Origin of the sequence: Paenibacillus wynnii (assembly GCF_000757885.1) — a bacterium.
In the GTDB taxonomy this organism is placed as follows: domain Bacteria; phylum Bacillota; class Bacilli; order Paenibacillales; family Paenibacillaceae; genus Paenibacillus_AQ; species Paenibacillus_AQ wynnii.
This window is the reverse complement of record NZ_JQCR01000001.1, coordinates 285,296-515,981: the sequence shown is the minus strand read 5'-3', so window position 1 is coordinate 515,981 and position 230,686 is coordinate 285,296. Positions and strand designations below refer to the sequence as shown.

The following is a 230,686-nucleotide window of genomic DNA, read 5'->3' as shown; positions in this document are numbered from 1 at the left end:
CCTGAAATAGCGGTGGCTTCCACTAAAGCCTACACATCGCAGCTGATCGCATTTACTTTGCTGGGTCTGTATATGGCAGAAGTTCGCGGTACGCAAACCGAAGAGCAAGTGTCAGAAATTCTGACAGCTATGCATGCTCTGCCAGAGCAAGTTGAAGAAATTTTGGCTCAAAAAGAAGCCATTAAAAACTATGCAGAGCAAATCTCCAAGCATAAGCACCTGTTCTTCATCGGCCGCGGCGTAGATTACGCAGTTGCTCAAGAAGGCTCGCTGAAGCTGAAAGAAATCTCTTACATTCACTCCGAAGCTTATGCTGCGGGCGAATTGAAGCATGGTACACTGGCCTTAATCGAAGAAGGCGTTCCTGTAATTGCCCTGGCAACTGTAGAATCCGTCCTCGAAAAGACTGTAAGTAACATCAAAGAAGTGAAAGCCCGCGGCGCAGACGTAATGGCAATCACCCACGAAGAGCATGTAACCGACCTGCTTAGATCTGTCGATCAAGCCTTTGTAATTCCTAAGACATTGCCATTATTGACGGCAACTTTGTCTGTAGTTACGTTGCAATTGCTGGCATACTACGCTTCCTTGGCCCTGGGTCATGACGTGGATAAACCACGTAATTTGGCGAAGAGTGTTACGGTGGAGTAGGTTAGGATTTGTTATTTAAAAAATTTCCTGGTGATATAAAAGTGTGGAACCAGTAAAAAAACTATGGAATCATTAATAGAATGTAAATCATTAAGGGCTGTCCTAATACCATAATTAGGAGGGCCCTATTTTTTTATAGATGGGGAAATAATGAATACTATTGGTGAAAAGGTGGAAAAATTCGATTACAAAGAAACTGAATCAAATCGACTTTCGCTTATGCAATAGGGATTTAGTAATAGTAAAAAGTAATTGCTCAATAGTAACTCGCCTATGTTAAGACTAACTATGATAAGGTGTAATGGATTACTGATATTCTGATCCAGTATCTGGCTAATCAACAGGCGTGATCATATTGTTCTAAGTTGTATTGTTCGGTTTCACGAACAACTTTAATGTGAAATGATTGTAGTTGGTTGTAATAAGTGTTATTCTGTCAACGGTAAACTCAAAATCAATGCGCTTCAATACAGCTAAGTAATAGTCACAAATTTAGTTATAAAGAAAGGTAATACTATGATAAAAGTTGAAAACTTATCCTTCTCATTTCCGCAAAAAGAACTATATAATAACATTTCATTTACGCTTGAAGAGGGGCAACATTGCGCCTTTATAGGAACAAGTGGCAGTGGGAAAAGTACACTGATCGATATACTGATGGATCCAGAAAGATATTTGTTTGATGGCAAGTTAGAGATAGACCCTACTTGCAAAATGGGGTATGTAAGTCAGTTCTCACAACCAGACAAAACTAAAGAAACAACTGTTTTTGAATATATAGGAGAAAAATTTATTAAGATACAAAATGAAATACAAATGATTTGCACTGAAATGGAAACATCATCGGATATTGAATCGTTACTGGAAAAGTATCAAGTAGCTTTAGACGCATTTGATGCAATCGGTGGGGAAGATTTTGAAAGCAACATTAATAAAAAACTAAATCTGGCAAACCTCATGAAGCGTAAAGATATTAAGGTATCCGATCTTAGTGGCGGGGAATTCAAACTTATTCAAGTGATGAAGGAAATGCTTGAGTATCCAGAATTAATGATTATGGATGAACCAGATGTCTTTTTAGATTTTGAAAATCTAAATGCGCTTAAAAATCTTATTAATTCCCACAAAGGAATACTGCTTGTTGTTACGCACAATCGATATCTATTGAATCATTGTTTCAACAAAATTTTGCATCTTGAAAACATGGAGATCCAAGAGTTTGATGGGCGATATATTGAATATAACTTCTCATTACTTCAAACTAAAATTGAGTTACAAGAACTCACAATCGCTGAAGAGGAAGAAATTGAGAGAAACGAGAACGTAATTATTAATCTTAGAGCAATCGCAACGTATAATTCAGAAGCATCTAGAGGGAGAGCGCTAAAAGCTCGAGTTAAATTTCAAGAAAGATTGGAAGCGCGTAGAATTAAAGCGCCATTTGTTGATATTAAGCAACCGAATATCAGTTTCGGGATCGATAATGAAATTGAAGAAGACACCATTGTTTTAAGTGTCAATAATTATAGTGTTTCCTTTGATGAGTTGATTTTAGAAAATGTTAACTTTGAGATCAAATCTACGGATAAAGTAGCCCTTATCGGTCCGAACGGTACCGGAAAAACAACTTTACTCCGGGAAATCTTTAAAAATAATAATGATTCCATTGAAATAAATGCTGATGCTAAAGTGGCTTATTTATCTCAGCTTCAAGGCGAAATGCTAAACGATTCTAATACAATACTCGAAGAATTCATCGATGCCGGGTTTAAAACTTATGAAGAGGTTAGATCCTATATTTCAGACTATGGCTTTGAAGGAGAAATCGTTAATCAAAAGATAGAATCTTTATCGGGCGGAGAAAAAAATATGCTTCAATTGGCTAAAGTTTGTGCCAGTAAAGCAAACGTATTACTTCTCGATGAACCGACAAGTCATTTAGACACTTACTCACAATTAGCACTGGAGAAAGCCATTGAAGACTATAAAGGTGCGATTCTCATGATTTCTCATGATTTCTATTCTGTGGTAAATGGTATGGATTATGTTTTAATTATTGACGATAAGACGATTAGAAAGATGAAAATACAAAAATTTAAAAAGATGGTCTATGCTAGTCATTTTGATAGAGATTATTTAGAAATGGAACAAAAGAAAAAATCAGTTGAAACGAAAATAGAATTGGCTTTAAAAGATACTGATTTTGAACTTGCAAAAGGTTTGGTTGATGAGCTAGAAGAACTGATTAAGTTGCTTTAAATCATAACCCTAGTTGGTTCTTGAAGCTCGATTAGTAATAACTAAACACCAAAAAAAGTGGTCCCGATGATCTAGAATCATTCGGGACCACTTTTTTTTGGTGGGGGAAGATGGAAGTTTATTTTTCAAACAAAGTACCTAACTTAAAACACTACCTTGACAGTCATAGTACTATGTCGTATTATACAAATGCGGAGGTGATTATATGAGCGAGAACAAAATTACATCCGACCTGCTGCGCGGACATACCGATACGATGATTTTACGGCTCTTATCCGAAGCGGACCGCTACGGGTACGAGATTGTCAAGCTGATTGCCGAGCGCTCGGGCGGCGAATATGAATTAAAGGAAGCCACGATGTACTCCAGCGTCCGGCGGCTTGAGAACGACGGCGATATCGAGTGGTATTGGGGCGATGAATCTCAGGGCGGACGCCGCAAATATTTTAGAATTACCGAAAAGGGTAAGGCGGCTTACGATCGCAACAAAAGCAATTGGGAGTACTCAAAGCGCGTACTAGAAAACTTATTATAAGGAGATGTGATGATATGAATCAGAAATTGACGAATTATGTGAACGGTGTATTTACGTCATACGAAGGAGTGAAAAGTGTCACCGAATTAAAGACCGACCTGCACTCTGATTTACAGGAGAGGTACCGTGAACTCATAGCCGAAGGTAAAGATGATGAAACAGCTTTTAAAATGACCATTGAGAGCATCGGCGACATCGAGGAAACGATACTGGAGGTCGCCAATCTTTCCCGCTCGTTGGAGAGGCAAGTGCTGATAAACTTTAACGCAAGCAACCTGGCGCAAAGCGACTTTGCAGGCGTTACGGCTCATAATGGACAGTTTAAGGGCAGCGCGCTGCACGGTTCTAACTTTTCAGGCGCTGATTTGACCGGCAGTTCGTTTAAGGGCAGCGACATACGCGAAGCCAATTTTGATGGCGCTAACCTGACGGACTGCAGCTTCACCGCGCTTGATCTTTCGGATGCGAGCTTCAATAAATCAATCCTTGTGCGCACCAATTACAGCTCGTCGGGGCTAGACGGAGCAAAATTCATAGGCGTAAAACTGACCGACGTCAAGTTGACCACGACCGACCTCAGAAAAACAATCTTCGATAAATGCATCTTTGACGGCGTGGACTTCAAATATTCCGATCTGAGCGGGCAATGTTTTGACGGTCAGACGTTTATCAGCGTTAAGTTTGACAAGTCGGGGCTGAACGGAGTTTCGTTTAAAGGTGCGATACTCAAAAATGTATCGTTCCTTTCGGGCTTTACTTTGTCCAAGAAATTTTATCGTGCTATCAAGACCATCTGCTTTGACGGCGCGATGATGGATAAGCTGACCTATGCCGCTCTTAAAGGCATGGATGCCGATTTGTCAAAAGTTACTGTTATATAAGGAGGGGGAAATATGCAAAACAAGTCGATTCAAGTCATTGGCCTACAAAAGTCCTACAAGAAGCTACAAGTCCTAAAGGGCGTAGATTTCGAGGTGGTAGAGGGCAGTATTTTCGCGCTGCTCGGCTCCAACGGGGCGGGCAAGACCACCGTTGTCAAAATTCTCACCACGCTGCTCAAACAGGACAGCGGAACCGCCATCGTAAATGGATTCGATGTTGCGTCAAATCCCGAGAATGTGCGGCAGGCGATTAGTCTGACCGGGCAATTTGCCGCCGTGGACGAAATTTTGACTGGCCGGGAAAACCTTATTATGATTGCCAAGCTGCGATACCTGGGCAATCCGCGTCAGGTAGCAGACGGTTTACTTCAACGCTTCGGCCTGATAAACGCAGCCGATCGCAGGGTGTCTACTTATTCGGGTGGTATGCGCCGCAGGCTTGATATCGCCATGAGCCTCATAGGAAAACCGCAGGTCATTTTCCTCGATGAGCCAACTACAGGGCTTGACCCCGAGGCACGCATTGAGGCTTGGAAGATTGTCAAGGAGCTGGCGAATGGCGGCACGACGGTATTCCTGACCACGCAGTATTTGGAGGAGGCAGAGCAGCTTGCCGACCGAATTGCCATTCTGCATGAGGGCAGGATCATTGCCAACGGCACGCTCTCGGAGCTAAAGAACCTGTTCCCGCCCGCAAAGGTGGAGTATGTTGAAAAACAGCCTACATTGGAGGATATATTCCTCGAAATCATCGGCAAAAAGGAGGGAAAGTAAATGGAGGCGGCTAAGAAGCACTTTTTCAGCGATATGGGCGTTATGCTTGGACGTTCCATGCGCCATATTACCCGCAGTATGGACACCATCATCACGGTCTGCATCACTCCGATTGCGATGATGCTGCTGTTCGTCTATGTGTTAGGCGGTGCCATTCAAACCGGAACGGATAACTATGTGAATTACCTGTTGCCCGGCATCCTACTTATTGCGATTGCAAGCGGTATATCCTATACGGCGTACCGCCTGTTTTTAGATAAGCAGCGGGGTATAATTGAGCGGTTCCACTCCATGCCGATTGCGCGTTCTTCCGTGCTGTGGGGGCACGTGCTGACCTCGGTGGTATCCAACGTCATTTCTGTTGTCGTAATCATTCTCGTAGCGCTCATTATGGGCTTTCGGTCATCGGCTGGGCTCCTGCCATGGCTTGCAGTGGCCGGCATACTCATACTGTTTACACTGGCGTTAACTTGGGTCGCAGCAATTGCCGGACTGTCTGCAAATTCGGTGGAAGGTGCAAGCGCCTTCTCCTATCCACTTATCTTCCTACCGTTTATCAGCTCCGCGTTTGTGCCAACCGAGTCGATGCCGTCGGTCGTTCGTGCTTTTGCCGAAAACCAGCCGGTGACCTCGATCGTAGAAGCCATACGTGCGCTACTGTCAGGTCAACCGGTGGGCAATGATATATGGGTCGCTCTTGCGTGGTGCGTCGGGATTTTGTTCGTAGCCTATTTCTTTGCAATGCGGGTGTATAAAAAGCGGATGTGAAAAAAAGACAGATTTTCTGTATTAAACAACATGAATTCTATTTGCAGTGCATTTCCCAAGTGCCGAAATATTAGTTCGGCTTAAAGCACCCAAGTGGTGCTTTTTATTTTGTTTTACGACTCTTTTTTTGCAGTCTCCTTCTCGCTTGTATTTCAGAAGAGGACGAGGGAAGCCGCAGCGACAGTCTTTCCACTTCCATGCTCATTGCCGAAGCTAGATTGAATAAATTTCGTCATAAATAACATTTCATTAATTTGGATGGGAGAATTACAAGAGAGGAATGTGTTATGAGAAGAGTTATTTCGATTTGCATTTAAAGGTTTTCTCGTTATCAATATCAAATGGCAAAGAAAAGAACTTAAACCAACCGATAGGGTTACGGCTATCATAGTTGATAACCTACATTGGTACCCATTTATATGTTAAAACAAAATGGATTTTATGCAGTGAAAAAAGGAAATAGTTTTGAGATTATTGACAATCGAAACCCGTACATAAGAGTATAGAAACTCCTCAATCTTTTAATCGTGCCAGAATTCAAAGTTTCGAGAAAATAAATAGTTCTATATCAGATGAACTTAAGATATTAACTTAAGGCTCAGGCGTCACTACAGTAAAGATTTGGACTTCCGGCCGCTGTTGTCGTAAAATTTTCTTAGATTTAACCCGGTTTTAAGCGGTTGAAATCCGGAGACAGCTTATGCTTTCGGGCAGTTGTATCGCGCCTATAGTTCCAAGTTTGTTCAACATATATTAGAAGGAATTTTTCCTACTAATTTAGGGTTTGAACCCCCTATTGAGTTATTTAGTGGTAATAATTCCCTCTAAGTTTAGGTTTTAGCCTCAAAAAGCCTCCATGTGGGTAATCCTCTTGCATTTAGAGGGAATAAATCCCTCTAAATGCTGATTACAAGGTTTTATATGTGATTTACAGGGAAATTTTCCCTCTAAACTTTATTTGCCACGGATTCAGACTCCTGGTAGCAAATTGGATCTAAAACAAACTTGTAATTATCCGTTACTCGAGAACAATCAAATCTGTTGAGTCGTTCTTTCCGCGTTGTCCTACATGAACACCTTATAATTTCCGTTTGGCTGCTTGTGGTTGGGAGTTCGAAGTACACATTACCGTAGTTACTACCACACTCCCTAATAGTAAAGCCCAAGTACAATCTATATATATCATTTATTTTAATTCAAATCTTAGAGAAGGACCCCCAGGCTATTGTAGCCATCGAAGCATTAGAAGTTAATAAGTATAAAAGATTCCAGTAGGGGTGACAATTTGAGCTTAAAAACAGGTTTTCCGGATAAACCAACGGCAATATATCAAATAAGCCAATTGTCTGATCAGTATTTGAAGGCTCTAGAATATTTAAAAGAGTATACTAATGATAGGAATCAAACCCAACTGGACTCATTTAAAATTGAATATAATAGTGCAATTAACAATCTAATTAGTGTAAAGAATGAATATAACGACTTAGTTAACTTAGCTCTTCATAAAATCTATAATTTCAATCAATAATCGCGGTGATTTATTTGAGGATTTCGACTTCCAATGCCTTCAGTACTGCTTCTTCCCGGTTACGAACTCCCAATTTCAAATAGGCTGATGAGGCATAACCTTCTGCTCCGCTCCGCATAACCTCATGGGCCTTCCCCGTATCCTGAAATGTGGTTTGAATCCGGTTTAACATTTTTGTCATTTGAAGCGTGTAACTTCCTATCAGTCGAACCAAGACATTCAATAGCCTGGAACTTATAAAAGCAAAAATAACCCCCATAGCCATAATAACAAGTGACTTCGTGAATGTATCTATCTGTATTCCAACCAAGTAGATGTCAAAAAAATGAAAGAATAGTGGAGTAAGAATAAACAGAAGAGGCGTCACGAAAAGCACGACAACACTCAGGAGACATAGTAGTCCTATTAAAAACTTCAACATCAACCAGCCGATTGCGATCCAATTGCGTCTATCCAAAAATTCCGCTTTAGCTTGCATCCATAAAGATTCCTCTAATCGTATTCTTCGTTCGTAAGGCTGAGTGGTGATATCTGTGTAGATCTTCGTTTGTACGCGTTCGTATTATACGAAGGTTAGTGTGGTTCGCAATACGTCATTTTGGATGAAACATCGGATCGTTTTATTCATGAATTTCATCATCCCTTCTATGTAATATATCCATATCTTACGGGTTCTCTTGTCATTTAAGATAGTGCAAAAATGTCAGATGACATGACTGGCTTATTCTCAATATATGCAGAAAAAGGTATTCCAACCCTCAGGGATGCCAAAGACAAACGTTGAATTAACTCCTGGGGTATTTTTTAATCTGGCTTACTTGGGGGTTGATGCTATCGCTGCGCTTGTCGGATCCGAGTAACAGCATTTCACTTTTTGTGTGCGGGTAAGGCAGCTTTCAACAATTTTCAACAATTCTTCCTTAGCGAATAATTAGTAAACATGCTAATATAATGACAAAAAGGGTTGAAAGCCCTTACTTATCTCGACGCGGGTGATCGTTCTTATGATCCGACGACGAAGGGAGGGGAGAATGAGTGCGGGGGATGTTATCGAGGTTAAAGTTTAATACGCTGCGGAATCAAATGCTGGTTGGTTTTCTCGCTGTCATGCTCATCATTCTGACGTTCGTTGGGGGGATTACCTTTCATTCGGTCTCGACGCTGCTCAAGAATAACGCGGAAAAGCATATTCAACAAACCGCGATTCAGGCCAACGGCCGCCTGGAGGGCATTCTCGAACAGATCAATTCTCTCACGACGCTGGTAGCGACCAACGAGTATATCCAGCAACTGCTTTTACGGGATATAGAGGGAAAGCCCGCTACCTTTGCAGAGCGGCAGGCGCTGCCACCCATTATCAATCTGGTTCAAATGTACACGGAAGGCATCAAATCGGTTGGGCTTTACAACAAAGACGGAGCGAGGCTGTACCCTCTTGACGAGAGCAGCCTGAGAGATAAGGTACCTGAGGATTGGATTACAATGGCGACCAAGAAGGAAGGAAGCCTCGTCTGGTTCGGCATCGACCCGCTTGATTCCACATCACTTGTGGCGATTCGGCAGATCAGCCTCATCGATAGGCATTTCATGACAGGCGGGTATTTGCTCATCCGCTCAGACCGCAGCAAGTTTGCACTGAACGGTTCCTTGTCTGAAGAAGAGGAACGGGAGACGGTGTTGCTCCTCGCTTCCGACGGCCAGCTCATCACCTCTAATGATGAAACCATTTCGCAAGAGACGGCGTCCATGCTAGCGAAGGGAGGAGGCGATCAGGTCGCTTCCATCGGCAAGAAGTCCTTTGTGGTCGTCAAGCAGCGATCTTCCGTAACGGGATGGACGCTTCTCATTTTAACACCGGTTAACGTCATCACCGAAGGCATATCGGTATTGCGGATGACTATCGTCGTATCGGCCATCATGGGCACCATTTTATTCACCTTGCTCTCTTTTTTCCTATCTACCCTCATTACTCGACCTGTTTTTAAGCTGATCAAAGCCATGAGAGGTACCAGTCTCGGTATTCTGAAGTCCATCGAAAACGTGTCGTCCACCATGGAAATTCAGGAGCTGAATTATTCATATAATAAAATGGTTGATAACATTAACGAGCTGATCCAGTTGGTTTATGAGAAAGAGCTATCCCGGAGCCACACCGAGTTAAAGGCACTTCAAGCGCAAATCAATCCGCATTTTTTGTTCAATACTCTGGATGTTCTGTACTGGTCACTGTTGGATAAGGATGAAGACGAGCTGGCCGGGTATGTAGTCGCCATGTCTGATTTGTTCCGGTATACCATCACCGGGCCGAACAAAAGTGGATGGGTGAAGCTGAGCGATGAATTGGAGCATGTGAGGCGATATTTACTAATCATGAAAATGAGATTTGAAGAGCGCCTGGATTGGGAAATTGAGTCTCCTCCCGAATTGGGGGATGTCGACCTGCCCAGACTGTTGTTGCAGCCGCTGGTGGAAAATGCCATATTACATGGTGTCGAGAGTAAGATTGAACCTGGCCGGGTAAGGCTGAAGGTCGCTCGCGACGGAGAACGAATCGCCATTACGGTAGAAGACGACGGTGTAGGAATGGACGAAGACAAGCTGAGTTCTCTTCTGGAAGAGCTCGAGAGCGGGAAGGTGACTTCTTCTAAAGATTCCGGTGTCGGAATTGCAAATGTGCAGAGGAGACTTCAACTGTTTTTCACGGGAAAGGACGAGCAGAGTGCAGTAATGGTAATTGATAGCCGGAAAGGTGAAGGCACTCGAATTAATATTCAAATTCCTGTCCAAGGAGGCAGAACGCCATGAGGAGTCGAACGATTCTTATCGTCGACGATGAACCGAGATCGAGAGAAGGAATGAAGAAAATACTTGGGGTATGGGCAGCCGGTCAATATGAGATCCTCACGGCAAGCAATGCAATGGCCGCTATGCAAATTCTTGAGGAAATTCCTGTGGAACTCATAATAACGGACATCCGCATGCCGGAAATCAGCGGCCTTGCACTTGTTAGCCAATTGAGGGAGAAAAAGATCCAGCGCCAGCCATCTGTTATTCTCATCTCCGGACATGCCCAGTTCGAATATGCCCAGCAAGCGATTCATTTGTCCGTAATGGACTATTTGTTAAAGCCGGCCAGCCGGGAAAAGCTGATCGCATCTGTGGAGAGTGCCCTAAAGGCGGGGGAAGAGCGAGAGCATATCGTCTTCATGCGGAAGATGACCGATCCGCAGTTGATGGCAATACGGGATGAAGAAGCCGCACTAAGTGATCCGGTGCGCCAGGCAATGCACTATGTGGAGACGCATATAGAGGAAGCGGTAAGCCTGCAGGAAGTCGCCGCGCATGTTCATCTGAACGGTAGCTATTTTAGCGCGCTTTTCAAAGAGCAATGCCAGATTACTTTCAGCGAATACGTGGCCCGCAGAAAATTGCAGAAAGCGAAGGAATTACTGCTGAAAACAAATCTGCCCATAGCGGAAATTGCCAGCCGTACCGGTTATCAGGCCGTTAAATATTTTAACAAGCTGTTCAAGGAATACGAAGGAATGAGTCCGGGGCGTTATCGATCGATGAGGGACGGAACGGAAGCTCATATCCAATAAAAAGTAGGCAAGGGGGGATACCCACGAAGAGAATCGGATTATGTCGTGCTCTACTCCTGGCTCTGCTACTGGTTACAACTGCTTGTAGCGGGAAAGAAGGGGACATCGTTAAGGGCGGCGGCGAGAAAATCACCTTGAAAATGATGCATCTATGGCCGGATGGCAACAACTCCGCACAAAACAAAATGGTAAAAGAAATCATTCGTGAGTTTGAGAAAGCCAATCCGAATATCAAAATCGCGACGGAAGTCCTCGAGAACGAGCAGTACAAGAGCAAGCTGACCATTCTTGCCGCATCCAATGATCTGCCGGACATCGGATTTACCTGGGCAGCCGGTTTCATGGATCCCTATGTCAAAGGAAACAAGTTTTCGGTCTTAGACGATCTTTTACAGGGGGAGCTGAATGGGAAATTCGTAGCCGGTACGACGGAACCGTACTCTTTTGATAGTAAGACATATGCTCTTCCAGTCGAACTGAACATTGTTCCGGTCTATTATAACAAAGAGATATTTACAGAATTCAACCTGAAGCCTCCACAAACCTTGGACGATCTCAAAACGATCATCCGAACGCTGAACGATAACGGTATTACTCCCGTTACCCTTGGCGGCAAGGACGGTTGGCCGGCTTCCTTCTGGTACATGTACCTAGCAGATCGCATCGGAGGGTCGGAAGTGTTGGATAAAGCCGTTGCGAACCAGGATTTCACGGACCCTTCATTGCTTGAGGCCGCAAGACAAGTGCAAGAGCTGGTGAACTTGAACACGTTCATTAAAGGCTATAACGGGTTGTCCCACGACGAGGCCAAAGTCCAGTTCATGAACGGGAAATCGGCCATGTTCGCCATGGGTACTTGGGAACTGCCCGACTACACGACCACGGCGGACATATCCCAGGAATTTAAAGACAATATCGGTTATTTTAAATTCCCTAAAGTTGCAGGCGGCAAAGGTAATGTGGATGATTGGGTTGGCGGCCCGGGAACTGGATTGTTCGTTTCCCAGAATTCCGAGCATGTCCGGGAGGCCAAAAGATTCGTCAGCTTCTTCGTTCAGAAGTGGGGAGAGCATTCTGTTGTCGATGCGGGTGTAATCCCCGCCACCAAAGTAGATACCGCGGCCATCAAGCTCCCGCAAATGTTCATTGATCTATTAGACGAATTGAATAAGGCCAATAAAGTAACCCTTTATCTGGATACTCAGATGAAACCGGTCGCTTCCAGTATGCATATTAATTTGGTTCAGGCGCTGTTCGCCGAAGCAGTAACTCCTGAAGACTTCATCAAGAAACAGGATGAGGCGCTTAAAGCGGATAAGTAGATAGGGAACGACGAGCATAACAGAGACGCCAAGGTATATATCCTTGGTGTCTTTTTTATGCCAAATACGAGTCATATCCAAAAATAGTGGAAGTTTCCCCAATAATGGGTTCCTTATGCCGGAGGGGGATAACCTCTATAATTATGTATGCGGTTACATAAAACCGTGGTACCAATAAAAAGGGGAGGCAAAGTATGAAAAGTATGAAACGTGTTTTAGTAGGGATTTCTACATTGCTCGTGATGTCATCTGCTCTAGTAGCGTGTGGGGGAAACAATTCAAACTCTAACTCAAACGCATCAAGCCCAACTACAGCCCCAGCAGCAAACGCTACCGAGGCTCCAGCTAAGAGCACTGAGAAAGTGACTATCAATCTTTGGAGTTTCACGGACGAAATTCCGAACATGACCAAAAAGTATGTGGAAACACATCCTGATGTGAATGTAGAATTCAAAACCACAGTTATCGCAACCACCGATGGCGCTTATCAGCCAGCTCTTGACCAAGCTCTTGCCGCTGGCGGTAAAGATGCTCCCGACATTTATGCAGCTGAATCAGCGTTCGTGCTGAAGTATACACAAGGCGATGCATCCACCTATGCTGCCAACTATGCTGATCTGGGCCTTGACGACCAATTGGTTAAGGACGCTGGTATTGCCCAATATTCGGTAGATATCGGCAGCAAAGAGGGTCAACTGAAAGGCCTTGGCTACCAAGCGACAGGCGGATCCTTTATCTATCGCCGCTCTATTGCCAAAGAAGTATTCGGAACAGATGATCCGGCTACCATCAAGGGTGAAGTTGGACCAGGCTGGGAAAAATTCTTCGGTGCAGCTGCAAAGCTGAAGGCTAAAGGGTACGGCATTGTTTCCGGTGACGGTGATATTTGGCACCCAATCGAAAACAGTTCGGACAAGGGTTGGATTGTCGATGGTAAGCTTCATATCGATCCAAAGCGTGAAGAATTCCTTGATCTCTCCAAAAAGCTGAAAGACAACGGCTTTCATAACGATACTACGGACTGGACGGAAGCATGGTACGCAGATATGTCTGGCACCGGTGCTCAACCAGTATTCGGATTCTTCGGTCCTGCTTGGCTCATCAACTACGTGATGAACGGTCAAGTTAAAGACACTAATGGCGACTGGGCTGTTACCGAGCCACCGACAGGCTTCTTCTGGGGAGGCACCTGGTTGCTCGCCCACCAAGACGTTACTAAAGACGATGCTAAGAAACAAGCCGTTGCTGACTTTATCAAGTGGGTTACGCTAGATACCTCTGAAACAGGTCTTCAATCTTTCTGGGCTAACGGTACAATGAAGGCAGGCGAGCAAGGTACGAAGGACAGCGTGGCATCTGCTGTTGTAATGGCGAAGTCTAACGGAGAAGTTCCATTGCTTGGCGGACAGAACATGTTCGACGTATTCGTTCCAGCCAACGCTAACGCTTCAGGCAAGAACTTGACCCAGTTTGACGAAACGATCAACAAGATCTGGCGTGACCAAGTACGCGAATACACTGCGGGCAACAAAGACCGCGACAAAGCAATCGAAACCTTCAAACAACAAGTCAAAGATCAGCTGAATATCGAAAGCGAATAAGAAGGAATCGAAGGGGCGGGTGAGTTATCCCGCCTCTTCCTATCAATTAATGAGGTGAGAGCATGCGCCGCAAAGGTGTGAACTATTCGAAATACGGCTATATTTTTACCTTTCCGTTTGTACTTGCATTTCTAATTTTTTCGTTGTACCCCATTCTATACACCGCAGTTATCGGGTTCACCGATATGCAGGGGTTAATACCAAAACCGATTCATATTCTGGATGACCCGTTTGCAAACTTCAAACAACTTCTCTTTGAGAACGTATCGTTCAGGAAGTCTTTGATCAACACAGGGTGGCTCTGGATTGTCAACTTTGTTCCTCAGATCCTTCTTGCGCTCTTGCTGACCGCATGGTTCACGAACAGGCGTCTCAACATAAAGGGACAGGGAGTTTTCAAGGTTCTTCTCTATATGCCTAATATTATCACTGCAAGTACGATCGCCGTGCTTTTCAGCACGTTGTTTGCCTATCCGATGGGTCCCATAAACAGTTTGTTTCAAATGTTGGGATGGACCGATGGACCGATTTTCTTTCTACAGGACAAGACGACAGCTCGAGGCATAGTGGCGTTCATCCAGTTCTGGATGTGGTATGGAAACACTATGATCATCCTTATCGCAGGCGTTATGGGCATAAATCCAGCTCTTTTCGAATCTGCGGCGATTGATGGTGCCAACGGTTTTCAAACGTTCTTCCGCATCACACTGCCGAGTCTTCGTACCATATTACTGTTCACGCTGATTACATCGATGGTCGGAGGTTTAACCATGTTTGATATTCCGCAGCTGTTCCTGGCAGGCGGACCGGATGACTCCACTCTAACCACGTCCATGTTTATCTACGGGCAAGCGTTCAAGGGCAGCTATATGTATAATCGTGCTGCAGCCGCAAGTATGATCATGTTCTTGATCACGGCGGTATTGTCTGGATTGCTGTTCTACGTGATGCGCGACCGCGATGCTGCAAGATTGAAAAAAGCGGATAAGATGAATAGAAAAGCTGCCCAAGCAGCAAACGCGCAGGGAGGTGCAACCTATGGAAAAAATTAAGGAAAGTGGAAGTGTTAATCGAAAGATAAGTAAAACGATTATCTATATCGTCTGCATCTCTTTGGCGTTGCTCAGCATCCTTCCGTTTTGGATTATGTTTATAAACGCTACGCGCTCTACACCGGAAATTCAAAGCGGTCTATCACTGTTTCCTTCGACCCATATGATGAGCAACCTGCGTGTACTGCTCGATAAGAGCTTTGATCCCCTTCAAGGGTTCATGAACTCGTTGATTATCTCCAGTTCAGCTACTATATGTACGGTTTATTTCTCTTCCTTGGCGGCCTATGGACTCGTGACTTATAGCTGGAAGCTGCAAAAGCCATTCTTTACCTTTATTTTGTGCGTGATGATGGTTCCTTCCCAGGCAAGTGCCATCGGTTTCTATCAGTTCATGTATAAGCTGCATTGGACCAATAGCTTTTGGCCGCTGATTCTACCAGCAATTGCTGCACCGGCCGTGGTGTTCTTCATGCGACAATATCTGCTCGCAACTTTATCGATAGAGATCGTAGAGGCCTCGCGCGTAGACGGTTCTGGTGAATTCTTCACCTTTAACCGGATTATCCTGCCGCTAATGATGCCGGCAGTGGCGACACAGGCTATCTTTGCCTTTGTAGGAAACTGGAACAACCTGTTCATGCCGCTGATTCTGTTGACACAGAAGGAAAAATATACGATGCCGATCATGGTAAGCTTGCTTCGAGGGGATATTTACAAGACGGAGTTCGGCTCGATCTATATGGGGTTGGCCTTGACGGCTTTACCGCTGTTTGTGGTTTACTTCCTGTTATCCCGATATATTATCGCAGGCGTAGCACTTGGAGGCGTCAAAGAATAACCCCGTCAAGCTGTCTTTGAAGAAAGACAGCACTGTGGTGAAACATCAATTATGATACAGTCCTGTTGATTAGCTAAATTATGGTTGTGTAGGCTACCTTTCTTTGGCTAACCAACAGGCGTAATACTAATGAGGAGGAGAATCCTATTATGTCAGTGCATAATGAGCCGATAGTTACCCATCTTTATACAGCCGATCCCTCCGCTCATGTATTTGAGGGCAAGCTGTATATTTACCCATCTCATGATGTCGACCATGATGGACCCACGAACGATAATGGTGACCAATATGCAATGGAAGATTATCATGTGTTATCTTTGGACAATCCAGCGTCCCCTTGTGTGGATCACGGGGTAGCGCTTCATATCCGGGATGTGCCTTGGGCTTCGAAGCAAATGTGGGCGCCCGACGCTGCGTACCGGAGGGGGACATATTACTTGTTTTTCCCGGCTCGGGACAAGGATGGGATCTTCCGTATCGGAGTGGCTACAGCAGCTTCTCCAGCCGGCCCTTTTCAGGCTCAAGAGAGCTATATCGAAGGCAGCTACAGCATTGATCCCGCCGTATTTGTGGATGAGGATGAAAGAGCCTATATGTATTTCGGAGGCTTATGGGGCGGACAATTAGAAAAATGGCACACCGGCTCGTTCCAACCGGATGCGGCGGAGAAAAACCCTGAGGAACCAGCTTACGGCCCTCGGGTGGCGGAACTGAGCGAAGACATGTTGTCTTTCAAATCAGCCCCGCAGGAAATCGCCATTGTAGATGAAGAAGGGAACCCACTCCTTGCGGGTGATGAAGACAGAAGATATTTCGAAGGCCCATGGATGCACAAGTATATGGGGAAATATTATTTGTCGTACTCCACAGGCACGACTCATAAAATCGTCTACGCGGTGAGCGACAATCCAAGCGGACCCTTTGTCTTTCAAGGAACCATTCTGAATCCGGTTGTTGGCTGGACGACCCACCATTCCATCGTGGAATTTAACGATAAGTGGTATCTGTTCTACCATGACGCGTCCTTGTCGGGAGGCGTTGACCACAAACGCTGTGTCAAGTTTACGGAGCTCCATTATGAAGAAGATGGAAAGATCCGGACGGTATCCCTCTAAATCGACCGTCCAGGATGTCTTGAAGCTAATGCTTCGAGACATCCTTATTTCCGTTTCCCCACCTGTTGTTATAAACTAACGCGTGATTTGCGTTCCTGATTTCTTCATCAGCACTTCCAGGCGCTCTTTTAGAGGGGATTCTGCCTGCTTCAGTACTGCTATAAGTTTCTTCTCACTGCCGAAAATCCGATAGTTGATGAAATCCCGCTGGTGATCTGCTTTGTCTTCAAGCGCTAGAATAAGGGCATCCGCCAGCTCCGCTGTATTTATCGCAATGCCCTTTACCGGTTTAGCCAAATCGTTGCCGCCAAGAAGAATGGAGACGAAGGTATGCATGCCCCCGGCATTCAATCCATGACTCTCTACAAAAGCCTCTGCATAACCGTCCTGCGCGGACTGATGTTCACTATCGACTAACTCCATATAACGGCGAACGAGCGGGAAGTAGGTATCACTAACCAATCCAAGTCCAAAAACGGCATACGTTCCGGGCATCACGGACTTTATACCGCTTTCTACATCTCCGTACCAGGCAAATTCCTTCATCGCAAGCTCGGCATATTCCGCAAGCAATGGGAAGAGAGCTTCATACTGAAGCGAGTTTGCAAAAAACTGATGCAGATTGGATTTGGCCAGGGTTTTAACCGGAAGCCAATGTTTCTCCGTGCTCTTCAGCTTTAACTGATACGCCTTGGGGAAGCCCTGCCGCAGAAGATCACAAATATACTCTAGCGCTTCTCGATAAGCTGCTTCTTCTTCGGAATTTATCCGAATCTCGATACTCTGCATAATATCGTTGGCCTTTCCTGACATCAGACTTCCTGCATGCCCCGCTTCAAAATGACCGCTGCCCTTTGTCAGATAGGCTGACGCTTGTTCTGAATCGAGCTGTACGGCGAGTTCCAGATAAAGTTTGCGTGTAACCGGCTCTATTTGTCCAATGTGCAGAGCAGTATACAGGAAAAAATCCATCTCACGCGGCTGAAGGGCCGGGCGTTTATCATCAGGCAGCAGCGTACGTTCAATTCCGAAATTCCCGGTACGTTCAAAATATTGGTCCAGGAACTGCTCCTCGGCCCATTCTTTAAATGCAGACACGTAAGTGTACAACCATTTTTCTCTGTGTTTATGGTTCGTGATAAGTTTTTCGTTAAGACGGTGAATTAGAGGTTCGATAACTGCTGGGTCTTGCTCCATCAGGTCTGGGTTCATTAAGTGTCTGGAAAAAAAGAACTCGTCCTTGTCTGAAGGAAGTACCGGTAGATCTTTCCACACTTTGGTTTCTATAAATCGGCTCAACTGTTGCTTCAACTTATCCAGCTTAACTTCATTGCGAAGATATTCCTGGTGCAGCAGAGAGGAAGTCTCTCTTTTACACTCCAGTACAAGCTGCAGCTGATACCCAAAAAAGTGCTCACTGTATTCATCGGATGTGAAAATCTGATCCATACGGGCCCGCAGCGCAGGGTAAAACTCGTTGATCAGGATGTCATCACTTAACTCCTCCATATTAGGATCGGCATCTACTTTATAGGAGTCATCACTGAAGGAAAGGGGAATGTAGATATCGAGGGCAATCTGATCTGTAGTCGAGTAGGATGTGCTTTTGATGAAGCTCACCCTAACGTAATCCATAATTCCTGAGTGCAGCGGACTCAGCCCTTTTAAGCTGTCAATTCTCTCTTTTTCTTTCTTATAAATCATTAGCAATTGTGTCCAGATCTCATTTAATATACTTTCGGCTGCTTTATTCATGTTCTCCCCCTGTGGTATATTATCCCAGTATGGAATGGGTTATACACTTCTATTAAACGTGACATTACTTATGAAATCACTACTCGAGGTTGAAAAATATCGTATACGCGATAGACTATGACAAAAAGGGTGAACGGTATCAAAAACTTACTTAGCAAAAATGGAATACATATCATTGAGGATACATTCGGGAAGATAATGATTAAATCTCAAAGTTAATACTCATTAACCAATATCGAGAACCCATTGAGTCATATACCATTCAACTTCCAGGTGGAGGCGTAAAGCAAGGCGAGGATTTAGAGTTTGCGGCAAGAAGAGAACTTAAGGAAGAGACGGGTATTGATTGCGGCAGAGTATATTACTTAGGAAATATATTACCTGCATCTTGGAGGAGTAATGAGGTAACACATGTGTATTATACTGACGAAATTGTGAGTTATTCTGAACAACAACTCGAAGGACATGAAGAAATTGAAGTCATAAGAATGAGTATCCAGGATTGTATTGATGGGATAAAAGAAAATAGATTGAATGATTCAGAGTTATGTTATGGCATATTGCAGGCGATACTCAAGGGGTTTATTAGTTTACCAGAGATGAGATAACTGTTAGTAGAATTCTTACAAGAACTGGGAAAGACAGGATCGAAGAAAAAATGAAGTAAAAGTGAAGTGAAAATTCCTTTTATTACTATAAAAATATGGACGCCCGGCCGCTGTTGTATCCAGATTTCTTTGATTAACCCGCTTTTAGCAGTTGAAATTCGGATACAGCTTATGCTTTCGAAGCAGCCTAGATCGGGTGTCTATACAATGCTCTATAAGTAAGTTATGCGGACACAGATGCCGTTATTTATGAATACTGGGCTATTTATAGCCGAATTCATGTAATTAAGGCCCCCTGAGTCCACATAGACAAGGAATTCAGGTAAATGGAATAAATAGCGTCCGCTGGGTCCGTAAGGCTTACGCATTTATCTTGGGCAGGTATCCACGCGAGTTTATCAAAGGAACCCGTAAGATATTACTTTTCCATACCTGTCGAGGCCCCCTTGTCCTTTAATCTCCCTTTCCTAACTAATCGCAGTTTAATACCTTTGCTTTCCTCGGCCAAATAAAGTAAGTGACCGTTATGATGAAGTCAAAGCCCAAGACTATGGACCAAATTTGCAAAACACTCGAGAGTGCTTCGGTGCGGGTTGGGTCGTCTATATAGGTAATCAGCCCGAAGAGGATTCCGGCACCTATAAGAAAAGAAATTACGTGTTTGACCCAACCTCTGAAATAATGTTTGGCGAATTCGATCCCGTATTTTCTGCCGGGTTTTGAACCTTCTTTTGTCACTAAATAGCGAAAACGTTGGTCTGCCCAATGGATCATACCTTTACCAAAAACAAGGGACACTGCAATATACACGGCTGCAAGTGCATGTGCTGTCGTAGCAGTAGAGCCGCGGTGTAAATCAATACTCGTAATCACTAATAAAATGCAGTCAATGACCGGAGTTAATGCCAGCAGGACAAACCCCAGCTTTTCTCTTTTAAAAATATAACGCGCAATAAGACCCATCAATATAACAATCCAAAAGGCGATTTCACTGATGACGATCGACCATGCTGCAATATTCAAATTACGCCCCCCTTTTCCAATACAATTGTATTATTAAATAAGAGAAATTATAACATCTGGTTTTTAATAATACAACTGTACTATATTATTGAGTTTTACTTTTCCTTTTGATACAATATGGACATGCCAAAAATTGTAGATCCCACGGAGAAAAAAACTCATATCGCTAAAGCCACATGGCGGGTCATCCTGGAACAGGGGGTGAAGGGGGCGACTGTCAGAAATATCGCTAAAGAGGCGGGGTTGTCATTGGGGGCCTTGCGCCACTATTTCTCTACCCAAGATGAACTGCTAGCCTATGCCATGAATCTCGTGAAGGATCGGGCCACTGCCCGAATTGAGAAGATTGGGATTAGCGACTTACCGCCAAAAGAAAAAGTCATTCGGATTTTGCTCGAACTTGTGCCTGTAGATGATATTAAAATGGCTGAAATGGAGGTGTGGTTCGCCTTCACCTTTCATCGTAAATATGCAGAGGAACAGCTTGATACACAGCACGAAGGTTTTTTTAGCGAAATGGGCAGTTTAATCGAATTTTTGGACCAGCATCAATTGTTGAGAAAAGATCTGGATAAGGAAATGACCTCTGAACATTTGTATGCCTTAGTCGATGGATTGGCGTTGCATGCTTTGCTTGAACCCGAGCGCTTGGATCGAAAGCGTGTCGCCGATGTTTTAACTCATCATATTAATTCAATTTGCAGGATTGAAAAGGAATAAATGATGTTAATGAAAAAGGGATTGCAGAGAGTCATTAGACTCAAGGCAATCCCTTTTTATGCTTATATTGCCGGGATATCGCGCGGGTCTGTTGCTTCTGCGGGTCTGGTCAGTAAGCCGCCAACCCCGTTCTCATAAAGATTCTTTACAAACTGCAAGGCTTCCGCACGAGTAAGCTTGTTCAATCCGCCGAAGCTTTGGATGGATAGTTTAGCGGGATCACTGCCATTAGCTAACCCAAAGGCAAGCAGGTAATGAATTGCATCATCTCCGCTGAAATGAACACCCTCCGCAGCGGAGATGAGTTCAGCTACTTGTGTACGCAAAATGACCTCCTTTCTCGAAGCCATAAGGGTATAGCTTTTTACAGGGTAGTTCAACTGTTTTGCTCTAATATAGTAAGGGTTAGCCCAATGATTTTCTCCGTTATTACTTAGGTTAGGCTCAAAGGCACGAATTAACAAAGCCAGGAACTCTGCTTCGGTAACCGTCTTGTTCGGTTTAAAGGTGCCATCCGCATAGCCCTTCACCATGTTTTGCGAAATGCCCCACTGAATGGTGGAAGCATACCATTGGTTTGCTTGAACATCGGAGAATGACGTGCTCACCAAATCCGCTGCCTTTACGTCTCGAACTCCTGATATTCCGTAAAAAGATACGAGGAGTGCTGCTGCAAGAACTACCTTTGCCAGTGCTCTACTATTCATGGTGATAATCCCCTGTCTATAAGCTTTAATTTCTTGTATTGCATTTCTTCTTTCTATTGACTATCGAGTCGTAAAGTCTAGAGTAAGCGGGTTGCTAAGAGAATAGGACTGGGATGAATTCATCGCCGGTTTGCCTTTAACGGTCTTATCAATGATGAGGGTATACATTCCTTTGGAAACGAATGAACCACTCACAGGCTTGACGAAGATGCGGTTCCACAAAACATACACCTGAAGATCCGTGACCACTTCACCTTTGCTGTCCACAACAAAAACGTTCTCACCCGGTTTAATGGAAGATACATCGATATACTTGTAACTTTCACTCTTCATTGCTGCTTGGACACTGACATTAATAGGAACGGAAGGACGAACCTCATTTTTCGCCAAAAGCGCCTTCGCACCTAGTTCAAGCTTGAGATGATCCAATTCTTGTTGGAATTGATTCTGCTTATCCGCGTCAGATAGGGCGTTTATGTCATACTTTGCTTCGAAGTAGGAAATCATGGTCAACAACTTCTTTGCTTCATCCAGAGATGCTTTGGCTTTCTTCAATTCAGCCACTTGTGCATCCGGAGGTAAAATGACCGCACTTCCTCCTGTTGGAGGGAGGGTAATGTTTGCCGGCAATGAGGGCACATCGGGAAGCGGTGTCGGAATTACCGAGTCAGGAGCGGTGACAAGTGGGACTGCCGCTAGCGTTCTTGCCTGAAGTGCAGCACCTACAGATGAATTCCCAGTGGAATCCAATGTTTTAATAACTATGTTATATACAGTATCCGAGGTCAGGCCTGTCAGATTATAATCTGCTTTAGTCGTCTCATCCACAAATTCTCCATCTACAAATATCTTAACCTTGGCAAAATCGGCATCTAAAGGATTCGTCCAACGAAGCTGAATGGAGGCATAAGTGGCGTCCACAACCCCCAGTGTAGACACCTCCCCAGGAGCAGTAAGATCTATAGTAGGTTCTGTTGGTGTAGTTGTGTCTATAGGTGGCACTTCAGCCAAGGTTGCAGTCATCACATTTTGGCCTGCTGAGACATTGCCTGTTGTATCCACGGTTTTGGCTTGAAGATTATAATCTGTATGCGGAGTGAGTCCTGTGAAAGTATAGGCGATGCCGGAACCCTCACCCGCAAAAACTCCATTGGCGTATAGATTAACTTTGGCAAAATCGGCATCTTGCGGATTTATCCATGTGACTGTTGCGGTTTTTGCTGTAACTTCACTAACCGTTAGATCGCTAACCTCGGCAGGTGCAGTGACGTCAAACTCTTTAGCAAACGTCGCAAAACCATAACCAAACTCATCATCGCGTCCGGGTGCTCCCAAATCGATAGCATATCTCCGTATCTCTTCACGGAGTTGTACATTGGATAACAACGGATGTTCCTGCTTCAGTAGAGCAAGCATACCTGTAATATGTGGAGCTGCTTGGGAGGTGCCGCTTGTCTTGGCATAACCTCCTCCGGAAGCCGTTGAAATAATACCAACGCCCGGCGCGGAGATTTCATTCTCCGGACCTGTTGAAGAAAAATCACCGCGGGCCTGATTCACATCCATCGCTGAAACGGCAATCACGCTGTCATACTTGGCGGGGTAGGTGATTGTGTTTGTTCCAGCTCCGCTGTTGCCTGCCGAGCCTACCATAATGATGCCTGCCGCATAGGCTTGATCCACTATATCTTTGAGAGAATTGGATGAATACGTGGTTCCCAGCGATAAATTAATAATATCCATATGGTTCTGAATCGCCCAATCGATTCCTTCCAATACATCCTGCAAATTGCCGTCACCATTAGCGTCCATAGATTTAACAGCATAGAGCAGCACGTCCGGTGCGATACCTACCATGCCTCCGTTATTGCTTTTGGCAGCGATGATCCCGGCCACATGCGTACCATGCCCGTTATCATCCGTATAAGAGGTTGTGTAATCAACGGTAGAAATGCCACCTGCAACGGAAAGTTCCGGGTGGGCATAAAGGCCGGAATCAATCACGGCCACTTTGACACCTGTTCCGGTATAACCTTTCTCCCACAACTTTGTGGGCTTAACCGCTTGGAAGCCCCACTGGGATTGTTCTGCCGGTATCGTTGCTGCCGATGCCGTTGTATACTCTTCTGCAGTAATCGTAAAGGGGACATTTCGTTCAATATAAGCAATATTGGGATCGTCTATAAGTTCCTTAAGATCGGCACTTGTTACCGTGGCAGAAACGGCTGGAATCGTCTGAAATACATGTTGGATTTCAACACTGTCCTCGAGAATCGTCTCTTTTCCCTGATTATTATGGTAGGTAATAATAACTTCCTGCTGGGCTTCGTCTTGACTTGTATTCGCATATGCCGCTCCAGTATTAAGGAGTAGGACAACGGATAAAATGGATGAGACTAAAAGTGTACCCGTGTTCTTTCTCATTTGAGGTTCCTCCTGATGATCGATATACTTCTAATTTTATATATCGGTATAGGAGTGGAGGACATTTAGGCGAACAGAACAAAAAAAGACCAACCTATACACTCCGGTTGACCTTAAAATGTCTGAATCTGTTCTAATAACCTGCTTAATTCCCATCAACGGGCAACAGAATGGTAAATACCTTCGTACGCAACGGCTTCTTGTTGAATAGACGGGATTTCAACTTGGTTCATATTGGCCTTGAATACATTCAGCAACGTCGGGTTATCAAGTAATTCAACAATCCGCTGTGCGAGATGTTCGGCATCCCCTACGCGGAAGGTTAACCCGTTGAACCCGTCCTGCACCTTCTCTGCCATGCCGCCTATGTCTGATACCAGTGCAGGAACATGACTGGCGAGTGCTTCATGAAGAGCTAACGGATAATTCTCATACCAAATGGAGGGGACCAGAGCGATATCAACTTCCTGATAGATTTGCTGAATGTCATTTTCCGAATATAGCCCGCAAAAGGAAATACGATCATCGGAGGCAGCGGCCTGTTGGAGTGATGCCGTATATTCGGAAGGTCCTGAGCCGTAGATCTTCAGTTGAAGTCGGTCCGATGGGATCATCGACATTGCTTGAAGGATCAGGTGCACGCCTTTATGGGTATTGAGAGACCCGCCGTAGAATAAAGTTAAAGAGTCACCAGGTTGGTATACCCGCTCATTCCGCCGAATGGTATCATAGTTGATCCCGTGATTCTGGACTTCCACATGAATATCCGGTAAGTTCCTACTAACTAGACCAGCTAAGGAAGCGGAAGGGGAAAAGACTCTGCTAGCCGCCCTTAAGAGAGGGACATGAGTGCTTAGCCGTTGCTGAACATTAGGGATTTGGCAGTGAGTGAGGCAATTTCGGCCCATGTCGGGCCCATTGCACAGCGCATTACTCTTTTGGAGCATCGTTCCCGCCGGACATACAAACCAAAAGTCAGTTAAAGTAATGATGTATTTAATCCCGAGACGTTTGCTGATCTGTATAAAGTCCATAGCTCTCATTGGATGTCCAATATGGATGAGGGTGGGTTTTTCCTTCTTAATTACTTTTTGTGCGAACAGAGTCAAATCCATATTCCCGATTTCAAAGAACTGGGCAGGGTCCATATGTTTATGGCGATAGGCAAGAACAGGAATGCCTTCATATTCATATTCTTTATACAATACTTCACCAAAAGTATGAGAATAACTCTCCGGCATACCATCGCTGTAAGTAACGACTTTGACGCGATGCCCTTTGCTTTGCATGGATCTGGCCAAATTGAATACGAACTTCTCGGTTCCTGTATAGGTCTCTGGGTAAAAGGAATGGACGATATAAAGAATATTTAGAACCTTGCGCCTAGTCGGTTTTCTACGTTTTGACCTGCGGGACTTCTTTTTCTTAAGAGGCCTCTTACCTATCGATATTTTTCTCTTTTTTGTTCCTCTTAACAACCTTTTCCTCTTGTTCACCCGCCCAGTTCTGATCCTTCTTGCAGGTTTTCCTTTCCGCTTGAGGGCCACTGACTTTCCTCCTTTGATACAGATCACAGCCTATAGGCCTAAATAATGCATCATATGTTAGAAGGAAGCTGAATTCTTGGGTGGGCTACTTAGAGGAATGAGATTTAGCCGGTTTTCTTTTCCTGTGTTAATCCCAGCTTCATGGCAAGCGGTTTAATGGTTAAGCCTTGAGCTAGAAGGGAGAATAAAACCACGCTAAAGGTTAGCACCAAAACATCCTGCCTACCCTCGAAAGACGGAGGCAAACTTAATGCTAGAGCAATGGACAGACTTCCCTTCAGACCGCCCCAGTTCAGAATGGCTTTCCAAGCGGCAGGAAAGTTCTTGAGATAATGAAGACTTGCGTATAGAGCCAGTGTTCTTCCGATTAATACGATGACAATGGCACCTGCAATAAGGCCCCATTTATCCATAAAGTTAATATTTTTAATTTCGAGCCCGATCATTAAGAAAATCAGGGAGTTGGCGATTAGCGTGATCACATCCCAGAACGAGTTAATATTGGTTTTCGTAGTCTCCGACATCCCAATCTTTGCTCCGTAGCTTCCAAAGATTAAGCCACTGACCACAACAGCAATAACCCCGGATACATGGAAATGCTCAGCAATAAAGTAGCTTCCAAAAAAGAGCAACATCGAAAAGCCGATTTCCAGCGGATAGTCGTCATAGAAACGAATAAGCTGGGAGAAAAGAAAGCCCATGACCGCTCCGATGAGAATCCCGCCTAAGCTGAATTTCAAGAATAGCAGGAGCCCGCTCCCAATGCCGAGCCAGCCCATCTCCATATAGGAGATTAGGTAAATCGAAGAAATTTGAAACAGTACAACAGCTATGCCATCGTTGAATAGAGATTCGCCTTCTATAATCGTGACGACGTTTTTGGGAACGCCCAAGGATTTGAAGATGGAAATTACGCTAATAGGGTCGGTGGCACTCATGAGTGCAGCAAAGGTAAAGGCGATGACCAAAGGCAAGCCGAGAATCCAATACACAGCCAACGCTATAATGAGATAGGACAATAAGGTGCCGCCGAAAGCTAAGGCCACTACGGGCTTGCTTTGCTCGCGCAGATGGGAGAAGGGCAGCTTTAATGTCGCATCACCCAGCAAAATAGGCAGAAATAAAGAGATAATAATAGCTTGAAAAACATGCGATTGCGTGATGAACCCTTCGGCCTGTTCTAGAAAGGGTACATGAAGGGTACCTAGTAAAAGTCCAACCACAACAAGAGCGATGGAAAAGGGCTGATTTATCTTTTTGGCAACAGCAATAACACCCATAGAAATGGCTAGTAAAATTAATATTTCAATAAAGACTTCGTTAAACTGATGCATAGGACACCTCTTGATTATGGATTTTGGATGATTATGTATTTTAACATTGTACCTTAAACTGTTGTGCTTTAAAAATAACTATTTATTAAAATGCTTTTATAAAGTATTATTTAAACCGAGGTGAGAGATCGTGGAGAACATCGGTGGAAATGCCCTGGTTATTAAAGAGGTCAATATAAACTTGGTACGGAGAGTACTAAAGGAAAAGAAACAAGCTACAAAAAAGCAAATCGCAGAGACAACAGGACTCAGTATCGTGACAGTAGGGACAATGCTGCAGCATTTGGTTCAACAGAATGAAGTGCTCGAAGGTGGGTTGAGTTCCTCTAGCGGAGGGAGACCTGCGCAACAATATATATATAATGTGGATTACGCGCTGGCGTTGATTTTGTTCCCTTTTGAAAAAAATGGATTGATCCTGATCCGCCATACTGTGGTCAATCTATCCGGCCATTGTATGCACGAGGCAGAGGTGAAGGTGGAGATCATCGATCTCGCAACTTTTGAAAAGATCATAGATCCATTGCTTATAGCCTATCCCTCCATTCAGGCCTTGGGCTTTGGCTTACCCGGTGCGGAATACGATGGGGAAATGATTGTTTCGGACTATGAAGCCTTACTGGGTATCTCTTTGACTGAGCATTTCAGGAATCGCTATCAAAAACCGGTTGTGATGGAGAATGATGTGAATGCAGCAGTGATCGGGTTTTGCAACAGAACTCAGGCTGCGCCTGACTCCGCGATTGTATATTTATATTTTCCAGAACGGTTTCCCCCGGGTGCTGGTTTATATATTAACGGAAAGCTGTACAAGGGAAAACGAAGCTTTGCTGGAGAAGTGGCGAATATGCCGCTGGGGATTCCATGGGGGGAGGAGTCTTTGCTTGCCTCCTTCGATCTGCTGTGTGAAGCAATCGCCAAACTTACGGTTTCAGTCAGCAGTGTGCTGAATCCGGATTCCGTTGTGTTATATGGAAGCTTTCTGCAAGCCGAGCATGTTCATGCCATAACGGAATTATGCAGCACGCAGCTCCCGGCAAGCGCGATGCCGAAGATTATCCTCACAGAGGACTTTGCAGCAGATTACCTGAAAGGGATGATCGTGCAAACCTTAAGCACATTGGAACCTAACTTACAGTTAACCAAATAAAAGATATAGGTGGTAAACAATATGGCTACGCTTTTTTTAATCATCATCTACTTGGCGTTCATTAGCTTGGGATTGCCGGACTCTATGCTCGGAGCGGCTTGGCCTGTTATGCAGGTGGAATACGGGGCAAAGGTAGAAATGGCCGGGGTGCTTTCTATTATTATCATAGTGGGGACGATCATCTCGAGTTTAGGCAGTGAGACTATTCTAAAACGCTTGGGTACCGGAAAGGTTACCTTTATTAGTGTAGCAGTTACTGCTGTGGCTCTATTGGGATTTTCTTATGCACCTTCTATAATCTGGCTTGCTGTATTGGCTTTACCTCTGGGTTTGGGAGCAGGTTCTATTGACGCAGGGTTGAATAACTATGTAGCTACCCACTACAAAGCACATCACATGAGTTGGCTGCATTGTTTCTGGGGAGTCGGGGCCATGCTTGGACCTATCATTATGTCCCACTTTATTGCACAGGACAATTCATGGAGAAGCGGTTATTTTGTCGTAGCGATCATTCAATTCGCGCTGGTGGTACTGCTGTTCGTTACTCTTCCTCTGTGGAAGCGCTTGGAGAATCAAGGCGGGGTGGATATAAAAGAAGAGGTTCAAGAGGATACATCTAATCCTTTAACTGAAGAATCAGCGCAATATGAAAAGCCTTTGAAAATTAAGGGTGTAAAACTGGCATTAATAACTTTTCTGTTTTATGTGGGGATGGAAGCAACAATGGGCCTCTGGGGCAGCAGCTTCTTGGTGAATGTGAAAGGAATGTCTGCTTCCGCAGCGGCACAATGGGTCTCTATGTATTATGGAGGAATCACTGTAGGCCGGTTTATAACCGGATTTGTTACGTTCAAATTCAGCAATCGTACGCTTATACGTACAGGACAATTCATAGCCTTGGTTGGAGCGATCCTATTGGTACTTCCGTTACAAACGATCTTTTCCCTATTCGGCTTCATCTTAGTTGGCTTAGGATCTGCACCTATTTTCCCCTGTATGCTGCATGAAACGCCTGTCCGCTTTGGAAAGAAACATTCACAGAAGATCATGGGCTACCAAATGGCTGTTGCCTATACCGGTGGCGCTATCCTGCCGCCTCTCCTTGGATGGGTAGCGGCTAATACTTCATTTGTAATTTTCCCAATAGTTAATGTGGGTTATATTATCGTTATGCTTATTGCGTCGGAGAAGATCAATGGTTTGATGAAAAAGCGTCTACCGCATAAACATGCTTAATAGATAACTTGTTGTTTGAGTATAGTAATCAGGTGCTTGAACAAAGGCAAACCCGTACGAAAGTCGGGGACGCAAAGCCACGGGCCTTCCGTCATGATTCTATCATGACCTGGCAGCCGGGTTACTCAAGGGACTTGGTTTTTTTGTTGCATTTTTTAAGGGGGAGAAATATGAAGAGAGTATCAAGAAAATGGATGGTTGGAATATTGGTTGTTGGATTACTGACGGTAGGAATAGCCCTCCCAGGGCAACAGGTATCAGCGGCAACTACATACACCTTTAAAGATGAAGTAACGAAGTTTACGTTCAAGGGGGGTCTTGTAAATATATCGGGATCTCACCTGGTTTGGCGGTCTAGGGGTACAACTGGTGCCGGTCAAATCTATTATGGCAACACGTCGACCGGCAAAACTCTTGCAGTGACAAAACACGGTAAAATTACGGATACGCCAGTGGTGGGCATTAATGGACGCGGTGAACCGATTGTTGTGTGGGCTGATAAAAGAGACCAAAGTGTCGGTGTTGAAAATATCAACTGGGATATCTACAGTTACAATGTCAGAACACAGATCGAGACAAATATATGATCAGGTAAAGGGTACCCTGACAGATTTAGGTAGGGGGAGAGATCCAATAGTTAGGAACGGGCGTATTGTCTACAAAGGAGAAATGGACGGAGATCTCTATGAATATGTGATCTCATCCGGATCAACCCGCAAAATTCTTGACCTACCATACACTTCCTATGTTGAGCGCTTTGTGTTCAACGGCAACCAAGCCCTTTGGAAACAACGGAATTTCGACCAATATGGGAAGAATGTTTATCTCAATCTGGATGCGGTTAATCCCCAGCCGACAGATTTAACTCTACCAGTCATACAGGGTAAAAGTGAATACAGGCAAATGAGTATATCGAAGCGATACGCTGTTTGGCTGGAGACTTCTGGCGACAAAGTAATGTTAATGGGTGTAGACCTTGAGTTAGGAAATGCATTTAACTTGGGTGCGATAAAGGTAGCGCAATTTGTTGGTTTCAATGGGGAAAAGCTTGCTTTGGTTATTGATGACAAACTGGTTTACCGGAATATCGTGCGTAGTAATTAAGGTTGACATAATGGAATAGAGAAGGCCCCCTTATGTAGCATTCAAATGCCTAGTTAACGGGGCTTTTAGTATTTATCTTCGAATCGTATGTAAATACCTGTCCTTGATATCCGGTTGCTTCAAAGATTACCACAAGCGAGATACATCCTCCGGTGGTTTTCTTTTTTTCAGACTAATATTATTAAGGAGTGTCTTAATGAAGGTGAAAAGAGTTTATAAGTTATTTTTATTATATTAATTCTCTTTTTGGGGTTATATGCTATTAATAGGGATTGTAATAGGCAATATGCTGACAAAGAACCACGGAAAATTATTTGGTGTAATTAACTTTATAAAATAAAAGTAATATCAAGTGAATTCACCAATGATACTTAGTGTTTCTTGTACAAGAGACAAGGAGGGGGCTGCGTCTTATATGAAGCTAGAAGAATTATTAATTTTATTGAGTGAAAATACTTTTCCATTCAGAGCATCTCGTAGACCAAGCCCTAATTCAGTGATTAGTACATTAGCAATTGATCAAATAGCTTTAGTTACTCCTTGGTTTAAGATTGTATTTATTTATGAATATGAGAATCGAGAAGCACTGGAAAAAGACAGAATGACATTATATAAAAAATTCAAGAAAGTTTATTTTGATGGGGAAGTCGTTGAGATTATAACTAGGAATATTTACATCGTTACTTCTAAAGATAAAGGGGAGAGGGAATCTAAGATCGAAAAGCAACTAAGGGATATATGTATAAATAAGGGTGGGAACTGATGAAAGTTAAAAAAATCGAATATCCAACTGCACTCTCAAAAATAGTAGATATTCATGATAATAATATTGATGTATTTATTGAACTCGAGGATGGAACCCATATTACTGTTGTTGTAAGTACACCGTTAAATTTACTTAGCTACATGAATAAAGAAAACATTAATTTCATTTCTGCGACTCAGCCTGATATTATTGTGAAATCTTTAACCCAAGAGAATATTGAGCAAGCTGTTGAAAATTATGCTGAGGGGGACGCATTCTGGTTAAAACTATTGTTTGTTGCACATGTTGATAGAGAATTTATAGACATGGACAGAATAGAACAATGTTTTAAGAGAATAAAAAGAGATAATCAAGAGATAGAGCTAAGCTAGCTAAGATTAGCTACAGCAATTTCTCCATAACCATCACATCAATATACTTGTTGTCCATAACGCCTTGTTTCTCAAATACACCTACTTCTCGGTAGCCCATTTTTCGATATAAGCCCTGACCGTTCTGGTTGAAGGGGAAGGTATAGAGTACGATTTTATGAAAATGGAGCTCTGCTGCTGCGGTTTCCAATGATTGCAGGAGCGAAGTGCCAACGCCTTGCCCACGGAATTTACGGTCAATGTAAACGGAGAGGTCTGCAACGCCACTATAAGCACAACGATGGGAATACGGGTTAAGGGAAGCCCAACCGGCCACCTCGCCGTCCAGCACCGCCACCAGTACAAGATACCGCCCTTGATGTTCTTGAAACCACGCTTCCATATACTTTAAGTCTTTAACCTCTATCTCAAGTGTGGCAATACGATCCTCAATGCCTTGGTTATAAATCCTAAGAATACTCTCAATGTCACCGAAAGTGGCGTGCCGAACAGGTAGTGTAGACATTCATTTATCCTCCCTGACAAGTATGGAATTATTGGGGTTATATAGACTGAACTTAAGATTTAGACATTGAAGTGATAAATAAAGTTTAGAGGGAAAAGTCCCCTATATATTCAAGGGAATTATCAATATTGGAGTAGAGTCAATAAGTTGGTGTAAGAGAGTGGTCGTATCTCCTCAGGGATCCGCGACAACTACGGAAAATCGTCTATCTACATGGGTTTCAACATATATAGTTGCACAACGTACACTTATGGTTCACTTTTAGCACACTTTTTGATTTTTAATTGCACTTTATACACTTATTTTTGGGTATTCTGGGGTTTATCCGGCATATCCGTGTTTTTAGTTGCACTAAGTACATCTATCCTTACATACGAGCGCCAAAAGCCAGAAATAAGTGTACAAAGTACATCTATTCCACAGACTACCCTACTATAATTTGAGCCAAAATCTGAAATTCAAGGTGAAGAATTCGCTCTATAATTGGATGAAAACTTGCAAAATACAAATACATCTCAAGAGAAATCACCCGGTTATAGGTGCACAACATCTGCTTGATTTCCCCATAGCATCATTGAACAGCTTCACAGACCGCAATACCGTTTCCTTCTCATATTCAGTCATATGGGAGAAGACTTCATCGAGGTAATTGTTCATTTCCTGATCAATGGTGGTAGCTACCATTTTTCCCGCAGCAGTCAGTGAAAGAGTGAAGACTCTTCGATCGCTGGGATCGGGTGTTTTCTTGACCAGATTCATTTTAACAAGGGATTGAACTTGTCGGCTAAAGGTAGTTATATCCGTTGATAGAATATCTGCAACCTGCTGCATGGAAGGGTTATGCTGCCGATCTATTTCATATAACAGATGGCTTTGTACTAAGGAAATGTCACAACCGCATACAGTACAGCAGTTTCTATTCAGCAGGCCAAAGCGCCGGGTCATGATTTGGAACAATTCACGTCCATTTTCCATGGAGATCACCTCATGTCTTAGTTATAGCGCATGTATTTGCAAAATACAACTAGTTTTTGGTGTTGATAATTAGAAGGTAGTATATTAGAATATAAGCATAAGCTTATGTAAGTAGGGGGAAGGAGGAATAGATATGGAAGCATTATCGATTATAGCAGATGACCTGAAGCTGTTAGGTGACAAGACACGACTAGCTATGCTTGCCCTTTTAAAAGAGCGGGAATGGTGTGTATGTGAATTTGTGGCGATCTTCGATATTTCCCAACCGGCAATTAGCCAGCATTTAAGAAAGTTAAAGAGCCAGGGCATCGTCAAAGAGAGTAAGCGCGGACAATGGGTACACTATTCCTTAAATGTTGAGGATAAGCCCTACATCCGGGCGGTTCTGGATCAACTGCCGGATTCAACCACCATACTATCCCTTTTGAATAAAGAAACGGTAGTAGCTTCATGTGAGTAATGTAGAAATCTAAAATTACAATGGAGGTCTCACAGTGATTATCTTGGCAAGTATTATTTTTATTATTACTTTAGTGTTCGTCATTTGGCAGCCTAAGAACCTATCGATTGGTTGGTCTGCCTGCGGCGGCGCTATAGTGGCTTTGCTAGTAGGCGTGGTTAGCTTCACCGATGTGAGGGATGTAACCTTGATCGTGTGGAATGCAACTTTAGCTTTTGTAGCCATCATCCTGATCTCTTTAATTCTGGACAAAATCGGATTTTTTGAGTGGGCTGCCCTACATATGGCTCGTGCTGCTCATGGGAATGGTCTGCGGATGTTCGTATATGTAACCATTCTGGGTGCGGTCGTGGCTGCCTTTTTCGCCAATGACGGAGCTGCGCTCATTCTGACACCTATTGTATTAGCGATGGTGCGGGCCCTGAATTTTGATGAGAAGAAAGTATTTCCTTTCATTATTGCCAGTGGATTCATAGCGGATACGACTTCGCTGCCACTAGTCGTCAGTAATCTGGTTAACATCGTGTCTGCGGACTTCTTCGGGATTACCTTTATGGAATATGCAGGGCATATGATCATCCCTAACCTATTCTCATTAGTGGCGAGCATCCTGGTGTTATACCTGTTCTTCCGCAAAAGCATCCCCGGCAAGTTTGACAGCTCGCAGTTGAAGAACCCTCAGGACGCCATCAAGGATAAGAAGATGTTTCAGTTGTCCTGGGTAGTACTCGCCGTCCTGCTTATCGGGTATTTTGTCAGCGAATTTCTGAACATTCCGGTTTCCATGGTTGCCGGAGTGATCGCCGTCTTTTTCCTGCTCATGGCGAGAAAGAGTCCCTTTGTTAAAACCACGGAAGTGATTAAAGGGGCACCTTGGGCTGTCGTATTTTTCTCCATTGGGATGTATGTCGTAGTGTATGGTCTAAGAAATGCCGGACTTACAGATTTGCTCGCGGATGTGATACAGGCGACTGCCGATCAGGGTCTATTCGCTGCAACCATGGGGATGGGGTTTATTGCCGCGTTTATCTCATCGGTGATGAACAATATGCCTACAGTAATGATTGACGCACTCGCTATTGATGCCACGAATACCAGCGGAATCATCAGAGAGGCTTTGATATACGCAAACGTGATCGGTTCTGACTTAGGGCCTAAGATCACTCCCATCGGTTCACTCGCCACCTTGTTGTGGCTGCATGTGTTATCGTCCAAAGGCGTTAAGATTTCCTGGGGAACTTATTTTAAGACAGGGATTATCTTAACAATTCCGACGTTGTTTATCACTCTGTTGGGACTGTATCTGCGTTTAACCATTTTTTAATATAAAGGGGACGATCTATCATGGACAAAAAAACAATCTACTTTTTATGCACAGGAAATTCCTGCCGAAGCCAAATGGCTGACGGTTGGGCGAAGCAGTATTTGGGGGATAGCTGGAACGTATATAGTGCGGGAATTGAAGCTCATGGTCTGAATCCAAAAGCTGTTCAAGCTATGAATGAAGTAGGAATTGATATTTCCAGTCATACCTCTGATATTATCGATAGCCACCTGCTTAATACTGCAGATCTGGTAGTAACTCTATGCGGAGATGCCGCAGATAAATGCCCAATTACACCACCCACGGTGAAACGTGTACACTGGGGTTTTGATGATCCGGCTAAAGCGCAAGGAACCGATGAAGAGAAATGGGCGGTATTCCAACGGGTTCGTGATCAAGTAGGGGAACGTATTAAACGTTTTGCGGATACCGGCGAGTAATAAGGGTGCAAGCTGCTAGCCGGGAAGACTCCCGGCTTTTTCTCTAGAAGAGAAGGGAGAGTATGAAGATGAAAACCATTGTGATTTATGATCCGGCGATGTGCTGTTCTACAGGAGTATGCGGACCAAGCGTGGACCCGGAACTGATTCGTATGTCAGCTGTTGTAAACAACCTGAAGAAGAAGGGGATTTCTGTATCTCGCTTTAATTTGTCCAGTGAGCCGGGTGCTTTTGTAGACGATGCAACTGTAAAGCAATTACTGACGGACCACGGCCCGGATGTTCTTCCAGTGATTATCGTGGACGGCCAGGTGGTTAAACAACGAAGCTACCCCTCCAATGAGGAGCTGGAGTCGTGGTCTGGAATCCCGGCTTCCGAGCTTGTAATGAAACCTAAAGTCCGGGTGGAGCTCAAATTGAAATCACAATAATGAGAGAAGGGTCACTGATGGGGACTGCGTTTGATCCGCACGTAATGGCACGAACACCCTACTTGTTTTTTACTGGAAAAGGGGGAGTAGGCAAAACCTCCACGGCTTGCGCTACAGCGGTAGCCTTAGCGGACTCCGGCAAAAGAGTATTACTGGTTAGTACAGACCCAGCGTCGAATCTGCAGGATGTCTTTGGGATGGAGCTTTCCAATGTGCCGGTTTCTGTGGGAGACATACCTAATCTCTATGCTACGAATCTGGATCCGGTGATGGCCGCAGAGGCTTATAAAGCCAAAGTAGTGGAACCTTATCGCGGAGTATTGCCCGATTCCGTGCTGGCCACTATGGAAGAACAACTGTCTGGAGCTTGTACGGTAGAAATTGCTGCTTTTGATGAATTCACGGCACTCTTGACTAATGAGCCTTTGAAGTCTCAATATGATTACATCCTGTTTGATACGGCACCCACAGGACATACCCTTCGTTTATTACAGCTTCCCACAGCTTGGAGCGGATTTCTTAATGAAAGCACACATGGAGCATCCTGTCTGGGTCCGCTTGCTGGCCTTGAAGCTAAAAAAGAGCTTTATGAACAAGCGGTAATGACCTTATCTGATCCAGCGCTCACAACATTAGTTCTGGTAACCAGACCCGAGCGGACACCCTTAATAGAGGCAGCTCGTGCTTCTGCTGAACTGCAGGAGATTGGGATAGGGAATCAAACCCTGCTGATTAACGGAGTTCTTCATTCTTTCACCGAGAGGGATTCTGTATCCACAGCCCTCTATGAAAGACAGCAGTATGCCATGGAGCATATACCGGAAGCGATCCAATCCCTGCCGAGATACCAAATCCCCTTAGCCTCTTTTAATCTAACCGGGATTGAAAGTTTGCGTCATTTTTTTAATTCAGGTCAAAGGAATGCTACAGATGTACCTAATGCAACAGGCCCAGTGTCTGTCCCGGCGCTTTCCACCCTCATAGAGGGATTAGCTACAGATGGTATTCGGGTAATCTTCACGATGGGCAAAGGCGGAGTAGGGAAAACAACCGTTGCTTCGGCTATTGCCGTGGGACTCGCAGAACGCGGACATCGTGTTCATCTGAGCACTACCGATCCGGCAGCCCATTTGGACCAGATCTTTGGGGAAGCCTCAGGCATGATTTCACTCAGCCGGATTGATCCCAAGGTAGAACTGGAGAGGTACCAAACGGAGGTCATCAGCCAAAATGCAGATTCATTGGATGAGGAAGGACTGGCCTTTTTGGAAGAGGATTTAAGATCGCCATGTACCGAAGAAATTGCTGTATTCCGGGCGTTTGCAGATCTAGTGGAGCGCTCACAGGAAGAGATCGTAGTCATTGATACAGCTCCCACCGGGCATACTTTGCTGCTGCTCGATGCAACGCAGGAATACCACAAGGAGGTTGCTCGATCCTCAGGCCTGATTCCGAATTCGGTGCAGCAGTTGCTGCCTAGACTTCGCGACCCTAAAGAAACAAGTGTAGTTATAGTTACATTAGCTGAAGCCACACCGGTATACGAAGCGGCACGGTTGGAAACAGATCTGAAACGGGCAGGCATCCCAGCCAAGTGGTGGGTAATCAATCAAAGCTTTGCGGCTTCTGGAACGACTGATCCTATATTAAAAGGTCGGGCGGAGGCGGAGAAGGCCTGGATAAAGCAGATTGTAGAGTTTTCTAGTAATCACGCTGTGATTATTCCCTGGGAGGCGCAAGAAATAGCAGGCTATGAGCAATTGAAGATCCTTGGAGCATCAAAATATCAATAAAGAGATAAGGGAGAGAGCTATAGTGGCAAATTATCATGAGTTAATTGAAGGAAAAGTATATATTGGTGGGGAAGCGGCTTTGATGGAAGCACTCCGGGAGCAAGAGATTTCGGATGTTTTCGATTTGAGAGATACCGGAACTAAGGCTGAAGGCTTTCCGGCCGATGTAACCCGTCATCATTTTCCGATAGTAGAAGATGAGACAGGTCAAGAAGGTTCTGTGCATGCAGCGATCTTGGCGGTTAAGGAAGCCGTGGACAGCAACAAAACAGTATACTTCCACTGCGCAGGCGGACGAAACCGCACCGGTACAGTAGCCACAGGCTTATTAATAGAGCTAGGCTTGGCTTCCAGTGTAGAAGATGCAGCTAGCCTAGCCAAAGAAAAGCGCCCGGATATCAGCATAAAGCAAGAGATGCTGGATATATTGAATGGTTTTTATAGCACAGAGAGTAAATAATGAATAGATTAGGAATTCAATAAAGGTTGCTTTCTTAGGGGCTGTTGACCCAATGTGTTGTGGATTTTTATTTCACACCCCATTGGGCACAGCCTCTTTTTCGTACCCTTTAACAAGGATTAACATGTAAGATTTACATTTTTATAATTGCAGACTATGGGTAACAACAACATCTGTAGGGTAGAGGAGGGATTACAATGATCGAGCAAAGCGTAGTTAAACAAAAATTAGTGAAACATAAAAGACAAAAGATATCCGCAGAAGCGGTATTAAGAGGAGATATTAAAGGGATCAGAAGAATCCTTCCTTTCCTCGGTCCAGCTTTTATCAATAAAAGCCAAGAACACCCCTACCTCTATAGGTTGGGGATGAATCGGCGGTTTAAGAAACCGAACATATGTGCTAATATATCCCTATAACCCTTTTGAAAGGAGATGTGTGGCATGCTGTCATCGGATCAAGATTCTGGTACACAAAAACGTGTCCATAAAGCTTATAAGTACCGAATCTATCCGACAAAGGAACAACAGCAACTCATCCATCAGATGTTTGGCTGTTGCCGTTTTGTGTTCAATCATTTCTTGGGACTATGGAACAATACCTATGCGACAACTGGAAAGGGCTTATCCTACAACACTTGTGCCACACAACTTCCTGCTCTCAAAGGGCAATTTGAGTGGCTCAAAACGGTGGATAGTATTGCCTTGCAATCCGCCGTTCGACACGTAGCAGATAGCTTTGATCGGTTCTTTAAAAAACAGAATCAGGCTCCACGGTTTAAAAGCCGTAAGCATCCCGTGCAAAGCTATACTACGAAACAGACCAACGGCAACATTGCAATGAAAGAAAACAAACTTAAGCTCCCGAAGCTCGGTTGGGTTCGGTTTGCCAACTCCCGAGCCTTAGAGGGACGCATCCTTTCTGCCACCGTGCGACGAAATGCGGCTGGTAAGTATTTTGCATCCATTGTCTGTGAAGTTGACATACATCCCCTGCCGCAGAACAACAAGGTGATTGGCATAGACCTTGGACTCAAGGAGTTTGCGGTCTGCTCCGATGGATTACGAGTGGCCAATCCGAAGTGGTTTCGCCACTACGAGAAGAAGTTAGCCTTCTGGCAACGCCGCATGACTCGTCGCATGAGAGGCGGCTCCAATTGGTTAAAAGCCAAGCAGAAGGTTGCCCAAATCCACGAGAAGATTGCGAACGGTCGCCATGATTTTTTGCACCAACTCACGACCAGGCTGATCCGTGAAAACCAAACGATCAGCATTGAAAATCTTCGTGTAGCGAATATGCTCAAAAATCATAAGCTGGCGAAATCGATTGCCGATGCGTCTTGGAGCGAGTTCGAACGCCAAATTACATACAAGGCGAGTTGGTACGGACGGACGGTTAAGATGGCTCACACCTTCGCACCCACCAGCCAAACGTGTCATGTGTGCGGCTTCATCAACCAAGAAGTGAAAAACCTTTCGGTGCGGCAGTGGACCTGTCCATGTTGTGATGCACTTCATGATCGGGATGAGAATGCTGCACACAACATCAAACAAATGGCTATATAGAAGGATACATTCAACTGTGGGAACCACAGGGATCGCTTGGGATTCGGTTTTCCATTTTGGGGAATTGGATTATCACAACTCTGCTTCATTGGAAGCAACTACCCAAGAATCCTCCACCTCTACAGGTGGCGGGAGTGTTCAATATGGGTGATATTCGCCTCTAATTTAATGGCTGTTCTAATACAGTCTTTGTCCGCAAAGTTAGGTATTGCTACAGGTAAGAATTTGCCCGAGGTTGCGCGCGAAAGGTTCCCCAAAAGGGTATCCTTCTTCCTCTGGATTCAGAGTGAGCTCGTAATCATTGCCACGGATTTGGCAGAATTTATAGGAGCAGCATTGGGGCTGTATCTGCTGTTTGGTATTCCTATGCTGCCTGCTGCACTGATTACAGCTGTTGGTTCATTCGCTATACTAGAGCTGCAACGGCGCGGATATCGAACGTTGGAAGCCGGGATCGCGGGGATGGTATTGATCGTGGTGCTGGCCTTTGCCTTTCAGGTTATAGTAGCCAAGCCAGATCTGGGTGCTGTTGCAGCAGGGATATTTACCCCGAGATTTCAAGGTGTGGACAGCATATTATTAGCAGCGGGTATATTAGGCACGACGGTGATGCCGCATGCGATTTATCTGCATTCAGCTCTCACCCAAAACCGGGTAGTAGGTAAAAATGAAGACGAGAAGAAACAAATTTTCAAGTTGGAATTCATCGATATTATGATTGCTATGGTTATCGCGGGTGCTGTGAATATGGCAATGGTAGTCGTAGCGGCCGCTCTATTCTTCAAGAATGGTCTAGTGGTTGAAGATTTGAGTGTTGCCTTTGACCAGTTTAGACATCTTATTGGACCCGCAACAGCGATTTCGTTTGGTTTAGGGCTTCTAATTGCCGGACTTTCCAGTTCATCGGTAGGGACGATGGCGGGTGATGTGGTTATGCAGGGTTTTATTAATAAAAGAATTAACTTATATGTTCGGCGGGCAATCACCACGATTCCTCCGTTAGCCATTATCATGTTCGGCATTAATCCAACACAGGCGCTGGTAATGAGTCAGGTTATTTTATCCTTTGGGATTGCTTTTGCCCTTATTCCATTAGTCATATTTACAAGTAACCGTTCCATTATGGGCAGTCTGGTCAATCACCGAATTACCGCAACTTTAGGCTGGATCATTTCAGGATTAGTCGTCTCGTTGAATTTGTTTCTGGTGTTTGAGATGATTGTTTGAGAAAATGATGTAGCTTGTGCAATTGTCCTTTAATATAAAGAAAAGTAGGCTAAATCAATGACACATACCGAAGAGTCTAAGTCCGTTTACCGCTTCAGTGAAGCACCCATTTGGGAGCTCCAGCGTACTTATTATGAAGAACAAGGGACTAAGGCATGGGATAATGATGCGGTTCCGCAGTACATTACGAATAATCCGATGATTGCCACGGCCTATGCCGAGATGATCTTCGGATTCCTTCAGGATCGGGCCCATCAAGGCTATACTACAGATCCAGTTACTATACTCGAGCTGGGAGCCGGGGCGGGTCGATTAGCTTTTCATATCCTGAAGAAGCTGTGTGAAATTATTGACTATGCCGGAATCTCGTTACCCCCTTTTCGTTACGTGATGAGTGATTTACCTGCTAAAAATATTTCCACATGGCAGCAGCACCCCGGTTTACGCCCTTTTGTCGAGCAGGGAGTGCTGGATTTTGCCCTTTTTGACGCCGTGCAGGATACAGAATTACGTTTGTTACAGTCGAAGGAAGTGGTTCGGACAGGGGATTTGCAGCAGCCGTTGCTGATTGTGGCGAATTACTTTTTTGACAGTATTCCGCAAGAGCTTCTCTATGTAGATGAAGGCAAGATTTTTGAATGTCAGGTGTCGGTTCAACTGCCGGAGGATGCCGATGACCTTACACCTTCAGAGGTTCTGGAGCGTATTGTTCCCGAGTATCATTATCGACGAGCCGCTGAGTATGAACAGGCAACATATCCTTATCATAGTGTTATTGAACTCTATCAGCAGAAGCTTGAGGATTCGCATATTCTGTTCCCTGTTGTGGGTCTGGAATGTCTGGAGCGTTTGAGCCGGCTGTCTAAGGAAGGATATGCTCTACTAACAGCAGATAAAGGCGATCACAGGCTGGAGAACTGGGAATTTGCTGAACCGCCTAAGCTTATTCATCATGGAAGCTTCTCTCTGACGGCGAACTATCATGCGATTCAGCATGTTTTGGAGCAAAGAGGAGCACACGCTCAATTCACTGCACATCACTATAAAAACTTGAATATCGGCTGCATTCTTGTGGTTCAGACACCTATGAGCTATGCCAATACCCGTCTAGCTTATCAGCGGTTTATCGAACGATTTGGACCGGATGATTTCTTCAGTATGAAGGAATGGGTGGATCAGCAATTCGAAACGATGGGATTACAGCAAATTCTGGCCTTTTGGCGACTGGGCGGATATGATGCTGAACTGTTCATCCAGAGCGCAGAACGCATTTCAGAGCTGCTGCAAGAGGGCAGTGATGAAGAGATGCTGGATATTCAGCGAGGCATTCATTTGATGTGGACAGGCTACTATCCTTTGGCGCAGAACTATGACTTGGCACTGGACTGCGGGCTGCTGCTGTATGAAATGGACATGTTCGAGGACGCACTAATGTTCTTGGAGCGATCTCTCCAGGCCAATGAGGAAGAACCCGTAATGACGGTGCTCTATAGTCTGGCGATTTGCTGCTACGAGCTTGGTATGGAGGAAGCGGCAGGGAATTATACACGAAGAGCGTTAACGTTGGAGCCTGAGAATGAAGAGGCTAAGGAACTGCATGATTTGTTAACTAGATAAATATGTAGTTACAGAATACTATTTCATATTATTAGGTCAACCACAGAAGACGGGTTGGCCTTTTGTGTGTGAAGGACGTGTTACGAGCTAAGAGATGATCAGAAACGGTCATCAAGATGTCGTTGAACTTCCGGATAGCACAGGCAATTTACTGAACGCCTACACAGTTGTTCAATATAGGGGCACGGTGGTATGATCCCAATACGGCACGTTTTCTGGAGGAAGATACATTCGAGGGTGATATGAATAAGGTAAATCAATCTGTAGATATAGAGGTGATTTATGAAAAAGTATATTTCAATTGGTGAGATGTCAAAAATAAATAATATATCCATACAGGCTTTAAGGCACTACGATAAAATAGGGCTGCTAAAACCATCATATATAGATGAAAATAGTAAATATAGATATTATGCTATTGATCAGATACCTTACGTGGATGTCATAAAGAGTTTGAAGTACATGGGACTGTCGTTGGAGGAAATTAGGAGTATTGTTCTAGAAAGTGAGAGTTTGGAAGAGTTATTAATAAAATTAGAAGAGCAAAAGAATTTAATCGATAAAAAAATAAAAGAGCTTAAAAACATTAAGTCGGCTCTTTCTTATAAAATACACAACATTAAAGAGGGAATAACAAGGAAAGATTTTGGAAGTGTGTATGTAAAAAGGATGGAAGAGAGAAAGTACGTATATATACCCTTAGAGAATGGCAAAAATGACTTAACTAATGATGATAGTGTAATACTTGCCTTAAGAAATGTAGGATTAATATTAGAAAAAGAAAATATTATTGAGGGCTGTATAGGGGTAACTAGTGTAATTGAAGAAAACAAGATTATTTATGAGGATATTTTTATATTAATTGAAGAAATTTCTTCAATATATAACCATAAGAATATAAAAGTTATTCCAAGTGGTGAATATTTATGTGTTCTATATCGAGGTGTGGAGACTAATAGCGAGAACTATTATAAAAAACTATTGAAATTCATAGAGGAAAACAACTATAAAGTTGACGATAAATATTATGAAATATCCTTAATAAGTGGTATCGCTACAGTAAATCCAGATGATTACATAGTAGAAATACAAATATTAATAACATAGTTGACTCTATTGTTACAATAGACTTTATACTGAAAATAGATAGAATTCTAGCAGTTAATAGGAAGGGAGGAAACATGATTCAATTAATAATCGCGTTAGTAACTTTAGGTTTTATTGATTGTTTAAACCCGGCCACTATAGCTACGCTTATTATTCTAATTCCAATGGTTAAAAATCTAAAGTATTCAGTTATATTTATATGGGGAACATTCATAACTTATTTTATAGTAGGAATTTCTTTTTATTATGGAATTAACAAACTTATCAAATCTTTTATAGTGGGTTTAATAACGAGATATACCTTTGAAATATCCATACTTGGTATTATTTTAGGTCTAGTGCTTTTAGGAGTAGGAGTAAAATTCAGTATTAAAGTTATAAAAATAATTAAGAAAAAGGAGTCTATTAAAGAAGTTAATTTTATTAAAATTGAAAATGTGACTCCTAAAGCCATAATAGGATTAGCTATTATTTCAACCCTAAGTGACGCTCCGACAGCTATACCTTATATTGGATTTATAAGCGTTCTTTTAGCTAAGGAATTATCTTTATTAGTAGTAATCTCTATTCTGGCAATATATTGTATTATTTATATAATGCCTATGCTTGTAATCTATTTCTCATATAAAAAATTTAAAGATAAATTTCAAGCCATAGAAATTAAAACTAAGGATTTAATAAACAAGGCAAGTGTATACTCAATTCCTGTAATTTGTTTTATAGGAGCAATGTGGATTCTTAGCGAATCAGTGGTTGCGTTGATTGGCTTCGTACATTGAGTAATGGATAGCTAAGTAAACAACAAAAACCCAGCTCACAGATAGCCGGTCAGGATATATCCTGATGGACTAATGAGGCTGGGTTTTCTTGTGGATCTAGATTGAATTTGAAATGATTATTGCTTCACAATATCCTGAACCGCTTTATCTAATTTCTCCAAGAGCTGATCACGGCTGATTTGCTCGCCGAGGTATTCTTGCATAGCAGCACCGAAGCCTTGGGTTACGCCATCAGGGAACATATCCCAGTTCCAACCGAGTGCTGTGGAGGATTTCTCCTGCACGGCAACAGCGACTTTACCGATATCTTCAGCTTTGGTCTCGATGTTAGTCAATGCAGGGATGAACTTGAATTCCTTAGTTAAATACTTTTTGCCGGATTCCGAGGAAACGAGCCAAGTCAGGAAGGCTTTTGCTTCTTCAGGATGCTCTGATTTGCTATTGACGATATAGTTGTTCGGAACACCAACCAGAATGGTGCCTTCTGCATCACTGATTGGGAGTGGAAGAATGCCTAAATCCAGAGCAGGGTCAATCTTGTCGATATCGCCTTGTGTCCAGTTCCCTTGCATCATCATGGCTGCTTTACCGGAAGCGAAATCAGCAACTTGAGTAGCGTAGTCCGTAGTCATTTTATCCTTTTGAGCGTTGCTGAAGATCAGATCTACCATATCCAGCCATTGAATGAATACTTCGTTACCTTTAATGGTTTGTGTTCCAGCCTTAAGATCTTCGATAAATTTCTTAGGGTCTTCTTGGTGGGCAAGACCTACATTCACCATGTGAATTCCCATGGACCACCACTCGTTCGTAGCTTCGAAAGGAGTGATTTTGGCAGCCTTAAGTTTCTCTACGGCAGCCTTCAATTCCGGAAGTGTCTTAGGTTCTGCAGTAATCCCGGCTTTTTCAAACAATGCTTTGTTGTAAATCAAGCCATAGCCTTCAACATTCATCGGCATACCATACAGCTTGCCGTCAACGGTTGCAGGCATTTTGGAGGTTGGAATCAAATCTTTAGCCCATGGCTCAGCTGACAGGTCTGTCGCCCGGTCCATGTATGGAACGAGGGCTGAATATCCACCGTTATTGAAGATCTCAGGCTCTGAACCGGACGCGATTTCAGCCTTAAGCAATGCGCCGTAATCTTCACCGCCGCCATGTGTTTCTACCTCAACCTTTACTCCGGTTTCTTTCTCATATTCTTCTGCGAGAGCATTCAGTTGTTCGGCAATCTCAACCTTGAACTGGAACATCTTGATGGTGACATCTTTCTTAGGGGTTGTAGTGGCTTCCGGAGCAGCCGTTTCTTTCCCATTATTTGCGTTGCCATTGACTGCGGCGTTATTATTGCCACTGTTGCCGCACCCTGCGATAATCAAAGTGCAAACGATTGCGGATATGAATGCAAGCCTTTTCATTTGTATAACCTCCCTGGGTTTAAGTTCTTACAACTTGATCCTATAGCAATTGTGAAACAACTAAAACTTAATATTTTGCTAGAAAAAGTGGATATTGTTGCAGCTATCCCTTGACCGACCCTGAGGTTACCCCTTCGACGATATACTTTTGCAGAGTAAGGAAGAACAGCAGTATAGGGGTGATCGCCATTACCAGACCAGGCAGAGCAAGATCCCATTTTTTCGTATATTGACCAAAGAACTTGGTAACAGCTACAGGCAGTGTGGTTAAATCCTTATTGCCTCCGATAACTAGAACAGGCAGCAGGTAGTCGTTCCAGATCCACAAGGTATTCAGAATAATGACCGTAACAATGATAGGCATGAGCAGCGGGAAGACGATGCGGAAGAACACTCCATATGGATTCGAACCGTCTACACGGGCGGCTTCTTCCAGTTCATAAGGAACGGTTTTGATAAATCCATGAAATAGGAACACTGAAAGCGGCATGCCGAAGCCCAGATAACAGGCTACAATTCCGTATATTTCCCCACGGAGCTCCAAAATACTCGTTACACGAACCAACTGAAGCATCAGGGACTGAAAGGGAATAATCATCGCTGAGATCAGCAGCAGGAATACGAATGAATTGAATTTCGACGGCCTTCTAACGATTTGATAAGCAGCCATGGAACTGAACAGAACGATGAAGATTACGCTCAGTGCAGTAATTTGAAAAGAGTTCCAAAAGGCTTTTGGAAAGTCGATGATTTTCCATACATCTGCATAATTCGCCCATTTAAAGACTTCTGGAAAGGACGCGGCATCCACCAGAATTTCCCGAAGACCCTTCACTGAATTGGTCAGCACCAGATAGAACGGGGATAGAAAAATAAGCGCAAGAAGAATGGCCGCAATCTCTAGTATGAATGTACTCAGCCGGTATCTGCTAGTCTCTTGCATTATGCTGACACCTCTTTTCTTTTGGTAATCCATACTTGGGTAACCGTGATGATCGAGACGGCGAAGAAGAACAGAAGGGCTTTCGCTGTACCAAGACCATAACGGTTATTAATCAGTGCCTCTGCATAAATGTTGTAAGCGAGCGACTGGGTTGAGGTACCCGGACCGCCTTTGGTGAGCGATAGGTTGAGATCGAACATTTTGAAGGCATTGGAAGTAGTCAGGAAAAGACAGATCGTAATCGCCGGCATAATCAAAGGCACGTAGACGCTTTTGAATAACTGCGGAGCGCGTGCCCCGTCAATTTTAGCGGCTTCAATCAGATCCTTCGGAATGCCTGCAAGGGCTGCAATATAGATGACCATCATATACCCGGCGGTTTGCCAGATGAACACAATGACTAATCCCCAGAATCCGGTACTTGGAGTCCCGAGCCACGGTAGATTGAAGAAAGAAATTCCTGTTAAATCGCCAATCGTGTTGAAGCCTTTGGTGAAAATAAACTGCCAGATATACCCGAGCAAAATTCCACCAATCACGTTTGGCATGAAAAAGATGGTGCGGAGAATCTTTTTGGTCTTCAGCGCGGTCATCAAAATGAAGGCAAGCAGAAGTCCCAGAACATTAGCTCCAACCACAGCCACAGCTGTGAAACGGAGTGTGAAGTACAAGGAATCCCAGAACTTATCGTCATTCATAAAGATACGCTTCCAGTTCGCTGAACCGGTCCAGACGGCTTTGTCGAGATCCAGTCCATTCCAGTCCGTGGAGGAATAGTAGAATCCGAGGATAAAGGGTGTGACCACTATGGTCAGGAAGAAGAGAAGACACGGTCCCAAAAATACGATTTGCTGGCCCCAGCCTTTTTTAAGGTGCAATGCTTTTCTCATAAGGTTCTCCTTTTTGGTGGTTTACTTGATCTTGACTCTATTATAAAAAAGCCCGCCCAACCCCAACACTCAATTTGATGACTATAAAAGTGGATTATATTGCAGTAATATAATGCTGAAGCATTTAAGGGGAGGATTAGCATGTTTAGAAACAGTATTAGAACCCGGCTCATGGCGCTTGTCCTTCTGGCAACTGTCATTCCGGCAGGCATTTCGGTAACGATCTCCTATCTCTATACGAAGCAGTCGGTCACCGAGCAATCGGTGAAGCAGAACACGAAGCTGTTGACTTTGGGGGAAGCCAATCTTAGCAACTATCTAAGTGGAATCAATCAGCGTGCTTTATCTTTATACAGCGGAATCAATGTTCCAGGCTCGTTCTATACTGCCCTTCTTCTGGCTAAAAGCAATGCTGCCGGGGGTTCCGCCATACCGGATAACCGGGGCATTATCGCTACTCAGCTGTATAACCTGTTCCAATCGGACGAGAATATGTTCCAAATCCATTTATTTGTCCGTGCGGGGAAGCAATCTAATACCGTGCTCGGAGGGTTATTCCGCAGGGAATTTAATGATAGATATACTCCAAAGACCAATCCCAACGGCTCTAACCGCCCCTTTGTTGAGGTTACCCACATGGATCATCAGTACGGTGTGAAATCAGGTTTTTTAAATCATAAACCGGGACAGGTCCCGGTGTTCAGTGCGCATTTCCCGATATATCGGACCCCAAGTGCTGATGTCCTGGCCGATCTTTCCATGGATTTTCGATTAACAGAGCTAGAAAGTATAGCCAAGTCTATGTATAATTCGGAAACAGAACGTCTGTATATGCTGAATGAACAAGGAGAGGCCCTATTCGCCTCCGATCCGGAATGGATTGGGAAGACGATTCAAGCGGGTTGGAGCCAACTTCCCCCCAACAAGAACAACGGACATTTCACTTGGAACGACCGGGATTTTGAGGGAATTGTTATGTTTAGAAATATAGACTCTACGCTATTCAAAGGTAAAATTGTTAAGCTGGTCCCTTATGAGGATTTGTATAGTGACGCTAGGACGATCACGCGTATTAATGGCGGTGTCGGCATTCTATTCTTGATTATTGGAGGGATTGCAGCGGTTCTAATTTCTTTCGGATTTACAAGACCGATCAAAAAGTTAATATCTTATACGCAGAAGGTGCAAATCGGTCAATTGGATGCCTACGTGGACTCCGAGAGAGAGGATGAATTCGGCCTGCTGACCCGGAAGATTACCGGAATGACCCGAACCATCAACGACCTCATTCTGAAAGAGTACCGACTGGAAATTGCCAATAAAACCAACCAGCTAAAGGCGCTTCAAGCGCAAGTGAATCCTCATTTTCTCTATAATGCACTGCAGTCTATTGCTACGCTGTCATTGCGGTATAATGCGCCGAAGGTGTATGATCTCATCTATTCATTGGGAAGCATCATGCGGTATTCGATGACCACGGAACGTACGCATGTACCGCTTCAGGATGAAATTGAGCATGTAGAGAATTATATGATTTTGCAAAAAGAGAGGTTCGGCGAAGAGGAGCTCCAGTTGAATATAGATGTCGAGGAAGCGGTTAGAGCTATCATTGTTCCCAAGATGATTCTCCAACCTCTTGTAGAAAATATTTTCAAGCATGGCTTTGAGGATGGGATCAGACAAGGCCTTGTTTCCATAAGCTGCAGCTTGGATGATAACGAACGATTAGTGATTGCTGTCAAGGATAATGGGAAAGGGATATCCACGGAGCATCTGGCAGAGCTCGAAGCGGGTCTGATGAATATTCAAGGAACAGATCACGAAGAAATCGGTCTACGCAACGTGCTGGCCAGACTTCGGTTGCAGATTAGCGAAGAGGCCCAGTTAAGAATGGACAGGAATGTAGATAACGGCGTAACGGTTACTATGATCATCCCCTTGAATGAGGAACGGGGATTGAAAAGGGGGGAAGAGAGTTGAAGGTACTGATTGTTGATGATGAAAGGCATGTGCGCGAAGCCATCCGATACTTTATCCCTTGGGACGAACACGGGATCTCTGAGATTTACGAAGCCACAAACGGTCAAGAAGCCATAGAGATTATTGAAAAGCAGCGTCCCGCCGTTATTTTTACAGATATGAAGATGCCTTTGCTGGACGGGGCAGAGCTGCTGGAGTGGCTGCACAAGCATTCTCCGAATACAAAAACCATTGTGATCAGCGGATACCAGGATTTCAGTTATGTGAAACCAGCGATCGTATACGGGGGAACGGATTACCTGCTCAAACCCTTGAACAGTAAGCAATTAATCGCTGCCGCAGAGCGTGCTTTTGAAATGTGGAGAAAAGAGGAGCAGGAGCGGGAGCTCCTCAACCGTCAGAATATCCAGCTCAATGTCCTGCGTCCACTTTATTGGGATAAGACATTATCGGATCTGGTGTCAGGAACGCGTTCTTATCAGGAACTTGCGGGTTCGCTCTCTGAAGAACTGGGTTTGCTTAAGGGGACTGAAACCTGCCGGATTGCTGTTATCTCGTTGAAGTCGGCTAACTGCCGTTTGTTAGAGAGATTCCATGGAGATTTACAGTTAACGTCCTTTGTACTGGCGAATGTCTGCAATGAAGTCATTTCCCCGCAGCGCAGCGGATTTGCTTTTCGGTATTGGCTTGCGGATACAGATATCGTCGTCCTATTCTGGAATACGGTGGAGGAGGCTGAGAATTGGGTACTTCACATGAATGAATCTATTCAACGAGCCTACGGTATACAGCTGGATATCGGTTTAAGTGCAACCAATGCTTTTCCGTCTCAGCTTCCGAATGCTTTCCGTCAGGCTCGTCAGGGACTTATCGGGCGGAATATTCTACAAAAGCAAGGCAGGATTCACCTCTACCGGGAAGAGCTTGACGATGTAAATACCAAAGCAGATCCCTCTCTCCCGGCGGAACTGGAAAGGTTCAGAATATCCGTCCTGTCTGGAGAAATGGAACGAATGTATCGAGCCGTTGATGATTGGGCGGAATATCTCACCGGTCTGACGCTTCTTACGGAGAGAAGTATCCAGCGATGGGAAGAAGAGATTGGGATCATTCTTACCCGTTGGAGTAAAGAGCAGTGGGGCGATGAGCTTTTTGCCAAGGAGAACATTCATTTCGCACCTTGTTATGATACGGAAGGACTCTTTACGGTGGATGCTTGGAGAGATCAACTCAAGGCGCTGCTGCTGAAGCTGTCTAAGGAGGGTGGACTGACTCAGAGTACAGACAGTAAAATCATCCTCGAAATCAGGAATTATTTGGACCAACATTATCAAGAGGACATGACACTCCAGCATATTGCCGAACGCTTTTATATCAGTAGAGAGAATGTCTCCCGTAAGTTCAAACAAGTGACAGGGGAGAACCTATCCGACTATTTAACCAACCTGAGAGTAGATAAAGCCAAGGTCCTGCTGCAAAATACGAATATGCGATTATCACAAATTTCGGAGCTCGTCGGCTATGAGGATGAGAAATATTTCAGCAGAGTCTTTAAAAAAGCCACGGGTCAGACACCGAGGGAATATCGCAAGCAATGAAAAAGAGGTATACTTGAGCCTAGTTCATTGTACTAATTATGCATAAGTAAGGGGTCGACATTGTCTATGCAAGAAATGGCTGGTTATAAATCCATAGCTCTGGATATTGCTCAAAGAATCGTCAGCGGGGAATTTCCTGTCGATAGTAAAATTTCAGGACGTTCTCTATTGGCTGGGCAATACCACGTTTCACCTGAGACCATTCGCAAAGCTATGGGCTTGTTAAAAGATGAGGATATTGTGTTTGTCTCTCAAGGTAAAGAGATTATTGTCGTATCCGACCTTAAAGCGCATGATTATATAAACAGGAACAATTATTTGAAATCCGCGTACTCCCTGAAGCAGGATCTACAGCAGCTGTTGTTGGAAAAAAAAGAAATTGATCGTAAATTCGAGAAGCTTCATAACGAGATTATTGAGGCGTCGGATCGACTTCAGAACTTAAAGCCCTACCATCCGGTAGAAATTACAATCCAGGAAGAATCTCATGTCATTGGGAAGTCCATTAGCGCATTGCAGTTTTGGCAAAATACTGGAGGCACGGTGATCGCGTTGCGAAGAGGAACGAATGTTACAATTTCCCCGGGGCCGCATGTGATTTTACGAGGAAAAGATGTGTTAGTTTTAGTGGGTGATCACAATATGTACCAAAGAACCAAGCAGTTTATTAATGAAGAATTCGGCAAATAATATATGAATCAGGTACAAGGGTTATCCAAAGGTATTGCTACCTGGATAGCCTTTTTTTTGCGCTTAAAATTACCATTATTAAACAAACAACTTTAAATATTACTATAAGTTGTCAGTTAGTGTTATAGTTAATTCACTTGAGGAGGAATCCAATGCTTAAATTTGAAGGTGTCGGCAAGACGTATCCCAACGGCTTTCAAGCCGTAAAAAATATTAGCTTCGAAATTGAAACTGGGGAAATTCTAGTTCTAATCGGTCCCAGCGGATGCGGAAAAACGACAACTATGAAAATGATTAATCGTCTTGTTCCACATACGTCAGGTAAGATTTATATTCACGGTAAGGATATCACGAAGGAAAACGTAGTTACACTGCGCAAAAGTATCGGTTATGTCATTCAACAGGCTGGCTTGTTTCCACATTATACGATTGAAGATAATGTAGGTCTTATTCCTGACTTAAAGGGGTGGGACACGAATAAGAAAAAAGAGCGCGTTCTAGAAATGCTGGAGCTGGTTGGACTTGATCCCACTATCTACGCGAAAAGGTACCCGAAGCAATTGTCAGGAGGACAACAGCAGCGTGTTGGAGTTGCACGTGCATTGGCTGCAGATCCTGAAATTGTACTGATGGATGAGCCATTTGGAGCGTTGGACCCAATTACTCGGGAGCAGTTACAGGATGAATTGCTGCGATTACAGCAGGAAGTGAAGAAAACCATTGTCTTTGTAACCCATGATATGGACGAAGCACTGAAGCTGGGTGACAAAATTGCCATTCTTAAAGATGGAGAGATCGTGCAAATAGATACACCGTATGAATTGCTTAGCAATCCAGTGAATGACTTTGTAGAGTCTTTTATTGGAAAGAATCGCATCTATCAAAATCCTGAATATATCCCTGTAACCGAAGTCATGCGGGATAACCCATCCACAAGTCTACCTGGACGCTCACTTGCCAAAGCACTAACCTTTATGCGCCAACGCAAAATGGATACACTGTTGATTGGGGATGAGAAAGGGATATTGCTGGGTATTGTCTCCGCTTATGAGGTTGTTGCCAAGATGGAGCAATTCAGTACTATCCAGGAAATTATGACCCCACCTAAGGTAATGCTGCAGGATACGGCAACAGCAAGAGATGCATTGGCCCTGATTACGCAGGCTCCCTTTGGCATCATTCCCGTTGTAACCGCAGAGGGAAAAATTGCTGGCCTTGTTACAAGAGGAACTCTTTTGACCGCTTTTGCCTCTCAATGGGAAGGGGATAAGGAGGAGACAACGATATGAAGGATCAGTCCTTATGGCAGCAAATAGTGCATCAACTAGATATTCGCAGAGCAGATCTTGTTCATTCCTTAGGTGTACATATTGAGCTTGTGTTCTTATCTATGCTGTTTGCGGTTATTGTTGGCATTATGCTCGGTATCATGATCACTCGGATTACCCGTTTGAAAGGTATTACTTTAGGTGCGGCGGGTATCCTCCAGACGATTCCGAGTTTGGCTATGCTTGGATTTATGATTCCTCTGTTCGGCATCGGGATGAAGACAGCGGTTGTAGCCTTATTTCTGTATTCATTGCTGCCGATTGTTAGGAACACCTATACGGGAATTACTGATGTAGATCAATCAATTGTAGAAGCAGCCAGAGGGATGGGAATGAAAAACTGGCAGATTCTATTCCGCGTTCAGCTTCCTTTAGCATTAAGCGTAATTATGGCGGGAATTAGAACTGCAGCTGTAATAAATGTGGGGACAGCAACGCTTGCTGCTTTTATCGGAGCTGGAGGCCTTGGGGAATTTATTTTCTTAGGGATCCAACGGAATATTGAAGCCCTTACTTTACTAGGTGCCATTCCGGCAGCCCTTCTTGCGCTAGTTCTAGACTATTTACTAGGATTATTAGAAAAAGTCACGACCCCGAAAGGCTTAAAAGTTTAATCGGGAACCCTGAAAAAGAGAGGAAATTTATGAAAACTACAACAATGAAAATAAGTATTTTGATTACCATACTACTAAGTACGTTACTTGCTGGATGTGGGGGAGCAAAGGATAATAATAATGCTGCTGCGGGCAAGGGTGGAGAAATCACCATTGGATCCAAAAACTTCACAGAAAATGTACTGCTTGCCCACATGATGGCCGATTTGATTGAAGACAAGACGGATATATCAGTCAAGCGACAGGTAAACCTGGGAGGCTCGAACGTGGCTTGGACAGCGCTTGAGAATAACGAAATCCAGTTATATCCCGACTATACGGGGACTATTGTTGCGAACTATTACCAAGAGAAGACAGGTACCTCTGAGGAATCTCTAGCTAAAACCAAAGAATTGGTGAAAAAAGATGGTTTAGCTTTCTTGGAGCCCTTTGGTTTCAATAACACTTACACTTTGGCCGTAACTCGTAAAACGGCGGAGACCTATAAACTTAAAACATTCAGTGATCTGGCTAAAGTATCCAGTGATATGGTTCTTGGTGTTGAGTTCGAATTCTTGGACCGTGAAGATGGATATCCGGGTATCAAAAAGCTGTACGGCATGAACTTTAAGCAATCCAAGGGAATGGATCATGGAATAATGTACCGTGCGATCGAGGATGGCGAAACGGATGTAACCAATGCCTACGCGACGGATGCTCAGATTAAGGTTCATGATCTGGTAATTCTACAGGATGACAAACAGTTCTTCCCCCCTTATGATGCAGGTCCGGTCATTCGTCAGGAGACCTTGGATAAATACCCTGAGCTGGAAGGGATTCTGAACCAGTTGAAGGGTTTGATTTCCGAAGAGGAAATGCAGGGATTGAACGCTGAGGTAGATGTGGATGCACTCAAGGAACAGGATGTAGCACATGACTTTCTAATCAAAAAAGGGCTAATTAAAGATTAAACCCGAAGACGGCTGCGCCTCGATGAATGTTGAGGTTCAGCCGTTTTTTTATTTTTGAATTGAATGCGGAATATTGGAAACTTTTTCCTTAATGACAACGTCTTTATTCATACCAACATAAAAAGAGGTGAGAACCTTGTCATTACCTTCAATATTTAAAAAGCCCATGGTTATGCTGATTGTTCTATTACTAGGAACGGCTGGATGCGCAAATGAGAAGGGATTTTCAATCTATCAGTCACAGGATGTTAACGCCGTACAGGTACAAGCCTACAACGATTTTTCCCTACATATAGCGGATAAGCTGCTGGAGGTGTCTAACGGTGAGAACCTGTTCATCTCTCCGCTCAGTATGGCCTTTGCTCTTTCCCTTGTCCTGAATGGGGCAGAAGGTGAGACTAGAGCAGAGCTTCAACATACCCTTGGGTTAGATGGGTTGACTCTTGAAGCGCTGAATGAGGGAAACGCTGTGCTGACGGATTTGTTGAAGCATAGCGATTCCAAAGTCGAGTTGAAGATTGCGAATGGACTTTGGACGAGGAAAGAGACCCCTATAGAGGAGGGCTATATCCGTACGATTAAGAAGTGGTATGGGGTCAAAGTAGAGAAGTTAGATTTTGAAGATGCGGGGGCTGCCCAGACGATTAACAAATGGGTGAAGGACAATACAAATGGGCGAATTGAGGAGATTGTAGATCCCAGTCTGCTAAAATCCAATGTATTAATGTTGGCAAATGCAATCTATTTCAACGGCACCTGGTCGAAACCCTTCGAGAATTCGTTGACCCGGGGAGCACCCTTTTATCTCGCCGATGGCTCCGAGGAAACGGTCCAAATGATGTGGAAGAAAGAAATATTAGCCCATAAGGAAACGGAGAGTTTCAAGGCCGTTCGATTACCTTATGGCAGTGGGAAATGGGACATGGTGGTTGTTCTTCCGAAAGAAGGATTGCCCCTTACAGATGCTGTAGCGCAGCTGTTCTCACATTCGGATACATGGCGGGAGGGCTTTAAGGAGGGGGAGGCATTAGTGGAGTTGCCCCGTTTTCAAATGGAGTATAACCAGAGTCTCAAAGACACATTACAGCGGCTTGGTATGAATAGCGCCTTTGATTCTGCAACGGCTGACTTCTCAGTTATGACCGGTAAGAACAGCGGTCTCTACATTACCGATGTGATTCATAAATCATTTATTGAGGTGAATGAGCAAGGAACAGAGGCGGCAGCTGTCACTAGCATCCTCGTGACCGGCAGCACACCACCTCTTGATAAATGGTTTCAGATTAGCCTGAATCGTCCCTTTTTCTTCGCTATTGAGGATCATACCACAGGAGCGATTGTATTCATGGGAACCGTGTTTAATCCTAAATAAAAGATTCTGAACGTTAAAAAGGCAAGCCAAGGTGCTTAATCTTGGTCTGCCTTTTTCTATGTGGATCTATATAGCCTATAGAAGCATCGGTTAAGATTTGATCTTGTTTCTCCGGGCAATTTCTTCACGCACCACCGGGGCAACCTCTGTTGCCAACAATTCGATAGCGGAAGCTACCTTGGCGTAGGGAAGACCGCCGATATCCATTTGAGCCATGAAGCGGGTATGACCGAACAACTCATACTGGTATAATATTTTCTCGATAATCTGATCCGGGGTGCCTACGGCCAGTGCATTATCAGGAGACACAAACTGTTCAAAATCACTACGTGACAATTGATATGGGCTTCCTGACTGAATCATGATAGCGTTAAAATAATTTAAATAGTAAGGATATAGATCATCCAGCGCCTGAGCGGATGTTCTGGCAATGTACCCATGGCTGGTAATGGCAATCTTCAAATCATTTGAATGATGTCCGTTCACCGCGCCGGCGCGCCGGTAGCTATCTGCCAAAGGTTGGAAACGTTCCGGGCTACCCCCAAGAATGGCCATGGCCATTCCAATTCCAAGCGAACCTGCTTTTTCTGCGGTTTCTGAAGTGCCTCCGACACCTGCCCAGAGGGGTATCTGGGATTGCAGAGGACGAGGCGCGATTTCCGCATCGATGAGAGGCGAGCGATACTTACCTTTCCAGTTCATAATTTCATGCTCATTTAACTGCTGCAGCAACTGAAGATTCTCAGCAAATAGGCGGTGATGGTCATCCAGTTCATATCCAAACAAAGGGAAGGATTCTGTAAAAGCGCCCCGTCCGGCAATGATCTCCGCGCGTCCGTCAGATAGTAAATCGAGAGTGGCAAAATCCTCAAATACCCTGACTGGATCAATGGTACTGAGTACAGTTGTGGCACTGCTTAGTTTGATCTGAGAGGTTACCTGTGAGATTGCTGCAAGAACGACTGGAACGGAGGATACAACAAAATCAAGCCGGTGATGCTCCCCGACCCCAAATACATCCAGACCAAGTTCATCCGCTAGCTTAGCTGCGGCAACAACCTCATCAAGGCGTTGTTTTGGGGAGATGGTTACTCCCGTTAATGGATCGGAGACGATATCCCCCAGTGTATAAATGCCAAATTCAAAGATTGGTTCGGGATGTCTCTTCGTATCGGTGCTCATTAGTGCATACCCCTTGTTATTTATATTATTAATGAAAATATAGGTTTGAAGCTTGTCCTTTATATGTATCAAGTAGTAGTATTATATCACACAACATCGATCACTTACAATTTGTAAGTCTGTGAGAGAACAAGAGGAGGATTTTGGAATGGAGCAGCAAGCCATATGGGCTATTGCTATATTTTTACTTATTTACGGTTTAATTATTTCAGAAAAAATTCATCGTACCATCTTGGCTATGGCCGGTGCAGTACTGATGATTATCTTTGGAATCGTTGATCAGGAGACCGCCCTTCATCACATTGATTTCAATACGCTGGGTTTACTTGTAGGCATGATGTTGATAGTCGGCATTACCTCAGAGACCGGGTTATTCAAATATGTGGCGCTGAAGGCAGCCAAAGTTTCAAAGGGCCAGCCCAAAAGAATATTGGTTTCTTTATTTATTATTACTGCAGTTTGCTCGGCATTTTTGGATAATGTCACTACAGTGCTGTTGATGGTTCCAGTTACCTTCAGTATTACAAAGCAGCTGCGAATTAATCCGCTTCCTTTTTTGATTTCACAAATCATTGCTTCTAACGTTGGTGGCACCGCAACACTTATTGGTGATCCACCTAATATTATGATTGGTAGTGCGGTAAAGGAACTGACATTCATGGCGTTTATCAGTAACCTTGCACCGGTAGTCATCATTATTGTACTAGCTTACATACCGCTGCTTCTTATCATGTTCGGCAAGCAAATTAAGTCAACTCCTGAGCTGCAGCAAAGAATTATGGAGATGGACGAGCATTCTTTAATTTCTGATCATAAGCTGCTGCGGAAATGCTTGATCGTTCTAGGCGCTACGATATTAGGGTTTTTCCTCCATCAATCCTTACATTTAGAGTCCGCAACCGTTGCTTTGTCAGGTGCATTTTTGCTGCTTCTGCTCACAGGTGAGTCTATGTTGGAGAAAGCATTTCATAGTGTAGAATGGATCACCATATTTTTCTTCATAGGTTTATTCGTATTGGTATCTGGCCTTGTAGAGACCGGCGTCATTGCGGAGCTTGCGGCTAAAGCTATTGATCTTACCGGTGGCGACCTCCTGCTAAGCTCCATGCTGATTTTGTGGTTGAGTGCTATAGCCTCAGCTTTTCTGGATAACATCCCTTTTGTAGCTACAATGATCCCCCTGATTAAGGAGATGGGAACCATGGGCGTTTCGAATCTGGAACCGTTATGGTGGAGCTTGGCATTGGGAGCCTGTTTGGGTGGTAATGGTACGCTTATCGGAGCAAGCGCCAATCTGATTGTTGCGGGGCTGGCGGGCAAAGAGGGTCATCCTATTACGTTTATGAAGTATTTGAAGTACGGATTTCCGTTAATGATTTTGTCTATCGTCATATCAAGTGTATACATCTATTTAAGATATTTGATGTAGATCGGCAAAGATCAACGGCTCACCCAATGATGGGTGGGTCGTTTTTTCTATGCAAAGAATTAAAAAGAATTTTAATTAAATTGTGATCCAGAATCCATTCTTATGCGTTCTACTACTGAAAGCAACAACACCAAGGCGAACAACCACTTTGAAGGAGGATGAATGATTATGAAGCTGACAAAATTATTTGCACCCGTACTCTGCTTGTCCTTACTATTACCAACCATGGCAAACGCTGCGGTGACGACGACACCTGCAACGGTGGATACTCCTGCTGTTGAATTAAGAGCGGGGTTGGATTACTTGCTGTCAGAGCATTTTGTTCTCGCGGTTGCAGCGATGACGAAGGCTTATGACGGATCGAAGGATGCAGCGGCTGCTTATCAGGCGCTAGATCAGAACGCTCTGGATATGCAACCAGCGATTGAGTCGTTATACGGAAAAGCGGGCGGAGAAGAATTTGAACGAATCTTTAGAGCACACAACAAGTATACGGATGAGTTGGTAAAGGCGACTAAAGTGAATGATAGTGTGGCCCGCAAGAAAGCGGAGCAGGAGGTTCAGGGCTTCGTTACTGAATTTGCAGCTTTTCTAAGTGCAGCTACGGAAGGCAATCTTCCCAAGGCAGCCGCGGAGCAGGCCATCCGTAGTCATGAGGATCATGTTCAACAAACCTTTGATGCTTACATCGCCGGAAATTACGCCGGGGCATATAAGACTTATCGTGAAGGTTACAAAGAAATGTTCACAATTAGTAAGGTATTATCCAATGCTATAGTGACGCAAATGCCGATGAAGTTCAATCAATCTAAGGTAGACACCAAAGCCGCAGATTTACGATCCATACTGAATAGTGTAGCGGCTGAACATTTTGCCTTATCCGCTCTGCAAATGCAGAAGCAGTTTGATGGAAAAGCAGATTTTACAGCATTAATAAATGCAGAAGCTGGTAATACTGCCGATTTCAAAGCCGCAGTTGCCTCCGTATATGGAGCAGCAGGTGCGGATCAATTCGAGAAAATATGGGTAGGTAATCACATCAACGCACAAAGTGACTATGTAAATGCGGTTAAAAACATGGATACAGCCGCCCGTACAGCCGTGTTGGCCCGTATTAATGATTTCACGCAGGAGTTAGGTGCATTCCTTGGTTCAGCTACCGCCGAGAATCTGCCGACAGCTGCGGCACAAGCCTCGCTTAAAGCTCATGAGGCGCAGGTCCAAAATACCTTTGACCAGTATGCTGCCGGGAATTATACAGCTTCTTATGCAGCAAATAGGGAAGGCTACAAAACCATGTTCGCTGTGGGAAAGGCGTTGTCAGGAGCGATTGTCGCTCAATACAATGATAAGTTTCAAGAATCGGCTGCTCCAAGCAGCATGACAACTGTATGGATGAAAATTAACAGTAAGGAATTGAACATTAACGGTACTACCACCCTGATGGATACCACACCAATGAACTGGAAAGGCGTAACTTATATCCCTCTTCGGTATTTGGGTGAAGGTATTGGTGCAGAAGTGAAATATGATAAACAGATGAATACGGTATGGGTTATAGCTGGTAAGGATACCTTGAAATTTTGGATCGGCAAAAGTGTAATGGAAGTGAACGGAGTGCAAAAATCCGTGGGTGCAAAGGTATTTATTAATGAGGATGGCAGAACGATGGTTCCTCTTCGGTTCATAGCTGAACTGCTGAAGTGGGATGTAGCTTGGAGCCAAAGTGAGGGCCTAATAGCCTTAACGAAATCAATGTAAAATATCCGACTGTACTGACAGAGGTGTTGCGGGCAATTAGTCGCAATTCCTCTGTTTTTTATTTTATTATTTAGAAGGAGTCAGCTGAAATAAATGTGAGAGTGAAAGCAATATTTTCAATTGACTTTCGCCCGGATATACAAGATATTAATAATTGAGATTTTAAATAAATTAAACCTCTTTTATTAATCATAACTCCACAAACGGGCAGGTGGAAATTCGTGCTAAGATATCACATGGAAGGTCATTCTCGCTTCAAAGACGTCTACAGATCTGCATTTGTTGGAGAAGCGTTTCTTTCCACGGACAACAAGTGGACGAGTATCAACCCTGCTGTAACTGACTTGCTCGGCTACTCTGAAGAAGAACTTCATGGACGGGACTTCAGTCAGTTCGTATACGGGGATGATCTGGAAACTTACACGCAAATGATCAGAACACTTAAGGATAAAGAGATCCCTTTCTTAGATCATGAAATTAGATTGATTCGTCAAGACGGAACGCCGGTTTCAGTATGGTTGCGCTTAACCCTTATAAGTAACCCTTCTACGGAAATTCCTCTTTTCTATATTGTAATCCTGACGGATATGCTCAAACCCATGCCTGAGAAGACTAGGGAAATAGAAAATGATGATGAACTGTACCGTATGATAACGCCTAACCTTAGAGATATGGTATTTCTTCTGGGACCGGATGGAAACAGCCGTTACTGCTCTCCCTCTGTCTACGAGATGCTGGGCTATAAGCCGGAGGATATTCTCGGGATTAACAACAGAGACTTAATTCACCCTGACGACCATTCGGTATATGACCTGCCTAAGTCAGCAGTTAATGACAGAATACAGGTGCGGGTGCGCAAAGCAGACGGTAGTTATACCTGGATTGAATTTATGCTCCGTATCGTGGAGGATGCAGTTGGAAGAAATATTCTGGCGGTCGGAAGAGATATTACAGAACGTAAAATCGTTGAGCAGAAGCTGCAGGAGTCTGTCGAACGATATACCTCGCTAAAAAAGTACAATCATGATGCAGTTATTTCCTTGGACTTACTAGGTAATATCATTAATAGCAACGATAAAGCGCGTCAACTGACAGGGTACAACAATGAGATGGTGGGCATGAGTGTGGCAAGAATTGTAGGGAACGACCACCTGAATGATATTCTCAGTTATTCAACAGAGGAAGAAAGGTTCACTGAGCGTAATATCAACGCAATCAGGCATAAAGACGGACATGAGGTTGAAGTGCTCACAACTATTGCTCCTATCCTTATTAACAAAAAAAAGGTCGGTTTTTACATCATCGTCAAGGATATTACCGAGCATAAGAAGCTTCTGATTGCCAAGGAAACCGCAGAAAATACGAACCGTGCAAAAAGTGACTTTTTGGCGATGATGAGTCATGAAATCCGCACGCCTATGAACGGCGTAATCGGGATGACCGATTTGCTGCTGGAGATGACAGAGCCAACCTCACCGAAATGGGAATATTTAGATATTATTCGTAAAAGCGGAGACACCTTGTTATCGATTATCAATGATATTCTTGATTTCAGTAAAATCGAGGCTGGACGCACGGAATTGAATGAGGCGCGTTTTCATGTTCGGGACTGTATTTTTTCTGCGGTCGATGTTCTGTCGCATAAGGCCGAAGCCAAGGGGTTATATATCGATGTGTCCATCAGTCCGGAAGTTCCGGATTTCTTAATTGGGGACGGAGAGCGGCTGAAACAAATCTTGCTTAATCTTGTTGGGAATGCCGTTAAATTCACCTATAAGGGCGGCGTTACTTTAACTGTGAGGGTATCAGGTACTGTAAAGGGGAAAACAATCCTTCATGTTTCAGTATCTGATACTGGAATAGGCATTCCGGAAGAACAAAGGAATCGACTCTTTGAGCCGTTTTACCAATTGGATCATTTCATGAACCGCCAGCACGAGGGAACAGGCTTGGGTCTAGCAATTACCAAGAAGCTTGTTGAACTCATGGGAGGGCAAATTAATGTGGAGGACGGGCAAAGCCAAGGGTCTATCTTTGTGTTCACAGTTGCTCTCAGTGAAGTAGAACAGACTGGTCACAGCTCAGTAGAGCAGGTTTTATCCAGAACAGGTGTAGAGGAGAATAAACGCCATCTGAAAATCCTGGTTGCCGAGGATAATGATATCAATCAAATTGTCATGCAGAAGATGCTGGAGAAACGCGGGCATTCCGTACACATCGTTGACGATGGAACAGAAGTAGTGCAGGCATTAGCCTCCGATACTTATGATCTCATCTTTATGGATGTTCAGATGCCTCGAATGAATGGTCTGGAGGCTACGAGAGTAATTAAGACAAGTCTGCCACCTGAGCAGCAGCCGATTATAGTGGCGGTGACAGCCAATGCCTTAAAGGGAGACCGGGAGCACTGTCTCGAAGCGGGTATGGATGACTATATCAGCAAGCCGGTGAAAAATGATGCGATCAGCGCAGTCATTAATAAATTTTTTTAAAATCAAAATAAGAGGGATCCAATAAGCCATCTATGATGGTTGTGGGATTCCTCTTTTTTGTTGGCGGCGGGATTTGTAGAGTGAAGAATTAAAATTTAGAAAGTGGTGTACCCTACAAGCAATAAATAAAAGAGTGAGGTATCTCCATGACTAAAGGTGCAAAAAGTAAGAAAGAGGATCAAAAGCTAAAGTGGTGGCAGCTCTCCTTACTTGGTGTGGCGGGTACAATTGGTACAGGTTATTTTCTCGGCTCCAGTTTAGCGATTGAGATTGGGGGCCCCGCGGTTATTATTTCCTACCTTTTGGCGGCTGCGGGAACCTATGTAGTGTTCGATGCTTTGGCACGTATGACTGCTGAGCATCCAGAACAGGGATCTTTCCGTACCTATGCCAAGAAAGCATTTGGAAACTGGGCAGGTTTCGGAAGCGGGTGGCTGTACTGGTTCTCGGAGCTGCTGATTATGGGAAGTCAATTGACGGCACTCTCTATTTTTTCACGATTCTGGTTCCCTAACATACACATGTGGATTTTTGCAATAGGCTTCGGAGTTCTTGGTCTTCTGATTGTCTTTTTCGGAAATAAAGGTTTTGACAGGGTTGAGGATGTGCTGGCAGTTATAAAAGTAGCGGCAATACTCATGTTTCTGGTGATTGCAGTTGCTCTACTGGCTGGCTGGATTGGAGGAGGCGTGTATACACCTAAGCTCCCAATCACCACCAAAGACATCTTTCCAACAGGTGGCCTTGGATTATGGTCGTCCCTTATCTTTGCCTACTATGCTTACGGCGGCATTGAGGTGCTGGGAATTATGTCATACCGGCTGAAAAAGCCGGAGGAAGCTCCCAAGGCAGGTAAAGTGATGCTGATTCTGCTGGCGACTGTCTATGCAATCTCCATCGGCTTGGCAGTGACCATGGTGCCTCTGCATGTTTTTAATCCTAAGGAAAGTCCATTTGTCCTGGCGCTCAGAAGCGATCATCTGGTGTTTATCCCTCATGTATTTAACGGAGTGCTGATTATTGCCGGATTCTCGACCATGACTGCATCGCTGTACGCGGTGACTTCCATGCTGCTCACATTGGCGAAGGAAGGGGATGCCCCTAAACTTTTCTCCCATAAGTGGAAGAAAAAATACCCGTTTTTTGCTCTATGCCTAATCTCCAGCGGACTAATTGCAGCCATCGTTATGTCCCTGCTGATGCCGGGAAAAGTGTATGAATATATTACAACTGCGGCAGGCTTGATGCTGCTCTATAACTGGTCCTTTATTTTGCTTTCTTCAGGAAAGTTGCTGAAGTCTAGCGTATGGAGCGGATTTAAACGATGGACCGGGCTGCTTTTGATTAGTGCGGCAGTAACAGGTACTCTCTTTCATAAGCTCAGCCGCCCGGGTTTCTTTATCAGTCTGCTGCTTGTCTCATTGATTGGGATCTGTGACCTCATCGTGCAGCATATTCGAAAAAAGCATGCAGACGATGACTCGCCTAAAGAAGACGAAAAAGACGACTCTGTGGAAGAGTACCGACATTTAGCAGGCGGCCCCGGCTTTCGAATTAAAGGAATTCGGATGCGTAAAAGCAAGCTTTAGGAGAAAAACAACATGCGGCAAGCCTCTACTCCAAAATAGATACCAAACCCGACCAAAGACAGGCCGGACAGCATGGAAATGCCTTTCAGCACTCTAAGGGTCAGCAACTTACGGAAGATGCTCGAGGCCGCAGCCATGGTAATATCCCAGATCAGGATACCCAATACGATAGCTCCACTATAAATCAACAACTGGCGCATAGGATATTCGTTCGCGGCCTCCGCCAGGATGGAACCGTAGATCCCTAACCAGAATAGAATAGAAAGCGGGTTTGATAAGGACATTAGGAATCCAGATAGAAGGGATTTACCTAAAGAGCCTGTATTTCCCCGTACATTAGCCGGTGTGATCTTGCCGGCATCTTTCATACTCTCAATACCTGTATACACGAGCACAAGAAAGCCGAATATCCATAAAAAAGCTTTAACATACGGTGTCTCGAGCAAATGGATCACACCCAAATAGACAAGTATCATGTAAATGATATCTGCACTTATGGCTCCAAGCCCCACAAACCAGGCATGCCAAAAACCCCCGCGGATTCCCTTGTCGAGCTGTGCGGCATTAATGGGTCCGATCGGTGCCGAAAGCGATAGACCCAGGATGATATATCCTAATATAGTGTTCAAGCGTCCTCCCCCTCTTTGTCCAATAGAGTTATGTAATAACCTATTCGGACAAACTTGCTTGTACGACAAATCTCCAAAAATATATAAACATTAAAGCGGTAAAGCGTTACATCGTTGTCTTGCAGGACAATCTTTTTTCCATTAAGATATCAGGAACCAGCACCAAAGAAGGTGCTAATATATACCTAAGGACAATGACGAAGAGAGTAAGCATTCGAACGGATCTGAACAGGGAAGGTGTGCCGGAGACTGAGAGCACCCTCAAGAGACGATGAATGCCGAAGTTCACTTCCGAGTCGACCCCTGAAGTGCTCTGCAGTTCACTAAGAGCATGAGTAGGGAGGTTCGCGCCCCGCGTTAACGGGTGAAAGACAGAGTAAAATCTCAGGTAACGGGAACCTAAAGGTTTCTTGTTTGCCAGTATTAGGGATTTATTCTAAATAAGGGTGGTACCACGGCTCCTCGTCCCTTGCGACGGGGGGCCTTTTTGCGTTCACTAAATATCGAATGAAGAAGAGGGAGTGGAAGGTAATGAGCAATGTAGAATTGGATGGGCTTAGAAATCGTCTGGATGAAATTAATGGGCAGCTGCTGGAGCTTATTTCTGAGCGTGCAGAGATCGTTCAGGAAATCGGAGTAGTGAAGGAGAAGCAGGGCGTACCTAAGTTCGATCCAGAGCGGGAAAAACAAATGCTGGACCGATTGGTTTCGGCCAATAAAGGGCCTTTCACGAATGCAACGATACGCAGCCTCTTCAAGCAAATCTTTCAGGCTTCTTTGGATTTACAAAGTGATGAACATAAGAAAACTCTGCTAGTAAGCCGTAAAGGGCATAAAGAGGATACCGTTGTTGTCCTGCCAGGAGATATTACCGTAGGAGGTCTATCTTCACTTATGGTGGCGGGACCTTGTTCTATAGAGAGTGAACTGCAAACCCGGACGGTCGCTGCTGCCCTGCAGAAGGCCGGCGTAAAAGTAATGCGTGGTGGCGCCTTCAAGCCCCGTACTTCACCCTACGATTTCCAAGGTCTTGGAATGGATGGGTTGAGAATCCTTCGGGAAGCTGCGAATGACCATGGTTTGCTCACTATCAGTGAAATCGTAGACCCGAGACACATTGATGCTGCTTTGGATTACGTGGATATCATCCAGATCGGTGCCCGGAATATGCATAACTTCGAGCTGTTGAAGGCCGTTGGGGAAGTGAATAAGCCGGTGCTGCTGAAGCGCGGATTGTCAGCTACCCTTGAGGAATTCCTGCATGCTGCTGAGTACATTATGTCTCGTGGAAATACACAGGTTATGCTAATAGAACGCGGTATTCGAACCTATGAGAAGTGGACTCGCAATACCCTGGATATTTCTGCTGTTCCTATTCTGAAGCAGGAGAGCCATCTTCCTGTCTTGGTTGATGTGACCCATTCCACAGGCCGCAAAGATATTATGCTTCCTTGTGCAAAAGCAGCGCTGGCTGCGGGAGCTGACGGGATCATGATCGAGGTGCATCCAGATCCGGCAACCGCACTGTCAGATGCCGCACAGCAGTTGAATATCGAGGAGTTCAATACCTTCTTCACGGATTTGAAATCCTCCGGTATATACCGATTTTAATGTTTGCTAATTACGAGGGGGCTGTTCCAAAAGTCATGAAATGGCTACTTGGGTCAGCCCTTGTTATTTTGGAGTAAGATCAACGTTAATTGGGGTGAGGACGCTCCGCGAACGGACTGTTGTTCCAATCGCTGTTGTGTCCAGATTTTATTTATTCTCCTTAGCGGTAAAAATCCAGACACAAAGGCGAACGCTGCCGCTTTTCCACAATCAGTCCGTCCTCTCCGCTGCTTTGAGCGGAAAAAGTTTCTACAATTCTCTTAAAAATCGCAAAAAGAAATCGCTCTTTTGGTAAAAGGGAGGTACCACCAACTTTGCTTCCCAATGGATCTTGAAGAAGACATCCCGGAAAATCACCTCGTTCGTGTCGTTAACGCAGCCGTCAATCGGTTGGACGACACCATCTCTGACGCTATCTATCCCGGCGGGTATGGACGGAACCAAAATCGAGGCGAATGCCAAATTGCTACACCTTTGTTTGGGGCAAAGCAGTCAGCAAACATAAAGTGAAATGGCAAGAGCAGGTACATGCCCTGTTCGTGAAAGAATGCGGTTTCTGCTTCACGGCATGGAAAAAGTGACGCTTGAGGTCGGGTGGCTTTCCCTTGCCCACAATCTACTGAAGCAAGTTGCAAATGACCAAAAACGAGAGAGCAGCGATCCTCCAATAACAGGAGAATCGCTGCTTTGTTGACTTTTTCAGTTTTTGAATATGGAAAGGTTCTGTCTCTGCTTGTAGAAAATCTACTTATGAGACAGCCTCATTTTTTACATATTTAGAGACAATGTAGTAACCCATTTCCTTCATTTAAGTAACTTAACCGTACTGAACTTCACTTATAATTCTTCTAAAGTGATCTTTAAGTCATCAATTATAAGAGGGAGTGTATATATGATTGAGCTTTGCAAAAGAACGGCAGCAGCATTGCTGGCAACGCTAATGCTGGGATTGCTTGCGGGCTGCCAGCCTGGCGAGAAACCTGCGGGCCGCGGGCCCGCAGGTTCTTCTGGCGTCGCAGCCCAATCCCCAACCGCTGAGCCGCTCGGCAGCTCAGCAGCACAGACGCAACAGCCGCAGGATGTTCCTGCGGCTGTTGCGTCTCCGACTCCCGGCGATGCAAAGCCGGGAGTCCCGATCCGCAGCATATCTGCGCTGCGGATGATTAGCCCTAGCGCCGGCTGGATCGGCGGCAAGGGCTGGATTGCCCGCACCGATGACGGAGGTGCGGACTGGCAAGTGCAGTACAAGGGCCAAGGTACAATCCGCGCTTTATTTGCGCTGAACAGTAAACTGGCGTGGGCAGAGGCAGTGACTGAACCCGAAAGTACTCCGCAGTTACTGCGGACGGTGGACGGAGGGAAGACTTGGTCATTCGTTGGTCAGGCTCCCAATAGCGGCTTCCTTCATTTTATTTCTAAAGATACAGGCTTCTCTGCTAATGCCATGACCCTAGACGGAGGAGCTACCTGGAGCAAACTTCCTATTCCGGAAAAGCTTTTGGACGATGCTTATTTCCATGATCGTGACCATGGCTGGGCCGTAACGCAGCCCTCCAGCTATACCTTCAATTTCATGCGTGCGATAGACGGTGGGAAGTCATGGTCTGTTGTTAAGCGTTTTTCGAACACCATTATCAGCGGTGCCATCATTCGATCTGCAGGCAAGGACGATGCATGGATTGAATGCCTGGGCGATTCAGGAATGAGTCAGACCTCTTATTCCTTATTTCACACAGTCGATGGGGGACGGAAGTGGCAGCCTGTAATCGAACATTCTACTGCAGGCGCAGGAACGGCACCTGGATTCAGAGAGAATACGGACAGCGGTGTGCCGAATAACAGCGGGGCTTCACCCGGTACTCTGTATGTCGTCAATAGGAAAACAGCCTTCATGAGCGGGTACTGTGCTCCATGTGAGATCCCGAATACCGTGGGCTGGACTCAGGACGGTGGGAAGACATGGACGAACGGGGAACAGGAACTGCCCGGATTTTCTCCTTCACAGTTTGCTATGGCTGATGAGAAGCAAGGCTGGTTCCTATCAAACAGTAACGATGACCCGTTTGTTTTATTTACAACGAAGGATGGCGGGAGACACTGGGAAAGGAAATTTATTTTTCTAGAACTCCAACCAGAAGCGGGGCATATAACTGGGATATCTGTCCATTCTCCTACCTCGGCCGGGGCTGCAGGACTCATAACACTCCCCTGGAAACCGGTAGAACATACTCCAATCGTGAAGAAGTCAGACCTGATACCCTCAGGCGCAACAATTATTGAAAATAAGAAATTTGAAAATTTTGATGGGTTTGAAGTTACGTTGTACACACAGAAGAATGATAAAAAAGATGTGTATGCCGCACTTTCAACCGTGAAAAGTCAGTATGAATTAGGTGTTGTCGGTTCTTATGACTACCGTAAACCGGAGGATATTGAGATCACACCTACCCGAATATTTGGGAAGTCAGCTTTAAAGATAACAGGTGTAGCGGGTGCTAATCATGCAATTTCCCGATACTTTTCTATGGATGATACTGGTGTGCCTAAGGGTCTCCTTACTGTAAATACCGGTATGGCCAGTGAACAGGATCTAGATCGAGACGGTTATCCTGAGGGGGTTGCCATCCATGGAACACCGATGAATGTATATCTATACCGCTGGAATAAGGATCATGCAGAAGTCACCTACATTAATGAAGCATTGAAAGCCTATTCTGTGAACCTGACCGAGGATAAAGTATTTGAGGTGACTTATCAAGGAGGTAAACAGACCGAGAGGTATAGTCTTATACCTGAGGGTCTTATCCTTTGGTTTCCATCTGCTCCCTAAATTTGAGACCTTTTTAAAGCAAGAGCCGTATATAGTGATATCAAATGTTGAAGTCAGCTTCCCTTGTAGAGAGAATACGGCTTCAGCGTCACTCAGGAGGGTTCTTCATGAATATGGACATTAATCCAAAGAACAAGCCATTTCGTACAGGGAAATTAGTCAGCGGTGTAGCAGCAGTCTTGATTGTGCTGATTATTGGGGGAAATGCATTTACATCTGTAGAATACGGGCACGTAGGGTTGTACAAAACATTCGGTAAGTTGAACAATAATACGCTAACTCCGGGTATCCATTTTAAAATACCTTTCATCCAGACGGTTATTCAGGTGAACACTCAGGTAACGAAAGCAGAGACAGATACAACAGCCTCCTCGAAAGATCTACAGCCCGTATCTACGCATGTAGCTGTGAACTATTCAGTTAATCAAAGCTCGGCCTACAATCTGATGAATAACATCGGCGGGAATTTTGATACGGTTATTATTAATCCGGCTATTCAGGAAATCGTCAAGGAAGTAACAGCAAGATATCCTGCAGAAGATTTAATTAAACGAAGAGATGTGGTAGCAGCTGAGATCAGCGAGCACTTAACCTCTAGGCTCGCCAAATATGATCTGGTTGTAAACGATATTAACATTGTGAACTTTAAATTCTCCGAGGCCTTCGATCAGTCTATTGAAGCGAAGCAGGTCGCCCAGCAGCAGGCGCTGAAGGCTGAAAATGACCTTAGACGAATTGAGATCGAAGCCAAACAAAAAATCGCACAGGCACAGGCTGAGGCAGAATCTCTGAGGCTGAAGAAGCAGGAGGTAACTCCAGAACTGGTACAGCTAAAACAAATTGAGGTATCCGAGAAAGCATTGGAGAAATGGGACGGTAAGCTGCCGAGCGTAACCGGCGGAGCGACTCCATTTATTGATATTGATTCACTAACTCAGAAATAAAAGGTTATATTTCGAAGACAAAAAGGCCCTGCTCCCCTTGAGCAGGGCCTTTTTGGTACAGAATAATACTATAATCAGTATCTGAAAAGCATCGTCGGAATCTGCCATCCCGCGCCTACTGACCAGAAAAACACGTAGTCGCCTCTTTTAATGACTCCATCCTCAACACCGCGCTGAAAAGCGATGAAAGGACTGCTTGTACCTGTATAGCCGAATTCGTCACCTACGTAGATGAATTTTTCTTGCGGTGCTGCAAGGCCGCTCTGAATCAGTTCAATATTTTTAAGGGAGAACTGTGACAGGCAGAAAGCGGAAATATCTTCAATCGTTAGTTCATGTCGAGCTAAAAGCTCTTGAATATCATTTATTGCAGCGTCTACGCACACCGTACCGTCAAAAGGAATCCATCGGATGCGCAATTGCTCTGGTGTAACATCCTTACTGTAAATATTCGATAAACCACAGGCCGGGAACGTAATATTACCGCTGCCCTCTGAATCTATGTAGAATAAAGAGTCGACAAATCCCTTACTCTCGTCAGTGCTGCGTTCGAGAATGACAGCTGCTGCTGCATCTCCGAAGTTAGGATAAGTAATCTCGTCATCGGGATTACAATGGATAGAACTGTGGTCACATCCAACGACTAATGCGTATCGGACATGCGGATTAGACTGCATATAACGGCTTGTTTGCTCCACGGAGGTAACCATTCCGGCGCAATTGGCGTTGGAATCCATTGTAATGGTGCGGTGTTTTCCCTGAAGCTTATGGTGCAGCAGAAGAGCATTGGTAGGATAGGTATATTCCGGGGTCTGAGAGACAAATACGATCATATCCATATCTTCTCCGGTTAATCCGGCTTCCAGCAGTACCTTTTGGGCTGCCTTCAGACCCATCGTAAATGCATTCTCCTCTTCGCTATCCGCGATATATCTCCGTTCCCGTCCCATTACTTGCAAAAATCGTTCAATGTCCTTGCCCATGCTGTTAAAATGGTTCAGGTAAAAATCATTATGCACGACACGTTCCGGATGGTAATAAGCGGCTTGGCGAATCGTAATAGAGTCCAAATGCATTCCTCCTAGACTTCTACAATTTCATAGTTTTCCAGCTTGGTAGAACGGGCAACACGGCCGAGCTGCATCTTGAGAATTGGATTCTTTGCAATCGTAAAGATAACCTTTTTGAAGCCGGATTCTTTATACATAATGTAGCATTGCTCCAGCATTGGCAGCACGTCCGGTGAAGAGACATTTAGACCTGTACAATCCAGAACGATTTCATATTCAGCAGGATTAAATTTACTTACGTGTTCGTTATACTCCTGGATGAAGCGGCCGGCATCTTCTTGTGACATTGCACCCTCTACCATTACCTTAAGTGTGCGGGTTTCAGTGCTTGGTGAAAAATTGAAATTTCCCATTTGCGAAGATCTCCTCCTAAATAATTAATATAAAAAAAGGGTATTAAAAATATGTCGAAACATACGAGATTCATTATAGCCGGTTTCCCTATTTTGGAAAGTGTAATTTGGCATATAAACCCTATTTATTTTATTTTTTATTTTTTAGGGAACTACAACCATCTTCTACGGAGACTTACAAATCTCTATGCTTTGCAGTGGCGGAGCTCTCTAACTTTGCAAAGGAGGTATCTATTGGTATGATGAAGGAATGTGAGAACATACACTACTCAATTTTATGGAGGAATACAACGATGAGCGAAAATACGCTATCCCGAATGATTGATCATACGCTGCTTAAAGCGGACGCACGGAAAGAAGACATAATTAAATTGGCTGAGGAAGCTAAAGAGTATAAGTTTGCCTCGGTTTGCGTTAATCCTGCATGGGTGGCTGTTGCCCATGAAGTGCTGAAGGATACTCCGGAGGTCAAAGTTTGTACAGTAATTGGTTTTCCACTGGGTGCTTCTACTCCGGAAACCAAAGCATTTGAAACAGCAAATGCCATCGCTAACGGAGCAGGCGAGGTAGATATGGTTATTAATATTGGGGCTCTTAAGACTGGCGACGATGAGTGGGTCAGCCGAGATATTGCTGCTGTCGTAGATGCAGCCCGTGGAAAAGCACTAACGAAGGTTATCATCGAGACCAGTCTTCTTACGGATGAAGAAAAGGTTCGTGCCTGCAAACTTTCTGCCCAGGCTGGTGCTGATTTTGTAAAAACATCTACAGGCTTCTCTACAGGAGGGGCAACGAAGGAAGACATCGCACTTATGCGGGCTACTGTGGGTCCTGATATTGGTGTGAAAGCTTCTGGCGGCGTTCGCAGTGCAGAGGATGCGCTTATAATGGTCGGAGCCGGTGCAACCCGTATTGGAACAAGCGGCGGCGTGGCTATTGCGAAGGGTGAACTGAACGAGTCGGGATATTAATTCTGGAAGGTACAACAAGATGAACAGCGGCATGTGCAATCTGGCACGCCGCTTTTTTAATGAATGAAGACTTTTGTAAGCGTTATATATATTTCTCTTCTGTAAAGTGATAATTCACAGTGGAATAATAAGAACTTTCTGTTCAAATGACATGAAGTGTGAGAGAATACTATCAATTCTAAATTGTTAAAGTTTTCTATTATTTATTTTAAGGGAGGAAATACCCATGTCAGAAGATCGTAAGCTGTCATTTGAAACCTTGGCCATCCATGCGGGTCAAGAGATTGATCCAACTACCTTTGCCCGTGCTGTTCCGCTTTACCAGACAACCTCTTATGGTTTCCGCGATACTGAGCATGCTGCGAACCTCTTCGGACTTAAGGAATTCGGCAATATTTATACCCGTCTGATGAATCCGACCACGGATGTTTTCGAGCAGCGTATTGCCGCTCTTGAAGGCGGTGCGGGGGCACTTGCAACTGCTTCTGGGATGGCGGCTATTTCCTTCTCCATACTGAATATCGCAGGTGCTGGTGATGAGATCGTATCAGCAGCCAGTCTATACGGCGGTACATATAATCTCTTCTCCACAACACTGCCCAAGCTTGGAATTAAGGTTCATTTTGTGGACTCGGATAACCCAGAGAACTTCCGCAGCGTAATAAATGATAAGACCAAAGCCATTTTTGCTGAGACCATCGGCAATCCGCAGGGCAACATACTGGACATTGAAGCCGTCGCTGCTATTGCTCATGAGCACGGAATTCCTCTTATTGTGGATAATACCTTCCCAAGCCCCTATTTGCTCCGTCCTATTGAGCATGGTGCAGATATTGTCGTGCATTCCGCCACAAAGTTCATCGGGGGGCATGGTACCTCTATCGGGGGCGTCATCGTAGATGCCGGTAAGTTTGATTGGAAGGCCAGCGGCAGGTTCCCGGGTCTGACCGAACCGGACCCAAGCTATCATGGAGTGGTCTACACTGAGGCTGTCGGACCTATAGCCTATATCATAAAAGCGCGTGTTCAATTGCTGCGTGATCTGGGTGCTGCTATATCCCCGTTTAACTCCTGGATGTTGTTGCAGGGTCTGGAAACACTGCATCTGCGGATGGAACGTCACAGCGGAAATGCTTTGAAGGTAGCCTCTTATCTGGAAGCTCATGAGGATGTGGAATGGGTAAGTTATTCCGGCCTTCAGAGTCACCCATCCTATGAACTGGCCCAAAAGTATTTGCCTAAAGGACAGGGAGCGATTCTTACCTTTGGGATTAAGGGAGGAATTACGGCTGGACGTAAGCTGATTGAGAATGTAAAGCTCTTCTCTCATCTGGCTAATGTCGGAGACTCCAAGTCGCTTATTATTCACCCGGCGAGTACTACGCATCAGCAGCTTTCTGATGAGGAGCAAATCTCTGCCGGCGTTTCCCCGGAGCTGGTTCGCTTGTCTATAGGTACAGAATCCATTGATGATATCTTGTATGATCTGGAGCAGGCGATAGCGGCCAGCCAGCAATAATAAAGCCATTATGAAGGGCACTTTACCTATTAGATCCCATCCACTTTCGCATAGGAGAGAGGAGGATCAGTACGGTAAAGGCCCTTTTTTAAAATAAACCAATCTATATGTTTCACAATATAATGATCCTTATATTTCCCCGAGAGACGGATACCATCCTTATATATGACGGCGCAGCCGTTTCTTTTTGTTTACTGTAAACTTTGCATTAAAGTGTGTAATTTCACATGTTTTGATACCGCTTGCATAATTCCGGGGTGTCCCCCGTATTTATAAGTAAAGCAATAGAGCCGGCGGGAACCAATACATCTAATGAATAAGCCGGCGGCAATCCAAAGCCGAAAAGGGTGGGTGCAGAAGATGAAGGATGAGCATCAGCAGGATGGTTTTCGAAGTAATGAAGAGCGCCCGTTGAAGTTTAACGCTGGTGACCAAGCATGGGATGGAGTTAGCTTTTCAGTATCTCTAAAATCTGCATCTACGGAATCTGGAAGCGTAGGAGGCACCCGTGAAACAGCAGAAAGATTTAACCGGAGTTACTTCAGCCGGACTGGATTGCAGCCGGCATTCCTTGTCCTGCGTGATGGAGAAAATGATCGATGCGTAGTAACTGCGGGCCATTCGGCCGCGGCTGGCCCATGTCTCGTTAGGAGTGAATCATGGCTGCTAAAGCCGGAGCTTGAGAAACTTTATAATACCTGGATCAACAGTAACAATGAGGCTGAGATTGATCGGGTTTTGCAGCGTATTTATTATATACTTCGTTCCACGGCAGCCGGGCTTCTGGAATCATCGGACGGCAGTTGGGTTGCAGTCACTCTTCCGTTTACTCCTGAACTGTCCGCACGGCCTCTCAAGCTGAATGCACTTCAGGATGTGCAGCTTGAAGCACTGTTCGCTGCACTCGGCGAGCGCTACCGGCAGGGCTGCGATAGCCGGGTGGATCTGCTGGCGCCGTACCCCGCCAGCGGAGCTGAATTCGCAGCCATGCGCGAATTCATCGAGACCGTGGCCGAGCAGACCCTCGGCCACGCCTTTGCGGCGACTTGCCGCATCGGGGCGCTGATCGCCCCCGATGCGCATCGCGCCGCTGAGGAAATCGTGCGAATCGCCGATTTCCTCGTGCTGGACGGCGCGGCTATGGCCGCCGCGCCGGAGGACGATGCCGCCGCGGAGGGCTTCGCCCTGGCGGCGGGGCAAATCCTGACCGCCGTGCGGCGCATCAAGCCGGCGGCGGTGGTGTTCGCCGCGGGGGCACCGGCGGCGTACGCATTGGCCGATCTGTACCGGATCGGCCTGAACGGGATCTTCTGCAGCGCAGATCAGCGGACCGAAGCGCTGCTGAGAGCGGCCTGCCTAACCTGGATGACCCGGCAGGAAACCTTCGAACACACCGAAGGGGTAAGGGCTGTTAAGTAAGCTTAGTCTTATTAGAACCGGGAATATTTTGAACTTTAAATTATGTAAAGCAGCTTTCAAAGTTCACTTTCGAACTTAGACAGCTGCTTTTTTTTTGTATTTTAGGCTTATCCAGCTGTTTACAATGAGGTTTAAGGTGGTATAGTATAGTTATAAGTTGCACAAAGGAAATATATTTGCACAGTTGCAACAATGATTATCATTCTCATTCAAGTTATCATTTAAATCTAAATCTATCATGCTGTCCCGGCTAAGCCGGGGCAGCATGTGTCATTTTAAGGGACCTAATAATGGATCTCATTCTCAATTAGCAAATGTAAGATCCATAACTCTAATCAGGGAAGGTGATTTATAATGCAAGCAACATCCAAACATTTACCTCAGAGTAAGACCCTATTCCGAAGCTCAAAGCGACCGCAATTACCGAACCGCCGAAAGTTCGATGTGCGGGCGGTAATGAGCAATTCCGAAATGCAAGCCGCAATAGGCAGCGGGATTTTGATGCTCATAGCATGGGCTGCAGGTGGATGGTCCGAGATCGCATCTGTTCTGCTCTATGTGATCTCCTATACCGTAGGCGGATGGATCAAAGCCAAAGAAGGTGTAGAGACACTAATTAAAGATCGCGATCTTGATGTGAACCTGCTGATGATTGCTGCTGCACTGGGAGCTGCTTCTATCGGTTACTGGAATGAAGGGGCGATGCTGATTTTTATATTTGCTTTAAGCGGGGCTCTTGAGAGCTACACGATGGAGCGCAGTAAAAAGGATATCTCTTCACTTATGGCCCTTAAGCCGGCAACGGCGGTGCGAATTGAGAATGGAGCTATGAATGAGATTACGATTGACCAATTGATCCTTGGAGATCTATTGCTGGTTCGCCCGGGGGAATTGATTCCAGCAGACGGCAAGGTATACCGCGGGGAATCATCCGTGGATCAGGCCTCGATAACCGGAGAGTCGGTCCCTGTTGACAAATTTGCCGGTCATGAGGTTTTTGCAGGTACAGTTAATGGCGAAGGCCCCTTATATATTGAAGTAACCCAATCAGCAGAGAACACTCTTTTTGCAAAGATCATTAAGATGGTAGAAGAGGCTGAATTGGAAGTGCCGAACTCGCAGCGCTTTATCAAACGGCTGGAGTCTATTTACGCCCGGGTGGTAGTGGCCACCACGTTGGCTTTGGTATTGCTGCCGCCTGTACTTCTGGATTGGAATTGGGGCACCACATTTTATAAAGCCATGGTATTTCTCGTTGTTGCATCCCCATGTGCCCTAGTCTCCTCCATTATGCCAGCGATGCTGTCCGCGATATCCAAAAGCGCAAGGAGAGGGATTTTATTCAAGGGCGGTGTCCATCTGGAAAATATGGCCCGTACCTCTATCGTTGCCTTTGACAAGACAGGTACACTTACCGAGGGAGCCCCGCAAGTTACTGATTTCATTGCTGGCGGGGAGTATGATCGGGATGAGCTGCTCATCATATGCGCCTCACTTGAGAATATGTCACGGCATCCATTAGCGGAAGCCATTGTACGCAAAGCCGAGGATGAATGTCTGGTGCTTCGGGGGGTACAGGAGACAAAGTCCTTAACCGGATGGGGGATTGAAGGTCAAATCGATGGACAGCACTGGCGGATTGGGAAAACCAACTTCCTCGACACGGAAACGGTTGAAGGCCCGGCACATATCCTTGAGTATTGGAGAGCCCTTCGTCAGCAGTTGGAGGATGAAGGGAAGACCGTATCCATTATCATGGAGGGTGAGAAAGTTGCGGGCATGATTGCGCTGCAGGACACCGTACGTCCTCAGGCAGAAGCAGCGGTGCGAAAGCTGCAGGCATTGGGGATTAAAGTAGCTATGCTGACCGGAGACCGTGCTGCTACTGCAGCGGTAATCGCCCGTAAGACTGGAGTAGATCTGGTGTATGCTGATCTCCTGCCGGAGGATAAGGTTAGATATATCAAAGCGATGCGTGAGACCTATGGTAATGTGGTCATGGTAGGAGACGGAGTTAATGATGCGCCAGCTCTAGCCACGGCTACTGTGGGTATTGGAATGGGAATGAAGGGCAGCGGTGCTGCGCTCGAAATTGCGGATGTGGTATTAATGAACGATAACATTGAGGAAATCGCAGCTACGATATCCTTGGCTCGCCGTACCCAAAGAATTGTGAAGCAAAATATGATTTTTGCGGTAAGTGTCATCTCGGTTCTCATATTGAGCAATTTCCTGCAGGGAATCGCGCTTCCTTTTGGTGTCATAGGTCATGAAGGAAGTACTATTCTGGTGATCTTGAATGGGCTGCGGCTGCTTCGCTAGTATATAAATTTCTAAAAATTAAATTGTTCACAAAATAGTTCCTGCAATAGGAGTCTGGCATATTGACAGAATCGTTTTCTGTTATCATAATAAATACTACATTGTAATCATTTTAAATAAGGACTGACGCTCTGCCGTACAGCTCCATAAGGAGGATATAGTCATGTATAAATCAATTATTGTGGGAACGGGTCCTGCCGGGTTGACTGCTGCCATTTATTTGGCTCGCGCGAATCTGAAGCCATTGGTTATTGAGGGACCTCAACCGGGGGGACAACTAACCACTACAACAGAAGTCGAGAATTTCCCGGGGTTTCCTGAGGGCATTATGGGACCGGATCTGATGGACAATATGCGTAAGCAGGCGGAGCGTTTTGGTGCAGAATTCCGTACGGGCTGGGTGAATAGTGTAGAACTCGGAGAACGTCCGTTTAAGCTGAATATTGAAGGGATAGGTGTCCTGGAGACGGACACACTGATTCTATCCACTGGAGCTACGGCGAAATACTTGGGTATTCCCGGTGAACAGGATAATATCGGACGCGGTGTGAGTACTTGCGCAACTTGTGACGGATTTTTCTTCCGCGGCAAAGAGATTGTGGTTGTCGGCGGTGGGGATTCGGCGCTGGAAGAGGCGGGTTTCCTGACTCGTTTTGCTTCAAAAGTAACTCTGGTACACCGTCGCGGTGAACTGCGCGCTTCCAAAATCATGCAGGATCGCGTGCGTGACAACGCCAAAGTATCTTGGGGCCTTAACCGTACTCCTCTGGAAGTGACTTCAGGCGATAAAGGTGTAAACGGGCTGAGAGTGCTAAATAATGAAACCGGTAAGGAAGAGATTATTGAAGCCAGCGGTGTGTTCGTTGCCATTGGACATCATCCTAACACTGCTTTCTTAGGCGGTCAGATCACAACGGATGTGAACGGCTATATCGTAACCAATCCAGGTACCTCAGAGACTAATATTCCGGGCGTATTCGCTTGCGGTGATGTTCAGGATACACGTTATAAACAAGCAATTACTGCGGCAGGCAGCGGGTGTATGGCGGCTATTGATGCGGAGAAATATATTGAAAGTTTAGAGCATAGCGCGGTCATTCTATAATTTGTACTTAACGGCAGCTCAAATTCATACGGATAAGTGTATTTTGTGCAGCTATTTAGACTTACTTAGTAGCTAATTCTCGTTTAATTGTACTTAATACACTTATTCGGGCGAACTTGGGCTATTATCGGCGATTTGCAGTTATGTAGTTGCACAAAGTACAATTAAAGTTAGAAACAGCTGATTAAACCACCAAAATAGATGTATGAAATACACTTAAATTCATTTACTACTATCATCAGCTTGTGAAAAGAAGTATAGAAGCGGAGTTCCCGCTAAATTATGGGAGGAGATCATACTATGGAAAATGTAATTGTGTACACATCGACCAATTGTCCGCATTGCCGTCAGGTGAAGAGCTTCCTGAATGAGAAAGGCGTTTCCTACGAGGAACGCAACATCGAGCAGAATGATGATTTTGCACAGCAGGTATGGGATATGGGTATGAGAGCTGTGCCTATAACCGTAATTGGCGAGTATAAAATTGTAGGCATGAACAAAACTCAGTTCGCCAAAGCTTTGGCGACAGAGTAATTAATTCAATAAACAACAAGAAAAAGCAAGTTTCCGGGGTTTAGGAAACTTGCTTTTTGTTTGTTGGAGACATATTTATTTGTACTAATGATGATGGCTAGGTATCTAGGAACAACGTACTAATCTGAAAGATCACATATACCGCAATGCCTAGGCCAATAAGCGTCAATCCGGATTTCTTCCTGGATTGGAACAGACGCAGTACGCCGAGGCTGATAAGCGGTGCAATAACCAGCAAAAACAGAAGAACAGCAATGAACATTTGCGCTGAAATATCGGACGTATCAACATAGGTCATAGACGATCACTCCATTTCAAAAGAGGCTTTATGGTGACATATGTCACACTAATATAACCTTCATTATATAGGATTGAAAGCCCTTAATCTGCACCTGGAAGCACCCTAAATACGTCAATATTACGTCAATTTGTTAACCACTCGTTAGTTACAAGGTGACGCGGATATTCCCAAGGAAATGCATAACCGCCGAGAATCCAGCACCAATCACAGTGCCACGGCTGCCCAGCTTGGAGAAAGTAATCTCCAACTGCTGCTTATGGTAAGGCAGGGTGCGTTCCGCAACCACCTTGCGCAGCGGTTCACCCAGCCATTCTTCAGCCTCTGACAGTGCTCCGCCAATGACAATAACCTCGGGATTGAAGCTGTTGATCAGATTGGTTATGCCGATACCGAGATATTCACCCACTTTTGCAAAATGGCGCAGAGCATCCTCCTGCCCCTGAGACGCATAACGCACAAGCTCCGGCGTAGTTCGCGCCGGCAGATCGATATCCGCGTTATCATACGTTTTCTCCGAGGCATACAATTCCCAACATCCGCGGCTTCCGCAGCTGCATAGCCTGCCGTCGGCTTCGATAGACATATGCCCCGTCTCTCCCGCATACCCGCGTGCGCCCTTATACAATTCCCCCCCGATGATGATCCCTGAGCCGATACCTGACCCTGCACTGACGTATAGAAGATGCCGCACATCCCTCGCCGCGCCAAAGTTCAGCTCACCTTGAGCTCCAGCATTCGCTTCATTATCGATCGTAACGGGAACCGAGAAGGAGGATTCGAGCATTCCTCGCAGATTCACCATTTCCCAACCTAGATTGGGTGCAAATAGGACGACTCCATTCTCATCTACCATACCGGGAACACCTACACCAATTCCCACAATGCCATATGGTGTTACGGGAGCTGAAGCCATCAGCTCAGAGATTATCTTATGTATCTCTTCCAGAACATACGGCAGGTCGTGATGGTTCAAGGTGTAATCACGTTCACCCAGTACATTTCCACCGAGATCACAGAGGACAGCAGTCAGCTGTTTTACACGCAACTCTATGCCGATAACACTGCCGGCCATCGCATTGAAATGCAGGATTAATGGTTTACGACCTCCGCTGGACTCTCCCGGGCCGGCTTCAATAACCAGTTCTTGCTGGCACAGCTCGGCAACAAGGTTGGATACAGTTGCTTTATTTAGTCCTGTCATTTCCGATACCCTTGCCCTTGAGAGGGGGGAGTGCTTTCGAATCATGTGGAGGATAATGGATTTATTAATTTTTTTGACCAGTGCCTGGTCACCGGTAACTTTCACGAATTACACTTCCTTCTGGGAACGTTCTCATTTAGTTCTACGCCACTTAGTCTAGAGCCATGTGCTGTAAATTGCAACAGGATCGCGATCCCTTTTTCGGAATATTCAAGGATTGAAAACTCCGCTTTAGGGTCATCATAACATGGGTTCATTGTAAAAAAAGCACGATTTGCGAGAATAAAAAAACTTTGTTTAACCAATATACAAAGTCTTTGCGATGTGTTAATATGAGTTTGTAAACGCTTGCGAGCAAAGCACAATATGAGGAGGATTTTATAATGGCTTATTTTGAAACAGTAGGTAAGATTTCTTATGAGGGAAGTCGCTCTACCAACCCTTTTGCATTCAAATTCTATAATCCGGAAGAGATCGTAGCAGGGAAATCAATGGAGGAGCACCTTCGTTTTGCGATGGCTTACTGGCATACATTAACAGCTGGCGGTTCTGACCCGTTCGGTGCTGAAACTGCAATTCGCGGCTGGAATCACCTTACTGGAATGGACAAAGCAAAGGCACGCGTTGAAGCTACTTTTGAATTCTTGGATAAGATGAACCTTCCTTACTACTGCTTCCACGATTTAGATATCGCACCTGAAGGCGAAAGCCTGCGTGAATTCCATAGCAACATTGATACAATCGTTGATCTATTAGGTCAAGGCATGAAAACTTCCGGCAAGAAATTGCTGTGGAATACAGCTAACATGTTCACTAATCCGCGTTATGTGCACGGTGCAGGATCAGCTTGCAACGCAGATGTATTTGCTCATGCTGCTGCTCAAGTGAAGAAAGGTCTTGAAGTAGGTAAGCTGCTTGGATCTGAGAACTATGTATTCTGGGGCGGTCGTGAAGGTTACGAAACACTGCTCAATACGGATATGGGACTTGAGCTTGACAACATTGCCCGTCTGTTCACAATGGCTGTTGACTATGCGAAGGAAATCGGTTTTGAAGGACAATTCCTGATCGAGCCAAAACCAAAAGAGCCAACAAAACACCAATATGATTTCGATGCAGCTACAACGATTGCGTTCTTGCAAAAATACAACCTTGACAAGCACTTTAAGCTGAATCTTGAAGCTAACCACGCTACGCTTGCAGGCCATACTTTTGAGCATGAGCTTCGTGTAGCCCGCATTAACGGCATGCTGGGATCACTGGATGCGAACCAAGGCGATCCATTGCTGGGTTGGGATACAGATGAGTTCCCGGTTAACCTATATGATTCCACACTGACTCTGTACGAAGTACTGAAGAACGGTGGACTTGGCAAAGGCGGAATCAACTTTGATGCTAAAGTACGCCGTCCTTCCTTCGAGCCTGATGATTTGTTCCTGGCGCACATCGCCGGCATGGACACTTATGCTAAGGGCTTGAAAGTAGCCGCTAAACTGATTGAAGATCGTGTATTTGAGAACTTCATCGACAAACGCTACAGCAGCTTCACTGAAGGTGTTGGCGCTGATATCGTGTCCGGTAAAGCAACTCTGGCTTCTTTGTCCGAGTATGCACTGAACAATGAGAATCCGCGTGCTAACCAATCCGGTCGTCAAGAGTACTTGAAAGCTACGTTGAACCAATACATTTTGGCTGAATAGTAGAACAAGTATAGACCAAAGGTACAAAGCTTGATCGTAAGTCATTGCAACGGGGGTTGCTGAAGAAAGCATTCTTCGGCAGCCCCTTTTTCTACATGTATGCTTTCGAAGGGCTGACCGAACTTATAGGAGGATAATATATGAAATATGTAATTGGTATTGATCTAGGCACCAGTGCTGTGAAGTCGGTTCTCGTAGACCAGAAGGGAACAGTCATCGGCGAGCATTCGGAAGCTTACCCGCTGAGCAGACCGCAGCCGGGATGGAGCGAGCAGAACCCTGAGGATTGGGTTAAGGGTACACTTACCAGCCTTCGCCGCTTAATGGAAGGTACAGGAATAGAGGCTTCCATGATCGACGGAATCAGCTTTTCAGGGCAAATGCATGGGCTTGTATTAGTTGATAGTGAAGGTACAGTATTGCGTCCAGCTATGTTATGGAATGATACCCGTACTACTGCTCAATGCCGCAGAATTGAGAGCACCCTCGGTCCGAAGCTGCTGGAAATCGCTAGAAACCGTGCGTTAGAAGGCTTTACACTACCTAAGATCCTTTGGGTGCAGGAGAATGAGCCCGAACTGCTGTCCCAGGCTTATCAATTCCTGCTGCCTAAGGATTATGTGCGCTATCGTCTAACGGGTGATTATGCTATGGATTATTCGGATGCTGCAGGAACACTTCTGCTCGATGTAGGATCCAAACAATGGAGTGCCGAAATTGCGGCAGCCTTCAATTTGCCGATATCTCTCTTCCCGAGACTTGTGGAGTCATTTGAATCAACAGGCACTTTATTGCCTGAAATTGCTGAAGTCTCCGGTCTGCTGCCAACGACCCAAGTATTTGCGGGCGGTGCGGATAATGCATGCGGAGCGCTTGGAGCAGGGATACTGGGTGAAGGTAGAACGATGTGCAGTATTGGAACCTCAGGAGTAGTATTGTCTTATGAGACCAATAAGGATTTGAATCTGGAAGGTAAAGTTCACTTCTTCAATCACGGAGAGAAGGATGCCTATTACATTATGGGTGTTACCCTTGCGGCTGGACACAGTCTCAACTGGTTCAAGGAAACCTTTGCTGCTGATAAGAGCTTTGATGAATTGCTGAATGGCGTGGATTCTATTCCTGCCGGAAGCGCGGGGCTATTGTTCACACCTTATATTGTTGGTGAGCGCACACCGCATCCGGACGCAGATATCCGCGGGAGCTTTATTGGTATGGATTCAGGACATACTCAGTCCCACTTTGCCCGTGCAGTATTAGAGGGAATCACCTTCTCACTACGTGAGTCCATTGAAATCGTGCGTGAATCCGGTAAAGAGATCACCGAGATCGTAGCCATCGGTGGAGGCGCCAAGAATGAAGCCTGGTTGCAAATGCAGGCTGATATCTTTAATGCGTCTATTGTGAAGCTCGAAAGTGAGCAAGGCCCGGCGATGGGTGCGGCTATGCTTGCAGCATATGGCAGCGGCTGGTTCTCTTCTCTTGGAGAATGTGCCGATGCCTTCATTCGCCAGGCTGGACGGTATACACCGAATCCGGAGCAGGCGACCCTCTACAATGAGCTGTTTAGCTTATATCAGGAAGTATATGGAGCCACTCGTGAGTTGAATAAAAAACTGGCAGCTTACCGTAAATAAAAAGAGCTGTTGTCTTGGATTCATAAAAACAGCCTTCCGCTATCAGCGGAGGGCTGTTTGCCTAAACATAATAAGATTTATAGAAATTATAAACGGTAAATGTACACAATTGTAGTATTTATGTTTCTTCTGTTATTCTAGGGTGTATCTGCAGTCACACACCATCTACTGCGTAATGATTGTTTTGGGGAGGGCGGAGCACCATGTTTCACTGGGGAGTCAAACTGCTAAATGATATCAAAATACGTAATAAGCTGCTGCTTTCATTTCTGCTCATTACGATGCTGCCCGTATCGATCGTTGGCGCCTATTTAACACTGGAAATGAGATCCATGGCGTTCGAAAATGCTATTGAGCAGGCATCCATCAACGTGGACCGGGTCAAAAAAAGAACCGAAGAAGTAATCGGCGTATCCCAGGATATTTCGTATCGCCTGTCGAACGATGCCAGGTTGAAGAGATTGGCGGTCCGTCGATTTGAAAGTATATATGATGTAGTTCAGGCTTATCAGGATTATCCTGATATACGCGAGTACTTAAGACTATATAAAGAAGTATCCAATATACGGTTGTACCTTGATAATAAAACACTGCTGAACAACTGGGAGCTATTGAACCCTTCTGAAGAGATCAAGGCAAGTGAATGGTTCCAGAGGGGTCAGATGTCAGACAGCATGGTCGGATGGGAGTATATTGAGGATGAGCGTGATCACCTCAAATACCTGAGTCTTACCCGTAAAATCGAGCTGGAGGGCTACAATAAAACGGGCCTTCTAGTAATCAACGTGAACAGCGCTCAACTACGGTCCATCCTGAATCAGGAATCCTTCGAGACGTTTATCGTAGATGATCAGAATAATATTATAGCGGCTAACCGCAAGGAACTGACCGGGAAAAAGCTGGCCGACATTTCATTTGATAACGAAATTCTGGGTCAGGGAAACGGCAGTTATGAAGCAAAGGTAGACGGCAAAAATTCCAAAATACTAATTGAGGAATTAACACCGGAGTCGAGCCGGAACAGTCTGCGGATTATCTCCGTTTTCTCAATAGAAAGTATTGTAAAAGAACCTAACCAGATTATCCGGCTTGCGCTGATGGTAATTATAATAAGTGTTATATTGGCCTTCTTATTGGTATTTAGTTTTTCAACGTTATTTTCAAGACGTTTGTTAAGACTCAGCAAACATATCAACCGTGTTGGAGCGGGTGATTTCGATACGACGCTGAAAATCGATGGCAAAGATGAAATTGGGCTGCTTGCCCGTCAATTCAATTCCATGGTACGTAGTATCAATGATTTGATGTATGAAGTTCAGAAGTCTAACAATCAGAATATCCTTTTGGAGCAGAAGCAGAACGATATTCGCTTTAAAATGCTGGCCAGCCAGATTAATCCCCACTTCCTATTCAATGCATTGGAGTCCATCCGAATGGAGGCCCACATGAATGGACAGACGGAGATTGCTCGTGTAGTCCGTCTGCTTGGGAAAATGATGCGCAGTAATCTGGAAGTAGGCAAGAGCAAGATTCCGTTGAAACAAGAGCTTGAAATGGTTCGCTGTTATTTAGATATTCAGCAATTTCGTTATGAAGAGCGGCTTCAATATCAATTTAATGTAGACCCTGCAACAGAGAGTCTCTATATGCCGCCGTTAATTATACAGCCTCTGGTCGAGAATGCAGTCATCCATGGGCTGGACAACAAAATGGAAGGAGCTTTTGTAACGGTGGATATACAAAAAATCGAAGGACATGCCCATTTCACCATCCGAGACAACGGTGTCGGTATTACCCAGGAACGACTTGAACAGGTAAGAACAACCTTGAATAAACAGGAAGAGGAAGGTGACCGAATTGGACTACGGAATGTCCATGACCGGTTGAAGTTATCCTACGGTGAACAATACGGACTGAACATCGACAGCTATGGAAATGATGGTACGCATATCACCTTCCGTATCCCGATGGAGGAGGGGAATATATGATCAAGGTACTGATTGTTGATGATGAGCCGAAGCTGCGCGAAGGGCTGCGAACACTAATTCCTTGGGAAAAACATGGATTTACAGTAGTGGCTACTGCGGCTAATGGTTTACAGGCTTTGGAGAAATATCATACCTATTACCCAGAACTGATGGTAGTGGATATTCGTATGCCGGGTATGGACGGCTTAGAGTTGATTGGTGAGCTTCGTAAAGAAGGCTCAGGATGTCATGTGCTTATTTTAAGTGGACATGCCGATTTTGATTATGCCAAAAAAGCTATAGTCCATCGAGTGGACGGATATCTATTGAAGCCAGTGGATGAAGATGAGATGATCTCCTATCTAGAGCAGCTTCGGGAGGCAATCGCGCAGGAGGATCGATACAGCCGCTGGTATGAGGATGAACCGGCCAGAAACCGAGAGGCCATGCTTCGATCGTTACTAGTACCAGCAGAAGGGGAGTCGGACCTTAAGAAGTATACATCGGCTCTTGGTTTGGATTCTGGAAGCTGTGAAGTTGTTCTGATTGAGCTACTGGAAACGGGAAACGCCACGGAGGAGCAGACCGCGGGGATCAGGGCGATCCTGGAGCAGCACTTTTTGAAAAAGGAAACAGGATTTTTCTTCAACATACCGCCGTATATGGGAGGTTTGTTAAAAAGGCCGCTGCTGCAGGAGTCTGACAGATTAGAATTATACGGGGAACTCGCAGCACTCTTGATCAAGGAGAACTACAAGTTCAACGTAGCTGCAGGAGGGGCTGTGTCCCAGGCGGAAGCTTCTTTTGTTTCCTACACTGCGGCTCAGGAGTTGTTGAATCGGGCTTTTTTCTTCCGGAAAAATACAATAATTAGCCCTGACTCCACACCCCTTTCAGATCTACGTAAAGATGTGATTGAGCAACCTAAAGAGGTTAGCGAAAATGCCGAAACCCGTCTGCTGCTGGCGGTAGAGACAGGGAGCACTGCTGTTATTGAAACTTTGGTAAAGGAAAAGGTTCAGGAACTGATGGCTGAGAATTCGGATGAAGGGCGGATCAAGGAGACCTTTGTCCGTCTGTTGAGCACTGTTCTGGCCCGTCTGGAGCCAGCCTACCCGGAAATTCGCAGCTATGCAGCAGATCACACCCCTCCGATAGGGGAGCTGTACCATAGTTATTATCTGAGCGATTTGCAGGAGCAGGCCATTGCTTTTTTGGAAGAAATAGCGGGTCAAATGAATATTGGCGGACGGGGAAATGAGATTAAGAAAATTACAGAGCTTATTCAGCGTCGGTATAACGAGAACCTGAAGCTGGAGACTTTATCCGAATTGTTCAATTACAACAGCGCTTATCTGGGGAAAATGTTCAAGAGCACCACAGGAGAGTATTTCAATACCTATGTTGATAAGGTCAGAATTGAGAAGGCCAAGCAGTTTTTGACCCAAGGAATGAAGGTGTACGAGGTGGCAGAGAAGGTTGGTTATATGAATCCAGATTATTTTAACGCTAAATTTCGTAAATATGTCGGGGTTTCTCCAACCTCTTATCGCAAGAGCACATAACTATGAAATTGGATACGAAAAAGAGGCTGTCCCAAAAGCCATAAAGTGGCTACTTGGGGCAGTTCTTTTTTTTGGATTCGGATAGACGATTATGCTTGTGAGGACGCTCCGCGAACGGACCGTTGTTACAATCGCTGTGGTCTCCAGATTTTATTTATTTTCCTTAGCGGTAAAAATCCGGAGACAGAATATGCTTTCGAAGCTAGTTTTCCTTCGGAAAACTTTCGGGCGAACGCTGCCGCTTTTTCACAATCAGTCCGTCCTCTCCGCTGTTTTAGCGGGAAAAGTGTCTACAATCCTCTTAAAAAACTACAAAAAGAAACCGCTCCTTGGTAAAGTGGAGTTACCACACAACCATTTTAAAGGAGAGGTTTCTTTTGTACATTTAATATACCATGGACCAACTTTGCTTGCCAATGGATCTGGAAGAGGATATTCCAGAAAATCACCTCGTTCGTGTCGTAAATTAAGGTTACGCCTTAACCGTCTCCGAACAACAGAACCTGAAAGTTTGTTTGGGTAACTGAAAAACAACCGGGGCTTCCAGGCGATTTCTGCTTCGCGGCACGGAGAAAGTGACGGTTGAAGTCGGGTGGCATTCGCTTGCCCATAGTCTACTGAAGCAAGCAGCCAATGACCAAAAACGCAGAGCAGCAATCCTCCAGTAACAGGAGAATTGCTGCTCTGCTGTCGTTTTACGGTTTCTAAAAACAAAAGAACAATCCCATTCGTAGAAAATTATACTTATGGAACAGCCCTTTTTGAGCTTTTATTCAACTTCTCAACCCAGCTGAAAAAGGAGCGTAGAGAAATTTTGGAGCTGGAGAAGCGCAGCGTTCGCCTTTATCCTCGGATTTTTACCGCAAAGAGCGGTTCAAATCAGGAAATTCAAGGATAACAGCGATCGGAAGTCCAAATATTTCTTGCAGCGACTGCCCCAGCTGTTCCCCCCATTCAAAATCTCTAATTTTCATCTGATTTCATGTCAAATTTGTAGGGTACTGGAATCGCTTTCAGAACCTTAAAATTAGGACATAGAGAGGAGGGGGCTTTATGAAAGCGGCAACAAATTTGCAGGATTTACCTACCAAAAAGTCGTCTTCAGGACGGACTTGGAAAACCTTAAAAAATCAAAAGTACTTATGGATGATGTCAATTCCCTTCGTCATTTGGGTGTTTGTGTTTAGTTATCTTCCGCTATGGGGATGGACAATGGCTTTTCAGAAGTACAAGCCGGCAAAGGGGTTCTTCGAGCAGGAGTGGGTCGGATTCGAACATTTCAAAACACTCTTCACGGATGAAACGTTTTTCCTTGCCTTACGCAACACCTTAGTGATGAGTGGTATGGGTCTCGTAGCAGGATTTATATTTCCGATCACGTTTGCTATTTTACTGAATGAGGTAAGATTAGGATTTTTCAAAAGATTCGCGCAGACGATTTCGTATCTGCCTCACTTTGTATCGTGGGTAGTAGCAGCAGGTATTGTAACTAAAATGCTATCCGGTGACAACGGATTGATCAACGATATCTTAGTAGGTTTAGGTTTTATTGAAACGCCAATCCAGTTTATGGCACAAGGCCACCTCTTCTGGGGAATTGTTACTTTATCGGATGTGTGGAAAGAAACCGGATGGAACGCGATTATATATCTGGCGGCCATTGCGGGGATCGGACCGGAGCTTTATGAAGCTGCTCGTGTGGATGGCGCCAGCCGGTTGCGGCAGGTATGGCATATTACATTGCCAGGTATTCGCCCGACCATTATCGTGCTGCTCATCATGTCTATCGGTAACCTACTTAACATTGGTTTCGAGAAGCAATTTTTGTTAGGAAATAACCTAGTGACCGATTACTCTCAAGTGCTTGACCTCTATTCTTTGAAATACGGTCTGGGCATGGGACGTTATTCTTTCGGTACTGCGATTAATATATTCAACTCTGTAATCAGTGTAATCCTGTTGTTCACCGTCAACGGAATCTTCAAACGTACTACTAAAGAAAGTCTTCTCTAGAAAGGGGGCGCGGTTATGGATAGCTCTACATTCGCCAGCCGTAAGTCATGGTCCGACCGGATTTTTGATATCATCATTTATTTTGTCGTAACGTTCGTTGTTGTAGTGACGGTTTATCCGTTCCTCAATGTACTTGCCATTTCATTGAATGATTCAATAGATAGCGTACGTGGCGGAATCACGATTATCCCCCGGAAGTTTACTTGGGATAACTACGTTAAAATCTTTTCCTTCAGCGGTTTGATTACCGGCTTCAAAATTTCAGCCTTGCGTACAATACTCGGAACATTGCTTGGTTTACTGACCGCCTCCATGCTGGCGTTTACCATTGCCCGTGTAGATTTTCAGGGCCGTAAATTTGTTTCCACATTTTTGGCACTGACTATGTATGTTTCTGGCGGATTAATCCCAACCTACATGCTGATGCGAGATTTGCACTTGATGAATACCTTCGCTGTCTATATTCTTCCAGGCGCGGTTAGTGCTTTTAACGTATTCGTTATTCGTTCCTTTATCGATGGTATCCCTTATGCGCTTCAGGAATCTGCAAAGCTGGATGGAGCCAATGATTTCACCATTTACTGGCGGGTCATCCTGCCGCTGGCCAAGCCGGCACTGGCTACCATTGCATTATTCCTTGCTGTAGGGCAATGGAATGCATGGTTTGATACCTACTTGTATAACGGTTCTAATGAAGCATTAACGACATTGCAGTTTGAACTGATGAAGGTGCTCCAGAGCACCACAACAGGTAATGGTGGAGACTATCGTTCCAAAATTGTATCCGCTGCAACGAATCAGGTATCACCAGAATCGATCAAAATGGCGATTACCATTGTCGTCACAGTCCCTATCTTGATCGTTTATCCTTTCCTGCAGAATTACTTCGTTAAAGGTATGACACTTGGAGCAGTAAAAAGCTAATTTTTAATCAAGGCTATCCGTGGTAATTTCTTCTGCGGATAGCCGCCATAGGGTATCTACAGGAGTTCCTGTTATACAATAGATAGATCAATCGAGGAGGGTTTACATTATGTCAAGCAAGAGAAGCAGTAAGACTAAAGCTTCGGCATGGCTTTTGGTTTCTACATTAATGCTCAGTATGTTGGCGGGTTGTGGAGGAAATAATGCCGCGAACACAGGAAATACAACGGATACTAACAAGAACACTGCGAACAGCGGCACCAATACGGAAAAAGAAGATCTGACACCGCTTACATTCTCGTTCTTTAGTGCAGATCCAAGTCCGAACTGGACAGGAATGCAAGATGAGACAGGTAAAGTGATCACAGAAAAAACTGGCGTAACTCTAGATGCTGAATTTGCTGTAGGAGATCCTGCTCAAAAGGTTGCACTAATTGCATCAAGTGGTGAATATCCTGACCTTATCAGTGCAAAGGCCGATATCTCCAAGATGGTAGATGCAGGTGCAATGGTTGATCTTACAGAACTGATTGATAAATATGCTCCTAATATTAAAAAGGTACTTGGCGAAGAGAACTTGAAACGTGCCCGTTACAGCAATGAAGATAAAGCGATCTATGCTATCCCTACTTATTCAGCAGTAGATCACCAATACTTTAATGCAGGCGGCGGTTTTGAACTTCAGCACCGTGCAGTAAAAGAAGCAGGCTACCCACCAATTAAAACGGTTAAAGATTATGAGAACGTAATCAAATCTTATCTGGACAAACATCCTACAGATGAGAATGGAAATAAAAACATCGGATTGACCCTGAACGCTGATGACTGGATGATGTATATCACCGTTACTAACCCAGCCTTCACAACTACAGGTTCCCCAGATGATGGAGAATATGCAATCGATGTGGATACTACGGAAGTAACTTATCACTTCCGTCGTCCTGCAGAGAAAGAATATTTCCGCTGGTTGAACCACATGAATGATATTGGTTTGTTGGATCCAGAAAGTTTCGTACAAAAGACTGACCAATACAAATCTAAAATTGCTACAGGTCGTGTAATTGGCTTGATTGACCAAGACTGGTCTTATGGCGATGGAGAAAAAGCACTTAAAACTGCTGGTAAATTCGATCAAGGTTATGGACACTATCCTGTAACCCTGTCTGAAGAATACAAAGAAACATCTTTCTGGCCTACAGGCTTCATGGCTGGAAACGGTGTGGGTATCACTACAGATTGTGAAGATCCAATTCGTGCCATCAAGTTCTTGGATTACCTTGCTTCCGATGAAGGACAGGTTCTGCTGAACTGGGGTATTGAAGGTAAACAGTATAAGGTTGAGAACGGCAAACGTGTAATTCCTGAAGATGTTAACAATCGTATCGTTAATGATGCAACAAACTACGCTAAAGAAACAGGTGTCGGCCTTTACAATTTGTTGTCTGTTCACTATGGTGACGGTGTTAAAGATTCTACTGACAACTACTACACAACAAAATTCCCTGAACAAATTAGTTCCCAATTCAATGCTGTTGAGAAAGAAACTCTAGCGGCTTACAAGGTTGATACATGGAGAGGCCTGTTCCCTAAAGAAGATGAATTCAAAGTTAAACCTTGGGGTGCGGCTTGGAACATTCCAGTTCCTGGAGAAAGCGATATTGTTGTACTGGACAACAAGCTGAAAGATATTACGTGGAAACGTATTCCAGAAGCTATTCTTTCTAAACCAGCAGAATTCGATAAAATTTGGGATGCTTATATGGCTGACCTGGAGAAAGCTGGCGTAGAAAAAGCAGAAGATCTGCGTGAAGAACTGGTTAAAGAGCGTGTGAAACTGTGGACTGAATAATTAAAGAGAGTTAAATGTTATGATTAGCGGGAAGTTCGAGCGAAAGCCCGGGCCTCCCGCTAATTTTTCGTTTATAAGCCTGGAGGTGTAAGTATGTTAGGTAAGGTCAAAAGTAGAAGCAAGCTGCTGAGGTATGACAGACCGGCTGAAGTTTGGGAAGAAGCGCTGCCGTTAGGTAATGGTCGTCTCGGGGGTATGGTTTTCGGCGGAGTGAGCCATGAGGTTATTCAACTTAACGAGGATACGTTATGGTCGGGATTTCCACGGGATACAGCGAATTATGAGGCCTTACGGCATTTGGATCCGGCCAGAAAGCTTGTTGCGGAAGGCAATTACAGCCGAGCTGAGGCTTTAATTGAGGCAGAAATGCTCGGCAGAAGAACGGAATCTTATCAGCCTCTCGGAGATCTGCGAATTTCGATCCAGAAAGAAGAATGTGAATTAAGCAGCTATCATCGGGAGCTGGATTTGGATACAGCAATCGTCTCAACACGATATGAAATAGCTGGAATGCAAATAGAGCGGGAAGCTTTCATAAGTAGACCTGACGGGGTATTGGTCTTACATATCCGTTCAGAGCAGGAAGTTCTGCCTGTCCTTACTGCCGAATTGTCATCCTTGCATCCCGGCAGTGTAAATAACAGTGGCACACATCTCCTGATGACAGGCCGTGCTCCTTCACATGTCGCTGATAACTATATCGGCGACCACCCGAGAGCTGTTTTATATGAGACGGACCGTGGATTACGATTTGCAACCCTTCTGGAAGCCCGCTTGGAGAGCGGAACACTCGTTGTTGAGGAAGGGCGCATCATTATTACTGGAGCACGTTCTGTAACCTTCTTATTGGCAGCAGCTACAGACTATGAAGGCTTCGGTGTGATGCCGGGATCGGGAGGAATTCTTCCGTCAGCCCTTTGCCGGGATCAGCTATTAAACGCTCCTGCCGAATATACCGAGCTGCGGAAACGGCATATCGCAGATCATCAAGCCTTGTTTCAGCGGGTTGAGCTGGAGCTAGATGATACGGGTACAGCGACGGGACAAAGTGAAAGCCTGCCGACCAATCTAAGGCTGGAGCGATATAAAGCCGGTTCGGATGACCCGAGCCTAGAGGCATTATTGTTTCATTACGGACGTTATCTGATGATTGCTGGCTCCAGACCGGGGACTCAGGCGCTTAACCTGCAGGGAATCTGGAATCCCCATCTTCAGCCCCCTTGGAACAGCAATTACACGACAAATATTAATACGGAAATGAACTACTGGCCGGCTGAGATCTGCGGGCTGGGAGAATGTCACGAGCCGCTTCTGGATTTAATCTCTGAGCTCAGTATTACAGGTAGCCGAACGGCTGCCGTGCATTATGGCGCCCGCGGCTGGGCGGTTCATCACAACACCGACCTGTGGCGGATGTCCTCTCCGTCAGACGGCAAGGCCATGTGGGCTTTTTGGCCGATGGGGGGAGTATGGCTGTCCAGACACTTATGGGAACGGTATGCTTTTCGCCCGGATCAGGATTATTTGCGGGATAAGGCTTATCCTTTGTTAAAGGGAGCAGCTTTGTTCTGCTTGGATTGGTTAGTAGAACGTCCGGATGGATTATTGACTACGGGGCTTTCCACCTCACCTGAGAGTGTATTTTTAACATCAGAGGGTACCCCTTGCAGTGTATCTGCCGGTTCAGCAATGGATATGTCGTTAATTAACGAACTATTTACTCATTGTATCAAAGCCGCTGAGATTTTGAGCACCGATGATGATTTCTGGGAAGAGCTGGATCAGAAGAGACAAAGGCTTGCTTTTCCGGGGATGGCCCCAGATGGTCGGTTACGGGAGTGGAATGAGGATTTCGCTGAACCTGAAGCAGGGCATCGGCATGTCTCCCATTTGTATGATTTATATCCGGGTCATGTAATCAGTCCACAGGCAACGCCGGAACTGGCGGCAGCCGCATCGTTGTCCCTCCAGAAACGGTTGGAATCAGGCAGCGGTCATACCGGCTGGAGTGCAGCTTGGCTGCTTAACTTGTATGCAAGACTTACGGATTCTACAAGTGCTTATGGCTGTATTCAGCGTATTCTATCTGCAGCCAGCTTACCGAATTTGTTCGGCAATCACCCCCCTTTTCAAATCGATGGGAACTTCGGGGTGACCGCAGGAATTGCGGAGATGCTGCTTCAGAGTCATCAGGGATGTCTCCATCTTCTGCCGGCTTTGCCTAAGCAATGGAATAAGGGCAAGGTCAAAGGCTTGGTGGGTCGAGGGGGATTTACGGTGGATATCGAGTGGCATGAAGGCAGATTGGTGCAGGCCGAATTGACTTCAACCCACGGCCGTTCATGCAAAGTACATTATGATTACCCGGTAATTCTGCAAACACCAAGCGGCTTACAAATAAAGATAGTGAAGGATACAGAGTTCTCAACAAAGGTTGGAGAGACTTATATCGTTACACCTCTATAGGTCTCTGGACTACCAAAAGCTGGCTAAAATCGGCTGGCTTGTTAGCGAATAAATATAGGTTCATGAGAATATCAATAGTATAGTAGAGCTGTTTTATCAGTGGAATGATTACTGGTAAGGCAGCTTTTTTGTATAGTTGGATTGAAAATGAAGTGTTTGACAAGTGACGAGAAGGACTGAAATCCTTTACGCCCAACAGAGGGGTTTTCTCCCTCTATTTCCGCATTCGGCACCCTGTTTGGCCAATTAGATGGAATTTCGTCCGCTAATTTTGAGGATATTTCTCTTTGAAGCGATATGTGTAAGATTATAGGGATAATTTCCCTATACTCTCAAATTAATTGCCTTTCGGTCGGTATTAGCGGGCATTTTCCCCTCTAATCGTCGAGGGACTGGTCCGTAACTCGGATTCGTCTACCTGTAGGGCGTAGTTGCCCCAAACCCGGTGAAACATCAGGCGTAGTTAGATGGAAATCGGTCCCGGTACAGTCACATAAACAGGAAGTCAAGCACTGATTTCGAGAAAGAGTCAGAATTCCTTCTAAAGGCCGAATAAAAGATCTTGAAAATTAAAGATATTTATGTAGCTAAGCTGATGGACCGATATTAATATTAAGGTACAAAGGACAATAATTTGTGAACATCATCTCTTACTTAGTAATCAGCAGGAGGAATTTATATATGAGGAAGATACGCTTATCGCTGGTTAAGGGCATACTTAGTGGAGTACTATTCGCAGCTGCTATCCCACCGACTCTGTACTGGGGCTGGGATTACGCTTATGCTTCGGCTTCTGCAAGTTCGGTAACTCTGCACTCTATAAGTGAAATGACTGGGAAGCTGACCCATGCCATGAACAACCGTAATGAGACGATTATGTTTACCTTTGAAGGCAACACTTCGAATCTGAAATCACAGGTTCAGTCAGCCATAGACAAGAGTATGGAAAGTGATAATTACCTGCATTATATAGTAGACAGTTATGCTTTCTCGTACCGGGGCAGCAGCCGATCAGCGAAGGTTACGGTAGAAATCAAATATTTGGAGAACTTACAGCAGACTGCTTATGTTACTAAGGAAGTTAAGGCTGCTCTTAGTAAGATTATAAAACCGGGAATGAATAATCATGAGAAAGTAAGGGTTATTCACGACTGGGTAGTTCTTCATTTGAAATATGATAACTCGTACCGCAAGTATACGGCTTATGAAGGTCTGCAGAGCGGGAGCGCCGTATGCCAGGGCTATTCGCTTTTGACTTATAAGATGCTAAAGGAAGCAGGGATTAACAACAGGATTGTGGAAGGAACAGCTCGACCGGAGGGAGGCCGGAGTCAATCCCATGCTTGGAATCTGGTACAGCTGGATGGACGGTGGTATCACTTGGATACCACCTGGGATGATCCTTCACCGGATCAGGCAGGTGCAGTCAGCACAGCATACTACTTGCGCACTGATAACCAGATGAGGGCAGACCATACCTGGAACAAACCTTACCCTGCAGCATCGGTGGCCTATCATCTAACACTGTCTGAGCTTATAAAGAATGGCGGAGAGAAGAAGAACTTCTATCTAAATCTGCAACAGCAGCTTAATTATGCATTATATGATGAAACGAAGGTAGTCACTTCCGCAGCGGGGATTTTAACATTGGCTAAGGAAGCGGTTAATTCGGGGGAAGATTCAGTCCTTTTCCGGTATCGGGGAAACAAAGTATTGCTGAAGAACGACCTCAAGAAGCTTTATGAAATTGGCTTGGATAATTTATCCTATACCACTTCCGCGTTTGACAATACGGGTGACCTCAAAGTATATGTAACCTGGAAATAATGCCATATAAACATAGAGGGGGTATCCCATAGCCATACCACTGGCTGCTGGGATACCCCCTGTTTGTCGTATGACTATAGAGCCTTAAGTTAATATCATAAGTTCATCTTATATAGAAATCTAGTCGACGTTTGTACTTAAATCGCATTGATCTAATGGAACAATACTGCTTTTTCTGAACCAACGATAGCCAAACCAGATTAACATAAACAACGGCAGGCTGATGTAAGAGACAAGGATGCCATACCAGTCAATAGAATCCCCGGTGAAGGCTCCGAGATTCTGGCCGAATACGGCAATCAGACATAGTACAAAGGCGAAGATCGGTCCAAACGGAAACCATTTGGCGCGGTATGGGAGTTCAGAGAGTGAATGCCCCTGCGCTACAAATGCTTTACGGAAGCGATAGTGACAGACCGCAATTCCTAACCAGTTGATGAACCCGCACATGCCGGATGCATTCAGCAACCAGTTGTAGACAGCTCCATCTCCGAAGAACGAGGCAAGGAACGCCAGCATCCCTACAGCAGTTGTTACTAATAAGGCTCCAACAGGAACGCCGCGGCTATTAAGCTTACCTAAAGCTTTCGGTGCCATACCATCTTTAGCCATAGCATAGAGAACCCGTGTGGAAGCATACATCCCGGAGTTACCGGCCGATAATACAGAACTAAGAATTACGGCATTCATTACAGATGCTGCGATAGCCAGACCGGCTTTGTTGAATACGATCGTGAACGGGCTTACCCCGATGGCATCAACACCGCCTTGCAGCAGATCGGGATTCGTGTAAGGAATCAACATGCCGATTACAAAAATGGCCAAGATGTAAAAAACTAAGATGCGCCAGAAAACCTGACGTATAGCGATGGGAACATTGCGGCGAGGATTCTCACTCTCACCAGCGGCGACCCCGACCAATTCGGTCCCTTGGAAGGAGAACCCGGCAGCCATAAAGACACCAACAAAGGCGAAGAAGCCTCCATGGAAGGAACTGCCTCCCAATGTGAAGTTACTGAAGCCTACGGATTTACCACCCATGATTCCGAAGATCATCAGCACTCCGACAACCAGAAAGACAATTACGGTAATAATTTTGATAATAGCGAACCAATACTCCGACTCACCGTATCCTCGTGCAGACAGGAAGTTGAGGCCAAACATAAGCAGCAGGAACACTAGACTCCATATGAATGATGGACTGTCCGGGAACCAATATTTAATAATTACAGTGGCAGCTGCCAGCTCAGCAGCAATAGTAACGGCCCAGTTATACCAGAAGTTCCAGCCGATGGCGAAGCCGAAGGCAGGACTCACAAAGCGGGTTCCGTAAGTACTGAAGGACCCGGAGTCCGGTAAATAGGTTGCCAGCTCCCCGAGACTTGTCATTAAAAAGTAAACCATAATACCGACAGCCGAAAAGGCTAGCAGAGCACCGCCGGGTCCAGATGAGGCGATAGCACCGCCACTGGCCAGAAACAGTCCTGTTCCAATCGATCCGCCTAGGGCGATCATTGTTAAATGCCGTGCTTTAAAGGTCTTTCTTAATCCCGGTTGATTACCAATGCTGCTTGGAGCATTGTTTTGCTTGTTGCCTTGCATGAATGGACACTCCTTCTATTTGATCGTATTTCTGTTCATGAACGGGGAGTGCAGAACGCAAAAAAGCCGCAGAATGTACCTGCGGCGTCTATAATTAGAGCTCCGCATCATACTCTCCCTGTGAAGATAGCGCAACACGCAGTCAGCCTGGATAAGGCGTAACAACGTGACAGTTCCGTCCCTTTCGGTAACGGCCCCAGCCCGCGCCGCTGCAAGAACGGCGGCACAGGCTTCGGCAAATATTCCTTTCAGCAGCGGATCATAGACGGCTCTTAACGTCTCCTCGTGCCTACTCTTAATATTCGCGACCTCTACCTCATCGTAGGTATGATGAGGCTATCTTTACTTCATCGTTAATAAACACAACAAAAAATAGTATAAATCAAGTTATGAATTCAGGCAATAACAATTAATGGCATGTTGATGTTAATTACGGCGGCGCTCCGACATTTGCTGCCAGACGGTTCCGGCGGCTCCTTCTCCAGAGGCGATACGCTCTAAGGCCATCTTAGCCTGCAGTCCAACTTCGAACTCAGGGTCCTCTGCCGCAATACTCAGGGCTTCTTCCGCCTCAGAGGTACCTACCTCATAGAGGAAGCGGGCGGCCCGCCAGCGGACAAGCTTGCTGCTGTCCGCAAGTGCTGTGATCATCACCGGTGTAGCGGCTGGATCACCGATATCCGATAACGTATCGCCTGCAGTCCGCCGTACGGCGGGTGCGCTGTCCGTCATCGCTTCGAAGAGCAGCTCCAGCGCCTCGGGCGTGCGCAGATCGCCCAGGTACACGACCGCAAGCCTGCGAATATGCAGCTTGGGGTCGCGGAGCGCCGTCCGAAGCTGTGGAAGCAGCTCCGGCGTAGGCGCCAGATCCTCCAGCGCGGCATACCGCACGCGCCAGTCGGCGTCCTGGAGATCGAGCAGCAGCTCATCGCGTTTCCGCTTGCGCCGCTGCTCGACGAACTCACCCTGCGCTCCGTGCGCAATGGCTTGCTGCACAAGGGAGTCGAGGCGTTCCTGCGGATACGCCGCTTCCAGCTCCTGCTCCACCTCGCGGGCGATCTCTGCCGGATCGCCGTAACGTACGCCGTAATCGGTGAGCTTGCGCTCCTTGATCATTACGGCGCTGGCTACGTCCGTTACTGCCTTGGTGAAGCGGGAGGAGAGGGCGATTCGTTCCTCATGTGCTCCGGTCTTGACGCGGATCTGCATAGGAATCGCGCGGAACATTTGTACAAATACCGCAGCCTCCCCGAAATGAGCTCCCGCATGCTCATCGGTCAGGCTCCAATCATCGTTCAGACCGGTTGCTCCGCCGAACCGGGATTGCACCTCTCTAAGAATAGCAGCCCAGTCCGCGTTACCTTTCCGTTCCAGAGCCGCGAAGTCAGCCGCGTGAAAAATACTGGTAACCCCCGGGATATTCAGCATTTCTTGCGCCCAGGACGGGGCAGACCGCTGACTTTCCGGTGTATAGGTTCTACGTATTCCCGGTTCCAGACTTTCGTCTAGATGAAGCTTCATCGTATTGGGACTTGGAGTCGGTTCAATAAAAGTAATCTTCATACGCGCTTAACTCCCCCTATTTTAACGGTTCATGAACCGCTGTCTTTACCCGCATTTTACATCATATTCAGCGCTAAATACAAAAAAAGGTCAAGTTCCTATTTCGCTTAATTATGGTGCGGAATGGGTAAAACCTGTAATGAGAAGCCAGTGAATCAAGCAGTGTCTAATAAAAGTGCGTACAAATATATCATAACAAGGATATTTTATGGAGTAGACTGCCGATAAATAGAGTAACAGTTAATTTTACCTGCCAGCAGTGAGTATTTCAGGTAAGCCCTATAAGGAGAGAATCCAAATGGCAAGAATACGTTACGACAATATCGATAATGTCAGTACAGATAAAACACTCAAGGAATTTCGCCAGTGGCGTGAGGAACGCCGGAAAAAGAAAAAGGATTACTCCTATGTCGTGCCTAATATCCCGCCACAGCTGTCTTTTTTAGCGGAGAACCGACTGGATACCACCGTTACCTGGGTGGGGCACTCCACCTTTTTCCTTCAATATGAAGGGATGAATATCATCACTGACCCCATTTGGGCACGAAGATTGGGCTTTGAGAAAAGATTGGGTGAACCCGGTCTGCCCATTGCAGAAGTTCCGCCTGTTGATATCATTCTGATCTCGCACTCTCATTATGATCATATGCATATCGCATCTATACGAAAGCTGTACCGCGCGGGAACCACTTTAATTGTTCCGGTGGGACTCAAAAGAAAGTTGATGCGTAAAGGGTTCCGCAACTGCATTGAGATGCATTGGTGGGAGACGATTACGGTGGGGAATATCAAGCTTTCCTTTGTCCCTACTCAGCATTGGACGCGTCGAACTCCCTTTGATACTAATACCTCTCATTGGGGCGGGTTTATTATGGAACCGGCGAAGCCGGGGCTGCATCCAGAAGGAGCGGGAGGAGATGGAAAGCACAAGCTTCCTCCCAATCTGTATTTTGCCGGAGACAGCGGTTATTTCCCCGGGTTTAAGGAAATCGGCCAACGTTTTAAGATCCACGTAGCCTTGATGCCGATTGGCGCCTACGAGCCGGAGTGGTTCATGACCTCGCAGCATGTCAATCCAGAGGAAGCTGTTCAGGCTTTTCAAGATGTAGGTGCCGAGACCATGATTCCTATGCATTACGGCACGTTCAGACTTGCGGATGACACGGCTCGGGAAGCGCTGGACCGGTTGGAGCAAGCGAGGGAGAATCTTGGAATTGCTGCGGAAAGGATCAAGATTCTGGGTTATGGTGAGACGTTAGTAGTACATCCCGAGAGCCGGAGAGCGGAGCAGTAGGAAAATGGAATGAAAAAGAGCTTGCAAATGCCTTGCATAGCAGGCAATTATGCAGGTTTTTGTGATATAATTGTTCGGAACCCTAAGTGAAAAGGATGGTAATGCTTAATGATTAGTACAAGCGGCGTAACACTCCGCTACGGAAAACGCGCACTTTTTGAGGATGTAAATATAAAATTTACCCCTGGTAACTGTTATGGTCTGATCGGTGCCAATGGTGCCGGCAAATCAACCTTTCTGAAAATTTTGTCCGGCGAGCTTGAGAGCAACTCCGGCGATGTTCACATTACACCCGGCGAGCGCCTGGCTGTATTGAAGCAGAATCATTATGAGTATGATGAGTACCCAGTGCTGGAGACCGTTATTATGGGTCACGCACGTCTCTACGAAATCATGAAAGAAAAGGATTCGCTATATGCCAAGACCGACTTCACAGAGGCTGATGGCCTACGTGCCGGTGAGCTGGAAGGCGAATTCGCAGAGCTGAACGGCTGGGATGCTGAACCGGATGCAGGAGCTATGCTTATTGGTCTGGGAATCCCCCGTGAAGTGCACGATAAGAAGATGGCAGAGCTTAGCGGCAACGAAAAGGTACGGGTATTGCTTGCTCAAGCTCTATTTGGTCGCCCGAATAACCTGCTGCTGGATGAGCCTACCAACCATTTGGATTTGGAATCCATTGGCTGGCTTGAGAATTTCCTCATGGATTACGAAGGTACCGTTATCGTCGTATCCCATGACCGTCACTTTCTGAATAAGGTATGTACGCATATTGCGGATATTGACTTTGGTAAGATTCAGATGTACGTAGGTAACTACGACTTCTGGTATGAATCCAGTCAGTTGGCGCAATCCTTGCAGCGGGATTCGAACAAGAAGAAGGAAGATAAGATGAAGGAACTTCAGGCGTTTATTCAGCGCTTCTCGGCGAATGCTTCCAAGTCTAAACAGGCTACTTCACGTAAGAAACAGTTGGAGAAAATTACGCTCGATGACATTCGTCCTTCGAATCGTAAATATCCGTTCCTTAACTTTAAGCCTGAGCGTGAAGCCGGCAAGCAGTTGCTGACTATTAGCGGAATATCCAAAATGATAGAAGGCGAAAAAGTGCTGGATGAAGTCAGCTTCGTGGTCAATAAAGGCGACAAAATTGCCTTCGTAGGCCCCAACTCTTTGCCTAAGTCTTTGTTGTTTGATGTGCTTATGGGTGAGAAGGAAATGGATGGCGGAGAATATGCATGGGGCGTAACCACAACTCAAGCCTATTTCCCAAAAGACAATTCTAGCTATTTCGACGGTGTGGAAATGAACCTGGTAGAATGGCTACGCCAATACTCCAAGGATCAGGATGAGACTTTCCTGCGTGGTTTCTTAGGACGTATGTTATTTGCCGGAGAAGAAGCATTGAAGAAAGCGAGCGTACTGTCCGGTGGTGAGAAGGTTCGTTGTATGCTGGCCAAAATGATGTTGAACGGTGCTAACGTACTGATCTTTGATGAGCCGACGAATCACTTGGATCTGGAATCGATAACGGCGCTTAACAACGGCCTGATTGATTTCGACGGTACAATTCTGTTCACTTCCCATGACCATCAGTTCATCCAAACCATTGCAAACCGAATCATCGAGATTACACCAGCAGGTCTGATTGACCGGACCATGGCTTACGATGAGTACCTGGAAAGCCCAGAAGTGAAGGAACTGCGTCAGCGCATGTATCCTGTAGAAGTATAATCTTCCATTTAAAGTGGAGATCTCATAACGCAGCAGCAGTCCAATCCTAAGGGAAAGGCCTGCTGCTTTTTTATGTATTCTTAAAATTTTTTTATATATATATAGAAAAACGGCTGCGTTCCCCAATAGGGATTACGCAGCCGTTTACTTATGATCCGCCTGTACGACGGCGCTGATTGTTTGGCTTTTTGTTGTTCTGGCTTTTTAGCGGTTTTGCAGAACCGGCCTGAAATGATGATCCGGGCTTGAAAGCTTGTTGTTTCTTTTGCTCCAGCTTTTGCTTGATAGCATCAGCCAAATTGATTTTTCCTTTTTCATTACTCTCGCTCATTGTGATAACCTCCTTCGAAGCAAGTACATAACATTATATTAATGGTTTTTAAATGCCTCCACAAGGGTAAGAATAAATGAAATAGAGGAGGGGCTAACTATTGGCCGATATTTATGAAGATATTAGAAAGGGTGAACGAGGTGCATGGGTAAGTATTGCTGCCTATTTAATCCTTTCGAGCCTTAAGCTGATTAGTGGATATCTGTTTGCATCAAGCGCATTGCTTGCAGACGGTTTTAACAATTTGACCGATATAGTTGCTTCATTAGCCGTATTGATCGGTTTGCGTATTTCCCGGAAGCCGCCGGACTCCGATCATGCCTACGGGCATTTTCGAGCAGAGACAGTTGCAGCATTGGTGGCTTCTTTTATCATGGCGATGGTTGGGATACAAGTCATTGTAGAGGCCGTACGTTCTCTCTTCGAAGGAGCGAAGGCAACGCCGCAATTGTGGTCGGCCGGTATTGCCCTGATCTGTGCAGTCGCTATGTTTGGAGTGTACATATACAATAAAAGGCTCGCCATGCAGATTAATAACGGTGCTCTTATGGCTGCTGCCAAGGATAACTTCTCCGATGCCATGGTTAGTGTAGGTGCTGCAGTAGGGATTGTAGGTGCTCAGTTTGGGTTGCCTTGGATGGATTCAGCGGCGGCTATTGCGGTCGGGCTTTTGATTTCCAAAACAGCTTGGGATATATTTCGGGATTCAACCTACCGTCTGACAGATGGATTCGATGAGGATCGTCTGATGGACTTACGCAGTACCATTGCCCGTACGCCGGGGGTAGAAGGAATTAAGGACTTGAAGGCGCGTGTTCATGGTAATCATGTTTTGGTCGACGTTGTTATAGAAGTGAATGCTGAGCTCACAGTTATGGAGGGACATCACATTAGTGATTCAATTGAAGAGCGAATGCAGAAAATGCACAATATTATGAATATTCAAGTACATGTAGAGCCCAAGGCATAAGTAAAGGCAGTGAAGAAAGTTCCTAAGAGAATGTAAAATCTGCAAATATGAAGGAGGATTCAAGACTATAGACCTGTTCCTTACCATAAAGTGGAATTGTTATTTGTGAAATTTGGAGCATGTTCGTAACTCTGGGTAAGCCTATAATGAGGGCAGAAAGCAGCAAGCGTAGCGCGCACCTTTGTTGTATTTCTCATTATTGCTATTCGGGGGAACAGTATGATCCAATCGCATAAGAAGCTTAAAGCCTCATTGTTGGTCTCGGCCGTTCTTGTCGTATCTTTGGGAGCTATCAGCCCTGCGCCGAGTGCTGCCGCTTCAACCTCTTCCAGTATTTCGGCTACGGCTTTTGCCGTACAGACAGCTATTATTCAGTCCAGTGTTCGGCTACGAACCGCTCCGTCTACAAGCAGCAACGTTTTGTCTTACTTGAGTAAGGGCGATGTGGTAACGATACTGGAGAAGACGAATAATTACTTTTACAAGGTGCGCAACGCGGACGGAGAGGTTGGCTACACCAGTTCGGGGACTCAGTATATTAGCTTGATTCCCGTGCCAGTAACTCCTACCCTGCAGACAGCTCTCATTCAGTCCAGTGTTCGGCTTCGCTCAGCTCCTTCTACAAGCAGCAAGGTTTTGTTGTACTTAAGTAAGGACGATGTTGTTACGATTCTGGAGAAGACGAATGATTACTTTTATAAAGTTCGTACCGCGGGCGGTGTGGTTGGCTATTCCAGTTCTATGGACCAGTATATCCAATTAATCCCGGTTAAAAGTGAAGTTCCGGAGATCACCCTCCCGCAACCAGTACCACCTGTACCTGAAGCTTCTCCCATTGCAACGGGTATAGAGGATGTTATCCGTGTTGGGATGAAATATCTCGGAACCCCATATGAATTCGGTTCCAGCCGCAGTAACTCAGATACTTTTGACTGCTCTGATTTTACCCGGCAGATATTTCTCGAAGGTAAACAGTTCCAATTGCCCTATGATTCGCGTCAACAGGGAGATTGGATCAAGGGAAACAGCAAAGCAGTCATGGACGTTTCCAGTCTGAAACGCGGAGATTTGATGTTTTTTATGAGTTATAAAGGCAGCACGGCTTCTGCTTATGCAGGAATTGACAAGTTGGCGGAGAGAATTACCCATGTTGCCCTTTACTTAGGGGACGGACAGATGCTGCATACGTATTCTGTTGATTCCGGCGGAGTTAAAGTGGACAAGTTAAGCGCTTCTTGGATGAACCGCTTTCTATATGGAGGCTCAGTTATCCAATAAGATATAGGATATTAGAAGCGGGGCATTACCAGTTTGTGACGGGTGAATTACAAATTACGGGTAATACAAAGGGTTATCTCTTAAGCAGTATTTTCTGCGGGAGATAACCTTTTTTGTATCTATTCATACCAAAAAGGCTGATCCTTGCTAAGAGAGAACTCCTAAACGGATCAGCCTTATGTATTAACGCAGAGCGTTTTTAATTAAGGATTAATTACATAAGCAGAAGCAGGAACCTTCAGCCAAGCTTTTCCAAGCCATGTATAAATTTCTCTCCATTCATTGCCGAACTGATCTGTCATTACGGCTCCGGTAGTGTCTAAGACTTGTGCTCCCAGAAGGGCAATAGGGAAGCCAGTTGTTGAGAAGTAGAAAGGAGTTGATCTAGTAAGGATGATTTGCGGAGTCGCAGGTTTGATATCCGCCTGAGTAATAATAGGTGTTGCTAAAATGTCGGTGTAAGTACTTCCAGTAACAGTTGATGTGGATGTTGGTGTTGGTGTTGCTGTTCCTGGTACTTCTGCAGCAGAAGCTGATGCTGCTATAGACCCCATAAGACCTAAGGCCACTACAAAACTGGTAATTTTTTTCATTTTTAATATCCTCCTAGTGTTTTTGCTGCTGCATTTATTTGGTAATTTTCGAATGCTAATAAGTTAATAAACCATAGTGATCATTTTGAACCATAATCATCATTTATTTTTTTGGAAATCATTACAACGGGGGAAAAAAGACCTATACTTTCTGCATAACATGGGGAGGAGTAGAATAGAAAAGAAGGGAGGGAGCTTAAGCTGTGAAATATGCTGCTTGCTGAGAATGATATGTTGCTTATAATGAAATAAGTCCGAGATCCCCATACATAAGGAATCACGAACTTATGTTTTAAATATCTTTTCTAATATCGTCATAAGTTACATAGATCTGCCCCTGCGACCGGTAAAGAGAGAGATTACGAACAGGACGAGGAAGATATAGAATAGTATTTTTGCGATTCCTGCCGCCGCAGCTACTAGATTAAAGAATCCGAATATTCCTGCAATTAAGGCAATCACCAGTAAAATTACAGACCATTTTAACATGATGTATCCACCCTTTCTTTGGAGTGTTATGCTTGCGATGTATTCATTGTTTAAACGAGCCTTTTGGGTTTGAAACATATACATCAGAGTGGCTTCGGGAGTCAGCGGGGGTTTTGTTTCGGCCTTTTATAGAAGGGGTAACTATGCAATATTAAGGCCGGTTAAGCCGCCATAAATGATTGGAAGGGGTATGTATATGATTATTGAACTAAGTGTTGCTCTTGTTGCTGTAGCTTTTGCTATTCTTGTATTCTTCTTAATTAAAACCTTAAAATCAGCCAAAGATTCCCTCGACAAAGTGAGTCAAACCCTGCAGGAAGTTCAGAAGACCATAGATGAACTTACCTATGAAGTGAAGACCACCGTAAGGCATGCGAATGATATTACGCTGGATGTTCAAGGGAAAATCCAAAAGATTGATCCGATTATGGATTCTGTGAAAAATCTGGGTGATGTGATGAGTGAACTGACCCTAAGCGTGAAGCAGGTATCGGTCACAGCTATCGAGAAGCTTCGTAAATCACGCGAGCTAAAGGATAAGGCCAAGAGCGTATCGATTGAATCGACTCCTTTGACACCTGCTGAAGATCGGACAGTAAAGACTTATGATGCCGCATATACGAAAGACGGTTCGGGAAAAATAGGAACCCTGTTGAAGGCTGTAGATGTGGGTGCTGTGGTTTGGCAAAAATTCCGTCGATAATTGTAGGTAAAGTCGCATAGCGGCGAGCGCAGCTTTGGAAAGGTGGGACCACAACATGAACGTGTTAATTCTTCTGCTTAGTCTTCTCACTCCTTACTTAGAAAAGCCTGCCCAGCAGGAACCTCTTTCTGCTGCTGCTTTCTCCCGCCCGGTTTCTGCGGTATTTGCTTTTCAGCATACACAGGCGGTTACAACATATATAAACCGTTTTGAATCCTTATCGGATGTGGAGTTGTTTACTACCGAAGAGGAACTGATCGATCAAAAGGGTTTGCCTTTGAATATCCAGAAGGATCCTTGGCAGGGCTGTCTGGAATATCAATATGAAGAGCTGTCCGCCGGGATCTGTGAGGGCATAGTGCTCTATGTCCATGTGACTCCTCACCAAGCCCAAGAGCATGGTCTTTCTGTGAACGGTATTGAACTGGACCCGGAAAAAGGGTATATCCAAGACCTTTTGGGTGCCCCTGACTTCAAGGCAGAGGATGGGGATGTATATATAAGAGGAAGTAATGCTCTTAAAATATATCGCGATCAAGTGTCTGGAAAATGGCTAGGAATTGACTTATTTGATGGAAACTCATCTTAACCCGTTTCAAACGTAGTTAATAAGGTTAATGAGAGATCAGTTATGTTTTCCTGCAATCGTTCTAATTACTTCTAGGGGGAGTGATCTCATGGATTCAATAGGTGCGCAAGTCTATGCAAAAGTGCTCCAGAACAGTGTTCAGGCGATCGAAGAAGTAAATCGGCTGCATAGCAGCGGGTACAGCAGAGAAAACATTTATGTCATTAGCCACGATCAAGCACGTGAAGGTCGTATTGTTGATGTAGCTGATGCTAATGAAGTAGGCTTAAAGGAAGAGGGTCTGTTCGGTGCGATTGCCAATATGTTCCGTTCACGTGGTGATGCACTTCGTTCCAAGATCACTTCACTCGGATTCAGCGGAGCAGAAGCGAACTTTTATGAGAAAGAGCTGGATTTAGGGAAGGTGCTCGTGATTGCTAAAAAACCATCGTTTTAATGGCTATAGCGCTATTTAAAGCGAAATGATCCATACTTTAAGATTGCAACCTCCAGCTCCACTATTCGTAGTGGGGCTGGAGGTTAATTTGTTGAACATATCCTGTTATGATTACTTTATATATCTTAATGAATCACAGGATTTACGGTCGAAATACTATTCGTGCGAGGTGAAAGTGATGAGAATTTTAATCGTAGATGACAATCCTACTAACGTTATAATCATCCGTGAAATCCTGAAAAAGGAAAACTACAGAAATTTTATAACAGCTTCATCAGCTAGAGAGATGCTTGACATACTGGGAGTCACGGACAAAGAGGCGGATGGAACCCGGCTGCGTCCCTCGGGCATCGATCTAATTTTATTGGATATGATGATGCCTGAGATGGACGGGATTGAGGCCTGCCGTGTAGTACAGCAACATGAACATTTGAAGGATATTCCCATTATTATGGTAACTGCTGTAGGGGATTCGAAAAAGCTGGCGGAAGCATTGGATGCCGGTGCTGTGGACTATGTAACGAAGCCGATTAACAAAGTGGAGCTCATGGCGAGAATCCGGCTGGCTTTGCGTCTTAAACAGGAAAAGGACTGGCACAAGGAGCGCGATCAGCATATACAGGATGAATTGAAGCTGGCAGCCTTGGTTCAGAACGCAGTGCTAAGCCTGCCGCTGGTGGATGAAACGTTTGAGGTACACGCCCTTTTTCAGCCTTCCTTTGAGCTGGCAGGTGATTTATATGCCTGGTATCCGCTTGGAGACGGGCGGTATGGTGTCGTTCTGTTGGATATGATGGGGCACGGTATATCTTCGTCCCTATTCTGTATGTTTATCGCTTCAGTGCTTAAGGATACGGTAACTACTTATGTAGAACCGGAGAAGGTAATTCAAGAGTTGAACAGACGGTTCAACCAGCTATATATTGAGAAGCAGCTTGTTCAGTATTACTTCACGGCCATATACCTCGTTATAGATACTCGAATGAAGCGTATTGATTACGTAAATGCGGGTCACCCGCCTGGATTATTCTTCGAGGGAGCGGCCAAACGTCCTGTATTGCTGGAGAGCAACTGTCATCCGGTTGGTTTGTTTGATCGTATGGAGATTCAACCTCAAAGCTTAACCTATGAGGAGGAAGGGCATTTGGCGTTGTACACGGATGGACTTCTTGAATTGGTTAAGGGAGAGCACGAGGAGCAGCTTGATTTTCTAATCGGACATTTGAATGGTGTTCATAGCTGGGAGGAAGAATCCATGCGCGAAGCCTTCTTTAAAGAAAATGAAAATAAGGATCGGGATGACGATAAATGCTTGGTGTGGATCTCATTGAAGAAAGGATAAGATAAGGAATGAAGATTAGAGCCAAATTGTTGATCGGTTTCAGTGCAATGCTGGCTATTATGTTGAGCCTTACCATAGTCGGATTTAATCGTCTTAACTATATGAATGGACAAATGGATACGATCTACCAGGAGCGCTACCAAAAGATTCGTTCTTCTGCAGGCATGCGGGGAGAAGTAAATAGTATGGCCCGTACGTTAACCTCTATTATGCTCAATTCAGATATACAATCTGTGAATGCACAAAGGGATGAAATTGAGGGCAACACCAAAAGAGCAAGTGATTATTATAAACAGATGAACGAACGGGTTTCAAGCTCCGAAGAATTCCAAATGATTAAGCGCATCGAAAAAGCAGGTGTGGATTATTTGGAATATCAGGGAAAAATCCTGGAATGGTTAGATCAGAATGAAACCGCTAAAGCAAAATCCTATCATAATAATAATGGACACGCTGTTGTAAATGAACTGTTAACCAGCCTAAATAGCCTGTCCGATTTCGAGAACTTTGAGATAAATGAGGAGATAGCTAACGCTAAATCGGCTTATCATGGCTCCATTCAAATGGTTACCCTGATTATGATTATAGGGCTGCTGCTGGGCCTAGGTATTATTCTATGGGTTATCCCGAGTATTACAAGCGGACTGAATGTAGTATCAATGATGATCAGCAGCTTCGGCAACGGGAAGATAAGAGCTATCCGTCGTATTAAAGTCACCTCCAAGGATGAGATCGGTGATGTAGCCCGTGTTTTTAAAGAAATGGCAGAGGATTTGGAAGAAAAACAGCAGATGGAAAAGGCATATGCACAGGCACAAAACGATCAGTCTTGGCTGAACGCAAATGTGGCAAAGGTAACTGAACTACTGCGCGGTGTGAGTTCACTTGAAGAGATTTCCCAGACCTTTATTAATGAATTTACCCCTGAGCTTGGAGCTCAATTTGGGGCATTATATTTAAAAGACATCAACAATCCCAATGTGCTGAATGTTAGCGCTACTTACGCCTATGAAGGGGTTAGTTCACCCAAGGAGAGCTTTGAAATCGGACAAGGGCTTGTGGGGCAGAGTGCGTTGAACAAGACGCCTATTAAGCTAGAGTCTTCTCCGGATAACTATTTGAAGGTCTCTTCCGGGCTTGGAGAGTCCCGGCCTAACCATATAGCCATTTATCCGCTTCTATTTGAGGACGACATCCTTGGAGTCATTGAATTCGCCTCATTTAAACCCTTTACGGGGCTGCATAACGAACTTCTGAGGCAGCTTGCTGTTAATCTGGTTGTAATTCTTAACAATGTAAGCCGCAGCCTAGTGGTCAAGGAGTTGTTGCGTGAGTCTCAAGCCCTCACAGAAGAACTGCAGTGCCAGTCGGAAGAATTGCTAACGCAGCAGGAAGAACTCCGCCGTTCCAATGAAAATCTGGAGGAACAGACGAATGCTCTCAGACGTTCTGAAGATCTGCTGCAGCGGCAGCAAGAAGAACTGGAGCATTATAACGGTGAACTGATCACCAAGACCCAGGCACTCGAGACCCAGGTTAAGGAGGTCGAAGAGAAGAAGGATGAGATTGAAGGTGCGCGCAGTCAACTTGAAAAACAAGCCTTGCAATTATCTATAACCAGTAAGTACAAATCGGAATTCTTAGCGAATATGTCCCATGAGTTACGGACTCCTCTTAACAGCTTACTTATTTTGTCCCAACTTTTAACTGAAAACAAGGATGGCAATTTGACCGAAAAGCAGGTTGAATTCGCGAACACTATATATATGTCTGGTGCAGATTTGCTCAAAATGATTGATGAGATCCTTGACCTATCCAAAGTGGATGCCGGAAAGATGGAGCTGAGTAGAGATTCCGTGAAGATGGTTGATCTAAAGAGCTTCGTGAAACAGAACTTTGGCCCTCAAGCGGTTAAAAAGGGTTTGTCACTGCGTATTTCATTTGACGAGCCGCTGCCGGATAACATTGTCACTGACAGTCACCGCCTGAAGCAGATCTTGCGTAATTTGTTGTCTAATGCATTCAAATTTACAAGTGAGGGATTTGTAGAATTCGATGTCAGCAGGGCGAAAAATGATGCTCTCCCTCTCTATTTGCCGCGGGATAAGGAGTATGTTGCTCTTGCTGTGAAGGACAGCGGTATCGGGATTCCGGCTGACAAGACGGATCTTGTATTTGAAGCCTTTCAACAGGTTGATGGAACCACCAGCCGAAAATACGGTGGAACTGGACTTGGCTTGTCCATCAGCCGTGAGTTAGCCCGCCTATTAGGGGGAGCCATTGAGCTTGATTCACGTGAAGGCCAAGGCAGTGTATTTACTTTCTATATACCGATTGACGGGGAATACAACTTACAGCCGAGTGCTGTTGAGGCTGCCGCAGCGAGAGAAGCAGAGTCCCTAGTAGGGCTGGTGGGTGCTTACAATCAGACTTCCTCAAATTCTGTAAATCAGGTGAAGACGGTTATAGAGGATGATCGTGAGCTATTGAATTCAGATGATAAAGTATTGCTTGTGATTGAGGATGATGCCAGCTTTGCAAAAATATTGCTGGGTATGGCTCGTGGACGGGGATACAAGGGGCTGGTAGCCCTTCAGGGGGACACCGGACTGCAGATGGCTAAAACTTATTTGCCGGATGCTATTATTCTGGATATTCAGCTGCCGGTCATAGATGGTTGGGCCATTCTGAGGGAACTGAAAGGGTCTTCACAAACACGACATATTCCTGTTCATGTCATTTCGGTCAATGATGAAGTTAAGCAGGGGCTTATGATGGGGGCCATGGCCTATATCAGAAAGCCGGCATCAAGGGAAGCGCTGGAACGGGCATTCTCAGCTATTGAGAACTATACTTCCAGTACCTTGAAGCATCTTCTAATTGTTGAGGATGATGAGAATCAACGACGTTCCATCACAGAGTTAATCGGGCATGATGATGTTGAGATTACTGCGGTTTCTACCGGGGCGGAGGCGCTCCAAGAACTTCATAAGCAAAGATATGACTGTATGGTTCTTGATTTGATGCTGAGCGATATGAACGGCTTTGATTTGCTGGATCAGATCCGAGATGACGAAGAACTAAATGATTTACCGATCATTATTTATACTGGTAAAGACTTGGACAGCAAGGAAGAGACCAAGCTTCGTAAATATGCGGAGTCGATTATCATAAAGGATGTACGTTCACCGGAACGATTGCTCGATGAAACAACCCTTTTCCTGCACAGGGTTGAGGCGAATCTTCCGGAAGATAAGCGTAGGATCCTGCAAAAGCTCCATAATAAAGAAGAACTGTTCGACGGAAAGAAAATATTGCTCGTAGATGATGATATCCGTAATGTATTCGCGTTATCCAGCGTACTGGAAGAATATCATATGGAAGTTATATTTGCTGAAAACGGGAGAGAAGCTCTGGATATCCTCGCGGAGCAGGATGACTTTGATCTGATCTTGATGGATATGATGATGCCGGAAATGGACGGATACGAGGCTACTCGCAGAATTCGTCAAATGCCTCAGTTTGCGAAGCTGCCAATTATTGCCCTTACGGCCAAGGCGATGAAAGAGGATCGGATCAAGTGTATTGAGGCTGGAGTATCGGATTATATGAAGAAACCAATTGCTACCGATCAGCTTCTTTCACTAATGCGTGTTTGGTTGTATTCGTAATGCTCATTTTGGGGTAATAGGTTTACAGATCTACTTTCAGCCAGTCCGGAATAACGCAATATTAAGGGAGCCGGGATAACTATGAAGGCAATGGAGCGCGAATATGAGAAGGAATTCGCTATGACGACAGGTAAAAATGAATTGGAAATTATAGAAATCGAGCTGCTTCTGGAAGGCGTATACCGCCTCTATGGATATGACTTCAGAAATTATGCGCTGCCTTCTTTGAAGCGGCGGATTTGGCATCATGTTCATTCTGAGAATGTACCCAGCATATCCGCATTGCAGGAGAAGGTATTGCATGACCGGGCGTGTTTCGAACGCCTTATCTATAGCTTGTCCATCCCGGTTACGGAGATGTTCAGAGATCCGGGACTATTCTTAACCTTCCGCCAGAAGGTAATTCCTCTATTACGTACCTACCCCTACATCCGGATTTGGCATGCCGGGTGCTCAACGGGGGAAGAGGTATATTCTATGGCTATCCTGCTGCATGAGGAAGGTCTTTATGACAAGGCGCGAATCTATGCCACAGACATGAATAACCGTTCATTGCAGCAAGCTAAAGAAGGTGTATATGAGATCAGTAAGATGAAGCAGTACACCAAGAATTATTTAGAAGCGGGGGGGACCCGCGCTTTTTCAGAATATTACTCCGCTAAATACAACTCGGTTATTCTTCAGCCTTATTTACGGAAGAACATTATATTTGCCGAGCATAATTTAGCTACAGACACCTCTTTTAATGAGTTTAATGTTATTTTTTGCCGTAATGTAATGATTTATTTCAATGATGAACTCCGGGATAACGTTCATGGCTTATTCAATGAGAGCTTGAGCAGATTTGGAGTTCTGGTGTTGGGTTCTAAGGAGTCCATTCACTTCACCAAATATAGTGATAGCTACGAGGCCTTAGACAGGGTAGAGAAAATTTATCGTAAAGTAAATTAGAGTGCTTAGGAGGATCTTATGGGGTTTCGCGAACCGATTCATATACTGCTTGTTGACGACCGTCCTGAAAATTTGCTGGCACTGGAGGCGGTGCTTGAGAGTCAGCAATATAGACTTGTGAAAGCGAACTCCGGTGAAGAAGCACTGAGGTGTTTGTTAAGATATGAATTCGCGGTGATTGTATTGGATGTGCAAATGCCGGGGATGGATGGAATTGAGACCGCCCGATTGATTAAGGCCAGAGAGAAGACAAGGAATATTCCGATTATCTTTATTTCGGCCAATAGCAAAGAAGCGGAGCATCTGTTTGCCGGTTATTCTGCCGGTGCTATTGACTATATGGTAAAGCCGTTTATTCCACAAATTCTTAAATCCAAGATTGAAGGATTTGTGGAGATGTATTTGACGAATAAAATGCACCAGAATCAATCTATGCTCTTGCAGCAAAAGACACAGGAGCTGGAGAGAATCAATGCGGAGCTTATTAAAGCGAAAGAAGAAGCGGATATTGCCGCAAAAGCTAAAACCGAATTTCTGGCCATGATGAGTCATGAAATCCGTACGCCGATGAACGGTGTAGTGGGAATGATCGATTTACTTATGGAGACAGAACTAGCCCCTGAGCAGCAGGAGTACGCAGATATTATCCGTAAGAGCGCAGATTCACTCGTTACGGTTATTAATGATATCCTTGATTTTACGAAGATGGAATCCGGCAAAATGGAAATGGAACAGCAGCTGTTCGAGCTTCAATCCTGTATTCAGGAAGTGTTTACTCTCTTTTCAATAGAAGCAGGCAAGAAAAATCTTGAGCTGGCTTACTTTATTGATCAGAAATTACCGGCTCTTTTATACGGTGATATGGCCCGTTTGCGTCAAGTGCTTATTAATTTGGTCTCTAATGCAATTAAGTTTACGAACCAAGGTGGCGTATACTTAGTTGCTTCTATTATAGAAACATCAGATAATAGAATTATCCTTGAATTTACGATAAAGGATACCGGAATAGGGATATCTCCGGATAAGCGTCATCGATTATTCAAACCATTCTCTCAGTTAGATTCTTCCATGACTCGCAAATATGGAGGCACAGGTCTTGGACTGGCCATCTGCAAATCCCTTGTTGGAATGATGGGCGGGGACATCCGAGTAGAATCCATGGAGGAAAAAGGAACAACGTTTGTTTTTACAATTCAGGCTTCAGTGCCAGAAGAAGTAAACCGTCTGATTGACAAGGAGGAAGAGGTTGGGGGTACGATTCAACCCAGAGAGAACAGAGCCAAGGTATTGGTGGTTGATGATCATCCCATTAATCAGAAGCTGTTGGTCAGTATGCTCCACAAGCTAGGCTTCCAGGCAGATACTGCTGAAGACGGCAGACAAGCTGTGGAACTTGCTTATTCCTATCCATATGAATTCATATTTATGGACGTTCAAATGCCCATTATGGATGGTTTGGATGCAACGGCTCAAATACGCAGCGAAAATGGTCTTTCATCCGAGAAAGCTATTATCATCGCAATGACTGCCAATATTATGGAGGGTATCCAGAATCGCTGTCTGGCCTCGGGCATGAATGATTATATTAGCAAGCCTCTTAAAATGAGCAGTTTAAGACAGATATTAATACGTTTTTCGAACAATGAGCCTCTTTTTTTCGACCGAACTTCGTCCAAGCATCATGCCTAAACAGTATTTACCAACTTGTGAATTGTTTCAAGGGTATGACATTAGGGTTATTGGTAAAGAAAACATTTAATCAGGAGAGATTGTCTATGAATACACATAAAAACGAAAAGTTTCAAGCAGTGACCGAAACGGTTGAAAATGTATGTACCGTTTTTCTAACGGGCGAATTGGATTTATCGGTTGCCCCCGATTTCCGGTTGATTATGGAACCACTGGTGGATGATGCGGGGTTGGACCTCGTTATTAACCTTAAAGAGCTAAAATATATCGATAGCACAGGCATTGGTATTTTACTGTCGATTTTGAAAGCAAGACATGGGATGGATGTTAAATTTAGTGTGGTAGAAGTTCCGTCGCAAATACAGAAACTATTTGATATGACAGGCATTGCTAAATTTTTTGCCCCCCAAGAGAACTCCCACTAGGAAAGGATCGAGCTAAGGATGAGTGATGATGTGCAAAAAGTAATGCTTCAGCTGCCAGCTAGCGCTGACTATGTTGATATTGTGAGATTGAATTTATATGGAATTGCTTCAAAGATGGGTTTTACCTATGAAGACATTGAAGATATGAAGGTGGCAGTATCGGAAGCCTGTAATAACTCTGTACTGTATGCGTATGGGCAGAAAGACGGTATGGTTGACGTGATCTTTGAAGTAGGAGATAGTGCCTTGTCCATTACGGTCAAAGATGAGGGGGAGAGCTTTGATAGCTTGGATTCGCAGGGAGAACGCATGACGCTCCATGACAAAGAGCTGAGTGATGTTCAGGTAGGCGGCTTAGGCTTCTACTTGATGCAAGCTCTTATGGATGACGTTAGTGTAGTAAGTGAAGCTGGGAGAGGGACAGTAGTAACCTTGACTAAGCGGCTTAATTTTAGCGAGGAGAAAGTATGAATGAAAACGTGACTCCCCCCGAGTCCATGAACGAGGCAGTAAGCCTAATCTGGGAATACCAGCAAACACTAGATAATGAAATTGCCACCGTACTTATCCGTAAATATGAGCCCATGGTCAAGATGGCTGCAGGTAAGATTGCCCGCAACCGACCGGATTTATATGAGGATTTGTATCAGGTAGGCCAAATGGCTCTTATCCGTTTATTAAAACAGTATGATATTAGCATGGGAATTCCTTTCGAGCCTTATGCTATGAAAAGTATGATTGGTCACATGAAAAATTTCCTGCGTGATAAATCCTGGTATATTCAGGTTCCAAGACGAATTAAGGAAAAGGGCGCATTAGTCCAGCATGCCATTGATGAATTGACAATAAGACTGGAACGCTCACCTGACGTTAAGGAAATTGCCAAGTACCTTGATTTATCTGTAGAGGAAACTGTAGAAGTATTGGCGGGGCGTGAATGCTATCATTACGTATCTCTTGATTCTCCGCTTTCACAGGAAGAGACAGGGGCCACGCTGGGTGAGCTTATCAGCTCGGATGCTAATGATTACGAGACCGTTGAGAAACGAATGGACCTACAGCAAGCGTTGGGACAGCTCAAAGAGCAGGAGCAACAGGTGCTGCTGCTGGCTTTCCAAGATGGACAGTCCCAGAGGGCGATTGCGCAGAAGCTTGGTGTCTCCCAAATGAGTGTATCCAGAATTCAGAAGCGGGCTACAGAGAAGCTGAAGCAGATTATGTCCAACTCCGCTTACTGATCAGACAAGCCTAAGATAGAATTAAGAGAATCATCTACAAGCAATCCTAAATAGAGCGAAAACAAAAACTAGCAAGTCTCCGATAGCGGGGATCCTTGCTAGTTTTTTATCTCCTATTTGTCTCTTATAAATTCATGCCATTAATTATTAGCATCGATATATTTTTTTAGTTCACCGAGATACTCTCCTATGACGGGCACATTCAGAAATAAACTGAGGATATATCCGAGTACACCGAGAATTACAAAGGTTCCCAGAGTTAAACCGAGTCCTCTGGAAATACCGGCCATAAAGTTCGTAAGGATACGTTTTCTGGGATCTGTGTAATTCTCCAGTATATCTTTGAACTCCGATTTTTCCAGTGAATCCGCAATTTTATCGAGTCTGGCGTTTAAACGTCTAACTTCATGTCGAAGCTCGAAGGGATGCTCTTCCACTTCATAGGATTTAGCTTTGCTTGTGTTAACTCCCAAGGGCTATCCCTGCTTTCTTAGCCGTATAAGGCTTTATTGTCCTTTATTATTTATGAATGAAACGGTGTTAACGCATGGCAATAGCCAGCTGCGGACAGCTGGCTATTGTTAAAATGAATTCATAGCTGTTTTTACCGCAAATTAGTAGGAAGATTTATAGGATGAAGCGACTTCTTCTTTCGCATCCTTGGCCTCATCAGCGACTTTCTTGGAGGCATCTTCCACATCAGATGCCACATCGGAGGAAGCTTCACTTACCGTTTCACCGATTTTTCTACCGGTTTCCTGTAAAGTAGCAGCAATTTGTTGCTTACTTTCAGTAACAGTTGTGTAAAGATCAGATGCTTTGGTCGATACAGTGCTAGCCAAATCGGTTGCTTTTTCAGTAACTGTTGTGGCAAGAGCTTTGGTTTTATCCGTCACTACTCCAGCTACTTCTTTCGTTTTATCTGTTGCCAGCGTAAGCTTGTCAGAAAGGTCGCTTCGCATTTCATTACCAGGCTTCGGTGCAAATAGCAATGCCGCCGCAGCACCCAGTAAGCCGCCAATAAAAATCCCCTTTAAAAAGTTGCTACCAGTTTCCACTTCATGTTCTACGTCTACGTTACTCATCACTAATCACTCCTTATTGGAATTTGGAATATTGTATGCTGAAGATATCTTACTTCGTATTTAAACGTTGGAGATTCCGCTGAAACAATAAAGTAGCAAGGGAAAGATTACCGGAGCAAGTGAAAGGATGGCCGAAGGAATGGGGCTTTTACATGTGTAAACAAGCTTTTAACCTGCTTTACAAACCGCCTTGCCCCTTAGAAAGATGTTATAATTTCTTATTATTATCATTTTCACCGATAAAGAGAAACGAGGAGAGACATCATGGAGACAGTTCTTGTGCGCGAATATCGTGCTGAATTAATAGAATGCATACACAGCGGACATATCGCTATTGTAGGAGTAGACGGTAAACTAAAAGGATATGCCGGTGATCCGGGATTTGTATCCTTCACCCGTTCAGCAGCAAAACCGCTGCAGGCCATTCCCGGAATCCGGGGAGGCATCGCTGAACATTATCATTTGACACAGGCTGAAATTGCTTTGATGACTGCTTCTCACCGTGGAGAAAACTATCATATCACTGCGCTGGAGAGTATTTCATCCAAGGTGGGTGTCAGTGAGAACAATATGTTATGTGCCACAAGCTATCCGCTCGATGACAGTAGCCGTGAGGAAGCCATACGAGGCCTTGGTAGAAGAAAAATCTACCATAATTGCTCCGGTAAGCATCTGGGGATCTTATCCTACAGCCAATTGAAAGGCTTTCCACTGGGGGAGTATGCGGATAGAGATCATCCGGTTCAACGTGAAATCATCAATACCCTCGCTTATATGGCAGACGTTGCTCCTGAAAGTATCGGACTTGGAACGGATGGGTGCGGCCTTCCGGTATTTGCTTTGCCATTGACTGCTCTTGCCGGTGCTTATCTGAAGCTGGCTTGTCCAAATCTCATAGGAGATTTGGCTACACGAAAGGCTGTAACCACGATTACCGCTGCAATGAATGCCCATCCCGAAATGGTCTCCGGCTACGGGCGTCTGGATTCCATTTTGCTGGAGGATGATAACATTATTGCCAAGGGAGGCTTTAAGGGCGTGTACTGCTTCGGCTTACGCCGCGAACGTCTCGGTATAGCCTTTAAGGTTCTGGATGGTTCTGAGGAGGAGTGGGGTCTCATCGTGCAGAGTATCTTGAAGCAGATCGGATATAGTAACGAAAATACGCTCAAGAAACTTAGTGCTGCTTATTCTGGAGATATTTATAATGACGGTGGAACAAAGGTTGGTTCTGCGGAAGCTGAGTTCAAGCTGGAGATAATATAGAGGCTAATCCTGATTGATGAGGAATAGAAGCGGGTAAGAAATAGTTAATTAAAGCGCCTAATTACTATTTCAGTAAGGAGTTACATTCTCCCGTTCAAGAATGGGGGAGGTTCCAACAACCTGGAGGTGCAAAGGTTATGATTAAAGTAGTAACTTCAGCAGAACGGCATACTTCAAATAGAGAATGGATACACAGTGAGTTCAGTTTTTCGTTTGCCGATTATGATGACCCCAGCAATGTTCACTTTGGTTCACTATTAGCACACAACGAGAATGAATTGAAGCCCAAGCAGGGTATGCATGAGCATCCGCATCATGATTTGGAGATTGTCACGTATGTAGTCTCTGGAGTCCTTAGGCATGAAGATGACTTGGGGAATAGAGCAGACCTGCAGGCCGGTACGGTGCAGACGATGAGCGCAGGAACGGGAATTAATCATTCCGAGACCAATCCGTCAGACAATGATAATGTACGTTTCCTGCAAATCTGGCTACTGCCTAAGGAACCAGGGCTTGCACCCAAATGGGATGCGAAATACTTTCCGCCTGAATTTCGAACGAATCAGCTCCTTCCCGTAGCTTCAGGTACGCTAGATGAGGGTTCAATGACCGTTAATGAGGATGCAACAGTTTATCTATCCACGCTGGAGACTGGGAAAGAACTCGTGTACCCGCAGCAGGAGGAAAGACGTACCCATGTGTTTCTACTTTCAGGCAATGTGGAAATATCATGTTCTGACGGTGCATTTGATTTACAGCCGGGTGATGCTGCGCGTATTCGGAAGAGCTGTGATTTGAAGATCAAGGGGACAAGCAGTGAGGGTGAAGCTGAACTTGTATTGATTGATCTTCCATGAAGGGAAGGGACTCATGATTTTAATTACAAAGGAGCCCGCTGCCGCACGGAACCATCTAACCAGATGGGCGTGGATGCAGGGGCTCCTTTTTATGTTATTGAGCTTTATTTATTTCTGGCGTAAGCGTCCGAGTTCCGACACAATGGCCTCAACCTGGGAGATGCTAAGATTTCCACCGTTCATCGTTACCTCATAGATATCATAGATATCCTCATATCTATCCACTGAGAAAGCGGATGCCTGCATGGCTGCGGCGCTGGCCATTTTTAGTTTGTTCTTGATGCCTTCGATCATATATTCAACATTTTCCTGACTAGGCTGCGATAAATCCATTGTTAGGTAACATCCTCTCTACTTAGTGATTTATGTATTTTACCATGTTTGAGTGCCGTACCACCATTTTTTTGTCCGTACAGAAAAATTCATGTAAAATTAAAGGGAAGTATTAAATATAAGGGGGACCCGCATGGCAATCAGGGAGCAAGGGAACGGAAAACGCAATAAATTAAACGCTGCAGGGCTGTCCCCTTTTTTTCAGGAGATTGCCGAATTACATCCTGTTAAGGGCATCACCTTCCTCTGTATAGGCACGGACCGTTCTACCGGGGATGCACTTGGTCCGCTAACAGGAAGCAAATTGCTCGAATACGGATTTCCCCATGTGATCGGTACACTTCCTTCACCTTGTGATGCGGATAACCTGCTTGTGCGACTGGCTGGAATCCCAGCTGAACATACCATTATTGCAATTGATGCCTGTTTGGGACCCCCTGTGGCCTTAGGATATTTTTTTGCGTCTAATGAACCGCTGCAGCCGGCCCAATCGATAGGACTTCTACTTCCGGCGGTGGGTCATTACAGTCTTGCCGCTGTGGTTGATATTAACGGTCCGAAGCCGTATCAGACGCTGCAGACTACGCCTCTGTACCGGGTAATGAATATGGCTGAGCATATTGCCAAAGCGGCAGCAGCAGGCTTCAGACTTTATCTTTAAGGCGATTCAACGGAAGCAATTTTGCTTAATAATAGATAATACTCTTTTATAATCAAACTATTTGCACATAGGAAGAAGGTAGCAATCATGGAAATTGTCCGTTCGGAAGGGACTACTATTGGATACAGCGATCAAGGAGAGGGAGAAGTTGTAGTGCTGCTGCACGGTTTTTGTGGAAGCGCTCAATATTGGGAGAAGATAGCCCCGTTGTTGAACGGTAGTTACCGCGTCATTGCTCCCGATTTACGAGGCCACGGGACATCTGATGCTCCTAAGGGGGCTTACACGATTGAGCAGATGGCCGATGATATTTTGGCTCTGCTCGATGCTTTGGAAATTCCTAAGGTAACCTTGCTGGGTCATTCCCTGGGCGGGTACATTACGCTTTCCTTCGCGGAGCGGTATGGATCACGCTTGAAGGGCTTTGGATTGATTCATTCTACCGGCTATCCAGACAGTGAAGAGGCGAAGGAAAAACGCCTGAAAAGTGTCAGTACCATTCAGAATGAAGGAATTACAGCTTTTGTAGATGAGCTTGTGCCCGGGCTTTTCTCCCCGGCTACCCATGATATCTCTCCGCAACTGCTGGTAAGAACCAAAGAGATTGGCTACAAGACACCTCCTCAGGGTGCAGTAGGGGCAGCTATGGCTATGCGTGAGCGCCCAGATCGTCGAGGTGTAATCTCAGCAGCAGAACTACCCGTACTGCTTGTAGCCGGAACAGAGGACCGTCTCATCCCCGCTGAGAGAACCTTTACCTCTGACAAAGCCAATATCACGCAAGCAACGATCTCCGGAGCGGGTCACATGAGCGTGTTCGAAGCACCGGATCGTCTTTCTGAGATTATTTTGGAGTTCTTGGAGACTTCTTCCGGGAAAGAGTAGGATTCCAGATTTCAATAGAAAATGCAGAACAGCAGGTCTTCAGACACTTGAAGACCTGCTGTTCTGCGTTCTGGGTTAACAGAATCCCTTATTGGAATTTATGTATAGCCGGGATACTTAGAACGAAAGCGACGGTGGCCATACCGACCCCGGCGCAAATGCTGATCGTTGCTACTCCGCCGATAAGATCTGCCAGCCAACCTACAGCGATATAGCCGATCGGCAGCAGTGCGAAGGATCCTAACATGTCCAGACTGGCTACTCGACCGAAAGCCTCCTGAGGCACAAGCTCCTGTAGACTGATTTCCCAGATCAGACCAAAGATCATAATACCGAATCCCTCCAAAGCGAACAAGGCGATAGTCCAGCCGGCAGAAGGGACGAAAGCCACCGCCATCAATGCAACGCCGCTAATAAAAGCCCCGCCGTAGGCCATAATCCCCCGATGCTTCCAAGAGGATCTCATTCCGAACAATAACCCTCCGATAATCGCGCCAACTCCTGAGAAGGTTACTGCTAGACCATAGAGATAAGGGTCCCATCCATGATGAACTTTGAAAAGCCAAGGAATAAGCACACTTATAATACCGGAATAACAAATATTAATGAATGAAAAAGCCAGTATGGTGATCCACAGCCAGGGATGACTCCGAAGGACTGCGATTCCCTCCCTGAAGTCGTCTCTCCAATGGGTTGATGGTAACGTCTGAGAAGTTTCCAGAACAGATGGTGCTTCCGCTGGTGATAAAGCTTCTGGTTGAATATTCGAAGAGGACGGTCTCCGAAGGCTGTGAATTATTCTTCTCCTTAAATAGATCAGGCAGATCAAGGAAAGTACATACGTAAAGGCATCTATGCCGAATCCGATACCCGCTGACCAATGCGTAATCAATAACCCTCCTAAGGCGGGACCTATTAAACGTACAGCCTGAGTTGTCATCTGGGTTAGCGAATTAGCAGCCACACGAATATCCGGGGTGAATACGGTGGCTCGTACTGCAGCATAAGCAGGTTGGAACAGGCCGTCTATCAGGCCGTAAAGTCCAACGAACAGAAACAGAAGCGGAATGCTTAGCAGACCTGACAGAGATAGCAGGGCGATTGCCAGCATGATGAAAAATCGGGCGATATCAGCAATCATCATGATCTTAACCCGGTCATAGCGGTCAACGATATGTCCGGATATGGGAAGCATAAGGATGTTAGGGAGCATGTAAGTAGCCATTACGAAACCCATAGTGGTGGTTGATCCGGTTAAGGAGTAGACCAGTACCGGGAGAATGACCATGGTGACGGAACTACCGAGAAAGGATATGAGGTGACCCAGCCAAAGAAAGAGGAAGGCCGGTGAACTCGCAAAAGGCACAGCAAAACTGCGCAGCGGATTGCGACTAACTTGTTCCGAAGTGTCTGTCGGCATCACCCTAGGACTCGCCTCCCGGTTCTGGATTGGCATCGGTGAACGGCTGCAGACGGCCTATAATAATATCCACGCCATATTCGTTACCGTGTGTCACTTTCGATTCCCATTTCGTAATGAGCTCTTTAAGCTCCGCTTGGAAATGCTCCAATTCATCTGCAGCCAATGTCAGCCTTGTAGTGAAATGTTCTACCTGATCCTCCGGGCTGAACTGAAAGCCGCTCATGCTTGGAGATTTAAACCAAGTTGCCTTGGAGCGGTAAAATTTCTGTATGATTCCGCCAACAGCTTCCGTTCGGACCAGCTCCAGCAGTCCGCCCTCAAAAAGCTTGATAATATGGTAATGTATGTTGCCCGGTGTCTTTTGCAGCTTCTCGGCAACCTGTTTGGAAGTAAGAGCCTCTTGGGCGAGTACATGCATGATTTTAATGCGCAGTGCGCTTTCCAACAGCTTTACCTGCTCCTCTGATATAGGGAGGGGTACTTCGGAGTGCTCCTGGTTTGGTATTGTTGTCTTATCTATTTTCTTGTTACGCATGAGAACCTCCCTTAAAGTGCCGATCATAGATTGAACTTTTACTAAGCTGTCATTGAGTCTGCCGGGTAATCTGTTTATAGTATGATCTGTAATCCAGATCAAATATGTTGTATTATAGCCCAGTGATTTATGCCAGTCAATCATCCTTTAATAGTTGGACTTAGTGGCAATGAACAGGGGAATGGTTTAAAATAATCTGAACCGTACAACGGAAGGGAGCGTGCTGAATGTTCCGTAGAGATTATATCGTCCGGATGATTGAAGACATGACACAGATGGTTGCCAAAGTGCTGACGCTTAAGCAAGAGCGGAAAACAACGGAGGCTCTATGGGAGATTGATGAGCTTTTGAACAGGCATTTTCGTTTAAACTCACGTCTTCTGAATTCTTTATCTGTCGAGGATGTTATAGAGTTATTCCGTATTGGCGGAGGTCTGGAGGTTGACAAGTTGCAAGGCGTGGCCCGTATGCTGCAGGAAGAAGCGGGTATTTATATAGAGAAGAATGACGAATATGCCGCCTTATCAAGGTTGATGAAGGCATTGCACCTGTATCTGTATGCTTATCTTCACGGTGCGGACCGAAAGCTGCTGCAAATCACAGAGGAAATCGATAAAGTAATAGCCGCCGTCGCATCCTATCGGCTCCCTATTAAGACGGAGCATTTACTGCTCCCTTACCTGGAATCTACCGGACGTTATGGCAAAGCCGAAGATTGTCTATATCGCCTAATAGATCAGGGAGAAGAAGTAGCCAATGAAGGTCACGAGTTGTATCAGCGGCTAATGCGAATAGATCCGAATGTTCTCGAACTCGGTAATCTTCCGTTGGCAGAGGTTATCCAGGGTCAGGAAGAGTGGCTCAACGTCACAGCCAAGGCCAAAGAGTGGAAGCTGATGCTTAAGGAATAGCTCAAGAATAGCTCAAGAATAGCTCGATCAATAGCTTCTTACCAGACTCTGAGGATTCATCCGTAGTATACTAAGGTTGTACAAGAGACCGGAGGGTCTCTATTTTTAAAACTGGAAAGTGAGATGTTCCCTGTGGAATCCTTGAATACCCTTATTGAAAAGGTAATTAGCGACCGTACCTTGATTTCGGCGAGCTTAAGCCAATTACGCAAAAAAGAAGGTGTCACCTTCACCAAGGTACAGATTAAGCCCGTAGAATTAAAAGGCAAGCTGCACTACCAGTTTGCTTACTATATTGGACCCAAGGTTGAGCATCGCAATATACCCGCTGAACAGGCTACTGAAGAGTTATTTAATTTGCTGAATGACACGTTCCGTCAGGGACTGATCTGTACCCAAGAAGCGGATTATCAGGTCCTGCTGAGCAAAAAACAAAAGGTATCCATCCTCACCAAGTCTCCGACGAAAAAGGAGTTGCCTGATCTGGCCCACAACCGCCAAAAGCGTTATGTGTTGAATGAGGGAGAGCCCGTTCCCTTTCTAGTGGAGCTTGGAATTATGAACAGCGAGGGAAAGGTACTTGCTAAGAAATACGATAAGTTCCGGCAAATCAATCGGTTTTTGGAGATGGTGGAGGATGTTTTGGGAGACTTGCCTACCGGCCGTCCGCTTACGATTGTTGATTTTGGCTGCGGAAAATCATACTTAACGTTTGCTCTATATCATTATTTGGCGGTACGCGAGAAACGGGAGCTTAAGATCGTGGGTCTCGATTTAAAAGCAGATGTTATTGAGCATTGCAGTACTCTTTCCAGTAAGCTCCAATATGATAATCTGCGCTTTCTCGTAGGTGATATTGCGGAGTATGATGAGTTGGAGAAGGTAGATATGGTTGTGACACTTCATGCTTGTGATACCGCGACCGATGCAGCATTAGAAAAAGCGGTTCGTTGGGGAGCTTCTGTCATCCTCTCCGTACCCTGCTGTCAGCATGAACTGTTCTCACAAGTTGAGAGTGAAGTGCTCGGACCGTTGTTATCGCACGGTATTCTAAAAGAGCGCTTCTCGGCGTTGGCTACCGATGCTATCCGGGCGAAACTGTTGGACCTTATGGGCTACCGCACACAGCTGCTTGAATTCATTGATATGGAGCATACTCCGAAGAATATTCTCATCCGTGCCGTCAAAAGCGCGGCCGGCGATCAAGCTGCCAAATGGCGCGAATATACCGCATTCCGTGATTTTCTGGGGGCGAAGCCTTACCTGGAAAAAGCTTGCTCGGATTTGCTCCCGGAGGAACATCCGGTACAAGCCTAATCAGGGCGTCTTAAGAGTATTAAAGAAAAACTGTTATTGCACAAAACACAGGATAGTAGACCTCCGTTTGAGGCTGCTATCCTGTTTTTTGGCGACCGTACCCCGTACAAACCGCAATCCACAAGCCTCAAACAAACTCTCCCGTGTTAGTTGTACAAAGTGCAATTAAATATGATTAATTCACACCTCGTAGCGGTTTAGTTGTACTTTATGCAGCTATTTGTGCTGAAAAGAGCGTAATCGGCCTGTTTACCTAATTTTAAGTGTAAAAAGTGCAACTAACAGTAGCAGTTCGCTAATTTTAGCTTAAATAATTGTATGAAATACAGCTATTTCGGGAGAATCTTAGGGTTGAAGGGTGGTGAGGGTGGTGAGAGTGGTTTGGGTGAAACTTTAGGTTTGGTCCACATCTGTAGCCTTTAGCAGTCTGTTGTTTTAAGCGAAAGCTGGCAAGACTGGAGGATATATCAAACTATAGGGGAAATGGGAATGCTGAATAACAAATTTAAAGGTTACTTGAACACCTTAGTGATGTATATTTCTGCAGCAGCAGTAATTGTAGCCGGAGGGACTGCCATTCTACGACACGGTTTTTTCTTTGCTGAGGATATTTATGCATTTGCAGGCGGTTGGTTCATACTTGGGGCGTTACTTATTTTGGTTAGGTTGGTTGCGTCTATCTCGAAGGAGTCAGCTGTGAGTTTAATGGGAACGGTTAATTGGTGGAGGAACCGATCTGCGATTGCTATTTTGAGCGCTCCGTTCTTAATAGCTGTACTCTATGCGTTAAGTTGGTTGAGGGAGCCCGTATCCTTTCAAGGGACAATGAATGAGTTACTGCGCTGGAGTTTATACGGAACATTTGCTGTTCTGGCTTTCATAAGCACGAAGAGTAAAGGCTCAACCTGGATAATTACTGTAGCTTGGCATATCGTCGGAATGGCGCTAAGCCTAAGCGCTCTGGCAGTTGTTTGCGGAGGTCTGTCCTCACCGTACTTCATAGCATACAGCGACAATCCGGGTGTGAGCGCTACAGGGGCCAGACTAGCAGGATTACTCCAATATCCCAACACATTCGGGGCGGTGATGGCCGTTTTTTTGCTGGAACGGTTATTTGCCGTGTCGGAGTATAACGCGGGGAGAACAGGAGTGGAGCTGAGTGGTACAGGGAGCCGAGGTGCGGGATGGAATGGTACAGGGAACCGAGGTGCGGGATGGAGTGGTGCAAAGAGCACGGGTGCGGCGCGGAGTAATGCGGGGAACTCGGGAGCAGATCGGAGTGGTATAGCGAGCACAGGAGCGGGTAACCCGGGGACAAAGCGGGCAGGTGCTGCGATGCTGCATTTGCTGCCGCTGTTCCCGTACACCGCCGCGCTGCTGCTCAGCGAGTCGCGCGGCGCGTGGCTGGCGGCGGCTTGCGCCGGCGCCGCCGTACTGCCCTTGAAGCGGCGGCTGCTCGTGCCGCTTCTTGCCGCTGGCGCCGCGCCTGTGGCTGCCGCGGCGCTGCTCTACCGCCAACTAGCCGCTGCGCGGTTGGCGGTAGAGCCCTTGCCCGGCCTGCTGGCGCTGGCCGGGCTCTGGGCCGGCGCGCTGCTAGCCGGCCTGTGGATCTGCCGCCGCCAGCGCAGCGTGGCCGGCGGTGTCCGCGCCGCCGTGCTGGGGCTGGCGGCGCTCTGTTGGACGGCTGGCGCAGCCGCCGTCCTCCAGCAGGTGCAGGCGCGGATCACCGAACCGTCGTCGACGGTGTCCGCGCGTGCACTTCTGTACCGCGACGCCTGGCGGCTGGCGGCAGAGGCCCCCTGGCTGGGCCGGGGAGGAGAGACTTGGCGGAGTATGTATCTCGCCGCCCAGTCTCATCCTTATGTCGGCAGCCAGATCCATTCCGGCTATCTCGATATTCTGCTGAATCTAGGGATTGCTGGTTTGGTCGTCGTAATTGTTATGCTATTTGCGATGTGCTGGCTGGTTGCTGTCTCGTTACCAAGGCTGCTGCCGCCTTTTTTAGTCATTGTGCTCCATGGTGCTGTCGACTTTGACTGGAGTTATGGATTGATATGGATCCTCCTATTCTGGTTGTTGGCACTCGCTGTTGCCAATGCCAGGGAAACACAGCCTACTTTAGCAGGTATCCAGCCAGACATCATCGCTAAAAGAAGGGGGCGATTTTCTACCCGTACTTCTTCTAAACTCATCTTTGCACTGGTTATTTGTTGTTCCTCTTTAGTACTTTGCATAATTTCCTGGCGAGCCCAGTCAGCTGCTGAGTTATACCGAGAGGCAGTTATTCTTTCTAATCCCGTAGAGAGGATTATGCTGCTGCAGCAATCATTGCACAGGAACCCATTGTCTCCCCGAGCAGCAGCAATCCTTTCGGAGGATTTATCCCAAGCGCAAAGTAAAAAGGTGCTGGTAGACAGTTTAATGTATTCACCGGACAATCCGGCTCTAAATTGGAATATGGCTGAGTTAATGATGCATGAGGATAGAGTGGGGGGGGCATTGTATTGGGTTCGAAGGAGCCTCCGTTTGGATGTGTATAACTTCAAAAAAAGAACAAATGCGATACATGCCATGCTGCTGCTAGGCGAGCGCAGATTGGCAGCAGGAGATAAGGAGGGAGCGAGGCTCAGCGCCTCTTCCGGTTTGGAATTGCTTCGTGAATACAAGCTGCTTACAGGAGGAGCAGGCAGTAAGGAATATAATGACCGCAGCTTTCATCTCACCGATCAAGCAATTAATCTAGGACAACAGTTAGATTCTTTGATGATGCTCAGTGTTACGGCTGGGTGATAGTTACTTAGAAGCTTCTAGCTGTAGCTGAAGTTGGAATCTTGAGTGTCAGTTTCTACGGGGTGACCGACAACAAACAAGCCATTAGCAGTGGCTAATGGCTTGTGTATTCTTTAAAGTTCATAACCTATCAGTGTATATTTATATCAATACTACACTAATTAAGCGCTTATCTGCCTTGATGCCATCCAAGAATAAACTAGAGGTACGATGATACTTAGCAACAGTCCAGTAATAATAAATGTAGTCGCCAAAACTTCCGGCATAAACACAGCAAGTATAAACAAGACACCTGCTATGGCCCAAAGGATCCCGGAAAAGCGGTGAGTCTTGCGCCACACCTCGGGAGATGCCAGCGTCCATGGAGTACGTATCCCTAGAAAATAGTTGTGTTTTACCTGTGGCAAATAATTTCCAATGACCATGAACATCAATCCTAGTACAGCTATAAGGATTTTCCCTGCTGGAAAGTGATAATCTAAACCGTAGGACACGGATAACGCGAGTGACGTATTAAGCAGTAAGGAAATAGCTAGCCGAATCATCCCATGGGCGTTCTCGAACTTTCGGTAATTTTCTCTCTTCGGATCTATGCTGCGGGTGAATTGCAGCAGTACGGGGAGCAACACCCCAAAAGCTCCTAATAGTGAGATTACAGAGCCCTTATCCCAATATTTATTTACCTCTCCTGTAATGCCAAACTGGGCCGGAAGCAGCTGAGGCAAGCGGTCATAGTTGACTAGCGCATAGACCAAGGTAATTAAGCCTAGGATCACACTAACGGTATCCTGCCATTTCCATTGAAAATTTTTCATCATCATTCCTCCTCAGATGTCAGGGATTCGGTACCCTTTTTCTTTTTTTTGTTATCCTTCATTCCCTCTGTCTGGTCTGACTTTCCCGTACCGGTTAAATCCAGCAGCCAGCCAAGTACCTCTTCAAGAACTGTGGTATTAAGTGAATAGAGCATAAATTGACCTTGCCTTTCATCCTGAACGAGGCCTGCATGCTTTAGGGCATTTAGATGATGAGAGATGCTTGGTTTCGTCATGTTAAAATAATCGGCAATTTCACCAGCCGTTCGATCCTTTTCCCGAAGCAAACGGATGATCTGACGGCGGGTAGGGTCGGCAAGAGCTTTAAAGGATTCATTCATGGGTACACCCTACCTTTCAATAGTTAGATAATTATCTAAATATATAATAACAAGTTCCTCGTCTAACTGTCAATACCTGGGGGTTATTTAACCCAGAATGCTGACCCTTCCCCTAAAGTAGAAGTCGTAACCCCCCATATGCTAGAATAGGCTAAGAGAAGAGACACTGGCTACATAGAGCAGAAACGGTGCGTTATCTAACATCTTTAATTTATGCCGTATTCTGATAAAACGGGAGGAGGAGCTGGATTGCATCTTATTTCTGATCTGATTTCGCAATTGTTTGAATGGATTCAGAGCCTTGGTTATTTCGGGATTATGATTGGACTTATGATTGAAGTGATTCCGAGTGAGATTGTACTGGCATATGGAGGTTATTTAGTCTGGGCTGGGCAAATCAACTTTGTGGGCGCAGTTATATTCGGAACCATCGGTGGTGTGATTGCCCAAGTTTTTGTTTACTGGATCGGACGTTATGGTGGAAGACCTGTGCTGGAGAAATACGGTAAATATATTTTTATCAAAAAGAAGCACATCGATCATTCGGAAGAATGGTTCGAAAAGTATGGTACGGGCGTAATTTTCACGGCACGGTTTATCCCTGTGGTTCGCCATGCAATTTCCGTTCCGGCGGGTATTTCCCGTATGCCTCTAGGTAAATTTGTATTTTTAACTACACTCGCTGTTATCCCGTGGAGCTGTTTATTTGTGTACCTGGGTATGACACTTGGTGACAAATGGAAAGATATTGACGAGGTTGCTGCGCAGTATACCCATGAGATTATTCTTGCCGCGTTAGCTATGATTATCATTTACTTCCTGTTCAAGTGGTACAAATCCAAGAAGAGAGGTAGTGAAGTATGAAGCCCAATGTAGCGGCCAAATTTGATCAGGGCCTTTCCCCTCGTCAATTTGTAGAAGGGATGACTCAGAATCAACAAGCATTTGAGTCTTGGTATGAGAGATTTGTCTGGGAAGACGACAGTGACAGAGAGTATTTTGAGAGCCTGAATCACCGGGATGATCTGCGTGTGCTTATTCTTGCTGCCGATTGGTGCGGTGATGTGGTGCGTAATGTACCTGCAGTATTCCGGATTCTGGAGACTGCCGGTATAAAGACAGAGGTGCTCATATTGGAAGATCATCCGGAGGTCATGGATAATTTCCTGACCATGGGAGGCCGCGCGGTGCCAATTGTTATCTTTGCTGATACTGGCGGATACGTATTGGGTCACTGGGGTCCGCGTCCGGAGCATGTTCAGAGTCTTATGAATGGATTCAAGCAGGAAAATCCGGACCGTGAAGCATCTGATTATCAGAGCAAGATTGCTGAAGTACGTAAAGCCATGGGGCAAGCCTATGGGGAAGGAACGGAATCACACGCGGTTATCGCCCAAGAACTGCGTAGTCTGATCTCCGGATTCTAAAATAACATGCTGAATATTCGTAATTATAATCTCGGTCCTCTCCAGACGAATGCCTATCTCCTAACCGGAGCAGATCCTAAGCGTGGCATTATTATCGATCCCGGTATGAATCCCGCAGGGCTTATCCGGAATATCGAAGGGATGGAGATTGAGGCGATTTTGCTGACACATGCCCATTTTGATCATATGGGCGGTGTTGATGAGATCCGCAAGCTCAAGAATTGCCCTGTGTACCTGCATACCCTAGAAAGTGAATGGCTTACCAATCCCAAGCTAAACGGATCGTTAATGTGGCCTAATGTTTCGCCGCCTCTAACAACGGATCCTGCGGAGTTTGATCTGGCCGAAGGCCAGACTCTGAAGCTGATTGGAATGGATTTTCGAGTCTATCATACACCGGGTCATTCCCCGGGTAGCGTAAGCTTTCTCTGTGGAAATGACTTATTTTCTGGAGATGTGTTATTTAGACTTGGTGTAGGGCGCACGGATCTGCCGGGAGGAAGAGAACGGGATCTGTTCGACTCGATTCGGGGCAAGCTGTTCAAGTTGGACGATGAGGTCAAGGTTTATCCGGGACACGGCTCGCGCACAACTATTGGTTTTGAACGAGAGCGTAACCCTTATGTTTCCTAAAGATACTTAGCTTCTTCACCTGAATAGTGATAAGGACTTCAGCTTAGTAACGGCTGAGGTCTTTTTTTGTTTATGATAGCGAATGACGTATGGCTGTATGTTCTATTAGACTCTTCGAACCCCGCAGATATTTCTTTAATTTTTATGATCAACTACCCGGGGGTGTAAGATGATTCCATTTATAATAATGTCGAAACATGTCGATATATAACTATAAGTTATTATTTTAATCATCGAAAAGGAGCATTTACAACCATGCAACTCAGGAGTATCAAAGCCAAAACTCTTCTACTCATTCTGCCGCTGCTACTTATCATTGTCATGGGCATCTCGTCAGTTGTCATTCTAAAGTCCCGTAGTCTACTGCTTGAGCAGACAGGTAACAGCATGAAGGAACAGCTGGCAAACACCAATCAAAGCATCCAGAAACGAATATCCTCCCACGGGAGAGTGCCGGAAACGATAGCAAAGTCGATCCAAGGCCACTACAGTAAGCTAAGCTTAGAGGACTATGATACGCTTTTCAAGAATACGCTGGGTGTTAATACCGATACCTTCGGTGTAGGCATTTACTTTGAACCCAACATGTATAACGACAAGACAAAGTATGCCTCAACCTATGCCTATCACGATCAGAACCAAATTACCGTTACTCATGATTATAGTGATCCCCAATATGACTATCCTTCACAAGAATGGTACAAAATTGCTGTCAATCAAAAAGGGGTGCGTTACACGGATCCCTTTTATGACGAAACAACAAAATCAACGATGGTTACAGCGTCCGTGCCTGTGTATGACGATAAACAACGTTTTATTGCCGTTACCACCGGTGACATAAACTTGGACACTGTGCAAAAAATCGTCACCGAGACACAAGTAGGAGCCACAGGTTGGGCGTTTATGCTCGACAAGAACGGTACTTATTTAGCGGGGCCGGAGACGGATAAAATCATGAAGGAAAAGCTCCAGGAGGACAAGGACCCCGTCCTATCTACTTTAGCAAATACCATAATGAAAGAAGGGAATGGAGCTTCAACTTATACTTCCTCCCAAGGGCTCATTCACGTCTATTATTCAAAGTTGGATCAGACAGACTGGATCTTAGCAGTTGCCCTGCCAGATCAAGAACTAACAACTCAAATTAATGCATTGATGCTGCAAATTTTAACTGTACTTTTAATTGGAATCGTCCTTATTGTCGTTGTCATTATACTGTATGCGCGTAACTTGACGTCTCACACGACCCGTGTTAATTCGATGGCCCAACATCTGGCTCAAGGTGATTTCACATATTCTATTGAAGTAAAATCGAAGGACGAGTTTGGTAGGATGGCGGAAAATTTGAATCATACGAGTAGCCTTTTGAATACAATGATGGCTAAGGTGTCCGAGCATTCCTTGCATGTCGCATCGACCTCGGAGGAGCTGACGGCTAGTGCTGAACAGACCAGCACGGTAGCTGAAGACATAGCCAATACCATTCAGGAAGTGGCGGCAGGGGCAGAAACTCAGCTTCAGGGAACCCAAGAAAGTGCTAGGTCGCTAGAGGAACTAGCTATGGGTATCCAGCGTATCTCAGAGTCTTCCGCGATATTGTATGATGCTTCGAATAACACCTCCCAACAGGCACAGGAAGGGAATGGAATTATCCAACAGGCAGTCCGTGATATGAACGAAGCCAATCGGTCCGTTTCCATAACGGCGTCACACATGGAACAGCTGCGCGTTAGATCCGCTGACATAGGCAACATTATCAACGTTATCAGCGGGATCAGCATACAGACAAACCTGCTATCTTTGAATGCCGGTATTGAAGCTGCCCGTGCAGGTGAACATGGAAGAGGATTTGCTGTGGTGGCCTCAGAAATTCGCAAGCTGTCCGAGCAAACAAAGCTATCTGCAGAGAAGGTTAGGGAGATTATCGAAGAAATGCAGGGAGAGACCGAGGCTGCTGTGAAATCGGTGGAAATCGGCACAAAAGCTGTCTTTAACAGCACTGCATTAGTGGAAGAAGCGGGGGTAGCGTTTACCGGCATTGTATCGGATATTCAACATATAGTTAGTCAGATCCAAGAGGTATCTGCGGTCTCTGAGCAAATGTCCGCCGGATCTCAGCAGATAAGCGCCACAATGGAGGATCTTGCCCGGATATCCGGTGAAGCGTCAGACGCCACACAAAGCGTAGCAGCAGCAAGTGAGCAGCAAATGGCTTCCATGCAGGAGGTATCGGCTTCCGCCCAATCACTAAGCTCAATGGTTCAGGAGCTTCAGGATTTGCTGGTACAGTTTAAAATCTAACAGTAAATGGCCTATCTCCCTTCTTTTCCATGTCGTATTCGCACATCGACCTAGAAAAAGAAGGGCTGACGGGCCTTTTTTACATCTAAAAGGGTTCTGTCCTTTCGCAGCAAAACATATGGTTATTCTAAAGATATTTTGAATACTTTGTTAAGGTCGGAAATGAATTAGTTCTGTGCAACTTTGTGCAAACGTTGTCCCTATCAGGTTTCCTGATCATTTAGTCTTTTTATTGTGAAAAGTCGAACTCAATTACTTGTTGACAATGTTTTGATTGCAGGTTTAATATGATAAACAGCACATGGCAAACGCTTTCAAACCCTTTAATTGTGCGATTTATTTGTGGTGCAAAGAGAATTTCAAAGTGAATGGATTCTTTCATCTCCAAATTGCAAACGTTTGCGCAAAAAAGACAGAACTTTGAAAGAAAACAAGAGATTTTGAAGAAGGGAGGTCTGCAATCAGTCAGAAACAATGCCGAGTTGCAGATTTTACGTATGAATAGTCATATGAAAAGAGTTTCAAGGGCCGAAATATGCAACCGCTTGCATTATAAAGGAAATCAAAATCATGGGAGGTTTGACCGAATGAATTTTGCTTTATGGAGAAAGAGATTATTTGCTATCGGTATGATTATTGCTTTAGTATTTTCAAGTTTCGGCTTTGCTCCGTTGAAGATCCGCGCTGAGGAATCTCCTGCTCTTACGGTAGCACAGGACACGGTTAGTGCCGTTCCGGTAGGACATATGCGTATTCATTACAACCGAACTGCGGGTGATTATGCGAATCAGGGACTATGGATGTGGGATGATGTAGAATCTCCTTCTTCTGGCTGGCCTACAGGAGCAGTACCGTTTCCGGAAGGACAGACGGATTCCTATGGAGCCTATGTAGATGTGGCACTGAAGAGCGCTGCTAAGAAAATCTCTTTCGTCGTTGTAAATCGCGTCACGCAGGACAAAGATGCAGGTGATAAGCTGTTCACCATCAACACTCCCCAAACGAATGAAATCTGGATCAAACAAGGCTCCAATGAAGTGACCTCATACGAACCGGTTGCGCTTCCTGCCAATACCGTTCGAATTCATTATATGAGATCAGATACGAATCATAGTCAGTATGGTCTATGGTTGTGGGATGACGTGGCTTCGCCATCGACCAATTGGTCCGCAGGGGCGACCCCGTTCACAGCAGAACAAAGTGACCGTTTTGGTGCTTTTGTGGATGTTCCCCTAAAAGAAAACGCCAAAAAAATCGGCTTTATCGTATTAAAGCCAACGAACGGTGATAAAGACGGCGGGGATAAAACCTTTGGCCTTGTAGATCGTTACAAGCAGCTATGGGTAAAAGAAGGCGATAATACCATCTATGTTTCTCCTTTTGGTGAAGTTGCGGTAGGACTTACCTCAGCCGAAGTAGTATCAACCAGCAAAATCCTGCTAGGTTTCACTTTGACCGACGGTCTGGACACAACGGCCCTAAAGAGTCAGATCACTGTGAAGGACAAGGATGGAACGAATATCCCCGTTTCCTCCGTAACCATTAACAGCGCAACTTCCGTTGTTTTGGATACACCTGTATTTGATGTGGGCAAGGTTCCCTTAAGCGTTACCTACTCCGGCAAAACAGTAACCGCTTCTACAGGGTGGAGAATGTTAGATGAAATGTACAATTATACGGGGGACGACCTCGGGGCTACCTATTTCGCGGACAGCAAGTCTGCCACTCTGAAACTGTGGGCTCCTAAAGCAAGTACAGTTGTGGCAAGTGTATACGACAAGGACAATGCAGCAGTTTCTGTAGGCCATATAAATTTAACTAGAGGTGAGCAGGGAGTTTGGTCCGTTGATCTCAAACCCCAAGACTTAACGGGTGTTACTGATGTTCGTGGGTACTTCTACCAATATGAAGTAACCAATGACGGTGTAACCCAGAAGGTGCTTGATCCTTACGCCAAATCGCTGGCTGTATTTACAGTAGATACCACGGGTGCCGCTGGCGCCGACGGAGATACAGTGGGTAAGGCTGCTATTGTTGACTTAAGCCAAACGAACCCAGCTTCGTTTAACTTTGCGGATATTCAAGGTTACGAAAAACGTGAAGATGCAATCATCTACGAAGTGCATGTACGGGATTTTACATCCGATCCTTCCATCGTGGACAGTCTATCAGGCGAAAGATGGGGATCTTACTCTGCTTTTGCAAAGAAGCTCGATTATATTAAATCACTAGGTGTAACCCATGTTCAGCTTCTCCCTGTTATGGCTTGGTATTATGGGGACGAGACGAAGATGGATACTAGAGAGACGGATTTTTCAGCTAAAAATAACGAATACAATTGGGGGTATGATCCTCAGAGCTATTTCGCTCCGGACGGTGCTTATTCCCAAGATCCTGCAGATCCTGAGCAGCGTATTACAGAGTTAAAAGGCTTGATTGATGCAATACATGAAGCTGGAATGGGCGTCGTTCTGGACGTTGTGTATACCCATATGGCAAAGAAGGAATTTTTGAACGATATCGTGCCTAATTATTATGCATTCCAAGATGCGAACGGAGGTTTTATCGGCGGCTTCGGCAACAACCTGGCTACCAACCATAAGATGGCTGAGAAGCTGATGGTAGACTCCGTAAAATACTGGTTCAGCGAATATAAAATAGACGGCATGCGCTGGGATATGATGGGTGATGCCACAGCAGATGCAGTCCAGCATGCCTATGATGCGGCGGCAGCTATTAATCCGAAGGCGCTTTTTATTGGTGAGGGCTGGAGAACTTTTGGCGGTGCAGCCTCGGATCCGTCACTTGCCGGCAAAGGTGCAGATCAAGGCTGGATGGATAAGACAGATGATGTAGGCGTATTTTCGGATGAGATCCGCAATGAATTGAAATCCGGCTTCGGCTCAGAAGGTGAACCGAGATTTATTACGGGTGGGGCCCGTTCAATTGCTACCATCTTTAACAACATCAAAGCGCAGCCTTCGAACACACCGGCCGATGACCCGGGTGATATGGTTCAGTATATTGAGGCCCATGACAACCTGACTCTGCATGATGTCATTGCTCAGTCGATCAAGAAAGACCCTGCAATTCCGGCAAATGAGCTTGAAATCCAGAAGCGGATCCGACTGGGCAACCTGTTGATTCTTACTTCTCAAGGTACATCTTTCCTTCAAGCCGGTCAGGAATACGGCCGTACCAAGCAATGGTTGGGTACCGGTATTCCACAAGACAAATTTACGGAGATGAAAGATCAGGATAACAAGTCATTCGGTTATTTTATCCATGATTCGTACGATTCTTCGGATGCCGTCAACATGTTTGACTGGAACAAAGTAACCGACGCCGTTCAGTTTCCTGTTCAAAACACCACCAAAGACTATACTTTAGGTCTTATTGAACTGAGAAAATCTTCAGATGCTTTCCGTCTCGGCGATAAATCTTTGGTCGATTCCAATGTGACCCTGATTCCTTCTGTGGATATTAAAGCAACCGATCTTGTAATTGGATACAAGAACAAAGCGACGGATGGAACAGGCATGTACTATGTTTTTATGAATGGTGATAGCACTTCCAGAACACTTACTCTAACTGAGGATTTAACCGGCGGGAAGGTATTGGTTGATAACGATGAAGCTGGAGTTACCCCGATAACAGCCACTAAATCCGGGTTCACCCTAACATCTAGCACCATTACTCTGGACCCGCTAACCGCAGTAATCATCCAGAAGGATGCTGCGGTAGCTGTCCTGAATGCCTTGGAAACCGACAGCAGCAGCTACACGCTGCAAGTCAGTTCCACTCATCAGACAAGTGTTTTTGCAAAATACGATGATGATAGCAGAAGAGTAGTTACGGGCAGTGCCACGTATACGTCCAATAAACCGGAAGTGGCAACTGTAACGAGCAAGGGTTTGGTAAGAGCAGTCGCCGCAGGAACAGCCACCCTTACAATTACCTATGGCGGTAAAACGACAAGTGTAACGGTTAAAGTAACAACCGAACCGGTTAATGACAAACGGTATGTTCAATTCACTTATATTCGAGAAGATAAGAACTATACGGATTGGAACCTTTGGATATGGAATACCGGGGTCAAGAATGACCAAATTGATTTTACAACTAAAGGGGATACAGCCAGCGTATTAATCGAGGTTGCGCCAAATGCCACCAGCGTCGGATTCGTCCTCCGTAAAGGAACGGATTGGAATACGGCGAAACAGGACTACCCGGATGACCGCATCATACCGCTGACCCCTGGTGAACTATACACCAAAGTTAACGTAACGAGCATGGTCAAGGAGCTTGATATTAAACCGAGCATCAGCGGTCCTGAGATGAAAGACGGTGGAATTACGTTCCTGTACCGGGATGATGCTGTGTTCCGCAGTGGTAATCTTGCAGCTATAACCAGTGCCAAAGTGAAAGTGAACGGCACAGGATATGAGATGGCTTACGACTCTGCTAAGGAATGGTTCAGCTACCATTTGGCCAATGCAGAAGAGGGAATGAACCGATACTCTTTCCTTATTACAAAGGATGGAAACACAAGTGAGGTCACCGATCCGAAAAATACCGTTAACGATGAATCCGTACTGGTGTATCACAAACCAGCCGTAATGATTGCAACCACGGTTTCTCCTCAAACCGTTACATCCAATCAAAATGCTACGATTACGGTTAAGGCCAACTCTACGGAGCAAGTCTCGTATAAAGAAGCATACATGGATCTGACCTCCATAGGAGGACCAAGTAAGGTCCAACTGGATACGGAACTTCTTAAACAGACGATTGCCGTTAAGGAAAGTGTAGCCGCAGGACTGAAGAGTATTCCAATCACGCTCGTAGACCAATATGGGAACCGTCACACACACAGTGCTGCTATCGAGGTGAAAGCCAGAACTTATACGGGTTCGAAGCTGGATTTTGACTGGGATGAGGCGCGCATTTATTTTGCACTGACCGACCGATTCAAGGACGGTGATGCAGCAAATAACGCAAATGTCGATAAAACCCACCTAGAAGCCTATCACGGCGGTGATTTCAGAGGAATGATCGACAATCTGGATTATTTAGAGAAGCTTGGTATCAACACCCTATGGATAACTCCGATTGTTGATAACATTGACTTCAATGTAGGAGCTGAATTCAAGCAGTACGGATACCATGGCTATTGGGCCAAAGATTTCACTAAGCTGGATGAGCATCTGGGCGACATGGCTACCTTCAAAGAACTGATCGAGAAGGCGCATGACAAGGGCATTAAAATCATGGTTGATGTTGTGCTCAATCATACCGGATACGGTCTGAAGCCCGAGGATAATCGTCCGACAATTACTCCGGAGGACAAGGCGCGTTTTGACGGCATGCTCCGCACAGATGGAGTGTCGGCAGATACGAATCCTATCAAAGGTGAGTTGGCATCCCTGCCTGATTTTAAAACGGAGGATCCAGCGGTAAGAGAGCAAATTATCGCTTGGCAGACGGGCTGGTTGGACAACGCACGGACTTCGCGCGGAGACACCATCGATTACTTCCGAGTAGATACTGTGAAGCATGTGGAAGATACCACTTGGAAAGCCTTCAAGAATGCGTTGACTGCCATCGATCCAGGATTCAAGATGGTTGGTGAATATTTCGGCGGAACCATCGATAATAACGGCGGAATGCTGCAGACCGGCCAAATGGACGGATTGCTTGATTTTGGATTCAAGGATAAAGCCAGAGATTTTGCGAATGGTAAAATCACTGAAATTGATGCTTACCTGCAGGATCGCGAAGCTAAGCTTAATAATACAACCATGATGGCTCAATTCTTGAGCAGTCACGATGAGAATGGATTCCTGTCCGAGTATGTAGACGGCGATAAAGGCAAGCTAAAAATCGCAGCTGCACTGCAAATCACTGCTAAAGGTCAGCCGGTTATTTATTACGGGGAAGAGCTGGGTAGCTCCGGTAAGAACGGGGCGGATATGTCTCAAGGTCAATTTAGTGAGAACCGTAAGGATATGCCTTGGGATCAATTAACAGCAGAAAAAGCACTTCACGATCACTATCAAAAGTTATTGAACATCCGTGCCAAGTATTCCAAAGTGTATTCTAAAGGTACACGTACTAAGCTGGCGGGATCAGATACGCTCGGTTATCTCGCTTTTAACAAGCATTACGGCAACGAGGATGTCGTAACAGTTATCAACACGAAGACAGAAGTATTATCCGTGAGCATTCCAGTACCTTTTGCTGCTAATGCACTTGTGAAAGATGAGTACAGTGGCAATACCTATACGGTATCAAGTGAGCAAAAGGTAACGTTAAATCTACCGGGCAAAGATAGCGGTGGAACGGTTATTCTAGCAGCCGTAGCCGATAATCCTACTGGAAATCCGGCACCGGTACCGACGGCTCCGGCGAATCCTGGGAACACTCAGGCCGTAAATAACGACAGCTTGAAGAACGGCAAAGACGGCAAGGTCGAAATCGTAATTGCTCAAGGCAAGAAGACAGTGCTTCTTCCAGTCCAGGCTGCAAAGACGCTGGGATCGAACAATTTAGTGCTAAAGATGGGGGATATGGTTGTAACTATTCCTAATAAGGTACTAAGTACGGTTCAGGGCTTGGGCTCAGGTGCTGAAGCAGACGGTTCCCAAATTTCATTAGAAGTTAACCTTCTTCAAGTGAATGAGGCTAAACCTTTGGTTGACCAGCTCAATAAAGAAGGAACTAAAGTTAATAATGTATCAGATGTGTATGAATTCAAACTGGGTGTGCTCAAAAAAGACGGCACCATTCTTTTAACAACAGGCTTCAAGGAACCCATCACTCTTGCATTTAACCTGAAAGGAAATCCGAATAAGGACTTAATCGGCATCTACTATTTAGGGGATAAGGGCACGCTTGAGTATGTAGGCGGAACCTTGAATGGGAATGTCATGACCGCACAAGTAACCCACTTTAGTAAGTATGCCGTACTAGAGATTGATAAATCGTATAAAGATGTTCCCGAAGGATACTGGGCATCCGCAGCCATCAAATCACTCTCTGCGAAGCAAATTGTAAATGGGGCTACAGCTTCAGAATTTAGACCGAAGAATAACGTAAGTCGAGCGGAATTCACCGCTATGCTGGTTCGAGCCCTCGGTGTGAAAGCGGAAGGTCAGACGGCTTTCGCCGATATAACAACCGATGCTTGGTATTCTTCCGATGTAGCTACAGCTATTCGGCTAGGTATTGTTAAGGGACGAAGCGAAGATCAGTTTGCTCCGAACGCAACGATCAGCCGTGAGGAGATGGCTGTTATGCTTATACGGGCTTTGGAAGTTAAGCAAGGGAAGAAGCTGGAGGTTGCAACTGGTCATATGGCCTTCTCAGATGCTTCCAGTATCCATGGATGGGCAGCTTCTTACGTAAATTCTGCCGCAGAGCTAGGGTTGGTTCAGGGCAGATCGAATAATCAATTTGTCCCTGCAGGACTGATGACCCGTGCCGAAAGTGCACAGGTAATCTATAAACTGATGGCTCACCAATAACGTAATATTGAAATTAGGGTGGACAGCAGGACACAAAGTTGTTACAATACTGTTAATTAAATGTAACATCTAACTACGCGAAGCACGCAGACTGTGGATTATTCCCGGTTTGCGTTCTTTTTTTGTCTTTTTATAGAGAAAATGGCTGAAAAAGGGGACTTTTGCTTGAGAACAGACCTGCAATACCATCTGGATCTAGGGGGATATTTCGGTGGAAGTAAGAGGGCACTAGAGCAACTTTCTCAGGAGGAGAGCGGGATTATCTGCCGAGAAGTCGAAGAATACTATACATATAGCGGGTGCTGTGAACCGATACGCTCTTCTTTGCCGTCCGAGAATATCCCCATTCCTCTTTTCTGGAAGTTTCCTAATGAAAGAGGTTGTATTCAGCAGTGGCGGCTTAAGCTATGGGAGCACCGGAATAAATAATAAAAAAAGTATTGGATAGCATTGAACGATACTTAGGTTTGAATCGTATTATGAATGACATTTCAGGGGAGCGGCGGGGGAGCAGATGATTCAATGTGATCAGAGAATAATTAAGAAGGCTCAACAGGGTAATGCTGAAGCATTAGCGGAACTGCTCCGGGACCATTACACCTTCCTGCACAAATATTTGCTCAAGGTTACGTTGGACCCTTCTCTCGCAGAAGATATATGTCAGGATACGATGTTAAGGAGCATGGAGAAGATTACTTCATATAACGGAGCCTCCTCTTTTTCCTCTTGGTTGATAACCATCGCCACCCGATTGTACATAGACCGAATAAGGCGAAGTAAACGGGAAAAGGAATGGAATCTTAGACAGGAGCAAGGTATCCGGACCATTCGTTGGCAGTTCGAAAGCCGTAATGAGGAGTGGAGTGATGTGCTGGATGCTATATCCCGCCTGCCCTTACCCCAGAGGATGGCTGTTCTACTGAAGCATTATTATGGCTATGGATATGAAGAGATAGGAGCTATGCTGCAAATTCCGGAGGGGACGGTTAAATCTAGAGTAGCTTACGGGCTAAGACAATTGCGAAAGGAGCTTGGTGAAGATGAATAATGAGGATAAGAAGCTGCCAGATCCCCTGCTGGAGAAGCTAAAGTTAGGGCTTGATCGTCTGGATAACGTTTATTCAGATCTTAATCCTCCTTCTCTAAGCGCACTCACCTTGCGAATAAAGGCTGAGGCGATCAATCGCCGTAACCGAGAGCGTAAAGAAATGCTGCTCTTTTGGCTGCTGTCCCTATGTCTAATGGGTTCCTGCCTGATTTTACTGCTGGAAGCTCCATTGTTTTATCTGGTGATTCAAGGAGCCGTACCGGCGGCAGCACTCGTCATTGCCGCTGTAATTCGCCTAACCCGGAAAGGACAAGGTGCGGCAGAATGAATGAGCTGCGTGAAATACCGATAGTTTTTATTTTCCTGATTGTGTTGGCAGCTATGCTGCAAGGAACTTGTTTGTTCCGCAATGCTCGGAAACGGGGGAAGAGAGCTTGGTTCTGGGGCTTATGGGGAGTTACAACGATTCCGATGCCGTCAGTAGTCTATTTATTAGTAGTAGTACTTCCTGATTTAAGGCGTAAGGGAATAGAGGGATAAGAAGAATAAACGATGACCGTCCCATTAAGGACGGCAAAGCCGTTTCATCTTGAAAGGAGATGTACTTATGGAAGAAATTAATTGGTCATTATTATGGCCTATACTTGCACTTCAATTATTGCTGGCTGTCATCGGTTTGCTTTCGCTCCGAAGAGCAGAAGCTACGAGGGGACCCAAGTGGCTGTGGGTTATTATTATTCTCTTTGGTAATGTTGTTGGCTCAATCGCTTACTTTGTTTTTGGAAGGAAGGATATGTAATGCCGTCTCTTATGCAGGTCCGGAATTTATCCAAAAGCTACGGAAAACATTTATCTGTAAATAACATCCATTTTGATATAGAGAAAGGCCATTGCATTGCCCTGCTTGGACCGAACGGTGCAGGCAAAACAACTACCCTCCGTATGTTGGCCGGTCTTCTCGTACCGACCTCCGGGAGTATTAGCTTTGAAGGGGCCGTACCGGGATCAGACTACCGACAACAATTAGGATATTTACCCCAAGCGCCGGCTTTTTATGGCTGGATGAGTGGTCAGGAGTACGTAGTTTTTGCTGCGAAGCTTAGCGGATTAGGATCACGGGATGCTGTAAAGATGGCCGCTAAGGTGTTGGAGCGTGTGGGCTTGAAGGATGCTGCCCGCCGCCGGATCGCCGGATATTCCGGTGGAATGAAACAGAGGCTGGGGCTTGCCCAAGCACTGGTGCATCGTCCCCGACTGCTGCTACTGGATGAACCTGTCTCTGCACTGGACCCCATCGGACGGCGAGAGGTGATGGAAATGCTGCGAGAGATTCGAGAGGAAACGACGATAATCTTTTCCACGCATGTACTTCATGATGCTGAAGAAATATGTGATGACATTATACTACTCAATCAAGGTGTGATTGCTGAACAAGGAACCTTAGGAGACCTTCGTGCCAAATATCGTATCCCTGTTATCCGTATGCGGGTAGAGAAGCAGGATCAAGCTGTGCAGTGGCTGCAATCCATTGTCGCTAAACCTTTTGTGACGGAGGGCCAAGTGTCTGGAGAGGATGCTGTGTTTAATGTGAGCGATATAAAGGAGGCCCGCCAAGTGATTGTACAGGAAGCGGCGGCGCTTGGGATTCCATTGCTGCATTTTGAAGCGGGATCCTCCACCTTGGAGGATTTATTTATGAAGGTGGTAGGATCATGAGGAGTACTTGGATCTTTTGTCAAAAAGAAATGCTGGAGCTTGTCCGCAGCTATAAGCTGGCTTGGATACCGGTGGTGTTCATTATATTGGGCATCATGCAGCCGCTCACAACTTATTATATGCCCGAAATATTAAAGGCGGCCGGGAATGTTCCTCCGGCTCTGCTAGAGTCCTATGAGATGCCAAGTGCAGCGGCTACTATGGCCCAGGCCTTGGGACAGTATGGAACGATGGGTCTCTTGGTGCTTGCGTTGGCTGCGATGAATAGCTTGTCCGGTGAACGCTACAGCGGCACTGTTGAGCTGGTATTAGTTAGACCCGTCTCTATAATAGGGGTTGTTTTTGCCAAATGGGTTGCACAGCTGATTCTGCTAGCGGTTTGTCTGGGATTTGGAGCGGCAGCGGCAGCTTACTATACCGGGCAGTTGATTGGTGACTTATCGTGGATGCTTGTCATTTCCGCATCAGGGTTATATGGGCTATGGCTGCTATGTGTTCAGTCGCTCACCTTGCTTTTCAGTGCCTTTCTTCGCGGTCCTGTTGCTGCATTTATGGCTATACTGTCTGCGGCTGCACTTTCGCTGCTCCACAGCTTTCTACCGAACCGGCTCGAATGGACACCGGCAAGCTTACCTGCTTACTCCGCCCAACTCCTTACGGAAGGCAGTAAAAGTATGGGTTCAGCCTTGACCGGATCGCTAGGTTCTGCGGGACTTCTTATCATTTTATGTATTATCGGAGCTTCTCTAGTAACTGGAAGAAAAAAGCTTATAGGTTAACTGCTCTCTCCTAGTAGACATCACTATCATTTTTTAGTAGACTGTTGAAATAAGTAAACCATGATAGATATGGATTCGAGGAGGTAGGGCGATGCTGCAATTAGGAGAAAAGATTATCATTGTTGCGGATGCTTTCGAGCAAAATCTTCCTATCGGGGATTATGGCTACTTGATCGCTTATGACCGTAATCCGGATAACGCATTTGATTATGTCATTCGTGTACCACAGGCGAATCGGAATTTCTACGTCACTGCAGAAGATATTGAGGCGGAAGAAGAGTTGCTGATCTTTGAGGCAGAAAGAACTACACACGAGGCATTGATTGATTACGCATTGTCTACTTACAATGAGAAGCTGTTCCATCATTTAATGAACGGCGAATCTGTTGAGGCGGAAGAACCAGAAATTATTGCACAAGAGACTCTTTCCCAGGCGGAATTCATCAAACAGGTGAATCTTCGGGCTTGGATTTAAAGGAAGGTCGGTGAAAGCCGGCTTTTTTTAAAACATTATATAAGCTGTCCAGAAGATACAGGCTCCACTTTTGTGGGGCTATTTTCATATGTAAAAGCAGGTGGAAATACAAGCTCATTGAATTGTCCAAGCTTCTACAATATAATTAGTAACGTTAATCCGGGCGCTTTAGCCCTTTACATTAGGAGGGAAATTTCTTATGAGCATCACGGTCAAGGATGTGCAGCATGTGGCCAAGCTGGCCCGTCTGCAGTTAAGCCCGGAGGAAGAGGCAACATTCACAGAACAAATGAATGCTATTTTACAATATGCAGAAAAATTAAACGAGTTGGATACGGAAAATGTTAAGCCAACTACACATGTTCTCCAGGTCAGCAATGTAATGCGTGACGATGTGATTAAAGAGAGCCTTAGCCAAGATGAAGTTTTACTTAACGCTCCTGATCACGAAGAGGGACATTTCAAAGTGCCTGCTGTTCTAGAATAGATCAAAGATATAGGAAAGGGGATGTAATCTTGAGTCTGTTTGAATATCGATTACCCGAATTACATAATATGCTGCATAACAAAGAGGTATCGGTCAGTGAGTTGACCGAAGAATCCTTATCCGTTATTGCACGGCGAGACGGAGACATTCATGCCTTCTTGACTCTAAATGAAGAGGGTGCTCGGGCGACAGCCCGGTCTTTGGATGATAAATTGGCATCCGGGGAATCACGCGGTCTGTTGTTTGGACTTCCTGCAGGAATTAAAGATAACATTGTAACCAAAGGGCTGCGCACGACCTGCGCGAGTCAGTTCTTGACTAATTTTCGACCGATTTACGATGCGACAGTAACGGCTATGCTTCGACAGGCAGATGCTGTGACCATCGGTAAGCTGAATATGGATGAATTCGCTATGGGCGGCTCCAACGAGAACTCCAGCTTCGGAGTGGTCCGCAATCCATGGGACTTGGAACGCGTTCCCGGCGGTTCTAGCGGCGGTTCCGCAGCGAGTGTAGCGGCAGGTGAGGTATTCTTTGCGCTAGGCTCTGATACCGGCGGATCTATCCGACAGCCAGCCTCTTATTGCGGAGTAGTAGGCTTTAAGCCAACCTATGGATTGGTTTCCCGTTATGGTCTGGTAGCCTTTGCGTCATCATTGGATCAGATCGGTCCAGTTACGCGTAATGTAGAAGATTCGGCCTATGTACTGCAAGCCATTGCTGGCTATGACCCTAAGGACTCCACATCTGCAAAGGTGGATATTCCTGATTATTTAAGTGCACTTACCGGTGACATTACGGGATTACGTATTGCTGTACCTAAGGAATATATAGGTGAGGGTGTTGACGCCTCTGTTCGTGAGTCCGTACTTGCTGCTCTTAAAGTGCTGGAAGGTTTAGGTGCTGTGTGGGAAGAGGTATCCCTGCCACATACTGAATATGCAGTAGCTGCTTATTATTTGCTGTCCTCATCAGAAGCATCTTCTAACCTAGCCCGTTTCGACGGCGTTCGTTACGGTGCGCGTGTGGATGAAGGCGGCGGTTTGCTTGAGCTGTATCTGAACTCCCGTAGTCGCGGATTTGGGCCAGAGGTGAAGCGTCGTATTATGCTGGGCACCTATGCGCTAAGTTCAGGGTATTATGATGCCTATTACCTAAAAGCACAAAAGGTCCGTACCCTCATCAAACAGGACTTTGATGAAGTCTTTAAGAAGTATGATGTTGTCATTGGACCGACGGCTCCAACGACAGCCTTTAAGCTGGGCTCTCAGACCGAAGATCCGCTGACCATGTATCTGAACGATATCCTTACCATTCCGGTAAGTCTCGCGGGCATTCCAGCGGTGAGTATTCCTTGCGGTCTTGCGGATGGGCTACCTGTTGGGCTGCAGATTATCGGCAGAGAATTTGATGAGACTACCGTGCTGCGCGTTGCGCATGCCTTTGAACAAAATACAGAGCACCACAAGCAGCGTCCACAGCTGTAATATCTTCCAAAAGGAGGGGAATGGGTTACTATGTCATCTAAATATGAAACGGTTATCGGACTGGAAGTTCACGTAGAGCTTCATACAAAGTCTAAAATCTTCTGCGGCTGCTCCACAGAATTCGGGGCTCCACCTAATACACACACTTGTCCCGTATGTCTGGGTCATCCCGGCGTTCTGCCGGTACTGAACCGGCAAGCGGTGGACTATGCAATGAAGGCAGCTATGGCACTGAACTGTACCATTGGCGATGTCAGTAAGTTCGACCGAAAGAACTACTTCTACCCCGATTCACCAAAAGCTTACCAAATTTCGCAGTTCGATCAGCCCATCGGTTTGAACGGCTGGATCGATATTGAAGTGGATGGTGAGACCAAGCGGATCGGAATTACCCGCCTCCATCTAGAAGAGGATGCTGGTAAGCTGACTCACGTGGATGGTGGATTTGCTTCTCTCGTTGATTTCAATCGGGTAGGAACACCTCTTATTGAGATTGTTTCCGAGCCGGATTTGAGATCCCCTGATGAAGCGCGCGCCTATCTGGAGAAAATTCGGGCCATCATGCAATATTGCGATGTATCTGACGTTAAGATGGAAGAAGGCTCCATGCGCTGCGATGCCAATATCAGTCTTCGACCTGTAGGTCAGGAGGAATTTGGTATTCGAGCTGAGCTCAAGAACATGAACTCCTTCCGCGGAGTACTTCGCGGACTTGAATATGAACAATTCCGACAAGGTGAAATTCTGGATGACGGAGGTATTGTTGTTCAGGAGACCCGTCGGTGGGATGAGGCAGGCGGCAAGACCTTATCCATGCGGGGTAAAGAAGAAGCACATGATTACCGTTATTTCCCGGATCCAGACCTAATCGTGCTGCATATTAGTGACGCTTGGAAGGAGTCCATTCGGGCTACCATTCCAGAGCTGCCGAATGCTCGGCAAGCCCGTTACAGCGAGGAGTACGGTCTCACTGCTTATGATGCAGGTGTGATTACCTCTTCTATGCTTCTGGCTGACTTCTTCGAAGGAGCTCTTCATTACACTCCAGATGCTAAGTCTCTGGCTAACTGGATCATGGGTGACTTGCTCGGCTATCTAAATGCGAATAACCTCGAGCTTTCGGATGTGAAGATTACTCCACAGGGTCTTGGTGAAATGATTGGACTAATAGCTGGCGGAACCATCAGCAGCAAGATTGCGAAGACTGTCTTCAAGGAAATGCTGGAGAGCGGGAAGCTGCCTGCCGCCATCGTTGAGGAAAAGGGCTTAGTCCAAATTAGCGATGAAGGTGCTATCAAAGGAATCGTAGAAGCGGTTGTAGCGGCTAACCCGCAATCCGTAGAGGATTACAAAGCGGGTAAGCAGAAAGCAATAGGTTTCCTAGTAGGACAAGTTATGAAAGAGAGTAAAGGTAAGGCTAATCCTGGGCTTGCCAATAAGCTATTGGCAGAGGTTCTGAACAGCTAGTCTGTTGTTTGGGTAATATAAAGGAGCAACCTATAACGAGGGCTTGTCGGTAACGACAAGCTCTTCGCGGTCTATAAGGGGATTGATAATATGAATGAATTTGTGAAGCTGGATCTGCAGGATGAACTCACGATCAACGAACTATGGACTCTTCAGCATAAGGCTTATCGATTGGAAGCTCAGCTCATAGGCTTTCTGGATATTCCTCCACTTTTGGAGACCCGGGACATGCTCCGCAGCAGCTCAGAGACCTTTTATGGTTGTGTGAGTGAGGACGGGGATATTATGGGGGCTGTGGCAACAAAGGAAGAGTTGCCGGGTAAGCTCACCATTACACGGATGATGGTAGACCCCGATCATTTTCGAAAAGGGATTGCAGGCAGTCTGTTGAATTATGTGTTTGAGCAATATAACGACATGGAACAATTTATAGTTTCTACCGGCAAGCTAAATACGCCAGCGGTTTCTTTATATATCAAACATGGATTTATCGCTGCTGGAATAGAGGAAGTGGCTCCGGGTGTAGAACTTATTGAGTTCAACCGTTCCGGTAAATTAGAGACATGCTAAACCACCTGATATTCGATAGAAAGGAGGAGCTCCCAAGTGATAAATGAACCTGAAATGCACCCGGTAACCGAAGCATTGAATGACTCTGAGATCTTGGAATCCGACGGATTGGATAACATGAGCGAAGTGATTCCTCCGCGTCCCAAACGACGGCGACCGAGAAAACATAAATTTGTTGCCGGCCTGCTGGCGGTCCTGATACCGGGAACCGGACATTTGTATTTGGGGCTTCTCCGCAAAGGGATTTCACTGATTTTTATTATCTTGTTAGACATTGCGGCACTGCTTTATTTCTCCTCTATTGGCATGCAAATAAATGTGCCGCTGCTTATCTTATTGGCCCTGCTTATTCCTGTGCTTTATTTTTATAACGTATTCGATGTCCTGCAGACCTCAGATCGGATCTTAAATCTTCTTAATCATAACGGAGCAAAGGATGAAGGTGGGGTTGATTCTGATCTGAATCCTGCTTCCCCAGTTTCCAAGCGTCGTTCTCTAGTTAGCGAACCGGGGATTTCGTTCGGGCTGTTACTGCTCTTTGGAGGCGCATTACTTATCATGTTCCGTCAAAAGCCTGTTTGGTTGCAGGCTTACATTGAACATTATGCAGGAGTGACTGTTGCGGCATTACTTATCTGTATAGGTGTACTTCTGGGTGTTCGTGAAATCGCCAAAAGAATTAGTAAGCGTGGAGGAAGCGGAAGCCTCAATATATATCGTATAGGAAGGTTTACTGCAGTCCTTCTTCTTATAAGCGTTGGAGTATTACTGCTATTAGACTGGAAAGACCATACCGAAAATATGCTCCTTCTGCTAAAATGGTGGCCTGTTGTTCCTGTATTATGGGGCATAGAGTATTTACTTATGTATTTTTCTACGCGTCGAGCGGACTATGGCACATCCCATCCTGGCAAAAAGTTTCGACTTGATGTGAGCGGAGTGATAACAGCCGTCGTAATTTCAGTCAGTGTATTTATAGTGGCGGAACAAGAGCATTATATTCATTTATGGAATCGGGTGAATTTAAATCTGACAGCAGCAGCCGTGGATTATGGTGAAGCGACAGGCACTAAATATCAGAAGCCTACTTTAATTGTTCCGGTTGAACTGAAATCGGCCAAGCTAACCATTGATGCGATTAACGGTGATATTTTGCTGCATAGGGCTCCGGTTGAGGATATAGAGATTGTGGCTACCGTGTGGGTGGATCAGTTGGAGGGAGTAATGGCGGAGGCGATTTCAGAACAGTCCTTCATTGAAGTCGCAGAGGGTTCGAACATTAAGATAACCCCCAAGGGCAAGGCTTATGGAGAGTCCGGTAAACGCCAGCCGCGTATTGATATGGATATTTTAGTTCCTGAAGATCGTCGCTTTAATTTGCAGGTGCGAACAATGAATGGTGGCATAACACTGCAAAACGTAGAAGCGATTGAAGATATTTCTCTTGAAACGGGTAATGGTGAGCTCATACTGCACAAAGTATATGGGGACATTACAGGAAAGACGCTGAACGGGGCGGTTCGTGTCCGAGACGTTCAAGGGAGTGTGGATCTCTCAACAAGCGGCGGGGATATGAATGCATGGGATATTGCCGGCTCGCTAAAGCTTTCTACCGCTGTTGGGAACGTTGCGACTGTCAATAGTGGAGGAACTGTCGATATTGTTAGCAAAAACGGGAATTTGACCGTTACAGAGGCTAGGATGAAGGTTCATGCGGAATCTCTCAATGGCAGTATTAATGTTCGTTCAAGCCAAATTGGTGGAGATTGGGATATATACAGTGCAGTGGGTGATCTCGATCTGTTCCTACCTTTAGTTGGAAGCTATTCCGTGGAGGGTTCTAGCGGGTATGGGGATATATCCTCTGATATTCCAGAACTTTTTATTGATAAAAAAACAGTCTCTGGAAAAGTCGGTACGGGCGAATATAAGCTTCACTTGGAGGGAAACAGCAACCTAAATGTGAGGAAATATTGAAATAAGTAATATTTATTATATAATAATAAATATAATGTAAAGACTGCGTTGACAATAATGAAAGCACAGTCTTACAATTATAATTAGATTAATAAATATGTTTACCATAAGGGGCGGTGACATTGATGGGTAGTGGCGTTCAGCATGCATTGGAACAACTGAAGACAACCGGTGTCCGTATTACGCCCCAGCGTCATGCTATATTAACCTATTTGATGGAAGCGATGAACCATCCTACGGCAGATGACATTTACCGGGCGCTGGAACCCAAGTTTCCGAGTATGAGTGTGGCAACCGTGTACAATAATTTAAAAATGTTCATGGAAGCGGGTATGGTTCGAGAATTGACCTATGGTGATAATTCCAGCCGTTTTGATGCTAATGTATCTGATCATTTTCATGTCATCTGCCAGATTTGTGGCAAGATTGAGGATTTCAGTTACCCATCCCTTCACGAGGTGGAGCACCGTGCGGAGCAGGCTACCGGGTTTAAGATCAAAGGATTGCGAATGGAGTTATATGGGGTTTGCCAATGCTGCACAGAGTAGCAGTTTTGAAATGATAATTGAATGGATCCGAGGCAAAAGTCTTGCCGAAGTTTTAAGAACGTGCTGAATCCTTAATTGGAGGAATCACGTTTTATTTTTTTTGGAAACCAAATGGACTCATAAGCGTATTCTACAAGGGCGGCCATGCCGCTTTTGTGCAATCTTCGTATTCTCAAAAAAAAGCAATTATATGGAGGATTTAATTTTGGATAGAAGACAGAGACAGAAGCGTGTGAAACAGCGCGGAGGTCTTTTTCGCCGCCTGCTGGGACTATTTATTATAGCGGCCGCTGTATATTGGGTCGTATTTTATGTGATGCCTAATCGTCTGCATGTAGATCCTGACTGGAAAGGAATGGACAAGCCTTTATTTGTTAAGGGTGTTTTAACGGAGTATTCTGCTTCAGGTACCGGAGAAAGTCTATTGATACCCCTGCCCTTTTTACAGAAATATGTAGATTCCTCGATTCGTTACGAGGCTGAGAGCAAGTCGGTTATTCTATCTACTGACAGTGAGCTGCTATTCATGCAAGAAGACACCACAAAGGCTAGTTTAAATAACAAACCTTTGCAGCTGCGGTTAGCCCCGGAGGAAAAGGGTGGATTCACTTATCTTCCTGCGGAAACCTTGAAGGACTTATATGGTTTTGAAATACAGGAAGATACTGTGACTGGAGCCGTTCAGTTAATGCTGGCTGGTGAGAATGTTCCGCTAGGTAAGGTTAAGGGGGATAAAGAAGATAACAGTACTCCTCTTCGGAATAAAGCAACCATTCATGCTCCTATTGTGGCCGATATGGCCCCCGGAACTGTCGTGAAGATTTGGGAAACCGATGAGGACTGGTTATATCTACAGATGAGTAATGGATATACGGGTTGGGCCCAGAATAAAGATATTCTTCCGAATGGTCGAAAAGTAGTAAAAGTGCAGCCGTTATCCCCAACACGCGCTGAGCGCAGCTGGAGTGGTAAACCCGTGAACCTGGTCTGGGAAGCCGTATATGAACGTAAGCCTAATCCCAAATCGATCGGTAAGCTTCCTGGTGTTAATGTGGTTAGTCCAACCTGGTTCCGGATCGTAGACGGGGAAGGGAATGTTCGCAGTCAAGCGGACAGCGTATATGTACAATGGGCCCACAATCAGGGAATGGAGGTATGGGGGCTTCTTTCTAACAGCTTTGAGGCGGACATGACTACGGTGGCGCTGTCTACTTATGAGAAACGCATGCGAATCATTGTCCAAATGCTTGAATATAGCGATCTTTATGATTTGGATGGAATCAATATAGATTTTGAGAATGTGCATACGAAGGATGGCGAGAATGTCACGCAATTTATGCGGGAGCTGAAGCCGATGGCACAGGCCAAAAATCTAATTGTATCTATAGATGTAACACCGAAATCGAACAGCGAAATGTGGTCATTGTTTTTGGATCGCCGTGCTCTCGGAGGAATAGCTGACTTTATTATAGTTATGGCTTACGATGAACACTGGGCATCAAGCCCTACAGCGGGTTCTGTCGCCTCCTTGCCATGGGTAGAGAACTCTATAAGCCGAATTATTGAAGAAGATGACGTATTACCTGAGAAGATCATTTTAGGCATTCCTTTATATACCCGTATCTGGTCTGAGATTAAGGTAAATGGAAAGATCAAAGTAAGTTCCAAGGCTGTAAGCATGGATGCGGTCGCTGAGATTATTAGCACCAAAAAGTTGAAGCCGAAATTAGATCAAGAATCAGGACAGAATTATGTGGAATATAAAGAAGATGGGATACCTCGTAAAATATGGATTGAAGATAAAGTATCGCTTAAAGCGAGGGTTCAGTTATCGAAGTCATTTGGTCTTGGAGGTGTAGGCTCTTGGAATCGCAGCTTTGCGAATCCGTCGGCATGGAAAGAGCTGAATGAAATACACAAGTAACAGGCTAAACTTAAGGGGCTTCCGAAATCGGAAGCCCCTTATTTGTTGTTTATGATTTAAGTTGCTGATTTTCAAGCTGCTCTGCCGTGATAGTGGCTTGTTCTGGATCCATAGTTAAAATAGTATGGCAGAACATGCATCGGTCTGTCTTGCCAAGCATTTTGGTCATCTTGTGACATTCAGGACAGTCCACCTGTACAGCACTCGTTGACAACATGCCTGCCCAAAAATATATAGCTAGACTTGCCATCATCGAAATCAATCCAATCACAAGCCCAACTGCCGCTACAACTTTTCCCGCATGCCCCCAAAATACAATACCGGCTGTCCCGAGAATCATTAGTCCCATACCCAGCATGGTAAGCAGCAATCCCCATGTACGAAAAGCATTAATTTTAGCTGATTTAAAAATCATGAGTATTTGCTCCTAACTTAAATAGTTCTCACGTCCAGAAGGAACTAACATGAAAAAGTAGAATTATATTATAAATGAATTATAGCTGAACTGACGCGAAATCGCCATATTTGATGGAGGGAAGGCATGGAACTATCCAATTTAAGAATTATAAGTGGAGAAACGTTTGATGAGAGTGTTCTTGGAGTCATTACTTTGGGGCAGCAGGGAAGCATTCCTTTTCAAAGTGCACTGCTTCACGAATACGATAGGCTTGTACTGATGCTGCATACTGAACTGAACAAGGAACGGATAATCCGACATTCAATTGATGGTGGTATGCGTACCCAGACGTTGCATGTCGATATTCAAGCTTTGGAACGTGCGGTAACTGCCGGAGATAATAATGAGCTTGTTACGAGCTTGTTGGCTGGTGAGGTGGTTTGGGATCCGCAAGGTATTCTTGAGAATCTGCGGCAGACCATACTTCAATTCGAGCAACCGCTTAAGGAACGTGTTTTATTTATGGAGATTTCACGCTTTTTGCATATGTATGTGAAATCAAAACGTTATATTGCTGCAGGTTGTATCATGGATGCTTACAATTGCGTCTTAATTGCCTTATATCATTGGGCTCGCATTGAGGTAAGTGAAGGCGGCAGGTTTCCAGAACCGGCTGTGTGGGATCAACTAAAGAGCCAGAATACATCGGTATATAAATTGTATGAGGAGTTAACGATTAGCACCGAAACGTTGGAACAGAGAGTGGAGCTTGTATTATTGGCCTGTGAATTTGCGATTATGTCGAAAATGGCGGATTGCTGCACGTTGCTTTTAACCATTCTGAATAGTCGTAATGAACCATGGGGCGTTGAAGAATTATTGATTCAGCCTGGTGTGAGTCATTTGGAAGCTGAACTTCCTATTATATTGAGAAAGCTGGCTTCCCGTTCACTGATTAGAGAAATAACTTCTTGGGCAGACGGTAGTACCGGAGATGGTCATACCGTACGTTACACCATATAGAGATAATAATACTGTAGGATAGGGAGGGGCATTAGCACTCTCTTTTTTTGTTTATCTCTATTAATGAAGAATACTATTTATTGTATAATATTTAGGGTTGACTCAATCCTTGTTAATGTGATAAATTATAACTCGTCCCTCTGAAGAGTTAACTCAATTCAGAAGCGTTAGAAAGACAGACAAGAAAATTAAGTTTTAAAAAAAAGCTTGACTGAAACGTGGGCGCCGTGATATATTATAAAGGTCGCTGCTGAGACAATAATAGCGACAAACGAGACATTGATCTTTGAAAACTGAACAACGAGTGAGTGGGATTTTACGAGAGTAAAATCCAAAATCATGGACTTCTTGAAGACCATGATCAGAGAATTTTTTAATTCTCGTCAGATGTTTCAAAATGAGCAATCGCTCTTTCTAAATACAATTTGGAGAGTTTGATCCTGGCTCAGGACGAACGCTGGCGGCATGCCTAATACATGCAAGTCGAGCGGAGTGATTTTGAAAGCTTGCTTTCAAAATCATTTAGCGGCGGACGGGTGAGTAACACGTAGGCAACCTGCCCCTTAGACTGGGATAACTACCGGAAACGGTAGCTAATACCGGATAATTTCTTTCCTCACCTGAGGAGAGAATGAAAGACGGAGCAATCTGTCACTGAGGGATGGGCCTGCGGCGCATTAGCTAGTTGGTGAGGTAACGGCTCACCAAGGCGACGATGCGTAGCCGACCTGAGAGGGTGAACGGCCACACTGGGACTGAGACACGGCCCAGACTCCTACGGGAGGCAGCAGTAGGGAATCTTCCGCAATGGGCGAAAGCCTGACGGAGCAATGCCGCGTGAGTGATGAAGGTTTTCGGATCGTAAAGCTCTGTTGCCAGGGAAGAACGTCCGGTAGAGTAACTGCTATCGGAGTGACGGTACCTGAGAAGAAAGCCCCGGCTAACTACGTGCCAGCAGCCGCGGTAATACGTAGGGGGCAAGCGTTGTCCGGAATTATTGGGCGTAAAGCGCGCGCAGGCGGCTATTTAAGTCTGGTGTTTAAACCTTGGGCTCAACCTGAGGTCGCACTGGAAACTGGGTGGCTTGAGTACAGAAGAGGAAAGTGGAATTCCACGTGTAGCGGTGAAATGCGTAGATATGTGGAGGAACACCAGTGGCGAAGGCGACTTTCTGGGCTGTAACTGACGCTGAGGCGCGAAAGCGTGGGGAGCAAACAGGATTAGATACCCTGGTAGTCCACGCCGTAAACGATGAGTGCTAGGTGTTAGGGGTTTCGATACCCTTGGTGCCGAAGTTAACACAGTAAGCACTCCGCCTGGGGAGTACGGTCGCAAGACTGAAACTCAAAGGAATTGACGGGGACCCGCACAAGCAGTGGAGTATGTGGTTTAATTCGAAGCAACGCGAAGAACCTTACCAGGTCTTGACATCCCGATGTAAGCATTAGAGATAGTGCCCCTCTTCGGAGCATCGGAGACAGGTGGTGCATGGTTGTCGTCAGCTCGTGTCGTGAGATGTTGGGTTAAGTCCCGCAACGAGCGCAACCCTTATGCTTAGTTGCCAGCACATTATGGTGGGCACTCTAAGCAGACTGCCGGTGACAAACCGGAGGAAGGTGGGGATGACGTCAAATCATCATGCCCCTTATGACCTGGGCTACACACGTACTACAATGGCCGGTACAACGGGCTGCGAAATCGCAAGGTGGAGCGAATCCCAACAAAGCCGGTCTCAGTTCGGATTGCAGGCTGCAACTCGCCTGCATGAAGTCGGAATTGCTAGTAATCGCGGATCAGCATGCCGCGGTGAATACGTTCCCGGGTCTTGTACACACCGCCCGTCACACCACGAGAGTTTACAACACCCGAAGTCGGTGGGGTAACCCGCAAGGGAGCCAGCCGCCGAAGGTGGGGTAGATGATTGGGGTGAAGTCGTAACAAGGTAGCCGTATCGGAAGGTGCGGCTGGATCACCTCCTTTCTATGGAGAATCGTTTCCTGTAACGGAAACATTCGAACAGAAGCGTTAAGCTTCTATAAGGACCCTTGAAGGTTCGAACCACTCACTCGTTGCTCAGTTTTGAGAGTTCAACTCTCAAAAGGTATCATTTCTAAAACTTACTTGTAGCCAAGTAGATGCGGTAAATGATATGATCTTCTTCCGGGGTTAAAGCCGGATGAGATAAAACTTGATCCTTGAAAACTGGATACCGAAACGAATTTGCGTTTTAGAACATCTTTTAGCTATAACTTGTGCAAACAAGTAAATTAGTTATTAGCTGGAAACGAAGGTTTTGGATTGTGAAGCGACCTTTGGCTTTGAATTCCTTGTGAACGATTTCTAATCGTGAACGAGATTCAAAACAAGATGAGCGAACAAGCCAAACACCGGAGTGATGGTTAAGCTAATAAGAGCACACGGAGGATGCCTAGGCGCCAGGAGCCGACGAAGGACGTGGCGAACAACGAAACTGCCTCGGGGAGCTGTAAGCAAGCTTTGATCCGGGGGTGTCCGAATGGGGAAACCCAGCTGTGGTAATTCGCAGTTACTCATACCTGAATACATAGGGTATGTAGAGGCAGACCAGGGGAACTGAAACATCTAAGTACCCTGAGGAAGAGAAAACAATAGTGATTCCGTCAGTAGCGGCGAGCGAACGCGGAACAGCCTAAACCAAGGGGCTTGCCCCTTGGGGTTGTGGGACGTCTCACATGGAGTTACAAAGGAATACAGTAGATGAAGAGGTCTGGAAAGGCCCGCGATAGAGGTAAAAGCCCTGTAATCTAAACTGTGTTCTCTCCGAGACGGATCCCGAGTAGTGCGGGGCACGTGAAACCCCGTATGAATCCAGCAGGACCATCTGCTAAGGCTAAATACTACCTGGCGACCGATAGTGAAACAGTACCGTGAGGGAAAGGTGAAAAGCACCCCGGAAGGGGAGTGAAATAGAACCTGAAACCGTGTGCTTACAAAAAGTCAGAGCCCTATCTATGGGTGATGGCGTGCCTTTTGTAGAATGAACCGGCGAGTTACGTTTAACATGCAAGGTTAAGTCGAGAAGACGGAGCCGCAGCGAAAGCGAGTCTGAATAGGGCGATTTGAGTATGTGGACGTAGACCCGAAACCGTGTGATCTACCCCTGTCCAGGGTGAAGGTGCGGTAACACGCACTGGAGGCCCGAACCCACGCATGTTGAAAAATGCGGGGATGAGGTGGGGGTAGCGGAGAAATTCCAATCGAACTCGGAGATAGCTGGTTCTCCCCGAAATAGCTTTAGGGCTAGCCTCGGTATTAGAGTAGTGGAGGTAGAGCACTGATTGGTTGCGGGGCCCGCAAGGGTTACCAAGATCAGTCAAACTCCGAATGCCATATACTTATTGCCGGGAGTCAGACAGTGAGTGCTAAGATCCATTGTCGAAAGGGAAACAGCCCAGACCATCAGCTAAGGTCCCCAAGTGTGTGTTAAGTGGGAAAGGATGTGGAGTTGCACAGACAACCAGGATGTTGGCTTAGAAGCAGCCACCATTGAAAGAGTGCGTAATAGCTCACTGGTCGAGTGACTCTGCGCCGAAAATGTAACGGGGCTAAACACACCACCGAAGCTATGGCTAGATACTAAGTATCTGGGGTAGGGGAGCGTTGTATATACGTTGAAGGTATACCGTGAGGAGTGCTGGAGCGTATACAAGTGAGAATGCCGGTATGAGTAACGAAAAGATCAGTGAGAATCTGATCCGCCGAAAGCCCAAGGTTTCCTGAGGAAGGCTCGTCCGCTCAGGGTAAGTCGGGACCTAAGGCGAGGCCGAAAGGCGTAGTCGAAGGACAACAGTTTGAAATTACTGTACCACCGTAATCCGCTATGAGCGATGGGGTGACGCAGGAGGGTAGTGACGCGGACTGATGGAAGTGTCCGTCTAAGCAGTGAGGCTAATGTGTAGGCAAATCCGCACATTATTAGGCCAGGCTGTGATGGGGAGCGAAAATTGTAGTAGCGAAGGTCATGATCTCACACTGCCAAGAAAAGCCTCTAGCCAGGAGAAGGTGCCCGTACCGCAAACCGACACAGGTAGGCGAGAAGAGAATTCTAAGGCGCGCGGAAGAACTCTCGTTAAGGAACTCGGCAAAATGACCCCGTAACTTCGGGAGAAGGGGTGCCCCGGTAGTGTGAATAGCACGAGGGGGCCGCAGTGAAAAGGCCCAAGCGACTGTTTAGCAAAAACACAGGTCTGTGCGAAGCCGCAAGGCGAAGTATACGGGCTGACGCCTGCCCGGTGCTGGAAGGTTAAGGGGAGCGGTTAGGAGCAATCCGAAGCTGTGAACCGAAGCCCCAGTAAACGGCGGCCGTAACTATAACGGTCCTAAGGTAGCGAAATTCCTTGTCAGGTAAATTCTGACCCGCACGAATGGCGTAACGACTTGGGCGCTGTCTCAACGAGAGATCCGGTGAAATTTTAATACCTGTGAAGATGCAGGTTACCCGCGACAAGACGGAAAGACCCCATGGAGCTTTACTGCAGCTTGATATTGAATTTGGGTACGATCTGTACAGGATAGGTGGGAGCCAGAGAAGTAGGAGCGCAAGCTTCTGCAGAGGCGACGTTGGGATACCACCCTGATCGTATCTAGGTTCTAACCTAGTGCCCTAATCGGGTACGGGGACCGTGTCAGGCGGGCAGTTTGACTGGGGCGGTCGCCTCCTAAAGAGTAACGGAGGCGTTCCAAGGTTCCCTCAGAATGGTTGGAAATCATTCGAAGAGTGCAAAGGCATAAGGGAGCTTGACTGCGAGACCTACAAGTCGAGCAGGGACGAAAGTCGGACTTAGTGATCCGGTGGTACCGCATGGAAGGGCCATCGCTCAACGGATAAAAGCTACCCTGGGGATAACAGGCTTATCTCCCCCAAGAGTCCACATCGACGGGGAGGTTTGGCACCTCGATGTCGGCTCATCGCATCCTGGGGCTGAAGTAGGTCCCAAGGGTTGGGCTGTTCGCCCATTAAAGCGGTACGCGAGCTGGGTTCAGAACGTCGTGAGACAGTTCGGTCCCTATCTGTCGTGGGCGCAGGAAATTTGAGAGGAGCTGTCCTTAGTACGAGAGGACCGGGATGGACGTACCGCTGGTGCATCAGTTGTTCCGCCAGGAGCATGGCTGAGTAGCTACGTACGGACGGGATAAGCGCTGAAAGCATCTAAGCGTGAAGCCCCCCTCAAGATGAGATTTCCCAATTAGTAAGACCCCTTGAAGACGACGAGGTAGATAGGTTGGAGGTGGAAGTGCAGCAATGCATGGAGCTGACCAATACTAATCGGTCGAGGGCTTATCCAAATATCTAAACGCAGATTTGTTTCGGATTCAGTTTTCAGGCGATCAAGCCTGAATATATATTCCCTGATAGCTCAGTTGGTAGAGCACTCGACTGTTAATCGAGTTGTCACAGGTTCGAGCCCTGTTCGGGGAGCCATATGGAGAGGTGTCCGAGTTTGGCCGAAGGAGCACGATTGGAAATCGTGTAGGCGCCACAAGCGTCTCGAGGGTTCGAATCCCTCTCTCTCCGCCATAATATTTTCTTAGTAGTTTGGCCCGTTGGTCAAGGGGTTAAGACACCTCCCTTTCACGGAGGTAACATGGGTTCGAATCCCATACGGGTCACCATTTTTCACTTGATTTTGTAGGTTGAAATTGGTATGATAACAATTGTTCGTTTATGGAGGCTTAGCTCAGCTGGGAGAGCATCTGCCTTACAAGCAGAGGGTCGGGGGTTCGAACCCCTCAGCCTCCACCATCAATTTTATATTGCTTATGACGCGGGGTGGAGCAGCCCGGTAGCTCGTCGGGCTCATAACCCGAAGGCCGCAGGTTCAAATCCTGCCCCCGCAACCAATTTGGAACCGTGGTGTAGTTGGCCTAACATGCCTGCCTGTCACGCAGGAGATCGCGGGTTCGAATCCCGTCGGTTCCGCCATTTATATTTTGTACTAAGGCTCGATAGCTCAGTCGGTAGAGCAGAGGACTGAAAATCCTCGTGTCGGCGGTTCGAATCCGTCTCGAGCCACCATAAGCCTTACAAAAGAATACGCCGGTGTAGCTCAACTGGTAGAGCAACTGACTTGTAATCAGTAGGTTGGGGGTTCAAGTCCTCTCGCCGGCACCATCCTTGGAGGATTAGCGAAGTGGCCAAACGCATCAGACTGTAAATCTGCTCACGTTAGTGTTCGGTGGTTCGAATCCATCATCCTCCACCAGTTTTAGGGGCATAGTTTAAGGGTAGAACAACGGTCTCCAAAACCGTTGGTGTGGGTTCAATTCCTGCTGCCCCTGCCAATAATTTTTAAAGTATAATATGGCGGTCGTGGCGAAGTGGTTAACGCACCGGATTGTGGTTCCGGCATTCGTGGGTTCGAGACCCATCGGTCGCCCCATATTCTTTAAAAGTTATTATATTAAAAAGTTAGTTTTGTATCATATGGCGATCGTGGCGAAGTGGTTAACGCACCGGATTGTGGTTCCGGCATTCGTGGGTTCGAGACCCATCGGTCGCCCCATTTTACTTTCTATTTGTATGTTGGGGATTAGCCAAGCGGTAAGGCAACGGACTTTGACTCCGTCATGCATAGGTTCAAATCCTATATCCCCAGCCATATTGCGGACGTGGCTCAGCGGTAGAGCATCGCCTTGCCAAGGCGAGGGTCGCGGGTTCGATTCCCGTCGTCCGCTCCAACTGTTTTATGGCGCCATAGCCAAGTGGTAAGGCAAAGCTCTGCAAAAGCTTTATCCCCAGTTCAAATCTGGGTGGCGCCTCCATTTAGTATTTGCCGGCGTGGCGGAATGGCAGACGCGCTCGACTCAAAATCGAGTGGGAAACCGTGGAGGTTCGAGTCCTCTCGCCGGTATCTGAAATAGGCTTATAAAATTGCCTTCGAGCAGTTTTATAAGCCTATTTTATTTTTGTTTGAAACGGACTGATTTTTAAATCAAGCATAGGGTATAACAGTAGAGCAGTGGAAATCCTCGCGATTTCAACTGCTCTTTTTTGATTTTGACAGATGAGTACAATCTATGAGTTAACCCTATCTGAAAAAATAGATAAAAAAGTGGTGACACAGCGGAGAAAATGCCTTATTATTTATAGATAATTTTAAAGAAACAGTTTTTAAATAATTATGATACAATAGATTGAATCCTCACCAGAATCATTCTTAGGCGGAACGGAAGGGGGAATCATCATCCTATCGCTAAATGAGGTAAGCAAAAGCTACAAGCTGCGGGACGGGCTGTATAAGGCTGTCGATAATGTTTCACTCGAGGTCAATGCGGGAGCTATACATGGCATTATCGGTGCAAGTGGAGCCGGGAAGTCTACGCTGCTGCGAATGATCAATTTACTGGAACAACCTGATCAAGGAACCGTTACCATAGATGGACAGCAATTGATGGGATTGCCGGATAAGCAGCTACGAAAGGAGAGGCAGAAGATTGGAATGATTTTTCAGCAATTTAATCTAGTATCAAACGCAACAGTCAGCCGTAATGTATCCATCCCCCTGGAGCTGGCAGGTATGCCGAAGAAAGAGCGGATAAGGCGCGTGAAGGAGTGTTTGAAGTTTGTAGGACTTGAGGACAAAGAAGAGCAATATCCCGCCCAGCTCAGCGGAGGACAGCGTCAGCGTGTAGGTATCGCCCGTGCTCTGGTTAACAACCCCAAACTGTTGCTCTGCGATGAGCCAACCTCTTCACTTGATCCTGCAACTACAGTGGAGATTTTAAATGTGTTAAAGCATGTGAATTCAAGTCTAGGGGTAACCATTATGATTGTCACTCATGAGATGGACGTTATCAAAACCATATGCAGTCACGTCTCCGTGATGGAAAGCGGGCGAATCATTGATTCGTTCTCAAGGGAAGACGGAAAATTCCGTCCAGCCGCAGGAAGCTTTAGTTCCTATAGGGAACAGATTATCGGCAAAGAGAGAGAAGTCTATGTTTGAGAGTATGATTAAGTATCAGGCCCAAATGTGGCAATCGATCGGGGAAACTTTTGTGATGGTAGGAATATCGGTCAGCGCTGCCCTGCTCCTGGGACTTCCACTGGGGACACTGTTGTTTTTTTGTCGAAAAGGCCAACTTTATGAGAATAAGTACTTGTCTTTGATACTGAACAGTATTGTTAATATTGTACGTTCCTTTCCCTTTTTGCTGCTGGTCGTTGCCCTGATTCCCCTAACTCGCATGATTGTAGGAACAGCCATTGGCACGATCGCAGCAACGGTACCTCTGTCGATTGTCGCTATAGTTTATTACTCGCGTTTGGTTGAGCAATCTTTGTTAGAGGTGCCAAAAGGTACGATTGATGCGGCCTTGTCTATGGGAGCTTCCAAGCTGAGTCTTACCTTTAAGTTTCTGTATGTCGAAGCTCGTTCAGGATTGGTGCTCGGATTGACAACCTCGACGATCAGCTTTATATCTTTCTCAACAGTGATGGGAGTTGTCGGTGGGGGCGGAGTCGGAGACTTTGCAATCCGTTATGGGTATCAGCGTTTTGAGACGGAAGTGATGATCTATGCGATTCTAGTTATGATCGTACTGGTGCAATTTGTTCAATTCGCGGGAGGTTCCTTGTCGAGACTTCTCGATAAGAGATGATGAATGTGTAAATCAACAACTATTCGTACTATAAAATGGAGGCTAGCTGCACTAATGAAAAAATTAATTATATTGGTTCTGACACTTACGGTTATCATTGCAGGTTGTGGAGAGAAGAAAACATCTGAAGGTAGCCAAGCTCCAAATTCAACTGTGTCTAATAAGTTGAAAGTTGCGACACTGATTCCTCCGATGACGGATATCATGGATATTGTGAAACCATTACTGAAAGAGGATGGTATCGAGCTTGAGATCATGGTACTGTCGGATAACGTGCAGCCTAATGAGGCGTTAGCCAATAAGGAAGTTGACGCTAACTTTTTTCAACATGTTCCCTACATGGAGCAGTTCAATGCCAGCAAGGGATCTGATCTTGTAGCAGTCCAACCTATTTATAATGCGATTTACGGTGGTTATTCCAAACGTTTTAAGAATATCGAAGAATTACCGGATGGATCCACTCTTGTAGTGGCAAATGATCCGTCGAATATCGGGCGTTCCTTGGTCATGTTCGAAGCAGCGGGGTTAATTAAGCTGAAGGAAGGCGTAGGGATTCAAGCAACTCAGGCAGACATTATTGAGAATCCAAGAAAGTTTGTGATTGAGGAAGTGGATTTACTGATGCTGGCCCGCATGCTGGATGATGCTGATTTGGTGGCCATGACTCCAGCTTACGCCAGTCCGCTTGGACTTACACCCAAGAAGGATGCGCTGATTACGGAAAGTGAGGAATCCGAGTTTTCCATTACTCTGGTTTCCCGTAAGGATAACAAGGAGTCCGCAGCCATCAAAAAGCTAGCCGAGCGGATGAGTGGTCCTGAAGTGAAAAAGTTTCTGGAGGACAACTACGCAGATATCGCAATTCCCGCTTTTAAATAAAAGAAATCAATATACTAAGGTGATTTGACTAGCAGCAGGCTTCCTGAATTAGGGAGCTTGCTTTTTTTGCTAATTAATTAGGTATTTTGTCTTATTTTGTTTTCGTATTTAACTAATTTAAATATAACAAAAACACAATACGAGACTATGAAAACAAATAGAGGACATATTCAAATGAATTCAGGGTCTGTATAATATATTATTAAGCGCTTACAATGTAATATATTAGTATTTTTAAACCGTATTCATTAGATTTTTTGCTGACATAGCAAAGGGGAGGGTGCTAACAAAAATAAATATTTGTTAGTTTTTGTTTGGTAAAATAATGATTCTTAGGAGGGTTCTCATGAAAGGTTCAACAAAATGGCTAGCTTCCTTCATGGCTGCGGCAATGATTGGAACCTCGCTTGCTCCGGCCTACGCGGCTACAGGCGGGGCAGGAAATGTATCATCTACTGCTTCTGATTTGCAGGGGCACTGGGCTGCTACTGATATTGGTCAATGGATGAATAACGGTGTCATTAAGGGCTATCCGGATGGGACATTCCACCCTAATCAGAGTATTAATCGCGCAGAATTCGTTACGATCATCAATCAAGTATTCGGTTTTACCGCCGCATCTACAATAAATTTCAGCGATGTTTCAGCTGGCAGCTGGTACGCGCATCAACTCTCAATTGCAAAGGAAGCTGGCTATTACCTTGGCTTTGAGAAGGATCAGGCTCGGGCCACGACAGAAATTTCCCGCCAAGATGCAGTGACACTGCTTGCAAGGGCGTTTAGTCTTGCAACTGGGGGGAATACATCATTTGCTTCGTCTTTTAAAGATTCAGCCGATATTCAGAAATACGCAGTTGAAGCTGTAAATGCCTTTGCAGGTAAAATCAGTGGATATGCAGATGGATCCTTTAAGCCAGAAGGTAAAATAACACGTGCAGAAGTAGTTACGCTTCTAGATCAACTGATAACAGGGTATTATGCAACTACGGGTAACCATGAAGCTGCAATCATTAATGGAAGCGTAATCATCAATAAAGATGGAGCGAACCTGAAGGGAGCGACTATCAACGGTAATCTATACCTAGCACCGGGTATTGGCGACGGGGAAGTTACGCTTGACGGTATAACGGTTAAGGGAACCACTTATATATGGGGTGGCGGTGAGAACACTATCACTTTCAATAACGCCAACCTCGGTAATGTGCAAGTTAGACGCCCGGATGGTATGGTCCGTGTAATGACAACTGGTACAACACAGATCGCTAATATCTCAATGGAGAGCAAGTCTCGCCTAGAGCTTGGGGTTGGTACGAAAGTCGTTGTAGCCACAATTAATAAATTAGTCGCCTTATTGGTTGCGGAAGGTGCCTCGATTACAAACTTAACGGTTAATCTAGATGCACCGGGAACAACGATTGTCGGTAAAGGAAATATTTCGAATGCCATCGTTCGAGCTTCCGGCCTAACGGTCAACGGTGTTGTGGTTGGGGTAGGAACAATTACAGTGGCAAACGGTGTATCGGTGCCGGTTACGCCAGGATCTCCAACAACACCAACCACGCCAACGACGAATAACGGCTCTGGTACTGTAACCCCTACACCCATATCTACAGTCGACTTCGTAGACTCGAAGGCTACAGCTGAGACCAAATCTCTTTTCGCCTATCTTCAGGATATCCGCGGTAAGAATATTTTATTTGGACAGCAGCACGCTACAACCGAAGGGATGTCGATCACAGAAAAGAATGGTACCCAGTCTGATTCTCTGAATGCGGTTGGTGCTTATCCTGCGGTTTTTGGTTGGGATACGCTCAGTCTTGAGGGGCATGAGAAGCCAGGAGTATCGGGTAACTTTGAGCAAAGCCGCGACAATCTAATCGATGTAATGAAAAAGGCTTATGCCCAAAACGGTGTTCTTAACCTGAGCTCACACATGCCGAACTTTGTGACAGGCGGAGATTTCTATGACCTTAAAGGTAACGTAGTATCAACTATTCTCCCCGGTGGTTCGAACCATCAGGAGTTTAATCAGTTTTTAGATAATATCGCGGATTTTGCAAAAAAACTAAAGACTGACGATGGCAAACCGATTCCGGTTGTTTTCCGCCCATTCCACGAGCAAAGCGGTAGTTGGTTTTGGTGGGGGGCAGCCTTCACGACAAAAGATGAATACAAAGAAATCTACCGATATACCGTTGAATACCTGCGTGACCAAAAAGGTGTTCACAACTTCCTGTATGCCTACTCACCTGGGGGAGGCTTCGGGGACAACGAGGAGAAATACCTTGAGACTTATCCGGGTGATGACTATGTAGATATCATTGGCTTCGACAGCTATTATAACGGGGAAGGTCAAGGCTGGTTCGACAGTGTTGTTAAGGAAACGAAGCTTGTCTCCAAAATTGCGGATCGAAAGAATAAAGTGGCAGCACTTACGGAATTCGGTTATCAAAAAATGCAGGTAAGCGGAAATACAACGACGGATTTCTATACCCGCTTGGCTACTGCGTTGAAGAGTGATCCTGACTCCAAGCGCATGGCTTATATGTTGACTTGGGCGAACTTTGGTGCGAACTCTATTTATGTACCGTATCCAACAGGTGACCCTGCTCATGAGCATGAGATGCTTGCAGATTTCAAAAAATTCTATGATGATGAGTATTCGATATTCAGCAACGGGGTAACCGGCGCTTATAACCGAAGTATAGATGCAGCCGTTGAAAAGCCGTTGATGCACATCGCTTCACCTACGAACCAAGGTACGATCAGCACGAATACCACGAAGGTTCGGGCTCGTGTTTTAAATGAAACGCCGGTTAAGGTTGTATACACTGTTAACGGCTCCACTGTGGAAACACCAATGACACTGGAAGCGGACGGCTTCTTCTATTCAGCAGATTGGTCACCGGCTGCCAGTCTTAACGGCAAGTCGAATACCATTACTGTTAAGGTGTATGGTGCTGACGGCACGGTTCTACAGGAACAAACCAATACGGTCTTCGTGAAAATTGGTGAAGTATTAATCCATTCGTATACTTTTGATCAAGATATCCTAGGTGTACAAAATAATGGAGGGTATCAGGCTGAAGTTTCGTCTCTCACCCACAGTACATTGGATGGGAATGGTGTTCTTAAAATAGGTGTAACAAAGGCTGTTTATGGTGATAACTGGCAGGAGTTGAAGCTGGAGTTGACCAACGCGAAGTCGGTCATTAACAGCGATACCTTAGCCGATGTATCACGTATCAAGTTCGATGCATGGATACCGGTATCGGCAGGAAGTTCGAAAGCTACCCCTAGTCTTCGTGCTGTAGTTATGCTTCCACCGGATTGGGAAAATAAATACGGAATGGAAACCACACAGGTTGCCCTTTCGGAGATGCAAAAAGTAACGATTAACGGTGTTGAATATGCCAAATTCTCCCCGTCCATCGATTTGTCTGATGCAACCAAACGCGAAGAGGCAGACGATATTGCACTTTCCCTAGTGGGCAGTGGTTTGGATAGCGATACTACTTCGTTCCCTGTATATATCGATAATATCCAACTCTATAGTACCTTTGCGGAGGCTACCTCTGATCCAGCTTTTGTGGATGATTTCGAGGGCTATCTGGGAAGCAACCTTTCATTGCAGACCAAATTTGTTCATGCCGGAGGAGATATCGCTTCAGCAACGCTAGATGCGGGTCATAAACAAAGCGGCAGCTATGGATTAAAGTACACCTATACACTGGGCGGCAATGGGTACACGGGTATTACCAAATCAATGGGCAGTGCGGACTGGTCTGGTTTTAATGCCCTTCAGTTCTGGTATCAGCCGGATGCACAAGGTCAAAAGCTGGTTATTCAGATCAATGCCAGCGGTAAAACCTATGAATATTACCCGGACACCAAGACTACAACCGCTCAATTCGTCACGGCGAAATTCAGTGATTTTAAACCGGCTAATGGTGCTACAGGAACGTTAACCAAACTGAACCTGAAGGCTATTCAAGCGTTCTCGATTTATACGAATGCTGTACCTAGCGGTTCAACACTGACGTCAGATATGTATTTTGACGATATCAAAGCGGTGAATGATCCTAATGCAGGAACAGTGCCGAGCGGCAGTGCCGGAGGAGGAATTGCTCTAGGTACACTGTTTGACTTTGAAAGCTCACTGCAGGGCTGGGAATTTGGTCAAAACACCGTAGCTACAAACCTGGCCAACACCACAGATGGAGTCAGTAAGGTACTCAGTGTTGATTTCCCAAATACTTTTCCAGCGAATACAAACTTCGAGTTAAATAATATTGGGAACAGGGATCTCAGTAGCGGGAGTACGCTGAAGCTGAAAGTCCGTATATCAACCGGCTCGGCTTTAGCTAAGCTATTTATTAAAACTGGCGGCGGCTGGGCTTGGGCAGACTCCGGTGAACAAACACTGACCACGGATTATCAGTGGATCACTATGGATTTGAACCAGAGCACGATCGACAAAACCTTGATTCAATCGATGGGGCTCCAGATCTCTTCACCGAGCGGCACAAGTTCACCACTTACGGTTTATGTGGACGAAGTGATACTAGAATAGATTAGGTATAAAAAAGAGTACTTGAGTTTACAACCTCAAGTGCTCTTTATTTATATATCTCTATGGATTGGACTTTCTGTTATTCAATTTCCCGCAACCGTTCAACAATCGTGGATTTTGTCAGCATTCGGTAAGCTCTCAAGGTCACGGAATATGCTATGACTAGCAAGACAGGTACGACCATGATAAACGGCAGCCAGCTCATTTGGAAGACCGTAAATGCCATGTTCTCCGTAATACTCTTGGAAATGCTGTAGGTCACCAACACACCTGCGGTAGAGGTGATGATTACTGTTAAGAGCACGTTATACAGCCCTTCATAAACAAGCATTTTCTTCAGCTGCTTCTTGGTCATTCCGATGCTCTCCAGAACAGCAAACTCATTTCTGCGGGCAATGACTCCTGTAAGGACGGTGTTAATGTAGTTGAGAACTCCGATGAGCGCGATAACAAAGCTAAGGCCATAACCTAGGGTTTGGAAAATAGTGATAAACCCGCTCAGCTCCTGTCTGTAATCTTCTCTGGATTTGAGGGTCAACTCATCCGTAGGAGCGGTTATGGCCTTGGCAGCCAGCTCCACATCATCCAGCTTGGTAGAATCGACTTGCAATGTTGCTGAAAGGATCATGGCGGGGCTGCTTTCCTTAGGCAGTTCTTTTATGAGCTCGGAAGAAGGAAGGAAGGCATTATAGCCATAGCCTGAAAAAGACTTGTCCGTAGCCGCAAAAAGAGCATCGTAGTTTAGGACAGTCATCACCTCATAACTTTTACCCAACCCATTATATTGGATATGGTCACCGGGGTGATAATAAGTAGCGTATACATCCTCCCCTACAATTGACTCGGTTATAACAACGTAATTTCCGGTGTCGAATTTCTCCTTATCAAAAGTCCCTTCAACGATATCCTTATTCAACAAGTCATACCAACCCGAATCCAATCCATACAGATTCAGCTGAATATATCCTCCCTCTAAGATGGTCGGAATGTAAGGGTCAGGATCGGGCATCGAAGCCAGCGGGTCGAGAACCGCGTGAACAGTCTTATCTATTTCGTAGGGTTCGAATTTGTAATACACTTTGTCAATACTCTTCACCCCATCAATGCTCCCCAAGGCGCTGCAGAATTCCTCCGAAAGTTTAAAGGGATCGCCTTGTCGTTCTCCGCCATGACTGAGGAGGGGCTTATTGGTTACTACAAAATCTCCTGATATATAAGAACTAAGGTACTTGTTTACATCTAATGTAGAAATAATCGTAAAGATAGTACTGAATAAAGTAATGCTTAAAGATAAGGAGGACAGCATCAGGAGCAGCTTCTTTTTACTTCTGAATAAGTTAGAGAGTGCCATGCTGTTAAGCTTTGCCCCGTGCTTAGATTTTTTGGATTTTTTCTTTCCGCCTATAGACACTCCTGAGAACTTCACGGCTTCCACAGGGGAGATTCTAGAGGCGATCCTGCCCGGCTTGCTGGCACCCAGCCATACCGTAATATAGGAGAATATAGCTGCACCGATAAATATAATCGGACTGACAGAATACGATGCTTCCACGGACTCGCTGGAAAAAGAGTTCACCAACGGGGTCAACAGGCATCCGATTCCATAGCCTGAGGCAAGTCCGAACGGCAGTGCAATCAGATACAGCACCTGTGCCTGAACGGAAATAATCTTTCTCAACTGTCTGGGTGTGGTTCCAATGGTCTTCAACAATCCGTAGAACTTCACATCCCGTACCACTGAGATATAAAAGATATTATAAATCAGTAAATATCCGCTCAGCATAATGATGAATAGTATCGCCGCATAGGGAACCAGGTTCATCCAATCCTCGGCGAGAGAGACGGAGGCATAAGCCCAGTTTATTCCGATGGGTACATCCAGTTGCGTATCCTCAAGGACTTTTGTTAGTTTCTGCTCAATATCGAAGGAATTGTTGAACATTACGCCTAGCTCCGAAGTGTTAACATAAGAGCTGTTAGCGATGGAGGTGGCTGGATCGATAGAAGAAATGTATTTTTGCGTAAAAGCCTCCGAAACAAAGGCCAGCCCGGCCATAGCCAAGTGCTTATCCGCTTCATAATACCCCGCTATAATAAATTCACGGCTCAGGACTTTATCACCTGTATCGATTTCTAGAGTTACCCGCTGGCCCAATTCATGGACAACACCAAGCTTATCCATTTCCCAAGTGTTCAGGGCAACCTCGCTTTCGCCTGAAGGCAGTCCACCCTCGATAAATTGGATAAATCCATGCTTGGCATAGTTTTTGTCAACGTGCAGGACCTCAACAGGGTTGTCCGCGAAGACGTTGTTTTTCAATCTGCCTGCTCGAAGAGAGACACCATACTCACGAATGGAGGGATGCTTGCGGAGTACCTCTAGTTCCGGTGGGTTCAAATATTTGAAGCCTCCATGAAAATCACTGCCTACCGTCCGCATTTGGGCATGTTCCATTGACTTATTAATACTAAGGGCCAGTGTAAATATACTGGTGATCAAAAGTGTAGTCAGAATAACGGCACAAATGATTGTGAAATTACGCATTGAATTCGCTTTTAAGCTTTTGATGGCTAGGTGGCGGATACTCTTACGGTTATTCGTTCCGATCATGAAGGGGTCACTTCCCGCCCCGCCTGCGCATTACAAGAGACAATGGTTCCGTCTTCCATACGAATGATCCGGTCTGCGGTTTGGGCAATCTGCTCATTATGCGTGATCATCACGATCGTTTGGTTGAATTTCTCACTCATCTGCTTCATCAGGATGAGGACTTCCTGACTGGTTTTACTATCGAGATTGCCTGTAGGTTCGTCCGCCAGAATAATGGAGGGTTTGGTGGCCAAAGCTCTGGCAATGGCAACCCGCTGCTGTTGGCCTCCCGACAGATTAGCGGGCAGATTGTGAACTTTCTCTTGAAGGCCGAGAGTGTGTATGACCTTATCAAGGTACGCCTGATCGATCTTTCCGCCATCAAGTTCTATGGGTAAGATTATATTCTCAAGAACATTCAGAATCGGAAGCAGATTATAGCTCTGAAAGACGAATCCAACGGATCTGCGTCTGAATATGGTCAGTTTGTCATCTTTCATAGCAAAGATATCATGCCCGTCCACGTAAACCTTGCCTTCTGTAGCCCGATCCAGACCGCCAAGCATATGTAAAAGCGTACTTTTGCCGCTGCCGCTGGTACCAACAATAGCTACGAACTCACCCTTCTCTACGGTCAGCGATACGCCGTCCAAGGCTTTAACGGTCGTTGCCCCTTTTCCGTAATATTTCTTCAAATTTTCTATTCTTATAATACTCATTAGCTCTTCCCCCTAAGTAATTGGTACCTTACACATCTCTTAAGGTAACAAACAAATCTGACAGCACCGTGTCTGAAATCTGACGGTATTGACACATTCATATTCGGGGTAAGAAGACTGAGAAGACCGATCCCTTGCTAGCCTCAGAGGTAACTTGTATATACCCCCCTTGAGTGGTGATGATTTCTTTAGCCAAAAACAATCCAATACCGACACCCTCTAACTCACGAACATTTTGGCCTCGGTAGAACCTTTTGAATACAGAATGAAGCTCCTCCCTAGGGATACCGATTCCGGTGTCTGAAATATCTATGCGGGTGAACATTTCGTTGCTTTCAGTCGTAAGAAGTATTTTGCCGCCCGTTTCTGTATATTTCACAGCATTCTCCAGCAGGTTGAATAGAGCTTCACTTGTCCATTTTGGATCGTAACGGGCTTCAATAGTAGGATCACAAGTCATGCTGATGAGGATGTTCTTGCTCTCTGCCTGATCATAAACCTGGGATACGGTCTGCTTGATCATTTGAATAACAGGATGGTTCTCCATACGGAGCGAAATCATGCCTGATTCCAGTCGGGAGAGCTTAATTAAGGATTGGATAAGCCAGTTCAATTTATCCGACTGCGTCATAATGTGGTTAATGTAAGCCAGGGTATCCTTATGGAGTTCAGGTACCTCACTAAGAAGTTGACTGTAAACCATGATATTGGATAAAGGTGTCTTGGTCTGGTGGGAAATATCTGAGATCAGTGTTTTAATCTTATTTTTCTCCTGCTCAATGTTCTGCTCATTCGATCTGGAGATATCTATGTACCGCATTAATTTATGTTCTATAGAAGAAAGAGAAGTCTCATCATAATAAGTTAATTGCTCACGACCATGAATTGCTCCGTCGATCATCGTATCCAAGTTATCCATATAGGAGGTGATTTGGCAGCGAAGCAAGTTAATCCAAACGGTACCTAACCCTAATATACAAACCAAGAATAGACAGGATATCTTCAATAGCCTGGGATCCAGTCCTGTCAGTAAAGTGCTGCTGATGATGTAGATGAAGACCAAAAGAACAAAGATCATCGAAAAGAGGACATTTATCTTACCCGTGTGTTCGATAAGTTTGTTTTTCTTCATGGATGTTTACCTTCCGCCCACATATAGCCCAGACCATAGATTGTCTTAATATATCTAGGAGAGGAGGGATCATCCTCTATCTTGGCCCGTAGTCTTTTAATCGCAACAGTCAGCGCATTCTCATCTACAAACTCAGCTTCTTGGCTCCAGATCTTGTCCATCAGCTGTTCTCTTGTCAAAATGTTCCCCGAATTAACCACCAAAGTCTTCAGCAGCTTCTGTTCAGTTTTGCTAAGTACCAGTGGGCGGTTGCTTTTATAATACTCCATCTTGTTGAAATCAAAGGCTAAGGAACCCAGGGTTATTTGATCTTCTCTGTGATTCTCAGCCCTCCTAAGTACTGCCATTACTCTAGAGCGGAGAACCATTAAACTGAAGGGTTTGGTGATATAATCATCGGCTCCCAATTCAAACCCCGTAACAATGTCCGGCTCCATGTCGTTAGCGGTAAGAAAGATGATCGGCATTTGCGATGTTCTCCGTATTTTCTCGCAGTAATCCAAGCCGCTTCCATCGGGAAGGTTAATATCCAGAATCATCAAGTCTATTTCATGTGACGAGACGAGCTTCTCCGCAGTAGCGATATCATAAGCTTGTACTATGGCTAGATCATTTTGCGAAAGTGTCAGGGCGATTCCTTTATTCAGACTGCGGTCGTCCTCAACGATCAATAATGTCCTCATTGCGGCTCTCCTTCATCAAATTGGCTGTAATATAGACTAATTATACTCTAACCAGCCCTTTTGTGGTCTGCAGTCGTAGAGTCTCCCCGCCTAAGGTCCAGTACATAAAACCGTCCACGGTCTGTTTTGAAAAGCTTGGGATTGATCTAGAATAAGACTATAAGGTTGAGGTTAACGAAAGGCGGTGAGAAAAAATGCAAAGTAGAAAAGGAAATGGATTGGCGATTGTATTTATTGTACTCGGCGCAATTATGCTGATGGGTATCGCGCTTCCTCTGATTCACGGAATCTTCAGACTGTTGTTCCCGGTATTGCTGGTGGTTCTCGGGTATTACGGGATTAAGAGCGGACGCAAAGTTATTGGTTGGATCGTGCTTTTCATCGGTATTATGGCTTTAATCTCCAAGCTTGCTTGGTTGATTGGACCTTTGCTTGGTCTGGGATTGATCGTATGGGGCATCTCAGTTTTGAAGGGCAAGAGAAGAAGTACTTACTAATGGGAACGAATAAGTAATCGAAAGTAAAAGTAAGGAGGGAGCAGGAAAATATGAGCGTTTTTCGTCGCATGCGGGATATAACCGTAGCTAATCTAAATGAACGACTGGAGCAAAGCCAAGACCCGGTGAAGCTGATCGATCAATTCCTTCATACTACACGTGATGAAATTGGAGAGGCCGAGAGGTTGTATCAACAATATGCTTCTCACACTAAGCAGCTGCAGCAGCAAGTAAATCAAGCCACTGCAATGAGAAATAAACGTGAAGAGCAGGCACTCCTTGCACTAAAAGCCGGTGAGGATCATTTGGCAAAGCTGGCCCTGCAGGAAAAAATTATTCACGAGGAAAAGCTGGAGCAGTACAGCGGACTTTTGGAGCAGAGCCAGCAATCACTGTTTGACCTTGAGGGTCAGCTGAACGAGCTGAAAATGGAATATCAGAATGTATATAGCAAACGCCAATATTATGCCGCTCGCATGGAATCGTTACGATTGCAACAGCGCATGAATCAAAGAGCCGGTGCATTTGGCAACGGCGGCGATGTACCCAAAATGTTCGGTCGTCTGGAAGACCGTATGAGTGATTGGGAGCTGGAAGCAAAGAGTCTGAGTGACTTGCGACGTATGGGGCAAGAGTATGCTGTACAGGCAGGAGAGACTGTGGCTACAGTCCTCGAAAGAGAATTAGCACGTCTAAAGGAAAAGTTGAACAATGACAGAAAGGAGTAGCACAATGACCCGATTGTATCGTTCAACCCGTGACAAAGTGATGACAGGCCTGGCCGGTGGATTGTCTGAAACGCTCGGAATCGACTCCACGCTGCTACGTATTCTGCTGGTAGTAAGCATTCCTTTTACAGGGGGGGCGGTAATTCCGGTATACTTCATCGCAGCGCTCGTTATTCCGAAGGAGCCTACACAATATAATCCTTTTGGTGCTGGCCCCGGGATGCAAGGCAATGGCTATGGCGGGTATTACACGGAAAGACCTGAGCAGGCTTATGGACCCTATGGTCAAGGACGTTCCGGCGGTTGCGGACGCCAGTCTAACCCAGCACCTAACTTTGACAAACAAAATGCCTATACAGCTCCGGACTCTGGATTAGATGCCATGATGAAGGACATTGAGAAAAAGGCGCTTAAAAAAGAAGTAGAAGAACTCAAACAAAAACTGTCTAAATACGAGAAGGGAGAAGTGTAAATTATGGGAGTTTTCAAAAGACTTAAAGATATGACTAAAGCATCGGTAAACGACATGTTAGATAAGGTAGAGGACCCAATTGTGATGCTTAACCAATATCTACGCGATATGGAGGCTGAAATTCACGAGGCGGAGGTAACTGTAGCGAAGCAGATGGCGAATGAACGCCGTATGAAGCAACGTGTTGATGAAGCTGCTAAGATGTCCGCACAACGCGGAGCACAAGCAGAGCTGGCCTTGAAGAACGGGCAAGAGGAAGTTACACGCAAGCTGCTTGAGGAGAAAATCTATTTTGACCAAAAGCAAGTAGAATACAGCGAGCTTCATGGGCAAGCGGAAATACAAGCCAAGGAATTGGTGCAACAGCTGCATGAAATGAAGGATGAATTCTATAAACTGCGTAACAAGCGCAATGAGCTTGTATCCCGTGCCCAAATGGCTAAAGCTAAAAAGCAAATGTCGCAGATCAGCAGCGTACATTCCATTGAAAGCGGCAGTGCATCCCTAGGCTTCCACCGTATGGAAGAAAAGATTATGCAGCTTGAAGCAGAAGCTGATGTTATGCGTGCCCCATACAGTCCTTCGGCAGCTGCCTACAGCAACCCTATTGATGCCGAGAAACAACTGAAAGTGGAAGAACAGCTTGCCGCATTGAGAAACAAGCTGAATGATTCACCAGCAGCACCGTCCTTGGAGAAAAAAGAAGAATAAAGCCTGTTCCACAATTACAGGCTAGTATGATATGCTAAACTAGGTAAAGCCATACCGTGTGGAAATTCCATACCGGCATGGCTTTTCCGAACGTTTAAGCTTACTAGCTTGTAAATGTATAATATAAGCCGGTTAAAAGTCATGTAGAGGAAGTTTGGAACTGGAGGAGCGTTAGCGCTCGCCTTTGTTCCCGGATTTCAACCGCGAAGAGCGGTCCAAATCAAGAAATCTGGGAACAACAGCGGCCGAAAGTCCAAACGTTCCTCGTAATGACGTTATTCACCGGGCTTTATAACTTTTAGGAGGTGCGAGATGGATAAGCGGAGCCGTATAATTGCCATAGGACTGATCGGAGTAGGCTGCTTGATGATTTTTGGCAGATGGATCGGCTTTTTTTCCATAGTCGCACTTCTGTTCTTGCTGCTTGGTATTTACCGAGTTACGTCGGGAAGAATCAAACAAGGCTACACTCTGCTCGGGATTGGTGCAGTAATGCTGATGTTGAACCACTTAGTACTGGTACTTGGTATATGTCTAATCTCCTTGGGAATGTTTTTTACGAAATCCAGAAAGCTGCAGCATAAGAGCGGATTTATTCAGAAGCAGAACTTCTCTTCCAGCTTTGACTGGGATCAGTCACCTTGGGTAATGAAAAGTCTGAGCGCCTGGCATGTACTGGGCGAAGCGGATCTTGACTTGTCGCTGGCGATGGCTGAGGATAAAGAAACGGTACTTTTATTTCAAGGGATTTTTGGAGATATTGATATCCATCTTTCGGAGAATTATGGGGTAGAGATTGAGGCTTTTGTGTTATTCGGATCCATTGAATTCGGCAACCAGCGCGATACGGGCATGCTGAACAAGCTAAATTGGAAGTCCTCTAATTATGACACCAGTGAGAATAAAGTTAAGCTTAGCATCTCGTACTTAATGGGAGATCTGGATGTACGGGTTACCTAGGATTATGGATTGAGAAGGGAGGGCCCCCGAGTGGGAACACAAAAGAACGCAAACATGGTATCGCGCAGCATGGGAGAGGGGGCTCTTTTTTCCTTTGTCATGCTGCTTGTAATCCTTTACATTATGTATACATACGGCTATTTACGGCCCTTTCAGAATTGGGAGATTGGTCTGAGGACTGCCCTTACTCTGGTTGTGTTGCCGATAGGTTTTGGGATCGGGTTTGGCTTCTACCAGAGCTTCCGCGTTAAGCGTAAGCTAGAACGGCTGCGGGAGACGCTGCTGTTATGGGAGAAGGGTAATCTTACCCTGTCCATGCCGGAGCTTGGTGATGATGAGCTGGGCAGGCTTGGAGAACAATTGGGACGGATTAGCGGTAAATGGGAGAACCAGGTAACTACGCTTCAGAGGTTATCTACACATAACGCACAATTGGCAGAGCAGGCGCGAGTGTCGGCCATTATGGGTGAACGGCAACGACTGGCGCGTGAGCTGCATGATGCGGTTTCCCAACAATTATTTGCGATTTCTATGACAGCGACAGCCGTTGGCCGTACGCTGGAGAAGGACTTTGACAAGGCTCAGCGGCAGATTGCACTAATTGAAGAGATGTCTGCTGTAGCCCAGTCGGAGATGAGAGCTCTGCTACTGCATTTAAGGCCTGTCTACCTGGAAGGCAAAGGGCTGGAACAAGGACTGCAGGAGCTGATCAGGGAGCTTAAAGAGAAGGTTCCGATCGAAATTTTGTTCGAGATGGACCCCGAGGTGCATCTACTAAAAGGTGTAGAGAATCACTTCTTCCGTATTGTGCAGGAAGCGATCTCAAATACGTTAAGGCATGCGAAGGCCAATAAACTGGAGATACGCCTTCAACGCCGGGGAGATACGGTACGTATGTCTCTTCGGGACGACGGGATCGGATTTGAGATGGACGAGAGCAAGAAGACATCCTATGGTCTGTCGAATATGCAGGAGCGTATCATCGAGACGGGGGGCTCCATTCATTTCATAACAGCTCCGGGCAAGGGGACGCGAATTGAGATTACAGTTCCGTTAGTTAATGAATAGGAGGACAGGGGAACCATGGAGACAGATACTTCGATTAAAGTACTACTGGTAGATGATCATGAAATGGTACGGATTGGATTGGCAGCTGTACTGGGTACTGAAGACGGGATCGAAGTTGTAGGTGAGGCCGGAAGCGGTGAGGAAGGCATACGTCTAGCCCAGGAATATAAACCGGATGTAGTGCTTATGGATCTGGTGATGGACGGTATGGATGGCATTGAGGCAACCCGGCAGCTTATGAAGCTCTACCCTGAATGTAAAGTCATAGTATTAACAAGCTACTTGGACGATGCAAAAATGTATCCGGTCATTGAAGCCGGCGCTTTCAGTTATTTGTTAAAAACTTCACGGGCGAGTGAGGTCGCAGATGCAATCCGCGCGGCAGCGAGAGGTCAATCCGTACTGGTCTCGCAGGTTGCTTCCAAGATGATGAATCGGTTCCGCACGGATGCCATGGGTCAAACCGCTGCCCATAAAGAGCTTACGGATCGGGAAATGGAAGTATTGAAGCTTTTGGCTCAGGGAAAATCCAATCAGGATATTGCAGATGTGCTCATTATCGGAATCAAGACTGTTAAATTTCATGTGACGAATATATTGGCGAAGCTGGATGTGGAAGATCGAACCCAAGCCGCTATTTATGCTTATAAAAATGGATTGGCAGAGTAAATTGAAGGCATAGATCGAAACCGTATCGGAACCGTATAGAAACTGGCCAGAGTATTAGGGGGCCGGTTTTTTTGCGTGCAGGCGTATTGGAAAATTGAACCTCCGAATAAAATCTTGTAAAGCGGGTATCCTATTTAGTAGATTGATAGATCGGATTGAGAGGGTGTTAGATTATGAGGGGCGGTATTAAAGGAATTCTGTTGGTGTTCATTCTCTGCTCTACTACATTGCTGCTGGCAGGTTTTCGAGGCCAGGTTGGACAAGAGAGCCAGTCGGTCGAATTACAAAGATCAATGCCTCTCCTGACTTCTATAGGTAAAAGTGTTACAGCACCCGGTTCCCCCCTTCGTCTTGTTGTAAAATGGCAGGGGGAATATAACGGTTCGGGTCATACAGCAGGTCTTGCAGCAACTAATTTATCCTCCGAACTTGGATTGGGAGAGGTTAGCCGGGAAGACGGGAAGGAGCATCTTACGTACCGTTCGACTGCAGGAAGTACCGGATTTACAACCACTCTGCTTTGGACTGAGCTTGGGGAAGATAGCAGTTATGTGATCATAACCTTGGAAACTGCTGATTTGATAAATGCTTCGGATTTACAAGCTGCAGCTGAACAAGCCGGCACGAAATTGAAGGAAGCCGGGATTACAGCAGAGTGGAACACTTCACTTCAGGGCGTTTCGAAGGAGCAGGGAGACCCTCGGCAAGCACTGCTGTTAACGGAGAAGAATATGAAGGCACAACTGCCCAAGCTCACAGTACAGGAAAGATACGAGGATGCAACTACGGCCAGCCATTCATATACTACATCTGCTTTACAGCATTCCGTAGTAAGTGGAGAACAAAAGGTAGCCCTGCAAACAGCTATTCATCAAGTTACTGACAAGGGAATTAGCCGTATTACGATAGGGTTACCATTAATAACGATCGAATATTAAAGCTATTACAAGCAGAAAGCCTTAGCTCCTTTCGTCATTTGAAAGGGACTAGGGCTATTTTGCATAGAAAAACAAGGATATTGCACAAAAGTTTGAAATGTTCAGCCTCCATATATCCGGTTAATACAAAAAGGCTGCTAAGCTTCACTATTCATCGTAAACCTGCTTTTCTATACTCAAGACATGAGTTGGGCGGAGACATCTACTGTCCAGACAGCGGCCCAAAACGGCTTCTGCACTATATATAAAAGTATAGGAGAGTGAGTGTTTTGAGACATCGTAAGCCGAAGGGTGGAATACCGCTCGCGATAGAACTTCCATTGAAAGGCAGTCGGCAATTAATACCGCCTGACGAACAGACCTGGACGGGTGCTAAGAAAAAGAAGAAAAAAGGTTTCTTCCATGAATTGATAACCAATCGTATTCTGTTCCTGATGCTGTTACCGGCACTAATTTTCTTTTTGTTGAATGCGTACTTCCCGATGATTGGAGTGTATTATGCCTTCACGCAGTTTGATTTCAATTCAAGTTTATTTAATGCTCCATTTGTGGGATTACGGAACTTCGAATTTTTATGGAAGTCGGGTACTTTATTGAGGCTTACCTTAAATACAATCGGGTACAATTTGGCATTTATCTTTCTGGGTAACGTCCTGGCTATCGTATGCGCTATTTTGCTCAGTGAGCTGCGTATTAAATGGTTTAAGAAATTGACCCAGTCCATCATGTTTCTTCCGTACTTTGTATCTTTCGTTATTCTAAGCGTTATTGTCTATAATGTTTTCAATTATGAGAACGGTTTCCTTAATACGTTACTGGCACAATTCGGTGCCGATCCTGTGGATGTCTACAATAAGCCTGTCGTTTGGATTTTCCTGATTATTCTATTTTACTTGTGGAAGAACTTAGGTTACAGCATGGTTATATACCTTGCTTCCATTACAGGCATCAGTGAAGAATATTATGAAGCAGCCAAAATTGATGGTGCGCATATATTTCAGCGGATATGGTACATCACGGTTCCAATGCTAAAATCCACTTTTGTTGTTCTTCTTCTTTTCTCTCTGGGCAGTATTATGAAAGGTCAGTTTGACCTATTTTACCAATTGATTGGCAACAACGGTGTTCTTTACAATACAACCGATATTCTCGACACCTATGTATTCCGTTCTCTTAAAGTTACCTTTGATATCGGTATGGCTACTGCAGCGGGTCTATATCAATCACTTTTCGGGTTTGTTCTGATTATGACGGTGAACTATATTATCCGCAAAATAAATGATGACTACGCTCTGTTCTAGGAGGAAAGAAGATGGAAATGCAAATCAAAGACGATAAATACACGAAAATTCTTCAGATCATTGCATATGTCGTGGTGATCTTAGGTTCGATAGCTTGCCTGCTTCCGTTCTTGCTTATCCTATCGGCCTCATTTTCTGCAAATGAATCCATCATAAAGGACGGCTATCACCTAATACCGGCGAAGTTCTCTCTAGAGGGCTACAAAACAGTTTTCCGGTTCCCTGATGAGGTCTTACGCGCTTATGGAGTCACCTTTTTCACTACCATTGTGGGTACCACAACCGGCTTGTTTCTAATGACCATGGCTGGCTATGTCTTGGCACGTAAGGACTTTAAGTATCGGAATATCTTTTCCTTCTACATCTATTTCACAACCTTGTTCGGCGGGGGTCTTGTGCCTTGGTACATTATGATGACCAAATATCTGCACATGACTGACTCGTATATGGCGCTTATTTTTCCGGGCCTTATGACCCCTTTTCTAATCATATTGATGAAGAATTTTATCCGCTCAGCTGTTCCTGAGGAGTTATTCGAATCCGCTAAAATTGACGGAGCAGGAGATTTCAAAATATACTGGCGGATCGTATTGCAGCTTTCGATGCCCGGCATCGCAACCGTAGGGTTGTTTCTGGCTCTTCATTACTGGAATGACTGGTTCACGTCTTCGTTGTTCATCAATGATCCGCATAAGTACCAGCTCCAATTCCATCTGTACAATGTGATCAACTCAGCAGCGTTTATGGCCAACATGGGAGCCGGTACCGGTGTGAGTCTGGGAGGCGATCTGCCGACCGAATCCACCAAAATGGCCATGGCTATCGTAGTAACAGGACCCATTTTGCTTCTTTATCCGTTCATCCAGCGTTATTTTGTTAAGGGCTTGACGATCGGAGCGGTAAAAGGTTAGAACCGAGCAGGCGGTAACGTAATTTAAACCGTCATTCGGCTGACATAGATTTATAATAAGGAAAAGGGAGGCTTCATATGAGAAAGAAAGCAGGTAAGCGGTCGGTTGTTATGTTAACAATGGTACTCGCAATTTCGCTACTGGCAGGATGCGGTGGAAACAACGGTGGCAATTCGTCTAGCGGAGAAAACGCAGGGAAGGCAAGCAACAGCCCAACTACTGAAGCAAAAACAGGTATCGATACCTCTAAAAAAGTTCAACTCCAACTCTATATGCTAGGGGATGCTCCTAAGGATCTGCCGGCAGTCGAAGCGGAGATTAACAAAATGGCCCTTGAAGACTTAAATGCTACTGTAAAATTCAACTATACAAGCTGGACGGACTGGGATCAAAAGTATAAGCTGCTGCTTTCCTCAGGGCAGGCTATTGACCTGATTTTCACAGCGGACTGGACACAATATCAAGCCTTTGCTAAAAAAGGTGCTTTCATGGCTATAGATGATCTGCTGCCGACAGCGGCGCCTGAGCTGCAAAAATTCGTGCCTGCTTCCATGTGGGAGGACGTAAAGGTTGACGGTAAAATCTATACCGTACCGGCGACGTATAAAGAGTATGTTACGAATGGTTTTGTATGGCGGGAGGATTTGCGAAAAAAATATAATTTGCCGGAGCCGACTGATTTAGCTAGTTATGAGGCTTACATGGATGGAATTAAGAAAAATGAACCTGACATGATACCTATTTCTTTAAACGGTGATGTTCGTAATAATCTTCATTATATTTACACTGAATTGAATAAAATGGTGGGCGCATTACCGTACGGTATTGGTGCGAAGTACGAATCACCTACTGAGGTGTATTCATACTGGGGCTCCGATGAGCAAAAAGAAGAGCTGCTGACCATGAAGCGCTGGCAGGACAAAGGCTTTATCTCAAAAAACGTGCTTAACGTCAAAGATACACTGCAGGACCCTTTAACATCCGGGAAAGCAGCCTCCATATTTGGAGACAATCCTACCCGTTATAATGAATCGGCTATGTCAATTAGCACTACGCATCCCGAATGGGAACTTGGATATTCTCCGTTCGCAAGAACTACCGGTTATGCAACACCAGTACACCCGGTACACAACGGCTTTGCTATTGCAAAGAGCAGTAAAAACCCTGAAAGAGCACTCGCTTTCTATGAAAAGCTTGTATTGGATAAACGTTATAACCAGCTGACCGAATATGGTTTTGAAGGTAAAAACTACACCGTTGAAGGCGGCTACTATAAGCTGGTCGGAACCAGTCAGTCGAATGGTTTCAGCCGCGAAGCCATGAATGGCTGGGCTTGGAGAAATCCGGAATTTATGCTCTTTGACAAGAGCTTTGACGGAGTTAAAGCCATCTTCGATGAATTAGACAAAATCCAAAAGCCTGACCTGTTCTTAGGTTTTGCTGAAGACTACACTTCGTACCAAGGTGAGAAAGCTGCTCTGGAGCAGGTGGAGAAACAATACCTGTATCCGTTGCAAGCCGGACTGGTAGAGGATGTAGAAAAGGGATTAGAAACATTCATGCAGAAGGCTAAACAAGCCGGACTGGAGAAGATTCAGGCAGAATGGACGAAACAATGGCTGGCGTATGCAGAGCAAAAAGGAATTAAATAATCCATAAATAAGACGGCTGTTCCGCCCCATCGGAACAGCCGTCTTATTTAAGTTCAGCTCTTTTTTGTGCGACGATAGTCTGTTGGTGTAATGCCGAAGCTTCGTTTAAACATCCGGTGCAGGTAGGAGCTGCTGGTGAAGCCGCATTGTTCTGCTACTGCAGTGACTGATAAATCTGTATTCTCCAATAAGGAGCACACTTCACGCATACGTACTTCCAAGATAACATCCACGATACTCGACATCGTTTGCTGCTTATATAATCGGCTGATATAAATCGGAGACATATTTAGCGCATCAGCGATCTGGTTCAAACTTAGATTAGAATCCATATAAGAATCCGTTATCTTTTGATCAATTTGTCGTATTAACTCATGCTGCTTAGAATTCTTTTTATCCGCCAGCTTCTCTTGGATTTCGCTGAATAATGTGAAGTACGCTTCTTCAAGCTCTGAAATGGTTTCAATGGCCTCAATAGATGGGAGTTCCGGTTCAGCCTGGCTGTGTAACTGGTTACGCTTCTGAATGTTGCTGATGATATCTTTCACCGTTAGGCTGAGTCTAGAAACGGCTAACTGTACAGCATGAAAAGGAAAATGCTCTGTTCCACGGATAATGTCTGAAAAATATTGGCGGGCTTCTTCTGTTTTACAGCTCATTAGTGCTTCCGTAAACTTCTTTTCTTTTTCTGTAGGGTAGTGGTAGACATTGGACTTCAGAACGCTTATGGAATTTGCATTTATAATGCTGCCATGTCCGAGAAATAACCGATGATTGGAAGCTTCACGTAATTGCTTATAAAGCTGGTTCAACTGCATGGGATTCTGATCAATAGGGCTGTAGGTTGAGGTCAAGCCGATTTTGAGATAGTCGAAACAAGCTTGCTGTATTTGCCGGAGCAGGGTCTCAATTAACTCTGTAGCCGTATCTTCAATCGGGTCTATAATATTCAACAGAATCAATATCCCGTCGTCATTCATATCTACAGTTTCTACACGGTAGGTTTGCCCGCATATTTCGGATGCAATATTCATGATGGCAAATTTATAGGCGAGCAGATAGGAACTTCTTGTCTCTCTATATTCGGCATAATTATCGATCCTGAGCAGCACAAGCCGGTAATCCTCATTAAATGTGAAATGAATACCCAATTGCCTCAGCTTCTCTACTTGTTGAATGGTGTGTAAAGGTTTTAAGCCTAGAACGAAATCCCGCAACATATTTTGTTTGATCGTAAACATGCTGTTGCGCTTCTCGGTTTCAAGTACATTCATTTCGTTGACGATTCGGTCAATCGGAATATAAAGCCTTCGGGATACCACCTGTGATAGTACAAGACCGGCTATTATAATGACAAATGCCATAAGCAGAGTTGCATTACGGATATCATCTGTATGTTTGGTGATCTCATCATAAGGAGTGATTCGGACATATTGCCAATTCAAATCGTCAGGAGAGGTGAAGGATACCAATGACTTTTCACCTTTAAACGGGGCAATAAAGTAGCCCGCAGAGCTCCCCTTGATTTGCTCTTGTATCCATTTATGTTCATCTGTAGATAAATCCAGTTCAGCCAAGCTGTCAGCGGAGAGGAATTTCCCTTGATCCTCAAGAATAAATGTCGTGCTTTTCGAATCAATGTCCTTAGTAATTTCCTTATTAATCCAGGGAGCGGAAATGTTGACGATCACGGCAGAATTAAGAGATCTGTCCCAGCCGATGGAATCAAAGCATAAGAAGGTATAACTGCTTACTTTATCTCTTCTTTTTTCATTACTTGGATAGATACGGGGAATCGGCATAAACGGTTTATTATCTTGATAATGATCGAGAATATAGAGAATGCCCTGATCCTCAAGTTCCTTCTCATTAAAAACGCCGTTCTGCCCATGGGAGGATGCGATGTATACTCTCTCGTTATCCGGATTATAAACATATATGGATTCAATATAGGGCATGGAGTTCAAATAATTACCGAGCTCCGACATGGCGGAAGTGACATCATAAATGTCCGGCTTATCATAAAATACTATTTTGGATATCGTACTGTTGCGGTAGATCTGAAAGGAAAGTGATTGGGCTACTCCTGTCATATTTACGACTTCACTGCTCGTTTGGGTTAGATTCCTGAGGTCCGAACGAAAGGCTTCTGTTTTTTCTACTTTAATGTAGTAAGTATAATAAATTAAGGTGGAGCCTATAAGAGTCAAAGATATGCACAGGGTAATACTTATTAACAGTTTACTGTACAACGCTCTATTCGTGCGGACTTCAGACATTTTCATAAGCAGCTCCCCTTTTTTGTTGTTTCTCTGGTTGTAATAACCTGTCATTATGGTGGCAGTGATTTAATTATAGACTTCACACTATGAACGGGACAGTAGAAGAAGATTATTATAGTGAACAGGATGAATATTACGAGGGTGAACAAAGCCAATATTTATGTACAAATCGGATATCGTGCAGTGAAAGAACCTAACTCAGGATATTAGGCGCCGTTGAAATTAAAAAAAGTCCTTGTCCTTATATAAGTCGAAATATAGTTAATAATAAAAAAGAGTAATGCAAATTTCCCGAATTCCGAGAATAATAGTCAGGAATGTGATAGCATCATTTTTAGGAATGTGATAAAATGATTTAACGTCGTGACGCAATTTTTATAACGTATTCGACGCTGAGAATGGATGTCAATAAACTATATTACATACAGAAAGATGAGGAGCCATGGCTGAAAATCAAACCCTTGATGCACTGCAAACACCCGGTGCTGTATTTTTTATTTTTGGGGCAACCGGAGATTTAGCCCGACGTAAGCTTTTTCCGGCGATTTACAGCTTGTACCGCGAAGGTAAGCTGGCGCAGGATTTTGCAGTTATCGGCGTGGCGCGGCGTCCGCGTACTCAGGAAGAATTTAGAAGTGATATCAGAGAATCTATTCGTGAATTCTGCCGTTATCAAGCAGGCGATGAGAGTGAATGGATCGAATTTGTAGAGCATTTTGAATACAAATCTCTGGATATTAACAATATTGGCGGGTTCCGTGAATTACGTGCCCAAACCGAAGTGCTTGAGGAGAAGTTCCACATTCCAGGCAATCGTCTTTTCTATCTGGCCTTGGCTCCTGAGTTATTCGGCAGCGTGTCGTTCAACCTTAAAGAAGGTGGAATGCTGGATAGTACAGGCTGGAACCGTCTTGTTATTGAGAAGCCTTTCGGTTATGACTTGGAGTCGGCAGAGAAGCTGAACGAGCAAATCCGCCAAGTGTTTAAGGAAGAAGAAGTTTACCGGATTGACCATTACCTGGGTAAGGAAATGGTACAGAACATTGAAGTGATCCGTTTTGCTAATGCCTTTTTCGAACCTCTCTGGAATAATAAGCATATTGCGAATATTCAGATTACACTGGGTGAAACGGTGGGTGTAGAAGATCGCGGAGGTTACTACGACAATGCTGGAGCTTTGCGGGATATGGGTCAAAACCACATTCTGCAGCTGTTGACTATGATCGCCATGGAGCCGCCAAGCCGTCTATTGGCCGAAGATATCCGTGATGAGAAGGTGAAGGTATTACGTTCATTACGTCCTTACGCTTCATCTGATGAAGTCCGTGAGAATGTCGTACGTGGACAATATACCCAAGGCTTGCATAAAGGAAAATCTCTTCCTGCCTATCGTCAGGAGGACAAAGTAGATCCTGAATCCAATACCGAAACCTACTTTGCTGCTCGAGTATCTGTGGACAACTTCCGCTGGGCGGGTGTTCCTTTCTATATTCGTACCGGCAAGCATCTTCCGGTGAAGACGACGGAAGTGGTTGTAGAATTCAAAGGTATGCCTACCAATGTGTATTTAGGACAAAAGCATAAGCTCGAACCTAACTTGCTTGTTATTCGTGTGAATCCGATGGAAGGCATCTATGTCAAAATTAATGCCAAGAAGCCGGGTTCGGAGTCGGATATTCAGCCGTTGGCTATGGATTTCTGCCAGAGCTGTATGATTGGCATCAATTCGCCGGAAGCCTACGAGCGTTTGCTCCATGATGCAACTCGCGGAGATTCGACGTATTTCACCCGTTGGGATGAAGTATCGTCGGCATGGTCCTTTGTTGACCGTATCGCGAAGGCGTGGAGGGAAGATTCCAGTGATCTAGCTTCCTATCCTGCAGGTTCTTGGGGGCCGGTCGAGGCAGATAAACTTCTGGCTAAAGACGGTTTCCACTGGTGGCCGGTAAACGGTCAAGAAGAAGATAATGTGGTATGGCAGGTAAATAGCTAAGATATTACGGATTATGAATACATCTCCCTGCAGAAATTGCAGGGGGATTTTTTTGTAGAAGCCTACCAAAGGAATATACTTAGAACTGATCCAGGACAGCAAACTTGCGGTTATATTTTACGTTCGCAAGCTTTTTATAGATAATGTCTGCCGGATTTTGATATACTTGAAAGGATGCTTGAACTTGAAGCGAAACTGGAGCTAAATGAATAGACCTAGTCATTAAAGCAGGAGCATGAATTTATATATGAAGGGATATGTGTAATGAACAAAGCTATCGATCAGAAGCTGCAGAAGGAAGTGGATAAACGCAGAACCTTTGCGATCATTTCCCACCCGGATGCGGGTAAAACTACTCTAACGGAGAAGCTGTTGTTATTCGGCGGCGCTATTCGTCTAGCGGGAACGGTTAAAGCTCGTAAAGCGAGCAAGCATGCAACAAGTGACTGGATGGAAATTGAAAAGCAACGGGGGATTTCGGTTACTTCTTCCGTAATGCAATTCGACTATTTGGATCACCGCGTTAATATTTTGGACACACCGGGTCACCAGGATTTCAGTGAAGACACCTATCGTACGCTTACCGCTGCGGACAGTGCAGTCATGCTGATTGACGTTGCCAAGGGTGTGGAAACACAGACAGTCAAGCTGTTCCAGGTATGCGCCAAACGTGGAATTCCAATCTTTACGTTCATTAATAAATTGGACCGCGAAGGACGTAGCCCATTCGACTTGATGGAAGAGCTGGAGAATGTATTAGGAATTCGTTCAGTTCCCATGAACTGGCCTATTGGCAGCGGACGTGAGCTGTGCGGCGTGTATGACCGAATGAAGAATCAGGTAGAGTTGTTCCAAGGAGATGATCACTCCGTAATTAGGGTGCAGAAGGTTGAAAGCTACCGCGATCCAATCATTCGTGAAATGGCGGGAGAATACCTGCATGATCAGCTCTGTCAGGATCTGGAGCTGCTTGATGTAGCGGGCGACCCTTTTGATTATGATAAAGTGCTTCGGGGAGAGATTACACCTGTATTCTTCGGGAGTGCTATTAATAACTTTGGAGTACAGACCTTCTTGGACAACTTCCTAGATCTTGCACCGAAGCCGGAACCTCGCCGTAGTACTATAGGCAGCATAGAGCCGACCAATGAGAAATTTACGGGCTATGTCTTCAAAATTCAGGCGAATATGAACCCGGCTCATCGTGACCGGATTGCGTTCCTGCGGATTGTATCCGGTAAATTCGAGCGCGGAATGAGTGTAAAGCATGTTCGTGCCGGTAAGGACATTAAGCTGTCCCAGCCGCAGCAGTTTTTGGCGCAGGATCGCGATATTGTAGAGGAAGCATATCCTGGCGATATCATCGGACTGTTCGATCCAGGTATTTTCCGGATAGGAGATACATTAAGCCAAGCTGGGGATATGGAGTTTGATGAGCTTCCTACGTTCTCACCTGAGATATTTGCTAAGGTAAGCATCAAAAACGCTTTGAAATCAAAGCAGTTCCAAAAGGGAATCGATCAGTTGACAGAAGAGGGCATGATCCAAGTGTTCCGTACGGTCAGCTTTGATGATATTCTGCTGGGTGTGGTTGGACAACTGCAATTCGAGGTATTCGAATACCGCATGAAGGGTGAATACGGCGTAGATATCCAACTGCAACGGATGACCTATCAGTTCGCACGCTGGATTGTGGACGAGGAGAATAAACCAGATCCGAGTAAATTCCGTATTAACTCTACACTTGTAACGGATAAAAAGGGGAACTACGTTGTTCTCTTCGAGAATGAATACGCGATGCGTACCGCGGTTGATAAGAACCCGACGGCTAAGTTCCTGGAGACTGCACCTTAAGTTCAGTATAGATTTGCTTCATAGAAAAACCTCCGCCTTCATGTGTGCTAAAGCACCATGGCGCTGCGGAGGTTTTTACAGTTGATGGATTCCAAATTAAGAAGTGATAGATCCGGGTGTTATGGTACTCAGATGTTCATGTAATAAAGTGACAAGGTTATCTTGTTTCAAGGTATCAAGGTTCTTCCACATCATTTCGAACACAGCTCCAAGTCCGGGAAGAGCAGCTTCAGGTCCATCCACAGAGCCTTCAATCATGTCCCGCAAATCGGCTTCGGATTGACCTTTCACTTTATGGATGATCGCTTGGCGCAAATCAATGGTAACCGGCATAGAATACCTCCTTAAGGGTTGGGTTGCAAAGTATATAGCTTCGTTATAATGTACCCTGCGGAAGTAATGAAAATTCAAGTTTTTATGACCTTATGATATACTGTTTGAGATGTAATTTGTTACGGGAGGTACTAACACATGGCCAAAAAACAGTATGCCGTCATTGGTATGGGGCGTTTCGGGTCAAGCATTGCCAAGGCGCTGAGTGGCATGGGGTTTGATGTGCTGGCAATTGATTCAGATGAACATCGGACACAGGAGATATCGAATATTGTAACTCATGCTGTAACTGCAGATTCCACGGATGAAGAGGCTCTTCGAGCATTGGGGATCCGGAATTTTGACGTAGTCGTTGTGGCGATTGGTGAAGACATTCAATCTAGCATTTTGACCACACTTATTCTGAAGGACCTCGGTGTGCCTGCGATTCTAGTCAAAGCTAAGAGTGAGCTGCATGGTAAAGTACTAAGCAAAATTGGTGCGGATAAAATCATTTACCCTGAGCGGGATATGGGATTACGTGTAGCGCATCACTTAGCCTCACCTAATATTCTTGATTATATTGAATTGTCTCCAGATTATAGCATTCTGGATATGAAGGTATCGGGAACCATGCTGGGCAAGAACCTGCAGGAGTTGGATATCCGCGCAAAGTTTGGCTGTAACGTAATGGCTATTCGTCAGGGAGCTGAAATGAATATTTCACCCCGTGCGGAGGAACGATTAGTTGAAGGTGATGTACTGGTTATTGTTGGCCGGAAAGAAAATCTGGCGAAGTTGGAACTGGCTTATCTATAGAAGAACAGGCCGGGAAATAGAAAGGAAGTCCTTATGGAAATTATGTCTCCCCAGAATACTCGGGTTAAAGAGTGGGCTGGGCTTCAGGAGAAAAAACATCGTGATAAAGCCCGTAAATATATTGTTGAAGGCGTGCACTTAGTTCAAGAGGCGCTAATGGCTGAGGCAGATGTAGAATGTCTTGCGTATGACCTCGAAAAAGGGGTGCCTGCTGAGCTGAAAAAACTCCTGCAATCGGTTCAGGGGATGGAAGTTATTGGTGTCACGGCAGCCATCATATCTAAATGCAGCAGCACAAATACACCGCAGCCCGTATTCGCAATCATCCGAAAGGAACAGCAAGGGTTGGAAGCCATCCTGTCGAAGCCGGATAGTCTGGTTGTTGTACTGGATGGAGTTCAAGATCCCGGCAATGTAGGCACAATCATCCGTAGCGCAGATGCTGCTGGAGCGGATGGAGTGATCCTTGGGCTTGGCTGTGCCGACCTTTTTAATCCTAAAACTATACGTTCAACAATGGGCTCGATGTTCCATCTTCCGGTGGTGGAAGGCGACTTGAGTGATATCCTGCCACAGGCAGCCGATCGCGGTGCCTTGTTGGTCAGTACTTCTCTGCAAGGAGAAGAGTCTTGCTATCAGCATGACTTCCACGGCAGCCAATGGCTGCTCATTGGAAGCGAAGGCAAGGGCATTTCAGCAGAAACAGCGCAACTCGTAGATAAAAGCATCATCATCCCTATGTCGGGACGGGCTGAATCGCTGAATGCAGCGATGGCAGCTACGATTTTACTGTTTGAGGCTCGGCGGCAGCGGGGTTAGGGAGTGTAGACCACAACTTATCAGTCCTGATGATCAAGAAAACCTTGATCTATCAGGACTTTTTTAATAATCCTTACTAATCAATTTTAAGTTGTATTCATTCTATAACAAGAGTAAAGTATCCTGCTAAGGCACTATATCTAATTTTAGGAGGAAAAGACATGAAATTGAAAGTATTGAAGATTATTTCTTTATCATGTGTTCTAGCAATGGGCATAACAAATATGGCGAGCGCAGCAACTCCGTCAACTCAAAAAGCTCTGACTCATTTAAAGGTTAATCAATATTATATTTTGTATACAGCTCCTAAAGCTCCATACATTGACACTAAACAAAGATTGATGGTTCCGCTTCGTTCCATTAGTGAGTTGCTTGGTGCTGAAGTCACGTATAATGCCAAATCAAAGATGGCTAACATTGTATTTAGCAATCACCAGCTCCGGCTGACAAGTGATTCTAAAGCTGCCTATTTGAATGACATGAAGATCACAATGGATACCGTTCCAGTCATTTATGAGAACTCCATGATTATTCCTCTAAAAATAATACTCGATGCCTTCCAAATCAAGGCTAATTTGAACTCTGCTTACGGCTACATCAACATTCAAGACAGTCGTCTGTTAAAAACAAGAATGTTCAGCAATTTTGAAGAATTTGATTCGTCTATGAACAGCTTAGTCGATGATGAAGAAGCGTTCGTACCTTTGCAGACAAAAATCACCACTACTGCGGGAAAATCTGACCAAGCGGTACAAGTTACTATTACAGCACAGAATATTACTGAGAAGAGTATTCCAACTGGCAGAGAAGACCTTCATCCTGTATTTTTAACAAAAGGAAAATACTTGCTTGATTCGGATGGGGCATGGCCAGATTCCAAGGCGCGAATTCGTCCTTCAGTGAAAAAAGACGAAAAGATTCAGCGATCATGGGATTTCAGTGTCCAGAATAATGATCCGCTGCTATATATCTTAGTCAAGGGTAGAACATTTAGCCAATCCATAAACAATTGAACCTGAGCTCTGAAGGTAACGGTAAGTACGCGAATGTACGAAAGGATATCAAGAAGAACGGTTATCGTCAATTTGTTCGACTATCTAAGACAATATACCCGTAAAAGGCGTCAGCAGGAATATTCTGCTGACGCCTCAAAAGCCATTGGAAAAAAGGATGCTGCGGTATTTAACCTATCCCCAGTAATTGATTATGATTATTTAAGATAACCTCTTGTAAAAGCTATCGAACCATCAAAGTTTATATACACATTATTAACATTCGGTTTTGCTAGAACATCAGCCGCATAATAGTAAAGTGGGAGGATGATCATTTTATCCATGAGCAATTTTTCAGCTTTGGCATAAAACTGCATCCGCTCAGCGGGTTCTTGTGTTTGCCGTGCTTGTCTCAGATAGCTGTCATATTGCTTATTGCTCCAGCCGGAATCGTTGTCCTCACTCCATGAAGTGAAATATTCCAAGAATGTAGCAGGATCATTATAGTCCGCTCTCCATCCTGCTCTAGCCACCGTAAAGTTCTGACTGTAGCGGTTATCCAACAGTTCATTCCAACTCTGAACCTCAACATTTGCCTCAATCCCTAAATTTTCTTTCCAAACGGAAATGATGAACTGGGCTACCAGGTCATGGTTTTGCTCTTCATTCACTATAATGTTGAACTTCGGCAGCTTCGTTAAGCCTTCTTCTTGTAAGCCCTCTTGCAGTAGCTTCTTGGCCATTTTAAGATCCTGGTTGAAATAAACACTATCCGCTATCTCTGAACGAAAAGGTTGTTTAACACCATGAATAGTCGGAGCAACGTTACCATAGGCTGGTGTACCGTAGGGTAAGCTCTCCCGATCAACAGCCATAGCTAAAGCTTTTCTAATCTTAATATTATTAAAAGGAGCTTTGTTCAAGTTAAATTGATAGTAATAGAGTCCAGCGTACGGAAACTCATATTTCTCATTTAAGACTTCAGCACCTAGGAGACTATAATCAATAGCAGTAGTTTCCCCGCCACCGATCCAGTCTAGCTTGTCGTCCAAGTAAGCAGCTGTATTCGAAGGCTGTCCCGCAGCTGGAACAAGAAATTGAACTTCTGAGAATTGAATCTCCTTAGCTGCATAATAGTTGGGATTCTTGGTCAAGACGACCTTATGATTGTCCAATGCTGCCAGCTTGTATGGACCGTTTGTTACCACGGACTTTGTGCTGCTTGCCCAGTTTTTATTGACTTTGACCACTGTTGCATTAACCGGAAGGTAGATATTTTCCGCAAGCAACTGAATGAAAGCATAATTTTTCTCTGCAAGAGTCACTTGAAGCGTGTAATCGTTCAGCGCCTTGATCCCTACTTTTGAGGCGTCCTTCTGTATACCGTTGTGATAGCTCTCTGCCCCGGCAATCATAAACATTTTGAAAGCCAGTCCATTGGTAGCTTGTGGGGACAAAGCCCGTTTCCAAGCATATTCGAAATCCGAGGCCTTTACAGGCTGCTGGTTACTCCATTTGGCACTGGAACGTAGCGTGAAGGTGTACGTTTTGCCGTCATTGGATATTTTCCAAGACTTAGCTATGCCCGGTACGGTCTGACCGGTTTCATTTAGACGGACTAAGCCTTCGAACAAACCTTTAATGACTGAAGATGCCGTATCGTTAACCGTTGGGGCAGGATCAAGCACAGTAGGAATAGCATCCACACCAATTCTAAAGACCTGTTTCGCTACAGCTGCCGATGCACCCTCGCCTTCTGTAATATTGATACACAAAAGCAGACCCAAAGCCAAAAGTACATGAAGCAATTTCTTCATTCATAATTCTCCTTTATCTCTACTAAATTTACCCAATCAACCTATCATAGCACGTAATCTTTTTCAGAGGCGGGAATATCTACACATCTTTGGTATCTGATAAATAGCAGAAGAGTAAGGTACTTGAACGAGATAACCATTAGCTTGATCCTTGCGGACCGTAGGGCTCTTATTACATCTTCCCCCAGCATATTTGGAGTATATTTCAGTAAATAGTTGCATCTGAGTCCACATGCTAAATGAAACCTTATGTTTTCTGCAAATAAGAGCTCTGTAGTCCGTATAAAAAACCAGTCCTAATGATCAAGAAACTTTTGATGGTTAGGTCTTTTCACATTCATTTTGTGCTATTCAATACTATCATTGTCCTAACGATAGTTTTACAAGCTAATTTATAATATGGAATATAGTTCAGTAAGGAGGCGGCGCAGGGTGAGGTTTGAAACAGCGAGAAACAAAAGGTTGTTTGATGAGAACTGGAGCTTTTACAAAGGAGATATCCGCATTCCCCATGCAGTCAAGGCTGGAATGACGGGCGGTATTACCGACTGCGGTTCTATCCGCGAGGGGGAATGGCTAGAGATCGCTTTTAACGATAAAGGGATGGGCAAGGAGCAACTGGAATGGGCTTCTCTTTCTCTGCCGCATGACTGGTGTGTGGAGCAGCAGTATGTTCAGGATGAGTCGCTGGGTTCCAGGGATGGGAGCCACGGTTATTTGCCTGGCGGAATCGGCTTTTATCGCAAAAGCTTTGAGCTGCCGGCAGAGGCAGCCGGCCGCAAGTGGTCGGTGACCTTCGACGGAGTCTCCGGAACCAGCACCGTATGGGTTAACGGACATTTGATCGGCGAGAATCGGGGAGGATATATCGGATTTGCTTATGACCTGTCGGATGTGCTCCGTTATGGGGATGAAGGCCGGAATGTCATTCTTGTTAAAGTAGACGCGACGGAATGTGAAGGCTGGTGGTATGAGGGGTGCGGTATTTACCGCCATGTCTGGCTGGAAGAGACAGACCTCCTGCACGTAGTCGAGTACGGAACGTATATTACGACACCGGAAGCCACGACACAGCAGGCATTGGTGCATATCCATACCCGTATCCACAATGATTACACAGAGAGCAGATCGGTATCCCTGCTGACGGAGATCTATAATGGAGCCGGAGTACAGATCTGTGCCAAGTCGGTACAAGCCTATGCCGATTGGTACGGTGAAACGGAGCTTGAGCAGATGTTCCAGGTGGACCAGCCGACATTGTGGTCTCCAGATTCACCTTATCTCTATAAGGCGGTATCCATCTTGGAGTATAACGGTGCGGAGGTAGACCGGTATGAGACGGTTTTCGGCATCCGCAGCATTCGCTTCGATGCGGATGAGGGTTTTTTCCTGAACGAAGAACCGCTGATTATCAAAGGCACCTGCAATCATCAGGATTTCGCCGGAGTGGGTGTGGCGCTGCCGAACAGTCTGATTGAATACAAGTTGAGACTGCTGAAGGAGATGGGGGCCAATGCCTACCGCAGTGCGCACCATCCGCCGACCCCCGAGCTTCTGGATATCTGCGACCGGATCGGAATGTTGGTCATGGACGAGAACCGCAAGCTTGACAGCAGCCCAAATGGCTTATCCCAGCTGAAGCGGATGATCCTCCGGGACCGCAATCATCCGTCGGTGATCATCTGGAATCTGGAGAATGAAGAGGTGCTCGAAGGAACCGTAACGGGGGCCCGCATTTTGAAGACCCTCGCGGATACGACCCGGAAGATAGATCCGACACGGCCGACCTCTGCAGCGATGAATCACGGCTGGAACGAGAACGGCTACAATGATGTTGTTGATATCACGGGCTACAATTACGGGCACCGGGATCATCTGGATATCAGGGACCATGAGCAATATCCTGACCGTCTGATGATTGGCAGTGAATGTGCCAGCTATACGGTGACTCGGGGAACCTATGAGGATGATCCCGTACGAGGCTACTGTTCCGAATACGGCACGAACATTCCCTCATGGGGCTGCAACCCGCAACAGGCGTGGAGCGATATGGTGAATCACCGTTTTTTGACGGGAGTCTTCATGTGGACCGGCTTCGATTACCGCGGAGAGCCGACTCCTTATCAGTGGCCTTGTGTGAACTCGCATTTTGGGCTGATGGATACCTGCGGCTTCCCCAAAGACAGTTATTACTACATGCAGGCGGTCTGGAAGGACGAGCCGATGGTTCATCTGCTGCCGCACTGGAATTGGCCCGGGTCAGAAGGCAAGCGGATTGAGGTCCGAGTGTTCTCTAACACAGAAACGGTAGAGCTGATTCTGAATGGGAGAAGCCTGGGGCAGCAGGCGGTCGACCGGACCGGGTATTTGTCTTGGGAAGTCATTTATGAGCCGGGAGAAATAAAAGCAATAGGCAGACGCGGCGGACTGACGGTTGCCGAGAAAGCGGCAGTTACCGCAGGCCAACCGGTTCAGATCCGCTTGTACCCGGACCGGCTGGCGGCGAGTGCGGACGGTTCGGATACAATTCCGGTCCGGGTTGCCGTGCTGGACGGGCAGGGACATGTCGTTCCGACGGCTGATAATGAAATCCGCTTTGAGGTGGTAGGCGCCGGTCAGCTTCTCGGCGTAGGTAACGGCAACCCGAGCAGCCATGAGCCGGATAAGGCTGAGGTGCGCCGGGTGTTTAACGGCTGGTGCCTGGCGCTGATTCAGGCTTCCGCTGAAGCGGGTACAATTACAGTGAGAGCCGTATCTACGGGCCTTGCCGCGGCAGAAGTGGTGCTATCAAACCTCTGAAGCAGCTATATAAGCGAGGGGCTTAGCGCCGGAATAGATTCCGGCGCTTTTGCTGCGGCCTATTTATTTTTGGACAGGGGAACGATAATATAGACATACCGAAATTCACACAGAGGATGTATCGCTAATGATGCCTAAACTGAAGAAATACATGCCCTTTACCTACAAAATGATGATTCCCTACCTGCTGCTGGTGCTGCTGACCGATGTATTCATCGGCTACATCTCCTATTCCATGCTGACCGATTCCCGGACAGAAATGGCCGAGTCGAATATCCGAACGGGAATGGAGCAGGCAAGGAACAATATTCGCTACCAGATGGATGAGATTCAGCGTATGTCGGACAACCTGTTCGGGAGCCAGCCTTTTCAGCACGCGCTTGAACTGAAGGGGACGCCGTTTGAAATTTATCTGGTTATGCTCGATGAGATTGTTCCCCAGATTACCGCGCCGCTGCAGTTGTTCGGAAACAAAATACGCTTCATGCTCTATACCCCGAATAGTGACCTCAATATTATTTCCGGGGATAATCTGGATGAGCCGATTATTGACAGCGATTATTACATTTTGCCTTTTACGGACATCGAAGGCAGCGAGTGGTACAAGTCCCTCAAGGATTCGAAACGGGACAATCTCTGGCTGCAGATTGATACGGACCAGAAGCTGGGCAATATTTCTCATGTCCGCAGATTGGTTAATTTCAGTGATTACAAAACGGTGATCGGCTATGTGCGCATCACTGTGTCCTTGGAGGATTTGTTCGGCGGTTTTGACACTTTTCCCATAGAGGAGGGGATTGCAGTCAGGCTAGTGGAAGAGAACACTGGGAACATCTTATTCCGGCGGGGCATGGCGAATTATGAGGATGGGGGCAAGAATTTTCTCAGTCTGCATGTAAAAATCCCTAACAGTAATTACGTGATTGAATCCCTGGTACCCGATACGTATTTGACGAAGGATGCCGGCAGGCTGCGCCGCGTGATCTTTGCAGCATGTGCGCTCAGCTTCCTGGTAATGACCACGATCGGATATCTGGTTGCAAGGCTTTCGGGGCGGAAAATGAGCCGTATCGTAGGACTTGTCCGTTCTTTTCAGGAGGGGAACTTCCAGAAACGGATACGCTTCTCCGGCAATGATGAATTTGTGCAGATTGCGGATTCGTTTAATGTAATGGCCACTAACATCCAGGAGCTCATTAACAGCGTCTATGTGCAGGGGATTCAGAAGAAACAAGCCGAGCTGGAAGCGCTGCAGGCGCAGATTAATCCGCATTTTTTGTATAATACGCTCTCAACGATAAGCAGTCTGGCAAATCTAGGAGAAATCAGCAAGGTCACAGAGATGGTGCAGGGACTCTCGCGATTTTACCGGCTGACCCTAAACCAGGGCAATGTATATATCGAACTGCAGAAGGAACTGGAGCAGGTCGCTACCTATCTTGATATCCAGCGGGTCAAATATGCGGATTCGTTCAAGGTCTATGTCGATGTGGAACCGGAGATTATGCAGATGCAGGTGATCAAGCTGGTTCTGCAACCTTTTGTGGAGAATGTCTTCAAGCACGCTTGGTTCGGCGAGACCATCATTATCCGCTTGACGGGCCGACGGGTGGGCAACAATATTGAGCTAAAAGTCATCGATAATGGGATTGGCATGCGTCCCGAAACCATCCGAAATATGATGAAAGGGCCGAGTCAGGCCGGTGGCTATGGCGTTAAGAACGTGAATGAGCGAATCAAGCTCAGATATGGAGACGCCTACGGGGTCACTATCGCCAGCATTTTTGGTGGGGGCACAACCGTTCAGCTTCTGCTTCCTGCCGGGCTTCAAGCCGGTGAAGAGGGGGAAGAAGGACCTGCTCCAATGTAAGGATGTGATTCACAAACACAGGAGGTTCTTTTTCATATGAGCATCAATGTATTGCTGGTGGATGATGAAGCGGTCGATCTGGAGTGGCTGCGGCGCAGAGTACTGGCTAGCGGATTGGATATAACAGTAGTAGGAACTGTGAGCAGCGGCTTCAATGCGCTTAAGGTCATGGAAGAAGAACGGGTGGATATTATTTTATCCGACATAAGGATGCCGATCATGACCGGAACCGAATTTGCGCGCAGGGCTAAGGTTGTGAATCCCAAGACCAAGATTGTGTTCATCAGCGGTCATGAGGATTTCAGTTACGCCAAAGAGGCTATTGAGATCAACGCTTCGGGGTATTTGCTGAAGCCCGTTGAGGATAAGGATTTGTATGAGATGCTGGGTTCACTATGTGCCAAAATGGAACAGGAGAGAGAGCAGGATCGTTCCTACATCGAAGCGCTATCTCTTGTGAACAAGGAGCTTCTGCTGCGCTGGTTCGAGGAAGGAAGGACTGATCCCGCAGAGCCGCATCTGCGAAGCCATCTGACTTCGCTGTTACAGAAGGGCTCTGCGGCTGCGATTGTGGAAATCGATGACCTGGAATGGAAAATGCGCGATTTGCCTGAAGAGGAAGTGCGCAATCGGACACGGCAAATTACTGATATGATTAAAGCCTTTGTGGAAGAGGCCAAGCTGGGCACGCTCATTGCTGTTCAACATACCCGTTTTGTCATTCTGGCTGCTCTCTCGCAGGAGAATTTCCTGCATCAATTGGAGGAGCTTGTCGGGAAAGTAGCAGAGAAGTCACCATATACAGTGACTGTAGGTGTCGGCCGTTACGCACAGGAGGAGACTGGTCTGCATGAATCCTACCAGCAGGCGCAGGCTGCGCTCAGTGCCAAGTGGCTGCTGGGCAAGAACCGCCTGATCCGTGATACAACGGAATCGTTGCCACGAGGAACACCGGGGGCGTTCCTTGAACAAACCGTTGACCGGCTGCTGGAGGCTATTATCCAGTATGATCTGGTGGCGATTGACGATCATCTGCTGGAGCTGTTCACGAAGGATCTGCCGGCTGCCGGCAAAAAGGACGTCTACGGGCTGATTATCCGTATCACCTCCAAGCTCCATGCGGATCTACAGCAGCAGAACGAGAATCTGTATGAGCTCTTGCAGTGGGAATCGCATCAGCCGGATATCCTATTCCAGTTCGAGACCGTTCACGACATCTTGTCATGGTTGAGAAGGCGATTCTTTGAGTTGTCGGAGCAGCTATACGTGAAGAGACAGCGCCAGAAGCGAAAACTGATTGATGAGATCATGCGTTATGTGGAAGAGAATCTGGAGAAGAAAATTACCTTGAAAGAGGTTGCCGTACATTTCGACTTTACACCTAATTACCTGGGCTATCTGTTCAAGGAAGAATACGGGCTGCCATTTAGCGAATATGTTAATGAGCGCAAGACGAACCGTGTGACCGAGCTGTTGAGCGATCCGACCCTTAAGATCTATGAAATCGCCGATCGCATGGGCTACAAGAACATCATATATTTCAACCGTCAATTTAAGCAGATAACAGGCATGACGCCCGGAGAGTACCGCAAAAAGAATAAAATATAGCTATTTATCGTGTTGCCCCGGTCGATTTCAGACCGTGGGCGATTTTTTTTAATAAAAGAATATGATGTGTTTTAAACGATCGTTGCAAAAGTATTAGTTATAGTTGTTAGGCTTAATCCCCTCCAGGTGAACCCTTCTTTATAATAAAGTTATAGAGAAGTAGTGACATGGAAAGGGGATTCAAGATGAAACTGAAACAACATGGATTCTGGGATGATGTCAAGAAGTATAGATCTTTGCTCCTGATGCTAACTCCTGCGGTATTGTTTTTCCTGTTGTTCGCTTACGTGCCCATGGCGGGCATTGTACTGGCGTTTAAGCAATTCAATTACAGCGGGGGGATATTCGGCAGTCCATGGAATGGACTGGACAACTTCAAGTTCTTCTTTGGTTCCGGTGACGCCTGGCGCGTAACACGAAATACGGCGCTGTATAATATTGCTTTTATCGTTGTGAACAACGTCCTTCAAATTTTTGCGGCAATTATGCTCTTCGAGGTTGCAGGTAAATGGTTCCGGAAGCTGACTCAAACCGTACTGTTCCTGCCCTACTTTATTTCCTGGGTTGTGGTTGGAGCCATTGCCTATAACCTGTTCAACTTCGACGTAGGTACCATTAACGTAATGCTGAAGGGGCTCGGCATGGAGCCGGTAGATATTTACAATACATCTGCTTACTGGCCGATCATCCTCGTGGTTGTATCCGCCTGGAAGACACTGGGCTACGGGTCGATCATGTATCTGGCTGCAATTACAAGTATTGATACCGAGATGTATGAGGCGGCCGAGATTGACGGGGCGAATATCTTCCAGCGTATTATGAAGATTACGATCCCAAACCTGATGCCTACAGTAATTATTCTGGTCCTGCTGGCCATCGGAAATATCTTCCGCGGAGATTTCGGAATGTTCTACAACATGGTCGGCAACAACGGCTTGCTGTTCTCGTCTACCGACGTTATTGACACATTCGTATTCCGTTCGTTGACCACTTCGAATGAAATTGGTATGTCTGCTGCGGCCGGCTTCTATCAATCTCTGCTAGGCTTTGTGACCATCATGCTCGCTAACTATGCGGTACGTAAATATGATAAAGATCGTGCTCTATTCTAGGAAAAGGAGGTACTGCCATGAGTTCAACTACTGCAAATATCCAAACCACGAAGGTGCGCCGCAAGCGTGGAAACACGGACCGGCTGGTGCTGTCGATAATCGGATATTTTACACTTACGGTGCTTGCCGTATTCTGCATCATTCCCTTCATTTTGGTGGTGTCCTCCTCTCTGAGCGAGGAGAGCACCATTATCGAGAAAGGGTTCCAGCTCATCCCTTCGAACTTTTCGATGGAAGCCTACAGCTTGCTGTTCAAATTTCCGGCGGATATGCTCAGGGCTTACAGTGTGACGATTTCCGTTACGTTAATCGGCACCGTGGTAGGATTGTTTCTGACTTCCATGACGGCTTACGTGTTGTCCCGGAGAGATTTTAAATGGCGCGGCCGCTTCTCGTTCTTTTTCTTCTTCACTACCTTGTTCAGCGGGGGTCTGGTCCCTTGGTATCTGATGATCATCAACTACCTGCACCTGAAAGACACGTTATTGGTGCTGATTCTGCCAATGCTGATGAATGTGTTCTATATTATCGTCATGAAGTCATTCATGAGCAGCATTCCGGATGCGATAACGGAATCCGCAAAGATTGACGGAGCAGGTGACTTCCGGATCTTCATGCAACTGATTGTGCCTTTGTCCAAGCCTGCTCTGGCTACCATCGGCCTGTTCATTGCTTTAGCCTACTGGAATGACTGGTATAATGCATTGCTCTTTATTTCCAAGTCCGAGCTCATGCCGCTTCAGTACTATCTGTACAAAATGCTTGGCAATATGGATGGCATGCGCAAGGCAATGATGGCTTCGGGTGCGGTTGTAACTACCAATATACCTACCGAAAGCCTGAAGATGGCAATGACGGTTGTAGCTACAGGGCCAATCCTGCTTGCTTATCCGTTCATTCAGAAATACTTTGTGCAAGGCTTGACGATCGGCGCAGTCAAGGGATAATCTCAGGTCAACCTGGTTATCAATATATAACCCAACCAACTATTCGATTAGGGGGAAACATCGGTCATGACAAAGAAGAAAAAGAAACTAACGGCTACGCTGGCAATGGTGATGATGCTCGGGACAATTCTCAGTGCATGCGGAGGCGGAAACAACTCGAATACAGCTGCGGAAGCCACGAATAACGGAGCAACCGCTACAGAAGGAGCAGCCACGAATGCTGGCGCACCCGACACTTCCAAAGAAGTCAAACTTAAAATGCTGCTCGTAGGCAGTAAGCCTGCCGATTACGACAAGGTGTTCGGCGAGCTGAATACCAAGTTGAAGGAAAAAATTAATGCTACAGTGGAAGCGGAATTCCTCGACTGGTCGGACTGGACACAGAAGTACCCGCTGAAATTTGCAGCCAATGAGGATTTCGACCTTGTGTATACTGCGAACTGGGCCTTCTATAACGATCAGGCGCTCAAAGGCGGATTCATGGAGCTGACCGATGATATGTTGTCCAAGTATATGCCGCAAACTTGGGAAGCCATGCCTAAAGTGAACTGGGATCAAGCAAAAGTGGATGGCAAGCTCTTCATGGTTCCGAACAACAATGTTGAGGTTACCGACAAGGTTGTGTTGTACCGTGAAGACCTACGCAAGAAATACAATCTTCCAGAAATTAATAGTCGTGAATCCTATGCTAATTACTTAAAAGCGGTTGCTAAGGATGAAAAAGGTATGACTGCTTACGGGGCTAAACCTGCCGATGGCTGGAAATTTCATGAGCTAGACCAAACCCTGCTGGAGCAGAATAACAACTTTAACCTGGTGGATGCCAACCTGCTGCCGCTGGCTTACAAGCTGGACGATGCAAGTGGAAAAGTATTCAACATTTACGACACTCCTGAATTCAAGCAACTGCTTACGTACTACAAGGATCTTGCAGACAACGGCGTATGGTCCAAAAACGTAGTCAGCAACAAAAATGATGTATGGCAGGATATTAAAGCAGGTAAAGTTTCCTCTTATGCCCATAACTTGGGTACTGTAGCGTTTGACCTCGCCGAAATGCGCCGTGACAAGCCGGATGTGGAGCTGGGAATTGCAGACCTCACTCCGGACAAGAAGAAAATTGCCGCCATCTCGACCCAGAATGGTATATCTATCCATGCAACCTCGAAGAACGCGGAACGTTCCCTGATGTTGATAGATCTATTGCAGAATGATAAAGAAATTCACGACTTGACCATGTACGGCATTGCCGGAACCCACTACACTCCTGTAGGTGATGATAAGTTCAGTGCAGGGCCTGCGGCTGGGAATTACACTGGATTCTCGAACTGGGGCTGGAACTCCCCGCTGAACCGTAAAGACTCTGCTTATCCTGTAGAAGCTGACAACATGTTCAATAGCTGGCAGTCCAATATTTTCCACTTTCCACTGGAGACCTTTGTCTTTGACACAGCTGCGGTGAAGAACGAAGTGGCGAATATCGGAAACGTAATGCTGCGTTATGCGATTCCGCTGGAATACGGTTTGATTGCTGATATTGACAAAGGCCAGGCAGAGCTGATCAAACAGCTCAAAGCGGCTGGTATAGACAAGGTTCAGACTGAAATGCAGACTCAAATTGACGCCTTCCTGGCTGCAAATAAATAATAGGTAACAGCTTCCGGGCTGCTCCAAAGCTATGCTTTGGAGCAGCTTTTTTTTACGCGAAAAGAGTGGCTGAATATAGCGTTTTAAATCTTAATGCAGGGATTGCCTCAATGGCTAGTAGGATGATGTTCGGGAATGGTGGGCTTTTGCCGTTAGGACTAAGGATTAAACTTTTTTATTTCAAATCGTAGATTTAGTATTACTTTTAGTTGTTTGCCTTTATTATCGGGCTCCTGAATTCTTTATATAATGAGTACACACAAAGAGTTACGACAGGAGAGAATCATTGAACCTACACGGATTTGGGGGGTGGCATACATAATAACAATACGCTAATGCTGACGCTGACGCCGGCTTTTAGGGGAGATTATCCATTATGGAGAACAGAAAACAATCTTACTATGATTGGCCTTAATGTCTTTGTGAAAGCGCTTTAAGAAAAAGAAAAAAATCTAAGTTTTACAAAATTAACTATGGAGGTTGTTATATGAAAAACAGAAAGAGAGTTCTTGCAATCATTCTTACATTTGTAATGATTCTATCCATAACATCATTCGGTATACCTACAAAGGCAAAAGCTTCATCTGCTCCTGGCTCATTCGCCAAAGGCGCGGATGTCGGTTGGCTGCTGCAATTGGAAGCTAAAGGTCAAAAATTTTATAACGATGCTGGGGAAGAGCAGGATCTTCTACAGATTTTAAAGGATCATGGAGTGGATTCCATAAGAATTAGGGCATGGGTGAATCCCTCAGATGACCCTTCCAATGGTCATAACAGTACACCAGAAGCAGTTGCTTTAGCAAAACGCGCAAGCAATCTCGGTTTTCGGATCATGATGGATTTGCACTACAGCGATTCTTGGGCGGATCCGGGAACGCAGACGACACCTGCTGCATGGAAAAACGATACTATTGAACAATTGAAAGCTCATGTATCGGAATACACTGCTGGAGTGATGAATGCTTTAGAAGATGCAGGAGTAACACCGGAGTGGGTACAAATAGGAAATGAAATCAATTCTGGAATGATGTGGCCAGTAGGGAACTATAGCAATACTTCCAATCTCGTTCAACTCATTCAAGCCGGCTCGGCTGCAGCCAAATCGGTGTTTCCAGACATCAAGGTTATCATCCATAGATCAAGTGGAGCTGAAGCGGGCGTTGATTCGTATTATGCCGGTCTCGTAGCTGCCGGTCTCCAAGATAGCGATTACGATATCATAGGCTTGTCCTATTATCCGGATATCATCTATACTTCCACCATTGATGCTTTAAGTGAGAATTTAAACAAACTGGCAGAGAAATATGGGAAGGAAGTTATGATTGTTGAAGTGGGCGGGGATGCTTCGATCGATGTGGATAGCGTTTATAACATGCTTGTAGCCGTTCAAAATAAACTGCACGCCGTTGCAAACAGTATGGGTACTGGTATATTTTACTGGGAACCTGAAGGAATCTTGTTTGGATATCCCTTGTCTGTATGGAACCTAGATGGCTCACCGACATTCGCTATGGATGCATTCATTGATGGCGCTGCCGAAATCAACCCGAATCCTGTTGTATCGGTGGCTCTTGATAAGTATACGGATACGATTGAGGTGGGGAGCACGGGTAAGTTAACGGCCATCTTAAATCCCGCAAATGCAACCTATAAAGGAGTTAGCTATACGAGTTCTGATCCCGGAATTGTAAAATCAGACCCTTATACTGGGATTATTGCCGGAATTTCCGTCGGGACTGCAACCGTAACGGCTGTTACCTATGATGGAGGTTTTACTGCCTCTAGCGAAGTTACCGTAGTACCTAGTTCAAGTTTGATTCAGAACCCTGGTTTTGAGGATGGTTTGAATTCGTGGACCATTACAGGGGATGCAAGCGCAATTGAAATAACGGATGACAACCACTCCGGTGCAGTGACATTACACTACTATAGTGCGAATTCTGCGGAGTTCACTGCTTCTCAAACGATCATGGGGCTTGAAAATGGGACTTATACATTGTCCGCTTGGGTCTCCGGTGGAGGCGGCGAAGATGTGGTGGAGATTTTTGCCGGAAGTGCCACTCAGAGCTTTACCAATACAGGCTGGAGAAAATGGAGCAAACCCGTACTGGATAATATTGAAGTTACAGAAGGAACGCTAACCGTAGGTGCCCATTATAAACTTTCCGGTGGGCAGTGGGGGAACATTGACGAATTCCAACTGACCAAGAAAGATACCACCCAATTAGCAGATTTAAAAGTGAATGATGTTTCGGTTCCGGGCTTTAATCCAATCATTCAGGACTATGATGTGGTTCTGCCATATGGAACGACTACCCTGCCTTCAGTTACGGCAACAACAGGCGGCGGAGTGGCAGTAATTACACAAGCAACTACTTTATCTGGCAGCGCAATGGTTGTTGTAACAAGTGGGGGTACAAGAACGTACACCATTCATTTCACTGTGGACCCGAACCCCGTTATGAACTACAGTTTTGAAAAAGCCAATGGGGGGGGTACTCCTGAAGGTTGGACCCTTTCTGATTCTACGCCTTTTGCAGCGGATTCCGCCGCATATACAGGTTCAAAGTCGCTTGGATATTGGAAGGAAACGGCCTATACATTTGAAGCATTCCAGACGATTACCGGCTTGTCGAATGGAACCTACATTTTGTCGGCATGGTCGCAAGGCGCTGGCAAAGAAGTGAAGAATCAGATGTACGCAGTAAGCGGTGATCAGGCTTCATTAACTTCTAGCTTTGCTAATAAGGGCTGGAATGTATGGAACCAAGCAACGATTGAAAATATTAAGGTCATTGACGGAACGCTGAAAATAGGGGTTAATCTGGACGCGGAGGCTGGTGACTGGGGTTCTTATGACGACTTTGTTCTAGTTAAAACCAGTGACGCCCCAGTTACGCAAGTTTCCCCAACTACTCCTTCTGGTAGCAGTACCGGGGAAATGAATACTCCAAAAACAGAGCCGATTATTCTTATCACTGGCAATACTACGTTATATAGCGTTGTTATCAAGGCCACAAAGGATACGGTAACAAATGTAACCACTGCCAAGCTTGAATCAAGCGTGATCACTGACCTGATCCAAAAGGCCAAAGAATCCGAAGTCGCCGGACAAAAAGTAGTGATCGATATCAAGATTGAATCTGCAGCAGATGTAAAATCTGTTCATTTAATAATTCAGAAGGAAGCTCTCAAAACGTTAGTAGACTCTACAAAAGCAGAATTAAGAGTGGATGCAGGTATTGCTGCGATCACCTTTGATCCAAAAGCAGTAGCTGCCATTGGGAGTACAGCAGCGGACATGATAAGCATCACGAAACTTGCTAAATCCGACTTGCCAGAAACTGTTCAGAACAAAATAGGGGACAGATCGGTATATGATTTCTCTGTAACAGCAGGTAATGCTGAAATCACAGAATTCAACGGAGGAACGGTAAAGATTAGCGTGCCTTATACTCCAGAGACGGGTGAAAAGAAGAATTCCATTGTTGTATATTACATCGACAAAGCAGGAAACCTCAAGGCGGTTAGGGGAGGTTACGATGCGGCAACAGGTAAAGTTAACTTTCAGACCACCCATTTCTCAAATTATGCCATAGGTTATAACGAAGTGAAGTTCAATGATGTTACTTCAGAAAACTGGTATAGCGATGCCGTTAGCTATTTGGCGGCAAGAGGGATTGCGAATGGCGTTGGCGGAAGTACATTTGCACCAGACAAAAAGGTGACACGGGCTGACTTCCTGATGATGGTTATGAATGCTTACGGGATCGAGACAGATGCTGGAATAACCGATAATTTCTCGGATGCAGGGAATAAGTACTATACAAAGTACTTGGCTACAGCAAAGAAATTAGGATTGGTTTCCGGTTTGGGCGGCAATCATTATTCACCGGAAGCAACCATAAGCCGACAAGATATGTCTATGATTCTATACAACATTCGAGAGCAACTGGATGAGCTACCAACCGCTATAAACGGTAAGGACTATGAAAGCTTTGTGGATACAGCTGCCGTAGCCGTCTATGCAAAAGATGCAATGAAGGTATTAGTGGAAGCGGGATTGATCAAGGGAAATGGCAAAGAGCTGGATCCTAAGGCTACTGCTACCCGAGCTCAAGTGGCACAGATCGTATACAATTGTATTAAATAAGCCGACAGAACCGAAAAGCCCGCTCCACGGCAAAAGATATTCGCCGTGGGAGCGGGCTTTATGAATGAGAGGAGTGTCTACTATGGAATATGCTATTAATGCCCGGATTTCCCCTAAATTGATCTATCCGTCAACTCTTCGGCTGGGCGGCAGTAATCCGAAGGGAATACAAATATCTTTTACAAATTATTACATGGAGCTCGGAGGAAAGCCGTTTATCGCGATCTGCGGCGAATTTCATTACTCGCGTTATCCGGAATCGGATTGGGAAACGGAACTTGCAAAGATGAAAATGTCAGGAATTAATGTCATCGCCACCTACATCTTCTGGAACCATCATGAAGAGACAGAAGGCCTATTCGACTGGCAGGGATCGCGTGATCTGCGGAAATTCACGGAACTATGCGGGCGACACGGACTCCATGTCATCCTTCGGATGGGTCCATTCTGTCATGGAGAAGTACGAAACGGCGGTTTACCGGACTGGCTGTTCGGCAGACCGTTCGATGTCCGCTCAAACGATGAGGGGTACTTGAAATATGTTCGTCGGTTATATGAGGAAATCGGTAGACAAGCGAACGATCTGATGTTCCAAGACGGCGGACCTGTAATCGGAATTCAGCTTGAGAATGAGTTCAATGCTGCTGCAGCTCTGTGGGAGTTGACTGCCAAGCAGGGAGATGAATACCTAAGCGGAGGCAGCGGAGGCGAGGAACACATGCGACTGCTCAAAGAGTTGGCAGTGGATGTCGGCTTGGTGGCCCCAATCTATACGAGTACGGGATGGGGGCAGGCACCTGTGCTCGAAGACGAGGTCTTACCCCTCTATGGTGGATACGCCTATACGCCATGGAGCATCAGTGCAGACAATCCCACACAGAGACCTACGAACGAATATGTCTTTGTCAGCTATCACGACGATGAAGCGGAGACTGGTGAGTTTCAGCCGGCGTATCGCAAAACGAAATACCCGTTTGCGTGCTGCGAAATGGGTGGCGGAATGCAGACATGGTATTTATCTAGGTTTCAAGTGGAACCGGTGAGCGTTCTGGCGATGAGCCTGGTCAAGATCGCCGGCGGATGTAACTTCCTAGGTTATTATATGTTTCACGGAGGCACCAATCCAGTCGGGAAAACCGGTTATTTAAATGAAAGTACGACACCGAGGATCACCTACGACTTTCAGGCTCCGATCGGAGAATTTGGACAAATTCGGTCCTCCAACCATCTGCTTCGGCCTCTTCACTATTTCCTGCAGCGGTTCGGACCACGGCTGGCCCCGATGGCTACGGTGCTCCCAGAAGGGGCGGAGTCCATCCATTCGGAGGATATCGAACCTTTACGCTACGCTGTTCGTACTGACGGCAATTCGGGATATGTATTTATTAATAATTATCAGGACCATGTGGAGATGAAATCACATGAGAATGTATGCTTTAAGGTAACCACTGAAAGAGGTACACTCACGTTCCCGAGGAAGAATCTGCTCACTGTGCGACGGAATGCTGCTATGATGCTGCCGTTTCATTTCGATTTGGACGGATTGAATTTACGGTATGCAACGGCGCAGCCCGTAACGATGGTCGAATCGGCGGATGCGGTGACATATTTCTTCGCTTTGCCGGAAGGTGTGGACGGGGAGCTGGCATTCGATCTGGAAGATCAGGACCGTATTTCTGTCGATGACGGCGGGATTGAACGGGGAGAGGATGGTACTGCCATTGCTACAGTCCCGCAAAACACCTCCGTCTTGATTCACATCACTCGTGAGCAAAAGCGGGCGGTGCAGCTGTACGTCATGACGGCAGAGGAAGCCAGTACACTTTGGGAGGCTGAAATCGCCGGAAAGCGGCGTATTCTATTCTCCGAAGTGCCACTGGCTGTGACAGAAAAGGGCCTTGATTTCTTCATAGATGGAAAAGACGAATTTACCTTCCGGGAGTACTACTATGAAGAATCTCTGCCGGGATGGATATCGGATGCAGACGAGTACAAGGCGTCCATGGAACTGGATGGCTTGTTCCGCAGGTATCATGTCCAAATCCCGTGTATACAGATTCCTTTGCATATCGATCGAGTGCACGACCACAAAGTGGTTATAAACATTGACCCTGAAGTGCTACAGGTAGTGGAGGATGTCCTGCTGAGCATCGATTACACAGGAAATGTTGGTTATGCATTCTCGGGTGGAAAGCTACTTCACGATCATTTCCATAACGGAGCTCCATGGGAAATGGGCTTGAACCGATTTAGGGAACAGATCCAGAATGGTGAGATTGTATTGGAAACCACACCGCTACGTAAAGGAACTTTAACTGTTGATGCCGATGCCGTTATGGCAGTGGAGCAGTATTTTACCGGAGAACAACAGGCCGTATTCCACCAGATCACCGCTGAACCGGTACGCCGAATTACACTGATTGCCGGACATGTGCAGAAAGTAGGTTTCGAAATCTTATAACCCACATCAGTCCTGATCATCAAGGAAGCCTTGAGATATCAGGGCTTTTTTATATATATATCTCGCATCATACTAAATCTCTTACATCAAGAATCACTCTGTTTTTGGTGAATATGAAATTATGAATCGGGAAAACTAATAAGATTAATCTAAACTTATGAAATGGGAAGGTATATAATATGATTTTTATATATAACGATTTCGGGGGTACTCATACTACGGCAATGGCTGCTGCCTATCATCTCAAAAAGTTAGATGAGAATCGCGAACCAACAACGGATGAAATATTACATTCTCACAATTACAACAAGCTGACCTATAAGGATAGGGGGAAGTTGTACTTCCACGGATTAGATGAAGAAGGAAATAAAGTCTATACAGTGGGTAGAGGCAGATCAAAAATACTTGTCCCAGGATTGTACAATTTAATCGAAATGCTTCAAAAGGAGAATGTTCTACACGAAAAAATAATTCTATCCAATACTTCCCCTACAGTGCCTTTTTCCATGACTATCGGCGGGTTACTTTCCCGTTGGCTGAAAATAGACTTCATTGGTGTTCCTTTGTTAGTATTCGGGTCAAAACAAACTTATAAAAACATCGTACAAGTAGTACATACAACAAAAAACACAGCAAAAAACTCGACTGAAAAGTTGGTTATGCTCGATAATAAAAATTAAAAAGCTGATCATTGACAGTATTAGCTGTAGAGACAGCTTTCTATTTAAGAAGCCTTTTGGAAGTAGACGGGAACAAGACATCACCAAAGACATGTCTAAGCCTGTTATGCGGAAGAAGAGGCTTCTTTTTTGCTGGGCGGTGTCTTTCGGAAGAATTGATAGATAGTGAAAAAAAAGGATTCATTGCTATTGCGACGAAGGAGCATTCATCCCAAAGATAACCTCACTCGCGCTCGGGTGGCTGTCCTAATTTATCGGATGCTTTACGTGAAACAACCCGCTTAGTCTTTTTCCCGCCTCTTCCATCCGGTCGGTCCAGCATTCGGTAAGCTCTGGGAGTTAGGCCCGACAGCCGTTTGAACATTTTGCCGAAATGAGAAATGTTGTCGAAGCCGGCGAGTTCGGACACGAGGGTGACGCTGTAGTCTGTTTCGCGCAGCAGCCGCTCCGCTTCCTTCACCCGGGTGATGTTGACATATTCAGCGAAGCCGAAGCCGGTGACCTCCTTGAACACCCGGCTTAGGTGGCTCTTGCTTATGAAGAACTGACGGGCCAGGTCATTCAGCTCAAGTGGTTCGTTGAAATGCAGATTGATGTGACGGACAATGTCCGAAATTTTCCGCTGAACGGGAGTCGGCTCATAGTCAGGAAGAGCACCTCGCTTACAGAAACTGCGAGCCGTGAACAGCAGCAGTTCCCCTGCCATATGGTGGATGTGAAGCCAGTAGCCGGGAGGCTGCTCGTTCAGCTCTGTGAGCAGGGAGGCTAATAAATCTTCCACCTGCATCCGCTCCTGCAGGTTAAGACTCATTAGTGGATTGCCTTGGGAGAAGGGAGCCAGAAGCAGCTCCCGTTCCTCCGGCGAGTACCCGTCGAAATAGGACGGCGTGAAATAGAGGACGACTCGTTCATGGTTGGCAACGCCCAAGTCAGAGGTCTTATGCACCGCGTTAGAATCGATCAGCACCAGATCTCCGGGATGTACATGATAGGCGCTGTCCTTGATAAAGTAATTGCGTTCGCCGTTAAATAAATAGTAAATTTCATAATCGCTGTGGTAATGGTTGGTTGCCATGGAGAAATGGCCCGTTCTCCGGTCGAATTCGACGTGGAACGGGTCTTTATTTTCACCAAAGCGAAGTAAGTTCGGAAGGTGCGGGAGCGACATCGGAATACTCCTTTCGAGCCCATTTATTTTTTGACTTAACTATAGCAAAAAAAGCGGCATTAATGGGAAATAAGCGTTTATATGCGGAGAAAAAAACTATTATTTTGATAATCTGTGTATATGAAATGAATCTCTATACACAAACTCTAGGAGGAACTGAACATGATCAAGAACGGAAATCGTATAGAGGAACTGCAAATTGCTTATATCGGAGGCGGTTCACGCGGATGGGCCTGGGGATTGATGAGCGATCTGGCACTGAGCCCTGAATTGTCCGGTACAGTCAAGCTGTATGATATCGATAAGGAGGCAGCCCGGCGGAATGAGATCATTGGAAATCGGTTGACCTTGCTCCCCGAATCGCAAGGAGAGTGGCGTTATGAAGCCGTGGACACCTTGGAGGAGGCTCTCCGCGGCGCCGATTTCGTCATCATCTCGATCGTGCCGGGGACCTTTGATGAAATGGCTTCCGATGTGCATACACCGGAGAAGTATGGAATCTATCAATCGGTTGGCGATACTGTGGGCCCTGGCGGAATGATTCGTGCCCTTCGGGTTATCCCGATCTATGTCCAGATTGCGGAAGCGATCAAGTCCTTCTGTCCTGAAGCATGGGTGATCAACTATACGAATCCGATGACTCTGTGCACGAGAACGCTGTACGAGGTATTCCCGGAAGTAAAGGCCTTTGGATGTTGCCATGAGGTGTTTGAGGTGCAAAAGCTTCTTGCGGATATGCTGGCAGACTTAAAGGGTATTACCGGGATTCGTCGAGATGAGATCAAAACGAATGTGCTCGGTATCAACCATTTCACCTGGATCGACCGGGCGGAGTACGACGGAAAGGATCTGCTGCCGCTTTATAAGGAATTTGCCCAAAAATACTATAAGGAGGGCTTTACGAAGCAGAAAAAGGAGCATTGGATGAATCAGTACTTCGACTCGGCTCATCGCGTCAAATTTGACTTGTTCCTTCGGTATGGAATTATCGCGGCAGCCGGTGATCGTCATTTGGCCGAATTCTGCGGTAAAGCGTATTTAGGGTCGCCAGAGGATATTGCGTACTGGAAGTTTAACCTGACACCGATTTCCTGGCGAAAGGAGAACCGGATTCGGCTGATGGAGCAATCGGAACGGATGGTCAATGGAGACGAGCCGTTAAAGCTGAAAGGTTCGGGCGAGGAGGGCGTGCTCCAGATCAAAGCGCTACTAGGCCTCGGAGATCTGGTTACCAATGTGAATATTCCGAATATTGGTCAAATGAGCGGCTTCCCGCTGGACTCAGTAGTAGAAACCAATGCCGTGCTGTCGCAAAACCGGATCACACCGGTTGCTGCCGGCCGCTTGCCCGCAGAGGTCGAATCGCTGGTTCTGCGCCATGTCGCGAATCAGGAGACTACGCTGCAGGCGGGCCTGCACCAAGATACGAATCTCGCCTTCCGGGCCTTCTCGGCCGATCCGCTCGTGTCCATCGGCGTCCGGGACGCCAGAGATTTAATGCAGGAGATGCTGCTGAACACCAAGGAATACTTGCCCGGTTGGGAACTAGGGTAAATCCGGTAGGAGTTAAATTGGGAATATACCTATGACATACAACAGCCCAGACATGTTCCTCTGGTCCAAATGTAAGTCCAATTAGATCGATCATTCATCGCCACTACGTTGTCTCCCGTTTCACCAGACTGAACGACAGCGGTTGAAGCTCCATGTTCCGCCCTAGCAGCGCTGGAGCCATTAGAAGAAAAGCGTTCTCCGCCTGCCCCGCAATCGGATTCCGAACGGTCGTGATTCCGAGGGTCCGAGACAACTCTGAATTGTCGAAACCGATGATTGCCAGATCTCTGGGCACGTCTATTCGCTGCCTGCGCGCTTCGCTGAGAACGCCCGCTGCCACCAAATCATTGGAGCACAGAATTGCATCCGGCCGGTCTGTTTCGCCCATCAGGGACTGCATCAACTGCTCTCCGTCAACGATTCTATAAATAGAAGAGTAATACCATTTCTCGATCACGGGAAGATTGTTGTTAGCCATGATTTGCTCATAGGCCAGCCGTCTGCTCCGAGTGTTGATGCTGCTGGGGCGGCCGAAGGCATTAGCGATACGCGTATAGCCCTTCTCAATCAAATGCTCCATAGCGAGGGCATATCCGTCATATTGATTCATGGCAACAGACGGTATATCCGGATGATCCATGCGCTGCCACGACACGATCGGCCCGTATTTACAGTAGGAAGAGATGACATTCTTATCGTTCACCGAGGTCAGAATGAGCAGGGCGTCGACTCTTTTTCTTTTGAGATCCTCGAGGGCCTGAAGCTCCTTTTCCTTATCTCCGCCAGTGGTATAAATAATGGTCTGAAACCCGTGCCGGCCGGAAATTTCTACGAATCCGTTCATAAAGCGCAGGATAAGCTCGTTGAGGTCCATGGTAATCATGCCAATTTGCTGGGTTTGGCCTTTGGATAAAGAAATGGCATTCCGATTGGGCACATAGTCCTTCTCCTTCATAATGGCGAGAATCTTCTCACGGGTCTCCGGGCTGACATGAGGGGAGTGATTCAGAACTCGGGACACTGTGGCTTTGGAAAAGCCCGACAGCCTAGCAATTCTGGCAAGAGTGGACATCGGCTTATTCTCCTTTCGCATGAAAATACTTGACGTGTAACGCGTTCCAAGGTTTAGGATACGAGATAGAGCGGTATTTCCTATTTTATCACAACAGCAAAGGCGGGAAGAAAATGAGTTTACAATTTCCGGAAGGCTTTCTATGGGGCGGCGCGGTAGCCGCGAACCAGCTTGAAGGGGCTTACCAAGAAGACGGCAAAGGGTGGTCCACCCAGGATGTCATGCCGCATGGAATTAAGACGTCTCCCACGGAAGTCCCTACCGACGATAATATGAAGTTGATCGGGATCGACTTCTATCATCGTTATAAAGAGGATATCAAGCTGTTTGCGGAAATGGGCTTCAAGGTGTTCCGAACGTCCATTGCCTGGTCTCGGATTTTCCCGAAAGGGGATGAGCTTGAGCCGAATGAACAAGGCCTGCGGTTCTACGATGACCTGTTCGACGAGTGTCATAGATACGGCATCGAACCGCTTGTCACCATCTCCCATTATGAGACGCCGCTGCATCTGGCCAGAGAATACGATGGCTGGGTTAACCGCAAGCTGGTTGATTTTTACGCGCGATATGCGAAGACGATTTTTACCCGTTATAAGAACAAGGTGAAATATTGGCTGACCTTTAACGAGATCAATTCCATTCTGGAATTCCCGTTTATGAGCGGCGGGATCAATACTCCGAAGGAGAAGCTGAGCAAGCAGGATCTGTATCAGGCGATTCACCATGAGTTCGTGGCAAGCGCTCTGGCCGTGAAGATGGGGCATGAGATCAATCCGGACTTCAAAATCGGGTGCATGGTACTCAGTATGCCGATTTATCCGCTCACCCCGCATCCTGACGATCTAATCAAGGCCATGCAAAGTGATCATAAAAATATGTTCTTTGCGGATGTCCATACCAGAGGCTATTACCCGGGTTATATGAAACGTTATTTCAAAGAGAACGGGATTAACATTCATTTCGAACCGGGAGATGAAGAGACCCTGAAGCATACCGTGGATTTCGTATCGTTCAGTTATTATATGAGCACCTGCGAAACGGCCGACCCCGACAAGCAGATTAGAGGGGAAGGTAATCTGCTGGGCGGAGTACCGAATCCGTATCTGGAAGCGAGCGATTGGGGCTGGCAGATCGATCCGCAGGGTTTGCGCTATATCATGAATGCGTTCTACGACCGTTACCAGAAGCCGCTGTTTATCGTGGAAAATGGCCTTGGCGCCGTCGACCGGCTCGTGACGCAAGAGAACGGCGAAAAGACAGTAGAGGACGACTACCGGATTAATTATTTGCAGGATCACTTGGTTCAGGTCGCGGAAGCTGTTGCGGACGGCGTGGAAGTAATGGGGTATACAAGCTGGGGCTGCATCGACCTAGTCAGTGCAACAAGCGCCGAACTAAAGAAACGTTATGGCTTCATCTATGTAGACCGTCATGACGACGGTTCGGGGACGCTTGCGAGAACCCGCAAGAAGTCGTTCCACTGGTACAAAAAAGTGATTGAAACCAACGGGCAGAGCTTGTTCAAATAAAAACTCGAAAAAACCCGAAGGGAAATTCCCTTCGGGTTTTTAAAAGATTTTTGAATCCATGGACTTAACTAGTGAAAATATGTTTCCCTATTTTAAGATTTTGAGGACGGGACCAAATCCACTTGCTAGTCGCTGTATCCGGATTGAAATAATAGAGTGAATTTTGTGTCGGGTCCCATCCGCGAACAGCATCCAGAGCAGCTAAATAAGCAGTCCTGTTGGGAATGAGCCAATACTGGCCATCATCTACAGCCGTAAATGCACCAGGTTGAAACACAACACCTTTTATATGATTTGGAAACAGGTTAGATTGAATCCGGTTCATTACCACAGCACCAACAGCAACCTGCCCCTTATAGGCCTCGCCTCGTGCTTCGCTGTATATGATTTTAGCCAGGATGTCCATTTCGTATATATTTAAGGAATGTTTCTTAAGCAATTCCCAAGTACGAGCTCCTGTGATACCGTCGGGCGATAATCCGTATTTTTTTTGAAATTTAAAAACGGCGGCTTTTGTATGTACACCATAGCTTCCATCTAGAGGCTGAGTATAAAAACCTAGTGTGGATAACCGATATTGGAGATCCCATACATCTCCTGTTTGGCTCCCGGATTTCAGAACAGGTGCAGCACTGACAATAGAGCTTATCATGGTTGTATTTAGTAACAGAAACAATAGCAATATAGCATAAATTTTAAATTTATTCATAGTCCCCTCCTAATAAAGGATTATATAGGGGCTTTTTGGCGTGTACAACAATCACATATTGGAAGTTAATATGATTTCAATCAAAGCTCAATAAGTCCTTGAAATACGCACTCTTTCTACATGGTAATCACACATGATCCTTCTACAATGAAAATATGAAAAGAAAGCAACTTACAGAGGAGGAATACAAATGGATTGGTCTTTGCTGCTATTGTTGATTTGTCCGCTGATGATGGTATATATGATGTTTGGGATGAAAGGAATGCATGGTCGTGGTTCTCATTCCAATCAATCACAAACGGATTGGACCCTTCATCAAGACTATAATGAGCTGAAAGTGCAAAATGAAAGAATGAAACAAGAAATTCTGAATTTGTCCCAATAAATTATCAAAGGGATAGCCCCAGGGCCACTCGGCTTTAGGGCTATCCCTTTTTATAAACGAACTACACTAGTAGGGAGTTCTAAATTTCTTAACCGTCAGGATCTGAGAGAGGGATGTCCCCCGAGATTGTGGGGGAAATGACGAACGGTGTATCACAGTTCTTATGTTGATAGTTCTTTACCGTTCCCTGAGTCAAAAATAATTTTTCGGAAATTTGCTTTGAGTTGTATCCCTCTATAAGCAGCCTTGCAAGGTCAAGTTCTCTTTGCGTAAGCTCGTCATAAACCATGGATAACATCTGAGAGCGTAAATATAACCCTTACATTTTGTGAATACTCTATATTACATAAATTGTAGGAGTGAGTGTAGTTGAAATTATACGCACTATTAGATCACATAGGAACTGGGAAAAATATTCATTTTCCGGATATCGATATTCAGGGGATCTCCATTAACTCGAACACTGTACAGACAGGCGAGATATTTGTTGCTATTCCTGGATTTAAGGTGGATGGGCATAATTTTATTGATAAAGCTATAGAAGCTGGAGTAAGTGTAGTTGTAGGGGAAAAGGATTTAACGAATTTAACAGTTCCCTACATTCAAGTTCCAAGCAGCCGATCAGCTTTAGCTCAAATAGCATGCCTATATTACGGTAATCCTTCACAAAAAAAGACGGTTATCGGCATAACAGGAACTAATGGGAAAACGACAACTTCCTTTATGCTAAAGGCTATACTGGAAGCTTGCGGTCAGACCTGCTCCCTTTTTGGGAGTCTGAATAATGTTGTAAATGGACAAGTATTCTCTACCAAAAACACCACTCCTGACGCTCTCGAATTACAAAGGCAGCTTGCTCTAAGTGAAGATGAGTATGCAATTATTGAAGTTTCTTCCCAAGGCCTAACCCAATACCGAGTAGCAGGAATGCAATTTGACTACTGTTTATTTACCAATTTGGATCGAGATCACCTTGATTACCACCAAGATATGGATGAGTATTTTTCTGTAAAGGCTGGTTTGTTCGATCAACTAAAACCTGAGGGAAAAGCTATAGTAAACCACTATAACCATTGGGGAAAGAAGCTCATACCGCGGCTGAACCTTAGAGATGAGCATATCCTTTTGTTAGGTGATGAAGATAATTATGATTTGAAAGTTAATAGATGTATAACCACTGGTTCTACACAAATTGTGGAAGCCAATCAGACCTATAACTTGAATCTAAAAATACTTGGGTTTCACAATGTTCTTAATGCCTCTATGGCCTTTTTAACAGCTCGACAAATGGGTCTTTCCAGTAGTAGCATCATCAAGGCTTTAGAAATGTTTCCGGGGGTTCCAGGCCGATTTGAAATTTTAAAACACCCCATTGGAGCTATTATCGTCATAGATTATGCGCATACGGCTGAAGCCTTTAATCATTGTTTGCAAACAGCTAAAGAAGCCGGTGCTACACGCGTTTTTCATATTTTTGGATTTCGGGGAAATAGGGACACCGGTAAACGCAGAGAAATGGTTAATGTTTCCCAGGAATTAAGTGATGTGAGTATTCTTACTTTTGATGATTTAGATGGGGTTACATATCATGAAATGGAACAAAGTCTTTACGATTTGAATCCAAAAGGGTTGGTAATTCCTGATCGAACTTTAGCCATCAAGGAAGCATTGGAACAGGTGGATGAAGGGGATTGGGTTTTCATTACAGGAAAAGGTGCTGAAACCTATGAACTCGAATTTCAAATCCCGGCTATATCGGACAAAGCTACAGTACAATATATTTTATCGTTAGAAGAGTAATCATTGCGAAGCGTGTTTGGCTAGAAATTAATGCGGCATACTGTGTCCATTTAGCCTTGGTTCCATTGTACTTCATAGTTTCTACATATTTATTGGGTAAAGTAGGATTAATAAAAATGAGAAATTACAAAACGGAGGGAATAACATGAAAAAGGTTTTAATTATAGGCACATTGACGTTGTTGATAAGTGGAGTCTTATCTGGCTGCCAAACAGGCAATAAAGCGCCTAAAGCTGAAACCAAAGAAACCAGTGATACTTCCGTCTCCGTACCTTGGATAGGCACAAAGAATACAACACGTATTAACACGTCCGATCCCATAGAGGCGGCGGTTCTGGTCTCTCGTACGCTTTGGACAGCAAAGACGGATAACAACAGACCCTCCAGTGTTGTCTTAACGGATGTAAGCAACTGGCAGATCGCTGCGGTAAGCACCGATTTAATTCATCATCCCAGCAATGGACCGGTTCTCTTTTTCGATAAAGAGAGTGTTCCTTCAGCTACTATGGATGAGCTTAAGCGTCTGAAACCAAGGGGTGCAGAAGGCAACAATGATATTCAAATCGTTATTGTGGGCCCTGTAGCGGCAAGCGTTGAAGAACAATTGAAATCTTTGAAAATGAAAACCGATAAGATTGCAGGTGACGAACCGGCGGCTGTAGCTAAGGCAATTGATGCCTATTATGCGAAAGCTGCTGGAGAGCTCCCTCAGGCTGTAATTATCGGGTCCATGGACAGCCCAGAATATACGCTGCCTGCTGTAAACTGGATAGCCCATATGCCTGAACCTTTACTGTATGTGAAAAAAGAGGAAATTCCTGCACCAACCGTTGCGGCACTGAAGGAGCGTGCGGGAAATGCGACTATCTATGTACTTGGTCCAAAATCAGTTATATCTGCTCAGGTTGAAGATGAATTAAAGACGTATGGAAAGGTAACACGAATAGCTGGGGATGATCCTTATGAAAACGCGATCGCTTTTGCCCAGTTTAAAGACACAAGGAATGAGTTTGGCTGGGGAATCGGTACGCCCGGACATAACTTCTCATTTACGACGACAGATTCCACTATGCTGGCTATCGCGGCGGCTCCATTTAGTCATTTAGGAAAACATGCTCCGTTGATTTTTACAGATAAGGATGGGATGCCGGACCCCGTAATGGAGTTTACAGCAACTCTTCAACCGAAGTTTCAAAAGTCGCCGGCAGAAGGTCCCTATAATCATGCTTGGATAACTGGTGATGCAAATACTATCTCTGCAGCAGCACAAAGTGAAATTGATGATATGTTGGAGATTTCTCCAGCTTCTGGCGGTAACCCTCATTCCGGCCATTAATCAGAAAATAAAGAAGGTGGGCATGATGTCGAAACTTCAGGTATTAATAGTAGATGATGAATGGAATATGAGAAACTTACTGCGTATTTATTTAATGAAAGAAGGATTTCGTATTCAAGAAGCTTCAACGGGTTTAGAGGCATTATCCATGATTAAGAAATATGAATTTGATATCATCCTGCTGGATGTAATGATGCCTGATATGGACGGATGGCAAGTGTGTAAGGTAGTTAGGGAGACCTTAACGGTACCCATTCTGATGCTCACAGCACGGACTGAAACGAAAGACAAGATTCATGGGCTTGGAATGGGTGCGGATGATTATTTAACTAAACCTTTTGAACCTGAAGAGCTATTGGCCAGAATCTATTCGTTAATCCGTAGATCAACGATCACTCAAGTCTTACAACCTCAGCAATGGGTGATAGAATTTCCACAGTTAAGCATTTTTCCGGATGCCAGGGAGGTGCGTATTCAAGATCTTACAATCGATTTCACCCAAAAGGAGTTCGATTTACTCGTTGTGTTAGCCCAGAGCAGTCAGCGTGCCTTTACTAGGGAAGAACTGGTGGAAAGGCTATGGGGACACGATTACGAGGGTGAGATTCGGGTTGTGGATACCCATATTAAGAATATTCGCGAAAAGCTGCAAAGGGCGGGTATGAGTTATAATCCGATTCAAACGGTTTGGGGAGTCGGTTATAAATTTCATGTTTCCGGAGAAATAGAATGAGAAGTAACCGGGTCGGTTTGAAATTAGGTCTTGTGATCATTTCGGTATTCTTGATCGTTATATTATTCTTGGGCTTTGCTATAGATAGAATGTTCACCAATTTCTATTCTGCCGAAATGCGGAGAGAAACGGAGGAGATCACCTCTCACTTTACGGTTATGGCAAATGCCGCCGATACTACATCGGAGCAAACGATGATGACCTTTGCGGAATTTTCAAATGTTAGTATTTTTAATATATTGGAAAGTGGAAGTGTAACCCTCCATTCAGGGGTGCATGATTCCACAGACAGAACCTTTATCCGGGCATCAGATCTTAAGAAGATTTTTTCTGGGGAAAAGGTTAGCTTACTGTATGAAGATCCATCGGGAAATCGTTATTTTGTTTCCGGGCAACCGATAACTGCTGGTGGAGTTATTACCTCGGCTCTTTATGTAATGTCCTCTACGGAACAAATGGAACAATCTTTATCAGGGGTACGAAACTTACTGATCCTTTCCGGTACGGGAGCATTTTTGTTAGCCTTAGGAATTACGTGGATTATTGCCCAAGTGTTATCACGACCGCTTCTACAAATGCAAAAGGCGACCCGTAAAATTGCAAGAGGTGAACTTGAAACCCGGTTGGAAATCAAAAGTAAAGATGAAATCGGAAGTCTAGCGGATGCCATAAATGATTTAGCGATTGATCTCCAGCACTACCGAGATACCCGCCAAGAGTTATTTTCTAACATTTCTCATGAATTACGAACTCCTATCACCTATTTGGAGGGATACTCCAAGGTAGTTAAAGATAAGCTATACGAAACCGAGGAAGAGAAAGATCGTTATCTGGACATTATTTATCAAGAGGCCGTAAGGCTTCAGCATTTAGTGGATGATTTATTTGATATGGCAAAGATGGAAGAAGGCAAAATTTCACTGGTATTCGAACGAATCGATCTTTCTGAGTTGGTTGAACAGGCCGTCAGGAAGGTTGAATTGAAGGCAAAGGATAAGAGCCTAAGACTAACCAACAGTCAATCTGGAAAGGCATCATTGGTTCATGCAGATGGGAAACGAATGGAGCAAATCGTACTAAATCTGCTGGAGAATGCCATTCGTTATACAGAGCAAGGGGGCATCGATGTTCATTTGGTGTATACCTCCAAACGGGTAACCTTAATTGTGGAGGATACTGGGATAGGTATTCCTGAAGAAGAGCTGCCTTATATTTTCGAACGGTTCTATAGAGTAGAAAAATCCCGTTCCCGCCAATTTGGAGGTACTGGATTAGGCCTGTCCATTGTGAAAAAACTAGTTGAGGTACAGGGTGGAGAATTACAGGTTTCCAGTAAATTAGGAGAAGGCACCCGGTTTGAGATACAATTTGTTCTGCTGCCGGACAATGGGGAGGGAAGAACATGAAAAAAATAGAATGGCTAATTGCTATTCTCTTCATGGGAATGGGTGTAATGTGTATGGCCCTATCGGCGGTTTCTTTCCGAAGCGAATCTCTTCTTCAATTTGGTGGTTATGTAAAAACATTTTTATTCTGTGCTGTTCTCATTACCTTAATTCTATATCTAGTATTGAAATGGATCGGCCTAAGCTGGATGAAAAAACAATGATTCAACATACTTTCTACACAGTCATTCATTACAATAAGATTATAAAGAATAGATTTATATAGGGGGTAACTTATGGAATGGTCTTGGTTAGTGACTCTAATTTGTCCGTTAATGATGATATTCATGATGTTTGGTATGCGTGGAGGTCATGGCCATGGGTCTCATAAGAATCAGGTTGATATTACACAAGTTCAGCAAGAGCTGTCAGAGTTGAAAGATCAGAATGAACTAATGCGCAAACAAATACAGGGGTTAAATAAATAAAATGCGAAAAAGACTTCGAAATGATTTCGAAGTCTTTTTAGTAGTCTTGCTATATTAATGGCCCATACCAGCCATTCCGCTTACAATTTCCGGATTAACCATACCGAAGATCATTGCGATATGTGCTACAACTAGAAAACCGCTGACGAGAATAAAGTGTAGTTTAAGTTTTCCTTCTTCAGATCGTTTACGGCCGATAAGTCCAAGATCAAGAAGAGCAAGAGGTAACAGGAAGAATACGCCGCTCAAGTAAAATCCAACGGCCACTACGTCTACCCAAGTGTGCCACTCTCCATTTACAGTTAAAGGAACAAAAGCAGTAGGGAACAGATATAAGAACACGCCTGTAAAATAAAGACCAGCAATGATGCTGCAGATTCTGTTAAAAGATTTCAAGCTGCCTTGAATGCTTTTGTTAAAAAGGATAAAAAATTCAGTTACTGTGATCGTTTCAGCCAGAATTACCGGTATCGCCATAAAAATGATTAGATTCCATGGCTGGTTGTCCATAAGCAAGGACATGTAGTGTGTCATGTTCATTGTTTAAATTCCTCCTTATATAAATTAACTGCAGGACTAATTATATGAAATAAATATGTAGAAAGTATGTAGAAGTAAATATGGACTGAGATAGGCCGATTATTACACTTTTGTTTCTTTTATAAAATCTTTGAAAGGATTGACAGATTCTTTCATGATAGATTAAAGTGTAATTAGTTACAAAATATTAACCAACTGCCGAATTTCGTTTTGAAAACGGGGGAACCAATCCGGGTGAATTATTCTTGTGTGCAAGAGAATATAGGGAACCTTTAACCGAATCCTCAGCTAACTCCGTAGGCATTGAAGGGAGAACAAGGTTCTGAAGAAAGTCATCTTATCTTTACTAGGAGCTGCAATCATATTCACTACCGCTGTACCCAGTACATTTGCAAGTGAGGCTGGGCTTGAAAGTGAAGTGAATCAGGTACTGGGAACACCGTATTTATGGGGTGGAACCACTTCCGCAGGGTTTGATTGTTCTGGATTTATCTTGTATTTATTGAAAAAGTTTAATGTGGATAATCTTCCCCGTACATCCCAATCACAAGCAAAAGTAGGAACACCAGTGACAAAAGAGAATTTGCGATCAGGAGATTTGGTGTTTTTTAATACCTTGGGTACGGGTATCTCTCATGCGGGAATTTACTTAGGTGATAATCAATTCGCTCACTCCTCAAGCAGTAAGGGAGTAAGAATAAGCAAGTTGTCGGATACTTATTACAAAGATCGTTATGTTACAGCGCGACGTGTTGTAGATGAAAAGAATTATCTTAAAATGGTAGACTAATTTATAGTAAAAAAGGACAAGCCTGTTTATGGGGCTTGTCCTTTTTTTTCAATAAGTAAATTATGTATGTTATAACTTATAAATAAACTATTTGCTAAAGGAAGGATGAACAATAATGAAGAAGTCTGGTCATGAGCAAGTCGTTGAATTTTTGAACCATCTAGAACATCCATTAAAGAAAGAAATTGAGGAAGTTCGAAACATCATTTTAGGCGCCAATGAATTCATTACGGAACATATAAAGTGGAATGCGCCGAGTTTCTGTTTCAATAACGAAGATCGAGTGACTTTTAATTTTCAAGGAAAAGGATTTTTTCGACTTGTTTTTCATTGCGGCGCTAAAAAAAATGAACATGCAGGAGGGAATGGAACTCTTTTTGAAGACACCACGGGTTTATTAGAATGGGTTACAGCCGACAGAGCTATTATCAAGTTTACGGATCGGAGTGATGTGGAGGCTAATAGGGAGAAGCTTGCCGCAGTAGTTACTAAGTGGATCGAGGTAACGAGTTCAAAGTAGATACTTTACCTGCTTATACACACTTCTTGATGCTACCCGTTTCGGAGGTAGTCAGTGAAATAGATGTATTTTACACACTTATTCCCAGCTTTTGGCGCTCGGATGTATGGATAGATGTACTTTGTGCAACTAAAAACACGAATATGCCGATTAAACCCCGGAATACCCAAAAATAAGTGTATAAAGTGCAATTAAACACCCCAAAGTGTGCTAAGGGAGAAATATAAGTGTACGTTGTGCAACTATATATATTAACCCTCCGTCTTTATCACTCTAAGTGGGTAATCATTTGTATAAGAATAAATTTAAGGAAAAGAGAGGTATTGTATACAAATGAAAAAACGAGTGTTGTTTATTCGAATGTTCTTCATTGTAGTTGCTGCCATTTTTGCTCTAGCCGGATGTGGAAATAACCCAAGCCAACAACCATCTAACATGAACCATACAGATATGGAGCATTCTACTTCAGGTGAGGTTCCTAAAGGGTTAAAAGAGGCGAATAATCCGACCTACCCTGTTGGAAGTGAAATGATTGTCCAATCAGAGCATATGCCAGGTATGAACGGTGCGGAAGCCACGATTGTGGGTGCTTATGATACGATAGTCTATGCTGTTTCGTATACTCCGACAACGGGTGGTGAACCATTGAAGAATCATAAATGGGTTATTCATGAAGAGATTAAAAATGCAGGTAGCGAGGCTCTGAAGCCAGGGGCGGAAGTTACATTAGAGGCTGATCACATGCCTGGCATGAAGGAAGCGGTAGCAACAATTGATACAGCCGAACCGACTACCGTATATATGGTTGATTACAATCCGACAACCGGTGGAGAGACAGTGAAAAATCATATGTGGGTAACCGAAAGTGAACTCTCAACAAAGTGAGATCTTGAGGCAAAAAATAAGATGTAAAAAAGACTTCAAATTTATATTCGAAGTCTTTTTGTTTACCTTTTTAATTATTTCATTCCAGGCATTCCGGCCATACCATTCACAATTTCCGGATTAACCATTCCGAAGATCATAGCGATATGTGCAACAACGAGGAATCCAGTCACGGTAATCGTTTCAGCCAATATTACGGGAATGGCCATATATATATTAACTACAGAACTGATTATAAGAAATAAATATGTGGGAAGTATGTGGGGAAGTGCTATTACTTTATCCTTCTATGAGCTGGATTTAGGCATATGGTATAACCAAGACATCTGCCTCTTGGCTATAACGGAAGGCGTGTGTTGCATCAGAATATCGCGTATTCGACAGAAGAAGGGATTCTCCAACTGAGCGATTTTCCCTATCCTCCAGGATGCTTTGGCAATACGCTGACTTCTCTGCATTCTCGCCCCTTCAATAGCAGTGAATGCAGATTGTAGGGTACCCTTCCGCTGCATGTACTCATAGAGGACGGCGGCATCCTCGAGGGCTTGGCAGGCGCCTTGACCCAGATTAGGGGTCATCGCATGAGCCGCATCACCAAGCAGCAGAACTCTATCAAAGGCAAATCGGGGCAAAGCAGGGGTATCCATGAGGTCCGTATGAATTAGTGAGTCTGCTGTGAGTTGCTCGAGCAGCTGAGGTATCGGAAAGTGAAATGCCGCGAACCGCCGCTGTAGTCCGGCAGGAGTGAGGGTCATCGAAGCCGGATCTTTATAGGGTGCATTGAAAAGTGCATAACAATAAATGCGCCCTCTTGTAAGCGGGACGTAGCCGAATCGTCCGTTTGCTCCCCAAGTCTCCGTGAAAGTCTGAGGCATAGTTTCTGCAAGCTCCGGTGCGTGAATGATCGCTCGCCAACACGTATAACCGGCATAACGCGGCTGAATTCGCGGAAGCAATTGGCTGCGGATCGCCGAATGAATCCCGTCGCAGGCGATCACGGCCCTTGCTACCAACATCTCACCGTTATCCAACTCCAGTTGGACAGGTTCAGTTGGCAGCGAATTATGAATGCGCACGGCTCTGCAGCCAAAGGTTACCGTCCCTTCAGGTAATTGCTCCATCAGAAGCTTGTATAGCTCCGGTCGACTTAGCGAATAAGAAGGAGAGGTGCCTTCGCCAATCTTAACTTCAGACAAGACACTGCCGCGATCATTCTTAATCTTATATACGTTAGCCGGATATCCTTCAGCTA

General features: G+C 45.4%; 188 protein-coding genes, 16 tRNA genes, 2 rRNA genes, 4 pseudogenes and 3 riboswitches (2 of these 213 cut by a window edge). Of the genes and pseudogenes, 165 read left to right on the top strand and 45 right to left on the bottom strand.

Annotation, left to right across the window (positions count from 1 at the left end; translation table 11 throughout):
• The 7 genes from glmS to PWYN_RS02440 all read left to right on the top strand — a co-directional run.
• Positions 1-651 carry the 3' portion of a glutamine--fructose-6-phosphate transaminase (isomerizing) gene (glmS, locus tag PWYN_RS02470; protein ID WP_036647965.1) on the top strand. 1,182 nt of this gene lie to the left of the window's left edge, so 651 of the gene's 1,833 nt are visible here — the last part of the coding sequence; its start codon lies off the left edge, out of view; it ends in the stop codon at positions 649-651.
• 516 nt (positions 652-1,167) lie between these two features.
• Positions 1,168-2,910, top strand: coding sequence for an ABC-F family ATP-binding cassette domain-containing protein (locus PWYN_RS02465; protein ID WP_036647962.1), 1,743 nt, complete (start codon positions 1,168-1,170; stop codon positions 2,908-2,910).
• A gap of 205 nt (positions 2,911-3,115) precedes the next feature.
• Positions 3,116-3,445 (top strand): PadR family transcriptional regulator, encoded by a 330-nt coding sequence (locus tag PWYN_RS02460; protein WP_036647961.1) that lies wholly within the window; start codon positions 3,116-3,118, stop codon positions 3,443-3,445.
• Between the two features lie 14 nt (positions 3,446-3,459).
• Entirely contained in the window at positions 3,460-4,326 is an 867-nt protein-coding gene (locus tag PWYN_RS02455) for a pentapeptide repeat-containing protein (protein WP_036647959.1), read from the top strand.
• 12 nt (positions 4,327-4,338) lie between these two features.
• Complete coding sequence (locus PWYN_RS02450; protein ID WP_036647957.1) at positions 4,339-5,100, top strand: ABC transporter ATP-binding protein; 762 nt, start codon at positions 4,339-4,341, stop codon at positions 5,098-5,100.
• Positions 5,101-5,868: an ABC transporter permease gene (locus PWYN_RS02445; protein ID WP_036647955.1), complete on the top strand. Its 768-nt coding sequence runs from the start codon at positions 5,101-5,103 to the stop codon at positions 5,866-5,868.
• Positions 5,869-7,153: 1,285 nt separating this feature from the next.
• Complete coding sequence (locus PWYN_RS02440; protein ID WP_036647953.1) at positions 7,154-7,396, top strand: hypothetical protein; 243 nt, start codon at positions 7,154-7,156, stop codon at positions 7,394-7,396.
• 202 nt (positions 7,397-7,598) lie between these two features.
• On the opposite strand, the pseudogene PWYN_RS30545 reads toward PWYN_RS02440, so the two are convergent.
• A pseudogene (locus tag PWYN_RS30545) lies at positions 7,599-7,925 on the bottom strand (sensor domain-containing protein); the annotation flags it as partial.
• A 515-nt stretch (positions 7,926-8,440) separates the two neighbouring features.
• On the opposite strand from PWYN_RS30545, the gene PWYN_RS02430 reads away from it, so the two are divergent.
• The 7 genes from PWYN_RS02430 to PWYN_RS02400 all read left to right on the top strand — a co-directional run bounded on the left by PWYN_RS02430 (position 8,441) and on the right by PWYN_RS02400 (position 16,929).
• Positions 8,441-10,201, top strand: a complete 1,761-nt coding sequence (locus PWYN_RS02430; protein ID WP_036648284.1) for a sensor histidine kinase — start codon at positions 8,441-8,443, stop codon at positions 10,199-10,201.
• On the top strand, positions 10,198-10,998 hold the full coding sequence (locus PWYN_RS02425) for a response regulator transcription factor (RefSeq protein ID WP_036647951.1): 801 nt from the start codon (positions 10,198-10,200) through the stop codon (positions 10,996-10,998). The genes PWYN_RS02430 and PWYN_RS02425 overlap by 4 nt, the downstream gene beginning before the upstream one ends.
• Before the next feature lie 56 nt (positions 10,999-11,054).
• Positions 11,055-12,320, top strand: a complete 1,266-nt coding sequence (locus PWYN_RS02420; RefSeq protein WP_420805712.1) for an extracellular solute-binding protein — start codon at positions 11,055-11,057, stop codon at positions 12,318-12,320.
• A 194-nt stretch (positions 12,321-12,514) separates the two neighbouring features.
• On the top strand, positions 12,515-13,921 hold the full coding sequence (locus PWYN_RS02415) for an ABC transporter substrate-binding protein (protein WP_036647948.1): 1,407 nt from the start codon (positions 12,515-12,517) through the stop codon (positions 13,919-13,921).
• A 62-nt stretch (positions 13,922-13,983) separates the two neighbouring features.
• Positions 13,984-14,973, top strand: coding sequence for a carbohydrate ABC transporter permease (locus tag PWYN_RS02410; RefSeq protein WP_036647946.1), 990 nt, complete (start codon positions 13,984-13,986; stop codon positions 14,971-14,973).
• Positions 14,960-15,814 (top strand): carbohydrate ABC transporter permease, encoded by an 855-nt coding sequence (locus PWYN_RS02405; protein WP_036647944.1) that lies wholly within the window; start codon positions 14,960-14,962, stop codon positions 15,812-15,814. The genes PWYN_RS02410 and PWYN_RS02405 overlap by 14 nt, the downstream gene beginning before the upstream one ends.
• A 149-nt stretch (positions 15,815-15,963) precedes the next feature.
• A complete protein-coding gene (locus PWYN_RS02400) occupies positions 15,964-16,929 on the top strand; it encodes a glycoside hydrolase family 43 protein (protein WP_036647942.1) in 966 nt (321 codons plus the stop codon).
• 75 nt (positions 16,930-17,004) lie between these two features.
• Here the strand turns inward: PWYN_RS02400 and PWYN_RS02395 are convergent, their stop codons facing one another.
• On the bottom strand, positions 17,005-18,684 hold the full coding sequence (locus PWYN_RS02395; RefSeq protein WP_036647940.1) for a DUF6138 family protein: 1,680 nt from the start codon (positions 18,682-18,684) through the stop codon (positions 17,005-17,007).
• A gap of 206 nt (positions 18,685-18,890) precedes the next feature.
• Between PWYN_RS02395 and PWYN_RS02390 the strand changes: the two genes are divergently transcribed.
• Positions 18,891-19,292 carry an NUDIX hydrolase gene (locus PWYN_RS02390; protein WP_338049173.1) on the top strand — a complete coding sequence of 134 codons (402 nt, stop codon included), beginning with the start codon at positions 18,891-18,893 and terminating at the stop codon, positions 19,290-19,292.
• 471 nt (positions 19,293-19,763) lie between these two features.
• Here PWYN_RS02390 and PWYN_RS02385 read toward each other — a convergent pair whose 3' ends face one another.
• Positions 19,764-20,315 carry a hypothetical protein gene (locus PWYN_RS02385; RefSeq protein ID WP_036647937.1) on the bottom strand — a complete coding sequence of 184 codons (552 nt, stop codon included), beginning with the start codon at positions 20,313-20,315 and terminating at the stop codon, positions 19,764-19,766.
• Between the two features lie 123 nt (positions 20,316-20,438).
• Between PWYN_RS02385 and PWYN_RS02380 the strand changes: the two genes are divergently transcribed.
• The gene (locus tag PWYN_RS02380; RefSeq protein ID WP_036648281.1) at positions 20,439-21,035 is read left to right on the top strand and encodes a TetR/AcrR family transcriptional regulator; all 597 of its coding nucleotides are present in this window, start codon (positions 20,439-20,441) and stop codon (positions 21,033-21,035) included.
• A gap of 62 nt (positions 21,036-21,097) precedes the next feature.
• On the opposite strand, the gene PWYN_RS02375 is transcribed toward PWYN_RS02380, so the two are convergent.
• The 4 genes from PWYN_RS02375 to PWYN_RS02360 form a co-directional block, all read right to left on the bottom strand.
• The gene (locus PWYN_RS02375) at positions 21,098-21,742 is read right to left on the bottom strand and encodes an S-layer homology domain-containing protein (RefSeq protein WP_036647934.1); all 645 of its coding nucleotides are present in this window, start codon (positions 21,740-21,742) and stop codon (positions 21,098-21,100) included.
• A 60-nt stretch (positions 21,743-21,802) separates the two neighbouring features.
• Complete coding sequence (locus tag PWYN_RS02370; protein WP_036647932.1) at positions 21,803-24,166, bottom strand: S8 family serine peptidase; 2,364 nt, start codon at positions 24,164-24,166, stop codon at positions 21,803-21,805.
• A gap of 155 nt (positions 24,167-24,321) precedes the next feature.
• The gene (locus tag PWYN_RS02365) at positions 24,322-25,644 is read right to left on the bottom strand and encodes a glycosyltransferase (RefSeq protein WP_157261066.1); all 1,323 of its coding nucleotides are present in this window, start codon (positions 25,642-25,644) and stop codon (positions 24,322-24,324) included.
• Positions 25,645-25,817: 173 nt separating this feature from the next.
• Positions 25,818-27,047: a cation:proton antiporter gene (locus tag PWYN_RS02360; RefSeq protein ID WP_036647928.1), complete on the bottom strand. Its 1,230-nt coding sequence runs from the start codon at positions 27,045-27,047 to the stop codon at positions 25,818-25,820.
• 130 nt (positions 27,048-27,177) lie between these two features.
• On the opposite strand from PWYN_RS02360, the gene PWYN_RS02355 reads away from it, so the two are divergent.
• From PWYN_RS02355 to PWYN_RS02330, 6 genes are all read left to right on the top strand, one after another.
• A complete protein-coding gene (locus tag PWYN_RS02355) occupies positions 27,178-28,197 on the top strand; it encodes an ROK family protein (RefSeq protein ID WP_036647926.1) in 1,020 nt (339 codons plus the stop codon).
• A gap of 21 nt (positions 28,198-28,218) precedes the next feature.
• Positions 28,219-29,433: an MFS transporter gene (locus PWYN_RS02350; protein ID WP_036647924.1), complete on the top strand. Its 1,215-nt coding sequence runs from the start codon at positions 28,219-28,221 to the stop codon at positions 29,431-29,433.
• Positions 29,434-29,468: 35 nt separating this feature from the next.
• Positions 29,469-29,562: riboswitch (cyclic di-GMP riboswitch) on the top strand.
• A gap of 41 nt (positions 29,563-29,603) precedes the next feature.
• Complete coding sequence (locus tag PWYN_RS02345; RefSeq protein ID WP_036647921.1) at positions 29,604-30,020, top strand: TolB-like translocation protein; 417 nt, start codon at positions 29,604-29,606, stop codon at positions 30,018-30,020.
• Complete coding sequence (locus PWYN_RS02340; protein WP_157261065.1) at positions 29,989-30,537, top strand: hypothetical protein; 549 nt, start codon at positions 29,989-29,991, stop codon at positions 30,535-30,537. Before PWYN_RS02345 ends, PWYN_RS02340 begins: the two co-directional genes overlap by 32 nt.
• A 415-nt stretch (positions 30,538-30,952) precedes the next feature.
• Entirely contained in the window at positions 30,953-31,300 is a 348-nt protein-coding gene (locus tag PWYN_RS02335) for a hypothetical protein (protein ID WP_036647915.1), read from the top strand.
• Positions 31,300-31,674, top strand: coding sequence for a hypothetical protein (locus PWYN_RS02330; protein ID WP_036647913.1), 375 nt, complete (start codon positions 31,300-31,302; stop codon positions 31,672-31,674). The genes PWYN_RS02335 and PWYN_RS02330 overlap by 1 nt, the downstream gene beginning before the upstream one ends.
• 10 nt (positions 31,675-31,684) lie before the next feature.
• Here the strand turns inward: PWYN_RS02330 and PWYN_RS02325 are convergent, their stop codons facing one another.
• Both PWYN_RS02325 and PWYN_RS02320 read right to left on the bottom strand, forming a co-directional pair.
• Complete coding sequence (locus PWYN_RS02325; RefSeq protein WP_036647911.1) at positions 31,685-32,179, bottom strand: arsinothricin resistance N-acetyltransferase ArsN1 family A; 495 nt, start codon at positions 32,177-32,179, stop codon at positions 31,685-31,687.
• 525 nt (positions 32,180-32,704) lie between these two features.
• Complete coding sequence (locus PWYN_RS02320) at positions 32,705-33,154, bottom strand: MarR family winged helix-turn-helix transcriptional regulator (RefSeq protein ID WP_036647909.1); 450 nt, start codon at positions 33,152-33,154, stop codon at positions 32,705-32,707.
• A 133-nt stretch (positions 33,155-33,287) separates the two neighbouring features.
• Here PWYN_RS02320 and PWYN_RS02315 point away from each other — a divergent pair, with 133 nt between their 5' ends.
• From PWYN_RS02315 to PWYN_RS02260, 12 genes and pseudogenes are all read left to right on the top strand, one after another.
• Positions 33,288-33,614: an ArsR/SmtB family transcription factor gene (locus PWYN_RS02315; protein ID WP_036647906.1), complete on the top strand. Its 327-nt coding sequence runs from the start codon at positions 33,288-33,290 to the stop codon at positions 33,612-33,614.
• A gap of 34 nt (positions 33,615-33,648) precedes the next feature.
• The gene (locus tag PWYN_RS02310; protein ID WP_036647903.1) at positions 33,649-34,938 is read left to right on the top strand and encodes an arsenic transporter; all 1,290 of its coding nucleotides are present in this window, start codon (positions 33,649-33,651) and stop codon (positions 34,936-34,938) included.
• 20 nt (positions 34,939-34,958) lie between these two features.
• The gene (gene arsC / locus PWYN_RS02305; protein WP_036647900.1) at positions 34,959-35,378 is read left to right on the top strand and encodes an arsenate reductase (thioredoxin); all 420 of its coding nucleotides are present in this window, start codon (positions 34,959-34,961) and stop codon (positions 35,376-35,378) included.
• A 68-nt stretch (positions 35,379-35,446) separates the two neighbouring features.
• Positions 35,447-35,809, top strand: coding sequence for an arsenite efflux transporter metallochaperone ArsD (arsD, locus tag PWYN_RS02300; protein ID WP_036648278.1), 363 nt, complete (start codon positions 35,447-35,449; stop codon positions 35,807-35,809).
• A gap of 17 nt (positions 35,810-35,826) precedes the next feature.
• Positions 35,827-37,602, top strand: coding sequence for an arsenical pump-driving ATPase (gene arsA / locus PWYN_RS02295; RefSeq protein ID WP_036647898.1), 1,776 nt, complete (start codon positions 35,827-35,829; stop codon positions 37,600-37,602).
• Between the two features lie 22 nt (positions 37,603-37,624).
• Positions 37,625-38,062, top strand: coding sequence for a protein-tyrosine phosphatase family protein (locus tag PWYN_RS02290; RefSeq protein ID WP_036647895.1), 438 nt, complete (start codon positions 37,625-37,627; stop codon positions 38,060-38,062).
• Positions 38,063-38,259: 197 nt separating this feature from the next.
• Positions 38,260-38,391, top strand: a pseudogene (locus PWYN_RS30540) (Nramp family divalent metal transporter); the annotation flags it as partial.
• A gap of 114 nt (positions 38,392-38,505) precedes the next feature.
• The gene (gene tnpB / locus PWYN_RS02280) at positions 38,506-39,627 is read left to right on the top strand and encodes an IS200/IS605 family element RNA-guided endonuclease TnpB (RefSeq protein WP_052087691.1); all 1,122 of its coding nucleotides are present in this window, start codon (positions 38,506-38,508) and stop codon (positions 39,625-39,627) included.
• A gap of 141 nt (positions 39,628-39,768) precedes the next feature.
• A pseudogene (locus tag PWYN_RS02275) lies at positions 39,769-40,854 on the top strand (Nramp family divalent metal transporter); the annotation flags it as partial.
• Between the two features lie 57 nt (positions 40,855-40,911).
• Positions 40,912-42,471, top strand: coding sequence for an SAM-dependent methyltransferase (locus PWYN_RS02270; RefSeq protein ID WP_036647892.1), 1,560 nt, complete (start codon positions 40,912-40,914; stop codon positions 42,469-42,471).
• Positions 42,472-42,753: 282 nt separating this feature from the next.
• Positions 42,754-43,578, top strand: coding sequence for a MerR family transcriptional regulator (locus PWYN_RS02265; RefSeq protein ID WP_036647890.1), 825 nt, complete (start codon positions 42,754-42,756; stop codon positions 43,576-43,578).
• Positions 43,579-43,652: 74 nt separating this feature from the next.
• Positions 43,653-44,357: a GAP family protein gene (locus PWYN_RS02260; RefSeq protein WP_036647888.1), complete on the top strand. Its 705-nt coding sequence runs from the start codon at positions 43,653-43,655 to the stop codon at positions 44,355-44,357.
• A 116-nt stretch (positions 44,358-44,473) separates the two neighbouring features.
• Here the strand turns inward: PWYN_RS02260 and PWYN_RS02255 are convergent, their stop codons facing one another.
• The 3 genes from PWYN_RS02255 to PWYN_RS02245 form a co-directional block, all read right to left on the bottom strand.
• On the bottom strand, positions 44,474-45,775 hold the full coding sequence (locus PWYN_RS02255) for an ABC transporter substrate-binding protein (protein WP_036647886.1): 1,302 nt from the start codon (positions 45,773-45,775) through the stop codon (positions 44,474-44,476).
• Positions 45,776-45,878: 103 nt separating this feature from the next.
• Positions 45,879-46,718, bottom strand: a complete 840-nt coding sequence (locus PWYN_RS02250; protein WP_036647883.1) for a carbohydrate ABC transporter permease — start codon at positions 46,716-46,718, stop codon at positions 45,879-45,881.
• Positions 46,718-47,608, bottom strand: a complete 891-nt coding sequence (locus tag PWYN_RS02245; protein ID WP_084146558.1) for a carbohydrate ABC transporter permease — start codon at positions 47,606-47,608, stop codon at positions 46,718-46,720. Before PWYN_RS02245 ends, PWYN_RS02250 begins: the two co-directional genes overlap by 1 nt.
• Positions 47,609-47,749: 141 nt before the next feature.
• Between PWYN_RS02245 and PWYN_RS02240 the strand changes: the two genes are divergently transcribed.
• The 7 genes from PWYN_RS02240 to PWYN_RS02210 all read left to right on the top strand — a co-directional run bounded on the left by PWYN_RS02240 (position 47,750) and on the right by PWYN_RS02210 (position 56,140).
• Complete coding sequence (locus PWYN_RS02240) at positions 47,750-49,588, top strand: sensor histidine kinase (protein WP_036647882.1); 1,839 nt, start codon at positions 47,750-47,752, stop codon at positions 49,586-49,588.
• Positions 49,585-51,186 (top strand): response regulator, encoded by a 1,602-nt coding sequence (locus PWYN_RS02235; protein WP_036647880.1) that lies wholly within the window; start codon positions 49,585-49,587, stop codon positions 51,184-51,186. The genes PWYN_RS02240 and PWYN_RS02235 overlap by 4 nt, the downstream gene beginning before the upstream one ends.
• A 66-nt stretch (positions 51,187-51,252) precedes the next feature.
• Positions 51,253-51,876, top strand: a complete 624-nt coding sequence (locus PWYN_RS02230; protein WP_036647879.1) for a TrkA C-terminal domain-containing protein — start codon at positions 51,253-51,255, stop codon at positions 51,874-51,876.
• Between the two features lie 152 nt (positions 51,877-52,028).
• The gene (locus PWYN_RS02225) at positions 52,029-53,165 is read left to right on the top strand and encodes an ABC transporter ATP-binding protein (RefSeq protein WP_036647878.1); all 1,137 of its coding nucleotides are present in this window, start codon (positions 52,029-52,031) and stop codon (positions 53,163-53,165) included.
• On the top strand, positions 53,162-53,818 hold the full coding sequence (locus tag PWYN_RS02220; protein WP_036647877.1) for an ABC transporter permease: 657 nt from the start codon (positions 53,162-53,164) through the stop codon (positions 53,816-53,818). The genes PWYN_RS02225 and PWYN_RS02220 overlap by 4 nt, the downstream gene beginning before the upstream one ends.
• 29 nt (positions 53,819-53,847) lie before the next feature.
• Positions 53,848-54,768 carry a glycine betaine ABC transporter substrate-binding protein gene (locus PWYN_RS02215; protein ID WP_240479656.1) on the top strand — a complete coding sequence of 307 codons (921 nt, stop codon included), beginning with the start codon at positions 53,848-53,850 and terminating at the stop codon, positions 54,766-54,768.
• Positions 54,769-54,904: 136 nt separating this feature from the next.
• Positions 54,905-56,140 (top strand): serpin family protein, encoded by a 1,236-nt coding sequence (locus PWYN_RS02210; protein ID WP_052087690.1) that lies wholly within the window; start codon positions 54,905-54,907, stop codon positions 56,138-56,140.
• Between the two features lie 90 nt (positions 56,141-56,230).
• On the opposite strand, the gene PWYN_RS02205 is transcribed toward PWYN_RS02210, so the two are convergent.
• Entirely contained in the window at positions 56,231-57,322 is a 1,092-nt protein-coding gene (locus PWYN_RS02205; RefSeq protein ID WP_036647876.1) for an LLM class flavin-dependent oxidoreductase, read from the bottom strand.
• A 148-nt stretch (positions 57,323-57,470) separates the two neighbouring features.
• Between PWYN_RS02205 and PWYN_RS02200 the strand changes: the two genes are divergently transcribed.
• The 4 genes from PWYN_RS02200 to PWYN_RS02185 all read left to right on the top strand — a co-directional run bounded on the left by PWYN_RS02200 (position 57,471) and on the right by PWYN_RS02185 (position 64,593).
• Positions 57,471-58,751 carry an ArsB/NhaD family transporter gene (locus PWYN_RS02200; RefSeq protein ID WP_036647875.1) on the top strand — a complete coding sequence of 427 codons (1,281 nt, stop codon included), beginning with the start codon at positions 57,471-57,473 and terminating at the stop codon, positions 58,749-58,751.
• A gap of 168 nt (positions 58,752-58,919) precedes the next feature.
• On the top strand, positions 58,920-60,512 hold the full coding sequence (locus tag PWYN_RS02195; protein ID WP_036647874.1) for a copper amine oxidase N-terminal domain-containing protein: 1,593 nt from the start codon (positions 58,920-58,922) through the stop codon (positions 60,510-60,512).
• 221 nt (positions 60,513-60,733) lie between these two features.
• Positions 60,734-63,004 carry a PAS domain S-box protein gene (locus PWYN_RS02190; protein ID WP_052087689.1) on the top strand — a complete coding sequence of 757 codons (2,271 nt, stop codon included), beginning with the start codon at positions 60,734-60,736 and terminating at the stop codon, positions 63,002-63,004.
• 146 nt (positions 63,005-63,150) lie between these two features.
• Positions 63,151-64,593 (top strand): amino acid permease, encoded by a 1,443-nt coding sequence (locus PWYN_RS02185; RefSeq protein ID WP_036647873.1) that lies wholly within the window; start codon positions 63,151-63,153, stop codon positions 64,591-64,593.
• On the opposite strand, the gene PWYN_RS02180 is transcribed toward PWYN_RS02185, so the two are convergent.
• The gene (locus PWYN_RS02180; protein WP_036647871.1) at positions 64,590-65,222 is read right to left on the bottom strand and encodes a LysE family translocator; all 633 of its coding nucleotides are present in this window, start codon (positions 65,220-65,222) and stop codon (positions 64,590-64,592) included. The two genes, PWYN_RS02185 and PWYN_RS02180, sit on opposite strands and share 4 nt — an antisense overlap.
• Before the next feature lie 531 nt (positions 65,223-65,753).
• On the opposite strand from PWYN_RS02180, the gene PWYN_RS02175 reads away from it, so the two are divergent.
• The 4 genes and pseudogenes from PWYN_RS02175 (at position 65,754) to PWYN_RS02160 (ending at position 70,607) form a co-directional block, all read left to right on the top strand.
• Complete coding sequence (locus PWYN_RS02175) at positions 65,754-66,833, top strand: bifunctional 3-deoxy-7-phosphoheptulonate synthase/chorismate mutase (RefSeq protein ID WP_036647870.1); 1,080 nt, start codon at positions 65,754-65,756, stop codon at positions 66,831-66,833.
• Between the two features lie 324 nt (positions 66,834-67,157).
• Positions 67,158-67,372 (top strand): annotated as a pseudogene (locus tag PWYN_RS30535) (hypothetical protein); the annotation flags it as partial.
• Positions 67,373-67,725: 353 nt separating this feature from the next.
• Positions 67,726-69,663, top strand: a complete 1,938-nt coding sequence (locus PWYN_RS27735; protein WP_052087688.1) for a WD40/YVTN/BNR-like repeat-containing protein — start codon at positions 67,726-67,728, stop codon at positions 69,661-69,663.
• Positions 69,664-69,770: 107 nt separating this feature from the next.
• Entirely contained in the window at positions 69,771-70,607 is an 837-nt protein-coding gene (locus tag PWYN_RS02160; RefSeq protein ID WP_240479655.1) for a prohibitin family protein, read from the top strand.
• A 74-nt stretch (positions 70,608-70,681) separates the two neighbouring features.
• Here the strand turns inward: PWYN_RS02160 and PWYN_RS02155 are convergent, their stop codons facing one another.
• Both PWYN_RS02155 and PWYN_RS02150 read right to left on the bottom strand, forming a co-directional pair.
• Positions 70,682-71,683: a ketoacyl-ACP synthase III gene (locus PWYN_RS02155; protein WP_157261064.1), complete on the bottom strand. Its 1,002-nt coding sequence runs from the start codon at positions 71,681-71,683 to the stop codon at positions 70,682-70,684.
• 5 nt (positions 71,684-71,688) lie between these two features.
• Positions 71,689-72,030, bottom strand: a complete 342-nt coding sequence (locus PWYN_RS02150) for a hypothetical protein (RefSeq protein ID WP_036647867.1) — start codon at positions 72,028-72,030, stop codon at positions 71,689-71,691.
• A 293-nt stretch (positions 72,031-72,323) separates the two neighbouring features.
• Here PWYN_RS02150 and deoC point away from each other — a divergent pair, with 293 nt between their 5' ends.
• The 6 genes from deoC (at position 72,324) to PWYN_RS02115 (ending at position 79,900) form a co-directional block, all read left to right on the top strand.
• Positions 72,324-73,001 (top strand): deoxyribose-phosphate aldolase, encoded by a 678-nt coding sequence (deoC, locus tag PWYN_RS02145; protein WP_036647866.1) that lies wholly within the window; start codon positions 72,324-72,326, stop codon positions 72,999-73,001.
• A gap of 226 nt (positions 73,002-73,227) precedes the next feature.
• Positions 73,228-74,520, top strand: coding sequence for a homocysteine synthase (locus PWYN_RS02140; protein ID WP_036647864.1), 1,293 nt, complete (start codon positions 73,228-73,230; stop codon positions 74,518-74,520).
• A gap of 738 nt (positions 74,521-75,258) precedes the next feature.
• Positions 75,259-75,939 (top strand): hypothetical protein, encoded by a 681-nt coding sequence (locus PWYN_RS29015; protein WP_157261063.1) that lies wholly within the window; start codon positions 75,259-75,261, stop codon positions 75,937-75,939.
• 354 nt (positions 75,940-76,293) lie between these two features.
• Entirely contained in the window at positions 76,294-78,261 is a 1,968-nt protein-coding gene (locus tag PWYN_RS02125; RefSeq protein WP_036647858.1) for a heavy metal translocating P-type ATPase, read from the top strand.
• A 163-nt stretch (positions 78,262-78,424) separates the two neighbouring features.
• Positions 78,425-79,366, top strand: a complete 942-nt coding sequence (trxB, locus tag PWYN_RS02120; RefSeq protein WP_036647856.1) for a thioredoxin-disulfide reductase — start codon at positions 78,425-78,427, stop codon at positions 79,364-79,366.
• Between the two features lie 300 nt (positions 79,367-79,666).
• On the top strand, positions 79,667-79,900 hold the full coding sequence (locus tag PWYN_RS02115) for a glutaredoxin family protein (RefSeq protein WP_036647855.1): 234 nt from the start codon (positions 79,667-79,669) through the stop codon (positions 79,898-79,900).
• Between the two features lie 97 nt (positions 79,901-79,997).
• Here PWYN_RS02115 and PWYN_RS02110 read toward each other — a convergent pair whose 3' ends face one another.
• A complete protein-coding gene (locus PWYN_RS02110) occupies positions 79,998-80,198 on the bottom strand; it encodes a membrane protein (protein WP_036647853.1) in 201 nt (66 codons plus the stop codon).
• 148 nt (positions 80,199-80,346) lie between these two features.
• Entirely contained in the window at positions 80,347-81,507 is a 1,161-nt protein-coding gene (locus tag PWYN_RS02105) for an ROK family transcriptional regulator (protein ID WP_036647850.1), read from the bottom strand.
• Positions 81,508-81,785: 278 nt separating this feature from the next.
• Here PWYN_RS02105 and xylA point away from each other — a divergent pair, with 278 nt between their 5' ends.
• The 9 genes from xylA (at position 81,786) to PWYN_RS02050 (ending at position 97,350) form a co-directional block, all read left to right on the top strand.
• Positions 81,786-83,102 carry a xylose isomerase gene (xylA, locus tag PWYN_RS02100; RefSeq protein WP_036647848.1) on the top strand — a complete coding sequence of 439 codons (1,317 nt, stop codon included), beginning with the start codon at positions 81,786-81,788 and terminating at the stop codon, positions 83,100-83,102.
• A gap of 140 nt (positions 83,103-83,242) precedes the next feature.
• Positions 83,243-84,739, top strand: a complete 1,497-nt coding sequence (gene xylB, locus PWYN_RS02095; protein WP_036647846.1) for a xylulokinase — start codon at positions 83,243-83,245, stop codon at positions 84,737-84,739.
• Positions 84,740-84,942: 203 nt separating this feature from the next.
• Entirely contained in the window at positions 84,943-86,727 is a 1,785-nt protein-coding gene (locus tag PWYN_RS02090) for a sensor histidine kinase (protein ID WP_036647845.1), read from the top strand.
• The gene (locus PWYN_RS02085; RefSeq protein WP_036647842.1) at positions 86,724-88,271 is read left to right on the top strand and encodes a response regulator transcription factor; all 1,548 of its coding nucleotides are present in this window, start codon (positions 86,724-86,726) and stop codon (positions 88,269-88,271) included. Before PWYN_RS02090 ends, PWYN_RS02085 begins: the two co-directional genes overlap by 4 nt.
• Positions 88,272-89,324: 1,053 nt before the next feature.
• Positions 89,325-90,284 (top strand): ABC transporter permease, encoded by a 960-nt coding sequence (locus PWYN_RS02075; protein ID WP_036647839.1) that lies wholly within the window; start codon positions 89,325-89,327, stop codon positions 90,282-90,284.
• A 15-nt stretch (positions 90,285-90,299) separates the two neighbouring features.
• Positions 90,300-91,208, top strand: coding sequence for a carbohydrate ABC transporter permease (locus PWYN_RS02070; protein ID WP_036647837.1), 909 nt, complete (start codon positions 90,300-90,302; stop codon positions 91,206-91,208).
• A 109-nt stretch (positions 91,209-91,317) separates the two neighbouring features.
• The gene (locus PWYN_RS02065) at positions 91,318-93,057 is read left to right on the top strand and encodes an ABC transporter substrate-binding protein (RefSeq protein WP_036647835.1); all 1,740 of its coding nucleotides are present in this window, start codon (positions 91,318-91,320) and stop codon (positions 93,055-93,057) included.
• Positions 93,058-93,150: 93 nt separating this feature from the next.
• On the top strand, positions 93,151-95,523 hold the full coding sequence (locus PWYN_RS02060) for a glycoside hydrolase family 95 protein (RefSeq protein ID WP_036647833.1): 2,373 nt from the start codon (positions 93,151-93,153) through the stop codon (positions 95,521-95,523).
• 681 nt (positions 95,524-96,204) lie between these two features.
• Positions 96,205-97,350 carry a transglutaminase domain-containing protein gene (locus tag PWYN_RS02050; protein ID WP_036647829.1) on the top strand — a complete coding sequence of 382 codons (1,146 nt, stop codon included), beginning with the start codon at positions 96,205-96,207 and terminating at the stop codon, positions 97,348-97,350.
• A 120-nt stretch (positions 97,351-97,470) separates the two neighbouring features.
• Here the strand turns inward: PWYN_RS02050 and PWYN_RS02045 are convergent, their stop codons facing one another.
• Both PWYN_RS02045 and PWYN_RS02040 read right to left on the bottom strand, forming a co-directional pair.
• Positions 97,471-98,952 carry an amino acid permease gene (locus tag PWYN_RS02045; protein WP_036647827.1) on the bottom strand — a complete coding sequence of 494 codons (1,482 nt, stop codon included), beginning with the start codon at positions 98,950-98,952 and terminating at the stop codon, positions 97,471-97,473.
• A 119-nt stretch (positions 98,953-99,071) separates the two neighbouring features.
• A riboswitch (Lysine riboswitch) is annotated at positions 99,072-99,274 on the bottom strand.
• Between the two features lie 104 nt (positions 99,275-99,378).
• The gene (locus PWYN_RS02040) at positions 99,379-100,515 is read right to left on the bottom strand and encodes a virulence factor (protein WP_036647825.1); all 1,137 of its coding nucleotides are present in this window, start codon (positions 100,513-100,515) and stop codon (positions 99,379-99,381) included.
• A gap of 298 nt (positions 100,516-100,813) precedes the next feature.
• Here PWYN_RS02040 and PWYN_RS02035 point away from each other — a divergent pair, with 298 nt between their 5' ends.
• Together PWYN_RS02035 and PWYN_RS02030 are read left to right on the top strand one after the other, a co-directional pair.
• Positions 100,814-101,809 (top strand): MBL fold metallo-hydrolase, encoded by a 996-nt coding sequence (locus tag PWYN_RS02035; protein WP_036647822.1) that lies wholly within the window; start codon positions 100,814-100,816, stop codon positions 101,807-101,809.
• A gap of 108 nt (positions 101,810-101,917) precedes the next feature.
• Positions 101,918-103,543 (top strand): ABC-F family ATP-binding cassette domain-containing protein, encoded by a 1,626-nt coding sequence (locus PWYN_RS02030; RefSeq protein WP_036647821.1) that lies wholly within the window; start codon positions 101,918-101,920, stop codon positions 103,541-103,543.
• Between the two features lie 148 nt (positions 103,544-103,691).
• Here the strand turns inward: PWYN_RS02030 and PWYN_RS02025 are convergent, their stop codons facing one another.
• Entirely contained in the window at positions 103,692-103,874 is a 183-nt protein-coding gene (locus PWYN_RS02025; protein WP_036647819.1) for a hypothetical protein, read from the bottom strand.
• 100 nt (positions 103,875-103,974) lie between these two features.
• Between PWYN_RS02025 and PWYN_RS02020 the strand changes: the two genes are divergently transcribed.
• Together PWYN_RS02020 and PWYN_RS02015 are read left to right on the top strand one after the other, a co-directional pair.
• Positions 103,975-104,844, top strand: coding sequence for a cation diffusion facilitator family transporter (locus PWYN_RS02020; RefSeq protein WP_036647817.1), 870 nt, complete (start codon positions 103,975-103,977; stop codon positions 104,842-104,844).
• A 219-nt stretch (positions 104,845-105,063) separates the two neighbouring features.
• Complete coding sequence (locus PWYN_RS02015) at positions 105,064-106,122, top strand: C40 family peptidase (RefSeq protein WP_036647814.1); 1,059 nt, start codon at positions 105,064-105,066, stop codon at positions 106,120-106,122.
• Positions 106,123-106,325: 203 nt separating this feature from the next.
• On the opposite strand, the gene PWYN_RS02010 is transcribed toward PWYN_RS02015, so the two are convergent.
• Together PWYN_RS02010 and PWYN_RS02005 are read right to left on the bottom strand one after the other, a co-directional pair.
• Positions 106,326-106,715 (bottom strand): hypothetical protein, encoded by a 390-nt coding sequence (locus PWYN_RS02010; RefSeq protein ID WP_036647812.1) that lies wholly within the window; start codon positions 106,713-106,715, stop codon positions 106,326-106,328.
• A gap of 321 nt (positions 106,716-107,036) precedes the next feature.
• Positions 107,037-107,204 carry a DUF1328 domain-containing protein gene (locus PWYN_RS02005; RefSeq protein ID WP_036648256.1) on the bottom strand — a complete coding sequence of 56 codons (168 nt, stop codon included), beginning with the start codon at positions 107,202-107,204 and terminating at the stop codon, positions 107,037-107,039.
• A gap of 196 nt (positions 107,205-107,400) precedes the next feature.
• Here PWYN_RS02005 and PWYN_RS02000 point away from each other — a divergent pair, with 196 nt between their 5' ends.
• The 10 genes from PWYN_RS02000 to PWYN_RS01955 all read left to right on the top strand — a co-directional run bounded on the left by PWYN_RS02000 (position 107,401) and on the right by PWYN_RS01955 (position 118,248).
• Positions 107,401-107,907, top strand: a complete 507-nt coding sequence (locus PWYN_RS02000; RefSeq protein ID WP_036647810.1) for a DUF948 domain-containing protein — start codon at positions 107,401-107,403, stop codon at positions 107,905-107,907.
• Positions 107,908-107,962: 55 nt separating this feature from the next.
• The gene (locus tag PWYN_RS01995) at positions 107,963-108,496 is read left to right on the top strand and encodes a hypothetical protein (protein WP_036647809.1); all 534 of its coding nucleotides are present in this window, start codon (positions 107,963-107,965) and stop codon (positions 108,494-108,496) included.
• An 88-nt stretch (positions 108,497-108,584) separates the two neighbouring features.
• The gene (locus PWYN_RS01990) at positions 108,585-108,932 is read left to right on the top strand and encodes a YflT domain-containing protein (RefSeq protein ID WP_036647807.1); all 348 of its coding nucleotides are present in this window, start codon (positions 108,585-108,587) and stop codon (positions 108,930-108,932) included.
• A 178-nt stretch (positions 108,933-109,110) separates the two neighbouring features.
• The gene (locus PWYN_RS01985) at positions 109,111-110,274 is read left to right on the top strand and encodes a PP2C family protein-serine/threonine phosphatase (RefSeq protein ID WP_036648253.1); all 1,164 of its coding nucleotides are present in this window, start codon (positions 109,111-109,113) and stop codon (positions 110,272-110,274) included.
• 8 nt (positions 110,275-110,282) lie between these two features.
• Positions 110,283-113,945, top strand: a complete 3,663-nt coding sequence (locus tag PWYN_RS01980; RefSeq protein ID WP_036647805.1) for a response regulator — start codon at positions 110,283-110,285, stop codon at positions 113,943-113,945.
• An 81-nt stretch (positions 113,946-114,026) separates the two neighbouring features.
• The gene (locus tag PWYN_RS01975; RefSeq protein ID WP_052087685.1) at positions 114,027-114,896 is read left to right on the top strand and encodes a CheR family methyltransferase; all 870 of its coding nucleotides are present in this window, start codon (positions 114,027-114,029) and stop codon (positions 114,894-114,896) included.
• Positions 114,897-114,914: 18 nt separating this feature from the next.
• Positions 114,915-116,585 (top strand): response regulator, encoded by a 1,671-nt coding sequence (locus PWYN_RS01970; RefSeq protein WP_036647803.1) that lies wholly within the window; start codon positions 114,915-114,917, stop codon positions 116,583-116,585.
• Positions 116,586-116,671: 86 nt separating this feature from the next.
• Positions 116,672-117,010 carry an STAS domain-containing protein gene (locus tag PWYN_RS01965; RefSeq protein WP_036647801.1) on the top strand — a complete coding sequence of 113 codons (339 nt, stop codon included), beginning with the start codon at positions 116,672-116,674 and terminating at the stop codon, positions 117,008-117,010.
• Between the two features lie 18 nt (positions 117,011-117,028).
• A complete protein-coding gene (rsbW, locus tag PWYN_RS01960; protein WP_036647799.1) occupies positions 117,029-117,481 on the top strand; it encodes an anti-sigma B factor RsbW in 453 nt (150 codons plus the stop codon).
• Entirely contained in the window at positions 117,478-118,248 is a 771-nt protein-coding gene (locus PWYN_RS01955; RefSeq protein WP_036647796.1) for a sigma-70 family RNA polymerase sigma factor, read from the top strand. The genes rsbW and PWYN_RS01955 overlap by 4 nt, the downstream gene beginning before the upstream one ends.
• Before the next feature lie 140 nt (positions 118,249-118,388).
• On the opposite strand, the gene PWYN_RS01950 is transcribed toward PWYN_RS01955, so the two are convergent.
• Together PWYN_RS01950 and PWYN_RS01945 are read right to left on the bottom strand one after the other, a co-directional pair.
• A complete protein-coding gene (locus PWYN_RS01950) occupies positions 118,389-118,721 on the bottom strand; it encodes a DUF5665 domain-containing protein (protein WP_036647795.1) in 333 nt (110 codons plus the stop codon).
• 141 nt (positions 118,722-118,862) lie between these two features.
• A complete protein-coding gene (locus tag PWYN_RS01945) occupies positions 118,863-119,333 on the bottom strand; it encodes a YtxH domain-containing protein (protein WP_036647793.1) in 471 nt (156 codons plus the stop codon).
• A 264-nt stretch (positions 119,334-119,597) separates the two neighbouring features.
• Here PWYN_RS01945 and PWYN_RS01940 point away from each other — a divergent pair, with 264 nt between their 5' ends.
• Both PWYN_RS01940 and PWYN_RS01935 read left to right on the top strand, forming a co-directional pair.
• Positions 119,598-120,599 (top strand): asparaginase, encoded by a 1,002-nt coding sequence (locus PWYN_RS01940; protein ID WP_036647791.1) that lies wholly within the window; start codon positions 119,598-119,600, stop codon positions 120,597-120,599.
• A 137-nt stretch (positions 120,600-120,736) separates the two neighbouring features.
• The gene (locus tag PWYN_RS01935) at positions 120,737-121,456 is read left to right on the top strand and encodes a pirin family protein (protein WP_036647789.1); all 720 of its coding nucleotides are present in this window, start codon (positions 120,737-120,739) and stop codon (positions 121,454-121,456) included.
• A 108-nt stretch (positions 121,457-121,564) separates the two neighbouring features.
• Here PWYN_RS01935 and PWYN_RS01930 read toward each other — a convergent pair whose 3' ends face one another.
• Positions 121,565-121,789, bottom strand: a complete 225-nt coding sequence (locus PWYN_RS01930) for a DUF1128 domain-containing protein (protein ID WP_036647787.1) — start codon at positions 121,787-121,789, stop codon at positions 121,565-121,567.
• A 133-nt stretch (positions 121,790-121,922) separates the two neighbouring features.
• Here PWYN_RS01930 and yyaC point away from each other — a divergent pair, with 133 nt between their 5' ends.
• Positions 121,923-122,450, top strand: a complete 528-nt coding sequence (gene yyaC, locus PWYN_RS01925) for a spore protease YyaC (protein ID WP_036647785.1) — start codon at positions 121,923-121,925, stop codon at positions 122,448-122,450.
• A gap of 87 nt (positions 122,451-122,537) precedes the next feature.
• A complete protein-coding gene (locus PWYN_RS01920) occupies positions 122,538-123,335 on the top strand; it encodes an alpha/beta fold hydrolase (RefSeq protein WP_036647782.1) in 798 nt (265 codons plus the stop codon).
• Positions 123,336-123,423: 88 nt separating this feature from the next.
• On the opposite strand, the gene PWYN_RS01915 is transcribed toward PWYN_RS01920, so the two are convergent.
• Together PWYN_RS01915 and PWYN_RS01910 are read right to left on the bottom strand one after the other, a co-directional pair.
• Positions 123,424-124,755, bottom strand: coding sequence for an MFS transporter (locus PWYN_RS01915; RefSeq protein WP_036648248.1), 1,332 nt, complete (start codon positions 124,753-124,755; stop codon positions 123,424-123,426).
• A 4-nt stretch (positions 124,756-124,759) separates the two neighbouring features.
• The gene (locus tag PWYN_RS01910) at positions 124,760-125,293 is read right to left on the bottom strand and encodes a helix-turn-helix domain-containing protein (RefSeq protein WP_052087684.1); all 534 of its coding nucleotides are present in this window, start codon (positions 125,291-125,293) and stop codon (positions 124,760-124,762) included.
• Positions 125,294-125,520: 227 nt separating this feature from the next.
• Here PWYN_RS01910 and PWYN_RS01905 point away from each other — a divergent pair, with 227 nt between their 5' ends.
• From PWYN_RS01905 to PWYN_RS01895, 3 genes are all read left to right on the top strand, one after another.
• A complete protein-coding gene (locus PWYN_RS01905; protein WP_036647779.1) occupies positions 125,521-126,204 on the top strand; it encodes a DUF6483 family protein in 684 nt (227 codons plus the stop codon).
• A gap of 123 nt (positions 126,205-126,327) precedes the next feature.
• Positions 126,328-127,521, top strand: a complete 1,194-nt coding sequence (locus PWYN_RS01900; protein WP_036647777.1) for a class I SAM-dependent methyltransferase — start codon at positions 126,328-126,330, stop codon at positions 127,519-127,521.
• 489 nt (positions 127,522-128,010) lie between these two features.
• Positions 128,011-130,311, top strand: a complete 2,301-nt coding sequence (locus PWYN_RS01895; RefSeq protein ID WP_036647775.1) for an O-antigen ligase family protein — start codon at positions 128,011-128,013, stop codon at positions 130,309-130,311.
• 161 nt (positions 130,312-130,472) lie between these two features.
• Here the strand turns inward: PWYN_RS01895 and PWYN_RS01890 are convergent, their stop codons facing one another.
• Positions 130,473-131,126 carry an SdpI family protein gene (locus PWYN_RS01890; RefSeq protein WP_036647773.1) on the bottom strand — a complete coding sequence of 218 codons (654 nt, stop codon included), beginning with the start codon at positions 131,124-131,126 and terminating at the stop codon, positions 130,473-130,475.
• A 2-nt stretch (positions 131,127-131,128) separates the two neighbouring features.
• On the bottom strand, positions 131,129-131,467 hold the full coding sequence (locus PWYN_RS01885) for an autorepressor SdpR family transcription factor (protein WP_052087683.1): 339 nt from the start codon (positions 131,465-131,467) through the stop codon (positions 131,129-131,131).
• 249 nt (positions 131,468-131,716) lie between these two features.
• On the opposite strand from PWYN_RS01885, the gene uptA reads away from it, so the two are divergent.
• The 20 genes from uptA to PWYN_RS01785 all read left to right on the top strand — a co-directional run bounded on the left by uptA (position 131,717) and on the right by PWYN_RS01785 (position 155,832).
• Positions 131,717-132,331, top strand: coding sequence for an undecaprenyl phosphate transporter UptA (uptA, locus tag PWYN_RS01880; RefSeq protein ID WP_036647772.1), 615 nt, complete (start codon positions 131,717-131,719; stop codon positions 132,329-132,331).
• Positions 132,328-132,894: a thioredoxin family protein gene (locus PWYN_RS01875; RefSeq protein ID WP_036647770.1), complete on the top strand. Its 567-nt coding sequence runs from the start codon at positions 132,328-132,330 to the stop codon at positions 132,892-132,894. Before uptA ends, PWYN_RS01875 begins: the two co-directional genes overlap by 4 nt.
• Positions 132,895-132,900: 6 nt before the next feature.
• On the top strand, positions 132,901-133,527 hold the full coding sequence (locus tag PWYN_RS01870) for an MBL fold metallo-hydrolase (protein ID WP_036647768.1): 627 nt from the start codon (positions 132,901-132,903) through the stop codon (positions 133,525-133,527).
• Positions 133,528-133,782: 255 nt separating this feature from the next.
• Positions 133,783-135,828, top strand: coding sequence for a methyl-accepting chemotaxis protein (locus PWYN_RS01865; protein ID WP_036647766.1), 2,046 nt, complete (start codon positions 133,783-133,785; stop codon positions 135,826-135,828).
• Positions 135,829-136,415: 587 nt separating this feature from the next.
• Positions 136,416-143,354, top strand: coding sequence for a pullulanase (locus tag PWYN_RS01860; RefSeq protein WP_084146568.1), 6,939 nt, complete (start codon positions 136,416-136,418; stop codon positions 143,352-143,354).
• 165 nt (positions 143,355-143,519) lie between these two features.
• Complete coding sequence (locus tag PWYN_RS01855) at positions 143,520-143,783, top strand: hypothetical protein (protein ID WP_036647763.1); 264 nt, start codon at positions 143,520-143,522, stop codon at positions 143,781-143,783.
• Between the two features lie 85 nt (positions 143,784-143,868).
• Positions 143,869-144,402, top strand: a complete 534-nt coding sequence (gene sigY, locus PWYN_RS01850) for an RNA polymerase sigma factor SigY (protein ID WP_036647760.1) — start codon at positions 143,869-143,871, stop codon at positions 144,400-144,402.
• Positions 144,395-144,730, top strand: a complete 336-nt coding sequence (locus PWYN_RS01845) for a DUF5345 family protein (protein ID WP_036647756.1) — start codon at positions 144,395-144,397, stop codon at positions 144,728-144,730. Before sigY ends, PWYN_RS01845 begins: the two co-directional genes overlap by 8 nt.
• Complete coding sequence (locus tag PWYN_RS01840) at positions 144,727-144,942, top strand: DUF5652 family protein (RefSeq protein WP_036647753.1); 216 nt, start codon at positions 144,727-144,729, stop codon at positions 144,940-144,942. The genes PWYN_RS01845 and PWYN_RS01840 overlap by 4 nt, the downstream gene beginning before the upstream one ends.
• A gap of 67 nt (positions 144,943-145,009) precedes the next feature.
• The gene (locus PWYN_RS01835; RefSeq protein ID WP_036647750.1) at positions 145,010-145,201 is read left to right on the top strand and encodes a PLD nuclease N-terminal domain-containing protein; all 192 of its coding nucleotides are present in this window, start codon (positions 145,010-145,012) and stop codon (positions 145,199-145,201) included.
• On the top strand, positions 145,201-146,118 hold the full coding sequence (locus PWYN_RS01830) for an ABC transporter ATP-binding protein (RefSeq protein ID WP_036647747.1): 918 nt from the start codon (positions 145,201-145,203) through the stop codon (positions 146,116-146,118). The genes PWYN_RS01835 and PWYN_RS01830 overlap by 1 nt, the downstream gene beginning before the upstream one ends.
• Positions 146,115-146,897 carry an ABC transporter permease gene (locus PWYN_RS01825; RefSeq protein ID WP_036647745.1) on the top strand — a complete coding sequence of 261 codons (783 nt, stop codon included), beginning with the start codon at positions 146,115-146,117 and terminating at the stop codon, positions 146,895-146,897. Before PWYN_RS01830 ends, PWYN_RS01825 begins: the two co-directional genes overlap by 4 nt.
• A gap of 91 nt (positions 146,898-146,988) precedes the next feature.
• Positions 146,989-147,372: a hypothetical protein gene (locus PWYN_RS01820; protein WP_036647744.1), complete on the top strand. Its 384-nt coding sequence runs from the start codon at positions 146,989-146,991 to the stop codon at positions 147,370-147,372.
• Between the two features lie 199 nt (positions 147,373-147,571).
• The gene (gene gatC, locus PWYN_RS01815) at positions 147,572-147,859 is read left to right on the top strand and encodes an Asp-tRNA(Asn)/Glu-tRNA(Gln) amidotransferase subunit GatC (protein ID WP_036647741.1); all 288 of its coding nucleotides are present in this window, start codon (positions 147,572-147,574) and stop codon (positions 147,857-147,859) included.
• Between the two features lie 29 nt (positions 147,860-147,888).
• Positions 147,889-149,346: an Asp-tRNA(Asn)/Glu-tRNA(Gln) amidotransferase subunit GatA gene (gatA, locus tag PWYN_RS01810; RefSeq protein WP_036647738.1), complete on the top strand. Its 1,458-nt coding sequence runs from the start codon at positions 147,889-147,891 to the stop codon at positions 149,344-149,346.
• Between the two features lie 30 nt (positions 149,347-149,376).
• A complete protein-coding gene (gatB, locus tag PWYN_RS01805) occupies positions 149,377-150,813 on the top strand; it encodes an Asp-tRNA(Asn)/Glu-tRNA(Gln) amidotransferase subunit GatB (RefSeq protein ID WP_036647735.1) in 1,437 nt (478 codons plus the stop codon).
• Positions 150,814-150,903: 90 nt separating this feature from the next.
• On the top strand, positions 150,904-151,383 hold the full coding sequence (locus PWYN_RS01800) for a GNAT family N-acetyltransferase (RefSeq protein WP_036647732.1): 480 nt from the start codon (positions 150,904-150,906) through the stop codon (positions 151,381-151,383).
• Positions 151,384-151,419: 36 nt separating this feature from the next.
• On the top strand, positions 151,420-153,360 hold the full coding sequence (locus PWYN_RS01795) for a DUF4097 family beta strand repeat-containing protein (RefSeq protein ID WP_240479654.1): 1,941 nt from the start codon (positions 151,420-151,422) through the stop codon (positions 153,358-153,360).
• A 125-nt stretch (positions 153,361-153,485) separates the two neighbouring features.
• Positions 153,486-153,908 carry a peroxide-responsive transcriptional repressor PerR gene (gene perR / locus PWYN_RS01790; protein ID WP_036647730.1) on the top strand — a complete coding sequence of 141 codons (423 nt, stop codon included), beginning with the start codon at positions 153,486-153,488 and terminating at the stop codon, positions 153,906-153,908.
• A gap of 190 nt (positions 153,909-154,098) precedes the next feature.
• On the top strand, positions 154,099-155,832 hold the full coding sequence (locus PWYN_RS01785; RefSeq protein WP_169744079.1) for a glycosyl hydrolase family 18 protein: 1,734 nt from the start codon (positions 154,099-154,101) through the stop codon (positions 155,830-155,832).
• A gap of 49 nt (positions 155,833-155,881) precedes the next feature.
• On the opposite strand, the gene PWYN_RS01780 is transcribed toward PWYN_RS01785, so the two are convergent.
• The gene (locus tag PWYN_RS01780) at positions 155,882-156,247 is read right to left on the bottom strand and encodes a DUF2614 family zinc ribbon-containing protein (RefSeq protein WP_036647726.1); all 366 of its coding nucleotides are present in this window, start codon (positions 156,245-156,247) and stop codon (positions 155,882-155,884) included.
• 126 nt (positions 156,248-156,373) lie between these two features.
• On the opposite strand from PWYN_RS01780, the gene PWYN_RS01775 reads away from it, so the two are divergent.
• From PWYN_RS01775 to PWYN_RS01665, 23 genes are all read left to right on the top strand, one after another.
• Positions 156,374-157,252, top strand: coding sequence for a nucleotidyltransferase-like protein (locus tag PWYN_RS01775; RefSeq protein ID WP_052087681.1), 879 nt, complete (start codon positions 156,374-156,376; stop codon positions 157,250-157,252).
• 422 nt (positions 157,253-157,674) lie between these two features.
• Positions 157,675-159,232 (top strand): 16S ribosomal RNA (locus PWYN_RS01770).
• A 417-nt stretch (positions 159,233-159,649) separates the two neighbouring features.
• Positions 159,650-162,577: ribosomal RNA gene (locus PWYN_RS01765) — 23S ribosomal RNA — on the top strand.
• Together the 16S and 23S rRNA genes with 16 tRNA genes alongside form the textbook arrangement of a ribosomal RNA operon.
• 60 nt (positions 162,578-162,637) lie before the next feature.
• Positions 162,638-162,713 (top strand) — tRNA-Asn (locus tag PWYN_RS01760).
• A gap of 3 nt (positions 162,714-162,716) precedes the next feature.
• Positions 162,717-162,809 (top strand) — tRNA-Ser (locus PWYN_RS01755).
• Between the two features lie 20 nt (positions 162,810-162,829).
• A tRNA-Glu gene (locus PWYN_RS01750) sits at positions 162,830-162,904 on the top strand.
• Positions 162,905-162,958: 54 nt separating this feature from the next.
• Positions 162,959-163,034: transfer RNA gene (locus PWYN_RS01745), tRNA-Val, on the top strand.
• A 21-nt stretch (positions 163,035-163,055) separates the two neighbouring features.
• Positions 163,056-163,132, top strand: a tRNA-Met gene (locus tag PWYN_RS01740).
• A 4-nt stretch (positions 163,133-163,136) separates the two neighbouring features.
• A tRNA-Asp gene (locus tag PWYN_RS01735) sits at positions 163,137-163,214 on the top strand.
• A gap of 17 nt (positions 163,215-163,231) precedes the next feature.
• Positions 163,232-163,307, top strand: a tRNA-Phe gene (locus PWYN_RS01730).
• Between the two features lie 20 nt (positions 163,308-163,327).
• Positions 163,328-163,403 (top strand) — tRNA-Thr (locus tag PWYN_RS01725).
• A 5-nt stretch (positions 163,404-163,408) separates the two neighbouring features.
• Positions 163,409-163,494: transfer RNA gene (locus PWYN_RS01720), tRNA-Tyr, on the top strand.
• A 5-nt stretch (positions 163,495-163,499) separates the two neighbouring features.
• Positions 163,500-163,573 (top strand) — tRNA-Trp (locus tag PWYN_RS01715).
• Positions 163,574-163,595: 22 nt separating this feature from the next.
• Positions 163,596-163,671 (top strand) — tRNA-His (locus tag PWYN_RS01710).
• Positions 163,672-163,718: 47 nt separating this feature from the next.
• A tRNA-His gene (locus PWYN_RS01705) sits at positions 163,719-163,794 on the top strand.
• Positions 163,795-163,815: 21 nt separating this feature from the next.
• Positions 163,816-163,890, top strand: a tRNA-Gln gene (locus tag PWYN_RS01700).
• Positions 163,891-163,894: 4 nt separating this feature from the next.
• Positions 163,895-163,969, top strand: a tRNA-Gly gene (locus PWYN_RS01695).
• A gap of 10 nt (positions 163,970-163,979) precedes the next feature.
• Positions 163,980-164,053: transfer RNA gene (locus tag PWYN_RS01690), tRNA-Cys, on the top strand.
• Between the two features lie 10 nt (positions 164,054-164,063).
• Positions 164,064-164,142 (top strand) — tRNA-Leu (locus tag PWYN_RS01685).
• A 333-nt stretch (positions 164,143-164,475) separates the two neighbouring features.
• Complete coding sequence (locus tag PWYN_RS01680; protein WP_084146555.1) at positions 164,476-165,237, top strand: methionine ABC transporter ATP-binding protein; 762 nt, start codon at positions 164,476-164,478, stop codon at positions 165,235-165,237.
• The gene (locus PWYN_RS01675; protein WP_036647724.1) at positions 165,230-165,892 is read left to right on the top strand and encodes a methionine ABC transporter permease; all 663 of its coding nucleotides are present in this window, start codon (positions 165,230-165,232) and stop codon (positions 165,890-165,892) included. Before PWYN_RS01680 ends, PWYN_RS01675 begins: the two co-directional genes overlap by 8 nt.
• 54 nt (positions 165,893-165,946) lie before the next feature.
• Entirely contained in the window at positions 165,947-166,771 is an 825-nt protein-coding gene (locus PWYN_RS01670) for a MetQ/NlpA family ABC transporter substrate-binding protein (protein WP_036647721.1), read from the top strand.
• A 346-nt stretch (positions 166,772-167,117) separates the two neighbouring features.
• Positions 167,118-171,344 (top strand): glycosyl hydrolase, encoded by a 4,227-nt coding sequence (locus PWYN_RS01665; protein ID WP_036647719.1) that lies wholly within the window; start codon positions 167,118-167,120, stop codon positions 171,342-171,344.
• 79 nt (positions 171,345-171,423) lie between these two features.
• Here the strand turns inward: PWYN_RS01665 and PWYN_RS01660 are convergent, their stop codons facing one another.
• The 4 genes from PWYN_RS01660 to PWYN_RS01645 form a co-directional block, all read right to left on the bottom strand.
• Positions 171,424-173,955: an ABC transporter permease gene (locus PWYN_RS01660; RefSeq protein WP_036647717.1), complete on the bottom strand. Its 2,532-nt coding sequence runs from the start codon at positions 173,953-173,955 to the stop codon at positions 171,424-171,426.
• Positions 173,952-174,653 (bottom strand): ABC transporter ATP-binding protein, encoded by a 702-nt coding sequence (locus PWYN_RS01655; protein ID WP_036647715.1) that lies wholly within the window; start codon positions 174,651-174,653, stop codon positions 173,952-173,954. The genes PWYN_RS01660 and PWYN_RS01655 overlap by 4 nt, the downstream gene beginning before the upstream one ends.
• A 97-nt stretch (positions 174,654-174,750) precedes the next feature.
• Entirely contained in the window at positions 174,751-175,785 is a 1,035-nt protein-coding gene (locus tag PWYN_RS01650) for a sensor histidine kinase (RefSeq protein ID WP_036647713.1), read from the bottom strand.
• On the bottom strand, positions 175,782-176,468 hold the full coding sequence (locus PWYN_RS01645) for a response regulator transcription factor (RefSeq protein WP_036647711.1): 687 nt from the start codon (positions 176,466-176,468) through the stop codon (positions 175,782-175,784). Before PWYN_RS01645 ends, PWYN_RS01650 begins: the two co-directional genes overlap by 4 nt.
• A gap of 194 nt (positions 176,469-176,662) precedes the next feature.
• Here PWYN_RS01645 and PWYN_RS01640 point away from each other — a divergent pair, with 194 nt between their 5' ends.
• The 11 genes from PWYN_RS01640 to PWYN_RS01590 all read left to right on the top strand — a co-directional run bounded on the left by PWYN_RS01640 (position 176,663) and on the right by PWYN_RS01590 (position 186,375).
• Positions 176,663-176,965 (top strand): hypothetical protein, encoded by a 303-nt coding sequence (locus tag PWYN_RS01640; protein ID WP_036647708.1) that lies wholly within the window; start codon positions 176,663-176,665, stop codon positions 176,963-176,965.
• Positions 176,966-177,015: 50 nt separating this feature from the next.
• Positions 177,016-177,693 carry a PspA/IM30 family protein gene (locus PWYN_RS01635; RefSeq protein WP_036647705.1) on the top strand — a complete coding sequence of 226 codons (678 nt, stop codon included), beginning with the start codon at positions 177,016-177,018 and terminating at the stop codon, positions 177,691-177,693.
• A 4-nt stretch (positions 177,694-177,697) separates the two neighbouring features.
• Entirely contained in the window at positions 177,698-178,165 is a 468-nt protein-coding gene (locus PWYN_RS01630) for a PspC domain-containing protein (RefSeq protein ID WP_036647703.1), read from the top strand.
• Positions 178,166-178,168: 3 nt separating this feature from the next.
• Complete coding sequence (locus PWYN_RS01625) at positions 178,169-178,876, top strand: PspA/IM30 family protein (protein ID WP_036647702.1); 708 nt, start codon at positions 178,169-178,171, stop codon at positions 178,874-178,876.
• Positions 178,877-179,188: 312 nt separating this feature from the next.
• The gene (gene liaF, locus PWYN_RS01620; RefSeq protein WP_036647700.1) at positions 179,189-179,836 is read left to right on the top strand and encodes a cell wall-active antibiotics response protein LiaF; all 648 of its coding nucleotides are present in this window, start codon (positions 179,189-179,191) and stop codon (positions 179,834-179,836) included.
• Positions 179,837-179,866: 30 nt separating this feature from the next.
• Positions 179,867-180,904: a sensor histidine kinase gene (locus tag PWYN_RS01615; RefSeq protein WP_036648231.1), complete on the top strand. Its 1,038-nt coding sequence runs from the start codon at positions 179,867-179,869 to the stop codon at positions 180,902-180,904.
• Positions 180,905-180,919: 15 nt separating this feature from the next.
• Positions 180,920-181,573 (top strand): response regulator transcription factor, encoded by a 654-nt coding sequence (locus PWYN_RS01610; protein ID WP_036647698.1) that lies wholly within the window; start codon positions 180,920-180,922, stop codon positions 181,571-181,573.
• A 173-nt stretch (positions 181,574-181,746) separates the two neighbouring features.
• Positions 181,747-182,511: a YwmB family TATA-box binding protein gene (locus tag PWYN_RS01605; protein WP_036647695.1), complete on the top strand. Its 765-nt coding sequence runs from the start codon at positions 181,747-181,749 to the stop codon at positions 182,509-182,511.
• A 434-nt stretch (positions 182,512-182,945) separates the two neighbouring features.
• Positions 182,946-183,812: an ABC transporter permease gene (locus PWYN_RS01600; protein WP_084146566.1), complete on the top strand. Its 867-nt coding sequence runs from the start codon at positions 182,946-182,948 to the stop codon at positions 183,810-183,812.
• A 17-nt stretch (positions 183,813-183,829) separates the two neighbouring features.
• Positions 183,830-184,723, top strand: a complete 894-nt coding sequence (locus tag PWYN_RS01595) for a carbohydrate ABC transporter permease (protein ID WP_036648229.1) — start codon at positions 183,830-183,832, stop codon at positions 184,721-184,723.
• A 77-nt stretch (positions 184,724-184,800) separates the two neighbouring features.
• Positions 184,801-186,375, top strand: a complete 1,575-nt coding sequence (locus PWYN_RS01590; protein ID WP_036647692.1) for an extracellular solute-binding protein — start codon at positions 184,801-184,803, stop codon at positions 186,373-186,375.
• A 53-nt stretch (positions 186,376-186,428) separates the two neighbouring features.
• Here the strand turns inward: PWYN_RS01590 and PWYN_RS01585 are convergent, their stop codons facing one another.
• A complete protein-coding gene (locus tag PWYN_RS01585) occupies positions 186,429-188,660 on the bottom strand; it encodes a helix-turn-helix domain-containing protein (RefSeq protein WP_240479653.1) in 2,232 nt (743 codons plus the stop codon).
• Positions 188,661-189,099: 439 nt separating this feature from the next.
• Between PWYN_RS01585 and zwf the strand changes: the two genes are divergently transcribed.
• Positions 189,100-190,650, top strand: coding sequence for a glucose-6-phosphate dehydrogenase (gene zwf, locus PWYN_RS01580; RefSeq protein WP_036647690.1), 1,551 nt, complete (start codon positions 189,100-189,102; stop codon positions 190,648-190,650).
• 264 nt (positions 190,651-190,914) lie between these two features.
• The gene (locus tag PWYN_RS01575; protein WP_036647688.1) at positions 190,915-192,504 is read left to right on the top strand and encodes a peptide chain release factor 3; all 1,590 of its coding nucleotides are present in this window, start codon (positions 190,915-190,917) and stop codon (positions 192,502-192,504) included.
• Between the two features lie 96 nt (positions 192,505-192,600).
• On the opposite strand, the gene PWYN_RS01570 is transcribed toward PWYN_RS01575, so the two are convergent.
• Positions 192,601-192,837: a small acid-soluble spore protein SspI gene (locus PWYN_RS01570; RefSeq protein ID WP_036647686.1), complete on the bottom strand. Its 237-nt coding sequence runs from the start codon at positions 192,835-192,837 to the stop codon at positions 192,601-192,603.
• A 138-nt stretch (positions 192,838-192,975) separates the two neighbouring features.
• On the opposite strand from PWYN_RS01570, the gene PWYN_RS01565 reads away from it, so the two are divergent.
• The 3 genes from PWYN_RS01565 to PWYN_RS01555 all read left to right on the top strand — a co-directional run bounded on the left by PWYN_RS01565 (position 192,976) and on the right by PWYN_RS01555 (position 195,467).
• Entirely contained in the window at positions 192,976-193,635 is a 660-nt protein-coding gene (locus PWYN_RS01565; RefSeq protein ID WP_036647685.1) for a potassium channel family protein, read from the top strand.
• 33 nt (positions 193,636-193,668) lie between these two features.
• Positions 193,669-194,454, top strand: coding sequence for a TrmH family RNA methyltransferase (locus tag PWYN_RS01560; RefSeq protein WP_036647683.1), 786 nt, complete (start codon positions 193,669-193,671; stop codon positions 194,452-194,454).
• 161 nt (positions 194,455-194,615) lie between these two features.
• Entirely contained in the window at positions 194,616-195,467 is an 852-nt protein-coding gene (locus PWYN_RS01555) for a copper amine oxidase N-terminal domain-containing protein (RefSeq protein ID WP_036647681.1), read from the top strand.
• 197 nt (positions 195,468-195,664) lie between these two features.
• Here the strand turns inward: PWYN_RS01555 and PWYN_RS01550 are convergent, their stop codons facing one another.
• The gene (locus tag PWYN_RS01550) at positions 195,665-197,263 is read right to left on the bottom strand and encodes a peptide ABC transporter substrate-binding protein (RefSeq protein ID WP_036647679.1); all 1,599 of its coding nucleotides are present in this window, start codon (positions 197,261-197,263) and stop codon (positions 195,665-195,667) included.
• A 432-nt stretch (positions 197,264-197,695) separates the two neighbouring features.
• On the opposite strand from PWYN_RS01550, the gene galA reads away from it, so the two are divergent.
• From galA to PWYN_RS01505, 9 genes are all read left to right on the top strand, one after another.
• Positions 197,696-200,062, top strand: a complete 2,367-nt coding sequence (galA, locus tag PWYN_RS01545) for a beta-galactosidase GalA (RefSeq protein WP_036647677.1) — start codon at positions 197,696-197,698, stop codon at positions 200,060-200,062.
• 127 nt (positions 200,063-200,189) lie between these two features.
• A complete protein-coding gene (locus PWYN_RS01540; protein ID WP_036647675.1) occupies positions 200,190-201,932 on the top strand; it encodes a sensor histidine kinase in 1,743 nt (580 codons plus the stop codon).
• 36 nt (positions 201,933-201,968) lie between these two features.
• Positions 201,969-203,540: a response regulator gene (locus PWYN_RS01535; RefSeq protein ID WP_036647672.1), complete on the top strand. Its 1,572-nt coding sequence runs from the start codon at positions 201,969-201,971 to the stop codon at positions 203,538-203,540.
• 185 nt (positions 203,541-203,725) lie between these two features.
• Positions 203,726-204,652 (top strand): ABC transporter permease, encoded by a 927-nt coding sequence (locus PWYN_RS01530; protein ID WP_052087678.1) that lies wholly within the window; start codon positions 203,726-203,728, stop codon positions 204,650-204,652.
• A gap of 17 nt (positions 204,653-204,669) precedes the next feature.
• Positions 204,670-205,599, top strand: coding sequence for a carbohydrate ABC transporter permease (locus PWYN_RS01525; protein WP_084146553.1), 930 nt, complete (start codon positions 204,670-204,672; stop codon positions 205,597-205,599).
• Positions 205,600-205,665: 66 nt separating this feature from the next.
• A complete protein-coding gene (locus PWYN_RS01520) occupies positions 205,666-207,246 on the top strand; it encodes an extracellular solute-binding protein (protein WP_036647670.1) in 1,581 nt (526 codons plus the stop codon).
• 487 nt (positions 207,247-207,733) lie between these two features.
• Positions 207,734-211,399, top strand: coding sequence for a glycosyl hydrolase 53 family protein (locus PWYN_RS01515; protein WP_052087677.1), 3,666 nt, complete (start codon positions 207,734-207,736; stop codon positions 211,397-211,399).
• 82 nt (positions 211,400-211,481) lie between these two features.
• Positions 211,482-213,860 carry a beta-galactosidase gene (locus PWYN_RS01510; protein WP_052087676.1) on the top strand — a complete coding sequence of 793 codons (2,379 nt, stop codon included), beginning with the start codon at positions 211,482-211,484 and terminating at the stop codon, positions 213,858-213,860.
• Between the two features lie 179 nt (positions 213,861-214,039).
• Positions 214,040-214,540 carry a DUF3189 family protein gene (locus PWYN_RS01505; RefSeq protein WP_036647669.1) on the top strand — a complete coding sequence of 167 codons (501 nt, stop codon included), beginning with the start codon at positions 214,040-214,042 and terminating at the stop codon, positions 214,538-214,540.
• A gap of 223 nt (positions 214,541-214,763) precedes the next feature.
• Here PWYN_RS01505 and PWYN_RS01500 read toward each other — a convergent pair whose 3' ends face one another.
• A complete protein-coding gene (locus tag PWYN_RS01500) occupies positions 214,764-215,708 on the bottom strand; it encodes a helix-turn-helix transcriptional regulator (protein ID WP_084146552.1) in 945 nt (314 codons plus the stop codon).
• 162 nt (positions 215,709-215,870) lie between these two features.
• Between PWYN_RS01500 and PWYN_RS01495 the strand changes: the two genes are divergently transcribed.
• Positions 215,871-217,262, top strand: coding sequence for a family 4 glycosyl hydrolase (locus PWYN_RS01495; protein ID WP_036647666.1), 1,392 nt, complete (start codon positions 215,871-215,873; stop codon positions 217,260-217,262).
• Between the two features lie 103 nt (positions 217,263-217,365).
• Here the strand turns inward: PWYN_RS01495 and PWYN_RS01490 are convergent, their stop codons facing one another.
• A complete protein-coding gene (locus tag PWYN_RS01490) occupies positions 217,366-218,334 on the bottom strand; it encodes a LacI family DNA-binding transcriptional regulator (RefSeq protein ID WP_036647664.1) in 969 nt (322 codons plus the stop codon).
• 113 nt (positions 218,335-218,447) lie between these two features.
• On the opposite strand from PWYN_RS01490, the gene PWYN_RS01485 reads away from it, so the two are divergent.
• The gene (locus PWYN_RS01485) at positions 218,448-219,863 is read left to right on the top strand and encodes a glycoside hydrolase family 1 protein (RefSeq protein ID WP_036647662.1); all 1,416 of its coding nucleotides are present in this window, start codon (positions 218,448-218,450) and stop codon (positions 219,861-219,863) included.
• Positions 219,864-219,927: 64 nt separating this feature from the next.
• Here the strand turns inward: PWYN_RS01485 and sleB are convergent, their stop codons facing one another.
• Positions 219,928-220,515 (bottom strand): spore cortex-lytic enzyme, encoded by a 588-nt coding sequence (sleB, locus tag PWYN_RS01480; RefSeq protein ID WP_240479664.1) that lies wholly within the window; start codon positions 220,513-220,515, stop codon positions 219,928-219,930.
• Between the two features lie 247 nt (positions 220,516-220,762).
• Between sleB and PWYN_RS01475 the strand changes: the two genes are divergently transcribed.
• A complete protein-coding gene (locus tag PWYN_RS01475; protein WP_036647658.1) occupies positions 220,763-220,957 on the top strand; it encodes a DUF2933 domain-containing protein in 195 nt (64 codons plus the stop codon).
• 88 nt (positions 220,958-221,045) lie between these two features.
• Here PWYN_RS01475 and PWYN_RS30530 read toward each other — a convergent pair whose 3' ends face one another.
• A complete protein-coding gene (locus PWYN_RS30530; protein WP_205622726.1) occupies positions 221,046-221,246 on the bottom strand; it encodes a helix-turn-helix domain-containing protein in 201 nt (66 codons plus the stop codon).
• An 80-nt stretch (positions 221,247-221,326) separates the two neighbouring features.
• On the opposite strand from PWYN_RS30530, the gene PWYN_RS01470 reads away from it, so the two are divergent.
• From PWYN_RS01470 to PWYN_RS01445, 6 genes are all read left to right on the top strand, one after another.
• Positions 221,327-222,757, top strand: a complete 1,431-nt coding sequence (locus PWYN_RS01470; protein WP_036647656.1) for a UDP-N-acetylmuramoyl-L-alanyl-D-glutamate--2,6-diaminopimelate ligase — start codon at positions 221,327-221,329, stop codon at positions 222,755-222,757.
• A gap of 145 nt (positions 222,758-222,902) precedes the next feature.
• Positions 222,903-224,093: a cell wall-binding repeat-containing protein gene (locus tag PWYN_RS01465; RefSeq protein WP_036647654.1), complete on the top strand. Its 1,191-nt coding sequence runs from the start codon at positions 222,903-222,905 to the stop codon at positions 224,091-224,093.
• Between the two features lie 25 nt (positions 224,094-224,118).
• Complete coding sequence (locus tag PWYN_RS01460) at positions 224,119-224,826, top strand: response regulator transcription factor (protein ID WP_036647652.1); 708 nt, start codon at positions 224,119-224,121, stop codon at positions 224,824-224,826.
• Positions 224,823-226,232: a sensor histidine kinase gene (locus tag PWYN_RS01455; RefSeq protein WP_036647651.1), complete on the top strand. Its 1,410-nt coding sequence runs from the start codon at positions 224,823-224,825 to the stop codon at positions 226,230-226,232. Before PWYN_RS01460 ends, PWYN_RS01455 begins: the two co-directional genes overlap by 4 nt.
• Positions 226,229-226,435 carry a hypothetical protein gene (locus PWYN_RS01450; RefSeq protein ID WP_036647646.1) on the top strand — a complete coding sequence of 69 codons (207 nt, stop codon included), beginning with the start codon at positions 226,229-226,231 and terminating at the stop codon, positions 226,433-226,435. The genes PWYN_RS01455 and PWYN_RS01450 overlap by 4 nt, the downstream gene beginning before the upstream one ends.
• Positions 226,436-226,507: 72 nt before the next feature.
• Complete coding sequence (locus PWYN_RS01445; RefSeq protein WP_036647644.1) at positions 226,508-226,699, top strand: DUF2933 domain-containing protein; 192 nt, start codon at positions 226,508-226,510, stop codon at positions 226,697-226,699.
• Positions 226,700-226,753: 54 nt separating this feature from the next.
• On the opposite strand, the gene PWYN_RS01440 is transcribed toward PWYN_RS01445, so the two are convergent.
• Positions 226,754-227,239, bottom strand: a complete 486-nt coding sequence (locus PWYN_RS01440; protein ID WP_036647642.1) for a DUF6803 family protein — start codon at positions 227,237-227,239, stop codon at positions 226,754-226,756.
• Positions 227,240-227,425: 186 nt separating this feature from the next.
• Positions 227,426-227,557: riboswitch (cyclic di-AMP (ydaO/yuaA leader) on the top strand.
• 4 nt (positions 227,558-227,561) lie between these two features.
• Here PWYN_RS01440 and PWYN_RS01435 point away from each other — a divergent pair.
• The 3 genes from PWYN_RS01435 (at position 227,562) to PWYN_RS01425 (ending at position 229,434) form a co-directional block, all read left to right on the top strand.
• Positions 227,562-228,029, top strand: coding sequence for a C40 family peptidase (locus PWYN_RS01435; protein WP_036647640.1), 468 nt, complete (start codon positions 227,562-227,564; stop codon positions 228,027-228,029).
• Positions 228,030-228,144: 115 nt separating this feature from the next.
• Positions 228,145-228,549: a DUF1801 domain-containing protein gene (locus tag PWYN_RS01430; RefSeq protein WP_205622725.1), complete on the top strand. Its 405-nt coding sequence runs from the start codon at positions 228,145-228,147 to the stop codon at positions 228,547-228,549.
• 333 nt (positions 228,550-228,882) lie between these two features.
• Positions 228,883-229,434, top strand: coding sequence for a YdhK family protein (locus PWYN_RS01425; RefSeq protein WP_036647636.1), 552 nt, complete (start codon positions 228,883-228,885; stop codon positions 229,432-229,434).
• Between the two features lie 74 nt (positions 229,435-229,508).
• Here the strand turns inward: PWYN_RS01425 and PWYN_RS30250 are convergent, their stop codons facing one another.
• On the bottom strand, positions 229,509-229,643 hold the full coding sequence (locus PWYN_RS30250; RefSeq protein ID WP_276203398.1) for a DUF6803 family protein: 135 nt from the start codon (positions 229,641-229,643) through the stop codon (positions 229,509-229,511).
• A 78-nt stretch (positions 229,644-229,721) separates the two neighbouring features.
• Positions 229,722-230,686: the 3' portion of an FAD-dependent monooxygenase gene (locus PWYN_RS01420; protein WP_276203397.1), read on the bottom strand. 181 nt of this gene lie beyond the right edge of the window; 965 of the gene's 1,146 nt are visible here — the last part of the coding sequence; its start codon lies off the right edge, out of view; it ends in the stop codon at positions 229,722-229,724.

Excerpts from the sequence above, each read along its gene's own strand:
- PWYN_RS02465 (WP_036647962.1), top strand. The coding sequence starts at position 1,168 with ATGATAAAAGTTGAAAACTTATCCTTCTCATTTCCGCAAAAAGAACTA.
- PWYN_RS02460 (WP_036647961.1), top strand. The coding sequence starts at position 3,116 with ATGAGCGAGAACAAAATTACATCCGACCTGCTGCGCGGACATACCGAT.
- PWYN_RS02455 (WP_036647959.1), top strand. The coding sequence starts at position 3,460 with ATGAATCAGAAATTGACGAATTATGTGAACGGTGTATTTACGTCATAC.
- PWYN_RS02450 (WP_036647957.1), top strand. The coding sequence starts at position 4,339 with ATGCAAAACAAGTCGATTCAAGTCATTGGCCTACAAAAGTCCTACAAG.
- PWYN_RS02445 (WP_036647955.1), top strand. The coding sequence starts at position 5,101 with ATGGAGGCGGCTAAGAAGCACTTTTTCAGCGATATGGGCGTTATGCTT.
- PWYN_RS02430 (WP_036648284.1), top strand. The coding sequence starts at position 8,441 with ATGTTATCGAGGTTAAAGTTTAATACGCTGCGGAATCAAATGCTGGTT.
- PWYN_RS02425 (WP_036647951.1), top strand. The coding sequence starts at position 10,198 with ATGAGGAGTCGAACGATTCTTATCGTCGACGATGAACCGAGATCGAGA.
- PWYN_RS02415 (WP_036647948.1), top strand. The coding sequence starts at position 12,515 with ATGAAAAGTATGAAACGTGTTTTAGTAGGGATTTCTACATTGCTCGTG.
- PWYN_RS02410 (WP_036647946.1), top strand. The coding sequence starts at position 13,984 with ATGCGCCGCAAAGGTGTGAACTATTCGAAATACGGCTATATTTTTACC.
- PWYN_RS02405 (WP_036647944.1), top strand. The coding sequence starts at position 14,960 with ATGGAAAAAATTAAGGAAAGTGGAAGTGTTAATCGAAAGATAAGTAAA.
- PWYN_RS02400 (WP_036647942.1), top strand. The coding sequence starts at position 15,964 with ATGTCAGTGCATAATGAGCCGATAGTTACCCATCTTTATACAGCCGAT.
- PWYN_RS02395 (WP_036647940.1), bottom strand. The coding sequence starts at position 18,684 with ATGAATAAAGCAGCCGAAAGTATATTAAATGAGATCTGGACACAATTG.
- PWYN_RS02380 (WP_036648281.1), top strand. The coding sequence starts at position 20,439 with ATGCCAAAAATTGTAGATCCCACGGAGAAAAAAACTCATATCGCTAAA.
- PWYN_RS02375 (WP_036647934.1), bottom strand. The coding sequence starts at position 21,742 with ATGAATAGTAGAGCACTGGCAAAGGTAGTTCTTGCAGCAGCACTCCTC.
- PWYN_RS02370 (WP_036647932.1), bottom strand. The coding sequence starts at position 24,166 with ATGAGAAAGAACACGGGTACACTTTTAGTCTCATCCATTTTATCCGTT.
- PWYN_RS02360 (WP_036647928.1), bottom strand. The coding sequence starts at position 27,047 with ATGCATCAGTTTAACGAAGTCTTTATTGAAATATTAATTTTACTAGCC.
- PWYN_RS02350 (WP_036647924.1), top strand. The coding sequence starts at position 28,219 with ATGGCTACGCTTTTTTTAATCATCATCTACTTGGCGTTCATTAGCTTG.
- PWYN_RS02345 (WP_036647921.1), top strand. The coding sequence starts at position 29,604 with ATGAAGAGAGTATCAAGAAAATGGATGGTTGGAATATTGGTTGTTGGA.
- PWYN_RS02340 (WP_157261065.1), top strand. The coding sequence starts at position 29,989 with ATGTCAGAACACAGATCGAGACAAATATATGATCAGGTAAAGGGTACC.
- PWYN_RS02335 (WP_036647915.1), top strand. The coding sequence starts at position 30,953 with ATGAAGCTAGAAGAATTATTAATTTTATTGAGTGAAAATACTTTTCCA.
- PWYN_RS02330 (WP_036647913.1), top strand. The coding sequence starts at position 31,300 with ATGAAAGTTAAAAAAATCGAATATCCAACTGCACTCTCAAAAATAGTA.
- PWYN_RS02325 (WP_036647911.1), bottom strand. The coding sequence starts at position 32,179 with ATGTCTACACTACCTGTTCGGCACGCCACTTTCGGTGACATTGAGAGT.
- PWYN_RS02320 (WP_036647909.1), bottom strand. The coding sequence starts at position 33,154 with ATGGAAAATGGACGTGAATTGTTCCAAATCATGACCCGGCGCTTTGGC.
- PWYN_RS02315 (WP_036647906.1), top strand. The coding sequence starts at position 33,288 with ATGGAAGCATTATCGATTATAGCAGATGACCTGAAGCTGTTAGGTGAC.
- arsC (WP_036647900.1), top strand. The coding sequence starts at position 34,959 with ATGGACAAAAAAACAATCTACTTTTTATGCACAGGAAATTCCTGCCGA.
- arsD (WP_036648278.1), top strand. The coding sequence starts at position 35,447 with ATGAAAACCATTGTGATTTATGATCCGGCGATGTGCTGTTCTACAGGA.
- arsA (WP_036647898.1), top strand. The coding sequence starts at position 35,827 with ATGGGGACTGCGTTTGATCCGCACGTAATGGCACGAACACCCTACTTG.
- tnpB (WP_052087691.1), top strand. The coding sequence starts at position 38,506 with ATGCTGTCATCGGATCAAGATTCTGGTACACAAAAACGTGTCCATAAA.
- PWYN_RS02270 (WP_036647892.1), top strand. The coding sequence starts at position 40,912 with ATGACACATACCGAAGAGTCTAAGTCCGTTTACCGCTTCAGTGAAGCA.
- PWYN_RS02265 (WP_036647890.1), top strand. The coding sequence starts at position 42,754 with ATGAAAAAGTATATTTCAATTGGTGAGATGTCAAAAATAAATAATATA.
- PWYN_RS02260 (WP_036647888.1), top strand. The coding sequence starts at position 43,653 with ATGATTCAATTAATAATCGCGTTAGTAACTTTAGGTTTTATTGATTGT.
- PWYN_RS02255 (WP_036647886.1), bottom strand. The coding sequence starts at position 45,775 with ATGAAAAGGCTTGCATTCATATCCGCAATCGTTTGCACTTTGATTATC.
- PWYN_RS02250 (WP_036647883.1), bottom strand. The coding sequence starts at position 46,718 with ATGCAAGAGACTAGCAGATACCGGCTGAGTACATTCATACTAGAGATT.
- PWYN_RS02245 (WP_084146558.1), bottom strand. The coding sequence starts at position 47,608 with ATGAGAAAAGCATTGCACCTTAAAAAAGGCTGGGGCCAGCAAATCGTA.
- PWYN_RS02240 (WP_036647882.1), top strand. The coding sequence starts at position 47,750 with ATGTTTAGAAACAGTATTAGAACCCGGCTCATGGCGCTTGTCCTTCTG.
- PWYN_RS02230 (WP_036647879.1), top strand. The coding sequence starts at position 51,253 with ATGCAAGAAATGGCTGGTTATAAATCCATAGCTCTGGATATTGCTCAA.
- PWYN_RS02225 (WP_036647878.1), top strand. The coding sequence starts at position 52,029 with ATGCTTAAATTTGAAGGTGTCGGCAAGACGTATCCCAACGGCTTTCAA.
- PWYN_RS02220 (WP_036647877.1), top strand. The coding sequence starts at position 53,162 with ATGAAGGATCAGTCCTTATGGCAGCAAATAGTGCATCAACTAGATATT.
- PWYN_RS02215 (WP_240479656.1), top strand. The coding sequence starts at position 53,848 with ATGAAAACTACAACAATGAAAATAAGTATTTTGATTACCATACTACTA.
- PWYN_RS02205 (WP_036647876.1), bottom strand. The coding sequence starts at position 57,322 with ATGAGCACCGATACGAAGAGACATCCCGAACCAATCTTTGAATTTGGC.
- PWYN_RS02200 (WP_036647875.1), top strand. The coding sequence starts at position 57,471 with ATGGAGCAGCAAGCCATATGGGCTATTGCTATATTTTTACTTATTTAC.
- PWYN_RS02195 (WP_036647874.1), top strand. The coding sequence starts at position 58,920 with ATGAAGCTGACAAAATTATTTGCACCCGTACTCTGCTTGTCCTTACTA.
- PWYN_RS02185 (WP_036647873.1), top strand. The coding sequence starts at position 63,151 with ATGACTAAAGGTGCAAAAAGTAAGAAAGAGGATCAAAAGCTAAAGTGG.
- PWYN_RS02175 (WP_036647870.1), top strand. The coding sequence starts at position 65,754 with ATGAGCAATGTAGAATTGGATGGGCTTAGAAATCGTCTGGATGAAATT.
- PWYN_RS27735 (WP_052087688.1), top strand. The coding sequence starts at position 67,726 with ATGATTGAGCTTTGCAAAAGAACGGCAGCAGCATTGCTGGCAACGCTA.
- PWYN_RS02160 (WP_240479655.1), top strand. The coding sequence starts at position 69,771 with ATGAATATGGACATTAATCCAAAGAACAAGCCATTTCGTACAGGGAAA.
- PWYN_RS02155 (WP_157261064.1), bottom strand. The coding sequence starts at position 71,683 with ATGCATTTGGACTCTATTACGATTCGCCAAGCCGCTTATTACCATCCG.
- PWYN_RS02150 (WP_036647867.1), bottom strand. The coding sequence starts at position 72,030 with ATGGGAAATTTCAATTTTTCACCAAGCACTGAAACCCGCACACTTAAG.
- deoC (WP_036647866.1), top strand. The coding sequence starts at position 72,324 with ATGAGCGAAAATACGCTATCCCGAATGATTGATCATACGCTGCTTAAA.
- PWYN_RS02140 (WP_036647864.1), top strand. The coding sequence starts at position 73,228 with ATGTCAGAAGATCGTAAGCTGTCATTTGAAACCTTGGCCATCCATGCG.
- PWYN_RS02125 (WP_036647858.1), top strand. The coding sequence starts at position 76,294 with ATGCAAGCAACATCCAAACATTTACCTCAGAGTAAGACCCTATTCCGA.
- trxB (WP_036647856.1), top strand. The coding sequence starts at position 78,425 with ATGTATAAATCAATTATTGTGGGAACGGGTCCTGCCGGGTTGACTGCT.
- PWYN_RS02115 (WP_036647855.1), top strand. The coding sequence starts at position 79,667 with ATGGAAAATGTAATTGTGTACACATCGACCAATTGTCCGCATTGCCGT.
- PWYN_RS02110 (WP_036647853.1), bottom strand. The coding sequence starts at position 80,198 with ATGACCTATGTTGATACGTCCGATATTTCAGCGCAAATGTTCATTGCT.
- xylA (WP_036647848.1), top strand. The coding sequence starts at position 81,786 with ATGGCTTATTTTGAAACAGTAGGTAAGATTTCTTATGAGGGAAGTCGC.
- xylB (WP_036647846.1), top strand. The coding sequence starts at position 83,243 with ATGAAATATGTAATTGGTATTGATCTAGGCACCAGTGCTGTGAAGTCG.
- PWYN_RS02090 (WP_036647845.1), top strand. The coding sequence starts at position 84,943 with ATGTTTCACTGGGGAGTCAAACTGCTAAATGATATCAAAATACGTAAT.
- PWYN_RS02085 (WP_036647842.1), top strand. The coding sequence starts at position 86,724 with ATGATCAAGGTACTGATTGTTGATGATGAGCCGAAGCTGCGCGAAGGG.
- PWYN_RS02075 (WP_036647839.1), top strand. The coding sequence starts at position 89,325 with ATGAAAGCGGCAACAAATTTGCAGGATTTACCTACCAAAAAGTCGTCT.
- PWYN_RS02070 (WP_036647837.1), top strand. The coding sequence starts at position 90,300 with ATGGATAGCTCTACATTCGCCAGCCGTAAGTCATGGTCCGACCGGATT.
- PWYN_RS02065 (WP_036647835.1), top strand. The coding sequence starts at position 91,318 with ATGTCAAGCAAGAGAAGCAGTAAGACTAAAGCTTCGGCATGGCTTTTG.
- PWYN_RS02060 (WP_036647833.1), top strand. The coding sequence starts at position 93,151 with ATGTTAGGTAAGGTCAAAAGTAGAAGCAAGCTGCTGAGGTATGACAGA.
- PWYN_RS02050 (WP_036647829.1), top strand. The coding sequence starts at position 96,205 with ATGAGGAAGATACGCTTATCGCTGGTTAAGGGCATACTTAGTGGAGTA.
- PWYN_RS02045 (WP_036647827.1), bottom strand. The coding sequence starts at position 98,952 with ATGCAAGGCAACAAGCAAAACAATGCTCCAAGCAGCATTGGTAATCAA.
- PWYN_RS02040 (WP_036647825.1), bottom strand. The coding sequence starts at position 100,515 with ATGAAGATTACTTTTATTGAACCGACTCCAAGTCCCAATACGATGAAG.
- PWYN_RS02035 (WP_036647822.1), top strand. The coding sequence starts at position 100,814 with ATGGCAAGAATACGTTACGACAATATCGATAATGTCAGTACAGATAAA.
- PWYN_RS02030 (WP_036647821.1), top strand. The coding sequence starts at position 101,918 with ATGATTAGTACAAGCGGCGTAACACTCCGCTACGGAAAACGCGCACTT.
- PWYN_RS02025 (WP_036647819.1), bottom strand. The coding sequence starts at position 103,874 with ATGAGCGAGAGTAATGAAAAAGGAAAAATCAATTTGGCTGATGCTATC.
- PWYN_RS02015 (WP_036647814.1), top strand. The coding sequence starts at position 105,064 with ATGATCCAATCGCATAAGAAGCTTAAAGCCTCATTGTTGGTCTCGGCC.
- PWYN_RS02010 (WP_036647812.1), bottom strand. The coding sequence starts at position 106,715 with ATGAAAAAAATTACCAGTTTTGTAGTGGCCTTAGGTCTTATGGGGTCT.
- PWYN_RS02005 (WP_036648256.1), bottom strand. The coding sequence starts at position 107,204 with ATGTTAAAATGGTCTGTAATTTTACTGGTGATTGCCTTAATTGCAGGA.
- PWYN_RS02000 (WP_036647810.1), top strand. The coding sequence starts at position 107,401 with ATGATTATTGAACTAAGTGTTGCTCTTGTTGCTGTAGCTTTTGCTATT.
- PWYN_RS01995 (WP_036647809.1), top strand. The coding sequence starts at position 107,963 with ATGAACGTGTTAATTCTTCTGCTTAGTCTTCTCACTCCTTACTTAGAA.
- PWYN_RS01990 (WP_036647807.1), top strand. The coding sequence starts at position 108,585 with ATGGATTCAATAGGTGCGCAAGTCTATGCAAAAGTGCTCCAGAACAGT.
- PWYN_RS01985 (WP_036648253.1), top strand. The coding sequence starts at position 109,111 with ATGAGAATTTTAATCGTAGATGACAATCCTACTAACGTTATAATCATC.
- PWYN_RS01980 (WP_036647805.1), top strand. The coding sequence starts at position 110,283 with ATGAAGATTAGAGCCAAATTGTTGATCGGTTTCAGTGCAATGCTGGCT.
- PWYN_RS01975 (WP_052087685.1), top strand. The coding sequence starts at position 114,027 with ATGAAGGCAATGGAGCGCGAATATGAGAAGGAATTCGCTATGACGACA.
- PWYN_RS01970 (WP_036647803.1), top strand. The coding sequence starts at position 114,915 with ATGGGGTTTCGCGAACCGATTCATATACTGCTTGTTGACGACCGTCCT.
- PWYN_RS01965 (WP_036647801.1), top strand. The coding sequence starts at position 116,672 with ATGAATACACATAAAAACGAAAAGTTTCAAGCAGTGACCGAAACGGTT.
- rsbW (WP_036647799.1), top strand. The coding sequence starts at position 117,029 with ATGAGTGATGATGTGCAAAAAGTAATGCTTCAGCTGCCAGCTAGCGCT.
- PWYN_RS01955 (WP_036647796.1), top strand. The coding sequence starts at position 117,478 with ATGAATGAAAACGTGACTCCCCCCGAGTCCATGAACGAGGCAGTAAGC.
- PWYN_RS01945 (WP_036647793.1), bottom strand. The coding sequence starts at position 119,333 with ATGAGTAACGTAGACGTAGAACATGAAGTGGAAACTGGTAGCAACTTT.
- PWYN_RS01940 (WP_036647791.1), top strand. The coding sequence starts at position 119,598 with ATGGAGACAGTTCTTGTGCGCGAATATCGTGCTGAATTAATAGAATGC.
- PWYN_RS01935 (WP_036647789.1), top strand. The coding sequence starts at position 120,737 with ATGATTAAAGTAGTAACTTCAGCAGAACGGCATACTTCAAATAGAGAA.
- PWYN_RS01930 (WP_036647787.1), bottom strand. The coding sequence starts at position 121,789 with ATGGATTTATCGCAGCCTAGTCAGGAAAATGTTGAATATATGATCGAA.
- yyaC (WP_036647785.1), top strand. The coding sequence starts at position 121,923 with ATGGCAATCAGGGAGCAAGGGAACGGAAAACGCAATAAATTAAACGCT.
- PWYN_RS01920 (WP_036647782.1), top strand. The coding sequence starts at position 122,538 with ATGGAAATTGTCCGTTCGGAAGGGACTACTATTGGATACAGCGATCAA.
- PWYN_RS01915 (WP_036648248.1), bottom strand. The coding sequence starts at position 124,755 with ATGCCGACAGACACTTCGGAACAAGTTAGTCGCAATCCGCTGCGCAGT.
- PWYN_RS01910 (WP_052087684.1), bottom strand. The coding sequence starts at position 125,293 with ATGCGTAACAAGAAAATAGATAAGACAACAATACCAAACCAGGAGCAC.
- PWYN_RS01905 (WP_036647779.1), top strand. The coding sequence starts at position 125,521 with ATGTTCCGTAGAGATTATATCGTCCGGATGATTGAAGACATGACACAG.
- PWYN_RS01900 (WP_036647777.1), top strand. The coding sequence starts at position 126,328 with ATGTTCCCTGTGGAATCCTTGAATACCCTTATTGAAAAGGTAATTAGC.
- PWYN_RS01895 (WP_036647775.1), top strand. The coding sequence starts at position 128,011 with ATGCTGAATAACAAATTTAAAGGTTACTTGAACACCTTAGTGATGTAT.
- PWYN_RS01890 (WP_036647773.1), bottom strand. The coding sequence starts at position 131,126 with ATGAAAAATTTTCAATGGAAATGGCAGGATACCGTTAGTGTGATCCTA.
- PWYN_RS01885 (WP_052087683.1), bottom strand. The coding sequence starts at position 131,467 with ATGAATGAATCCTTTAAAGCTCTTGCCGACCCTACCCGCCGTCAGATC.
- PWYN_RS01875 (WP_036647770.1), top strand. The coding sequence starts at position 132,328 with ATGAAGCCCAATGTAGCGGCCAAATTTGATCAGGGCCTTTCCCCTCGT.
- PWYN_RS01870 (WP_036647768.1), top strand. The coding sequence starts at position 132,901 with ATGCTGAATATTCGTAATTATAATCTCGGTCCTCTCCAGACGAATGCC.
- PWYN_RS01865 (WP_036647766.1), top strand. The coding sequence starts at position 133,783 with ATGCAACTCAGGAGTATCAAAGCCAAAACTCTTCTACTCATTCTGCCG.
- PWYN_RS01860 (WP_084146568.1), top strand. The coding sequence starts at position 136,416 with ATGAATTTTGCTTTATGGAGAAAGAGATTATTTGCTATCGGTATGATT.
- sigY (WP_036647760.1), top strand. The coding sequence starts at position 143,869 with ATGATTCAATGTGATCAGAGAATAATTAAGAAGGCTCAACAGGGTAAT.
- PWYN_RS01845 (WP_036647756.1), top strand. The coding sequence starts at position 144,395 with ATGAATAATGAGGATAAGAAGCTGCCAGATCCCCTGCTGGAGAAGCTA.
- PWYN_RS01840 (WP_036647753.1), top strand. The coding sequence starts at position 144,727 with ATGAATGAGCTGCGTGAAATACCGATAGTTTTTATTTTCCTGATTGTG.
- PWYN_RS01835 (WP_036647750.1), top strand. The coding sequence starts at position 145,010 with ATGGAAGAAATTAATTGGTCATTATTATGGCCTATACTTGCACTTCAA.
- PWYN_RS01830 (WP_036647747.1), top strand. The coding sequence starts at position 145,201 with ATGCCGTCTCTTATGCAGGTCCGGAATTTATCCAAAAGCTACGGAAAA.
- PWYN_RS01825 (WP_036647745.1), top strand. The coding sequence starts at position 146,115 with ATGAGGAGTACTTGGATCTTTTGTCAAAAAGAAATGCTGGAGCTTGTC.
- PWYN_RS01820 (WP_036647744.1), top strand. The coding sequence starts at position 146,989 with ATGCTGCAATTAGGAGAAAAGATTATCATTGTTGCGGATGCTTTCGAG.
- gatC (WP_036647741.1), top strand. The coding sequence starts at position 147,572 with ATGAGCATCACGGTCAAGGATGTGCAGCATGTGGCCAAGCTGGCCCGT.
- gatB (WP_036647735.1), top strand. The coding sequence starts at position 149,377 with ATGTCATCTAAATATGAAACGGTTATCGGACTGGAAGTTCACGTAGAG.
- PWYN_RS01800 (WP_036647732.1), top strand. The coding sequence starts at position 150,904 with ATGAATGAATTTGTGAAGCTGGATCTGCAGGATGAACTCACGATCAAC.
- perR (WP_036647730.1), top strand. The coding sequence starts at position 153,486 with ATGGGTAGTGGCGTTCAGCATGCATTGGAACAACTGAAGACAACCGGT.
- PWYN_RS01785 (WP_169744079.1), top strand. The coding sequence starts at position 154,099 with ATGGAGGATTTAATTTTGGATAGAAGACAGAGACAGAAGCGTGTGAAA.
- PWYN_RS01780 (WP_036647726.1), bottom strand. The coding sequence starts at position 156,247 with ATGATTTTTAAATCAGCTAAAATTAATGCTTTTCGTACATGGGGATTG.
- PWYN_RS01775 (WP_052087681.1), top strand. The coding sequence starts at position 156,374 with ATGGAACTATCCAATTTAAGAATTATAAGTGGAGAAACGTTTGATGAG.
- PWYN_RS01675 (WP_036647724.1), top strand. The coding sequence starts at position 165,230 with ATGTTTGAGAGTATGATTAAGTATCAGGCCCAAATGTGGCAATCGATC.
- PWYN_RS01670 (WP_036647721.1), top strand. The coding sequence starts at position 165,947 with ATGAAAAAATTAATTATATTGGTTCTGACACTTACGGTTATCATTGCA.
- PWYN_RS01665 (WP_036647719.1), top strand. The coding sequence starts at position 167,118 with ATGAAAGGTTCAACAAAATGGCTAGCTTCCTTCATGGCTGCGGCAATG.
- PWYN_RS01660 (WP_036647717.1), bottom strand. The coding sequence starts at position 173,955 with ATGATCGGAACGAATAACCGTAAGAGTATCCGCCACCTAGCCATCAAA.
- PWYN_RS01655 (WP_036647715.1), bottom strand. The coding sequence starts at position 174,653 with ATGAGTATTATAAGAATAGAAAATTTGAAGAAATATTACGGAAAAGGG.
- PWYN_RS01650 (WP_036647713.1), bottom strand. The coding sequence starts at position 175,785 with ATGAAGAAAAACAAACTTATCGAACACACGGGTAAGATAAATGTCCTC.
- PWYN_RS01645 (WP_036647711.1), bottom strand. The coding sequence starts at position 176,468 with ATGAGGACATTATTGATCGTTGAGGACGACCGCAGTCTGAATAAAGGA.
- PWYN_RS01640 (WP_036647708.1), top strand. The coding sequence starts at position 176,663 with ATGCAAAGTAGAAAAGGAAATGGATTGGCGATTGTATTTATTGTACTC.
- PWYN_RS01635 (WP_036647705.1), top strand. The coding sequence starts at position 177,016 with ATGAGCGTTTTTCGTCGCATGCGGGATATAACCGTAGCTAATCTAAAT.
- PWYN_RS01630 (WP_036647703.1), top strand. The coding sequence starts at position 177,698 with ATGACCCGATTGTATCGTTCAACCCGTGACAAAGTGATGACAGGCCTG.
- PWYN_RS01625 (WP_036647702.1), top strand. The coding sequence starts at position 178,169 with ATGGGAGTTTTCAAAAGACTTAAAGATATGACTAAAGCATCGGTAAAC.
- liaF (WP_036647700.1), top strand. The coding sequence starts at position 179,189 with ATGGATAAGCGGAGCCGTATAATTGCCATAGGACTGATCGGAGTAGGC.
- PWYN_RS01610 (WP_036647698.1), top strand. The coding sequence starts at position 180,920 with ATGGAGACAGATACTTCGATTAAAGTACTACTGGTAGATGATCATGAA.
- PWYN_RS01605 (WP_036647695.1), top strand. The coding sequence starts at position 181,747 with ATGAGGGGCGGTATTAAAGGAATTCTGTTGGTGTTCATTCTCTGCTCT.
- PWYN_RS01600 (WP_084146566.1), top strand. The coding sequence starts at position 182,946 with ATGCTGTTACCGGCACTAATTTTCTTTTTGTTGAATGCGTACTTCCCG.
- PWYN_RS01595 (WP_036648229.1), top strand. The coding sequence starts at position 183,830 with ATGCAAATCAAAGACGATAAATACACGAAAATTCTTCAGATCATTGCA.
- PWYN_RS01590 (WP_036647692.1), top strand. The coding sequence starts at position 184,801 with ATGAGAAAGAAAGCAGGTAAGCGGTCGGTTGTTATGTTAACAATGGTA.
- PWYN_RS01585 (WP_240479653.1), bottom strand. The coding sequence starts at position 188,660 with ATGAAAATGTCTGAAGTCCGCACGAATAGAGCGTTGTACAGTAAACTG.
- zwf (WP_036647690.1), top strand. The coding sequence starts at position 189,100 with ATGGCTGAAAATCAAACCCTTGATGCACTGCAAACACCCGGTGCTGTA.
- PWYN_RS01575 (WP_036647688.1), top strand. The coding sequence starts at position 190,915 with ATGAACAAAGCTATCGATCAGAAGCTGCAGAAGGAAGTGGATAAACGC.
- PWYN_RS01570 (WP_036647686.1), bottom strand. The coding sequence starts at position 192,837 with ATGCCGGTTACCATTGATTTGCGCCAAGCGATCATCCATAAAGTGAAA.
- PWYN_RS01565 (WP_036647685.1), top strand. The coding sequence starts at position 192,976 with ATGGCCAAAAAACAGTATGCCGTCATTGGTATGGGGCGTTTCGGGTCA.
- PWYN_RS01560 (WP_036647683.1), top strand. The coding sequence starts at position 193,669 with ATGGAAATTATGTCTCCCCAGAATACTCGGGTTAAAGAGTGGGCTGGG.
- PWYN_RS01555 (WP_036647681.1), top strand. The coding sequence starts at position 194,616 with ATGAAATTGAAAGTATTGAAGATTATTTCTTTATCATGTGTTCTAGCA.
- PWYN_RS01550 (WP_036647679.1), bottom strand. The coding sequence starts at position 197,263 with ATGAAGAAATTGCTTCATGTACTTTTGGCTTTGGGTCTGCTTTTGTGT.
- PWYN_RS01540 (WP_036647675.1), top strand. The coding sequence starts at position 200,190 with ATGATGCCTAAACTGAAGAAATACATGCCCTTTACCTACAAAATGATG.
- PWYN_RS01535 (WP_036647672.1), top strand. The coding sequence starts at position 201,969 with ATGAGCATCAATGTATTGCTGGTGGATGATGAAGCGGTCGATCTGGAG.
- PWYN_RS01530 (WP_052087678.1), top strand. The coding sequence starts at position 203,726 with ATGAAACTGAAACAACATGGATTCTGGGATGATGTCAAGAAGTATAGA.
- PWYN_RS01525 (WP_084146553.1), top strand. The coding sequence starts at position 204,670 with ATGAGTTCAACTACTGCAAATATCCAAACCACGAAGGTGCGCCGCAAG.
- PWYN_RS01520 (WP_036647670.1), top strand. The coding sequence starts at position 205,666 with ATGACAAAGAAGAAAAAGAAACTAACGGCTACGCTGGCAATGGTGATG.
- PWYN_RS01515 (WP_052087677.1), top strand. The coding sequence starts at position 207,734 with ATGAAAAACAGAAAGAGAGTTCTTGCAATCATTCTTACATTTGTAATG.
- PWYN_RS01510 (WP_052087676.1), top strand. The coding sequence starts at position 211,482 with ATGGAATATGCTATTAATGCCCGGATTTCCCCTAAATTGATCTATCCG.
- PWYN_RS01505 (WP_036647669.1), top strand. The coding sequence starts at position 214,040 with ATGATTTTTATATATAACGATTTCGGGGGTACTCATACTACGGCAATG.
- PWYN_RS01500 (WP_084146552.1), bottom strand. The coding sequence starts at position 215,708 with ATGTCGCTCCCGCACCTTCCGAACTTACTTCGCTTTGGTGAAAATAAA.
- PWYN_RS01495 (WP_036647666.1), top strand. The coding sequence starts at position 215,871 with ATGATCAAGAACGGAAATCGTATAGAGGAACTGCAAATTGCTTATATC.
- PWYN_RS01490 (WP_036647664.1), bottom strand. The coding sequence starts at position 218,334 with ATGTCCACTCTTGCCAGAATTGCTAGGCTGTCGGGCTTTTCCAAAGCC.
- PWYN_RS01485 (WP_036647662.1), top strand. The coding sequence starts at position 218,448 with ATGAGTTTACAATTTCCGGAAGGCTTTCTATGGGGCGGCGCGGTAGCC.
- sleB (WP_240479664.1), bottom strand. The coding sequence starts at position 220,515 with ATGATAAGCTCTATTGTCAGTGCTGCACCTGTTCTGAAATCCGGGAGC.
- PWYN_RS01475 (WP_036647658.1), top strand. The coding sequence starts at position 220,763 with ATGGATTGGTCTTTGCTGCTATTGTTGATTTGTCCGCTGATGATGGTA.
- PWYN_RS30530 (WP_205622726.1), bottom strand. The coding sequence starts at position 221,246 with ATGGTTTATGACGAGCTTACGCAAAGAGAACTTGACCTTGCAAGGCTG.
- PWYN_RS01465 (WP_036647654.1), top strand. The coding sequence starts at position 222,903 with ATGAAAAAGGTTTTAATTATAGGCACATTGACGTTGTTGATAAGTGGA.
- PWYN_RS01460 (WP_036647652.1), top strand. The coding sequence starts at position 224,119 with ATGTCGAAACTTCAGGTATTAATAGTAGATGATGAATGGAATATGAGA.
- PWYN_RS01455 (WP_036647651.1), top strand. The coding sequence starts at position 224,823 with ATGAGAAGTAACCGGGTCGGTTTGAAATTAGGTCTTGTGATCATTTCG.
- PWYN_RS01450 (WP_036647646.1), top strand. The coding sequence starts at position 226,229 with ATGAAAAAAATAGAATGGCTAATTGCTATTCTCTTCATGGGAATGGGT.
- PWYN_RS01445 (WP_036647644.1), top strand. The coding sequence starts at position 226,508 with ATGGAATGGTCTTGGTTAGTGACTCTAATTTGTCCGTTAATGATGATA.
- PWYN_RS01440 (WP_036647642.1), bottom strand. The coding sequence starts at position 227,239 with ATGAACATGACACACTACATGTCCTTGCTTATGGACAACCAGCCATGG.
- PWYN_RS01430 (WP_205622725.1), top strand. The coding sequence starts at position 228,145 with ATGAAGAAGTCTGGTCATGAGCAAGTCGTTGAATTTTTGAACCATCTA.
- PWYN_RS01425 (WP_036647636.1), top strand. The coding sequence starts at position 228,883 with ATGAAAAAACGAGTGTTGTTTATTCGAATGTTCTTCATTGTAGTTGCT.
- PWYN_RS30250 (WP_276203398.1), bottom strand. The coding sequence starts at position 229,643 with ATGGCCATTCCCGTAATATTGGCTGAAACGATTACCGTGACTGGATTC.